The organism is Cellulomonas sp. NPDC055163 (assembly GCF_053607065.1).
The window spans coordinates 183,582-390,011 of record NZ_JBSGSU010000007.1; the positions used below are offsets into that span (position 1 = coordinate 183,582).

Genomic DNA, 206,430 nt, shown 5'->3' on the forward strand with positions numbered 1-206,430 from the left:
TGTGCTGTCGTAAACCTCCACCCCTCACTTCTGACCGGCATCCCGGCCATTAGCCACCGCCCGACTCCCCTCACGAACGCGCCTTCCACCGCGCCCTCTTGGGTCTCTGGGCCGCCGGGGACCCGGGTCAGGACGGCCACGGCGCGGGCGTGCTCCTCGCGGAACACGCGCGCGACGTCCGCAGGGCCGATCGTCGTCATGCGGAGCTCAGCGGCCCTGCGCGAACCGGAACGGGCGGACCTCCACGGGGAGCGTGGTCGCCTGCGCCATGCGGCGACCCCAGCCGAGCGCCGCGTCGAGGTCGGGGACGTCGATGACCGTGAGCCCGCCGAGGTGCTCCTTGCCCTCGAGGTACGGGCCGTCGGTCACGAGCACCTCGTCGTCCTTGGCGCGCAGGACCGTCGCGGTGCTCGCGTCGTGCAGGCCGCCCGTGAACAGCCAGACCCCGGCCGCCCGCAGCTCGGCGTCGAGCGCCCCGACCGCCGCCATGATCGGCGCGAGCACCTCGGGCTCGGGTGCCGGGCCGTCGGGCTGCATCACGCTGAGGAGGTACTGCGTCATAGGAACCCCTCCTTGGGGATCTCGGCCGCCCGCGTGCCGGCCTCTCACCTTCTACACGAACGGCCACCCTGCAGATCGACGTGCGGCGACCGATGAGTTCTCGCCCGCAAAGAGGTCGACCCGTGTCGGTGGGGGCGAGCACACTGGTCGCTCCCCCGCACGCGCCGCACCACCGGCGCGTGGCGCTGCGCGACGACGCGCGTCCCCGTTCCTCCCCAGCGACAGGTGTGACTTGTGACCGAGACCCGGACCGAACCGGTCCCGAACGCCCTACCGGGCGCCTCCGGACCCTCCGCCCCGTCCGCCCCCTCCCCCGACCGCATGACGGCCCGGGACCGCACGGCCGTCTCGCTGCTGCTCGTGTCCGCGTTCGTGGTCATCCTCAACGAGACCGTCATGGGCGTGGCCCTGCCGCGGCTCATGGACGACCTCGCCATCACCGCGAGCGCCGCACAGTGGGTCACGACCGCGTTCATGCTCACGATGGCCGTGGTCATCCCCGTCACCGGCTTCGTGCTGCAGCGCACCACGACGCGCGCGGCGTTCCTCGCGGCGATGGGCCTGTTCAGCGTCGGGACGCTCGTCTGTGCGCTCGCGCCCGGGTTCGAGGTGCTCCTGGTCGGCCGGGTCGTGCAGGCGGGCGGGACCGCGATCATGATGCCGCTGCTCATGACGACCGTCATGACGGTGACGCCGCCCGCGAGCCGCGGGCGCACGATGGGCAACATCTCCGTCGTCATCTCGGTCGCGCCGGCGCTCGGCCCGACGATCTCCGGCTTCGTCCTCAGCGTGCTCGACTGGCGGTGGCTGTTCGGCCTCGTGCTCCCGATCGCCGTGGGCGCGCTCGCGCTCGGGGCTGCCCGCCTGGTCAACCTGACGACGCCGCGCGAGGCCCGCATCGACGTCCTCTCGGTCGTCCTGTCGGCGTTCGCGTTCGGCGGCATCGTGTACGGCCTGAGCCGCGTCGGGGAGTCGGCCGTGGGCGGCGGTGCGAGCGCGGCGTGGGGCGCGCTGGGGGTCGGGCTCGTGACGCTCGGGCTGTTCGTCGCGCGCCAGCTCGTGCTCCAGCGGACCGACGCGGCGCTGCTCGACCTGCGCACGTTCCGCTCGCCCGTGTTCACCGTCGCGATCGTGCTCATGGCGATCAGCATGATGTCCCTGTTCGGGACGATCATCCTGCTGCCGCTCTACGCACAGCAGGTGCTCGGCCTCGAGGCGCTGCAGACCGGCCTCCTCATGCTGCCGGGCGGCCTGCTCATGGGCTTCCTGGCGCCGTCGGTGGGCCGCGCGTACGACCGGTTCGGTCCGCGCGTGCTGCTCGTGCCGGGCGCGACGACCGTCAGCGTCGCCGCGTGGCTGCTCACGACGCTCGGGGAGCAGAGCTCGCCGTGGCTGCTCCTCACGGGGCACGTGGTCCTCAGCGTCGGGCTCGCTCTCATGTTCACGCCGCTGTTCACCGCGTCGCTCGGCTCGCTGACGCCGAACCTGTACTCGCACGGCAGCGCGATGGTCGGGACCGTCCAGCAGGTCGCGGGCGCCGCGGGGACGGCGCTGTTCGTCACCGTGCTGACCGCCCGGGCGTCGGCGCTCACGGAGACCGGCGCGGGTCCGGTGACCGCGATGGCGGGCGGCGTGCACGCCGCGTTCCTCGTCGGTGCCGTGATCTCGGTCCTGGCGATCCCGGCGGCGTTCGCGGTGCGCGTGCCGAAGGCCGAGCGAGGAGCCGTGGACGTCGGTTCGGCGCCCGTCGGGGCGCACTGACCGGGACCAGGACGTAGCAGACGTAGCGGACTCCACCCGTGTGCGGTGCGTCACGGTGCCCGCCCGCGGGCCGTGACGCACTTGCTCCGGGTGGCGTCCGTCTGCCTACGGTGGGGTCACCGACGTGCCACCGACCGGGGGGAGCTGCGCCGTCGTGCGACGCCTCATCCCTGCGCTGGTCCTGGCGGCCGGCGCCCTCGTGCTCGTCCTGGTCCTGCTCGCGGGGCCGCTCTCGCCGAGCCCGGAGCCCGGGCCGACCGCCGCGGCGCCCACCACCTCGGCGCAGCCCCAGCGGGTCAGCACCGTCCTGTCGAGCGAGTTCGAGGACGGCACCGACGGCTGGGAGGGGCTCGGGACCGCGGAGGTCACGACGCGCGAGGGCGACGCCCGCAGCGGTGCGTCGAGCCTTCTCGTGAGCGGGCGTACCGAGGCGTGGAACGGTGCGCTGCGCGGCCTGGAGGGCGTCCTCACCGCCGGGACGGAGCACACGCTGTCCGTGTGGGTCCGCCTGGCGCCGGGGGCCGCGGGGTCGGAGCCGGCGGGGTCGGAGCCGGCGGACGACGCGGGCGACGGCGACGCGGGCGCCGGGGCCGCCGCGGAGGGCTCGGCCGACGAGCTCCAGCTCACGGTCCGGCGCGACGCCGACGGTGAGCGCGTCTACGACCACCTCGTGCACGCGCCCGTCGGCACCGGCGCCTGGGTCGAGCTGCGCACCGCGTACACGCTGCCCGAGGGCTCCGAGCACCCCGAGCTCTACGTCGAGTCGACCGGCACGCTCGCCGACCTGCTCGTCGACGACGTGACCGTGACGAAGGAGGCACCCCCGGTGCAGACCGACATCCCCGCGCTGCGCGACGCCCTCGCGGGCGACTTCCCCGTCGGGACGGCCGTCGGGCGCCAGGACCTCGACGGCGCGCCCGCGGAGCTCCTGACCCGGCACTTCTCGACGATCACGCCCGAGAACGCGCTCAAGCCCGCGAGCCTGCAGCCCCACGAGGGCGAGTTCACGTTCGAGCAGGCCGACCAGGTGCTCGACTTCGCCGTCGAGCACGGCCTGGACGTGCACGGCCACACCCTCGTGTGGCACCGCTCGACGCCGGACTGGTTCTTCCGGGCCGCCGACGGGCGGGAGCTCGGGCAGAGCCCCGAGGACCAGGCGCTGCTGCTCGCCCGGCTCGAGGCGCACGTGCGCGCGGTCGCGGACCACCTCGAGGAGCGCTACGGCGACGCGAACCCGGTCCGCGCGTGGGACGTCGTCAACGAGGCGATCGACCCCGAGGAGGACGACGGCCTGCGCCGCAACCCGTGGTACGCGGTGCTCGGCCCGGAGTACGTCGCGCACGCGTTCCGGATCGCCCGCGAGGTCTTCGGTCCCGACACGGTGCTGTACCTCAACGACTACGGCACCGAGGGTGCGGCGAAGCGCCGCGCCGCGGCGGACGTGGTGCGGCGGCTGCTCGACGAGGGCGTGCCGGTCGACGGGGTCGGCCACCAGATGCACGTCAACCTCGGTGTCCCGGTCTCGCGCATCGAGGACACGATCGCGACGTTCGAGGACCTCGGTGTCCGGCAGGCCGTGACCGAGCTCGACGTCGCGATCGCGGAGTCGCCGGACGAGGCGCTCGACCACACCCCCCGCGAGCGGCTCGACCGGCAGGGCCTGTACTACCAGGACCTGCTCGCCGCGTTCCGCCGCCATCCCGGCGCCGTCTCGTCGCTGAGTGTGTGGGGGCTCTACGACGCGCGGAGCTGGCTGCGGGCCTGGCCGACCGAGCGGCCCTACGAGGCACCGCTGCTGTTCGACGGGGACCTGCAGGCCAAGCCGGCGTACTGGGGGCTCGTCGACCCGGACCGGCTGGGCTGAGGCGCTGACCGTCCCAGGACGGGCCGGGCTCGCACCCGCGCACCGACGTCAGGCCGGCGTCCCGTCCCGTGCGAGCCCTGCGGCCTCGCGCGTGCGCCGGTTCGCGTGCGGCGACCAGCGCGGCACCGTCACCCCGAGCGCGACGGCCGCGAGCAGCGCCGCCCCGCCCGTCGCCGCCACGCCGAGCGCGAGGCTGCCGAGCGCCGCTCCCCCGGCGACGACGAGCGGACCCGCGGCGACGCCGGCGTCCTGCAGCAGCCGCCACGCCCCGAGGAACTGCGATCGGGCCGTCGGCGGCGCGACGTCCGCGCCGAGCGTCATCAGCAGCCCCGAGCCGATGCCGTTGCCGAGACCCAGCGCCATCGCGGCGACCGCGAGCGCCGGCAGCGTCCCTGCGAACGGCAGGAGCAGCAGGGCGACGCCCAGGACGAGCATCGACGGGATCGCGATCCAGAGCCGACCGCGCCGGTCCATGAGGTGGCCCGCGGGGTAGAAGAGCAGCATGTCGACCGCGCCGGAGAGCCCGAACACGAGGCTCGTCGTGGCCGGCGCGAGCCCGAGGTGCTCAGACCACAGCGGCAGCACGACCTGTCGGGCGCCCCGCACCGCGCCGACGAGCAGCACCGCGACTCCCAGGGACGTCAGGACGCCGCGGTGCTCGCGCAGCACCGCGCGCACCGGGACACGAACCGCGGTGCGCCGCCGCACCGTCTCGGCACCCGCGGCGTCCGGCACCGCGAGCACGACGGCACCCGCCAGCAGCGCGGTGGCCACTGCCAGGCCGAACGCGGCGGACGTCCCGCCGAGGTGCACCGCGAGCGCCCCCGCGAACGGCCCCAGGAACAACCCGATGCGGCTCACGCCGCCGAGGGTCGACAGCGCCCGGGCGCGGGTCTCGGCCGGGGTGATCTCGGTGAGGTACGACTGCCGCGCCAGCTGGTAGACCGATGCCGTCGCCCCGGTGCCGAGCACGGACACGGCGAGCACGAGCAGGTCCCGGGACAGCGCCGCTCCCGTGAGCGTGAGCGCCGCGACGCCCGAGGCGACGAGCATCGCCCGGCGGTCGCCGACGCGCGACGCGAGCCAGCCTGCCGGCACGTCGCCGAGGATCTGGCCGACGCCGACCATCGCGGCGAGCAGCCCGGCGAGCGCGAGCGACGCACCGCGCTGTGACGCGGTCACCGCGACCATCGGCACGGCCGCCCCGATGCCGACCTGGAACACGAGAGCGGGCAGGTACACCCCGGCGAGCGACCGGCGGTCGAGGAACGCCGGCGCGCGGCGGGCGGTGGTGCTCATCGCCGTCAGTCTCGCCCGGGGCCGCGCCCGTCGCAGCCCGGTCTCAGCGCGGCAGCCGCAGCACCGCGCGTGCGCCCCCGCGCGCCGCGTCGCCGAGCTCCACGTCGCCGCCGTTCTCCCGCGCGACCTCCCGCGCGATCGCGAGCCCGAGCCCGCTCCCACCGGCCTCGCGCTCGCGGGCGTCGTCGAGCCGCACGAAGCGCTCGAAGACGCGTTCGCGGTCCGCCGCGGGGATGCCGGCGCCGTCGTCGTCCACGGTGACCGCACCGTCCTCGACCGTGACGTCGACGTGCCCGGCCGCGTGGCGGACGGCGTTGTCGAGCAGGTTCCGCACCACCCGCAGCGCCGCCGCGGGGTCGGCGTGCGCGCGGCCCGCACCGGTGACGGTGAGGCGCACGTCGGTGCGCGCCGCGACCGCCCCGGACGACTCGGCGGCGCCCCGCACGACGTCGAGCAGGTCGAGCTCGACGGGGTCGGCGCGCGTCGAGCCCACGCGCGCGAGCAGCAGGAGGTCGTCGACGAGCGCCTGCATGCGCAGCACCTCGCCCTCGAGGTCCTCGGCGAGCTCCGCACCGCTGTACGCGTCGGGGTGCGCGCGGGCCACCTCGATCGACGTCCGCAGGGATGCGAGGGGCGAGCGCAGCTCGTGCGCGGCGTCGCCCACGAACGTGCGCTGCCGGGCGGCGGCGACCTCGAGCCGGTCGAGCATCTCGTTCAGCGTGCGGGTGAGCGCCCCGAGCTCGTCGTGCGCGCGCCGGACCGGCAGCGACCCCGGTCCCCCGGTGCGGGCGACCTGCGCGGCCGCCTGCCGGAGCTGCTCGACGGGGTGCAGCGCACGCCCGAGGACCGTCCAGATCACGACCGCGAGCAGCGCGGTGAGGACCGGCACGACGCCGACGAGCGCGAGCCGGAGGGCGTCCAGCAGCCCGCGCACCTCCGCGAGCGGCACGGTCGCGACGACCGTCACCGGGGCGTCCCGGTACGTCCCCGCGAGGACCGCGACGCGGGCGTCCCCGTCGTAGGCGCTCCGGTCGGTCCCGGTGACGAGGACGTCGCCGGTCGCGGCCGCCTCGGCGCGCAGCCCCCGTACCGCGTCCGGCGGCAGCACCGGGAGCGTGCGGCTGGCGTTCGGGGAGGACGCGACGACGGCGCCGTCGGCGTCGAGCAGCTGGACGAGCTCGCCCGGCTCGTCGACCGGGAGCGCGTCGGGGAGCCGGTCGTCGCCCACGAGTGCCGCGACCGTGAGCGCGCGGTGACGCGCGATGTCGTCGAGCGCGTCGACGCGGCTCACCGAGAGCACGTTCGTGAGGATGAGCGCGCCGGCGGCGAGGCCCGCGCACAGCACGCCCGCGGTCAGCAGGGTCAGCCGGAGGCGCAGCGACCAGTTCCCGGGGCCGCGGGCCGGCGCGGGCTCGGGTCCACCCGGCACGGTCATCCGGCCGCGCGGTACCCCGCACCGCGCACGGTCGCGACGACGTCCCGCCCGAGCTTGCGCCGCAGGTACCCGACGTACACCTCGACGACGTTGAGGTCCTCCCCCGACCCGTCCCACACGTGGTCGCGCAGCTCGACCTTGCCGACGACCCGGTCGGCGTGCCGCATGAGGTACTCGAGCAGCGCGGTCTCCCGGGTCGTGAGCGCGACGCCCTCGCCCCCGCGGGTCACGACGCGCGTCGCGGGGTCGAGCACCACGTCGCCGACCTGCAGGACGGCGGGCCGGGCATGCGCGGGCCGGCGCACGAGCGCCCGCAGCCGGGCCACGAGCACCACGAACGAGAAGGGCTTCGTCAGGTAGTCGTCGGCACCGACGTCGAGCCCGTCGGCGACGTCGTGCTCGCCGTCCTTCGCGCTCAGCAGCAGCACGGGCGTCCAGACGCCGAGCGCGCGCAGGTCCGTGACGACGTCGTAGCCGTTGCGGCGCGGCAGCATGATGTCGAGCACGATCGCGTCGTACTCGTTCTCGGTCGCGAGGTGCAGCCCGGTCGCGCCGTCGAACGCGACGTCGACCGCGAAGCCCTCCGCGGTGAGCCCCCGGTGCAGGGCGCGCACGAGCCCGCGTTCGTCGTCGACCACCAGGACCCGCACACGAGGAGCATCCCACCGCGCGCGCCGCGGACAGTGCCGGCGGACCGGACGACCTCTCAGCGCGCCCTCAGGCGCCGCGGCGCACAGTGGAGCCATGACCGAGACGACCGAGCCCTCGAGCACCCCACGCACACTGTCCCAGCGCGCCCGCTGGGCCGTCCCGGCGGTCGCCGCCGTGGCCGTCGCCGGCGCGTTCGTCGCACCCCCGCTGCTCGCCTCCGCCGGCGCCGAGGGCCTGCCCGACGTGACCCCGGCCGAGCTCATCAGCTCGGTCGCCGCCGCGCAGCCCGTCCCGATGAGCGGCACCCTCGTCTACACCGCGCGGCTCGGCCTCCCCGAGATCCCGTTCGGCGAGGTCGGCGGTGCCGACCCGATCGCGCTCCTCGGCGGCAGCTCGACGCTGCGTGTGTGGACCGACGGCACGGAGCGCTCGCGCGTCTCGCTGCTCGGGTCGGTCTCCGAGTACTCGGTCGTGCGTGACGGCGCGGAGGCGTGGACGTACTCGAGCTCCGACGAGGAGGTCGTGCACTACGCGCTCAGCGCCGAGGACCAGGCCCGCTACGACGCCCTCGCCGAGCAGGCGCGCGCCAGGACGCTCCCCGAGGTCGCCGGCGAGCTGCCGACACCCGACGAGGTCGCCGGCCAGGTCCTGGCGCAGGCCGAGCAGTTCTCGTCGGTCACGCTCGACTCCGAGCTGACGGTCGCCGGCCGGGACGCCTACCAGCTCGTCGTGACGCCGAAGGCCGGCGCCGAGACGCTCGTCGCCCGCACCGTCGTCGCGGTCGACGCCGAGACCTCGACGCCGCTGCGCGTGCAGGTGTGGAGCACGCAGGACGACGACGCCCCGGCGCTCGAGGTCGGGTTCACCGACGTGGCCTTCGAGGCACCCGACGACGCGGTGCTCGCGTTCTCCGCCCCGGCGGGCGCGAGCGTCAAGGACGTCGAGGTCCCGCTGCCGAGCGCCGCGGACCTCGCCCGGGTCCCGTCCGCCGAGGACGCGCAGGAGCTGCCCCCGGGCGTCACGGTGACCGGCACCGGCTGGGAGTCGGTCACCGAGATCACCGGTCTCGACGTCGCGAACCTCGTCGCGGGCGACCCCGCAGCGCTCACGAGCGTCCCGGGCGCCGGGCAGACGTTCGGCTCCGAGAGCGCGCAGGACCTGATCCAGGAGTTCGCCCCGACCGACGAGAACGGCCAGCACGGCGTCCCGGACCTCGACACGGGCGCGCTCTACGACCAGCTGACCACCGCGGTCCCCGAGGGCCGGCTGCTCAGCTCGTCGCTGCTCAGCGTCCTCGTCACGACCGACGGGCGCGTCCTGGCAGGGGCGGTCCCCGCGGAGACCCTGCGCGGGATGGCGTGACGGGGACGACCGTGGCGACCGACGTGACCGTGACGGCGGGCAGCGCACAGCTGCCCGCCGTCGGCGGCGCGCCCGTCGACCACGACCTCGCGGTCCGCACCGACGGCCTGACGAAGCGCTTCCGCTCGGGACAGGTCGCGGTCGACGGGATCGGTCTGCGCGTGCCGCGCGGCTCCGTGTACGGCTTCCTCGGCCCGAACGGCTCGGGCAAGACGACGACGATCCGCATGCTGCTCGGCCTCGTGCGCCCCACGAGCGGGCGGGCGTGGCTGCTCGACGGCGCGATGCCCGAGGCGGGCGCCACCGTGCTCCCCCGCGTCGGCGCGCTCGTCGAGGGCCCTGCGTTCCACCCCTACCTCACCGGACGGGCCAACCTCGCCCGCCTCGACGCGAGCGACGCGACGGCCGACCCGCGCACGTCGCGCCGGCGCAGCGAGGACGCGCTCGAGCGCGTCGGGCTCTCCGCGGCCGCCGCGAAGCCGTACCGGCAGTACTCGCTCGGCATGAAGCAGCGCCTCGGGCTCGCCGCCGCGCTGCTGCGCCCGCGCGAGCTCCTCGTGCTCGACGAGCCGACCAACGGGCTCGACCCGCAGGGCACGCGCGAGGTGCGTCACCTGGTGCGCGAGCTCGCCGACGCCGGCACGACCGTGCTGGTCTCCTCGCACCTGCTCGCGGAGATCGAGCAGGTGTGCACGCACATCGGGATCATGAGCCGGGGCCACCTGCTGCTGCAGGGCGAGCGCCGGGCGCTGACCGACCGCGGCACCGCGCACGTGGGCGTCACGACGTCGCTCGCGCACGTCGGCGCCGTGGCGGAGGTCCTGACGGGGCTCGGGCTCACCGAGGTCACGACCGACGGGCCGACGCTGCGCGCGCTGCTCGCGAGCACGCCGCCCGAGAAGATCTCGGCGGCGATCGTGCACGCCGGCCTCGACCTCGTGGGGCTCGACGTCACGCGCCCGAGCCTCGAGCAGGTCTTCGTGGAGCTGACCGGGGAGGGCTTCGATGTCGCGCGCTGAGACCGTCGACGTCGTCGACCCCACCGCCGCCGCACCGGCCGCGGCTGCCGTCTCCGTCGCGCACCGCCGGGGCGCGTGGGCGCGGCTGGTGCGCAGCGAGCTGCGGCTCGTCTTCGGCCGGCGCCGCAACCAGGTGCTGCTCGCCGGGCTCGCCGCCGTCCCGCTGCTGCTCGGCACCGTGCTGCTCGTGACGCAGGACTCGGCGCTCGGCGGGCAGGGGCCCGGCTTCGTCGGGCGGGTGACGGGCAACGGGCTGTTCCTCGTGGTCGCCGCGCTGTTCCTGTGCCTGCCCTTCCTGCTGCCGCTGACCATCGGCATCGCGTCAGGCGACGCCGTCGCGGGCGAGGCGTCCGCGGGGACCCTGCGCTACCTGCTGACCGTGCCCGTCTCGCGGACGCGGCTGCTCGGGGTCAAGGCGCTCGGCGCGCTCGCGTTCGCCGGTGCGGCGGTCCTCGCGATCGCGGTCGTCGCGTTCGGGACGGGCGCGGCGTACTTCGGGCTCGACGACATGGCGCTGCTCTCGGGGTCGACCATCCCGCTCGCCGACGGCATCGCGCGCATGGCCGGCGTCGTCGTGTACGTCGCCCTGTCGATGACCGGGCTCGTGGCCGTCGGGCTGTTCCTCTCGACGCTCACCGAGGTGCCGGTCGGCGCCATGGCGGCCACCGTCGTCGTCGCGATCGTCTCGGCGGTGCTCGACACGCTCCCGCAGCTGTCCGCGATCCACGGCGGGCTGCTCACCCACCACTGGCTCGACTTCGCGGAGTTCCTGCGCGTCGAGGTGGGTTGGGACGTGCTCGCGCAGGGGCTCGCGGTGCAGGGCGCGTGGGTCGTCGTGTTCGGCTCGCTCGCGTGGGCGCGCTTCACGACGGCCGACGTCTCGTCCTGAGGCCCGCCACGCGGTGCCGTTCGGGGTGCGCCGTGTCGGTGGGCGCCGGTAGACAGGGGCGGACGCGCGCGTCCTCGGGAGCCCGGTGACGCGCGCATGCACCCGACGACGAGGAGCACGCCCATGCCGGTCCGTTGGTATGCCCTGGTGGTCGACTGCGCCGACCTGCGGGCGCAGTCCGCGTGGTGGGCGCAGGCGCTCGGCTGGGTCGTCGGCTACGAGGACGACGAGGAGACGACGCTCGTCCCGCCGCACGCGCTCGACAGGTCGCGGGACGTCCCGGTCGAGGAGCGGGGTCCGGGCCTGTGCTTCGTGCAGGTCCCCGAGCGCAAGCAGGTGAAGAACCGCCTGCACCTCGACCTCGCGCCGCGCGCCGGCGAGGACCAGGCCGAGGCGGTCGAGCGGCTGCTCGCGCTCGGCGCGACGCGGGCCGACGTGGGTCAGGCCGACGACGTCTCGTGGGTCGTGCTCGCCGACCCCGAGGGCAACGAGTTCTGCGTGCTGAGCCCGCGCGACTGAGCCGTGTTCGAGGGCTTCTCGGAGGACCGGGTCCCCGCCGGTGACGTCGACCTCCTCGTGCGCCACGGCGGCAGCGGCCCGGCGGTGCTGCTGCTGCACGGGCACCCGCGCACGTCCGCCACGTGGCACCGCGTCGCGCCCTTGCTCGTCGGGCGCGGGTTCACGGTCGTGTGCCCGGACCTGCCGGGATACGGGCGCTCGGGCAAGCCGGTCCCCGCGCCCGGGCACGAGCCGCACGCCAAGCGCGCGGTCGCGGAGCGGCTGCTCGCGGTGATGCGGGCGCTCGGGCACGAGCGGTTCTGCGTCGCCGGGCACGACCGTGGCAGCTACTCGGCGCTGCGCCTCGCGCTGGACCACCCCGACGTCGTGGACCGCCTGGCGCTGCTCGACTGCCTGCCGATCAGCGAGCACCTCGCGCGCGCGGACGCCCGGTTCGCGACCGCCTGGTGGCACTGGTTCTTCTACGCCCAGCCCGAGGTCCCGGAGCGGGTCATCACCGCGGACCCGGACGCCTGGTACCGCGGCGACGCCGAGGTCATGGGGCGGGAGAACCACGCGGAGTGGCGGGCGGCGGTGCGGGACCCGGAGGTCGTGCGCGGCATGCTCGAGGACTACCGCGCGGGTCTCACGGTGGACCGCCGCGACGAGGAGGCCGACCGGGCTGCGGGGCGCCGGGTCGAGCCGCCGCTGCTCGTGCTGTGGTCGACGCGTGACGACCTCGAGCACCTCTACGGGGACCCGCTGCGGATCTGGGCCGACTGGGCGCGCGACGTGCGCGGTCACGGGATCGACTCGGGGCACCATGTCGCCGAGGAGGCACCGGGCCCGCTGGCCGAGGCGCTCGCGGAGTTCTTCGCAGCCCGCTGAGGGCAGCCGGCCCTTGACGTGCAGGCAATTGCCTGCCTAACGTGCGGAGTGGCCGACGACGTGGACGACGTGTTCAAGGCGCTCGCCGACCGCACCCGGCGCCGGCTGCTCGACCGGCTGCACGAGCGGAACGGGCAGACGCTCGGCGAGCTGGCGGACGGCACCGGGATGGCACGGCAGTCCGTGACGCAGCACCTCGACCTGCTCGAGGCCGCGAACCTCGTCAGCACCGTGCGGCAGGGCCGGACCCGCCTGCACTACCTCAACCCCGTCCCGCTCCACGAGATCCAGGAGCGGTGGATCGACAAGTTCGAGCGCCCGCGGCTGCGGGCTCTCAGCGACCTACGACGACGAGCGGAGGACGCCATGGCCGAGACGCCGGCGTTCGTGTACGTGACCTACATCGACGCGACCCCGGAGCGGGTGTGGGAGGCGCTCACCGACGCGGACCTGACCGCGCAGTACTGGGGCCACAGCAACGTGTCCGACTGGCAGGTCGGCTCCGGCTGGGAGCACCGGCGCACCGACGGGAGCGGGACCGCCGACGTCGTCGGCACCGTGCTCGAGAGCGACCCTCCGCACCGGCTCGTGTCCACCTGGGCGCTGCCCGGCGAGGACCCCGTCGAGGGCGCCTCGCGCGTCACGTTCGACGTCGCGCGCTACGGCACCATCACGCGGCTCACGGTCACGCACGTGGACCTGACCGAGGAGGACCGCCGGGAGGCGGCGTCCGGCTGGGCGGCGGTGCTGTCCAACCTCAAGACGTTCGTCGAGACCGGGCGGCCCCTGTCCGAGGTGCCGTGGGCCCGGGACCGCACGTGAGCCCCGGCGCGCCGGGCGGTGCGGCGCGCGGTGCGGCCGACCTCGCGGGCTACGTGCTCGAGTTCGAGGACACCTTCGACGGTCCGGACCTCGACCCCGCGCGGTGGATCCCGCACTACCTCCCCCAGTGGAGCTCGCGCGCGTCGTCCGCGGCCCGCTACGTGCTCGGTGACGGCACCTTGCGGCTGCGCGTCGAGGAGGACCAGCCGCCGTGGTGCCCCGACCTGGACGGCCAGCTGCGCGTCTCCTCGCTGCAGACCGGCGTGCTCTCCGGGCCGGTCGGCAGCCGCGTCGGCCAGCACCGGTTCCACCCCGACGCGGTCGTGCGCGAGGCGCAGGACGAGCAGCGGCTCTGGACCCCGCAGTACGGCTGGGTCGAGATGCGCGCCCGCGCGACCGACGACCCGGCGGCGATGGTCGCGCTGTGGATGATCGGCGTCGAGGACTCCCCCGAGCGCTCGGCCGAGATCTGCGTCGCCGAGATCTTCGGCCGGGACGTACGGCCCGATCGCGCGCTCGTCGGCATGGGCGTCCACCCGTTCGGCGACCCGGCGATCGTCGACGAGTTCGCCGCCCAGCCGGTCGCGATCGACGCACGCGAGGCGCACACGTACGCGGTCGACTGGACGCCCGAGCACGTCGACTTCCTCGTCGACGGCGTGCACGTCACGCGCGTCGCCCAGTCCCCCGCGTACCCGATGCAGCTCATGCTGAACGTGTACGCGTTCCCCGCGTCCGGCGGCGGTCCGCCGCCCGGGCCCTGGCCCAAGGAGCTCGTCGTCGAGCACGTGCGCGGCTACCGGCGCGCGGACGGGCCGAGCGGGCTGACCGTCGCGTGAGCGAGGGACCGGCCACCCGCCCCCGGTGCCTCCGGCCGGTCAGCCGCCCGACCGGCGAGCCGTGACGAGCAGGTACTCCCAGTCCATGACCGACGTCCCGTCGACCCGGCGCGCGTGGCCGGCGGCGAGGGCCGCGAGCGCCTCGTCGAGCTCAGCGGCCCGCTCGGCGTCGTCCCCGATCGCGCGGTACACGGCGATCGTCGGGCCGTAGCACGCCTTGAAGAAGTCCCGGAAGTCCTCGGGGGCCGCGAACCGGTCCACGGGAAGCGTGCGCCGCTCGACCTCGACGTCGTCCACCCGGTCGCCGAGCAGCGCGCGGACGTGCTCCTCGCGTCCCCACAGCGGAGGCGGCTGTGCGCCGGGCGGGGGCGGGGGCGCGTAGGGCTTCATCGCCGCGAACATCTGACCGATGAAGCCCTCGGGGGTCCAGCTGAGGACCCCGACGCGACCACCCGGACGGACGACGCGCACGAGCTCGTCGGCGGCCCGGGAGTGGTGCGGCGCGAACATGATCCCGATGCACGAGAGCGCGACGTCGAACTCTCCGTCCGTGAACGGCAGCGCCTCGGCGTCCGCCTCACGCCACTCGACGTCGAGCCCGCGACCGTCCGCCGCTCGCCGGCCGACCTCGAGCAGCGCCGGGGTCAGGTCCGACGCGACCACGCGTGCGCCCGCGAGCGCCGCGGGCAGCGACGCGTTCCCCGACCCGGCCGCGACGTCGAGCACGCGCTCCCCCGGCTCGACGCGCAGGGCGTCCACGAGCGCGGGACCGAGGCCGGCGACGACCTCGCTCGCGACCGCCGGGTAGTCACCGAGCGCCCACATCGCCCGGTGCCGTGCCTTCAGCGCGCGGTCCGCGTCCCTGGCGTCGACGGTCTCCGTCATGGTGGTCCTCCTCGTCGGTGCCCCGGCACACCGCGCGGGGGTCACCTGTGCGGAGCCCCGAGCGGCGCCGCAGATACTGAGAGTGGCGGTCTCGGACCCGCCGGCGGGCCCGTGCCGGGTGCACGCGCGGCCGCCGCGGAGCAGGCTGGGTGCCATGGACGAGCTGCTGAGCCTGCACCGGGTCAACGCCGAGCGCTTCTCCCGACTGGTCCACCGCGTGGGTCCGCCGGGCGACACCGCGTGGCAGCGGGCCACGCCGTGCAGCGAGTGGTCGGTGCGCGACCTCGTCGACCACCTGACGTCCGAGCAGCTGTGGGCGGTCGAGCTCCTCGCGGGCCGGACCGTCGCGGAGGTGGGCGACCGGTTCGACGGCGACGTCCTCGGCGCGGACCCGGTCGCCGCATGGGACGCCGCCGTCGCGGCTGCGCTCGCGGCGTTCGCGGAGCCGGGCGCGCTGGAGCGGACCGTCGACCTCAGCCGGGGCCCCACCGCGGCGCACGACTACCTCGACGAGATGCTCACCGACCTCGCGGTGCACGGCTGGGACCTCGCTCGCGGCCTCGGGGTCGAGGACGCCATGGACCCCGCGACGGTCGACCGGCTGCTCGTCGAGTGGTCCGGCCGCACGGACGAGCTCGGCCCCGGCCCCGTGTTCGCCGGGCCGCTCGACGTGGCGGAGGACGCGGACCAGCAGACGCGCCTGCTCGCCCTGTTCGGCCGCCGGGCCTGACCGGGCGGGCGTCCGCCCGGTTCGAGCGCGGGCGTCAGCCCTCGTCGAGCGCCGACGGCTTGTGCACGGCCTCCCGGCCCGTCTTGTCGCTGCGCACGAGGTACTGCGGGTCGTCCTTCGACGCGCGGACGGTGCGCCCGGCCGCTTCGGTGTCCTCGGTGATCTTCTTCTCGACCTTCCCCTCCACGGTCGAGCCGTGGCTGCGCCACGTCACCTCGTCGCCCTTGTGCAGGTCGTCGCCCATCGCGTGCTCCCCTCGTCGGCAGGCCCCCAGCCTCGACCGCGCCGCGGCTGGGCGCCACCGCGGAGCGCGGCACGGGCGAGGACCCCGCGCGCAGCAGACCGCGGCCGGTCGACGCCGGACCCTCGTCCCAGGGCGGCCGCGCAGGTGCGCCGCTAGTGTCGGGCCGACCGGGAAGACACGTGCGAGAGCAGCAGCGGGGGTCCCCATGGCGGGCATCTGGCGAGTGAAGACCGTGGAGCAGTCCATCGCCGAGACCGACGAGCCGGGCCACCGCCTCAAGCGCACCCTCCGGGCGTGGGACCTCGTGGTGTTCGGCGTCGGCGTCATCATCGGCACCGGCATCTTCGTGCTCACCGGCCAGCAGGCCGCGACCAACGCCGGTCCCGCCGTCGTCCTGTCGTTCCTCCTCGCCGGGGTCACGTGCGGCCTCGCGGCGCTCTGCTACGCCGAGCTGGCCTCGAGCGTCCCGGTCGCGGGCAGCGCGTACACGTTCTCCTACGCCACGCTCGGTGAGCTCGTGGCCTGGATCATCGGCTGGGACCTGCTGCTCGAGCTCATGCTCGGCGCGGCGGTCGTCGCGCGCGGGTGGTCGGCGTACCTCGCGTCGCTGTTCGACCTGCCGCCGTGGCTCGCGGGTGACACGGCGCGACCGGACTTCGCGGCGATCGCGATCGTCCTCGTGCTGGCGCTGCTGCTGATCCGGGGCTCGAAGACGTCGAGCCGGTTCACCGGCGTGCTCGTCGTCATCAAGGTCGCGGTCGTGCTGTTCGTGATCGGTCTCGGCGCGATGTACATCGACACCGCCAACTACTCGCCGTTCGTCCCGCCGGCGCAGGCGCCCGAGGGGGCGGCCGGCAGCGTGCTGCACCAGCCGATCGTCCAGGCGTTCCTCGGGCTCGAGCCGACGCACTTCGGCGCGTTCGGCGTCGTCGCCGCGGCCTCGGTGGTGTTCTTCGCCTACATCGGGTTCGACATCGTCGCGACGACCGCCGAGGAGACGCAGAACCCGCAGCGCGACATGCCGCGCGGCATCCTCGGCTCGCTCGCGATCTGCACGGTGCTCTACATGGCCGTGTCGTTCGTCCTCACCGGGATGGTGCCGTACGGCGACCTCAACACCGGCGCGCCGCTCGCCGAGGCGTTCGAGGCCGTCGGCATCACCTGGGCGGCGCGGCTCATCGCGCTCGGCGCCGTCGCGGGCATCACGAGCGTGATCCTCGTGCTGATGCTGGGCCAGACGCGCGTGCTCTTCGCGATGTCGCGCGATCACCTGCTGCCGCCGTCGCTCGCGCGTGTCCACCCGCGGTTCGGCACGCCGTGGCTCATCACCGTCGTGGTCGCGGGCGCGGTGGCGATCCTCGCGGGGTTCGTGCCGCTCTCGGCGCTGTCCGAGCTCGTGAGCATCGGCACGCTGTTCGCGTTCGTCGTCGTGTGCCTCGGCGTGCTCGTCCTGCGGCGCACCCGCCCCGACCTGCCGCGCGCGTTCCGGACCCCCGGCGCGCCCGTGGTGCCGATCCTCGGGGTCGTCGCGTGCGGCTGGCTCATGATCAACCTGCCGCTCGAGACCTGGCTGCGGTTCGTCGTGTGGATGATCGTCGGGCTCGTGATCTACGGGCTCTACGGTCGCCGGCACAGCCGGCTCGGGCGGAGCCTCGCGTCGCCGTCGGAGACGCGTGGTACCCCCGGGCCGGGCGGCGACGGTGCGGCGTCGGTCACGGGCGAGGGCGAGCGCCCGGCACGCTGACCGGGCGGCGAACCCCCGGCTCGCTGACCGCCGGGGGTGCACCCCGGCACACTGACCGGCGCTGACCGGCGCTGACCGGCACGGCCCGGACGCCGAGCTGCGACCCGGCGCGCTGACGCGGGCCGGTACGCGACACCGCCCGACCCCCGGCCCTGTCGGCGGCCCGGCGCACCTCGGGCGGCTCGACGCGCCGGCCCTGGGACGCCCCCTGGCCGCCGCGGCCGTTTACGCTGTATAGTCGCCAGTTTACAGCGTAAGGAGACATCGTGACGGCACCCCCGAGCGACGCCGCCCGTGCCATGCCGCTCCTGTGGCGCTCCTCCGCGTCGGGCGGTGACCCGCCGGCCGCAACCGCAGGCCGGCCGCCGGGCCGCACGTCCGCACCCGCCGCGCTCGGCGTCGACGCGGTCGTCGGCGCCGCGATCGCCCTCGCCGACGAGCGCGGCCTGCCCGGGGTGTCGATGCGCGCGGTGGGCGAGCGCCTCGGCTGCACGGCCATGGCGCTGTACACCCACGTGCCCACCAAGGCCGTGCTCGTCGACCTCATGCTCGACGCCGTCCACGCCGAGCTGCCGCTCAGCCACCCCGGCGCGACGTGGCGTGAGCGTGTCGAGGCCTGGGCGGACGCGACCTGGACGTTCTACCTGCGCCACCCGTGGGTGCTCCAGGTCTCCCCCGCGCGACCCGTGCTCGGGCCTCACCAGTACGCCCAGCTCGAGGGCCTGCTCGCCGCGGTCGAGGAGTCCGGGCTGCCCCCGCGCGACCTGCGCCGGCTCGCGAGCGCGCTGGCCCAGCTCGTCGGCGGCGTCGCGCAGACGGTCGCCGAGACCCGGCAGGCGGAGTCGCTGACCGGCGTCGCCGAGGACGCGTGGTGGTACGAGCGCTCGGCGCTCCTCGAGCAGGTCGCGACCGACTTCGGCACGCGGTTCCCGACGGTCACCCGCCTCGCCGACCAGGGCGCGTTCACCCTCGACGACGAGTCGGTGCCCTACCTCGAGCAGGAGGCGACCGAGACGTTCCGCACCGGCCTCGCGCTCCTGCTCGACGGGGTCGCGTCGCGCGTCGCGAGGGCGGCGTCATGAGCGCCGAGCGCACGAGCACGAGCGACGACGTCGTGGGGCCGGGCCCCGCCACCGCGACCGACGGCACCCTCTCCGCCACCGACGCCGCCGCCACCGCCGCCGACGCCGCCGAGAAGGTTCCGCTGCGCTGGGAGAACCTGCGCGTCCTGTGGGCCTTCGTCCGCCCGCACGCGCGCGTCGTCGCCGTCGGGATCGTGCTGGGCCTCGGCGCGACCGCCGCGACCCTCGCGATGCCGCTCGCCACGAAGTGGGTCCTCGACACCCTCGGCACGGGCGCCTCGCTCGCACGTCCGGTCGGCATCCTCGTCGGCCTCCTCCTCCTGGGCCTCGCGTGCGGGCTCGCCCAGTGGGTGCTGCTCGGGCGCCTCGCGGAGCAGGTCGTGCTCGAGGCCCGCACCTCGCTCGTCCACCGGTTCCTGCGCGGGCGGCTCGGGGACGTCACGGAGCGTCCGACCGGCGAGCTCGTCACGCGCATCACGTCCGACACGGTGCTGCTGCGCGAGGCGGCGTCGTCCAGCGCCGTGCAGCTCGTCAACGGTTCGGTCTCGCTGGTCGGGACGGTCGTTCTCATGGCGGTGCTCGACCTGCCGCTGCTGCTCAGCACCCTCGCGGCCATCGTGGTGGTCGCGGTGCTGCTCGGACTGCTCCTGCCGAGGATCGGGGTCGCGCAGCGCGCTGCCCAGGCCTCCGTGGGCGAGCTCGGCTCGGTCCTCGAGACGAGCCTGCGCGCGCTGCGGACCGTGAAGGCCAGCCGCGCCGAGGAGCGTCAGGTCGCGCGCATCGTGCACGAGGCCGAGGAGTCGGCGCGGCACAGCGTGCGTGCGGTCTGGATCACCGCGGTCGCGTGGTCGATCGCCGGCGGCGGCATCCAGCTCGCGGTCATCGCGATCCTCGCGATCGGCGCCTGGCGCGTCGACGCGGGCAACCTCACCGTGTCGACGCTCGTGGCGTTCCTGCTCTACGCCTTCAACATCGTCGACCCCATCACGACGCTGACCCAGACATTCACGCAGCTGCAGTCCGGCGTGGCGGCGGCCGCCCGGATCCGCGAGACGGACGGCATCGAGATCGAGGACGTGCACGCGGGCGGCACGCTGCCGGCGGCGCCCGCGTCGGTCGCCGTGCTCGAGCTCGACGGCGTGACGCTCACCTACCCGGGCGCGGACGCGCCTGCGCTGCACGAGCTGTCGCTCGCCGTGCCGACCCGCGGGCACACCGCGATCGTCGGGCCGTCCGGCGCCGGAAAGACGTCGACGTTCTCGCTGCTGCTGCGCTTCGTGGACCCGACCGCCGGGTCGCTGCGGCTCGACGGCGCGCCGTTCGCCGACCTGAGCATCGACGCCGTGCGCTCGCGCCTCGCGTACGTGGAGCAGGAGACACCGCTGCTGTCCGGGACCCTGCGCGAGAACGTCGTGATCCGCTACCCCGACGCGACCGACGACGAGGTGTGGCGCGCGCTCGACGCCGTCCGGCTCGGGGACCGCGTCCGGGCGCTCGCCGACGGCCTCGACACGGTCGTGTCCGCGACGAGCCTGTCCGGCGGCGAGCGCCAGCGGGTCGCCCTCGCCCGGGCGGTCGTCCGTGAGCCCGACGTGCTGCTGCTCGACGAGGCAACCGCGCAGCTCGACGGGCTCACGGAGGCGGCGATCCAGGACGTCATCGACCGCGTCGGCCGCGAGCACGCGGTGCTGACGATCGCGCACCGGCTGTCGACGGTGATCGACGCCCAGCAGATCGTCGTGCTCGAGGCGGGCCGTGTCCGGGCGACGGGTACGCACGCGGAGCTGCTGGCGACGGACGACCTCTACCGCGAGCTCGTCGCGGCGCTGCGGATCAGCACGGAGCCCGAACCGGTCTGAGCGCGCGCCGCCCCGGCGCCGCAGCGCCTCGGGCACCGGCGCCTCACGCCGCGTCCCGCGTCAGCGCCGCAGCGCCCGCACGACCGAGCGAGCCCCCGCGAGCGCCAGCGCGCCGCCGACCACCCACGGGACCGCGTTGAGCACGGGGTCGAGCGCCTGGTGGCCGAGGTCGGCGCGGCTGCCCTCGCGGCGCGAGGCGACCGGGTGGTGCGACACCTCGCTCAGCACCCCGGTCTCGGTGACCGGGTTGTCCGGGCGGAGCGTCACGAACGACGCGAGCGCGTTCTCCAGGGCGTCGACCCGGTCGGCGCCGAGCAGCAGCAGCCAGTGCGCGGCCCGCGCCTCGCTGTACCGGGCGTACGCGAACCGGCGGATCGCCCCCGACGTGCCGTGGAGCGGTGCGGCCGTGCCGAACACCGGCGTGAGGAACGCGTGCTCGATCGACCGCTCGCGCGGCGCGAGCTCCTCCTGGCGCTCGGGGAACTCCCAGCGTGCGCCGCTCGCGCCGGGGTCGAAGCGCTCGCGCGGCACGGCGGGCCGGTCGCGGGGGTCCCGGTCGACACCCCAGCCGGGGATGCGCGCGCGCAGCTCGTCGAACGTCTCCGGGAGCGGGGGCTTCTCGGGCGTGTAGGCCATGGGGAGGTCCTCTCTCAGCTCGCGCTCGGGACGATCAGAGGCTTGATGCAGCCGTCGAGCTTCGCGGAGAAGATGTGGTAGCCCTCCGCGATGTGCTCGAGCGGGATGCGGTGCGTCACGATGTCGTTCGGCTTGAGGTAGCCGTTGCGGATGTGCTCGAACAGCCGGGGCCACTGACGCTTCACCGGGCACTGGTTCATGCGCAGCGTCAGCCCCTTGTTCACGGCGTCGCCGAACTTGACCGCGCTGAACACCGGGCCGTACGCGCCCATCACCGAGATGGTCCCGCCCTTGCGCACCGAGTCGATGGCCCAGTTGAGCGCGATCGGCGACCCGCCCTGGAGCTTGAGCCGCGCACCCGTGAGGTGCTGGAAGAAGCTCCCGTCCGCCTCCGCGCCGACGCAGTCGATCACGACGTCCGCGCCAAGGTGGCCGGTGGTCCGCTTCATGTGCACGATCAGGTCGTCGTGCTCGGTGAAGTTGACCGTCTCGGCGTGGGCGAACGTGCGCGCCTTCTCGAGCCGGTAGTCGAGGTGGTCGACGACGATCACCCGCCCCGCGCCCATGAGCCACGCCGACTTCGCCGCGAACAGCCCGACGGGGCCGGCGCCGAGGACCATCACGACGTCGCCCTCGTCGATGTCGCCGAGCTGCGCGCCGAAGTAGCCCGTCGAGAGCGCGTCGGTCATGAGCAGCGCGTCCTCGTCGTCGATCCACTCGGGGATCTTCTGCGGGCCGACGTCGGCGAACGGCACCCGGACGTACTCGGCCTGACCGCCGTGGTACCCGCCGGTCGTGTGCGAGTAGCCGTAGATCCCGCCGACGGCCGTCGCGTTCGGGTTCACGTTGTGGCAGTTCGAGTACAGGCCGCGCGCGCAGAAGAAGCACGAGCCGCAGTAGACGTTGAACGGCACCATGACCCGGTCGCCGACCTGGAGGTTCTGCACCGAGGACCCGACCTGCTCGACGACCCCGATGAACTCGTGGCCGAACGTCGTGCCGACGCGGGTGTCCGGCATCATCCCGTGGTAGAGGTGCAGGTCGGAGCCGCAGATCGCCGACAGCGCGACCCGGACGATCGCGTCGTTCGGGTGCTCGATCGCCGGGATGTCACGCTCCTCGACACGGATCCGGTACGGACCCCGGTAGACCATCGCTCGCATCAGCACCGCCTCGTCGTCGGGTTCGGAGATCGCCGTTTCACCATCGCACGACGGTCCCCGGGACGCGCGTCCAGAACCCCCGGTGTGCGCCGGAGGCCCCCGGGCGGGGAGGATGCCGGGGTGACGACGACCACCGAGACCACCGAGAACGGCCGGCGCCTGCGGTGCGCGCTGTTCGTCGACTTCGACAACGTGTACATCGGGCTGCAGCGGCTCGACCCCGTGGCGGCCGAGGCCTTCGCCGCGCACCCCGGGGACTGGCTGCGCGCGCTCGAGCAGGGCAGCGACATCGACGGCGACTTCACGCGCCGGTTCCTCGTGCGGGCGTGCTACCTCAACCCGTCGGTGTTCTCGCAGTTCCGGCCCAACTTCACGCGTGCCGGCTTCAGCGTCGTCGACTGCCCGTCGCTGACCCAGCAGGGCAAGAGCAGCGCCGACATCAACCTCGTGCTCGACGCGGTCGACGCCCTGAGCGCGCAGACCCGGTACGACGAGTTCGTCATCCTGTCCGCCGACGCCGACTTCACGCCGCTCGCGCTGCGCTGCCGGGCCGCCGACCGGCGCGTCACGATCGTCACCGCCGGCCCCGCGGCGAGCGCCTACCGCGCGGTCGCGGACACCGTGGTGACGGCCGACGAGCTCGTCGAGCTCGTGACCCCGCCCGCCGTCGCCGAGCTCGTCGCGCCGGTAGCCACCGCCCCGGACGCACCCGCGCCGGCGGCGACCGTCGCCGGTACGGAGCCGCCGTCGCCCGCCGCGGGTCGGGGCGGCGGACGCGCACCGGCCAGCCCGGCCCGCAAGGCGGTCCTGCGCCTCGTGCGCGCGGCGGAGCGGCCCCTGCCCGGCGACGTCGTCGCGCAGGCGGCGTGGAAGGCGGACCCCGCGCTGCGCGGCTCCGGCTGGGACGGCACGGGTGACCTGTTCGCGTGGCTCGCGCGCACCGTCCCCGAGCTCGGGACCGCGCCGCAGCCCGCGCCAGGGTTCGTGTGGGACCCCAAGCGCTTCAGCGAGGCGGACCTGCAGCCCGTGGAGAGCGTCGACCTCCCGCCGCTGCAGCGCCAGGTCGTCGAGGTCACCGACATCCCCAACCTGCCCACCGAGCGCTACCGCGTGCTGCTCACGGCGCTCGCGGAGGACGTCCGCACGACCCCGTTCGTGCGGCCCGAGACCGCCCGGCGCGTGCGCGACGCGTGCCAGGCCGCGGGCGAGGCGATCGGCCGCGCGTCCGTCAACACCGTGATCTCGGGGGTGCTGTTCGCGGGGCTCGACCTCACCACGAGGCCGAGCGCCGTCGAGCTCGCGCAGACCTGGGCGGACAACGTCGTCGGGCTGTGCCGGGGTGCGCGCATGGAGCTCGGCCCGGCGGACGTCGCGGCGATCCGGGCGTGGGTCGGCGGTGGGCTCGTCCCGCGCTGAGCCTCGGCGGGGTCGTGCCCATCCCCTGGACTCCTCCGGCCGCGGTCCGCACCATGGGCGGGTGACGACGACGCCGCCCGAGGACACCGCAGGCCCGGAGCACGGGACGCCCGGCGTGCACGACGGCGCCGCACCACCCGCGGGCCCGGCGGTCGCCGAGGCCCTCGCCCCGGCCGAGGAGGAGCGGCCCGGCTGGCGGCGCGACGTGACCGTCTTCCTCACGGGCCAGACGGTGTCGCTGCTCGGCTCGATGCTCGTGCAGTACGCGGTCATGTGGCACCTGACCCTCACGACGCAGTCGGGCACCGTCCTGGCGGTGTCGTCGGTCGTCGGGTTCCTGCCGCAGGCCGTCGTGTCGGTGTTCGGGGGCGTGTGGGCCGACCGGCTCGACCGCCGGGCGCTCATCATCGGGGCCGACGCCACGATCGCGGTCACGACCCTCGCGCTCGCGCTGCTCATGATGGGCGGCGCCGACGACCTGTGGCTCATCTACGTCACGCTCGCGATCCGCTCGGCGGGCGCAGGCATCCAGACGCCCGCGGTCGGCGCCCTCCTGCCGCAGATCGTGCCCACCAGCAGGCTCATGCGGGTCAACGGGATCAACGGCACCATCCAGGCGGCGCTGATGCTGCTCGCCCCGGCCGCGGCGGCAGCCCTCTACGCGGGCTGGGACATCGTGGCGATCTTCTTCGTCGACGTCGTGACCGCGGTCGTCGGGATCGCGCTGCTGCTCACGATCCGGGTGCCGCGCCTCGTGCGGTCGGACGCCGACGCACCCGTCGGGTACGTCGACGACCTCGTCGCCGGCTTCCGGTACGTCGCGCACCACGCGTTCGTCCGCTGGGTGCTCGGGCTGTTCGCCGTCGTGTTCGTGCTCATCGTCGCGCCGTCGTACCTCACGCCGCTCATGGTCGTGCGGACGTTCGGCGACGAGGTCTGGAAGCTCACCGTCAACGAGGTCGCGTTCAGCGTCGGCATGATGCTCGGCGGCGGCGCGGTCGCCGCGTGGGCTGCGAACGCGAACCGGATGACGCTGCTGCTGCGCTCGACGCTCGTGTTCGGGGTGCTCTCGGTCGCGATGGGCCTGTCGACGAACATGTGGGTCTTCTTCAGCCTGATGTTCGCCCTCGGGTTCGCGGTGCCGTTCTTCTCGACGCCGTCGACGACCGTGCTCCAGGAGACGGTCGAGCCCGAGATGCAGGGCCGGGTGTTCGGGTTCGTCGGCATCGTCATGGCGCTCGCGATGCCGGTCGGGATGGCGGTGTTCGGGCCGCTCGCGGACCGCTTCCGCGTCGAGCAGCTGCTGGTCGCGGCCGGGGTCGCGCTGTTCGCGGTCGTCGGGCTCGCGATGGCGCTGCCGGGCGGCCGCCGGTCGATCGCCGCCGCGGGAGCGCGCTCGACGTCGGACGCCTGACGGCGTCGGGCGGAGACCGGGGCGCCGGAGGTCGGTCCGCGTTGTGCGGCGGAGCTCAGCGCACCGTCCCCCGCAGCACCCGGACGACCGCCGCACCTGTCCGCCGGCCGGAGACGAGCGCACCCTGGGACGACGCGGTGTCGCGGTGGTCCCCGCAGACGAACAGCGCGTCGCCGAGGTGCACGGGGCGACGGGTCGACAGCGGCGCGGGCTGCACGGGCAGCGCCGCGGGGATGTCGTGGCGCGCGACCTCGCGCCAGCCGGACGTGCCGACCCCGAACATCTCCCCCGCCTGGCGGCGCACGTCCGCCTCGTCGGGCGCCGTGCCCCGCAGCAGAGCCGTGACCTGGACGAGGGCCTCGCCCGGCGGCGCGTAGGACGGCGCGGCGGCGCTCATCACCGCCGCGTTGACCACCGGTCCGCGCCGGCGCCCGTCCACGACGACGACCGGCTCGGTGCCCGGCGGCTCGTCGGTCGCGTACCACCACGTGACGAGCCCCTTCATGGCGGGCACCGCGACGCCCGTGAGCGTCGCGGCCGAGGGCGCGTCGGTCGCGACCACGACCGCCCGCGCCGTGAGCGACCCGGCGGCGGCGCGGACCCGGTGCCCGCCGGGGACCGCGTCGACCCGCTCGACACCGTGCCCGAGCCGGACGTCGGGCAGGGCGCGCGCGAGCTGTGCCGGGAACGCGCCCATGCCGGCGGCCGGCACGCCCGGGGTCCCGAGCAGGAACATGCGCACGAGCAGCCGCACGAACCGGGTCGAGGACGACCCGTCGTCCTCCGCGAGCACGCCGGCCAGGAACGGCTCGAGGACCTCGCGCCGCACCCGCCCGTCGGCCTCGTGCGCGTCGAGCGAGCGCCCCCAGGCGTCGTCCGGAGCGCTCAGCAGCCGTCGCACCGGCCCGAGCGCGGGCGCCGCCCACCGCGCGAGCGCGACGAGCTCGCGCGGGCGCTCGTACCCGCTGCGCAAGGTCTCGCGCAGCAGGCGCGGCGCACGGCGCGGGTCGGCCAGCAGCGCGAGGCCGTCGTCGCGCCGCACCGCCACGCCGGGCAGCAGAGGACGCAGGTCGAGCGCGGCGACGTCGACGCGAGCCCGCACGGCCGGGTAGGCCGGGTTCAGCACCTGGAACCCGCGGTCGACCGTGAAGCCGTCGACGCGCTCCGACCGGATGCGCCCGCCGACCTCGCCCGCGGCCTCGAGCACCACGACCCGCAGCCCCCGCTCGTGCAGGGTCCGGGCGCACTCGAGACCCGCGATCCCCGCACCGACCACCACGACGTCGCAGTCCATCCGGGCAGCGTAGGTGGCGGGCGGCCCGGCGTCGCCACGACGCGTTCCGGCACCGCGGGGCCCGGGCGATCTGGTAGACCAGCACGGTGACACGCACGCACGAGTCGACGACCACCTGGCACGGCGAGCCGGCGGTGCAGGTGACCGGCGGCGGGGGGCTCGTCGCGGTGGTCGTCCCCGGCCGCGGCGCCAAGATCGCGTCGCTGCGCGACGCCTCGGGACGCGAGTGGCTGCTCGGGCCGGGAGCGGACGTGCCGCCGCCCGCGCGGGGCCCGGCGTCGTTCACCGACGCCGAGATGTGCGGGTGGGACGAGTGCGTCCCGAACGTCGACGCCGACGAGCTCGACGGCATCGCACTCCCCGACCACGGCGAGGCCTGGACGACGCCGTGGACCCGGCGGGACGACGGCTCGTGGGGGTTCGAGAGCCGGTCGCTGCCGTACCGGTTCACGCGTCGCACCGAGCCGACCGCGACCGGGATCGCGCTCGTCTACACCGCGGAGGCGCTCGGCACCGAGCCGGTGCCGTTCCAGTGGGCCGCACACCCCCAGTTCGCCCCCGGGCCGGGGGCACACATCGAGCTGCCCGCGGACGCGACGCACGTCGACGGCGTCTACGGGCTCGACGGGCGCGCGCCGTGGACCCCGGAGCTCGCCGACGCCGAGCACGTGCAGGCGGGCGAGGCGCTCAAGATCTGGGTCGCGCCGCAGACCCCGGCCTCGTGGGCGGGCGTTCGCGCGGCCGACGGGTCGGTGCTGCGGCTCTCCTGGGACGTCGCCGCGGTGCCCTACCTGGCGCTCTGGGTCGACGCGGGCATGTTCTCGCGCGAGCGCGTCGTGGCGCTCGAGCCCGCGACGGGCGCCCGGGAGGCCCTCAGCGCGTCACGGGACGACGGCCGCGCGCAGCTGCTCGAGCCGGGCGCGCCGGTGACCTGGACGGTGCACGTCGAGGTGCTCCCAGCCGACGCCCAGGAGACCGTGTGACCACCCCCGCCGGCCCCGCCGCCCCCGCCGGCCGGACCGTCGAGATCGGCACGTCCCCCGGTCAGACCGTGCGTCTCACGCTGCTCAGCGCGCTCATGACCGCCGCGTCGGCGGCGCTCGCGGTGCTCGGCGAGGGCGTCGTCGCGGTCGTCGTCGGGTGGGTCGGCGCGCTGTTCTTCGGCTTCTGCGGCCTCGTGTGGGTCCGGCGGGCGCTCGTGCAGCGCGGCCCGGTCGTAACGATCTCCCCCGAGGGCTTCCGTGACGTCCGCGTCGCGCGTGAGACCGTGCCGTGGGCCGACGTGCTCGAGATCTCGACATGGACGCACTCGGGTCAGCACGTCCTGGTCCTGCGGGTCGCCGACGACGTCTGGGACCGGCTCGCGCTGACGACGATCGCGCGGGCGTCCCGTCGCGCGAACCGCGCGCTCGGCGCGGACGGTCTCGCGGTGACCGCCCAAGGGCTGCGGACGTCCTACCCCGAGCTGTTCCGGCTGACGGTGGAGGCGGCCGCTGCGGCGTGGCAGGCGGACACGACCGGCGCGGCCGGGCACTGACCGCATCTCCGGAGCCGGTCCGCCGCGGGTTCACCCGTGCCGGGCGGGCGCACCGGGCCGGGCCTGCGTACCGTCCGAGCATGCCCGCCCCGCGACCCACCGACCGGCCGCCCGTCCCCCCGTGGGCGCTCGCGTCCGCGATCGCCGCCCCGGTCGCGATGATCGGCAGCTGGACCGTCGCCGCCGCCGTGCAGGGCGACTTCGACGCGGTGCGAGAGACGATCAGCGCGCTCGCCGCCTCGGACGTCACCGCGCCCTGGGTCATGACGGCCGGGCTCGCGCTGACCGGTGTCGCGCACGTCGTCACGGCCGCCGGTCTGCGGGCGCTCCCCCGGCTCGCCCGCACCGTGCACGCGGTCGGCGGGCTCGCGACGCTCGCGGTCGCGGCGCTCCCCGTCGACGCGTTCCCCCACCCGCACGGCGTCGCCGCGGGGATCGGGTTCGGTGCGCTCGCGCTGTGGCCCGCAGCCGCCTGGTCCCCGGGAGCGTCCGGGGTGCGACGGCGCGCGGTCGCGCTCGGGGCGGCCGGGGTGCTGACGGGCCTGCTCGTGCTGTTCGTCGCCGAGCTCCAGGGCGCCACACCGGACGGCGGCGCCGCCACCGGGCTCACCGAGCGGCTCGTCGCCGGCGCACAGGCGCTGTGGCCCCTCGTCGTCGTGGTTGCCCTGCGCCGCGAGGACGTGCGGGACGCGCGGGTCGCGCGGGAGGCGCCAGACGGGGCGGACGAGGAACGGCAGACAGCGGCGGACCGCGCCTGAACGCGCCGCGCTCAGGCGTCGAGGACCACGAGGCGCAGGCGCGCGGTCGCCCCGGCGCTGAGCCCTTCTGCGGTGCGCACCGCCTTCTTGACCGGCAGGACGTACGTCTTGCGACCCGAGTCCGGGAAGATCGACGTGCGCCACGTCGTCGCGCCGACCGTGACCTCGACGCGGAGCGACCCGAAGCCGCGCGCCCGCCCGCCGGCGACGTCGAGCACCTCGTCCGCGACGTCCGCCGGCAGGCTCACGAACGTCCAGCTGTCGCTGCGCGCCTGCCAGAGCCACAGCTCGGCGTCGAACTCGTAGGTCATGCCCTGGGTCGCCACCGGTGCAGTCCACCACGCACCGGCGACACGCGGTCGGCAGGCGGCGCGCTAGGCCGCCGCGGGGTCCCGGCCCCGCGCCTACCGGCGCTCGAGCAGCGTGACGACCTCGTAGTGCATCGTCTGCGGGAACATGTCGAGCACCCGGCCGCGTACGGGCACGAGGGACGGCATCTCGGCGAGGTCCCGCGCGAGCGACCCCGAGTGGCAGCTCGAGTACACGACGCTGCGCACCGTCGAGCGTTCGAGCCAACGCGCCAGCTGCGGCCCGACACCCCGCCGCGGCGGGTTGACGACCACCACGTCCGGGGTGCCCGGGCCGCCGTCGGTCGCGCCCGACCCCAGCGCGAACGCCGTCGCGTCGCCCGCGCGGAACAGCGTGCCGTCGAGGCCGGCCTCACGCGCGCTGACCTCGGCGCTCGCGACCGCCTCGACGCTGGTCTCGATCCCGGTCACGGTGCGGCCCGGCGCCGCGACGTGCAGCGCGAAGCCCCCGACCCCGCAGTAGAGGTCCCAGACCGTCGCAGGCGAGCGCTCGTCGACCCAGTCGCGCGCCTGCCGGTACAGCGCCGCGGCCACCTCGGTGTTCGTCTGGAAGAAGCTCTGCGGGCGCAGGTGCAGGTCGAGCCCGTTGACGCGCATGCGCAGCGTCTCCGCGCCCGTCAGGAGGATCTCCCGGTCGCCCTCGACGGTCGCCTTGTGCTCGGGGTGCAGGTTCACCGACACGACGACCGCGGCGGGAAGGGCGGCGAGCAGTGCCGGCAGGTGCTTGCGGATCCGGGCGACCGACTCCTGCGAGCGCAGCACGAACCGGATCATCAGCTCGTCGTCGGGCGACTGCGTCACGAGCACGTACTTGAGCTCGCCGGTCCGGCGTGCGACGTCGTACGGCGTGAGCCGGGCCGACGTCACGAAGTCCGCGAGCACGGGCAGGCTCGCGTGCAGCGCCGGCGGGTAGAGCGGGCAGTCACGCAGGTCGACGCCGGCGCCCGCGGGGTCGAGGATCCCGAGCGTCGGGGCGTCGACCGTGCCGCCCGCGACCATCTTGGCCTTGTTCCGGAACCCGGCCTCGACGCTCGCGACCGGCGGGAGCCAGACGAGCTCCGGGCGCGGCCCGAGCACGGCCTGCGCGTGCGCCTGCTTGGCTGCGAGCTGCTCCGGGTACGACTGGTCGAGGAGCGTGCACGACCGGCAACGCCCCGCCACGAAGTACGAGCAGTGCACGGCCCCGACTCTACGGCGCCCGGTCGCCGACGCCGCCCGGTCGCCGGGCAACGCCCAGTCGCCGGGCACCGCCCGGTCGGGACGCGCGCACCGTCACGTCCCCGCGTTGAGCGTGATCTCGTCGACCGCGCCGCCCTGGAGGTTCCACCGGGCCAGCACGTCCGCGTACTCGCCCGAGGTGAGCACCTCGCTCATGGCGTCCTGCAGGACGGGCGCCAGCCCGGCGTCGGTGCGCGAGACCGCGATGCCGAACGGCGCGGGCTCGTGCTGCTCGTCGCTCACGAGCTCGAAGGCGCTGCGGCTGCGCGGGTCGCTCGCGAGGTGCGCCGCCGGCGGGTAGTCGACGAGCGTCGCCTGCACCGTGCCCGCGCGCAGCTCGAGCATCGCGTCGGCCGCGGTGAGGGACTGCGTGACGGCGAGCGGCTCGTCGCCGCACGTCTCCTGGAGGCGGCCGGCGAGCAGCTCCTGCGTGGTCCCCGCGCCGACCGACACCGGCCGCCCGCACAGGTCGCCGAGCCCCGTGATGCCGTGCGCGTTGCCGTGCTGCACGAGGATGGCGGTCCCGGCGCGGAAGTAGTCGACGAAGTCCACCTTCGCCTGCCGCTCGACGGTGTCGGTGATCCCCGACATGCCGAGGTCGGCCTCACCCGCGGCGAGCCGGTCGAGGATCGTCGGGAACTCGGCCGGCTGGAACTCGACGTCCACGCCGAGCACACGCCCGAGCGCCGCCGCGAGGTCCGCCTCGGAACCCTCGAGCGTGCGGCCGTCGGCGGCGTAGAACATGACGGGCGCGTAGCCGGCCGACGTCAGGACGGTGAGGGTGCCGTCGTCCCGGACGTCGGCGGGCAGCCGGTCGTGGAGCTCCTGCGAGAACGCGGCCCGCCGCTCGTCGGGCTCCGGCTCGGTCTCGGGTGCGCACGCGGCGAGCGCGAGGGTCGCGAGGGCCACGAGGGCCGCGGTGGTCACGCCGGCGGTCCGGCGGAGGACGTGGGTGCTCATGGCGCTGCCACCTGGCTCTCGGTGCTGTCGGTGCTCTCGGTGCTCTGGGTGCTGTCGGTGTCGTGGGTGCTCGGCGTGCCGGCGACGCTCGGCGGCACCGGGGCGGTCCCGCCGGTGCCGGGGACGGCGTCGGTGGCGGCGCGCAGACCGAGCACGTCGCGCCACGGGCCGGGACGGGCGTAGTGGTACCCCTGCGCGACGTCGCAGCCCGCGGCACGGAGCCACGCGGCCGCGTCGGCGTCCTCGACCCCCTCGGCGACCACGACGCAGCCGAGCCCGTGCGCGAGCCCGACGACCGACGCGACGACCGCGCGGTCGGCGTCGGGGTCCGGTGACGCGACGCCCGCGACGAACGCCCGGTCGACCTTGACCTCGGCGAACGGCAGGCGGCGGAGCTGGCGCAGGCTCGTGTACCCGGTGCCGAAGTCGTCGAGCGAGACCCGCACGCCGAGGTCGACGAGCGCGTGCAGGACGGCGCCCGCCTGCTCGGTGTCGGTGCCGAGCGCGCTCTCCGTCACCTCGACCGTGAGCCGCTCCGCCGGGGTCCCGGTGCGCTCGAGCAGCTCGGCGACCGTCCCGACGAGCCCCGTCGTGGTCAGGTTGCGCGGCGAGACGTTGACCGCGACGGACAGGTCGCGGCCGAGCCCGGCCCACCGGGCACGGTCCGCGAGCGCACGCCGGAGGACCCACGCCGTGAACGGGTCGATGAGGTGGGACTGCTCGAGCGTGGGCAGGAACTCGGCCGGTGGGAGCAGCCCGCGCGTCGGGTGCTGCCAGCGCACGAGCGCCTCGAGGCCGACCGCCCGGCCGCTCACCAGGTCGACCTGCGGCTGGTAGTGCAGCACGAGCTCGTCACGGTCGAGCGCCGCCGCGAGCTCGCGCATCAGCAGCCCGTGACCCGTCGGCGCCTCGGCGGCCCCGGGCTCGTAGATCACGACGCTCGACGTCCCGCGCTTGCCCCGGTACATCGCGGCGTCGGCGTGCCGCAGCAGCTCGGCGAACGACGCACCGTGCTGCGGGCTGAGCGCCACGCCGATGCTCGCGTCGATGCGGATCGGGGTTCCGTCGAGGTCGACGTCGGCGCCCAGCTCCTCGACGACGCGCGCGAGCAGCGTGTGCGCCTCGTCGACGGTCGTCACTCCCGGCAGGACGAGCGCGAACTCGTCTCCGCCGATCCGCGCGACGGTGTCGGCCGGACGCAGGGCGCCCTGCAGCCGGCGGGCGACGACCTCGAGCAGCACGTCGCCCGCGTGGTGGCCGAGCGTGTCGTTGACGTCCTTGAACCGGTCGAGGTCGACGAGCGCGAACGCACCGTGCGGCTCGGCGCCGCGGTCCGTCATCCGGCGGACACGCTCGCGCAGCAGCGCGCGGTTGGGCAGCCCGGTGAGCTGGTCGTGCGTCGCCTCGTGCTCGCGCTCGGCGGCGTGCTGGCGCAGGCGCCGCGTCGTCGACCACGAGATGGAGGCCAGCACGACGTAGAGCACGAGGAGGCCACCGGCGAGGCGGCCGTAGGTGCTGCGCAGGCTCGCGTCGAGGCTGTGCTGGATCGGCTCGTACGGCAGCTCGACCTCGAGCACGCCGCTCGCGCGCCCTGCCGTGCTGACGATGATGGGCTGGGTCACGCGCACGACCGTCCCGTCGACCCCGTCCCCGACGAGGCTCGCGACGGGCGTGCCCGCGACGGCGGCCCGGAAGTCCCGCGAGTCCGCGGCCTGCGGGCTCCGGTGAGAGCCGTCGTCGGAGAACAGGACACGGCCCGACTCGTCGCGCACCCGCAGGTGCACGACCGAGGCGTTGAAGACGGCGAGCTGCGTCGACTCGCCGAGGCGCCGCACGGCGTCCTCCGTGAGGGCCTCGTCCTGGACGGTGCCGTCGAGGTGCGCGTCGCGCAGGGCCGGGCCGATGGCCATCTGCTGGATGACGGCCGCCTGCGCCTTCGCCTGGAGCAGCCCGTTGTTCAGCGCGTCGGACCGCGCACCGTTGATCAGCAGCGCGCTGATGCCGACGATCGGCACCAGGCTCGCGGCGGCGTACGTGGCGAACAGTCGGGAGCCGAGCGTCCGTCCCGTCGACCCAGGCCCGCTCATGGTGTGCGATTCGGCACGGCGGGCGCCGCGGTGAGCGACGGGGGCGGGTGCACCTGGACGCCGGACCAGAATCACCCGTCTGCCGGGGTGGCGCGCCGTCACCCGAAGGGGTCGCCGCCACGGGTGCGGCGCGCCTCCGGTTGCGCCCGCGTCCCGTTGGCGGTCGGGTGGCGAGGTCACCCGTTCGGACCTCAGGAGGAATCATGGACGGCCAGACCGTCGGGATCATCATCGGCGTCGTCGTGCTGGTGGTGGTCGTCGTGGTGCTGCTCGCGCTGTCGCGCAGGCGTGGCGAGCGAGCGGCCGAGGCACAGCGCGCCAAGGCGCGGGAGATCCGGGAGAAGGCCGAGACCGACCGCATCGAGGTCCAGCGTCGCGAGGCCCAGGCGGCCCGGGTCGACGCGGAGGCGCGGCTCGCGCAGGCCGAGGCCGACCAGCGGGCGGCGGACGCCGCTGAGCTCCAGGCCGAGGCCCGCCGGCGCGCGGAGCACGCCGAGGGCGCCCGGGCCAAGCTCGACGACCAGCTCGGGCGCGCCGACCGCATCGACCCGGACGTCCCCACCGACGTCCGCCGCTCGGACGCCGGCACGGGCACGGGCACGGGCACGGGAGCGCACCGCGCCGACCCGGACGTCGAGGTCGACGAGCACCGCACGGACACCCCGCGCTGAGCTCCGGTCCCGCGTGTGCCCGACGGTCCGCAGCGACGGACCGGGCCACCGTGCGGCGGGGCCGGTCGCCGACCGAGGATGTCCGTTTCGTCCGTTGACCCGGGTTTCGCCCACCCGTTCAATGGACGAGCGCGCGGTCAACGGCGACCGCGCCACCATCTCGGGGGGCACCGATGACGGTCCGCGCACACCTCGTCCCGGCGGCAGCGACCGCAGCCCTGCTCGCGGCGGTGCTCGTCCCGGCGCCCGCCACCGCGGTGCCGGCACCGCAGTCCGGACGCGGGGCCGCCTCCGTGGTCGGCGTCGACGTCGTCGCGGAGGTCGGACCGCTCGGCGCCGCCGTCACCGCCGTGGCCATCCAGCTCGACCGCACGGTCAGCGCCCCGTACACCGACCTGGACGAGGCGGCGTTCGCCGTGCAGGCGACGCTCGACGGTGTCACCGCCCCGCGCACCGTGACCGACGCGTACCTGAGCGACTCCGCCGAGCCCGGGGAACCACGCTCCCGGGGTCGCGTCGTCGTCGTCGAGCTGTCCGCGGACGACCCGAACGCCGGGGTGCTCTGGTACGACGGCACGCTCAACCACCGGTACGCGCTCGAGGGCGCCTACCTCGTCGAGGTGCTCGACGACGTCGTGGACCGCCGTGGCCGCGTGCTCGTGCGCGAGACGGGCGACGCGCTCGCGAACGACGACGTCGTGATCCCGGTGGTCGACGACTTTGTGCAGCGCGCCGCCACCGGGTCCTCGGGCGTGCTGCTGCGCTACGGCCTCTACTCCCCCGGACGCGACCGGGCGCCGGGCCCGCACCACGGCCGCCCGTCCGGCGGACGTCCCGGCGAGGGTCCGGACGCGACGCTGTACCCGCTCGTGGTCGCGCTGCACGGCTCGGGCGAGCGCGGGACCGACGGCACGACGCAGCTCCTGGCGAACGAGCTCGGGGTCGCGTTCGCGAAGCCGTCGCGGCAGGCGTCCGACCCGAGCTTCGTGCTCGTGCCGCAGGCGCCGCCGCCGTCCGTGCAGCCGGTCGAGCCGGGCCAGTCGGTGTGGGAGGTCCCGGGCGTGCAGTCGGCGCTGCTCGAGCTCGTGGACCGCGCGATCGCGACGTACCCCGTCGATCCCGACCGCGTGTACCTGACCGGCCTGTCCATGGGGTCGATGGGGACGTTCGACATCCTGCCGAAGCGCCCCGAGCTGTTCGCGGCGGCCCTGCCGGCCACGGGCTACGCGGACCTGGCGTCGGCGCCGGTCCTCAAGGACATCCCGATCTGGGCGACGCACTCGGTCGACGACACGACCGTGCTCTTCGACCGCCCCGACTCCGACTGGAACCTCATGGCCGCGATCGAGGCGACCGGGACGCCGGTGACGCGAGACGAGTGGGCCGCGAACCTGCCCGACGAGGAGAACGAGGCGAACGCCCGCGCGCAGTGGGAGCGCGCGGAGGCCGAGGGCAGCCACACGCTGTTCACGGCGTGGACCGCCGGGACCACGCCGGTCAACCCGCACTTCGCGTGGGTGCCGACGTACTCGAACGACGTCATGGTCGACTGGCTGTACAGCCACGTGCGCGGGGAGTGACGCCCCCGGGCGCCGCCTACCGCACCTGCGCGGTCGGCGCCGTGCCCGTGCCGAGCACGCCGAACCCGGACCAGATCCGGTACAGGTCGGCGATCTGCTCCGCGACACGGCTCCCCTCGTAGCGGGCGACCGCGGCCGCCGCCCGCGCCCCCGCGTGCGCGCGCAGCCCCGGGTCCGCGCGCAGGGCACGCAGGTGCGCGACGTACCCGGCGACGTCCGCCGCCTGCAGGTACGCGTCGGGCCGGTCACCGAAGACCTCGGCGAACACGGGCAGGTCGCTGAGCACGAGCGGCAGCCCCGCGAAGCCCGCCTCGACGGGCGCCATGCCGAACGTCTCGTGCCGCGAGGGGAACAGGAACACGTCGGCCGCGCGGCAGTACCGGGCGACCTCGGCGCGCGAGAGCTGGCCCGTGAACCGCAGGTTGGCGGGCGCGTCGGCGACGACACGGCTCATCTCCCCCCGACCGGCCGACGCGGCGCCGAACAGCGTCCCCCCGACCCAGGCGAACCGCGCGTCGGGCAGGGCGCGGGCGCAGTCGGCGAACTCCTGCACGCCCTTGCGCGGCTGCAGCTGACCGACGCCGAGAACCACGAACTCCTCCCCGTCGATCCCGAGCGCGGAGCGGGCGGCGGCGCGGTGCTCGGGCGAGCCCTGGAACGGCTCGGCGACGACCGCGTTGGGGACGACCTCGATCGCGGTGCGCACCCCGATCTCCTGGAGCTCGGCCGCGGCCGCCGCGCTCACCGCGAGGACGAGGTGCGCCTGGTTGTAGAACGTCCGCAGGTACGCCGTGAACGCCGGCCCGTACAACCGGACGCCGACGAGGCTGCCCTCGAGCGAGCCCGGGGTCACGTGCGCGGACACGACCCGCAGCCCGCGGTGGCGCCGGAGCCGGCGCAGGCTCGCCGGCCCGAGGGTGTGCACGTGCAGCACGCCGTCGCGCCGGTCCTCGTTGATGCCGACGTCGAAGCCGAGCGCCGCGTGTGCCGCCGCGAGGTCGCAGAACGCGGTGTGCACACCGTGGCCCTGCACGGTGGAGACGCTCTCGGACACGTGATTGATGCGCAGCAGCGCGGGTTCACCCAGGGTCACGCACGCACCCTAGGACCCGCACGCCGCGCCCCGGGGTCGTTCGCGTGCCGGTTTCGTGAACACCCGCCGCCCGCCGTGGCGGCCCCCGGCGCCGCGTGCCGGAGGATGAGGCCATGAGCCACGACGCGCCCGACCCGACCGTCCCGCAGCCCGCAGCGCCGCGCGGCGACGCCGCACCCGGCTGGTACCCCGACCGCGCGACGCCGGGGGTCGAGCGCTGGTGGGACGGGACGGCCTGGGACGCGCGGACCCGGCCGCTCGAGGGCCTCGCCCGCCCGCTGGCCCCGGTCGTCCTGAAGAACACCCGGGCGACCGCGGGGCTCGTCCTCGGGGTGCTGTCGCTCGTCGTCAACTCGTTCCTGGTCACCTCGATCGCGGCGATCGTGCTGTGCGGGCAGGGGCTCGTGCGGGCCGGTCAGCTCACGACCGCGGGGTACGCGCCGGTGGGCCGGACCGCCGCGATCGTCGGCCTGGTGCTCGCGCTCGCCGGGGCCGGTGGGACGGTGGTGCTCAAGGGTCTGCTGTTCTGACCCGGCCGCGCCTCACGGCCCGATGAGTTACGGCGCCGACCGGAGTCGGACCTGCCAGCGGGCGCGGAGCAGCGCCCCGACCTACCGACGACCGACAGGAGCACGGCGATGACCACGACGACCCTCGCGACCCACACCCTCGAGGTCCCGGGCGCGACGCTCACGTACGACGTGCGCGGGCCGCTCCCGACGGCCGGCGGCACCCCGCCGCTGCTGATGATCGGGCAGCCGATGGACGCGGCCGGCTTCGGCACGCTGGCCTCGTACTTCTCCGACCGCACGGTCGTCACGTACGACCCGCGCGGGCTCGGCCGCAGCGTGCGCCACGACGGCGGCACGGAGCACCGCCCGGAGCAGCAGGCCGAGGACCTGCACCTCCTCGTCGCCGCGCTCGGTGCCGGGCCGGTCGACCTGTTCGGCAGCAGCGGCGGCGCGATCACGGCGCTCGCGCTCCTCACCGCCCACCCGGGGGACGTGGTGCGGGTCGTCGCGCACGAGCCGCCGGCGATCACGGTGCTGCCCGACGCGGAGGAGGCCGCAGCCGTGTGGCGCCGCGTCCGGGGCACCTTCGACGCGAAGGGCTGGGGCTGGGGCATGGCCTCGTTCATCGCCATGACGTCCTGGGAGGGCGAGTTCACGCCCGACGTCCTGGCGGAGGCCCCGGACCCGGCGATGTTCGGCATGCCGGGCGAGGACGACGGCGCCCGCACCGACCCGCTGCTGTCCGGCGCGGCCGACCCGGTGGTCGCCTACCGCCCGGACGTCGAGGCGCTGCGCGCGGCCTCGGTCCCGCTCGTGCTCGCTGCCGGCATCGAGAGCAAGGACACGATGACGTGGCGCACGACGGAGGCGCTCGCCGGGGAGCTCGGTGAGGAGCTCGCGGTGTTCCCGAGCAACCACGGCGGGTTCCTGGGCGACGAGTACGGGATGCCGGGCCAGCCGGAGGCGTTCGCGGCGCGGCTGCGCGAGGTGCTCGCCGCGGGGTGACCGCAGGCGCCGGTGCGGGTCGACGCGGCACGGGATCTCGGCCGGTGCCGGGCGACAGGGCGCGTCGCCCCGACCGTCGCCCCGTCGCCCGACCCACCGCCAGCGAGGAGCCATGAGATGACCGCCGCGACCGGACCCGACCTGCGGCGCACGCACCCTGCCGTGTGGCGAGCACCGGACGACCCCGAGCTCGTCGTCGTCCCCCCGGTCCGGTACCTCATGGTCGACGGCGCGGGCGACCCGTCGACCGCGCCCGCCTACGTCGACGCGGTGCACACGCTCTACGCGGTGAGCTACGGCGTCCGGGCGCTGGTCAAGGCGTCGGGCGGTGCGCCGTGGACGGTGATGCCGCTCGAGGGCCTGTGGTGGGCCGACGACCTCACGACCTTCACGTCGGGCCGCCGCGACGGCTGGCTGTGGACGATGCTGATCGCCCAGCACGACGGGGTCACCGCGGAGCTCGTCGCCGAGGCGCTCGACGCCGCGACCCGCAAGGGGAAGGCCCCGGCGGCGGAGCGTCTCCGGCTCGAGGTGCTCGACGAGGGCGAGGTCGTCCAGGTCATGCACCACGGGCCGTACGCGACGGAGGGACCGACCATCGAGCGGCTGCACGCGTTCGCCGCGGACGCCGGGCGCGGGCTCCGCGGCCACCACCACGAGGTGTACCTCTCGGACCCGCGACGCGTCGCGCCGGAACGGATGCGCACGATCCTGCGGCAGCCCGTCGGGCCGTGAGCCGCACGACCGCCCAGCGACGGCCCCGCGCGCGGTCGGGAGCTGCGACGTAGTGTCCGGAAGGGTGACGGACGCCCGGACCCGCAGCGCGGCCCCACCCACCGACGAGCCGGACCCGAACCGCTGGAAGGCGCTCAGCGTCTGCCTCGCCGCCGGGTTCATGACGCTGCTCGACGTCAGCATCGTCAACGTCGCGCTCCCCTCGATCGCCCAGGACCTCGACGCGTCCCCGTCGGCGCTCCAGTGGGTGGTGTCCGGCTACGCGCTGACGTTCGGGCTCGTCCTCGTGAGCGCCGGCCGGCTCGGCGACGCCCGCGGTCGGCGGAGCCTGTTCATCGTCGGGGTCGTCGTCTTCACCCTCGCGTCGCTGGGCGCCGGTCTCGCGCCGACGGCGGAGTGGCTCGTCGCCGCGCGCCTCGTGCAGGGCGTCGGCGGCGGGATCATCAACCCGCAGGTCTCGGGGATCGTCCAGCAGCTCTTCCGTGGCGCCGAGCGCGGGCGGGCGTTCGGCCGGCTCGGCACGACGATCGGGGTCTCCACCGCGATCGGGCCGGTGCTCGGCGGCGTGATCCTTGCCGTCGTCGGGCCCGAGGACGGCTGGCGCTGGGTGTTCCTCGTGAACCTGCCGGTCGGCCTCGTCGCCGTCCTGCTGTCGCTGCGCTACCTCACGCCACGGCGCGACAAGGAGCCCGCACGCGACCTCGACCCCGTCGGGGCCCTGCTGCTCGGGGCCGGCGTCGTCGGTCTCCTGTGGCCGCTCGTGAGCGAGCAGCGGGAGACCGTCGACCTCGTGCTGGCCCTCGCCGGGCTCGTCCTGCTCGTCGCGTTCGGGCTGTGGGAGCGACGCGTCGCCGCACGCGGCGGCACCCCGATGGTGCGGCTGTCGCTGTTCCGCGTCCCCGGCTACGGCAGCAGCGCGCTGCTCGCGCTCGCGTACTTCTCGGGTTTCACGTCGATCTTCTTCGTCCTGACCCTCTACCTGCAGGACGAGCTCGCCTACTCGCCCCTGGCCGCGGGTCTCGCGATCACCCCGTTCGCGGTGGGCTCGGCGGTGACGTCCGCGGTCGGCGGGCGGGCGGTCAGCACGCGCGGACGGAGCGTCGTCGTCCTCGGCCTCGCGCTCGTCGTCGTCGGGGTCGTGGCGACCGACGTCCTCCTCGCGCTCGCGGCGGGCTCACCCGCGACCGGGTGGTGGATCGCCGCACCGCTGCTCGTCGCGGGGCTCGGCAGCGGACTCGTCATCTCCCCCAACCAGACGCTCGCGCTCGAGCACGTCCCCGTCGACCAGGCCGGCGCGGCGGGCGGCGTCCTGCAGACCGGGCAGCGGCTCGGCTCGGCCGTCGGGATCGCCGTCGCCGGGTCGCTCTACTTCGCCGGCTCCGGCAGCGGCGACACCGCGACCGGTGTCACGCACGGCCTGCGCGCGACCGTCGCACTCCTGACGGTCGCGCTCGTCATGGGCGTCGTCGACCTGCGCCGCCGGTCGCCGGACCGGGCCGGCTGAGGCGCGGTCGGTCCGCGATCAGCCCGTGATCAGCTCGCGGACGCGGGCCGCTCCGCTGCGGCGACCTCCAGGGTCATGACGCAGTTCCCCTTGCCCTTCGGTCGCTGGTACGTGAAGCCGAGCCCCTCGTACATCGTCCGCGTGGCGTTGTAGAGGAACGACGACGACGTCCTCTTGCCGGGCGGGAGGTCGTGCGGGTAGGCCTCGACGAGGCCGCCGCCCGCCTCGGCGATCAGCGCGAGCGCGCCGCGCACCGCGACGGCGGCGACCCCGCTGCGGCGGTGGTCACGGTCGACGAACAGGCACGTGATGCGGAAGTCGGGTGCCCGGACGAGGCCCTGCTCCCACTGCCTGCGGTGGTGGATGTTCGGGACCTCCGAGACCGGCCCGAACTGGGCCCACGCGATCGCCCGGTCGCCGTCCACGACCAGCGCCGCGTGGGTGCGACCACTCAGGACCAGCTCGTGCGTGAACTCGCGGTTGCCGAGCTGCCTGCGCTCCGGCGGGTCCGGGTAGCAGTGGAACCACGTGCACCAGCACCCGCCCCACACGCCGTTGTGCCGTTCCGCGAGCGCCGCGAACGCACCCCACGTGTCCGCGCTCAACGGCTCGATCCCGTAGCCGTCCACCGTGACCCCGACCTCGTCCACCCGACCGACGGTAGGCCGCCTCCCGGACGATCGGCGTCCGGAGCCGGCGCCCGATCAGGCGGAGCGGTCGCTCCGCAACGGTCATGACGAACGACCTTCCGCACCTCGGGCAGCCCTGGTCCTGCGTCGTCGACCGCCCGAGCGCCATCCCCCGTGCGAGCTACCCACGCTGCCCACCCCACGGTGACCCGCCCGCCCCCGCCGCCTCCCTACGGTCGAGGCACAGCCGCCGCACCCCGCCGCAGCACGTGGAGAGAGGCCGGTCATGCGCCTGCTGAAGCAGCTCGGAACGGTGTTCGTCGTCGCCCTCGTCGGTGGTCAGGCGGTCGCCGCGGTCGACGGGAGCTGGCTCGGGACGCTCCTGCTCGGCACCGCGACCGCGGTCCTGGCACTCGTCGCGTACCGGTGGGTGGTCCGGCGGACGGAGCACCGGGCGCCGGGCGAGCTCGCGCGGGACGGCGCCGGCTGCGCGACCGCCCGGGGGCTGCTGCTCGGGGTGCTCATGTTCGGCGCGGTGATCGCCTGCATCGCGCTCACCGGCGGCTACCGGGTCGACGGCTGGGGCTCGGCGACCGTCGCGGTCGGCCTGCTCGGGTTCACCGCGGCCGCAGCCGTCACGGAGGAGCTCCTGTTCCGCGGCGTGCTGTTCCGGGTCGTCGAGGAGCGCGCGGGCACGTGGGGTGCGCTGCTCCTGACCTCGGTGCTGTTCGGGGCCGTGCACCTGACGAACCCGCACGCGACGGTCTGGGGCGCGGTCGCGATCGCCGTCGAGGCCGGGGCGATGCTCGGCGCCGCGTACGTCGCCACCCGGACGCTCTGGCTGCCGATCGGGCTGCACTTCGGTTGGAACGCCGCCGCCGCCGGGATCTTCGGCACCGAGGTCTCCGGCAACGACACCCCGCAGGGCCTGCTCGAGGGCGTCACGTCGGGGCCGGTCCTGCTGTCCGGCGGGGCGTTCGGACCGGAGGGCAGCCTGTTCGCCGTGCTCGCGGGCGCGGTGCTCGCGGTCGGGTTCCTGCGCGTCGCTCACCTACGAGGGCGGATCGTGCCCGCTCGGCGGCGTGCGGACCGCACCCTCGCCACCGCTAGCGTGTGACGGTGATGGACCGGGAACGGGTGGCGGCGACGTGGCGCGAGCTCGACGTCACCGTCCGCGACCTCCCCCTCGCCCTGCTGGTCGGCGTCGCGCCGCTGGTCCCCGCACTGCAGCACCAGGGCACGCAGCTCGGCGACGTGCCGCACCGGCCGGCCGACGCGCTGACCGTCGTGGTCGTCGCCCTGCAGTCGGCGCCGCTCGTGGTCCGCCGGCGTCTGCCCGCCGCCTGCCTCGCGCTCGTGTCGCTGGGGTTCGCCGTCGACCAGCTCCGGGGCTACCACTCGGTGGCGGGGATCGCCCTGCCGATCGCGCTGGTCAGCACGGCCGCGCACCTCGACCGGTTCCGGCGCACGACCGCCGCCGTGGCCTCCGCCGCGTACGTCCCGCTGGCGGTCGCGCTCGACCGTGCGGGCTCGCGCGAGCAGGCGAGCGGGTACCTCACCTTCTCCCTGCTCCTGGCGGCGGCCTGGTGCGTCGGCGTCTGGCTGCGGCAGTCCCGGGCGGCCGAGGCGGAGCACCGCACCCACGCCGCCGAGAGCGCGCGCGTCGCCGAGCGCACCCGCATCGCGCGCGAGCTGCACGACGTCGTGACCCACCACGTGACCGCGATGGTGGTCCAGGCCGAGGCCGCGCGCTACCGGACGGCCGACCCGGACGCGCTCGACGAGACCCTCACGGCGGTCACCGACACCGGCCGCCGAGCGATCACCGACCTGCGCCACCTGCTCGGCGTGCTCGACCCCGGGCACGCCGCCGCGCCGATCCCCGACGCACGGACCCCGACGGTCGGCGACCTCGCCGAGCTCGTCGAGCAGACCCGCCGGGCCGGGCAGCCCGTGGAGTACGTGGCGGAGGGCGATCCCGGGCGGGGTGCGGGCAACGCCGAGGCCGCGGCGTACCGCGTCGTCCAGGAGTCGCTCACGAACGCTCTCAAGCACGCCCACGGCGCCCCCACGACCGTCCTCGTCCGCCGCGACGACGGCGCTGTCACCGTCGAGGTGCGCACCGGCGGCTCGGCGTCGCGACCCGGGTCGGCTGGAGGGGGCGGTCGCGGGCTCGTCGGTCTCCGCGAGCGCGTGGGCGTGCTCGGTGGCGAGCTGCGCGCGGGCCCGCAGCCCGGTGGCGGGTTCGTCGTGCACGCACGCATCCCCGCCGGGAGCCCGTCGTGACCGCTCCCGTCCGCGTCCTCGTGTGCGACGACCAGGCGCTGATCCGCACGGGCTTCGCGACGATCATCGGCGCGCAGCCCGACCTCGAGGTCGTCGGCGAGTGCGGCGACGGGCGCGCCGCGGTCGACCTGGCCGGGCGGCTGCAGCCCGACGTCGTGGTGATGGACGTGCGGATGCCCGTGCTCGACGGGATCGAGGCGACCCGGCTGCTCGCGGGTGCCGGCGTCGCGCGCCCGGTCAAGGTGCTCGTGGTGACGACGTTCAACCTCGACGAGTACGTGTACGAGGCGCTGCGCGCCGGGGCCAGCGGCTTCCTGCTCAAGGACGCCCCGCCCGCGCAGCTCCTGCACGGCATCCGGACCGTCGCCTCGGGTGCCGCGCTGCTCGCCCCTGAGGTGACGCGCCGGCTCGTGGGCCGGTACGCCGGTCGGATCCGGCCCCCGGAGACCCCGGCCGACAGCGCGCTCACCCCCCGGGAGCTCGAGGTGCTGCGTCTCCTGGCCGACGGCCTGTCCAACAGCGAGATCGCCGCGACGCTCGTGATCAGCCCCGAGACCGTCAAGACCTACGTCTCGCGCATCCTCACGAAGCTCGACCTGCGGGACCGGGTGCAGGCGGTCGTCTACGCGTACCGGAGGGGGCTCGCGGGCTGACGACGAGCCGGGTGCGGTGCGCACGGTGCTCGGCGTGCGACAGCGTCCACGGGGTCCACCGGCGGGTCGAGCCGGACCGTCAGAACAACGGCCACGGCACGGCCGGCATGGCGCCGCCGGGAGCGGGGAACCGGCCGGCCCGGACCAGGCGGTCGCACCGCTCGGCGAGGGCGGCGACCTCCTCCTCGCTCAGCAGCGTCGAGAGCCGCTCACCCAGGTCACCGGTCACCCTGGCCCGCACCCGCTCGACCCCGGCCCGCTCCTCCGCCGACAGCGGCTCCCCGAGCCACCCCCACAGCACGGTCCGCAGCTTGTGCTCCTCGTGGAACGTGACCCCGTGGTCCACCCCGTACCGGTGACCGCCCACCATCGGCAGGACGTGCCCGCCCTTGCGGTCCGCGTTGTTGACGAGGACGTCGAACACCGCCATGCGCCGCAGCGCCGCGGTGTCCTCGTGGATCACCGCGACGGTCCGGCCGTCCTCGTCACTTCCCTCGAGCACGGTGCGCCAGCCCTGCGCCGGCACCTGCGCGACCGGGACCACGTCGACGGGGTCCTGCGCGGCGTCGGGCTCCTGCCACAGCTGCACCATGCCCGGCCCGAGCGGCCCGTCGCGCAGCCACGTCCGCGGCACGACGTCCCACCCGGTCGCCTCCGAGACGAGGTACGCGGCGACCTCACGGTTCGCGAGCGTCCGGTCCGGGAAGTCCCACAGCGGGCGCTCGCCTGCCACGGGCTTGTAGACGACCGCGACCTCTGCGACCTTGCCGACGAACGTCGCGTTCGAGGCAGCGGTGATCCGGCCGACGAGCTCGAGCGCGCCGCCGTCGAGGTCGACGTCCGGAGCCGTCACACGCCCTCAGGGACCGGGCAGACGTGACCGTCGGGGTCGACCGGTCCGCCGCAGAGCGGGCAGGCGGGCCGGCCGGCGCGGACGACCTGGCGGGTGCGCTGCGCGAAGGCCCGGGCGGTGCCGACGGGGATGCGCACGAGCAGCATCTCGGCGGGCTCGTCGGCGTCCGGCTCGGGCTCGACCTCCGGGAGGTCGTCGTCCTCGTCGCCGGCCGCCTCGACCGGGTAGGCCTCGATGACGACCTGCGCGGTGCGCGGGTCCCAGCCGAGGCGCAGCGCACCGACGCGGAACTGCTCCTCGACGGGCTGGTCCAGCGGCTCGTTGTCGACGAGCTCGGCCGGGGTCTCGGTGGGGACGCTCACCGTGCTGCCGGCCTCGGCGACGAGCCGGTCGAGGAGCTCGTCGATGGTGTCGGCGAGCACCGCGGACTGCTCTTTCTCGAGCGCGACGCTCGTCGAGCGCGCACCCGCGCGGGCCTGCAGGTAGAACGTCCGTTCGCCGGGGCGACCGACCGTTCCGACGACGACGCGATCCGGCCAGTCGAACTCGTGGACGAGGGTCCGCATGCGCCGCAGTCTACGAGGCCGCACCGGGATCGCGCCGGGCGACGCCACTGGGCCCGGCCCCTCCCCCGACCGCCGCGTCCGCCACCGGGCCGCTCGACCGCAGCCACGCCAGGTCCCCGAAGTCGGTGTTGGTCGCGACCACGTCGGGTCGGGTCGTCCCGTACCGGACGATCGAGACCGACGCGGGGCCGACGTGGAGGCGCTGGAACAGGTCGAGGTGCATGCCGAGCGCGTCGGCGAGGACCGCCTTGATGACGTCGCCGTGGCTCACGGCCGCCCACACCGCACCGGGCCCGTGCTCGGCCTCGAACGCGGCGTCGTGCCCGCGGACCGCCGCGACGGCGCGCGCCTGCATCGCGGCGAGCGACTCGCCGCCCGGGAACGCCGCCGCCGACGGCTGCGTCTGCACGACCGACCAGAGCGGCTCCTGCGCGAGCTCGCCGAGCGACCGCCCCTGCCACTCGCCGTAGCCGCACTCGGTGAGCGACTCGTCGAGCCGCACCTCCAGGGCGCCTGCCTGCCGCTCGCGCAGCGCCCGGGCCGTGTCCTGGCAGCGCTCCAACGGGCTCGACACGAGCCCGGCGAGCGGGACGACCCCGAGCCGCTCCCCGGTGCGCGCGGCCTGCTCGCGCCCGACGTCGTCGAGCATGACCCCGGGCAACCGCCCCGCGAGGATGCCGTCGACGTTCGCCGTGGTGCGCCCGTGCCGGACGAGGATGACTGTGGCCATCCGCGCAGCCTAGGCACAGCCGGGGCGTGACCGCCGCCGGACCGCTCGACCGTCCGGCGGGCCGGGGGTCTGGTAGAACGAGACGGGCAGGGAGCGGAGGTGGCCGAGGTGGCCGAGGTGACGAGGAGCCGCGCGCGCCACACCGTGCTCGCCACGGCCGAGAGCGACGCCTTCACCTCGCTGCGTCGGCGGCCGACGTCGCGCCAGGAGCGGTTCGCCCTCGGCAAGAGCCTCCGCGAGCAGGTCCCCCGTCGGGCGCTCGCGCAGTGGAGCGCCCCGGCGGACCGCCCGGACCCCGTGGAGCTGATCCGCAGGTCGCACGAGGGACGCCTGGCGGAGCTCGTGCCGATCCGCGTCGCGCGCATGCTGGCGTCGCCGTACGGGTTCCTGCGCGGCACCGCGATCGTGATGGCGCACGACGTCGCGGGCCTGCCGGCGACGGGGATCACGCCGGTCGTCTGCGGCGACGCGCACCTCGGCAACTTCGGCTTCTACGCGTCGCCCGAGGGCGAGCTCGTCATCGACCTCAACGACTTCGACGAGGCGCACCCCGGCGCCTGGGAGTGGGACCTGCGTCGCCTCGTGGCGAGCATCTGGGTCGCCGGCCGGGAGAACGCGGCGAGCGAGGAGAAGTGTGCCGACGCCGTCGCGTCGTGCGTCTCCGCGTACCGGTCGGAGGTGCGCTTCCTCGCCGGGCAACCTCTGCTCCTGCGCTCGTACAACCGGCTCGACGTCGAGCGGATGCACGACTCAGCCAGCGACAAGACGCTGCGCGCGGAGATCGTCCGGGCCGCCCGGCGCGCCCGGAGTCGCACGAGCGACCGCGCCCTGCCGAGGTTCACGCGCGAGCACGAGGGCCGGCGGCAGATCGTGGACCAGCCGCCCCTGATCACCCGCGTGCCCGAACCGGACGCCGAGCACCTGGCGGCGGCGCTCGACGACTACCTCGACACCCTGGCACCGCACTGGCGACGCGTGCTCGGCGGCTACACGCTCGTCGACCTCGCCCACAAGGTCGTCGGCGTCGGGAGCGTCGGCCTGCGCGCGTACGTCGCGCTGCTCGAGGGCAGCGACCCCGACGACGTGCTGTTCCTCCAGCTCAAGCAGGCGCGCCGCTCGGTGCTCGCGCCGTTCGTGCACGGCGACTCCGCGTGGCACACGCACCAGGGCCAGCGCGTCGTGGAGTACCAGCAGGCCCTCCAGACGGTGAGCGACCCGCTGCTGGGGTGGACGACCGTCGGGGAGCGGCAGTACTACGTGCGGCAGTTCCGGAACATGAAGGGCACGGTCCCGCTCGACGCGATCGACGGGACGGCCCTGGCCGACTACGCGGGCATCGTCGGGCACCTGCTCGCCAAGGGGCACGCGCGCACGAGCGGCGCGTCGATGATCGCGGGGTACGCCGGCCGGTCGGACCGCCTCGACCGGGCGGTGGTCGCCTTCGCGCGGGCGTACGCCGACCAGACGGAGGCCGACCACGCGGCGCTCGTCCGCGCCGTCCGGCGCGGTGAGCTCCCGGCCACCGACGGCGCTGCCGACCAGGTCGGCAGCGCGTTCCGGCCGTGACCACGCGCGCCACGTCGCCCGGGGTGCACGACGGGCCACCACCCCGGCGAGAGGCCGACGGCCTTCGAGTGCCGGGGCAGCCCTCGCCACCGATCAGGAGGAGGAGCCTCGACGGCTCCGCCGGCGGGTGGTAGGACGGGACCTACCAGCCTCTCGCCCGAGGAGACCTGATGCGACCGTCCCGGCAGACCGGCTCGCGTGTGGCGCTCGTCGCCGCCGTCGTCCTCGCACTGGGGGTGGGCGTCGCGCCCGCCTCGGCGCACCCGCCGCACCCGGGTCCCGACGACAAGGTCCCGGTCGCGACCGGCTACGGCGGCGCGGTCACCACGGTCGACGCGGACGCGACCCGGGTGGGCCTCGACGTGCTGCGCCGGGGCGGCAACGCGGTGGACGCCGCCGTCGCGGCCGCGGCGACGCTCGGCGTGACCGAGCCGTTCTCGGCGGGCATCGGGGGCGGCGGCTTCTTCGTGTACTACGACGCGGCAACCGGTCAGGTCCACACCATCGACGGGCGTGAGACCGCGCCGACGGCGATGCAGAGCGACGCGTTCGTGGAGGACGGCGTGCCGATCCCGTTCGCGGACGCGGTGACGTCGGGCCTGTCCGTGGGAGTGCCCGGCACCCCGCGGACCTGGGCGACGGCTCTCGACCAGTGGGGTTCGCTGGACCTGCGGCAAGCCCTGAGGGGGGCGACCGAGGTGGCGCGCCGGGGATTCGTGGTGGACCAGACGTTCGCGGACCAGACCGCCGCGAACGTCGCCCGGTTCGCTGCCTTCCGGTCGTCGGCGGACCTCTTCCTGCGGCGCGGCGCACCCCCCGCGGTCGGCTCGGTCTTCCGCAACCGCGACCTCGCCGACACCTACGACACGCTCGCGTACCGCGGGGTCGACGCGTTCTACAGCGGCAGGATCGCCCGGGAGATCGTCCGCACGGTCCAGGAGCCGCCGGTCCGCCGGCACAGCCCGCTCGTCGTCCGCCCCGGGCTGCTCGAGCCGGGCGACCTCGCGTCCTACGAGGCCCCGCTGCGCGAACCCACGCTCGTGTCGTACCGCGGGCTCGACGTCTACGGCATGGCGCCACCGTCGTCCGGCGGCTCGACCGTCGGCGAGGCCCTGAACATCCTCGAGTCGCGTCCCGGCGGACCGTTCGACACGACCCAGACGCTGCACGGGTACCTCGAGGCGAGCGCGCTGGCGTTCGCCGACCGCAACCGGTACGTCGGCGACCCGGCGTTCGTCGACGTGCCCCTCGAGCAGCTCCTCTCGGACGGGTTCGCCGCCGAGCGCGCGTGCCTGATCGACCCGACCACCGCTCTCGTCAAGCCGGTCGCGCCCGGCGTGCCGGACGGCGACTACGCCGCCTGCGAGCCTGCGTCGCTCGGTACGAACGTGTCGGACGGCGAGTCCACGACGCACCTGACCACGGCGGACCGCTGGGGCAACGTCGTCGCGTGCACCCTGACCATCGAGTCGCTCGGCGGCAACGGGATCGTGGTGCCGGGCCGCGGGTTCCTGCTCAACAACGAGCTGACCGACTTCAACTTCACCGACACCCAGGGCGGCGCCGACCCGAACCTGCCCGGCCCCGGCAAGCGGCCGCGCAGCTCGATGGCGCCGACTATCATCCTGGCCGACGGCCGGCCGTTCCTGGCGCTCGGCTCCCCCGGCGGGTCGACGATCATCACGACGGTGCTGCAGGTCCTCGTGAACCGCCTGGAGCTCGGGATGGACCTGCCGGCCGCCGTCGCAGCGCCGCGCGCCACCCAGCGCAACACCGCTGCGGTCCAGGCCGAGCCCGGATTCGACCGGACGGCGCTGCAGGCCCTCGGCCATGTGTTCACCGACAACCCGGAGATCGGCGCGGCCACCGCGATCGAGTTCCTCCCGGGCGGGGCGCTGCTGGCGGTGGCCGAACCTGCCCGTCGCGGCGGGGGCAGCGCGGCGGTCGTGCACGGAGGGTGACCTGCCTGGGGCCTGGCGCTGCGCACGGCCCCGGGCACAGGAAGGGCCGCCACCCCCGGCGAGAGGGATGACGGCCTTCGAGTGCCGGGGCAGCCTTGCGGCGCTCGCAGCAGTGGAGGTGGCGGGAATCGAACCCGCGTCCGATGACGAAAAACCAGGACTTCTCCGGGCGCAGCTTGCTGCGCTTTTTCTCAGCCCTCGCGATCTAGCAAGCATGTCGCGAGCGGGCTCAGTCGTCTAAGAGTCCCCCCAGCACCGACGACGAATGCTGGGAGCAGTGGCTCTCTAGATGACGCCAGCTACCGAGTCGAGAGCACTCTCGGGCTGACGGACTTCGTAACTAGCTCAGGCGGCGAGTTCGAAGTCGGTGCGCGATGTATTGGCACCTATGGGTTTGCACGGATCGTTTACGAGATAACCGTGCGTCCTCGGCCCGCTTCTCCTGGCTCGACGATCACCGTCGAAACCGATCACCCCCGTGTTGAGTTGTCAACCGCGCACCGGCCCCCGGAAGGGCTGGCGTGCGTCGCTCATCTTACGTCACAACACCCGGCGGCGTCCCGTTCATTCCCGCTGACCTGCGCTGACGGCGGAGCCAGGGCCGCCACCCGGACACCTGCCCACGATGCGACCCGCGGGCGGCGTCCCACCGCGCGCCGCGGGCCCGCAGGCGGCACCATACGCACAGACATACCGGATACGACCCCGATGAGGTGGACATGGTGGCCCAGCACGAGCTCGAGCTGCACAACGACCGTCGCGAGACGCGCACCGAGCGCATGGACCGCAACTGGAACGAGCTGCTGCAGGAGCTGCGGGTCACGCAGACCGGCGTGCAGATCCTCACGGGGTTCCTGCTGACGGTGCCGTTCCAGCAGCGGTTCGACGACCTCGACGAGTTCCAGCGCGACGTCTACCTCGTGCTCGTCCTGCTCGCGCTCGTGACGACCGGGCTCATCACGGCCCCGGTCAGCCTGCACCGGATCCTGTTCCGCAAGGGGCTCAAGCCGGAGCTCGTCGAGTGGGGCGACCGGCTCGCGCGCGCCGGGCTCGCGTTCCTCGCGCTCGTGCTGAGCGGCGCGGCGCTCCTGCTGTTCGACTTCGTCGTGAACCGCACCGCCGGGTACCTCGCGGGCGGCGGGACGCTCGCGTTCCTGACCGTCTTGTGGCTCGTCGTCCCGCTCCTCGAGGCACGCAAGGCGCACGGGGCCGACGACGCCGTCGAGCGCGGCACGGGCATCGACGACTGACGCACCGCGACGACGACGGCGGCCGCGGCGACGGCGGCGGCCTCAGCTCCGCACGCGACGCGCGAGCTCCTCGACCAGCAGCGGCACGAGGTCGGGGTCGCTGAGCACCCGGAAGTGCCCGGGCGTCGCGAGCTGCACGTTGTGCGCGCCGACGAGCTCGCTGCCGCCGGGGATGTGCGGGTCGAACCGCGTGTAGACGCTCGTGATGAGGCTGTTCGGGACCTGGTGCGCCTGCAGCGCGGTCAGCACCTCGTCGGTCGGCACGAACGTCCGGACGCTGCGCAGCGGGATCCAGCCGGCGTAGGGCGAGCCGGCGAAGGGAGTGTTGATCGCGACCATCCCGGCGACCCGGTCGCCCACGTCGGGGCGGCCCATGACGGTCTTGCCGATGAGCCCGCCCTTGCTGTGCGCGACGATCACGACGTCCCGCAGGTCCTCGGCGAGGATCTGCTCCGCGACGAGGTCCGCCGCGGCCGGGATGGCGCCGGCGTTGAGCCCGAGCCGGTCGACGACGTGCACCGCGTGACCCCGGTCGTGGAGGGACTGCGCGAGCGGGTGCATGAACTTCCACGTCTCGTAGACGCCGGGGAGCAGGAGCACCGCGGGCTCGACGCGTGGGTCCGGGTGCAGCCAGTCGTCGGCGCCCGCCCGGCGCACGACGCCCGCGAGCTGCCACCAGGTGACGTACGCGTAGTCGGCGGCCCACCACGCGCCCTTGCGGAGCACGTCCGCGACGCGCGGCATCACGGCGCCTCCCCCACGCACAGCGCGGCGACCGCCTCCGGGTGCGTGTACATCGCGACGTGACCGGCCCCGGGGATCTCGGCGGTGCGGCCGCGTGGGGCGGCGGCCGCGAGCTCGGCCTGCCAGCGCCGCGTGCAGATCGGGTCCTTCTCGCCGCGCACGAACAGGATCTCGTCGGTCACCTCGGCGGCGGCCTCCTCGGTCGCGTAGCCGAGCATGGGCCGGAGCATCGCGGTGTACCAGCGCGGGCCGGCCCGCAGGTAGTCGGAGGTGATGATCGCGTTGGCGCGCACGGACTCGTGCAGGCCGTCGCGCGCGAGGCGCAGGGCCTGGCGGACGGCGTTGCGCGCCTGGCTGTCGGTGACGGTGCCGATGCAGACCCCGCGCCGGGCGGCGCCGGGCGCCTGGCGCATGACCTCGGTCACGACCTGCGCCCCCATCGAGTGGCCGACGAGCACCGGCCGGTCGAGGTCCGCCGCCCGCAGGTAGTCGCGCGCGGTCGCGGCCATGCTCTCGATCGTCGGGCGCTGCTCGAGCCGCGGGGAGCGGCCGAAGCCGGGCAGGTCGGGGACCAGCACGCGGTGGTCGCGTCCCAGGACGTCGGCGAGCGGGGCGAAGTACCGGCCCGAGACACCGATCCCGTGCACCAGCACGAGAGTCGGCCCAGGCGCGTCCAGGTCACCGATCTCGGTCGCGACGACCTCCGCGGCGGTGCCGAGCGTGACCGTCGTGCGCCGCGGCATCGTCGACACGCGCGGGGCGCCACGGCGCAGGGTCCGCTCGTCGTCCTCCGCGAGGAGAACGTTCGCGCGTACCGGGGGGCCGTCGCCCGGGTCGAGCGGCCCGGAGACGGCCGCGGTCACGTCCGTCATGCGGCTCCCGCCTCGGCGTCGGGCGACTCGGACGTCAGGTCCGCGGCCAGGCCACCCGCCGTCGAGCTGTTCGGCACGACCGAGAGGATCCCCGAGTCGAGCGCGATCGCGGTGTCGAGCGTGACGTACCCGCGCTCGTCGAACAGCACCGTCACGCGCTCCGCCTCGACGACGGACACGACCCCGCGGCCGAACTCGGTGTGCTCGACGTGCTCCCCGGTCCGCAGCCGCGACTCGTCGACGTCGAGCGACGTGCCCTGCTCGCAGTTGTCGCACCGACCGCACTGCCGGGGGTGCGCCTCGCCGAGCAGCTCGAGCAGCAGGCGGCGGCGGCAGTCGGTCGCGTCGGCGTAGGTGCGGACGAGCTCGACGCGCGTGGTGTCGATCTCCTGGAGCCGCTCACGCCGCTCGGTCACGGCCTTGAGGGCCCGGGCCGGCGTGAGCTCGCCCGCGTGCAGCAGGTCGCCCTCCTGACGGACGGCCTCGACGCCGAGCAGCGCCCCGAGCACGCGCGAGAGCGTGCGGGTGGTCAGCCCCGTGCGTTCGACGAGCTGGTCGCGCGTGGCCGGCTCCTGGGCGAGCTCGCGCAGGACCTTGCGCACCGTCTCCGGGCGAGGGCCGCCGCCCGAGCGCAGGTAGTGGTTGAGCCCGAAGTCGTCGGGCCGCGTGAACAGCACCGTGGTCGCGGGCTCCTCGTCGCGCCCGGCGCGCCCGACCTCCTGGTAGTACGCGTCGAGCGACGGCGACGGGCCGGCGTGCACCACGAAGCGCACGTCGAGCCGGTCGACGCCCATGCCGAACGCGCTGGTCGCGACCACGAGGTCGGCGTCCCCGCGCAGGAACGCGTCCTGCGCGGCTGCGCGGTCGGCCGCGCGGAGCCCTGCGTGGTAGACCAGCGCGGGCTTGCCGGCGTCGGCCAGCGCCGCTGCGAGCGACTCGACGTGGGTCCGGGTGCGCCCGTAGACGATCCCGGCCCCCTCCTGCTCGAGCACCCACGCGACGACGCGCTGGTCCCGCTCGGACTCGGTCGCGGCGTGGTGCGCGCCGAGCCAGATGTTGGGCCGGTCGGCGTCGTGCACGAGCACACGCGGCTCGTGCATCGCGAGGCGCTCGACGATCTCGTCGCGCACGTGCGGCGACGCGGTGGCCGTCATGGCGAGCACACGGGGACGGCCGAGCTGCTCGACGGCCGCGCCGATCTGCAGGTAGTCGGGCCGGAAGTCGTGGCCCCACTCGGCGACGCAGTGCGCCTCGTCGACGACGACGAGCCCGACGTCGGCGGTCACGAGCTCGTCGATCACGGCCGAGCGCACGAGCTGCTCGGGTGCGAGGAGCAGCACGTCGAGCTCCCCGGCGGCCGCGAGCTCGAGCGCCTGGCGCTGCTGGCGTGCCGTGCGTGCGGAGCTCACGGCCTCGGCGCGCAGCCCGGCCTCGCGCAGCGCGGTCACCTGGTCGCGCTGCAGCGCGAGGAGCGGGGAGACGACGACGCTGAGCCGCCCCGTCAGCAGCGTCGAGATCGCGTACACGGCGGTCTTGCCCGCGCCGGACCGCGCGACGAGCAGGGTGTCCCGGTCGCGCAGCCCGTCGAGCGCGTCGCGCTGCGACTCGCGCAGCCGGGCGCCCTCACCGAGCACCCGCTGCACCGCCGCGTCGAGATCGGCGGACGCGACAGGGAGCGGCGTGACCGCGGCGTACGTGTCGTCGGTCGCCGCGACGGCCGGGCGGGACCCTGCGGACGATCCGCCCGAGGCGGCGGCGTCGGCCGCACCCCGGCCGCTCACGCCACGACCACGGGCTCGAGCTGCACGGCCTCGAGCACGGTCATCGCCGCGAGCAGGTCGGCACGCTCGACCTCATGGTCCCCCGCACCCGTCACGAGGGCGCCGTCCACGTCGTGCGTCGCGAGGCGCGGGACCGGCGACCCGGCTGTGGTGGTCGTGGCCCCGGAGGGGCGTGCGGGCGAGGTCAGGGTCACGGGGGCTCCGATCGGGCTCGGGCGGGACGCGGCCGGCGCGTGTCCCGGCCGGTCCGTGCGGTGCTGCTCGCACGAGCGTCGCCGAGACCGCCCGGCTCCGCCACCGCTGGACGCATGACGAGGAACACGCCGCACGGGCGTGACGCGAGCACGCGTGACGCGAGCCGGCGCGATGCGGGCAGGCTCGATGCGCGCAGGCGCGAGCGCCGCCGCCGCGGGCGCTGAGGTGCTGCCGCCGTCGCCACGTGACCCCCACGGGCGCGGCCCTGGACCCACCGCCCGCCGGGCGTGCGGACCTCAGCGCGCCGCGAGCACGTCCGCGAGCGCGAACCGCACCGGCTCGTCGAGCTGCGCGTAGGTGCACGAGCCCGGGTCGCGGTCCGTGCGCCAGCGCCGGAACTGCGTGGTGTGCCGGAACCGGTCGCCCTCGAGGTGGTCGTACGCGACCTCGACGACGAGCTCGGGCCGCAGCGGGACGAAGGACAGGTCCTTGCCGCTGTTCCACCGGCTCGTCTCGCCCTTGCGCGGCGTGCGCCCGGTGGGCTCGCCGCCCCACGGGTGGGTCGCGAGGTCGGTGACGAGCGGAGCGAGCTCGGCCACGAGCTCCTTGCGGCGGGCCATCGTGAACGACGCCGCGACCCCGACCGAGGCGAGCACCCCGTCGGGCCGGTACAGCCCGAGCAGCAGCGAGCCGAGCGCGTCGCCGCCCGAGGTGTGCGGACGGTACCCGGCGACGACGCAGTCGGCGGTGCGCTCGTGCTTGATCTTCTGCATGACGCGCTTGCCCGGTTGGTAGGTGGTGTCCGGCCCCTTGGCGACGACGCCGTCGAGCCCGGCACCCTCGAACTGCCGGAACCAGTCCTGCGCGACGTCCGCGTCGTCGGTCGACGGCGTCACGTGCACCGGACCGCTCCCCCGCACGAGCCCTTCGAGGATGCGCCGGCGCTCGACGTACGGGCGACCGGTGAGGTCGTCGTCGCCGAGCGCGAGCACGTCGAAGAGCACGAGCAGCGCGGGCGTCTCCTTCGAGAGCAGCTGCACGCGGGACGCCGCGGGGTGCACCCGCTGCTGGAGTGCGTCCCAGTCGAGCCCGCCGGTCGTCGCGGACGGCACGACGATCTCGCCGTCGACCACGCACCGCTCCGGGAGGTGGTCGAGCGCGTGCTGCACGACCTCCGGGAAGTACCGCTGCATCGGCTTCGTGTTGCGGCTGCCGATCTCGACCTCGTCGCCGTCGCGGAACACGATCGCGCGGAAGCCGTCCCACTTGGGCTCGTACCACTGCCCTGCGGGGATCCTCGGCACGGACTTCGCGAGCATCGGGTCCACGGGCGGCATCACGGGCAGGCGCATGCCCGTCAGTCTGGCCCGCGGGCCGTCGGGCGGCCAGTGTCCGGGCCGCCCGCCGGGCCGCGTCACCCGGGTGCCCACCGCACGGGGGCCGGCGTCGTCGACCGGCCCCCGTGCGCGGTGCCGTCAGGCGGCGGCGGTGCGGACGGTCCGCGCACCCGTCGTCGAGCACGGGCCGAGGTCCCGCCACACGCCCCACTCGGTCGCGCGCGGCGCCTCGCCCTGCGTCCACCACTGGGCCTGCCAGGTGCGGCCGGCGTAGGAGACGCGTGCGCCGCCGAGGTAGACCGCTGCGGCGGACCACGGCGCCGCGGCGCACGCGCTCGGGCCGGTCGGGGTCGGGGTCGGGGTGGGCGTCGGGCTCGTCGGGGTGGGCGTCGGCGTGGGCGTCCCGCTCCCGACCTGCAGGTCGACGCAGCTGTAGAACGCCATCGCGGTGTTCGAGACGTTCCACCGCGCGAGCACGGTGTGCCGGCCGGCCGGCAGGTCCGTGAGCGTGTGGCTGATCGTCGCCGACGGCTGGGCGCCGCCCTGGTCGAACGTACGGTGCAGCACGCCGTCGACGAAGTACTCCCACGTGCTGGTGCTGTGCGCGGCGGTGAGCTTCCACTGGAACGTCACCGAGCGTCCGACGGAGGTCACGGGCCACGGCTTGCCGGCGTCGTCGAGGACGGCGAACTGGGCGTTGCCGCCGCTGCAGAGCATCGAGCCCTTGGGCGCCTCGACGCTCTGTGGCTCGTACTTCACCTGACCGCAGTCGAATCCGGCCGCGCCGGTCCTGCAGTGGTCCTGCCGGCTCGGGGGTGACGTGACCCAGCCGTGCGCGCCGGCGCTCGTGGCGAGGCCGACGGGGACGGCCATCGCTCCCACCAACCCGCCGATCAGGACAGCACGCACGCCACGTTCGCGGAACCACTTCATCGGGACTCTCGCTCTCTGCTCGGGGGCGACCCACGACGGGCTGGTCGGGCTGGTCGGGCCTATTTGTACATAGTGCTTACTAACCCGTCCCGTCCAGGCTTGCGCGCCCGGGCGCTCCCGCGCAACCCCCGGACGTTCGCCAGCCGTTCACGCGGGAGGGCTTGACGGATACCTTGTGCACGATAGAGTTGTGTTCGTTGTACCGGCCCGACCGGGCGCGCAGCGGACACCGATCACACGAGGAGACGCACCATGGGCTTCATCACCGTCGGCACCGAGAACTCCACGGACATCGAGCTGTACTACGAGGACCACGGCACCGGTCAGCCCGTCGTGCTCATCCACGGCTACCCGCTCGACGGGCACTCGTGGGAGAAGCAGACCGCGGCACTCCTCGACAACGGCTTCCGCGTCCTCACCTACGACCGCCGCGGCTTCGGGAGGTCGAGCAAGGTCACGACCGGGTACGACTACGACACGTTCGCCGCGGACCTCCACACGGTCCTCGAGACGCTCGACCTGAACGACGTCGTGCTCGTCGGCTTCTCGATGGGCACCGGCGAGGTCGGCCGCTACCTCGGCACCTACGGCTCGGGACGCGTCGCGAAGGCCGCCTTCCTCGCGTCGCTCGAGCCGTTCCTGCTGCACACGGACGACAACCCGACGGGCGTCCCGGGCTCGGTGTTCGACGGCATCCGCGAGGCCGCCACGAAGGACCGCCACGCGTGGTTCGACAACTTCTTCGCCGACTTCTACAACCTCGACGAGAACCTCGGCTCGCGCCTGAGCGAGGCCGCCGTGCGCGGCAGCTGGAACGTCGCCGCGTCGTCCGCCCCGATCGCCGCGTACGCCGTCGTCACGAGCTGGCTCACCGACTTCCGCGCCGACATCGAGAAGGTCGACGTGCCGTCGCTCGTCCTGCACGGCACCGCCGACCGGATCCTCCCCATCGACGCGACCGCGCGGGAGTTCCGCAAGCGCCTCCCCGAGGCCACCTACGTCGAGATCGAAGGCGCGCCGCACGGCCTGCTCGCGACGCACCCCGACGAGGTCAACGAGGCGCTCCTCGCCTTCCTCGCGAGCTGACGCACCGCGGTGGCGGTCCGGGTTGACTGGGCCGCCACCGCGCCGGCCACCTACGATGGAGCCGACATGACCACCACCCAGCCCTCCGGGGCGACCGCGCAGCGGCGTACCTGCCCGCGCGGCGTCCCGTCCGGCACGGAGGGGTCGTGAGCGCGACCACGGGGGGTGGGCGAGCGGTGAGCGACGACGCCACGGCGCACGGCACGCGCACGCGCCGGCCACGCTCCGACGCCGCGCGGGGACCGCACCCCGACGGCGCGGCCCCCGGGACCGACGGCGACGCGCCGGGCGCCCTCGAGGCGATGATCTGCTTCGACATCTACTCCGCGTCGCGCAACCTCACCTCGGTGTACCGGCCGCTGCTCGACGACCTCGGCCTGACCTACCCGCAGTACCTCGTGATGCGGGTGCTCTGGTACCAGGGCGAGCGCACGGTCCGCGAGCTGGTCGACGAGATCCAGCTCGACTACGGCACCCTGTCGCCGCTGCTCAAGCGGCTCGAGGCCGGCGGCCTGGTCGACCGCCGCCGCCGCACCGACGACGAGCGCTCGGTGCTCGTCTCCCTCACCGCCAAGGGCGCCGCGCTGCAGGAGCGCAGCACCCCGGTGCCCGACGCGATCGGCGCGGCCCTCGACCTCACCCCCGACGAGTCGGCAGACCTGCGCCGGCTGCTGCACAAGGTCAGCGCGAACACGCTGCGCGCGGCGCGCTGACCGGCCGGCGCGCCACGCGCCAGGTGCGGCACCAGCAGTACCGCGCACCTCGCGCGGCCTGACCACCCGTCGACGGAGGGCCCGGACATGACCGCACACCCCGCCCGCACGCACACCGGCCCGGTCACGCGCCGCGCGCCGTGGACCGCGCAGCCGGCCTCGACGCGCACGCGCCCGAGGACCGTGGGCCGTCTCGCGCTCGGGGTGTTCCTCGCGTTCGCCGGCGTCAGCCACCTGACCACGGCGCGTGCGGAGTTCCAGGCGCAGGTGCCGACGTGGGTGCCGTTCGACCCGGACACCGTCGTCGTCGCGTCGGGGGTCGTCGAGGTGGCCCTCGGTGCCGCGCTGGTCGCGGTCGGCGGCCGCCACCGAGCGCTGGTCGGGTGGGTCGTCGCCGCGTTCTTCGTCGCGGTCTTCCCCGGCAACATCTCCCAGCTCGTGACGCGCACCGACGCCTTCGGCCTCGACTCCGACGCGGCGCGGGCGGTGCGGCTGCTCTTCCAGCCGCTCCTCGTGGTGTGGGCGCTCTGGTCGACGGGCGCCTGGCGCGCGTGGCGTGAGCACCGGGCCGGGGGCGCTGCGACCCGCTGAGCCGCTCACCCGCTGGCCCGGCCAGCCCGGGGTGCCGCCCCTGCACGTCCGTCGCCCGCGTGCGACGGTGGGACCGACCGGCCAGCACGGCGGACAACGACCCGAAGGACCCCCGTGGCGAACCGACTCGCAGCGAGCACGAGCCCCTACCTCCAGCAGCACCGGGACAACCCTGTCGACTGGTACGAGTGGGGCGACGAGGCGTTCGCCGAGGCCCGTCGTCGCGACGTGCCCCTGCTGATCTCGGTCGGGTACGCCGCCTGCCACTGGTGCCACGTCATGGCGCACGAGTCGTTCGAGGACGAGGCGACGGCGCTGCTCATGAACCGCGGGTTCGTGTCCGTGAAGGTCGACCGCGAGGAACGCCCGGACGTCGACGCGGTCTACATGGCCGCGACGCAGGCGATGACCGGTCAGGGCGGCTGGCCCATGACCGTCTTCGCGACGCCCGACGGCGAGCCGTTCTTCTGCGGCACCTACTACCCGCCGCGCCCGGTCGGCGGGATGCCGTCGTTCCCGCAGGTGCTCCAGGCGATCGGGCAGGCGTGGGCCGAGCAGCGCCAGGACGTCGAGCACAACGCGACCGCGCTGCGGGAGGCGCTCGGGGCGGCCACCCCGGCGGGCACCGGGGCCCCCGCGCCGGTCGTGCACGAGGTGCTCGAGGCGCGCACCGCGGCGGCGCTCGACGCCCTCACGGCCCAGTTCGACGCACGCGCGGGCGGGTTCGGCGGCGCGCCCAAGTTCCCACCCTCCCTGGTGCTCGAGTGGCTGCTGCGACGGCACGCGCGGACCGGCGACGCGCGCGCCCTCGCGATGGCCGAGGGCACGCTCGAGGCGATGGCCCGTGGCGGCATGGCCGACCAGCTGGGCGGCGGCTTCGCGCGGTACTCCGTCGACGCGACCTGGACGGTGCCGCACTTCGAGAAGATGCTCGACGACAACGCCGAGCTGCTGCGCGTCTACGCGCACTGGTGGCGGGCGACCGGCTCGGAGCTGGCCCGCCGCGTCGTCGAGGGCAGCGCCGGGTGGCTGCTCCGGGAGATGCGCACCCCCGAGGGCGGGTTCGCCGCGTCGCTCGACGCGGACACGCAGGGCGTTGAGGGCCTGACGTACGTGTGGACGCCCCAGGACCTCGTCGCCGTCCTCGGGCCCGAGGACGGCGCGTGGGCGGCCGAGCTGTTCGGCGTCACGGCGGCCGGGACGTTCGAGCACGGCACGTCGGTGCTCGGGCTGCGGGCCGACCCGGGACCGGGCGAGCGCGCACGGTTCGACGACGTCTGCGCCCGCCTCCTCGCGGCGCGCGACCGGCGCCCGCAGCCGGGCCGGGACGACAAGGTCGTCGCCGCGTGGAACGGGCTCGCGATCGCCGGGCTCGCGGACGCCGGCGCGCTCCTCGACCGGCCCGACTGGGTCGACGCCGCGACACGCGCCGCCGAGCTGCTGTGGTCCCTGCACGTGCGCGAGGGCGAGACCGGCCCGCGCCTGACCCGCACGTCGCGCGACGGTGCCGTCGGCCGCTCCCCCGGCGTCCTCGCCGACTACGCCGACGTCGCCGAGGGCTACCTCGCGCTCTTCTCCGCGACGGGCGACCCCGTGTGGTTCACGCGCGCCGGCGCCCTGCTCGGGACGGTGCTCGCGCACTTCCGGGACGACGCCGGGAGCTTCTGGGACACCGCCGACGACGAGACCGACGCCGTGCTGGCGCGGCTGCAGCGCCCGCAGGAGATCGCCGACGGCCCGTCCCCGTCCGGGCCGTCCGCCGCCGCGGGCGCGCTGCTCACCTACGCGATGCTCAGCGGGTCGAGCGAGCACCGTGAGGCCGCCGAGCGTGCCCTGGACCGCCCGCTCGCCGTGTCGGGGCGGTTCCCCCGCGCGACGGGCTGGCCGCTCGCGCTCGCCGAGGCCGTGCTCGACGGACCGCGCGAGATCGCCGTGGTGGGCGCGCCGGACGACCCCGCGACGCGCGCGCTCGTGGGTGCCGCACGCGCGGGACTCGCGCCGGGCGCGGTCGTGGCCGTCGGCACCGGCACGGCGTCCGAGCAGCCGGTGCCGCTCCTGCAGGACCGTCCCCTGCGCGACGGCCGGCCCACCGCCTACGTGTGCCGCGGGTTCGTGTGCGACCTCCCGGTCACCGATCCCGACGCGCTGTGCCGCTCGCTCGGGGCGCGGACGGGCTGAGCCCCGGACAGCGCCGACGGCGCCGCGCGTGCACGGGCGACCCGTTAGCGGTCGCGCTTCTCGCGCACCGCGCGCTGCGCCTCGAGGTTGTCCTGCCGCTCGCGCAGCGCCTGGCGCTTGTCGTACTCCTTCTTGCCGCGTGCGAGCGCGATCTCGACCTTCGCACGGCCGTCGAGGAAGTACAGCGCGAGGGGGACGATCGTCTGGCCCTTCTCCCGCGTCCTCGACGAGAGCCGGTCGATCTCCGTCCGGTGCAGCAGGAGCTTGCGCTTGCGGCGCGGCGCGTGGTTGGTCCACGTGCCCTGCGAGTACTCCGGGATGTGGACGCCCTCGAGCCACGCCTCGCCGTCGGTGATCTCGCACCAGCCGTCGATCAGCGACGCGCGGCCGGCGCGCAGGGCCTTCACCTCGGTCCCGCTGAGCACGAGCCCCGCCTCGAAGACGTCCTCGATCATGTAGTCGTGGCGCGCCTTCTTGTTGGACGCGACGAGCTTGCGCCCCGTGTCCTTCGCCATGACGGCACCCTCTCGCTCACGCACGTTCGGCGGATCTGCCGGTCGTCGAGCCTACCCCGCACCCCAGGATCCGCCCGCAGGGATTGTCCGGACGGCCCGTTCCCGGCCAGCGGCTCCACGACAGCCCGCCCGAGCACGCCCGCCCCGGCGGCGGCGCGACACCCGGTGGCAGTGCCGGGTCACATCCCGAGCAGCGGCCGCGGGTTCGTGGTGTTCCCGTCGAGGTACACCTCGAAGTGCAGGTGGCAGGCGGCCGACGTACCGGTGTTGCCCGAGTAGCCGATGAGCTGGCCGGCGCTGACCTGCTCCCCACCGCCGACGACGAACCGCGTCATGTGGTTGTAGCTCGACATGAGCGAGTTCCCGTTGACGAGCCCGTGGTCGATCATCACCTGGTTGCCGAAGCCGAACCGGTACTGCGCCCACTGCACGGTCCCCGCGCGCCCCGCGTACAGCGGCGTGCCGCAGTAGGTCCGCAGGTCGATACCGGCGTGCAGGCGGACGTAGCCGAGCGTCGGGTGCAGGCGCATCCCGTACTCCGACGTGACGTACGCCGGGCTGATCGACGTCGGGTTCTGGAAGAGCCCCCGGCCGACAGGCCCGGGCGCGGCCGGTGCCGGTGCCGGTGCGGGCTTCCCTGCGGCGCGGGCGGCGGCAGCCGCGGCCGCAGCTGCGGCCTCGGCGGCGGCCTTCTGCTGCGCGGCGATGCTCGCGAGCTGCGCGGAGATCACGGCCGCCTCCGCGTCGATGCGCGCCTGCTCGGCCTGCGCCGCCGACTTCTGCGCCTCGATGGTCGCCTTCTTGGCGGCCTGCTCGACGATGAGCCGCTCGACCTCGGCCTTGCGCGCAGCAGCCTCGTCACGCGCGGCGTCGGCCTCGACGACCTTCTGGTCCGCCTCCGCCTTGAGCTCGGTGATGCGGGTGCGGACGGCTGTGAGGCGGGCCTGGCTGTTGCGGTTCTGCGCCTCGATGGCGCGCAGCTCGTCGAGCGCCTGCGTCTGGGTGCGCAGCGCCGTGGTCACGAGGCCGTACTGCGCGATGAAGTCCTCGGTGCTCTCGGCGTCCAGCACGATGTCCATGCTCGACGTGCCGCTGCCGCCCTTGTAAGCCTCACGGGCCATCTGGCCGATCGCGACACGGATCTTCTGCCCGCGCTCGGTGTCGGCGGCGATGGTCGCGCCGATCGTCGTCTCCTGCTCCTGGGCGTCGACCAGCCGGGCCGCGATCAGCTCGGCCTCCCGCTCGGTGCGCTGCAGCGTCTCCTCGGCGGTCGCGAGCTCGGCCTGCGCGACGGGTAGGCGCTGCTCGACGACCTGCAGGTCCAGGACGGCCTGCGCGAGATCGGCGTTGATGCCCTCGAGGGACGCCGCGACGCGCTCGCGGGCGGCCTTGTTCTCAGCGGCCTTCTGCTCGGCGGCGCGGCGCTGGTCCGAGAGCGGGTCGGCGAACGCGGACCCGTGCACGGCGGCGAGCACGCCGAGCAGCCCGGCGACGCCGGCGGCGACCGCCCGGGTCACGAGGCGGCGCCGGGGGCGGGTGTGCTGCGGGTCGGTCATGTCACACCCTCGTGTAGCGGCTGAGCGTCACGACGGACGAGATCGCGGCCAGGCCGATGGCGATCGCGACGAGGAACGGCGTCACGAACCAGACGTCCGACGTCGAGACGTACGGGATCCACTCGACCGACGCGCCGAGCCAGTCGGTCACCAGGTACTTCACGCCCACCCACAGCCCCGCGACCGCAAGGCCGGCGCCGATGGTCGCGGCGATCGCGCCCTCGAGCATGAACGGGAGCTGGATGAACAGGTTCGAGGCGCCGACGAGCCGCATGATCCCGGTCTCGCGGCGGCGGCTCATCGCCGAGAGGCGGATCGTCGTCGTGATGAGCAGCACGGCCGCGAGCAGCATGACCGCGGCGAGGCCGGCCGAGAGCAGCGTCGCCCGGTTCAGCACCAGGAACAGCTTGTCGAACAGCGCGCGCTGGTCCTGGACCTCCTCGACGCCCTGCCGCCCCGTCAGCACGTCCGCGACGACCTGGTACTTCTCGGGGTCCGCGAGCTTGATCCGGTAGGAGGTGTTCATGTCGTCGACGGTCGTCTCCGCCGCCCACCACTGGTCCGAGAACTGCTTCTCGAACGCCGCGAACGCCTCGTCCTTCGACTCGAAGTAGATCTTCTCGACGTACGGGTCGATGTCCGGGGAGTCGAGCGCCGCCTGGATCGCGGCCTTCTGCTCCTCGGTGACCTCACCGGCGGCGCACGTCGGCTCCGGCGAGTCGCGGGGGCACAGGAAGACCGAGACCTCGACCTTGTCGTACCAGTCGCCCTTCATCGCACCGATCTGCAGCTGCAGCAGCGCGGCGGCGCCGACGAACGTCAGCGACACGAAGGTCACGAGGATCACCGAGATGGACATCGACAGGTTCCGGCGCAGGCCGATGCCGATCTCGGAGAGGATGAACTGCAGTCTCACGGGGGTGCCCTCTCAGCGCGCCGAGCCGTACACACCGCGCGACTGGTCACGGACCAGCTCGCCGGAGGACAGCTCGATCACGCGCTTGCGCATCTGGTCGACGATCTCGTCGTCGTGCGTCGCCATGACCACCGTGGTGCCGGTCCGGTTGATCCGGTCGAGCAGCCGCATGATCCCGAGCGACGTGGTCGGGTCGAGGTTCCCCGTCGGCTCGTCGGCCAGCAGGATCGACGGGCGGTTGACGAACGCGCGGGCGATCGCGACGCGCTGCTGCTCGCCGCCCGAGAGCTCGTGCGGGCGGCGCTTCTCCTTGCCCGCGAGCCCGACCATCTCGAGCGTGTCGGGGACCGTCGTGAGGATGTGGTGGCGCGGCTTGCCGATCACCTGGAGCGCGAACGCGACGTTCTCGAAGACCGTCTTGTTGGGCAGCAGGCGGAAGTCCTGGAACACCGCGCCGATCTGGCGGCGCAGGTGCGGGACCTTCCACGACGAGAGCGTCGTGAGGTCCTTGCCGGCGACGAAGACCTTGCCGGCGGACGGGCGCTCCTCGCGCAGCACGAGCCGCAGGAAGGTCGACTTGCCCGACCCGGACGCCCCGACGAGGAAGACGAACTCCCCGCGCTCGACCTCGAGGTCGACCGCGTCGAGGGCAGGCCTCGCGCCGCGCGCGTAGACCTTGGTGACGTTCTCGAATCGGATCACGGCTCGGGGCCAGTCTCGGGGGCAGGGATGGGGCGCGTGCTCTGGCCTCGTCCACCGTAGGCAGGCCCGGCGGACGTTCGGCAGCAGACACGCCGCCGCCCCGGTGCCCCATCGAGCGCACCGCGGAACGTCACCCGGGGCGTGTGCCCGGTACGTCCCGGTACGTGCGGGTACGTCGCAGCGATGAGCCCATCCCCCTGTTCGTGCTCCCCTGCCCGGTCGAGGTCATTTCCCGCTGAAGACACTGTCGACCGGCGCACGCCCGTTCTGAGCGGTTCGCCCCTACGCGTCGGGCTGCTGCCCCCGCCGCCAGCGGATGCCGGCCTCGAGGAACCCGTCGATGTCGCCGTCGAACACCCCGGAGGTGTTGCCGACCTCGTACTCCGTGCGCAGGTCCTTGACCATCTGGTACGGGTGCAGCACGTAGGAGCGCATCTGGTCGCCCCAGCTCGCCTTGATGTCGCCGGCGAGGGCCTTCTTCGCGGCGTTCTCCTCGGCCTGGCGCACCAGGAGGAGGCGCGACTGCAGGACGCGCAGCGCGGCCGCCCGGTTCTGGATCTGCGACTTCTCGTTCTGCATCGACACGACGATCCCGGTGGGGATGTGCGTCATGCGGACCGCCGAGTCGGTCGTGTTGACGGACTGACCGCCCGGGCCCGACGAGCGGAACACGTCGACCTTGATCTCCGACTCGGGGATCTCGACGGAGTCGGTCTGCTCGATGAGCGGGATGACCTCGACGGCCGCGAAGGACGTCTGGCGGCGGCCCTGGTTGTCGAACGGCGAGATGCGCACGAGGCGGTGCGTGCCGGCCTCGACGGACAGGTGCCCGAACGCGTACGGCACCTTGACCTCGAACGTCGCGGACTTGAGGCCCGCCTCCTCGGCGTACGACGTGTCGAGCACGGACGTCGGGTAGTTGTGGCGCTCGGCCCAGCGCAGGTACATGCGCATGAGCATCTCGGCGAAGTCGGCGGCGTCGACGCCACCGGCCCCGGCGCGGATCGTGACGACGGCCTCGCGCTGGTCGTACTCCCCCGCGAGCAGCGTGCGGACCTCGAGCTCGCCGAGGTCCTTGCGGATCCCGAGCAGCTCCGACTCGGCCTCGGCGAGCGTGTCGGCGTCGCCGCCGTCCTCGGTCGCCATCTCGACGAGCGTCTCGAGGTCGTCGATGCGCCCGCGCAGCTTCTGCACCCGGTCGAGCTCGGCCTGCGCCGCCGACAGCGCCGACGTGACCTTCTGCGCGGCGTCCGGGTCGTCCCACAGGTCCGGGGCCGACGCCTTCTCGGACAGGTCGGCGATCTTGACCCTCAGCGCCGTCGGGTCGCTGACCGCCTGGATCGAGTCCAGGGTCGTGCGCAGGTCGCGGAGCTCAGCGGTGAAGTCGGTGGTGGCCACGGGTGTCGAGGTTACCCGCTCGGCCCGGACTCACCACGCGCGGGCCGTCGACTCGGCCTCGAGCACGATGCCGTCGGACCACGGGGCGGTGACCCAGCTGACCAGAGCCGGTCGGACCAGGGCGCGGAGCCGGACCTGCGCCGACCTGCCGTCGACCGCCGCTGCGTCGACGAGCTCGAGGCGCACGAACCGGTCGCTGATCTCGGGGTTCTCCCCGAGGTAGGCCCGCGCGGCGCCCTCGACCGCACGATCGGTCAGCAGGATCCGCCCGCCGGAGGTCGCCCCGCCCGCGGTCGACGGGTCGAAGTAGGAGCCCGTCGAGAGCGCGTCGGCCGCCTCGAGCGCCGTCGCGTCGGCAGTCGCGAGCAGCCGCTTGCGGTCGAGGTGCACCCCGGTCGCCGAGACCACGACCGTGACCAGCAGCAGCGCGACGACGACGAGGCCGAGCGTGAGGATCGTCGTCTGCCCGTCGTCCGCACCGGCGCGCCCGACCCGGGGACGGCGCCGCGCCCACGCCGTCACGACGACGCCCGGAACGTGTCGACCGCCGCGACGTGGTGCCCGACGACGGGGACCGACAGCGGGACCACCGACTGCACGACCGGCGGGACGAACGGCAGCAGCACGTCCACGGCGACCGACGTCGCGACGTCGCTGCCCGGCGCGAGGCACGGGCTGCTCGAGCAGGTCAGGGTCAGCGCACCGGCGGGGTCGACCTCGTCGAACCCCTGGTCCCGCAGCGCGAGGCCCACCGACGCCAGCGCCCGCTGCTGCCCGAGGGAGGCGTCGTCGGCCCGGACATAGCTGCGGGCCGCCTCCCGCGCCGCGCCCTCGGCGGCGAACGTCGCCGCCTGCACGCGCCCGAGCACGAGCACGAGGTAGAGCACCGGCAGCAGGAGCACGAGGGTCAGGGCGAGGAACTCCACGACGGCGCTGCCCTCGTCGGAGGCGCGCGACGGCTCGGTCGCCGTAGCGGCGGACGTCGCCGGGACGACCACGGCCACGGACGTCGCTGGGTCAGACACGTCGACGAGCGCCCCGGCGCCAGCCAGCACGGCGGCCCTCGCGGGGGAAACCACGGCCCGGGGCGTCGCGAGGGCGACCATCTCGGCCGGCGTCGCCGCACCGACGCCGGCGGACTCCGGCGCAGCGGCTCGCGGTGCCGCGGATCGGCGGTCCGCCGTCACGGTGCCGGGTCCTCGGCGAGCGCGTGCCCCCGGACGGTCAGCGCCCCGCCGGGACCCAGCAACCCCGCGACGGGTAGCGGGGCCGTCACCGTCACCTCGACGACGTCGAGCCCGTCGAGCCGGGTGCGGGCCGCTGAGACGTCCTGCGCGTACGCGTCCGACAGCGCACTCCCGATGAGCGCACGGGTGCGCGCGACCCCGTCCTCGGGCGCACGGTCCGCGAGCGCCGCGTACCGGGCGCCCTCGGCCGCGCAGTCGACGAGCGTGCTGCGTACGTGCTGCACGAGCGTGAGCTGGACGACGCCGGCGAAGAGCAGCGTGACGAGGCCGCCGACCAGCGCGAAGTCGACGACGGCAGACCCGCGCTCGCCGTCGTGCGACGCCACGCGCGCGCTGGCGCGCACCTCGCGCCAGGGCACCCCGCCCACGGACGTCGGCACCGCCTCAGCCACCCGGGCCCTGCACGCTCGACAGCGAGTCCTCGAACACCTGCGCGAGCCGTGGCCCGGCAACCGCCCACAACGTCACGACCAGACCAGCGGTCATCAGGGTCACGAGGACCCAGCCCGGCACGTCCCCCCGGTCCTCGCCACCGGTGACGAACCGCGCTCGCAGGCGACGCAGGACGCCGGTCCCCCGATGTGCCGCAGAGCCTGCGGCGAGCGCGGGCATCTCGGCGGCGCCGTCCGGTGCAGGCGGCGGAGCCGTGCGGTCGAGGCTGCGGGTCACTCTCATGGTTCTCCTCCAGGGTGCTGCGGTACGGGACCGCGGTGGCACGTGCACGTCGGCGCGGCTCATCGCCCGACGTTCAGGACGGTCATGCTCGGGAAGACCGCGAAGAGCACGGTCACGGGCAGGATGAGGAACACCACCGGGACCATCATCAGGACCTCCTTGCGGCCGCCGGACTCCATGAGGACGCGACGCCCGTGCTCACGGACGTCCTGCGCCTGCGCGCGGAGCACCTCCGCGAGGGGTGTGCCGCGCTCGACGGCGACCGCGACCCCGTCCGCGAACCGCGCGAGCGCAGGCAGCCCGGTGCGGTGCGCGAGACGTTCCAGCGCGACGGTCAAGGGAGTGCCGGAGCGGGCGTCGGCGAGGGTCCGCGCGAGCTCGCCCGAGAGCTCGCCGCGGGTGGTCCGCACCACGCGCTCGAGCGCCCCGACCGCCCCCTCGCCCGCGCTGACGGACAGCGCGAGCAGCTCGGCCACGGTCGGCAGCTCGGCGAGCAGCCTCGTCTCCCGCGCCGCGACCTGGCGGGAAAGCTGGTAGTCGCGCGCGAGTGCGCCCGTGGTCCCGGAGAGCACCACGAGGACGACGAGGGGCGCGAGCGGCGCGCCGCGGGTGGCGGCGAGCAGCAGCGCGACGAACAGCCCGCCGGCGAGCCCGAGCACGCCCCACACGACCTGGCCAGCACGGAACTCCTCGACCGACTCACGCCGACCGGCGCGTTCGAGGCGCCGCCGCACGTCGGCCGTCGGCGACCCGAACCGTGCGACCACGCGCACCCCGTCGGCCATCACGGGAGCGATGAGCCGCTCGAGCGTCGGGAACGGCGACCGGACGACCGGGGTGCGCAGGAGGGTGGAGGACGACCGCCGCGGGCGCAGGTACGGTGCGAGCCGGTCGTCGAGCCGGACCCGGCGGGCCGCGAGCCTCGACCACACGAGCGCTGCTCCCGCACCGCCGAGCAGGCCGATCCAGGCCCCGAGCAGCGCGCCGCTCACCGCAGCACCCGCGGGTCCTCGGGCAGCCGCCCGATGCGCACCATGACGGCGTACGCGACGACGGAGCAGGCGGCACCGACGAGCAGCACGATCCCCCCGCTCACCGAGTTGTACGCGTGCGCCGCCTCGGGCCGCGTCCCGAGCAGCGCCAGGATCAGCCAAGGCGCCGCCACGGCGAGCCGCGCGGCGTACACCGTCCAGCTCTGACGCGCCTCGAGCTCCCCGCGCGTGCGGGCGTCCTCGCGCAGGAACCCGGACAGCGTCCGCAGGAGCCGCCCGAGATCCGTCCCGCCGACGTCGCGCGTGAGGCGCAGCGCCTCGACGATCCGGTCGGCCACGGGGTCGGCCAGGCGCACCTTCAGCGCGTCGAGGCACTCCCCGAACCGGCCGGTCGCCCGGTAGTCCTCGGCGAACGCCGCGAACGGCTCGCGCAGCTCGACCGGCCCGCGGTCACCGAGCTGGCCGAGCGCCTCCGGGAGCGAGAGCCCCGCCCGGATGCCGGAGCCCAGGTGGTCGACGATCTCCGGCCACACGTCGCGCAGCTGGGTGCGCCGCCGCCGCGCGCGCCCGCGCACGAGGGCCGACGGCGCCGCGCACGCCATGACGGCGAAGCACGTCGCGATCGCAGGGGCCCGGGTCAACGCCGAGCCGAGGACCAGCACGACGACCCCGAGGGCCGCGCTCGTCGCCGCGAGCGCACCGGGGGTGACCTGGGCCGCCCCTGCCTGCACGAGCAGGTCCTGCGTCCGGGCGTGCCATCCGTCGCTGCGCCGCGTCCGGCGCACGGGCGCCGACCACAGCGACCACCACACGCAGCACAGCCCCGCGCCGAGCACGAGCCCCAGCACCACTCCCACGGCGCGCCTCAGCGCCCGGCGCGCAGCAGCGCAGGGAGGTCAATGCCGGCGCGCGCGAACCGCTCGACGTGCGGCGGGTACCCCTCGCCGCGCACGAGCGTCTCGCCCTGGCGGTGGAACAGGTCGGCGAGCTCGACCACCCCGTTCTCGACGCGGCCGGGCACGCCGACGACCTCGAGGACCCGGCGCCGTCCGCGGGCGTCCAGGCCGAGGTGGACGACGACGTCGATCGATCCCGCGACCGTCGGGACCACGAAGCGGTCCGACACGTTCTCGCCCGCGAGGAGCGGGAGCGTGCAGAGCTTCGTGATCGCCTCGCGCGCGGAGTTGGCGTGCAACGTACACATGCCTGGCACGCCGGCGTTCAGCGCGACGAGGAGGTCGAGCGCCTCCGCCTCGCGCACCTCGCCGACCATGATCCGGTCGGGGCGCATGCGCAGCGCCTCCTTGACGAGCCGGCGCAGCGGGATCTCGCCCGTGCCCTCGAGGCTGGGCTGGCGGCACTGCAGACCGACGACGTCGCGGTGCAGCAGGCGCAGCTCGAAGACCTCCTCGCACGTGACGATCCGCTCGCGCGCGGGGATCGAGCCGGCGAGCGCACCGAGCATCGTCGTCTTCCCCGCCTGGGTGGAACCGGCGACGAGCACGTTGAGCCCGACCCGCACCGCGGCGTCGAGGAAGCTCGCGGCCGCGGGCGTCAGCGAGCCCAGCGTCACCATGTCGTCGAGGTCCCGCGCGCGGGCGACGTACTTGCGGATGTTCACGGCCCAGTGCTTGCGCGTGACGTCCGGGATGACGACGTGCAGGCGCTCGCCACCCGGCAGGCTCGCGTCCACGAACGGGCTCGACAGGTCGAGGCGGCGCCCCGACGTCTTGAGCATCTGCTCGACGAGGTCGCGGACCTGCCCCTCGGTCAGGATCGTCGTGGTGAGCTCGGGTTCCCCGCGTCGGGCCACGAACACCTGCTCGGGGGAGTTGATCCAGATCTCCTCGACCTCAGGGTCGTCGAGGTAGCGCTGCAGCGGGCCGAGGCCGGCGACCGCGTCGAGCACCGCCTTGAGCGCCGCGGGCGGGTCCGGCAGCACCGGGACCGAGCCGAGGAGGCTGCGCTCGTCGTAGTCCGCGAGGACGTCGGCCACGAGCGCCTGGACACCGCGCCGGTCCCGCAGGGGGTCCAGCCCGCGACGGCGGATGAGCGCGCGCACCTCGGTCTCGAGGATCTCGACCCCGTCCACTTCGCCCCCTGCCGTCGCCGCACTGCGCCGCCCCGACAATAGGGAGGATCCGGACACGCCGTCGCCGGTTGTCCACACCCCGGATCTCGCAGGCCCGCGCACGAGCGGACGTCCGCGCCGGGAGACCCGCGCCCGCCCGGCCCGCTAGCGTGGTGACGTGAACATCCCAGCCCCGTCCGGACGCCAGTACCACCTCGCGCGCGGTGACCAGCACGCCACGATCGCGGAGGTGGGCGCCAGCATCCGCGAGTACTCGGTGGGTGGCCGCGACGTCGCGCTCCCGTTCGAGAAGGACCAGATCGCGCCCGCGTACTCGGGCGCCGTCCTCGCGCCCTGGCCCAACCGCCTGACCGACGGGCAGTACACGTTCGACGGCGTCGAGCACCAGGTCCCCGTCAACGAGCCGGGCCGGATGACGGCGCTGCACGGGCTCGTCTCGCACGCGCGGTTCACGCCGAGCAGCCCCGTCTCGGACACGTCGGTGACCTTGGAGCACGAGATCGTGCCGACGCTCGGCTACCCGTTCCCGGTGCGCGTGCGCGCGACGTACGCGCTGACCGACGAGGGTCTCGAGGTGCTGGTCACGGCGACGAACCTCGGGCAGCACGCCGCGCCGTACGGCGTCGGCTTCCACCCGTGGCTCTCCCCCGGCGACGCCTCGGTGGACGAGTGCACGATCCAGGTCGACGCCGCGACGCGCGTGCTCGTGGACGACCGGCTCCTGCCGACGGGCACCGCGCCGCTCGGGGCCGACGACGACATGCGCACGCCCCGCCCGCTCGCCGGCCTCGCGCTCGACGACGCGTTCGTCGACGTCGTGCGCGACGACGACGGCCTCGCGTGGATCACGCTCGCGTCGCCCGACGGCCGCGCGTCCGCGGTCTGGATGGACGACACGATGGACACCTGGCAGGTCTGCACGGGCGACGACATCCCCGGCATCATGCGCCGCGGCGTCGCGTGCGAGCCCATGAGCTGCATCGCCGACGCGTTCCGCACTGGCGAGCGCCTCGTACGCCTTGAGCCCGGTGCGAGCCACACCGTCCGCTGGGGCATGCGCCTGCTCTGAGCCGCTCGGCGAGGGATCTCCGACGGACCACGGGCCGGGCGACGACGCCCGGCCCGTGCTGCGTGATGTGCCCCCAGGACGCGCCGCCCGCCCCGCCGTCCCACCCCGACCCGACCCACAGGAGGACGTGCACGTGACCCGAGGTGCCCTCCACCACGTCGAGCTCTGGGTGACGGATCTCGCGGCCTCGGAGGCGACGCTCGGGAGCCTCCTCCTGCGCCTCGGGTACGCCGAGTCCCGTCGGTGGACGACCGGCGTGCGGTACGACCTGGGCGCGACCTACCTCGTCCTGGAGTCCGGCCCCGACGTCAGCGGCTCGCACGAGCGCACCCGCGCCGGCCTGAATCACCTCGCGTTCCACGCCGGGACGCCCGAGGAGCTCGAAGCGCTCACGCAGGCTGCCCTCGCGGACGGATGGACGCTCCTGTTCCCCGAACGCCACCCGTTCGCCGGCGGATCCGAGCACCATGCCGCGTACCTCGCGGACTGCTCGGGCTTCGAGGTCGAGCTCGTGGCGAGCGCGGAGTGGGAACCCGCGCCCGAGGTCCTCGCAGTCGACGACGCGGGTCGTCGCCCCTGAACCCGCCACACGGCGACGCCATGAGACACACGCGTTGAACCTCGCGAATCACTCAGCGGCTGAGACTCGGGACCGGGCCTCGCTCCCATAACGGCCGGCCCCGAGGCGCTGAACAGCACCGTTGCGACACGACTCCTGCGCCGGAGACCCTCACGACGCAGGTCGGGCGGGCTCGGCATCACGGGGTCGTCGACGGCCCACGCCCGCGAGACATTGGGTGGCGACGTCACGAGATGGTCGGGTTCACGCTGCCCTCCAGCGTGGCGGTCCCGCTCAGCACCACCGCCGCCCAGCGGCAGCTGCAGGGCGGCTCGATGAGCCACCCGGGTGCGCTCAGGGCGGGCGGGTCAAGGTGCCTCAGCCCGAGCGGTGCGACCGCGTCGACCCGTCCACGTGCGCGCAGGACGGGTGGGCGACGCGGTTCAGCGCGAGCGGCGCGACCGCGCCGGACGACGGCGGCGGTCAGCCGTAGAACTCGCCGTCCTCCTGGACGCCCTTCGTGTACTCCCAGTGCCAGCGCTCGTACGGGCCGCTGCCGCCCGGGCGGGCCCACGCGGGGTTGTCCCAGCCGAACGACGGGGCGTTCTCGTTGAGCCACGTCCACTTGGCGCCCGTGGTCTCCGAGGAGCACAGGTCGACGGCGAGGCCCCAGCCGTGGTTGCTCTTGCCGGGGGCAGCCGCGAGGCCGCCCTTCTGCGCCTTGACGGACCGCTGCTGCGCGAGCGTGCGGTAGCCGCTCGACAGGCACATGTCGACGCCGAAGCGGGCGATGAACGCCTGGTTGAGGACCGCGAGCGACACGGCGGCGTCCGCACGCAGCTGCGTCTTGCCCTCCCACAGCGTGCACAGGTCGTCGGTCGCGAGCAGGCCGTTGGCACCGGCGGCGCGGGTCGCACCGTCGCAGCCGGGGAGCGGCTCGCGCTCCTCGCTGCGGCTCGCGGCCAGGTCGGAGCGCATCGGGCTCGCGTCCGCGGAGACGAGGGATGCCGGCGGGAGGCCCGACGCGCTCGACGCGGTGAGGGCCTCGACGGTGTCGGGAAGCTCGGCCTCGACGACCGCAGGGTCACCGAAGTCCCCTCCACCGGGGAGCGCGTTCTCGACGACGGGGACGACGACCGTGACGCCGAGCAGGGCCACGACCACGCCCGTCCGTGCGGCCCAGGTGCCGCCGCGCGGCCCGTGCGCGATGCCCTTCGCCGGGGCGGTGCCAGCCGAGCGCGGGACACGCCGGGAGGCCGAGCCCGACGACGCGCGTGCGGCGCGGCGGGAGGCGACGGTGCCGGAGTCGACCGCGTGCCCGGCAGCCGCGTCGGCCGTGGCCGGGATCACGTGCGTCGTGTCGGCGTCGGGTGTCGCGGGGATCGTGCGCGTCGTGTCCGCGTCGGGTGTCGCGGGGATCAGGTGCGTCGTGTCGGCGTCCGGCGTCGCCGCCATGACGTGGGTCGTGTCCGCGTCCGGGGTGCGCGGCACGACGCGCGTCTCCTCGACCGCGGGGGTGCGCGCGACGGTGCGCGTCTCGTGCGGTGCACCGTCGTGCTGCGGCGCGACGGGGGCCGAGGGTGCGCTCCCACGGCGGACGACGCGAGTCTCCTCGAGGGCAACCTGGCGGGGGGCCTCGACAGCGCTGCGGTGGGTGACCTCGCCCGCGCTGGGGCGGCTGACGTCGGCAGCATCACGGCGGCTGACCTCGGCGGGCGCCTCGGGTACGGCTCGGCGGGCGGAGCGCGTCCCAGCGGCACCTGCGGACCACGGGGACGTGCGGGCCTCGTCGGCCGTCCCGGCACGTGACCCGACGCGGGTCTCCGCCGCAGCCCCGCCGGCGTGGGGTGCAGCCGGTGCGCCCTCGACGTTCGCCCAGCGCAGGGCCCTCGGCTCCGCCGCAGCGCCGTCCCGCGGGACCACGCGGGTCTCGTCGACCGCACCGGAGTCCCGGAGCCTCGCCCGCGTCGCCACCCGGGACGGGGCCGCCGGCGCCCTGCCAGCGGTTCCGGCCACGCCGCCGCGCACGTCGGGCGCCGGAGCACCGGGACCGCGGTGCAGCACGCGCGTCGTGTCCGGGGACGTCGAGCGCGACAGGACGCGCGTCTCGTCGGGGGCCGTGCCGCGCGGGACCGCGAGCGTCGCGACGGGGGCTGCCTGGACCCCGCCCTCGCGCGCACGTGCCGGGGGCTCGGCGCCGCGCGGGACCCGGGTGGGCTCGGGGGCGAACGACGGCACGGGCGCCGCTGCCGCCGCAGCGGCGAGAGCGGCCTGACGGGCCTTCTCGGCCTCGCGCAGCTGACGACGCGAGACGGGGGCTGCGGGAGCGGACTCGATCGGGTCGGACCCCACGGAACCTCCGCTCACGACTGGTCGGGACAGGACGCCACCCGCACTCTCGCACGTCCGGACACCGTCTCAGGCGCCCTTCTGCGGGGTGCGGTCACGAAACCATAACGGACGGTCGGGGGCGTTCCAACCCCGCTGAACACGCGTCCAGGACCGGATCCGCAGGTCCGGACCGGGTGAACAACTCGCGAACAACGCACGAACCACCCACGTCAGAGCTGCTGACGCTGCATCGCGTCGCGCACCTCGCCGACGAGCTCCTCGAGGATGTCCTCGAGGAAGACCACGCCCACGGCCCGGCCGTCGACGTCGACCCGCGCGAGGTGCGACCCCGAGCGCTGCATCGCGCCGAGCGCCGTCTCGACCTCGTCGTCCGGCCCGACGACCGCGAGCGCCCGCACCCGCCACGACGGGACCGCCATGGTGCGGTTCGTCGCGTCGGCGTACAGGACGTCCTTGAGGTGCAGGTAGCCGCTGATGACGCCGCTCTGGCTGCCGACGGGGAAGCGGCTGTACCCGGTGCGGGCCACGAGGCGCTCGATCTCGTCGGGCGTCGCGCCCTCGGGTGCCATGACGAGGTCGGCGACGGGGACCATGACCTCGGCGGCGGTCCTGTCGGAGAACTCGATCGCGCCGGACAGCAGACCCTGCGCGTCGTCGAGCAGCCCCTCAGCCTGCGAGCGCTCGACGATCGACTGCACCTCCTCGGCGGTGAACGCGGAGGCGACCTCGTCCTTGGGCTCGACGCCGAACGCACGGAGCACGTGGTTGGCGAGCCAGTTGAGCGCGTGGATGAGCGGGCGCACGACGCGCCCGAGCCACACGAGCGGCGGCCCGAACCACAGCACGGCCTTGTCGGGGCTCGACACGGCGAGGTTCTTGGGGACCATCTCGCCGAGGACGACGTGCAGGTACACGACGATCAGGAGCGCGACGACGAACGCGATCGGGTGCGCGAGGTCCGTGCTGACGCCGAGCGCGTGCAGCGGGTCCTCGATGAGGTGCGCGATCGCGGGCTCGGCGACGACGCCGAGGCTCGTCGAGCACACGGTCACGCCGAGCTGCGCGCACGCGAGCATGAGCGAGACGTGCTCCATCGCCCACAGGACGGTCCGGGCACGCCGGTCGCCGGCGGCCGCGAGCGGCTCGATGGCGCTGCGGCGCGCGGACAGGATGGCGAACTCAGCGCCGACGAAGAACGCGTTGCCGGCGAGCAGCAGCACGCCGAGGAGGAGGGCGACCTCGGAGCTCATGCGCGCTCACCCCCGCGTGCGGACGTGCGCGGCGCGGCGTCGGCCTCGCCGTCACCCTCGTCGGGCACGGCCTGCACGACGAGCCGCTCGACGCGCCGGCCCTGCATCTGCTCGACGCGCAGCCGGACGCCGTCGACGACGACCTCGTCACCGAGCTGCGGGACGCGGCCGAGCGCGGCCATCACGAGCCCGCCGAGCGTCTCGTAGGGTCCGTCGTCGGGCACGGTCAGACCCGTGACCTCGGTGAGCTCGTCCGGGCGCAGCAGGCCGGGCAGCGCCCACGAGCCGTCGATGCGCCGGGCGCTCGTCGCGCGCCGGCGGTCGTGCTCGTCGGCGACGTCCCCGACGAGCTCCTCGATGACGTCCTCGAGCGTCACGACGCCGGACGTGCCGCCGTACTCGTCGACGACGACGGCCATCTGCAGGCCGAGGTCGCGCAGCTCGACGAGCAGCGGGCCCAGCCGGACCGTCTCGGGGACGCGCGGTGTCTCGACCATGAGCGCGGCGACGGGAACCTCGGGGCGCTTCTCGAACGGCACCCCGATCGCGCGGCGCAGGTGCACGACCCCGACGATGTCGTCGCGGCTCTCCCCGATGACCGGGAACCGCGAGTGGCCGGTCTCCCGTGCGCGGGTCATGACGTCGGCGGCGGTGTGCTCGCGGCGGAGCACGACCATGCGCTGCCGGTCGGTCATGACGTCGACGGCGGTGAGCTCCTCGAAGTCGATCGAGTTGGTCAGCAGGGTCGCGGTCGACTCGTCGAGCGTCCCGACGGCGGCCGACCGGCGCACGAGCGAGGCCAGCTCCTGGGGCGAGCGCCCGCCGGAGAGCTCCTCGCGCGGCTCGACGCCGACCCGGCGCAGGAGCGCGTTGGCGCTGCCGTTGAAGAACGAGATGACGGGGCTGAGCGCGGTCGTGAACGCCCGTTGGAGGGGTGCGACGGCGCGCGCGGTGCCGAGCGGGTGGCTCAGCGCGAAGTTCTTGGGGACGAGCTCGCCGAACAGCATCGAGAAGCCGTTGACGAGGATGATCGCGAGGAGCACGGACACCGCGCCTCCGACGGCCGCGCCGAGGAACGAGTCCTCGAGGGCACCGCCGAACATCCGGGCGACCGCGGGCTGCGTCGTGTAGCCGAGCAGGATCGTCGTCACGGTGATCCCGACCTGCGCGCCCGAGAGCTCGGTGGAGAGCCGGCGCAGGGCCTTGACGACGGACTGGCCCCGCTTGTCGTCGGGGAGCGTGTCCTTCTCGACGAGGCCGGGGTCGAGGGTCACGAGCGCGAACTCGCTCGCGACGAACACGGCGGTGCCGGCGGTGAGGAGGACGCCGAGGCCGACGAGGAGCCACTCGGTCAGCACGCGGACCTCCCGGCGCCGGCGACGCCGCGGTCACCGGCGGCGCGGCGCACGACCGACGGACCGCACGGCACGCCGGCGGTCGTCAGGGCACGGGGGACGAGGGCAGTGGAGGGGCCGGCATGGTCGCTCCCGGGCTCGGAGGCCCGGGCAGCACGCCGGCAGCTACTTGAGCTGCTCATGGTCGGACCATCGTACGGAACGTCGGACGGCGCGGCATCCGGCACGCGAGGGTCCGTCGGCCGCCGGCGCGCCTGTGCCACCCTGGGCGCATGACGATGTCGAGCACCCCTGGCGCCGGCGGCCCGGCGCAGACGACCGGCGCCACCACGACCGTCCTCGTCGTCGAGGACGAGCCCGCGATCGCGCAGGCGATCAGCCAGCGCCTGTCCGCCGAGGGGTGGCGCGTCGAGACGGTCGGTGACGGCCACGCGGGCGTCGAGGCCGCGGCCCGGCTGCAGCCCGACGTCGTCGTGCTCGACGTCATGCTGCCCGGGATCGACGGGCTCGAGGTGTGCCGGCGCGTCCAGGCCGAGCGCCCCGTGCCCGTCCTCATGCTCACGGCGCGCGACGACGAGACCGACATGCTGATCGGCCTGGGCGTCGGCGCCGACGACTACATGACGAAGCCGTTCTCGATGCGCGAGCTCGTCGCCCGCACCAAGGCGCTGCTGCGCCGGACCGAGCGCGCCGCGCAGGCAGCCGCGCAGCAGGCGACCCAGCCCGACGCGACGCCGCCCCTGACCGTCGGGGACGTCGTCGTCGACCGCGCGCAGCGCCGCGTGCACCGCGCCGGCGAGGAGGTCCACCTCACGCCCACCGAGTTCGACCTGCTGCTGACCCTCGCGGCGACGCCCCGCACCGTCCTCACGCGCGAGCGCCTGCTCGCGGAGGTGTGGGACTGGGTCGACGCGAGCGGCACCCGGACCGTCGACTCCCACGTCAAGGCCCTGCGCCGCAAGCTCGGCGCGGACCTGATCCGCACGGTGCACGGCGTCGGTTACGCGTTCGAGCCGGCGACGGCGCCCTCGGGCTCGCCCGCCCCGTGAGCGCGGGGGTCCCCCGGCACTCGCGGGCCGACGGGCGCCGGCCGCTGCTGCCCGACGTGCGCCCGCTCGACAGCTTCCGCTCGATCAAGATCAAGCTCGGGATCCTCGTCGCGGCCACCGTGACCCTCGCGGCCTTCGTCACGTGGCTGGGCCTGCACAACTCGCTGGGTCCGAGCCGCACGCTGCCGCTCGCCGTCGCGTTCTCGCTCGTCGTCACGCAGGTCCTCGCGCGCGGCATGACCTCTCCCCTGCGTGAGATGACGGCGGCGGCCCGGGCCATGGCGGGCGGCGACTACTCCCAGCGGGTGCAGGCCACGAGCCACGACGAGGTCGGTCAGCTCGCGGCGGCGTTCAACACGATGGCCGAGGACCTCGAGTCGGCGGACACGCTGCGCCGGGAGCTCGTCGCGAACGTCTCGCACGAGCTGCGCACCCCGGTCACGGCGCTGCAGGCGCAGCTCGAGAACATCGTCGACGGGGTGAGCGAGGCCGACCCCGCGACGATGCGCGCCGCCCTCGCGCAGACCGAGCGGCTCGGACGGCTCGTCGCCTACCTGCTCGACCTCTCGCGCGTCGAGGCGGGCGCGGTCGGGCTGGACATCACCGACCTGCCGCTGCGCGAGTTCCTCCAGGAGGCGGCCGACCAGGCGGCGCTCGTCGGCGCCGAGCGGGGGCTGCGCTTCCCGGTCGTCGTCGAGCCGCCGGACCTCACCGTGCCCGCCGACCGCGAGCGCCTGCACCAGGTGGTGGCGAACCTCCTGCACAACGCGGTGCGGCACTCCCCGACCGGCGCGGAGGTACGGCTCGAGGCGCGCCGGGCCGGCGGGGACGTGCGCATCGACGTCGTGGACCAGGGGCCGGGCATCGCGCGCGACCAGCGCCAGCAGGTGTTCGAGCGGTTCGTGCGCGGCAACACCCCGGCGATCACGGGTCAGAGCTCGACGGGCGGGACGGGCCTGGGTCTCGCGATCGTGCGCTGGGCGGTCGACCTGCACGGGGGCTCGATCGTCGTCGCGGACACGGGCGCCGGCAGCGGCTGCACGATGCGCGTCACGCTCCCGGCGCGGCGCTGAGACGGGACGGGACGGGGGTCGTCGACCGGCGCGCCCCGGCCCGGGACACGCCGGGCCGCTCGTGACCTGCGCGTTCGCTCAGTAGGGTGCCGCCATGAGTCCGACCGCCGTCGAGGACGGCATCAGCGTCCGCAACCTGTCCAAGTCCTTCGGTGCCGTGCGCGCCGTCGACGACCTGTCCTTCGACGTCCGTCCGGGTCGTGTGACCGGCTTCCTGGGCCCGAACGGTGCAGGGAAGACGACGACGCTGCGCATGCTGCTCGGCCTCGTCGAGCCGACCTCCGGGACCGCGACGATCAGCGGCCGTCGGTACGCCGACATCGAGCGCCCGCAGCGCGTCGTCGGCGCCGCGCTCGAGGCCGCGAGCTTCCACCCGGGTCGCACCGCGCTCGACCACCTGCGCGTCTACGCACCCCAGGCCGGGGTGCCGGACGCGCGCGCCCGTGAGGTGCTCGACCTCGTCGGGCTCTCGGACGCGGCGCGCCGGCGCGTCGGCGGGTTCTCCCTCGGCATGCGCCAGCGGCTCGCGCTCGCCACGACTCTGCTCGCGGACCCGCGCGTGCTGCTGCTCGACGAGCCGGCGAACGGGCTCGACCCCGAGGGCATCCGGTGGCTGCGCGTGTTCCTGCGCGCGCTCGCCGCCGAGGGGCGCACCGTGCTGGTGTCGAGCCACGTTCTCTCCGAGGTCGAGCAGACCGTCGACGACGTCGTGATCATCGCCCGCGGCCGGCTCGTGCACGCCTCGACGCTCGCGGACCTCGAGCGCCTCGCGGCGCCCGGCGTCCGCGTCACGTCCCCGGACGTCGCCGGTCTGCACGCGCTCGTCGAGCGCGAGGGCTGGTCGCTCGCTCCCGTCGCCGCGACGCCGGGCGGCACTCCCGGCGCACGTCCCGCCGCGGGTGCGGCGAGCGACCCGGGTGCCACGACCGTGCCGGGTGCGACGACCGCCACGACCCTCGAGGTCCGGGACGTCGACGCCGCGACCGTGGGCGCCGCGGCGTACCGCGCCGGCCTCGAGCTGCACGGGCTCGCCCCGCGCGACACCGGGCTCGAGTCGATCTTCCTGGGCCTGACCGGCGGCGCCGCCGGTGAGGCCGCCGTGCCCGCAGCGCCCGCAGCACCCACGACCCCCACGACCCCGACCGGAGGTGCCCGATGAGGGCCGCGCTCGTCACCGAGTACCGCAAGATCGTCACGACGCGGCTCTGGTGGGTCCTGCTGCTCGTCATGGTCGGCTACATGATGTTCATCGCCGGGTTCATGGCGTGGGCGTTCACGCAGGGCGGCGGCATGGGTGGCAGCCCGGCGGGTGGCGGGGGCGAGGCGCCCGAGCTGACACCGGAGGCGGTCGTCCGCACGGTGTACACGATCGCGGTGACGTTCGGGTACGTGTTCCCTGTCATCGTGGGCGCACTGTCCGTCACCACCGAGTTCCGGCACCAGACGATCACCCCGACGCTGCTCGCCGAGCCCCGCCGGAACGTCGTCCTCGTGGCGAAGCTCGTCGCCGGCCTCGTGATCGGCCTCGTCTTCGGGGTCGTCGCGACGCTCGTGACGGCGGGCACCGGTGCCGGCGTGCTCGCGGCCCTCGGGGAGCCGACGTTCCTGGGCGAGGTCGAGACGTGGCGCACGCTCGCGCTCTCGGCGCTCGCCCTCGCCCTGTGGTCGGTCGTGGGCGTGGCGCTCGGGACGGTGCTGACGAACCAGGTCGCGGCGATCGTCGTGCTCATCGCGTTCACCCAGTTCGTCGAGCCCGTGCTGCGCGTCGTCCTGGGGCTCACGTCGTGGGGCAAGGACGTGGCGTCGTTCCTGCCGGGGGCGGCGGGCGAGGCCGTCTCGGGCGGGTCGTTCTACGCCGAGGCCGGCATGGGCGCCCTGCTCGACTGGTGGCAGGGGATGCTCGTGCTCATGGCGTACGCGCTCGTGCTCGCGCTCGTCGGGCGCGCGACGACGTTCCGCCGCGACATCACATGACCTTGCCGACCCGGCCCGCACCGGGTCTTGGGGCCCGGGAGACAGCCCCGTGACCCCAGGTTGACCGCGCCCGGCGGACTTCGCCGAACTCCCGTGGAAAGCGCTCTCTCAGCGCGTGCGGAGTGCTCGTCCGGGACCGTGCTGACGTAGGGTTGTGGTCAAACAGATCCGGCGATGACGCGGCGCGGCCGCGGCGGAAGTGGGCGATCCTCGCGTGTCCCAGAAGGCAGAGCCAGTCTCGAGCAAGGCCGATTTCGGCGCCAACGAGTGGCTCGTCGACGAGCTGTACGAGCAGTACCTCAAGGACAAGAACGCGGTCGACCCCGCGTGGTGGGAGTTCTTCGAGGGCTACAAGCCGGGCGAGGGCGGCGACGGCGCCGGTGCACCCGACGCCGCAGCGGCGCCGGCCACCGCGCCCGCCCCGACCAGCGCCGCCAACGGGCAGCCGCCGGCCCCGGCTCGGCCGGCACCCGCCGCACCGGCACCGACCGCCTCCCCCACGGCTCCCGCGAGCGCCGACGACACGGTGATCCCCGAGCCCGCCGAGCCCGTGGCCACGATCCCGCCGGTGGCGACCGCGCAGCCCGCGACCGCGCCCTACGCGGAGGTCGCCACGGCGAGCCGCACCTCGCCCGCCGACGCCGCCGAGCCGACCGACGAGGTCCAGAAGCTCCGCGGCCCCGCCGCGCGCGTCGTGACCAACATGGAGGCGAGCCTCGAGGTCCCGACCGCGACGTCGGTGCGTGCCGTGCCGGCCAAGCTCATGGTCGACAACCGCATCGTCATCAACAACCACCTCGCGCGCGGCCGCGGCGGCAAGATCTCGTTCACGCACATCATCGGGTTCGCGCTCGTCGAGGCGCTCAAGGACATGCCGGCCATGAACGCCGGCTACAGCCTGCTCGACGGCAAGCCCGCGGTCACCACCCCCGCGCACGTCAACCTCGGCCTCGCGATCGACCTCGCCAAGCCCGACGGCACGCGCCAGCTGCTCGTCCCCAGCATCAAGAAGGCCGAGACGCTCGACTTCGCGCAGTTCTGGAGCGCGTACGAGGACGTCGTGCGGCGCGCACGCGGCAACAAGCTCACGGTCGACGACTTCGCGGGGACCACGATCTCGCTGACCAACCCGGGCACGATCGGCACCGTGCACTCCGTGCCGCGCCTCATGGCCGGCCAGGGCACGATCGTCGGCGTCGGCGCGATGGACTTCCCCGCCGAGTTCGCCGGGACCTCCGAGGACCAGCTGAACCGCTTGGGCATCTCCAAGGTGCTCACGCTCACGTCGACGTACGACCACCGCATCATCCAGGGCGCGCAGTCGGGCGACTTCCTGCGCATCCTCGCGAACAAGCTGCTCGGCCAGGACGACTTCTACGACCGCATCTTCCGGTCGCTGCGCGTGCCGTACGAGCCCGTCCGCTGGGTCCGCGACTCGCCGTCGGACCCCGACACCGAGGCCACCAAGCCGGCGCGCATCGCGGAGCTGATCCACTCCTACCGCTCGCGCGGCCACCTCATGGCGGACACCGACCCGCTCGCGTACCGCCAGCGCAAGCACCCCGACCTGGACATCCAGAACCACGGGCTCACGCTCTGGGACCTCGACCGGGTCTTCCCGACCGCCGGGTTCACGGGCAAGCCCCGGGCCAGGCTCCGCGACATCCTCGGGCTCCTGCGCGACTCGTACTGCCGCTCGATCGGCATCGAGTACATGCACCTGCAGGACCCGCGCCAGCGCCGCTGGCTCCAGGAGCGGCTCGAGTCCGGGTACGCCCGCACGCCGCGCGAGGACCAGCTGCGCATCCTGCGCCGCCTCAACGCCGCCGAGGCGTTCGAGACGTTCCTGCAGACGAAGTTCGTCGGCCAGAAGCGCTTCTCGCTCGAGGGCGGCGAGGCCGTCATCCCGCTGCTCGACGCGATCCTGTCGAAGGCCGCGGACAACGGGCTCGACGAGGTCGGCATCGGCATGGCCCACCGCGGTCGCCTCAACGTCCTCGCGAACATCGCCGGCAAGTCCTACGGGCAGATCTTCAGCGAGTTCGAGGGCAACCAGGACCCCAAGTCCGTCCAGGGCTCGGGCGACGTGAAGTACCACCTCGGCACCGAGGGCACCTTCACCGCCGAGTCCGGCGCGACGACCCAGGTCTACCTCGCGGCGAACCCCTCGCACCTCGAGGCCGTCGACCCGGTGCTCGAGGGCATCGTGCGCGCCAAGCAGGACCGCATCGACCTCGGCGGCGACGGGTTCTCCGTGCTGCCGATCCTCATCCACGGCGACGCGGCGTTCGCGGGCCAGGGCGTGGTCTGGGAGACGCTGAACCTCGCGCAGCTGCGCGGCTACCGCACCGGCGGGACGGTGCACGTCATCATCAACAACCAGGTCGGGTTCACGACCGGGCCGTCGTCCTCGCGCTCGTCGCAGTACGCCACGGACATCGCCAAGGGCCTGCAGGTCCCGATCCTGCACGTCAACGGCGACGACCCCGAGGCGTGCGTGCGCGTCGCCGAGCTCGCGTTCGAGTACCGCGAGCAGTTCGACCGCGACGTCATCATCGACATGGTCTGCTACCGCCGCCGCGGCCACAACGAGGGTGACGACCCCTCGATGACGCAGCCGCTCATGTACAACCTCATCGAGGCGAAGCGCTCGGTCCGCAAGCTCTACACCGAGACGCTCGTCGCACGCGGCGACATCACGCTCGAGGAGGCCGAGCACGTCCTGAAGGACTACCAGGCCCAGCTCGAGCGCGTGTTCACCGAGACGCGCGAGGGCGGCTACACCCCGCCCCCGTCGAGCGAGCCGGTCGCGGGCCTCGAGCGGCCCGAGTCGCAGCTCGAGGACGCCGGGATGATGGTCGGCTGGAAGACCGCGGTCGCCCCTGCGGTGCTCGAGCGCATCGGCCGTGCGCACGTCCGACCGCCCGAGGGCTTCACCGTCCACCCGAAGCTCGCGCAGCTGCTGACCAAGCGCGAGCAGATGTCGCGCGACGGCAACGTCGACTGGGGCTACGGCGAGCTGCTCGCGTTCGGGTCGCTGCTCATCGAGGGCACCCCGGTGCGCCTCGCGGGGCAGGACTCGCGCCGCGGCACGTTCGTCCAGCGCCACGCCGTCATGCACGACCGCGAGACCGGTGCCGAGTGGACCCCGCTGCTGTACCTCTCGGCGGACCAGGCGAAGTTCTGGTGCTACGACTCCTCGCTCAGCGAGTACGCAGCGCTCGGCTTCGAGTACGGCTACTCGGTCGAGCGCCCCGACGCGCTCGTGCTGTGGGAGGCGCAGTTCGGCGACTTCGTCAACGGCGCCCAGACCGTGATCGACGAGTTCATCACCTCGGCCGAGCAGAAGTGGGGCCAGCGCTCGTCGGTCGTGCTGCTGCTCCCCCACGGCTACGAGGGCCAGGGTCCGGACCACTCGTCGGGCCGCATCGAGCGGTTCCTGCAGATGTGCGCCGAGGAGAACATCACGGTCGCGCAGCCGTCGACGCCCGCGTCGCACTTCCACCTGCTGCGCCGCCAGGCGTACTCGCGGCCGCGCCGCCCGCTCGTGGTCTTCACGCCCAAGTCGATGCTGCGCCTCAAGGCGGCGTCGTCGTCCGTCGAGGACTTCACGACCGGCACGTTCCGCCCGGTCATCGGCGACGACCTCGCCGCGGCCAAGGCGAACCAGGTCGACCGCGTCCTGCTCTGCTCGGGCAAGGTCTACTGGGACCTGCTCGCGCACCGCGTGTCGTCGGGCGACGAGCGCACGGCGATCGTGCGGCTCGAGCAGCTGTACCCGCTCGAGGGTGACGCGCTGCGCGAGGCGCTCGCCCCGTTCGGCGACGCGGAGCTGGTGTGGGTGCAGGACGAGCCCGAGAACCAGGGCCCGTGGTCGCACGTGTCGATGCACGCGCCCCAGCTGCTGGGCCGCACGCTCCGGGTCGCCTCGCGCGCTGCCTCGGCGTCGCCCGCGGCCGGCTCCGCGAAGAAGCACCAGGCCGAGCAGGCGCGGCTCGTCGAGACGGCGTTCGCCCGCTGAGCGTCGGCGCGCGCCCTGCACGTACGACGACCGACGCCGCGCTCCCGCCCGGGGAGCGCGGCGTCGGTCGTCAGTGGGTCGCTCGCCGGAGAGACGCGCCGGTGAACCAGTCGCAGGCAGGGTCGCCGTCGACCGTTCGCGCGTGAGGGGCTCCCGCGTCTCGGCACCCCGCACGGCGCGGCGACGTCAGACGGTGACAGCCTCGGTGGCGGCAGCCTCCATGGTTCCGTCGACCTCGGCGGGGCACGCGAACGTGCGCCGGTACGCCTGCGGGCTCGTGTCGAGTGCCCGCGCGAAGTGGTGCCGGAGCACCGAGGCGCTGCCGAACCCGCACCGGCGGGCGATCTCCTCGACGCTCGCGTCGGTCCGCTCGAGCATCTCCTGCGCACGGGAGAGCCGCTGCCGCGTGACCCACGCGGCGGGCGTCGTCCCCGTCTCGGCGCGGAACCGTCGTGCGAACGTGCGCTCGGACATCAGGGCACGCGCCGCGAGCTCGGGGACCGCGAGCTCCCCGTCGAGGTGCTCGACCATCCACGCGAGGAGCGGCGCGAGCGTGTCCGCGTCGCACGGGAGCGGGGTGTCGACGTACTGGGCCTGCCCGCCGTCGCGGTGCGGCGGGACGACCATGCGGCGGGCGATCGCTGCGGCGGGGGCGGTGCCGAGCTCGCGCCGCACGAGGTGCAGGCACGCGTCGATTCCGGCCGCAGTGCCGGCGCTCGTGATGATCCCGTCGTCCTCGACGTAGAGGACCGCCGGGTCGACCTGCGCGAGGGGGTACTCGCGCGCGAGCTGGTCGGTGTACATCCAGTGGGTCGTGCAGCGGCGGCCGTCGAGCAGCCCCGCCTCGGCGAGCCCGAACGCGCCGCTGCAGACGCTGAGCACCCAGGCTCCGCGCGCGTGGGCGGCGCGCAGCGCGACCGCGACACTCTCGGGGAGCTGCGTGGGCGCCCCGTAGGCGGGCAGGACCACGAGGTCGACGCCCTCGGTCGCGTCGAGCCCGCGCTCGACCATGATGCCGAGGCCGAGCTTCGTCGGCACCAGGCCGGGCTCGACGGTGCAGATCGTGAAGTCGAACGACGGGCCCCCGGTGTCGCGGCGGTCGATGCCGAAGACCTCGCACACGACGCCGAGCTCGAACGGGGCGACCCCCGGCAGGACGATCGCGGTGACGGAGCGGAGCATGCGCTCAGTATGGGCACGCGCTTGGCAGAAGATCAACGAGCATCGTCAGATCTGCCACTGTCGGCAGGAATCGTGCCGTCGCAGACTTTCTGCCATGAGCCTCTTCCTGATCGTCCTCGCCGCCGTCCTCCTCCTCTGGTGGGTCGCCCGCCTCGTCGCCACGCTCCGGGGCGACGGGTACGGGCTGCGCCCGCCGCCGCGCTCGCACGAGCACGACCGTCCGCTGCGCGCCTGAGCACACCCCGACGCGGCGCACCTGCGCACCTCGACGCCGCGGCACCTCCACCCGCACGGGTGATCCGGCGCGCCTGCGGATGACCGCTCGCACACGCGTACGGCCTGAGACACTGTGGGCCGGACTGTGCCGGGGAACGGGGGGACCACTCCCGAGCCCACGGACGCGCGAGACGGGTGGGAGTGATGACTGTGGGCGAGCTGCCGGTGCGCCTGGCGGTGATCGGCGACGAGCTCGCCGCGGGCGTCGGCGACCCCAAGGGCCTCGGCTGGGTCGGTCGCGTCGCCGGGCGCACGCGCACCACCGCACCGCTCGGCGTCTTCACGCTCGCGGTGCCGGGCGAGACCACCACGGCGCTCGGCGCCCGGTGGGAGGAGGAGGTCGCCCGCCGGTTCAGCCCCGACGCCGACAACCGCCTCGTGATCGCGCTCGGCCGGGCGGACGCCGGCGCCGGGCTCTCGCTGGCGCGCAGCCGGCTCAACCTCGCGAACATCCTCGACGTCGCGGAGCAGCGCCGCGTCCCCGCGTTCGTGGTCGGCCCGCCGCCCGGGCGAGCCGTCGACGGCGACGCGCTGGCGGACCTGTCCGCGGCGTACGGCGACGTTGCGATGCGCCGGCGCGTGCCGTACGTCGACACGTACGAGCCGCTCGCGGCACACGAGCAGTGGCTCGGGGACCTCGCGGCCGGTGACGGTCTGCTGCCCGGGCAGGCCGGCTACGGGCTCATGGCGTGGCTCGTGCTGCACACCGGCTGGCACACCTGGCTGGGCCTCCCGGACGACCCCGCCTGACCCGCGTCAGCCGGGCCGAGCCGCCGCGACGCGACGGCAGACCCGCGGCCGGGGCACCGACCTGCCGTCCGCGGGCCCCGAGCCGCGCCCGCTCATCCGTGACCGCGGAGGCGGACGCGGACCGCGGACGCGGACGCGGACCGCGGACGCGGACGCGGACCGCGGACGCGGACCTCCGACCGCTAGGAGACCAGGCCCGCCGCGCGCAGCTCGACCGTGAGGTCCTGCGGGTTCGACGCGACCGAGCACGCCTCCTCGTAGGTCACGACGTCGTCGCGGATGAGCTCGAACAGGTGCTGGTCGAACGTCTGCATCTTGTAGTACTCGCCCTCGCGGATGAGGTCGAGCAGCGGCGGCGCGTTCTGCGGGTCGACGATCGCGTCGGCGGTCCGGCCCGTGTTCACCATGACCTCGATCGCGGCGCACCGTCCCGTGCCGTTGGCGCGGCGGACGAGCCGCTGCGAGACGATCCCGCGCAGCGCCTGCGCGAGCGCGACGCGCACCTGCTTCTGCTCGTGCGGCGGGAAGAAGTCGACGATGCGGTTGATCGTCTCCCCCGCGTCGATCGTGTGCAGCGTCGAGAGGACGAGGTGCCCGGTCTCCGCGGCCGACAGCGCGGCGCGCACCGTCTCGACGTCGCGCATCTCGCCCACGAGGATCACGTCGGGGTCCTGACGCATCGCGGCCCGCAGCGCCGCGGTGAAGTCCGCGGTGTCCTGGCCGACCTCGCGCTGGGAGATGATCGCCTTCTTGTCCTGGTGCAGGATCTCGATCGGGTCCTCGATCGTCACGATGTTGACCTCGCGGTACACGTTGATGAGGTCGACCATCGACGCGAGCGTCGTCGTCTTGCCGGAGCCCGTCGGACCCGTCACGAGCACGAGCCCGCGCGGCTCGAGCGCGAGCTCGCCCACGACCTCCGGGAGCCCGAGCTCGCCGAGCGACTGCGCACCGACGGCGACCCGGCGGAAGACCATGCCGAAGGTGCCGCGCGCCTGGTACGCGTTGACGCGGAACCGCCCGACACCCGGCACGGAGTACGCGAAGTCCGCCTCGTGGGTGTGACGGAACGACTCCACGAGCTCCTCGGGGACGACCTCCGCGACCATGTGCTCGGTGTCGCGCGGCTTCAGGTCCGGGACCTGCAGCTTGCGCAGGCGCCCGTCGACCCGGACGCGCGGTGCGGACCCGACCTTGACGTGCAGGTCGGACCCTCCGGTGCTCGCGAGGGCGTGCAGGAACGGGATGATGGAGAGGGGCTCGCTCACCTCCGTCCTATCGGGACCGCGGGGCGCGCACTTGAACGATCCGGCGGGCGGTTTCCCGGCACGGACGCGGGGACGCGGGGTGCGTCGCCGCAGGTCGCGTGGACGGCGCACCGGGGGACCCGTCCGTTGTGGGACCATGGACGCGAATCCGGCGCACAGCACGCGCGCCAGAACCCGAGGAGACACCGATGAGCAAGCGCGGACGCAAGCGCCGTGCCCGCAAGGGCAGCGCAGCGAACCACGGCAACCGTCCCAACGCCTGAGGCGTGGGCGCACTGCCGCTGACATGACGAGGGCCCGGTGCGGATGCACCGGGCCCTTCGTCATGTCCTGTCGTCGTGCCCTGCGTGGCGTGCCGCCGACGAGCCGGACACCCGCCCTCGAGAGGACGGCGCCGCCCCGCAGGTCCGGCGAGCGCTGCCTCAGCTCTCGGCCGGCTCGACCCGCACGCCCGTCAGCCGCTCATGGATGCGCAGGCGCAGGTCCGCCGGCGCCTCCTCCTGGCAGCAGCGCTTCACGAGCTTCTTGACCACGGCCTCGACGTCGTACTCGCCGAGGCACGGCTCGCACTCCTCGAGGTGCGCCCGCACGCGCTCGGCGTCCGGCGCGTCCAGCTCCGAGTCGAGGTACTCGAACAGCCGCCCGAGGGCCTCGTCGCAGTCCGTGCCGCACGCGCTCACCGCGGGTGCGCCGTGACCGGGCTCCTGCGCGCTCATCGTGTCCCCTCCGGCGTCGTCGTCCCGACCAGCCCACGCTCGCGCGCGTAGTCCTGCAGCATCTCGCGCAGCTGCGCCCGGCCGCGGTGCAGCCGCGACATCACCGTCCCGATCGGCGTGCCCATGATCTCGGCGATCTCCTTGTAGGCGAAGCCCTCGACGTCCGCGAGGTACACCGCGATGCGGAAGTCCTCGGGGATGCGCGCGAGGGCGTCCTTCACGTCGGAGTCGGGCAGGTGGTCGAGCGCCTCGGCCTCGGCGGAGCGCAGCCCGCTCGAGGTGTGCGACTCGGCGCGCGCGATCTGCCAGTCCTCGATCTCCTCGGCCGCGGACTGCTGCGGCTCGCGCTGCTTCTTGCGATAGGTGTTGATGAAGGTGTTCGTGAGGATCCGGTACAGCCAGGCCTTGAGGTTCGTGCCCGGGCGGTACTGGTGGAACGCCGCGAACGCCTTCGCGAAGGTCTCCTGCACCAGGTCCTCGGCGTCGGCGGGGTTGCGCGTCATGCGCAGCGCAGCACCGTAGAGCTGGTCGAGGTACACGAGAGCCTCCGCCTCGAACCTCTCGGTGCGGGCGGTGTCGTCCTCGGCCTCAGGGGCGCGGTTCGTGTCCTCGGTCATCGACGCCGAGCCTAGTGCCGCCGGGACGGGCAGACCCGCCAGGGGGGCCGCAGCGTCCAGCGCGACCCGCACGGTGCGGGCGGTGCGGGTGCGCGGCGCCTCCCCCGTGGGGCTGCCGACGACGCCGGCCGGCTGTGGGCTCGTGTCGAGCACGACGCTCGGGCTCTCGGTGGCGCAGCTCATGACTGTCGTCAACGCGAGCAGGGGCGGGTCGATTCCCGGGCGCGGACCCGCAGGTCGAGGACTAGCGTGGCGGCATGACGGACTCCAGGTTCCTCCAGCTGCTCCGCGCACAGATCGGCCACGAGTTCGACGCGCACCAGCAGTACGTCGCCATCGCCGTGTGGTTCGACGGGCAGGACCTGCCTCAGCTCGCGCGGCACTACTACCGCCAGGCGGTCGAGGAGCGGAACCACGCGCTCATGATCGTGCAGTACCTGCTCGACCGGGACCTCGACGTCGCGATCCCGGCGGGCAGCCCCGTGCGCAACGACTTCACGACGGTCATCGACCCGATCGCCCTCGCGCTCGCGCAGGAGACGCAGGTGACCGAGCAGATCGAGGCCATCTTCCGGGCGGCCCGCGAGGAGGGCGACGCGCTCGGCGAGCAGTTCCTCCTGTGGTTCCTCAAGGAGCAGGTCGAGGAGGTCGCCTCCGCGCGCACCCTCCTCACCGTCGCCACCCGCGCGCGGGACAACCTCTTCGACCTCGAGAACTACGTGGCCCGCGAGCAGATCGGGGACGGCGGCGAGTCGTCGGACGCCCCCGCAGCTGCGGGCGGTGCGCTGTGACCCGCCCGCCCCAGGCCCACGCCGCCTGACCGCCCGACCCCGTCCCGACCCGAGTCCGCCGACCCAGGAGGTCCCTGATGCTGCTCCGCCGGTTCGCCCGCCCGCTCTTCGCGTCGTCGTTCGTCCAGCAGGGGGTCGACGCGGTGCGCCACCCGGCCGCGCACGTCGAGATCGCGCGGGAGGCGCTCGCGCGCGTGACCGCGACCGTCCCCCGCGGCAAGGTCGCCGCGCTGGACCGGTACCGCGAGCCGACCCCGGGACAGCTCACGACGCTCGTGCGCGTGCACGGTGCCGCGACGGCGGTCGCGGGTCTCACGTTCGCGCTCGGCCGCGCACCCCGCACGTCGGCGCTCCTGCTCGCAGCCCTGACCGCTCCCCTCGCCGTGGCCGACCTGCCCGCGAAGAAGGGCACCGGCGCCGGTGGCCCCGACGCCGGCCGCGAGCGCCGCGCGCACCTCCTGCGCACGCTGTCCGCGACCGGCGGCGCGCTCCTCGCCGCGGCGGACTACGCCGGGCGCCCCGGCGTGACGTGGCGCCTCGCCCGGTTCCGCGACGACCACGCCCACGTGCCCGCGACGATCGCGTCGAAGGTTCCCGGGCGGGACTGAGCCGGCCGCGGCTGCAGCTCGGGCCGCTCGCGCGGGCGGGCACCCGGATACCCTGACCTGCGGGTCGAGCAGCGGCGGCGACCCGGCGGCTCGCGGAGCGCCCGCGCCGTGAGCGGGCGAGACCCCGCCGCGGGCCTGCCGATAGCCTGGCGACATGACGACCGACGCGCTGACCGACCGGCCCGCCGAGCACGACGCCGACCTGTGGTCCGCGCCGCAGGCACCCGGGCCGCTCGACGCGACCGTCGAGGTGCCCGGGTCGAAGTCGCTGATGAACCGCTACCTCGTGCTCGCAGCCCTCGCCGACTCCCCGAGCCGGCTGCGTGGCGCACTGCGCTCGCGCGACACGCTCTTGATGGCTGCGGCGCTGCGCTCGCTGGGTGTGGGCGTCGAGGACGCGCCAGGGGCGCCGTCGGACTGGGTCGTGACCCCGGGTGCCCTGCGGGGCGGCACCGACGTCGACTGCGGCCTCGCGGGCACGGTCATGCGCTTCCTGCCCGCGGTCGCGGCGCTCGCCGACGGCCCGGTGCGCTTCGACGGCGACCCGCACGCGCGCGTCCGTCCCATGGGTCCCGTGCTCCGGGCGCTGCGCGCGCTCGAGGTCCCCGTCGACGAGCACGGCGAGCCGGGCCACCTGCCGTTCACGGTAACGGGCCGCGGACGTGTGCGCGGCGGGCACGTCGACGTCGACGCCTCCGGGTCGAGCCAGTTCGTGTCCGGGCTGCTGCTCGCCGCCGCGCGGTTCGAGCAGGGCCTGACGCTGCGGCACACCGGCCCGACGCTGCCGAGCCTGCCCCACATCGAGATGACCGTCGACGTGCTGCGGGCGGCCGGGGTCACGATCGACGACTCGCGCCCGACCATCTGGCGCGTCGAGCCCGGCACGATCGCGGGCCGTGACGTCCGCGTCGAGCCGGACCTGTCGAACGCCGCGCCGTTCCTGTGCGCCGCGATGATCGCCGGCGGGACGGTGCGCGTGCCCGGCTGGCCGGCGCAGACCACGCAGCCGGGTGGGCTGCTGCCCGGGATCCTCGAGCGCATGGGCGCCACGACGCAGCTCGACGGTGACGTGCTCGCGGTCACCGGGACGGGCCGGATCCACGGGCTCGACCTCGACCTGCACGCTGCCGGCGAGCTCACACCGACCATCGCCGCGCTCGCTGCCCTGGCCGACTCCCCGACGCGCATCCGCGGCGTCGCGCACCTGCGCGGCCACGAGACGGACCGGCTCGCGGCCCTCTCGACCGAGATCACGCGCCTCGGCGGGCAGGCCGAGCAGACGTCCGACGGGCTCGTCATCACACCCCGCCCGCTCACGGGCGGGACGGTGCGCACGTACGCCGACCACCGCATGGCCACCGCGGGCGCGCTGCTCGGGCTCGCTGTTCCGGGCGTGCGGGTCGAGGACGTCGCGACGACCGCGAAGACCATCCCCGACTTCGTCGGCCTGTGGTCGGGCATGCTCGGATGAGCACCGCCGCACGAGTCCACGGACGAGGCGACTGACCGTGCCGCGTCGCCCGCTCGACGAGTCCGACGTCCGCATCCGCCCGGGACGCCGCGGCTCGCGCCCCCGCACCAAGACGCGCCCGGAGCACGCCGACTCCGAGGTCGCGCTCGTCACGGGCGTCGACCGCGGCCGGTACACCGTGCTCGCCGACGCGGGCGGACCGGACGAGCGGCCCGTGACCGCGATGAAGGCGCGCGAGCTCGGACGCGAGCGCGTGGTGCCCGGGGACCGCGTCGACCTCGTGGGCGACACGTCGGGCGCCGAGGGGACGCTCGCGCGCATCGTCCGGATCGTCGAGCGCACGACCGTCCTCCGCCGGACTGCCGACGACTCCGACCCCGTCGAGCGCGTGATCGTCGCGAACGCCGACCAGCTCGTCATCGTCACCGCCCTCGCCGACCCCGAGCCACGCACGCGCATGATCGACCGCTGCGTCGTCGCGGCGTACGACGCCGGCATGGACGCGCTCCTCGCCCTCACCAAGGCCGACCTCGCGGACCCCGCTCCCCTCGTCGCCCTGTACGAGCCGATCGGGGTGCGCGTCGTCGTCACGAGCCGCGGCCCGGACGGCATCGTCGGGCTCGAGCAGGTACACAGCGCGCTCGCGGGTCGCACGTCCGTGCTCGTCGGGCACTCCGGGGTCGGGAAGTCGACACTCGTGAACGCGCTCGTGCCGGGCGCCTACCGCGCGACGGGCGTGGTCAACGACGTCACGGGCCGCGGCCGGCACACGTCGTCGTCGGCGATCGCCCTGCGCGTCCGGGTCCCGGAGCTCGAGGGCGACGCACCGACGTGGGTCATCGACACGCCCGGGGTCCGGTCCTTCGGCCTCGCGCACGTCGACCCGTCGCGCCTGCTCACCGCGTTCGCCGACCTCGCGGCCGTCGGCGAGGAGTGCCCGCGGGGGTGCACGCACACCGCGGACGCCCCCGACTGCGCGCTCGACGAGTGGGTCGCCGACGCCCCCGACGCCGAGGTCCGCGCCGCACGCGCCGCCCGGGTCGAGTCGTTCCGCCGGCTGCTCGCGAGCCGCACCGGCGCGGCCGATCCCGAGGCTCCCCCGGTGTCCGCAGCCCCCGACACGCCCACCACGCCGGACGCCTGACCGGGCGCTCCCCCCGGTGCGGGGCAGGCGCCGCTAGGTTGTCCGGCATGAGCCTGCGCCCCGGGTACGCCGACGACCTGCGCCTCGCCCACGTGATCGCCGACCAGGTCGACTCCGTGACGATGGCGCGCTACAAGGCGCAGGACCTGCACGTGGAGACCAAGCCCGACCTGACCCCGGTCACCGATGCCGACCGCACCGCCGAGGAGATCGTCCGCGGCCAGCTCAGCCGTGCCCGCTCGCGTGACGCCGTGCACGGCGAGGAGATGGGCGACACGGGCCACGGCCCGCGCCGCTGGGTCATCGACCCGATCGACGGCACCAAGAACTTCGTCCGCGGCGTCCCCGTGTGGGCCACGCTCATCGCGCTCATCGACGGCGACGAGGTCGTCCTCGGGGTCGTCAGCGCCCCCGCGCTCGGCAAGCGCTGGTGGGCCGCGCAGGGCTCGGGTGCGTGGACCGGCAAGTCGCTGGCCGCCGCGACGCGGTTGCAGGTCTCCCAGGTCGGCCGGCTCCAGGACGCCTCGTTCTCCTACTCGAGCCTGTCCGGGTGGGAGGAGCGCGGCCGCCTCGAGCACTTCCTCACGCTGACCCGCCGGGTGTGGCGCACGCGCGCGTACGGCGACTTCTGGTCGCACGTGCTCGTCGCCGAGGGTGCCGTCGACCTGTCCGCCGAGCCCGAGCTCGCCCTGCACGACATGGCCGCGCTCGTGCCGATCGTCACCGAGGCCGGCGGGCGGTTCACGTCCGTGACCGGCGTGCCCGGGCCGTTCGGCGGGTCGGCGCTCGTGTCGAACGGGAAGCTGCACGACGCGGCGCTGCAGATCCTCGACCCGATCGACGGCTGAGGGCCGACCGGGCACCTCCGCCTCACGGACGTGGCAGGCGGGCCGGTACGCCGCACCCGACGGCGTGCGGCTCGCGGCCCACGTGGTCAGGGGGGCGTGCAGCGGGCGACTCGCCTTCGGGCGCGCGGACTCGTCCGCACCTGCTCAGCGCGGGATCGCGCCGAGCTCGCTCGCGTCGTACCAGAGCAGGTCGCGCTCCGAGAGCCGCTCGACGGCGGACTCGTCCCCGGTGAGGGCCGCACGCACGTCCGCCGCGGCCTCGGGCTCGTCCACGTGCCCGCACGCCACGTCGCGCAGCAGGACGTCGACCGTGACGTCGACGGCGCTCGGGGCGTCGTCCTCGCCGGTCGCGAGCACCACCGCGTCGTCGGGCACGTCGGCCGAGAGCACGAGCCGCAGCTCGGGGACGCCCGGGTGCGCGGCGACCCGCAGCAGGGCGTCGTCGGCCGCCGCGAGCTGGGCGGCGTACTCGAGCCCCTCGTCGTCCTCGTCCGGGAGCGCCGCGCGCAGCGCGTCCGTCACCGCGTGCGCGCGCCGGGCGCCGAACGTCGTGCCGCCCGCGGGGTCCGGGGAGGTGCCGAGCTCGTCGAGGGTCGCGGGGAGGTAGATGCGCACGGGACCAGTGTGCCGGGTCAGGGGCCGTCCGCCCGCGACGCGCGCGCACCGGCGGGGACGAGGGCGGCGGCGCGCTCCCGCTCCGCCGGTCCGTCGGCAGGCGACCCGCCCTCGACGAGCTGCGCGGCGAGCGCAGCGATCGCCCGCCGTGCCGGTGAACCGGGCACGAGCTCGTGCAGCAGCCGCGCCTCGAGCAGCGCGGCGTCGGTGCCCTGGCGGTCGTCCGCGACGAGCACGGCGCCCTGGACGCCGGCGTACCGCTCAAGCGCCGACGCGATCGCCTCCTCGGGCCGCGGCCCCGCGACCGACGCGCGCACCTTGTTCACCACGACCGTCCGCCGGCCGGTGAGGCCGAGCTCCGCGAGCTCGCCGAGCGACCGCACGAGCCGCTGCACGCCGATCGGGTCCCCCGCCCCCACCACGACCACCTCGTCGGCCTCCTGGAGCGCCGAGAGCGTCGCGGCGTTGCGGTGCGGCGCGTGGGTGTCGTAGCTGAGGACCTCGTCCTGCTCGATGCTGAAGCCGCAGTCCACCACCGTCCATGCCGACAGCGCCCGGGCGACGGTCCACACCACCTCGAGCGACGCCGTGGGCAGCTCGGGCCACCGGTCGGCGCGCGAGACGCCCGACAGGACGCGCAGCCCGGGGGCGAGCAGCGGCGTCAGCCGGGCGAGGTGCTCGACGTCGAGCGCGCCCTGGCCGGCGGCGCGCGCCGCGGCGGCGATGCCCGGGGCCTCGTCGAGCAGGCCGACCGCCTGCGCGACGGTCCCGCCGTACGTGTCGGCGTCGACGAGCAGTGCGGCGCGACCGAGCAGCGCGATCTCGGCCGCGAGGTTGATCGCGAGGGTCGTGCGCCCGGGCGCACCGGTCGGGCCCCAGACGGCGACGAGCCGGCTCGGCTCGGGCCGCGTGACGTCGCCGCCCGGCAGGACGTACTCCGGCCCCGGCGTCGGCGGCGCCGCCGGCGTGTGCTCGAAGGCGTCGGGACCTCCGGACGGCCCGCGCTCGAGCAGCGCGACGACGCTGCGGACGAACGCCGTCGCGTCCGTGCCCTCCTCCGGTGCGTCGACCACGAGGTCGACGCCGAGCGCGATCGCGCGCTCCCCCTGCCACGGCAGCGCCGGGTCGCCGAGCCCGACGACCCGGACGCCGCAGCGGTGCAGCGCCGCCACGGCCTCCCGGTCGAGCATCGGCAGGTCGGTCGAGACGAGCGCGACCCGACCCAGCCCCGCCTCGGCTGCGGCGAGCAGCTCCGTGAGGTCGGCGCACCGACGCGTCACGCTGAGCCGCCCGGCCGTGCCGTCGACCGCCTGCACGATGCCCGCCTCGGACGCACCGCGGATGGCGCACAGCACCCCGACCGCCACGCTCAGCCTCCCGTCCCGGGCACGTGGACGACGTGCACCGAGCCCTCGCCGCCCACGGCCGCGAGCACCTCGGGCAGCAGGTCGCCGGGGACGAGCACGTGCACCACGGTCGTCCCGCCGGTGACGAACGCGCCCTCCGGCCGGCTGACCTGCGCGACCGTCAGCGCGCTCGCGAGCTCGCGAGGCTCGGCGACCCCAGCGCCGGCCTCGGGGCCGCGGGCGGGCACCTCCCACAGGTCCACCTGGGCCCCGGCGACCACGTCCTCGGACGGCGCCTCGTCGACCGTGACGGGGACGGGCCGGACGTCGAGCGCGGCCGCGTCCCCGAGCGCCCCGCGTGGCACGAGCTCGCCCGGTGCGACGACCCGGAGCGCCACGCTGCCCTCCGGGACGCCGTCCGCGACGGTGACGTAGCGCTCGAGCTCACCGGCGGGGAGGCGGACCTGCGCGACGGCGAGCTCGCCGGCGCCGACGCCCGAACCAGGGGTGAGCGCGTCGCGCGCGACGTAGACACCGGTCGTACGCTGCGCCTCCTGCACGACCCACGAGCCCAGCGCGACCGAGCCGGCGATCATCGCCAGACCGACCAGGAGGCGCGGGTCGCGCCAGCCGGGTCGACGCAGCCGCGTCGCGAGAGGTGCTGGCAGGTCAAGCACGGACGTGCTCATTCGACTCCCTGATGCTGCGCCGGACCGGGTGGAGGTGCCCATCATGCCGACGTTCCGGACATCTCGTGCACACCCTTGTGGACGACGCGGGGGCCGTGCGACGGCGTGCCACACTGCGGTCATGGCTCCCAGGTTCCTCACGCTGGCCGACGTGACCGAGGTGCTCAACATCTCGGCGGCGCAGGCCTACGCGCTGGTGCGCTCGGGCGAGCTGCCGGCGATCCAGATCGGCGGCCGGCTCCAGTGGCGCGTCGAGGCGAGCGAGCTCGAGCGGTACATCGAGCGGATGTACGCCCAGACGCGTGCGCGCATCGAGACGGAGCACGACATCGACGAGGGCGCCCAGCGCTGACCCCGCCGGAAGGCGTCAGCCCGTCCGCACCGCGCGCACGGCCCGGAACGGCACGGCCCAGACCGCGCCCGGGTGCGGGCTGGGCACAGTCAGGTCCAGGTGGTCCGCGCCGACCCGGTCGACCCGGCCGGTGAGCTCCTCGTCGTCGAGCACGACGCGCACCGTGGCGCGGTCCCGGGCGATCGCCCGGAGGGCGTGACCGAGCGAGAGCCGGCGCTCGACCGCTCCCGGCGCGGGCGCTGCGTGGACCGGGAGGCCGTGGACCGCGGTGACACCAGCGACGGGGACGAGCCAGCGGGCGGGGCCGTCGCCCAGCAGGACCCACTGCTCGGCCACGTCGAGCACCGTGCCCGCGACGCGAGCACCCCCGGACCGGACGGTCAGCGCGTGACCGTGGGCGGCCCTGAGCCGCGAGGCGAGCTCGACCGTGGCCCGCTCGGCGCGCGTGAGCTCGGCGACGTCGGCTGCCGCATCGGACGCTCGTGCCGCCTCGAGCTGCGCCTCCAGGTCCGCGAACAGGGCCTCCCAACGCATCCGCCCACGCTAGGCCACCCCGGCGCCGAGCGGCCGGGAACAGCCTCGCCAGACGTTCCGGGTGTGCCCGGTTGTGGACAGGCGATGGACCCGCGGCACCAGATGCAGTACACCTAACGCATCAAGCAACACCAAACTGCATCAAACAAGCACATCGCGTGCGGAGCACGGCTCCCCGCGACCACGAGCTCGGGGGCACGCATGCGCGGACACGGAACGACCACCCGGCGGGCCGGTGTGCGCCTGCTCGCCACCGCCGCGCTCCCCCTCGGGCTGGCGGCGTCGGCCTGCCTCGGGCTGGCTCTCGCCGTGCGGATGCGCGCGCTGCTCCCGGTCGACTCCTCCACCGCGACCGTCGACCGGGTCGTCGAGATCGGGGTCGTCAGCCTCGGGCTCGCCCTGCTGACCTGGCTGGTGTGGGGTCTCGCGGTCGCGACGCTGTGCGCTGCGGCACGCACGGTGGGCCTCACGTGGCGCGCCGGGGAGCGCGCGGTCGCCCGCCACGCTCCCGGCGTCGTGCGACGCGTGCTCGTCGTGGCCCTCGGTGCCGGACTCGGGATCTCGGGCGCCGTCACGGCCCACGCGACCGCGCCCGTCGACGGGCTCGACGTCGGGTGGAGCGCGACGACGAGCTCGGCACCGGTCCCCGGGCCGAGCACCGCTCCCCCGCCCGCGGTCGCCGCGCCACCCGACGCGACGCGAGCCGCCGGCGAGGACCGCGGCGCGGACGCACCGAGCACGGCCGGGACCTCGGGCGCGGCAGCGACGGCGCCCAGCACGTCGACCCCTGCCGCCGCGGACGACCCGCAGGGCGCTGAGGCCCCGCGGGCGACGGGCGGCGCCGGGGAGCGCTCCGCGGCGCCACCCGTCACGCCCCCGGCTCCCACGGCAACCACATCCGCCGGCGCCGGCACGGACCCGGGTGCCGACACCGCTCGCGCAGGAACGGGCTCCCGCGCGGAGGCCGCCGCGCGCACGGCGGGCGTCCGGACGACGCCGGCACGGGCGAGCGACACCCCTGCCCCGTCGTCCGAGACGCCGCCCACCGCCGACCCCGGCTCGAGCGGCGCCGCTGCGCCCGGGTCCGGACGCACCGTCGTGGTCGTCACCGGCGACAGCCTCTGGCGGATCGCGCAGCGCGCCCTCGGGCAGGACGCCACCGACCAGGAGGTCGCCGCGGAGTGGCCCCGCTGGTACGCCGCCAACGCGGACGTCATCGGTGCCGACCCCGATCACGTCGTGCCCGGTCAGGTGCTCCGGGTGCCGGACGCGGCTCCGACGCCGGGCGCCCGGTGAGCACCGCCCTCGCCCGGCCGGTGACCCACGACGTGCACCCCGACCACCCCGGTGCACCGGCCTCCCGGCGCACCGTGCGTCCCGAGCCGGCTCCTCGCCACGAGCAGCGGCTCGCCTTGCCCACCCGCACCGCCCAGCCGAAGGAGTCGCACATGACGACGCTCGAGCTCGACCGAGCCGGCGGACCCGTCCCGTGCGGCACCGCCGCGCCCCACACCACCGCGCCCCGCACCGCCGAGCCCCGCACCGCCGAGCCCCGCACCGCGGACGCCACCCGCGCACGGTCGGCACGACCCGCGGGTGCCCCGAACCCGAGCCACGCCGCCGACCTGCGCACGGCCCGCACCGGCCGTGCAGCGTCACCCGAGCCCGCCGGCGGAGCAGGTCCCCGCCGTCTCGGGGAGTCGTGCACGGCACAGCCCGCACCGCCCGACGGTCTCGCCCCTGCCTCCGTCGCGCCCGGGGTCCGGCTCGTCCCCACGCTCCCGCCTGCGCCGCGCCCCGCGCCGTCCACCGGCCCCGGGCACACGCGCCCGCCGACGCTCGAGCAGCGGCTCCTCGCCCGGCGCCGGGCCACCCTCGCGGCCGAGCGTGCCGCGCGCACCCCCGGGCCGCCGCGCGAGACACCGGCGATGTCCGACCCGACACCGGTTTGCTGCGCCCTCGCGCTCGCGGCGACGGAGGCGATGCGCGGGACCCGGTCGGTCGCGCAGCTCGCCCGCTGGGTCAGCCCGCAGGTGTTCGAGCAGCTCGCCGCGCGCGCCGCGCTCACCGTGCGGGTGCTCGGCCGGACCGCGGCGACCCGCCGGCCGGAGATCCTCCGCGTGCGCGTGTGCCGCCTCGGCGAGCACGTCGCGGAGGCGGCGGTCGTGGTCGACGACGGCACGCGGGTGCGGGCCGTGGCGCTGCGGCTCGAGATGTGGCGCGGTGCCTGGCGGGCCGTCGCGTTCGAGCTCGGCTGACCGGACCGTCGTCGCGGTGGCGTCACGGGCGCGTCACCCGGACACACGACGACGGGGACCGCCGGGCACTGTGCCCGGGGGTCCCCGTCGTCGTGCGCGAGCCGAGGCCGCGCGGAGGATCAGCCCTGCTTGCGCTTCGCGGCCTTGCGGCGCTCCTCGCGGTTCGTCGGGGTCGCGGCGGCACCGCCCGCCCCTTCACCCTCGCTCGCCCCGCCTGCGGCACCGGCGTCACCGTCGATCGACGGCGCCGAGTACTGCAGCGGCGCACGGCGCTCGGGCCCGTCGATGCCCTTGGCGACGAGCTTCGGGGCGGCGGGCGTCGCGCCGGGGAGCGTGCCGCCGGCGGCCGCAGCGGCCTGGGCCGCGGACTGCGCGCTGACGACCGGGGCGCCCGGTGCACCCGGTCCGGCCTCGCCGTCGGCGACCTTGACCTCGAGGTTGAAGAGGTAGCCGACGGACTCCTCCTTGATCGCGTCCGTCATCGCGTTGAAGAGCTGGAAGCCCTCACGCTGGTACTCGACGAGCGGGTCGCGCTGGGCCATCGCCCGCAGGCCGATGCCCTCCTTGAGGTAGTCCATCTCGTAGAGGTGCTCGCGCCACTTGCGGTCGAGGACCGAGAGGATCACGCGGCGCTCGAGCTGACGCACGTTGTCCGCGCCCAGCTCGGCCTCACGCTCGGCGTAGGCGTGCTCCGCGTCGGAGAGGACCTCCGCCTCGATGAGCTCGGCGCTCAGGCGCGTCGCCCCACCGGCCTGGTCGACGACCTCCTCGGACGTGATCGACACCGGGTAGACGGCCTTGAGCGCCGTCCACAGGGCGTCGAGGTCCCACTCCTCCGGGCGGCCCTCGGCGGTCGCCGCCGCGACGTACGCGCTGAGCACGTCCTTCGTGAAGTGCTGGATCTGCTCCTGGAGGTCCTCGCCCTCGAGGACGCGGCGGCGCTCGTCGTAGATCACGGTGCGCTGGCGCGAGAGGACGTCGTCGTACTTCAGGACGTTCTTGCGGATCTCGAAGTTGCGCGCCTCGACCTGCGACTGCGCGCTCTGGATGCCGCGCGTCACGATCTTCGACTCGAGCGGCAGGTCGTCGGGGAAGCCCGCGCGCGTCATCAGGGACTCGGCGAGACCCGAGTTGAACAGGCGCATGAGGTCGTCCTGGAGCGACAGGTAGAACCGGGACTCGCCCGGGTCGCCCTGACGGCCCGAGCGGCCGCGCAGCTGGTTGTCGATGCGGCGGGACTCGTGCCGCTCCGTGCCGAGCACGTACAGCCCGCCGAGCTCGACGACCTCGTCGTGCTCCGCGGCGACCGCCTCGGTCGCCTTCGAGAGCGCGCCGGGCCAGGCGGCCTCGTACTCCTCCGCGTTCTCGGCGGGGTCCAGGCCCCGGTCGGCGAGCTCCGCGACCGCCATGAACTCGGCGTTGCCGCCGAGCATGATGTCGGTGCCTCGGCCGGCCATGTTCGTCGCGACCGTCACGGCGCCCTTGCGGCCGGCCTGCGCGACGATCGACGCCTCGCGCGCGTGCTGCTTGGCGTTGAGGACCTCGTGCGGGACGCCCTGCTTCTTGAGCTTCGCGGAGAGCAGCTCGCTCTTCTCGACGCTCACCGTGCCGACGAGGACGGGCTGGCCCTTCGCGTGCCGCTCGACGATGTCGGCGACGACCGCGTCGTACTTGCCGTCCTCGTTCTTGTAGACGAGGTCGCCCTGGTCGATGCGCTGCATCGGACGGTTCGTCGGGATCGGCACGACGCCGAGCTTGTAGGTGCCGAGGAACTCGGCGGCCTCGGTCTCGGCGGTACCGGTCATGCCCGCGAGCTTGGAGTACAGGCGGAAGTAGTTCTGCAGCGTGATCGTGGCGAGCGTCTGGTTCTCCGCCTTGATGTTCACGCCCTCCTTGGCCTCGATGGCCTGGTGCATGCCCTCGTTGTAGCGGCGGCCCGGGAGGATGCGGCCCGTGTGCTCGTCGACGATCAGGACCTCGCCGTTGATGACGACGTAGTCCTTGTCGCGCTTGAAGAGCTCCTTGGCCTTGATCGCGTTGTTCAGGAACCCGATGAGCGGCGTGTTCAGCGACTCGTACAGGTTGTCGATGCCGAGGTAGTCCTCGACGCGCGCGATGCCGGGCTCGAGGACGCCGACCGTGCGCTTCTTCTCGTCGACCTCGTAGTCGCGCTCGGCCTGCAGGCGGCGGACGACCTTGGCGAACTCGGCGTACCAGCGGTTCGTGTCGCCCGACGCGGGGCCCGAGATGATGAGCGGCGTGCGCGCCTCGTCGATGAGGATCGAGTCGACCTCGTCGACGATCGCGAAGTTGTGGCCGCGCTGCACGAGCTCGTCGGAGCTCCACGCCATGTTGTCGCGCAGGTAGTCGAAGCCGAACTCGTTGTTGGTGCCGTACGTGATGTCCGCCGCGTACTGCTCGCGGCGCTGCGCGGGGGTCTGGTTCGACAGGATGACGCCGCTGGTCAGGCCCAGGAACCGGTAGACGCGGCCCATGAGCTCGGCCTGGTAGCTCGCCAGGTAGTCGTTGACCGTGACGACGTGGACGCCCTTGCCCGTCAGCGCGTTGAGGTACGCGGGGGCCGTCGCGACGAGCGTCTTGCCCTCACCGGTCTTCATCTCCGCGATGTTGCCGAGGTGCAGCGCCGCGCCGCCCATGAGCTGCACGTCGAAGTGCCGCTGCCCGAGGGTGCGCCGGGACGCCTCGCGGACGGCCGCGAAGGCCTCGGGGAGGATGTCGTCGAGCGTCTCCCCGTCGGCGAGGCGGGCCTTGAAGCGGTCCGTCTCCTCGCGCAGCTCGGCGTCCGACAGGCTCTCGAAGCTCGACTCGAGCGCGTTGACCTGCTGGGCGAGACCGGACAGCTTCTTGACGATCCGGCCTTCGCCGAAGCGCAGGACCTTCTCGAGGATCGCAGGCACGCGTGACTCCCGACGTTGACTGGCCCCGCACGCCGGCGGCATCGGGGCGAGCTCGGTCCGACCGCGCGGCCGGGCCCCGACCATCGTAGGCGAGGTCAGGGTCTCGGTCGAAGAGCCACCACGGCGGCCCCGAGCAGGGCCCCGCCGACGAGCCCCGGCCAGCCGAGCCGGTCGCCCAGGAGCAGCGCCGCGAGGACCGCGCCGGTGAGCGGCTCGAGGAGCGCGACGACCGACGCGGTGGTCGGCGGGACGGTGCGCAACCCGGTGAAGTACGCGCCGTACGCGAGTGCCGTGGGCACGAGCCCGAGGAACGCCAGGAGCAGCCACCCGGCCGGCCCCGAGCCCGCGGGCGGAACCGCGAGCCCGCCGCCGAGCGTCGCCGCGACCGGGAGCAGCAGCACGCCGCCCAGCGTGAACGACAGCGCGGTGAGCGGCAGAGGCGCGAGGCCCGGGACCGGGCGGCTGTTGAGCACGGTCATCGTCGCGAACGCCCCCGCCGAGACCAGCGCGAGGAGCGCGCCCGTGGTCGCGCCCGGCCCGGTCGGCACGCCCACGAGCAGCACGAGCCCCACGAGCGCCAGACCGAGGGCGACGAGCACGCGTGCCGCAGGGCGTCGCCGGCTCAGGGCGACGGTCGCAGCCGCGACGAGCACGGGCGACGCGCCGAGGGCCACGAGGGTCGGGACCGACACGGACGCGATGCCCACGGCGACGAAGTAGAACGCCTGGTAGACGGCCGCGAGCGTCGCCGTCACCGCGACGCGGGCCACGACGGCGCGCGAGCGACCGACGCCCGCGAGCCGGCCCGTGAGCACGAGCACGACGACGAGCGCGCCGCCCCCGACGAGCAGGCGGTACGACGCCACGGCGAGCATCGGCAGGTCCGTCTCGCGTGCGAGCACCGTCCCCGCGACGCCGCCGGTGCCCCACAGCAGGGCGCCGAGCACCACCAGCGAGAACCCGTCGAGCACCCGGCGCCGGCCGCCGGTCGTGGCGCCCTCCGCTGCCCGGACGCCGGGCGGCACGGCCGGCCGCGGCACGTCGCGGGGAGCCCCGGCCGCGCGACCCCCCGGCGTCGACCCGTCGGGCGCCCTCACCGGGCGAGCGCCGCGGCGAGCGGCAGCGCGAGGTCCCCGCGCACCTCCCGGCCCTCTCCGGCGGTGCCCGGAGCGCCGACCTCGATCCCGTCGAGCCCGAGCCACCGTGCGAGGACCCCGAGCTCGGCGGCGAGCTCGCCCGGGACATCGCCCACCCGCTCGGCACGGGTCCGCCGCTCGGCCGCCGCGGCCGGCGCCGGCGGTGCGGTGTGCGCCGCGTGCACGCGCAGCACCCCGGCGCGGCGGTCCGCCTTGAGGTCGACGAGTGCGGCGAGCCGCTCGCCGAGCAGGAAGGGCAGCACGTAGTAGCCGTGCACGCGCTTGGGCGCCGGCACGTAGATCTCGATCCGGTACCGCAGCCCGAAGAGCTCCTCGAGCCGGCGGCGCTCGAAGACGAGCGGGTCGAACGGGCTGAGCAGCGCGCGGCCCTCCGCGCGGCGCGGGAGCGACGCGTCGCGGTGCAGGTACACGGGCCGGTCCCACCCCTGCACGGCGACGGGGCGGAGCACCCCGGCGTCGACGAGCTCGGAGACGGCGCGCGCCACCCGGGGGCCCTTGATCCGGAAGTAGTCCGCGAAGCAGCGCGCCGTCCCGATCCCGTGCGCGCGTGCCCCGATCTCGACGAGCGCGCGGACCGCGTCCTCGTCCGGCGGCTCGGGCTGCGCCGCGACGTCGGGCGGGAGCACGCGCTCCGTGAGGTCGTAGCACCGCTCGAACTGGGCGTTCCGCCGCGCAGCCGTGACCTCGCCGGTGAAGAAGAGGAACTCGAGCGCGCGCTTGGCGACCGTCCAGTTCCACCCCCACTCCGAGCGGTCGGCCGGGTGCTCGTGCTCGTAGAGCGCGTGCACCTGGCTCGCGGTCATCGGGCCCGAGTCGGCGATCAGGTCGCGGATCTCCTGGACCACGCCCGCGTGCCGGAGCGGGACGTCGCGGATCGTGCCCCACGCGTAGGTCAGGTAGCCCCGACGCCGCCACCCGAGCAGCCGGTACGTCTCGGGCGGCACGAACGACGCCTCGTGCGCCCACGCCTCGACGAGGCGGCGCGGTGCATGGCCCGCCGCCCGGTCGAGCAGCTCCGGGTCGTACGGGCCGACGCGTGAGTACGTCGGCATGAGGTGCGCGCGCGCCAGCACGTTGACCGAGTCGATCTGGAGGAGGCCGAGCCGGTCGACGACGCCCTGCAGGTGACGCATCGTGACCGCGCCCGTGCGGTCGGCGCGCGCCCGGTCGAGTCCCTGGGCGCGCAGGGCGACGCGCCGGGCCTGCGACAGCGAGAGGACCTCCGGCGCAGGCCCCGGCGTCGGGAGGCCGGGCTCGGGGTCCGGACGCGGAGCGGGGCGGGAGGTGGGCACCGGCCCATCCTGCCGCCCCGCTCCGACACTCACGGCGCGCTCCCCCGGCGCGCCGGCGCCGCCCGGCTCAGCCGACGGCGGCCGTCGCCTCGACGGGCTTCGGGCTCAGCGTCGCCACGGGGGTGTCGAGCTTGATCACGCCGTAGCTCCAGCCACGCCGCCGATAGGCGACCGAGGGCTGCGCCGTCTCGACGTCGATGAACAGGAAGAAGTCGTGACCGACGAGCTCCATCTCGTAGAGGGCGTCGTCGATCGTCATGGGCTGTGCGGTGTGCACCTTCTCGCGGATGACGACGGGCGAGTCGCCGAGGGTCGTCTCGACCACCTCGCCGGGTGCGGGGGCTGCCGCGGGGGGCTCGTCGGACACCACGGGCGGGCGTACGTCGACGGGCGTGAGGGGGGTGTGGTTGCGGTGGTCCTTGCGCCGGTCGCGCGAGCGGCGCAGGCGCTCCTGGAGCTTGGCGATCGCGAGGTCCAGCGCGGCGTACCGGTCGTCGGCGCACGCCTCGGCGCGGATCACGGGTCCCTTGTCGACGACCGTGAGCTCGACGCGCTCGGCGACTCCCGCCTGGCGGGGGTTGCGCTCGTGCGAGACCTCCACGTCGATGCGCTGGGCCTGGGGCGCGAGCTGCGCGAGCTTCGTCAGCTTCTCCTCGGCGTGCCGGCGGAACTTCTCCGGAACCTCGGTGTGACGACCTGCGACCACGATGTCCATGTGATCCTCCTGGAGGACGAGGGGGGCGGCTGACCGCCCGGTGACGTGCACATGTGCCCTTGAGGGCCGGACGACGGGCACCACCTCCTCCTGCATCCGGCGGGTGCGTGCGGACAGGTCTCGTCCGCCGGTCGCGCCGCTCCGGGTGCTGTCGGTTCGTTCCCTCACGCTAGCCCCGCGGCGTCCGGACGACCAATCGCCGCACTGCTCCGTCCGGGTGGTGGTGTCGCCGCGAGCGCCCAGCCGCCGAGCACCGCCGCGCCCGCCCCGACGAGCGCGTCCTCGCACGCCGCGAGCGTCGCCCCGGTGGTCAGGACGTCGTCGACGAGCAGCGCGGGGACGCCTGCAAGACCGCCCGGGCCCCCGCGTGCGGTGACCTGGCCGGCGAGGTTGCGGCCACGGGCCCGACCCGACAGCCCCACCTGGTCACGGCCGTGCCCGCGTCGCCCGAGGCACGCCCGCGCGCGGGCCGGGACACCGGCGGTCGTCAGCCCGGACGCGACGGCGAGCGCGAGGCGCCCGACCAGGTCCTCGCCCCGGCGCCGCCGGGCGGCCCGGGTCGAGGGGGCGGGCACGACGAGCAGCGTGGGGCGGCCCCGGCCCGCGGGGGCGTGCGCCAGGACGTCGAGCGCGGACCCCAGGGGCGGGCCCAGCGCGCGCCCGGCCCGCCCCGCGGCCGCCGTCAGCACCGGGGTGAGGTCGGCCCGGCCCCGGTCCTTCCACGCGACGACGAGCTCGCGCACGGGGCCGGTGTAGGGCGTGGTGGCCCAGACCGGCAGCGGGCCGCGTCCGTCGAGCCGGTCGAGCCGCCCGGCACCGTCCTCGCAGCGTTCCGGCCGGCCGAGCAGCCGGGACGCGCAGGCCGCGCAGAGCGCGACGTCGAGGGCCTCGCAGCCCGCGCAGGCGACGGGGAGCACGAGCCCGACGAGGTCGGCCCAGCACCGCCGCAGGCTCGACCTGCCCTCGTCCTCTCGCATCCGGCGACCGTGCCACCCGTCACCGGCGGGCGACGGGCGCGGCGCCCGCCGCCGCACGGGGCAGCAGACCTGGGCGGCCTGGGGGTGCGTCGCCGGGGTCAGCCGGGGAAGTACGGGTCCCGCACGCCGGTGGTCACCTCGGTCCAGCTCGCGTTCACGCCCGGGAGCCAGAACAGCCGGGCGTCGGACGTCGCGACGTAGAGCGAGCGCTGCCCTTTCCCGCCCGCGATCGCGACCGCGTCCTCGAGCGCCGGGAGCGTGCGCGTCTGGCCGGACAGCGGCACGAGGTGGTACGCCGCGCTCGTCGCGACCCCCGAGCGTCCGAGCACGCCGAGCGTCGTGTCGTCGACCCAGACGAGCTCGGACGCGTCGACGAGCGTCGCACCCGTGCCGAGCGGCTCGCCGAGCTGCAGCGGGCTGCCCGAGGCGTCCCGCACGACGCCCGCCACGTCGAGCGCCAGCCCGTCCGTGCCGGTCGAGAGCACCGCGACGCGGGCACCGTCGCGCGCGACGCGGACCGCCGTGACGCTGCGACCCGCGAGCCACGGCACGCTGACGTCGGCGCGCTGGCCGTCCGCGCGGACCGCGGTCAGCAGCCCCGCCGGACCGGGACGACCCGTCCACGTCCACCCGAGGCCGTCGACCGACGGCGCGAGCAGGCCCGGACCGCTCAGCATCGTCGTCGCGGGCTCGCCGCCGACCCCGAGGCGCACGAGGTCGCCCGCGTCGGACAGCGCCACGTGCACGTTGCCGCGCTCGTTGCGCGCCAGGTCGTGCACGCCGCGGCCCGAGAGCTCGGGCGCCGCGGGCAGCGGGACGAGCTCGCCGTTCTCGAGCTGCACGACGGCGTCCCCCGCGACCACCTCGAGCAGCGCGTCGGTGTCGACGCCCCGGCCCAGCTCGGCGGCCGACGCCGTGAGCGGGACCCCGCCCGCGGTGACCTCGACCGCGCGCACCCCGGGGATCGCGAGCGACGCCTCGATCTGGGCGAGCATCCGGGCGCGCTCCGCGGAGTCCGTGAGCGCCGCGGCCTCGGTGAGCCCGACGGACGCGGTGCTGTCGGTCTCGTCGACGGGGACGGTCTCCGGCGTGAGCTCGACGCCCTCCGGGATCGCCGAGCGGACCGCGTCGCGCAGCCACGGGGAGGGGCCCTTCAGCAGCTCGCGGACGATCGACGTCGCGATGTTCCGCACGGGGAACCACCGCGTCTCGGGCACGAGGGAGGTGTCGTCGGGCGTGAGGAAGTAGAGGTTCGCCGAGCTGAACAGGTTCTCGAAGTTCGACTCGTCGAGCACGACCCCGTCCTCGAGGCCCGCGATGCGCCACTGGTCCGAGCTGTCCTGCACCAGGTCGAACGCGAGCGACTCCTCCGCGTCGGGCGCCGCCTCGGCGTACCGGCCGTCGGCGTCGATGCGCGCCGCGACCCGCAGGGTCACCTGGACCTGGGTCTCGTCGACGACGGTGAAGGTCGGGCTGCTCGACGTCGGGTACACCACGACGCTCTCGCGCGGGCGCCAGGACGCTCGTGCGTCCCCGGCGAGGTACTCCCGGGCGGCCCGGAAGTCGCCGCCGCGGCGCGGGTCGCGGCTGAACCCGGCCTGGCTCGCCTTGAGGAAGCCCACGACGATCGCCTCGGGCTCGGCGTCGGTCGCGGGACGGTCCGCGAGCGGCATCACGGCCGGACCGGCGTCGCTCACCTCGACGTCACCGACCTCGACCGCGCCGGACGTCGGCATCGCGACGCAGGCGGAGAGCACCCACAGGAGCGGCAGGACGAGCACGAGCGCGGACGCGACGGTCCGGCGACGCGGCGTCCGGCCCGCGGCACCGGCCACCGCGCGGGCCGCCGTGCGGTGCGTGGAGCGGTGCGTCGGGCGGAGCGTCGTGCTCATCGCGTCTCCAGACGGTCGGTCTCGTGCTCGTGCTCGTGCTCGTGCTCGGCGTCGTGGTGCAGGTCGGTGAGCTCGGGCAGGGCCGCCGGGTCCACGCCGTGCCGGTGCTCACGCGGCACGGCCTCCGGCGCGTCCTCGGGCTCGAGCGGCAGCGGCGACGCGACGAGCCGGATCCCCGCGCGCCGGGGCAGCGTGAGCCGGAACACCGCACCCCCGCCGGGACGCCCCCAGGCCTCGAGCCAGCCGCCGTGCAGGTGGGCGTCCTCGAGCGAGATCGCCAGCCCGAGCCCGCTGCCGCCGATGGTGCGTGCCCGCGCCGGGTCCGCCCGCCAGAACCGGTCGAAGACGTGCTCCGCGACCTCGCGCGTCATCCCGACGCCGTGGTCGCGCACCGTGACCGCGACCGCCTCGGCGTCGCCGGCGAGCGTGACCTCGACGGGCGAGCCGTCGGCGTGCTCGATCGCGTTCACGAGCAGGTTGCGCAGGATCCGCTCGACGCGGCGCGGGTCGACGTCCGCGACGGCCGGGTCGGCAGGCAGGTGGACGCTCAGCCACGTCGCGCGGACCTCGGCGAGCTGCACGGCCTGGTCGACGACGGCGTTGACCGCGTCGCGCACGTCACGCCGCTCGGCGTCCAGCACCGCCGCGCCCGCGTCGAAGCGGCTGATCTCGAGCAGGTCGACGAGCAGGTCCTCGAAGCGGTCGAGCTGCGTCTGCAGCAGCTCGGCGGAGCGCTTGGCCGAGGGCTCGAAGTCGTGCCGGGCGCCGTGCAGCACCTCGCCGGCCATCCGGATCGTCGTCAGCGGCGTGCGCAGCTCGTGCGAGACGTCGGAGACGAAGCGGCGCTGCAGCGCCCCGAGCGCCTCGAGCTGGTTGATCTGGTCCTGCAGGCTCACGGCCATCTCGTTGAACGAGCGCCCGAGCGAGGCGATCTCGTCCTCCCCGCGCACCGGCATGCGCTCGTCCAGGTGCCCGTCGGCGAGCCGCTCGGCGACCTGCGCGGCGATCCGCACCGGCCGCACGACCTGCCGCGTCACGACCCACGTCATGGTGCCCAGCAGCACCGTGAGCGCGAGCGCCCCGATCCCGAGCACGCGCTGGAGGAACTCGAGCTGCTCCTGCTCGGCCTCGAGGCTGTACAGGAAGTACAGCTCGTGGGTCCCCACGACGGGCAGCGTGACCGTCTCGCCGACGACGACCGCGGGCACCTCGCGCGCCGGGCTGCCGTCGGCCCCGGCCGTCCCGCGCGGCCACGCGACCGACTGCCAGCGCTGCCCCTCGCCGCTCGCCGTCGCCGCGCGCAGCTCGGGCGAGATGAGGTCGACCAGCTCCTCGTCCGTCGCGCCCGCGGTCACGATCTGCGACGCGGTCGCCTGTCCCGGCGCGCGCAGCAGGAACACCTCGCGCTGCTCCGAACCGCCCGAGCCCAGCACCTTGACGACGTCGTTGAGCAGCTGCTGCACCTCGGAGCCGGTCGAGGCGGTCGACGCGGTGAACGAGCTCTGCGCCTGCCGCGTCGCCCGTGCGCTCTCGCGCAGCACCTGCTCCATGCGCTGCGAGAACAGCCCGGCCTGGATGCGGTCGGAGAGGTAGGCGCCGAGGCCGGCGAGCGCGACCAGGCCGACGGCGAGCGTCGTGGCGACGACCCGGACCTGGAGCGACTCGCGCCACGCGCCCGCCAGCGCGCGCTCGCGCCGGGTCAGCCGCAGCCGCGCGAGCCGCAGCGCCCGGCGGGCCCGGAACGCGTTCACTGCGGGGTCGTGCCCGCCTTGTAGCCGACGCCGCGCACGGTCACGACGATCTCCGGGCGCTCCGGGTCCGCCTCGATCTTCGAGCGCAGCCGCTGCACGTGGACGTTGACCAGCCGGGTGTCCGCGGCGTGCCGGTAGCCCCACACGCGCTCGAGCAGCACCTCGCGCGTGAACACCTGCCACGGCTTGCGGGCGAGCGCGACCAGCAGGTCGAACTCGAGCGGCGTGAGCGAGATCTGCTCGCCGTCGCGTGTCACGCGGTGACCGGTGACGTCGATCGTCAGGTCCCCGATCGCGAGGTGCTCGGGTGCGGGCTCGTCGCTGCGGCGCAGCCGTGCCCGGACCCGGGCGATGAGCTCCTTGGGCTTGAACGGCTTCGAGATGTAGTCGTCGGCACCCGACTCGAGGCCGAGCACCACGTCGACGGTGTCGGCCTTCGCGGTCAGCATGACGATCGGCACGCCCGACTCGGACCGGATGAGCCGGCACACCTCGGTGCCGTCCTTGCCGGGCAGCATGAGGTCGAGCAGCACGAGGTCGGGCTGGGACGCGCGGAACACCGCGAGCGCGTCGTCCCCGTCCGCGCAGAACACCGGCTCGAGCCCCTCGGAGCGGAGCACGATGCCGATCATCTCTGCGAGAGCGGTGTCGTCGTCGACCACCAGCACACGACCCTTCATGCGCACATGATCGCACCGCGCACCGCGCGTGCGGACCATGTCCGGTGCGGGGTCACCCGTGCGCGCCGACCCGGGGGGTGCTGCGCCACGCGCGCGCGCTGCCGTGGCACGATGAGCCGGCACGGCGCGGCACGAGCGCCGCACCCGTGCCTGCGCAGAACAGGGAGCGAGACGCGATGACGACCCCGCACGAGGACGCACCGGGACAGCCCGCACCAGGCGCTCCCGTGCCGCCTCCCCCCGCGCCGCCGGGCAGCCCCGCTCCCGGGGTGTCCGGGTGGGGCCCCGTGCCGGGGGACGTGCAGCCGGTGCCGCCGGCGCCCGTGCCGCCGGGGCCTGTGCCGCCCGGCGGGGCCGGCGGGTACGGCCAGCCGGGGACGTACGGGCAGCCGGGCGGGTCCGGCCAGCCCGGCGGGTACGGCCAGCCGGGCGGGTACGGCCAGCCCGGCGGGTACGGCCAGCCGGGCGGGTACGGGACCCCCGGCTACGGCGCACCGCCGCTGCCGCCGGCCGCGCTCCAGCCCGGGATCGTGCCCCTGCGGCCCCTGGGTCTCGGGGAGGTGCTCGACGGCGCGTTCCGCGCGGTCCGCGCCAACCCGCGCGTCATGTTCGGCCTCACGGTCGTCGTCGTGACCGTCGTCGTCGCCGTCATGTCCGCGGTCACCTGGTACCTCACGGGCATCCTCGCGGGCGCGCTCGGCGACGTGACCAGCGCGATCGACCCCGACGGGATGCTGGGCCTGCGCGACCAGATGGGGTCGCTGCTCGCGACCCTCCTCACCACGCCGTTCCTCGCGCTCGCCACGACGATCCTCACGGGCCTGCTCATCGTCTCGGTGAGCCGCTCGGTGATCGGGCAGACCGTGAGCATGGGCGAGGTCGTGCGTCTGGCACGCGGCCGGATCTGGTCGGTGGTCGGTTTCAGCCTGCTCGTGGGCGCCGTCTGGGTGGTCGCCGTCGCCGCGTACGCGGGCGGCGTCGCCGCGCTCGCTGCGAACGAGGTGTGGTGGGCCGTCGCCGTCGTCGCACTGGTCGGCGGGCTCGTCCTCGTCCTCGCCGGGTTCTGGCTCACGGTCCGGACGCTGCTCGTGCCGCCCGCGCTCATGCTCGAGGGCGGGCGGTTCGGGCCCACCGTCGCGCGCGCGTGGCGGCTCACGCGCGGCAGCTTCTGGCGCCTGCTCGGGATCTACGTGCTGGTCAACATCATCGTGCAGATCATCAGCCAGACCATCGCGATCCCCGCGATCACCGCGGCGATGATCCTGTTCGACGACCCGATGCTGACGTCGTTCGCGTCGGTCGCGGTCAGCTCGGTCGCGCAGGTCGTCGCGCTCACGCTCACCACGGTGTTCTCGGCGGCCGTCGTCGCGCTGCTGTACATCGACGTGCGGATGCGCCGCGAGGGGCTCGACGTGGAGCTCGCCCGTGCGGCCGACGAGCGGGTCGCGTGACGCTGCTCGCCCTCGTGCCCGCGCACGCCGGCGCCCTCGTCGCGGGCCGTGCCGGTGACGTCCCCGTCGAGCCCGGCGCGGACGAGGCACGCCGGTGGCTCGAGCGCGAGCTGCTCGAGCCCGTGTACGACGACAGCCCGAGCCTCCTCGAGCGGATCCTCGACTGGGTCGGCAGCCTGTTCGACGGCGTGCCGGCGCTCGGCCTGGACGGCCGGACCGCCGCGGTCGTCGTCGTGGTGCTGCTCGCGCTCGTCGCCGGCATCGCGCTGTGGGTCGCCGGACCCGTGCGCCGCACGCGCCGGCGGGGTGGCGGCGGGGTCGTGCTGGGCGGCGACGACACGCGCACGGCCGCCCAGCTGCGCGCCGCCGCCGACGCCGCCGCGGCCCGCGAGGACTGGCACGCCGCCGTCGCCGAGCGGTTCCGGGCCGTCGTGCGCTCGCTCGAGGAGCGCACGGTGCTCGACGAGCGGCCGGGCCGCACCGCGCACGAGGCCGTCGAGGCGGCGGCGTACCGGCTGCCGTCGTCCGCCACCGCGCTGCGCGACGCCGGGCGGCTGTTCGACGACGTCGTCTACGGCGACCAGCCCGCGGGACCCGCCGACGACGCCCGGCTGCGGGAGGTCGACGCCGCTGTCGCCGCCGAGCGGGCGCTCGGGACGCCGGCCGGCAGCGCCGGCGCGGACCGCACCCCGGCGCTCGCACCTGCGGGCGCCACCCGGGCCGCCGGCGGGCGCGACGACGACGCACCCGGTGGAGGGGACCGATGAGCGCCGAGGCGCCCGCGACCGCACCGGGCGGAGCACCCGGCCACGTCGTCTCCCCCGCTCCGGCCGGCACGTCGGCGGCGCCCCCGCTCGGCTCCGGCCCGGTGACGGTCACCGGCGACGGGTCGACCGCGCGGTCGCGCGCGGGCTCGCGGTGGCGGCGCTGGCGCTTTCCGCTCGCCGTGCTCGCGCTGCTCCTGCTCGTGGGGCTGCTCGCCGCGCTGCCCGAGCCCCGCACCTCGACCGTCCCGCTCGCGCCGGACAACGCCGAGCCCGACGGCGCCCGGGCGGTCGCGCAGGTGCTCGGGGAGCAGGGCGTCGAGGTCACCTACGTCCGCAGGACGTCCGAGGCGGTCGCCGCGGCCGACGCGGGCACGACGCTCCTCGTGACCGGCGACGCGCTGCTCGGGCCGTCGCAGCTCGAGGACCTCGCCGGGACCGGTGCCGACCTCGTCCTGCTCGACCCGACGGGGCTGCTCGACGAGGTCACGACCGCCGCGACGCGCAGCTGGTCGGGTGCGGACGACGGCGCGCCGACCACCCGGCTCGCCCGGTGCGAGGACCCGACGGCGGTGGCGGCGGAGGCGTACCGGTCCGGCGGGCCCGGCTTCACCGCGCTCGCACCCGAGGCCGTGACGTGCTTCCCGGCGACGCCCGACGAGGTGGACTCGGGCGCGTACGTCGTGGTCGAGGGCGAGCGGCGCGTCACCGCGTTCGCCGACGGCGGCTTCCTGCGCAACGACGAGGTCGCGGACGAGGGCCACGCGGCGCTCGCCCTGCGTGCGCTGGGCCGTCACGAGCAGCTCGTCTGGTACGTGCCGTCGATCGACGACTTCGGCGACGACGCCGCACCCGCCGGCCCCGGGGTCGGCGACCTGCTGCCTCCCGTCGCCCGGCTGCTCGCGCTGCAGCTCCTGGTCGTGGCCGCCGTGACCGCGCTGTGGCGCGGGCGACGGCTCGGCCGGGTCGTGACCGAGCCGCTCCCCGTGACGGTGCGCGCGGCGGAGACCACGCGCGGGCGCGCGCGCCTGTACCGTCGGGCACGCTCGTACGGGCACGCCGCAGCCGCGCTGCGGGCCGGGTCGGCCGCACGCTGCGCGCACCGGCTGGGCCTGCCCCGGTCGGCCGGCGCGCACGCCGTGATCGACGCGCTCGCCCAGGCCACCGGCCGGGCGGCCGACGAGGTCGCGGGTCTGCTGTACGGACCACCCCCGAAGGACGACGCCGGGCTGACGCAGCTGGCGCGGAGGCTCGACGAGCTGGAGAGCGAGGTTCACCGATCGTGACCGAGGCACACCCCACCGACCCGTGGCAGGCCACGGACGGTCCGCACGGCGCGCCGCCGCAGGCACCGCTCGACCGGCCGGCGGACGCGGCACCCCAGCCGTCCGCCGCCGAGCACGCTCCCGCGCCGCAGCACGCGCCCGCCGCACCGGCCCAGCACGCGCCGCAGCCGCAGCCGCAGCACGGTGCCTGGCCGGACGGCGGGCCGCAGCACGCCGCGGGGCCCGACCTGCAGAAGCAGCATGCGCCCGCGGCGCAGCCGCAGCACGCCGCCGCGCCCACCACGCCCACCACGCCCGCCACACCGTCCCAGCACGCGCCCGGCGCTCCGCCCCCGCCCGCCCCGCAGCCGCAGCACGCCGTCGAGCCCGCCCCGCAGCCGCAGCACGCCGCGCCGCCCGTCCCGCAGCACGCCCCGCCCGTGCAGGCCGCCCCTGCGGGCCCGTCCCCCGAGCTGCGCTCGGCCCTCGCGGCCGTCCGCACCGAGGTCGCGAAGGCCGTCGTCGGGCAGGACGCCGCCGTGACGGGCCTGCTCATCGCGCTGCTCTGCCGCGGCCACGTGCTGCTCGAGGGGGTTCCGGGCGTCGCGAAGACGCTGCTCGTCCGCACGCTGTCGGCGGCGCTCGACCTCGACACCAAGCGCGTGCAGTTCACGCCCGACCTCATGCCCGGCGACGTGACGGGCTCGCTCGTGTACGACGCGCGCACCGCGGAGTTCTCGTTCCGGCAGGGCCCGGTCTTCACCAACCTGCTGCTCGCGGACGAGATCAACCGCACGCCGCCGAAGACCCAGGCGTCGCTGCTCGAGGCCATGGAGGAGCGCCAGGTGTCGGTCGACGGCACCCCGCGCCGCCTCCCCGACCCGTTCCTGGTCATCGCGACCCAGAACCCCGTCGAGTACGAGGGCACCTACCAGCTGCCCGAGGCCCAGCTCGACCGGTTCCTGCTCAAGCTCACGCTCCCCCTGCCGGAGCGCGACCAGGAGATCGAGGTCCTCCAGCGGCACGCCGCAGGCTTCGACCCGCGCGACCTGGCCGGTGCGGGCGTCCGGCCCGTCGCCGGGGTCGCGGTGCTCGGCCGGGCGCGCGACGAGGTCGCGCGCGTGCAGGTCTCGCGCGAGGTGCTCGGGTACGCGGTCGACGTGTGCCGGGCGACGCGGCAGTCGCCGTCCCTGGCGCTCGGGGTCTCGCCCCGCGGTGCGACGGCCCTGCTGGCGACGTCGCGGGCCTGGGCGTGGCTGTCGGGGCGCGGGTACGTCACGCCGGACGACGTGAAGGCGCTCGCGCACCCGACGCTGCGGCACCGCGTGCAGCTGCGCGCCGAGGCCGAGCTCGAGGGCGTCACGACGGAGAGCGTGCTCGACACCGTGCTGGCCGCCGTCCCCGTCCCCCGCTGAGCCGGCCGCGTGGCGATCACCTGGCGGGCCGTCGCGCTCACGGCGCTCGGCGTCGTGGCGGTCCTCGTCGTGCCCGTCGCCGGGACGGTGCTGCTGTGGACGCTCGTGGTCGTGCTCGCGTGCGTCCTCGACGCCGCCCTGGCCGCGTCGCCGAGGCTCCTCGCGGTGCAGCGCAGCGTGCCCACCTCGGTGCGGCTCACGGAGCAGGTCCGTTCGGTGCTCACCGTCCGCAACGTCGGGACGCGGCGGCTGCGGGCCACGGTCCGTGACGCGTGGCAGCCGTCGGCGGGTGCACAGGGCAACCGGCACACCGTCGACGTGCCGCCCGGCGACGGCCGGCGCCTGACCACGACCCTCGTGCCGACCCGGCGCGGGGACCGCCACGCCGACCGCGTGACGATCCGGACCGTGGGGCCGCTGGGGCTCGCGGGCCGCCAGGCGTCGCTCGACGTCCCGGGCGTGCTGCGGGTGCTCCCGGAGTTCGCCTCGCGCCGGCACCTCCCGAGCCGCCTGGCGCGCCTGCGCGAGCTCGACGGCCGTGCGGCCGTCCAGGTGCGCGGCCAGGGCACCGAGTTCGACTCGCTGCGCGAGTACGTGATCGGCGACGACGTCCGGTCCATCGACTGGCGCGCGACCGCCCGGCGCGCCGACGTCGTGGTCCGGACGTGGCGCCCCGAGCGGGACCGGCGCGTCCTGATCGTGCTCGACACGTCCCGGACCTCGGCCGCACGCACCCTCGACGCCCCGCGCCTCGACGCGTCGATCGAGGCGGCGCTGCTGCTCGCCGCGCTCGCGTCCAAGGCCGGCGACCACGTCGAGCTCCTCGCGTACGACCGCAAGGTCCGCGCGCGCGTCGTCGGCGCGAGCGGCGCCCGGCTCATGCCCGCGATCGCCGACGCGCTGGCCCGTGTGGAACCCACCCTCGTCGAGACCGACTGGCCGGGTGTGGTGGGCCAGGTGCGCGAGCGCCTGACCCAGCGCTCGCTGCTCGTGCTGCTCTCGGCCCTCGAGCCGGCCGCGGTCGAGCAGGGGCTGCTCGGGGTCGTGGGGAACCTCGCGGAGCGCCACCAGGTCGTGCTCGCGTCGGTGCGGGACCCCGAGGTCGAGGAGCTGCGGACGGGCCGCTCGGACGTCGCCGCGGTGTTCGACGCGGCCGCCGCCGAGCGCGTCGAGCTCGAGCGCGCCGCGGTGGCGGCCCGGCTGCGCCGGCGCGGGGTCGAGGTCGTCGACGCGCTGCCCGACGACCTCGCACCGCGGCTCGCGGACACGTACATCGCGCTGAAGGCGGCCGGTCGGCTCTGATCGCGACGGCGGCGCGTCACGGCCCTGCACGCACCCGTCGCCCCCGCGTCCCTGCACGCGTCGGCACCGCGACGACCCCGCGCGCCTCCGGCTCCCGACGCCCACCGGCAGCCGACACCCCGGCACCCCGTCGTGCCGGGGGCAGGACGGCGGCCGTCAGCGCCCCTCGGGCGTGGGCGGGCCGGTAGCGTCGCGGCGTGGCCACCCGACGCACGCCCGGCGCCGCTCCGGGCCCGAGCGCTCCCCTGCTCGACCGCGCGGCCCTCAACCGCGCGCTGCTCGCCCGCCAGCACCTGCTGACGCGGGCCGAGATGCCGGCGGTCGCGCTCGTCGACCACCTCGTGGGGCTCCAGGCGCAGCTGCCGCGCTCGCCGTACACCACGCTGTGGTCACGCCTCGCGGGCTTCCGCCACGCGGAGCTGTCGCAGGCGCTGCTCGACCGACGGGTCGCCCGCATCGCGGTCATGCGCGGGACCATCCACCTCGTGACCGCGGAGGACGCGCTGGTCCTGCCCGGGCTCATCGCGCCGCTGTACGAGCGCGACCTGCGCCAGAACGTCCAGCACGGCGCCGCGCTGCGGATCCTCGACCTCGCGGAGCTCACCGCGGCTGCCCGGGCACTCGTCGAGGCGGAGCCGCGCCCGACGACCGAGCTCGGTCGCCTGCTCGCGGAGCGCTGGCCGGACGTCGCACCCGGGAGCCTGGCCTACGGTGCACGCGGCACGCTCCCGCTCGTCCAGGTCCCGCCGCGCGGGGTGTGGGGCCGGTCCGGTGCGACGACGTGGACGACGACGCGGGCCTGGTTCGGCGACGACCGCGCGGTGGGCGCCCCCGACCTCAGCGACCCGGACGTGCGCTCGGCCGAGCTCGAGCGGCTCGTGCTGCGCTACCTCGCGGCGTTCGGCCCGGCGAGCGTCGCGGACGTGCAGACCTGGTCGGGACTCGGCGGCCTCGCGAGGGTCGTCGACCGCCTGCGCCCCGGGCTCGTGACGTTCCGCGCCGAGCCGGGGCCGGGGTCGGCATCGGGCCGGGAGCTCGTCGACCTGCCCGACGCGCCGCGTCCGGCCCCGGAGACGCCGGCTCCGGTCCGGTTCCTCGCGGACTTCGACAACCTCACGCTCTCGCACGCCGACCGGACGCGGGTCGTCTCGGAGGAGCACCGGCGGGCGCTCGTGACGAAGAACGGGATGGCGCCGGGCACGGTGCTCGTGGACGGGCGGGTGGCCGGCACCTGGGCCGTCACGCGCGAGCGGCTCGACCCGGGCGGCGTGCGCGCGCGGCGCGAGCTCGCGACCCTCACCGTGCGCCCGCTCGTGCCCGTGGACGCCGCGACCCGCACCGCGCTGGTCACCGAGGCGGAGGCGCTCGTCCGCTTCGTCGCGGACGACGCCGCGGAGCACCGGGTCGCGCTCGCCTGACGGACGGCGCCGTGGTCACGCCGCGACGGCGACCGCGTACCCTGCCTCGTCGGCGGTCAGGTCGCCGGTCTCGTGGTCCGCGACCGCGCGTCGCCCGAGCACGTAGACGTAGACCCAGAACGCCGTGAGCACCACGGCCCCGATCACGATCTTGAGCCACCACGGGAGCCCCGAGCCGGTCACGAAGCCCTCGACGAGGCCCGAGACCGCAAGAACGCCCACGAGCCCGAGCGCGACGGTGAACAGCGCGCGCCCCTCCTCCGCGAGCGCGCGGGTGCGGGTGCGCGGGCCCGGCTCGACCCATGTCCAGAACAGCCGCAGCCCGGCCGCCCCGGCGACGAAGATCGCCGTCAGCTCCATGAGACCGTGCGGGGCGATGAGCTGGAGGAACACGTCGAGGCTGCCGTGCTCGGCCATCATGCCGCCGGTCGCCCCGACGCTGACGGCGTTCTGCAGGAGCATCCACACGGGCCAGATGCCGCTGATCCCGAGCGCGACGGACTGCGCCGCGATCCACGCGTTGTTGGTCCACACCATCGCGGCGAACCCCGCGCCCGGGTCGTAGTAGGACGCGAAGGCGTTCTCCACGTACTCCGTGCGCTCGCTGGGCGTGCCCATCGCCGCGAGCGCGTCGGGCTGCGTCGCGACCCACACGCCCGCCACCACGGCGAGCGCCACGCAGGCGAACGTCACGGCGTGCGTCCACCAGCGGATCCGGTAGAGCGCGGCAGGCAGCGACACGACGAGGAACCGGGCCGCGTCGCGCCACGCGGGCTCGTGCGCCCCCGCGATCAGCGAGCGGGCCCGGGCGAGGAGCTGCGAGAGCCGGGTGACGACCTCGGGGTCCGGCGCGCTCGACCGGACGGTCGACAGGTCGGTCGCCACCGCCTGGTAGAGGCGGACGATCTCGTCGGCCTCCGCGCCCGTGAGGCGACGGCGGCGCGTGAGCTCGTCGAGGCGCGCCCAGGAGGGGCTGCGCACCGCGGTGAAGGCGTCGAGGTCCACGCCCGTTACCCTGCCACAGGACGGGCACGGGACGACGAGGGGACGCGGGATGAGCGACGGGATCGTCACGGGCGAGGGCGTGCTGCTCGACGCGCGCCCCACGTCGTTCGCGTCGCGGGTCCTGGCGTCGATCGTCGACCTCGCCGCGCTCGGCGTCGCCGCGTTCCTCGTGCTGGTCATCGTCGGCCAGACGTCCTTCACGCCGAGCGAGGCGTTCCTGCGCATCGCCCTCGTGGCGACGCTCGCGACCGTCATGGTCATCGTCCCGACCACGGTCGAGACGCTGACCCGGGGCCGGTCGCTCGGCAAGCTCGTCGCCGGCATCCGCATCGTGCGGGACGACGGCGGGCCGGTGCGGTTCCGTCAGTCGCTGATCCGGGCCCTCGTCGGCATCGGCGAGCTCTGGCTCACGGTCGGCTCGGTCGCGCTGATCTGCTCGATCGCCCACCCGCAGGGCAAGCGCGTCGGGGACGTGCTCGCGGGGACGTACGCGGTGCGGGTGCGCGGCAAGGCTCCCGCGCGCACCGCCGTCGCGATGCCGCCCCACCTCGCCGCGTGGGCGCACTCCGCGGACGTGCGACGCCTGCCCGACGGGCTCGCTCTCTCGGTCCGCCAGTTCCTCGCGCGCACCGGGACGCTGCACCCCGCGTCGCGCGTGCAGCTCGGGACGCAGCTCGCGGCCGAGGTCGGCCGGTACGTCGCGCCGCTGCCACCCGTGGGCACGCACCCCGAGTACTTCCTCGCCGCGGTGCTCGCCGAGCGGCGTGAGCGCGAGCACGCCGCCGGGTGGCGCGCGGCGCAGCGGGCGGCCCAGGAGAGCGCGCTGCTGGCACGCCTCCCCCACGGCGTGCCGGACCCGGTGGACTGAGCGCCCCTCAGCGCCCGGTCACCGAGAAGTGCTGGTAGTCGACCGGTGACGTCCAGTCCCCGCCCCACCGCCACCCCGCAGCGGCGAACGCGGTGACGACCACGTCGCCCGCGTGCACGACGCCGGGCAGGTCGGGGCGGTCCGCGTACGGCTCGCCCTCGGGCGGCAGCACGAGCGTGCCGCGGACGTAGGGGTTCTCGCGGGGGTTGAGGTCGAGCGCGCGCCCGTAGGCGTGCTCGGACCAGCCGGTGCCCCGCGTGATCGCCCGGCAGTTGAACGCCGACGTGTTGTCCGCGGCCATCGACGCGTCGTCGCTGCCCCCGAAGTCGTCGACGAGGCGCATCGACCGGGTCGGGTACCCGGCGTCGAACAAGGTCCGGAAGATCCCGACGACGCCCTCGGCGACGTCCGCGTGCACCACGAGCTCGCCGGTGACGACGCTTCCCTCGAAATCGTGGTGCGTGAGCGTGAGGTGGCGCAGGTCCTCGAGCGGCACGGGGCAGCCCGGACGCCACGACGGGGCCATGCGCGCCGCGAGGTCGGGTCCGATCTCGCTCACCGTCGCGACGAACTGCGGCGCGGGCGGCTCCGGCGGGACCGTCGGCGGCGGCTCGGCGGGCGGTTCCGGGGCCGCCGCGCCCGGGGTCGTGGTGGCCGGCGTGGTGCTCGGGACGGGACTGCCGGTGGCGGGAGCGCTCGTGGCGGGGGTGCTCGTGACCGTCGCGCTCGCTCCGCCGGGGGCACCGCCGGTGCACCCGCCGAGCGCGAGCGTGAGCAGCAGGACCGCGGGGAGCATGCCGCCGGAGGCCGGGGAGGGACGGCGCGGTTCCCCGGCCGGACGCACGCGCCGCGGTCCCCCGTCCGGACGCCCGCGGCGGGGTCTCGCGGACGGACGCGGGCGGCGCGGTCCCGCGGACGCACGCATCCGGCGCGGTCCGGCGTCCGGCCGTCCGTCGTCCCTCCCCGGCACCGCTCCCCCGTCCGCCATGCACCGATCGTGCCGGACGGCGCTCGCGCTGCACAGGCCGCGGCAGCCGCCGTCGCCCCGAGGACCGGTACGCGCCCCCGGCAGGGGACAATCTCGGGGTGACCGCCACCCTCGTCGCCCGCGGCCTCGCCGCCGCGCACGCCGACCGCACCCTGTTCTCCGGTCTCGACCTCGTCGTCTCCCCGGGCGACGTGCTCGGGCTCGTCGGCGCGAACGGCGCCGGGAAGTCCACGCTCCTGCGGCTGCTCGCGGGCGTCGCGACCCCGGAGGCCGGGTCGGTGACGCTGTCCCCCGCGCACGCGCTCGTCGGCTGGCTCCCGCAGGAGCCCGAGCGGCGTGCCGACGAGTCGGTCGCCGCGCACCTCGCCCGCCGCACCGGGGTCACCGCCGCGCAGGACGCGCTCGACGCGGGGGCGCAGGCGCTCGCCGACGGCGTGCCGGGCGCCGACGACGCGTACGCGCTCGCGTTCGACCGCTGGATGGCCGTCGGGGCCGCCGACCTCGACGAGCGCACCGGGCAGGTGCTCGCCGACCTCGGTCTCACCGTGGACCCCGACCACCCGATGACGGGTCTCTCGGGCGGGCAGGCCGCACGCGTCGGCCTCGCCGCGCTCCTGCTCTCGCGGTTCGACGTGCTGCTGCTCGACGAGCCGACGAACGACCTCGACCTCGACGGGCTCACGCGGCTCGAGACCTTCGTCCGCTCGCAGCGCGCGGGAGTCGTCGTCGTGAGCCACGACCGCGAGTTCCTCGCCCGGTGCGTCACGGGCGTCGTCGAGCTCGACCTCGCGCAGCAGCAGGTCGCGGTGTACGGCGGTGGCTACGACGCCTACCTCGAGGAGCGGGCCACGGCCCGGCGGCACGCGCGCGAGGCGTACGAGCAGTACGCGGACCGGCGCTCGTCGCTCGAGGAGCGCGGGCGCACGCAGCGCGGGTGGATGGAGAAGGGCGTGCGCAACGCGATCCGGAAGTCCAGCGACCCCGACAAGCACATCAAGCACCACCACCGTGAGGGCTCGGAGAAGCAGGCCGCCAAGGCGCGCCAGACCGACCGCATGATCGAGCGCCTCGAGGAGGTCGCCGAGCCGCGCAAGGAGTGGGAGCTGCGCTACGAGATCGCGGCCGCCCCGCGCGGGTCGAGCGTCGCCGCCGTGCTGCGGGGTGCGGTCGTCGAGCTCGGAGCGTCCGAGCGCGGGCCCGGCTTCGTGCTCGGGCCGCTCGACGTGCAGGTCGACGCGGGCGACCGCATCGCGGTGACCGGGACGAACGGCGCCGGCAAGACGACGCTCCTGCGCGCCCTGCTCGGCCGCGCCCCGCTCACCGCCGGCTCGTCGTCGCTCGGCTCGAGCGTCGCCGTCGGCGAGGTCGACCAGGCGCGCGCCGCCCTCGGCGCCGACAGGGCCGGCGCGGAGCCGGTCCCCCTCGTCGAGGCGTTCGCCCGCGAGGTCCCCGACTGGCCGGACGCCGACGTCCGCACCCTGCTCGCGAAGTTCGGGCTCCGCGCCGCGCACGTGACCCGACCCGTCGGGAGCCTGTCCCCCGGCGAGCGCACGCGGGCCGCCCTCGCGCTGCTGCAGGCGCGCGGGGTCAACCTGCTCGTGCTCGACGAGCCGACCAACCACCTCGACCTGCCCGCGATCGAGCAGCTCGAGGAGGCCCTCGAGTCGTACACGGGCACGCTGCTGCTCGTGACCCACGACCGCCGGATGCTGGACGCCGTGCGGGTGACCCGCCGCTGGTCCGTCGCGGACGGTCGGCTCACGGAGTCCTGACCCGCGCGGCGCTCCCCCGTGGGGCGCTCCCCCGCAGGGCGCTCGCCCGCGGGGCGCTCACCCACCCGCTCACCACGCCGGCGTGGCGTGATGGCCGGTGCGGTCGTGCTCAGGCGCCGCGCAGCGAACGGGCGTCGTCCGCGAGCAGGACCGGGATGCCGTCCCGCACCGGGTACGCCAGCGGGTTCTCCGGGTCGGTCGAGTGCAGCTCCGGGGCGCCGTCCGGTCCCACGCCGTCGACGAGCGGCGCATGCGTGACCGGGCAGCGCAGGATCTCGCGGATCCAGGGCTCGAGCGTCCGGGTCGCGGGCGCGGTGTTCTCCGTCATGTGAGCGGTCCCTCTCGTAGCAGTGCGAGCACGTCGTCCCGCACCTTGTCCCTGATGTCCTCGTCGGCGGCCTCGACGAGCAGCTGCACCTCGCGCGGCGCGCCGGACGCCCGCACGGCGAACCACCACTGCGGCGTGGCTCCCCAGTGCGACACCGCGAGGCCGTCGAGCTCGTCGGCGGTCACGGGCCCCGCCCCGCCCAGCGTGACGTAGGCGTGGCGCACGCGCTCGACCGCGGCGGCCACGTCGTCGACCCCGACGAGCAGCAGCCCGGTCGACGCGTACGGCTGGTAGAGCTCGGCGAGCAACGACGCCGGGTGCCGCTGCTCGCCGAGCGCGACGAGCACGTGCAGACCGGCGAGCAGCGCGGGCTCGTCGCCGACGGGGGCCCGGAACGCGAAGCACCCGCCGCGCCCGACGCCGAGCGTCGCACCGCTCTCCGCGAGGCCGTCCGCGTGCGCCGCCCGGCCCACCGGGACGCGCACGAGCTCGGCACCCGCGCCGCCCCCGAGGTCGAGCAGCACCCGCGACGCCAGCACGTCGTGCAGCACGGTCGGGGTGCGGCCCGCGGCCAGCTCCTGGGCGACGACCTGCAGCGCGACGAGCGCCGCGACGACGCCCTCGTCGACGGGCTCACCGTTCTCGTCGACCACCGTGAGGACCGAGCCGTCGGGATCGAGGACGAGGCCCAGGTCGGCCGCGTGCTCGAGCACAGCCGACCGCACGACCCGGAGCGGGGGGACGGCGCCGGTCCCCTGGACGGGCTCCGCGAGCGCCGCACCGTCGTCGGCTCCCCCCGCCTGCCCACGGACGACGCGCACCCCGGTCGCGGCCACGGCCCCCAGGAGCGCGTCGCGGGACGCGTGCGCGCCCGCCTCGCCCGAGGCCTGGACGACCACCGTCAGAGGGCGTCGCCCGGCGACGTCCGCGAGCCGCACCAGCACGGCGTCGCGCGCCTCAGGACGGTCGTCGGCGGAGCTGCCCGGGCTGCTCACGGCAGCTCCCGCGGGTGTCCGACGGTCGACTGCACGGGGCTGGGCACACACCGGAGTCTACCGACCGGCGCCTCCCGGTCCGCCCGCAGCGGGCAGCCGAGCAGCGGCCGGCTCAGGCCTTCTTGCCGCTCCGCGCGAGCACGTCGTCGCGGGTCAGCGGCGTCCCGTCGCCGTCGGTCGGGTACCACCCCTTGTGCTCGCAGCGGTGGCACGAGACGAAGACAACCGCCGTCCCGTCGCCCAGCACCATGCTCAGCCGGGTCAGCGAGTCCGACCCGCACGATGCGCACGTCTCGGTCCCGCGCGGCACCGCCGGCTCGCCGCGGCTGAGCGACCCGAGCGGCGCCGGCTCCTCGCCGGCACGTCCGCGCCCGCGCCTGGGCGTGTCTCCCTGTCCCATGGTGTCTCCCCCCGGAGCCCGTCAGCCCTCGTCGCGCAGGATACGCAGGTGGCCTCGCCGCGGCGCGGTGGACTCCGCCGCCGGGGGCGGGGCCAGGCGTGACGCCGGCTCGGTCACCACCGGCAGCGCTCCCGTGCGCGGCCTGCCCGCCTCGCGCACCGCGTCGGCGAGCGCGAGCAGGTCGTCCTGGCTCGGGCCGGTCTCGACGAACTCGGGCGTGAGCCGTACGACCTCCCACCCGCGCGGTGCGGTCAGCCGCCCCGCGTGCTCGACGCACAGGTCGTACGAGTGCGGCTCGGCGTAGCCCGCCAGGGGCCCGAGCACCGCGGTCGAGTCCGCGTACACGTAGGTCAGGGTGGCGACGGCAGCACGGCCGCACGCCGTGCGCGAACACTGCCGGACGGATCTCACAGGGCAGACCGTACCGCCGCGCGGCCCGCGTCCGGCACTCCCACGCCGCTACAGTGCGACCGTGAGCTCCCTCGCCCGTGGCCGGGTCCCCGAGCCGGCCCCCGTCCGGCGCCGTGACCGCCGTGGACGCGGGCTGCGCGGGCTCCTGCTGCCGACCGACGTGCCCGGCTACCGCACCCGCGCGCAGCGCTTCGACGAGCTCGTGCTCGACTCGGTCGAGCGGCTCGAGAAGCGGTGGGCCCGTCAGCTCGACGGCACCGAGTTCGCGGTCGAGGACGTGCCGCCGTCGAACCCGGCCCCCTGGGAGCGCGGCGGCGTCCCGCTCGGCCGGTACTTCCCCGCGGACGCCGGGCTCCCGGCCCGCATCGTGGTGTACCGCCGGCCCGTCGAGTCGCGTGCGATCGACGTCGCGGACCTCGGGGAGCTCGTCCGTGACGTCGTCGTCGAGCAGGTCGCGCACCTGCTCGGGAAGGCACCGGAGGACGTCGATCCGGAGTACGGCGACGGGCACTAGCCTGTGTCGTCGATGAGCGCCGACGACCCCACCGCCCCCCGTCCTGCCCCCGGACCCGACGCGCGTGCCGACGCCGCCGGAGCGACCGGAGCGGCCACCACCGGCTTCCGCGTCGTCTGCGTCGTCTACCACCCCGGCGACGAGCTCGAGGACTTCGCAGCGTCGCTGGCCCGCGCGACGGCGGCGCCCGTCGAGCTCGTCCTCGTCGACAACGGCACCGACCACACCGTCGCGCGGGACGTCGCCGAGCGGCACGCCGCGCGTGTCGTCGTCCCGGGGTCCAACCTCGGCTACGGCGGCGGCGCGAACGCCGGGGCGTCGGGTGCGACGCAGCCCTGGCTGGTCGTGGCGAACTCCGACCTCGTCTGGGAGCCGGGCTCGCTCGACTCGCTGGCCGCTGCGGCCGAGCGCCACGAGGGCGCCGGCGCGTTCGGCCCGGCGCTGCTCAACCTGGACGGGAGCGTCTACCCCTCGGCGCGCGAGCTGCCGTCGCTGACCCAGGGCGCCGGGCACGCGCTGTTCGCGCGCGTGTGGCCGTCGAACCCGTGGACCCGGGCGTACCAGCGCCGCCAGGAGGTCGTGGGCGACGAGCGTGTGGCGGGGTGGCTCTCGGGCGCGTGCCTGCTGCTGCGGCGCGAGGCGTTCGAGGCCGTCGGTGGCTTCGACACGTCCTACTTCATGTTCTTCGAGGACCTCGACCTCGGCGAGCGGCTCGGGCACGCCGGGTGGCACAACGTGTACGTGCCCGGCGCGCGCGTGACGCACGTCGGGGGGACGTCCTGGCGTGCGCGGCCCGCGAAGATGATCTCGGCGCACCACCGCAGCGCCGCGCGTTACCTCACCCGCCGCTACCACCGCTGGTACCAGCTGCCGGTGCGCGTCGCGATCCGGGTCGGGCTCAAGGCCCGCGAGCTCCTCGAGCTGCGCGCCGCACGCTGACGCGGCTCAGTCGAGCCCGAGCCGCGTCGCCGCCCGGACGCTGACCTGCGAGCCCGTCGGGGCGTCGGCCGCGGGAAGCAGGACCGACAGCAGTGTGCCGTCGGGCCTCCCGACCTCGAGCACCACACCCCACGCGACCTTGACGGCCGGGTCCTCGCCGGCCTCGACGACGAGCTCGATCCCCGTGGTCCCGGCCGCAGCGGGCGCGGCGACGCTCCGCCCGGGCTCGAGCGTGACCGCCTGCTCGCCGAGGACACCGCCCTCGGCGTCGAAGCTGCGGAGCACGGCCTCGACCGGGCGACCGTCGGCCGGGTCGTCGCCGTCGGCGAGCGCCGTGACCACGGTCGTCGCCGCGACGCCCTCGGGCAGCGCGACGAGCCCTCCGCCCCCGGGCGCCGACGACGCGGACCACGCGCGCTCGAGCACCGGGGTGTCGTCGAGCTCGCCGGGCAGGCCCGGACGCGTGGTGGCGGCGGCGGCCACGACGGGCACGTCGGCGTCGACGACGGCCGTGTAGGCGCCCGCCGGCAGCCCGCCGAGGGGCACGTCGGTGACCTCACCCGCTGCGAGCTCGAGCGCGTCGGTCCCGGGCAGCGGCGCGACGCCGTCCGGGCCGAGCATCGTCAGGCGCACGGACCCCGGCTCGGTCGGCGCGAGCACGCGCAGCACGGCCTGGCTCTCCTCGCCGACCGCGGAGGCGAGCACCGAGACGCCGGTGACGACCTGCCGCGTCGAGGGCACATGCCCCGGGACCACGAGATCCGTCCCGGCCGGCGTGAACCCGGTGAGCCGCGACTCCTGGAGGTGCGCGGTGACCGAGCCGCCCGACGCGACGACGTGCACGACGACGCGGCGCTGCTCGGCGGCGACGGCCGGGAGCACGAGCACGCGCTCGGAGCCCGGCGCGACGACCTGCCTCGCTCCGCCGGCGAGCTCGACCGGGCCGGCCGGCCCCCACAGCTCGACGTCGACGTCGCTCGGGGTCGTGCCCGGGTTGGTCAGGACGAGCGACGCCGAGCTCTCGAGCGCGGTGCTGCCGCCGACGAGCCACAGGTCCACGCCGGGCCGCTGGCACGTCGCGGCAGACAGCCCGCGGAGGTCCCCCTCCGTCACGACGCTCGACGTGACGGCGGCGACGCGGGCGGACCGGCCGTCGACCGGGTCGGCGCGCACGACGAGCGGGGCCCGCGGGTCGGGCACGCCCGCGACCGACGCCGGGCCGCCGGCGGTCAGCTCACCGGCGACGTCCCCCGTCCCGAGATCGGTGAGCGAACCCGCCGCCGCGCCACCGTCCGCAGCGGCAGCGGTCAGGGCGTCGACGCGCGCGACGGGGTCGACGGGGGTCGGGTCGAACTCCGAGTCCCCGGCGCCGGTGTCGTCGGGCAGGATCAGCGGCCCGGCGCACACGAGCGTGCTGCGCGGGGGTGGGACCTCGATGACCGCGGGGGCGTCGTCGACGAGCGCCGCCGTGGGGAGCCGGTCGGCGCCGAGGACGACACCGGCGGTGAGCAGCAGGACCGCAGCGCCGGTCACGACGCGCACCACCCGCCCGGGCCACGTGCGCGCGCTCATCGCCGGCCCGCCTTCCGTCGTCGCAGGGGGAGCGCGAACAGCACCGTGAGCAGCAGCACGACGCCCTGCGCGGCCAGCCACGGGGTGCGCTCGGGATCACGGTGCGCCACGACGAGTCGGCCACCGTCGTCACCGAGCTCGAAGGTCTGCCGCCAGCCGTCGGTCACCGCGCGCAGCGGGCGACCGTCGAGCGTCGCGCGCCAGCCCGGGTCCGCGCGCTCGGCGAGCACGAGCAGCCGGTCGCCCGTCCCGGCCTCCACGCGGGTGTCGACCGCGTTGCCGTTCGACGCGACCGCGACACCCGCCGCGGGGTCGTCGCCGGGGGCCACGACGCGCGCCCACGACTGCACGACCTCGACCGGGGTGGCGCCGCGGGTGGCGGCGGACGGCTGCACGCGCCAGATGGCCCCGGAGGGGTTCTCCGTGATGCGCTCGAGCCCCGCCGTCGCGTCGAGGCGTGCCACGAGCTCGGCGCGGCCACGCTCGAGCGCGGCCCGGTCGTCCTCCGCGTCGACCGCGCCGCCGGCGGGCACGGCGGGCACGGCGGGCACGAGCACGTCGGCCACGGCGAGCGCGGCCAGGTCGCCGGACACGTCCCCGCTCGTCGCGCCGGCGAGGCGGGCGACGACGTCCTGGACCTCGTCGGTCGCGTCGTCGGGCTCGGCGAGCGCGGGGGCGTCGACCGGTCCGGTCAGGGTGCGCGTCGTCACGCTCGCGCCGACCTCGACGAGCTGGGCGCCGTCGCCGCGCAGCAGCTGCCATGTCAGGACGCCGTCGACGTCGCCGGTCAGCGCGAGCACGCGCGAGGACGCGGGCTCGGCCTGCGACTGCTGACCGACGGCCGGCACGACGGGCCGGTCGAGCGCGGTGAGCCGCACGGCGTCGCCGTCGCGCGCCTGCCACGCCCACGAGGCGAGGCACAGCACCGGGACCGCGCCGAGGAGCGCCACGAGCACCGCGACGGCGGGCTGGCGCCAGCCGAACGTCGAGCGGGCCAGGCGCGCCGAGATGCCGTCCGCACCCAGTACGCCCGCGGCCAGCAGCCCGGCCCACGCGAAGGAGACAGCCGCCCCGGCCCACGGCAGCACGGAGTCGCCGTCGGCGGCCGCGACCTGGACGACGCCACCCGCAGCGGCCGTCGCGAGCCCGGCGGCAGCCGCGAACCACGCGACCCGCACCGCGCGCGCGGCGGGTGCCCCCCGCAGCAGCGCGAGCAGTGCCGTGAGCAGCACCGCTCCCCCGAGCACGTACGGCCACGGTCCCCGCACGGCGTCGGGGAGCAGCGCGGGCACGAGGGCCGTCGCGGTCGCGGGGACGCCCAGCAGCTGCTCCCACGGCGCGGAGCGCTCGGCCGCGAGTGCGGGCCCCGGGTCGGCGAGCAGGAGCCGCCACCCGGCCGCACCGCGCTCGGACGCCTCGACGAGCAGGGGGCCGAGCACGACGAGCGCCGGGACCAGCACGAGCACGACCCGGCCGCGCGCCCGCGGTGCGGACACCGCGACCACGAGCAGCACGAGCGCCGAGGGGACGAGCAGAACCGGTGCGCCCGCGACGACGACGAGGAGTGCGAGCGCGGCTCCCGCCGCGGCGGCGAACGACCCGCTGGACGGCGGGGGACCGACGCTCACCCCGGGAACGTGCGGGGGCGCCGGCGCGCCGCCCGGGACGGGAGCCGACGCACGCGTGCTGTCGGGGCCGGCCGCAGGCGCCGTCCGGCGTGGTCGGGTGGTCTCGACGTCCTCGTCGAGCGGTTCGAGACCACGGGGTCCGCCCGACGGGTCGGCGGGCTCGGCCCGGGGGGCGCGCGGCGGCAGCGCGCCGCGGGGCCGGGTCGTCTCGACGTCCTCCTCGTCGGCGGCCTGGGCGTGCGGGCCGTCCTCCGGCACCTCGGGGTCGCCCACGGGGAGCGGGCCGGCGGCGAGCCGCACCTCGGACGCGTCCTCCGAGACCGCCTCGTCGGGCTCGCGCTGGGCCGTCGCGAGGCCGGACAGCACCGAGTCGCGGCGCTGCACCCCGATCGCGCGCGCGACGCCCAGCGCGACCCACGGGAGCATCGCGTGCGCGAGCACCGCACCGAGCCGACCGTCACCGACCGCGAGGAGCAGCGCGGGTGCGCCCGCCCAGACGGCGGCGGCCCAGAGGCGGGTCCCCACGGAGCGCGTCGCCGCACCGGCCGCGAACCACGCCCCGACCCCCGCGAGCACGAGCGCGCCCAGCAGCACGACCGCGACCGCGCGCACGAGCTCACCACCGAGCAGCGCCGTGAGCGGCACGAGGACGACGAGCAGCGGGTCGGCCGGCCCGGCGTCGCCCAGTCCTCCCGTGACCCAGCGCGCGAGCGCGGCGTGCGTGAGCTCGCCGAGGTCCGAGGAGGCCTGGACGAGGGCGGGGCCGACGAGCGACGAGCCGCTCGCCACGCGGCCGACGAGCGAGCCGAGCCCGAGCGCCGTCGCGCCCGCGAGCAGCACGACGAGGGCGCCCAGCCCGACGCGGCGGCGGGTCGCGAGCGCGGCGAGCTCACGCAGCTCGAGCTCGCTCGGCGCGCGCCACGTGCGCCGGACCTCGGCACCCGCGAGGCGACGGTCGCGCCACTCGTCCCACACGTCGCGCCACGTCGCCTGCAGAGGGCGCAGCGCGCGCCGGGGCAGCTGACGGGTCGTGCGCCCGCGCCGGCGGGCCCGCACGACCGCCGCGGGGTGCAGCAGCGCGCCCACGGGTGCGGTGAGCTCGGTCCCCGCGAGCAGGGGCTCCTTGGTCGCGACCCGCACGAGCGCACGCACCACCCCCGCGACGAGCGCGAGGAGCGCCACGACAGGCACGAGCGGCAGCGGCGCGGTCACGAGCCGCTGGTGCAGCAGCGCACGGCGCCGGGCGGCGAACGACCGGCGCGGGTCGGCGTCGTCCGCGAGGCCGTCGCCGTCCGCGTCGACGTCCACGTCGGCCCCGGGTCGCTCGACCCCGCGCAGCCCCGCGTACGTCGCCTGGGCGTGCCGCACGACCGCGGCGGGCACGACGACGACGCGGTGACCGGCGAGCCGGGCGCGCCGGGACAGGTCGAGGCCGTCGCCGAACGGACCGAGCGCGGGGTCGGGACCGTCGAGCTCGTCCCACACGTCGCGCCGCACGAGCGCGCCCGCGATGCCGACGCCCAGGACGTCCTCCCGGCCGTCGTGCTGCCCCTGGTCGACCTCGGAGTCCTCGATGCCGGTCATCCGGCGACCCGACCGCGACGTGCGGACCCCGACCTCGAGGAGACGTGTGGGCTCGGTCCAGGTGCGCTGCTTGACCCCCGCGACCGCGACCGAGGGCGCGTGCTCGACGGCGCGGAGCAGCTCGGAGAGCGCGGCCGGCTCGGGGGCGCTGTCGTCGTGCAGCAGCCAGAGCCAGGTGCGGTCGGGCTCCCGCTCGGGCCGCGCGACGAGGCTCGGCGGGGCGACGTCCACGAGCGCGCGCCGGACGGCCTCGCCAAAGGTGCGAGCCCCCGGGACGTGCAGCTCGACGATCTCGGGGGCGCCCGTCCCGAGGGCCGCGAACGCGCCGCGGGCGAGGCGCGGGACGTCCTCGTCCGCGTGCGGGCCGGCGTCGACGACGAGCACGCGCGCGGGCACGACGTCCTGGGCACCCACGGCGCGCAGCGTCGCCGGCAGGTAGCGGGTGGAGCCGAGGGTCACCACGACGGCGGTCACCGCCGAGGCCAGGCGCGTGGCACCGAGCAGGGGCTCCGAGGGGGCGCGCAGGGGCAGGGGGAAGTCAGTCATCCTGCCGACATCATGCCCTGCGGCGGCTCGGGTCAGACGACCCGGCGCTTGAGCTTGCGCCGCTCCCGCTCCGAGAGACCGCCCCAGATGCCGAACCGCTCGTCGTTGGCGAGCGCGTACTCGAGGCACTCGGCGCGCACGTCGCAGCCGGTGCAGACCTTCTTGGCCTCACGGGTCGACCCGCCCTTCTCGGGGAAGAAGGCCTCGGGGTCGGTCTGCGCGCACAGGGCACGCTCCTGCCAGCCCATGAGCCCGTCGTCCTCGGGCGTGCCGAACAGGGGAAGGACGTTCGAAGGCAGCTCGGCGACCTGCGTCGTGCCGAGTGCGTCGGAGGGGAAGGATCCGTCACCGTCGAGCAGATTCCACATCATTCCTCCGTGCTCGATCGTGCTGGCCATCACGTGTGCGCGCCGCCCCCGTGGGTCGGAGCGCGATTCGCTCCAGGTGAAACTGTTCTCAGAATTACACGCGTGTCGTTTCCGTACGTCAAGCGGGGGTGTGCTAGTTGGGGTGGTTTGTCGGGTGAATTGTGCACGACACGGCACGACACGCCGCGTCCTACGCTGACCGCATGCATCCCTCGACCGTCGCCGACCTCCTGCGTGCGCTCCAGCCCGAGCCGGGCCGTCCGCGCCTGACCTGGTACGGGTCCGGCGGCGAGCGCGTCGAGCTCTCCGGGGCCGTGCTCGAGAACTGGGTCGCGAAGACCGCGAACCTCCTCGTCGAGGAGCTCGACGCCGCGCCCGGCGCCCGCGTCGTGCTCGACCTGCCGCCGCACTGGCGCACCGTCCTCTGGGCGCTCGCCACGTGGCGGACGGGAGCGTGCGTCGTCGCCGCGGAGCCGGGCGGTGCCGCGGCGGACGGTGCCGACGCCGTGGTGACCGACCGTCCCGGACCGTGGGGCACGGCCGTCCCCGTCGTCGCGGTCACCCTGCCGGCGCTCGCCCGCCGGTACGACGGCGAGCTGCCGCCGCGTGCGATCGACGCCGCCGCCGCGGTCATGACCTACGGGGACGTCCTGGGCTGGGTCCCGGACCTCGACCCGACGGCGGACGCGCTCGTGGCGGACGGCCTCCGCGTCGCGCACCGGGACCTGCTGACGTGGGCGGGAGCGCCCGGGGCCCCCGGCGCACGGACCCTCGTCACCGCGCCGGACGGCCCGGGACGCGCGGCGGCGACCGTCACGTTCGCCCGCTCGACGCTCGCGGTCCTCGGCGGGGCCGGCTCGGTCGTCGCGCTGTCAGCCGAGGTCGCGCGGGAGCTCGCGGCCGACCCCGCCCGCCGGACCCGGGTCCTGTCCTCGGAGCGCGTCGAGGTCGAGGCCCCTCTCGGCTGACCCGCCGGCGGCACCCGCAGCACCGGTCGCACGAGCAGCCGCAGCGAGGCCGTCGGGACCGTCGGCACCGTCGGGCGACCCGAAGCGGGCGACCGCGACCGCGCCGGCCAGCACGAGCAGGAACCCGACGAGCGTGCTGAGCCCGGCCCCCGTCGCCGGGCGGTCCCCCGCGAGCACCATCCCGAGCCCCGCGCCGGCCACGGTCTCGACACCGACCATGACCGCGGTCGCGGCGACGACGGGGGCGCGCTGCAGCGCGAGCGCGGTGAACAGCAGACCCAGCGCACCGGCGACCGCCATCGCCCACGAGACCGGGTCGCCCAGCAGCACCGCCGGGGACAGCCCGCGCAGGGTCCGGGCACCGACGGCGAGCATCGCGTACTGCCCGCCCGCGGCGACCGCCAGCACGAGCCCCGCGCGGGCCGACGGCGCCGAGCGTGCGGCTGCGCCCCCGAGCAGCGCGAGCGCGACGACGAGCGCCGCGACGACGACCCGGGTGCCCGTGCCGCCCGTCTGCGCGGGCGCGGGCGCGACCGTCAGCGCGAGGAGCACGAGGCCGGCGCCGGTCCCCAGGAGCGCGAGCACCTCGGGCCACCGCAGACGCGCGCCGAGCACGAGGGTCGCCAGCACGGCGGCCACCGCGAGGCTCGACGCCCGGCCGGCCTGCACCACGAACAGCGGCAGCGTGCGCAGCGCACCGAACGACAGCGCGAACCCGGCCGCGACCAGGACCAGCGCCGCGACGTACACGGGGCTGCGCGCGAGCCGTGCGACGAACGAGAGGTCGACCCCGGAGCCGACCGGTGCCCGCCGCGCAGCGAGCGCCTGCAGCACCGTCGCCGTTCCTGAGCAGACCGCCGCGAGGGCGACGCTCACGAGTGCAAAGATCACACGAACCTCCTCACAAGACACACACAAGTCCTCGGTGAGGGGCCTGGGGGCGGCCCTATGCTCGGCCCCGGTGCCGTGCCGGGCGTCACCGTACAGGGGAGCGCGATGCACACGAAGACGGCGGTCACACCGACGCCGAGCAGCAGCCCGACCGCAGCCGGACGGTACCCGTGGGCCGCCGTCCTGGGCGTGTACGCGCTCGTGGCGACGACCCTCACGGCGGTCGCCGCATGGACGTGGAGCACCGTCCCGGCGGTCCACCACGCCCCCGTGCAGCAGGGTCCCGGCTGGCTCGACGCCTGGTACCAGTACGACGCCGGCTGGTACTACGAGATCGCGACGACCGGCTACCGGTACACCCCGGGCCAGCAGTCCTCGATCGCGTTCTTCCCGGTGTACCCCCTGTCCGTCCGCGGTCTCGGGAACCTCGTGGGCGACCACCAGGTGGCCGCGTGGGTCGTCGCGGTGCTCGCGGGCGCCGCGTCCGTGCTGCTCTTCGGCCGCTGGGCGTGGGCACGGCTCAGCCGGCCGGCGGCACTGACCGCGCTCGCGGTCCTCATGCTCTACCCCTACGCGTTCTACCTCGACGGCGCGATGTACGCCGACTCGACGTTCCTGCTCTCCGCGATCGGCGCCTTCGTGCTCCTGGAGGGCCGCCGCTACTGGCTCGCGGGTCTCGTCGGTGCGCTCGCGACCGCGGGCCGACCGGTCGGCGTCGCGGTCGCGATCGGCCTCGTCGTCCGCACGCTCGAGCTCCTCGCGCAGGACCGGGCCCGCGCGGCCGACCCGGACGCCCCGGCGGTGCGCCCGTCGTGGCGCGAGCTCGTCGGCGCCGTCCGCGACGTCCGGCTGCGCCAGGCGGGGGTCCTCGCGTCCGTGCTCGGCCTCGTCGCGTGGTGCACGTTCCTGTGGCTCGAGTTCGGCAACCCGGTCGCCTTCGTCGAGGTCGAGTCCGCGCCGGGCTGGGACCAGGGCGTCGGGCCGCGGACGTGGTTCAAGGTCGTCTACCTGGGCACGCTCGTGAACGGGCCGCTCAAGATGACGGGCCTGCTGACCGCGCAGGCCCTCGCGTGCCTGTGCGCGGTGCTCCTGCTGCCGCGCGTCTGGCGCCGCCTCGGCTGGGGCTACCTCGCGTACGCCGCGGTCGTCCTCGCCATCCCCATCATCGGCACGAAGGACTTCATGGGAACCGGACGGTACGTGCTCGTGGCCTTCCCCGTCATGGCGGTCGCGGGCGAGCTGCTCGCCGAGGAGCGCCTGCGCCGGGTGCGGCCCGTCGTCCTCGTGCTCATGGGGGCGCTGCTCGTGACCATGACCGCGCTGTTCGGCCGAGGGGTGGGTGTCGCGTGAGCACCGAGCAGCCGGTGGTGGAGCGCTTCGGCACGCTGTCGATCTTCTTCCCGATGTGGAACGAGGAGCAGTACGTGCGCCGCGCGGTCCAGGCCGCCTCGGAGGTGTGCGCCCTGCTCGTCGAGTCCGGCGACATCCAGGACTACGAGCTCGTGATCGTGGACGACGCCTCGACCGACGCGACCCCGCAGATCGCCGACGAGCTCGCGGCCACCGACCGGCACGTGCGCGTCGTGCACCATCCCGAGAACCGCAAGCTCGGCGGCTCGATCAAGAGCGGCCTGGCCGCGGCGACCGGCGACCTCGTGCTCTACACCGACGCGGACCTGCCGTTCGAGATGATCGAGCTCGTCCGCGCGATCCGCGTGCTGCGCACCTACGAGGCCGACGTCGTCAGCGCGTACCGCCTCGACCGCACGGGCGAGGGCCCGCGTCGTGCCGTGTACTCGTTCCTCTACAACGGCCTCGTGCAGCTCATGTTCGGGACGCGCGTGCGCGACATCAACTTCGCGTTCAAGCTCATCCGGCGCCGTGTGCTCGAGGACATGACCCTCGTCAGCGAGGGCTCGTTCATCGACGCCGAGCTCGTCGTGCGTGCGCAGCGCTCGGGCTTCCAGGTGCTGCAGATCGGTGTCGACTACTTCCCGCGCACGCGCGGTGTCTCGACGCTGTCGTCCTTCGGCGTGATCCGCACGATGCTCGGCGAGATGTTCCGCCTGCGCTCCGAGCTCAAGGCGGTCACCCCGGTCACGCGGACGCCCGCCGCGTGACGCGGCTGCTCGTCGTCACGGCGGACGACCTGGGCCTGACCCCCGGCGTGAACCGCGCGGTCCGCAGGGCGCACCTCGACGGCATCGTGACGTCGACGTCGCTGCTCGCCGTAGGCCGGGCGTTCGACGACGCCGTCGCGATGCTGCGCAGCACGCCGACGCTCGAGGTCGGGGCGCACCTCGCGCTCGTCGGTGAGGACGCCCCGCTGCTGACCGCACGCGAGGTGCCGACCCTCGTGGACCGCCGCGGTGCCTTCCCGCTGTCCTACCGGACGCTCGTCGCGCGGGCGGCCGCCGGCCGGGTCGACGTCGACGACGTCCGGCGCGAGCTCGGCGCGCAGCTCGAGCGGATCCGGGGCACGGGGTTGCCGCTGACCCACGTCGACACGCACCAGCACACCCACCTGTGGCCGGCCGTCGGGCGGGTGGTCGTCGAGCTCGCGACCGCGCACGGGGTGGCCGCGGTCCGCACCCCGCGCAGCCGCTCGCGCGGACCCGTCGGCCTCGGCGTGTCCGTCCTCGCGCGCGCCGCCGCACGCCGGGCCACCCGCGCCGGGCTGGTCACGACCGCGGACTACGCGGGCCTCGACGAGGCCGGTGCACTCGACCAGGACCGCCTCGCCCGTACGGTGCGCGCCGCCGCCGCGCACGGTGGCGCGACGCTCGAGATCAACACGCACCCGGGTGTCGAGCCCGACCCGGACCTGGCCCGCTTCGCGTGGGGGTACCGCTGGTCCGACGAGCTCGCGATGCTCCTCGACAGCGGTACCCGCGGGCTCCTGGCCGACTCCGGGTACCGCCTCGGCGGCTTCGACGACCTGCCCCGACCGACCCGTGGAGGAACCGACGATGAGCGTGCGTGAGCGCCGACCCGACGTGGCCGGGCGCGCCGCGCTCGAGCTGTACCGAGCGGCGCCCGCGGGCGTGCGTGCGCACGTCGCGATCCGCTGGTGGACGGCGCCGTTCCCCGCGGTCGCCGCCGCGCTGCCCACGAGCGGGCGCATCGTCGAGATCGGCTGCGGGCACGGCCTGTTCAGCGCGTACGCCGCGCTGGCCGAACCGGGCCGCGAGGTCCTCGGGACGGACATCGACGCGGAGAAGATCGGGCACGCGCGCGCGGCCGCGACCTCGACGCCGCGCCTGGAGTTCGCGGAGGGGGTCTCGGGCACGGTGCCGCCCGGCCCGTGGGACGCCGCGGTGTTCGTCGACGTCCTCTACCTGCTGCCCGCGGCGGAGCAGCGCCGCCTGCTCGCGGAGGCGGTCGCGGCGCTCGCCCCCGGCGGCCGCGTCGTGATCAAGGAGATGGGCTCGGAGCCGGCGTGGAAGGTCCGCTGGAACACGGTCCAGGAGACCCTCTCCGTCAAGGTCCTGCGGATCACCGAGGGCTCCTCGTTCGACTTCGTGCCGCCCGCGACGACCGCCGGCTGGCTCACCGACCTCGGGCTCACCGTGGAGGCACGCCGGCTCGACCGCGGCCGGGCGCACCCGCACCACCTGCTCGTCGGCCACCGCGCCTGAGCGCACCCGAGGCCCGGTGAGCCGCCCACCGCCGGCGAAACGGCGCAGCCGAGCGTGCGGGGCCGAGCGTGCCGGGCCGAGCGTGCGGGGCCGAGCGTGCGAGGGCCGTGCGCGAGGGTGGGCACGCGCACGCTCGGCCCCGTCCGCGAGGGGACGGCGACGCGGGGTCCCTCCGCGGTCCTGCACCACCGGCGAGGCCGCACCCGGACCGGGCGCGGGCCGTGCCGCCGCACCGGTCAGGGCACGTCGGCCTGGACGAGCCTCCCGACGCCCCGCACGCTCAGCGGGCCGTCCGACGCGGGCGCGAAGGCCGTCTGCCCGCGCGTGAGGGTGAGCTCGCCGTCGTCGCGCGAGGACACCGTGACCTCGCCCTCGAGGCACAGCAGGATCCGCGGTCCGCGGCCCGGGAGCGGGTGGGTGCTCTCGTCGTCGACCGTCGTGACCGACAGCTCGAAGTCGTCGACCGGCGCGTAGTACACCTTCGTCGCGCCGTGGAACGTCTCGGGCGCGATACGGATCGGCGGCGCCGCGACGTAGTCGACGTTGCGCAGCAGCTCGTCGACGTCGACGTGCTTGGGGGTGAGGCCCGCGCGCAGCACGTTGTCGGAGCTCGCCATGACCTCGACCGCGAGCCCGCTCAGGTACGCGTGCACCCCGCCCGCGGGGACGAACATCGCGTCGCCGGGCTGCAGCGTGACCGGGTTGAGCAGGAGCGACGTGACGATGCCCGGGTCGCCGGGGTACTCGCGCGCGAGCACGGCGACCGTGCGGTCGGCGCGCGGCGACGGCGAGCCGGCCGCGAGGCGCTCCGCGCACGCGTCGACGAGCTGCTGGACCTCCTCGACCGACGGCCGGGTCGCGGGCTCGAGCAGCTGCGTGAACGCGGCCCGGATGCCGTCCGCGGACGGCTGCGCGGCGAGCACCCCGTGCAGCTCCTTGGCGAGCGGAGCGTCGAGACCCGCGAAGAGCTCGGCGGCACGGCGCGGCGCCCGGAACCCGCACAGCGCCTGGAACGGCGTCAGCGCGTAGACGAGCTCCGGCTTGTGGTTCGCGTCGCGGTAGCTGCGGTGCGGCGCGTCGATCGGCACGCCCGCCGCCTCCTCCTCCGCGAACCCCTCCACCGCGCGCGTCACGTGCGGGTGGACCTGCAACGACAGGGGGTGCTCGGCGGCGATGATCTTCAGCAGGTAGGGCAGGGCAGAGCCGAAGCGCGCCTCGACGTCCCGGCCGAGCGTGCGCGCGGAGTCCGCGGCGATGACCTCGGTCAGCGGGACGCGCGCGCCGTCGTCCTCGACCCACGACGGCGAGCTCGGGTGCGCCCCCATCCAGACCTCCGCGACCGGCGTCGACCCGGCCTCGGTCCCCATCAGGTCCGGGATCGCCGTGGTCGACCCCCAGGCGTAGCTCTGGGTCGGGTTGCTGATGCGGTGCACGGCGAGGTCCTCGACTGGTCGAACGGTCACGGGCGCTCGATGGTATCGGTCCGGCGTCCGGAGACCCGAGTCGACCGGGACACCTGCACCCGACCTGCACACGAACGCGCACGAACACCTCGGGAGTGCGCCACACTAGGGCACCATGCGCGGGATAATCCTTGCCGGCGGTTCCGGCACCAGGCTGCACCCCATCACCCTGGGTGTCAGCAAGCAGCTCGTTCCGGTCTACGACAAGCCGATGATCTACTACCCCCTGTCGACCCTGATCGCGGCCGGCATCCGCGACGTGCTGGTGATCACGACGCCGCACGACGCGGAGCAGTTCCGGCGGCTCCTCGGTGACGGCTCGCAGTTCGGCATCGCGATCAGCTACACGGTCCAGCAGGAGCCCAACGGGCTCGCGCAGGCGTTCGTGCTCGGCGCCGACTTCGTCGGGCAGGACACCGTGGCGCTCGTGCTGGGCGACAACATCTTCTACGGCGCGGGCCTCGGCACGCGCCTGCAGCGGTTCTCCGACATCGAGGGCGGGGCGGTGTTCGCGTACCGGGTCGCCGACCCGACGGCGTACGGCGTCGTGGAGTTCGACGACGCCGGCCGTGCGCTCTCCCTCGAGGAGAAGCCCGCGAACCCGCGGTCCAGCTACGCCGTGCCGGGTCTGTACTTCTACGACAACGACGTCCTGGCGATCGCCCGCGACCTCGAGCCCTCGCCCCGCGGCGAGTACGAGATCACCGACGTCAACCGGGCCTACCTCGAGCGGGGCCGGCTCCAGGTCGAGGTGCTCCCGCGCGGGACGGCGTGGCTCGACACCGGCACGTTCGACTCGCTCCTCGAGGCCTCCGACTACGTGCGCACGATCGAGCACCGGCAGGGGCTGAAGATCGGGGCGCCCGAGGAGATCGCGTGGCGTCGGGGCTTCCTCGGCGACGACGAGCTGCGAGCGCGCGCCGAGGGGCTCGTGAAGTCCGGCTACGGCACGTACCTGCTGGGTCTGCTCGACGAAGGGCGCTGAGCCGGTCGCGGCGGCGCGCCGGCCGCGCAGCGGGGGGCGGCGCACACGCTCGACCGCGCTCGGCGCGCGGAACGTCGACCGGGTGACGCGGTCGGGCCGGTGCGCGGCGGAGCACCGGCCCGGGTCGCGGCGCGCCGCCCCGCGGGCGACCCTGCGGCGGGGTCAGCGGCCGCGTCGGCGACGCACGGCGGCCTCGAACGCCTTGATGTGCGCTGCCGCCGCGGCGTCCCACGTGAACAGCGCCGCCCGCTCGACCGCCCGGCTCGCGAGGTCGGCGCGGCGAGCGGGGTCGGCGAGCAGCGAGCGCAGCGCCGCCCGGAGGCTCGCCTCGTCGGTCCCGGCGTACTCGACCGCGTCGCCGCCGACCTCGGGGAGCGAGAGCTCGCGGCTCGTCAGCACGGCCGCACCGCACGCCATCGCCTCGAGCACCGGGAGCCCGAATCCCTCGCCGAGGCTCGGGTAGGCCACGAGCGCCGCTCCTGCGAGGTAGCCGGCGAGGTCCTCGTACGGCAGGTAGCCCGGGCGGACGAGCTGCAGCCCCACCGGGACGGCCGCGACCGCGGGGTCGACCTCGCGGTCCCAGCCCCGCCCGCCGGCGAGCACCAGGGCCGGCGCCGGCTCCGTGCCCTCGACCGCGCCGGCCCACGCGCGGACCAGCGCGGGCACGTTCTTGCGCGGCTCGAGCGTCCCGAGGAACGCGACGTACGGACGGCCCTCGAGCCCGAGCGACCGGGCGACCCGTGCGCGCTCGGCCTCCGGCACCGGGTGGAAGCGTGCGGTGTCGACGCCGTGGTGCGCGACGACGAACCTGCCGGCGTCCCCGCGCACGTGCGCGAGCACCTGCTCCTGCGTCGCGTGCGAGGGGACGACGAGCGCGTCGGCGCGGGCCACGGCGAGCCGCGTCGCGGTCGTGAAGAACGCCCGCTTGACGCGTGAGTGCACCTCGGGCGCGCTGAAGAACGTCGCGTCGTGGAGCGTCACGACGCGCGCCGCGTCGACGCGCGCAGGCATCGTGTAGTGCGGGCTGTGCAGCACGTCGGCCCCGACGGAGCGCACGACCCCGGGGAGGCCGACCTGCTCCCACGCGAGCCGCGCGGCGCGCGAGGCGATCCGGCCGGGTGCGGCGAGCACGTCGACGCCGGCGGCACCACCGAGCGCCGCGACGTCGCGCTCCTGCGCCGCGACGACGACGTCGACGCCCGCACGGGCCAGCGCGGGGCACAGCTCGGCGACGTAGCGACCGACGCCGCCCAGGTCAGGGGGGATCGCCGTGGCGTCGACCAGGACGCGCATCCGCTCGCGGCGCGGCGCGGCGGTCATGCCGGGCCTGCTGACCGCGTGCTGCTCGCGACGCGGGAGCGCGGGACGGCCCGGGCCGTGCTGTGGTGCACGTCGCGAGCGCCGGGACGTGCGGGCGCCCCGTCCCGTGGGGGTGCCGCGGCGTCCCGTGCACGGCTCGGGCCCGGCAGGGGGTGAGGTGTCATGTCGCTTCCGGTGTGCGGGTAGGGACGCGGGCCGCCGGCGTCCGTCAGGCCAGCACCGTCGCGGCGGCCAGGTCCCAGCGCGCGCGCCACTCGCCAATGGGCTCGACCCCGGCACGCTCGAGCGCGCCGTGCCCGAGGGCGGAGTACGCGGGACGGGGTGCGGGGCGCACGTACGCGGCCCCGGACGTCGGCCGCACGATCTCCGGGTCGAGTCCCGCAGCACCGACGGCCGCGGCCGCGAACTCGAACCAGCTCGCCTCGCCGGTCGCGGTGCCGTGGTACGTCCCGCTCGGCGCGCCGGCGTGGACGAGGCGCACGACGAGCGCGGCGAGGTCCGCCGACCACGTCGGCTGCCCGACCTGGTCCGAGACCACGTCGAGCCCGCCCCGCTCGCGCGCGACGCGCACGATGGTCTTGGGGAAGCACGGTCCGCCCGCGCCGTAGAGCCACGCGGTCCGCACGATCAGGTGGTCGGGCGCCTCGGCGGCGACGGCCCACTCCCCCGCGGCCTTGGTCCGGCCGTAGGCCGAGCGCGGGGCGATCGGTGCTTCCTCGGCGTACGGGGTCGTCGCGTCGCCCGCGAAGACGTAGTCGGTCGAGACGTGCACGAGGCGCGCGCCGGAGAGCCGGGCGGCGCGGGCGAGCCGCGCGGGCCCGACGGCGTTGACCGCGAACGCGTCCGCCTCCCGGGACTCGGCGTCGTCGACGGCGGTCCACGCCGCGCAGTTCACGACGACCTCCTGGCCGGCGACTGCGCGCTCGACCTGCGCCGCGTCCGTGACGTCGAGCTGGTCGCGGCCGAGTGCGACGACGTCCTCGCCGGCCGACCGCAGGGCGGCCACCACGTCCTGGCCGAGCATCCCGCCCGCTCCCGTCACCAACCAGCGCACTGCGTCTCCCTGTCCTCGACCTCCGACGGGAGGAGCCTACTGGGGCACTAGGCTGACCTGGTCGTCGCCTCGTCGAAGGAGTGTCTGTGGAGTACCGCGAGCTCGCCGTGCCCGGTGCGTGGGAGTTCACTCCGCGCCTCCTCGGAGACCCCCGGGGGCTGTTCCTCGAGCTGTTCAAGGTGGGCCCGCTGATCGACGCGGTCGGCCACCCGCTCGACCTGCAGCAGGCGAACTGCTCGGTGTCCGCCGCGGGCGTCGTGCGCGGGGTGCACTTCGCCGACGTGCCCCCGGGTCAGGCGAAGTACGTCACGTGCGTCGCGGGTGCGGTGCTGGACTTCGTCGTGGACGTCCGCGTGGGCTCCCCGACGTTCGGGACGTGGGACGCGGTCCTCCTCGACGACGTGGACCGCCGCGCGGTCTACCTCTCCGAGGGCCTCGGCCACGCGTTCGTCTCGCTCGAGGACGGCTCGACCGTCGTCTACCTGTGCTCGTCGGGCTACTCCCCCGGGCGTGAGCACGGCGTCCACCCGATGGACCCGCAGCTCGCGCTGGCGTGGCCCGAGACGGGGCGCGACGGCCGGCCGCTCACCCTGCAGCTGTCCGAGAAGGACGAGGCGGCGCCGACGCTCGCGGAGGCCGTCGAGCAGGGCCTCCTGCCCGACCACGAGACCGTGCGCGCGTACGTCGAGGGGCTCCGCGCACGTTGAGCCACCCGGACCGCCTGTCCGTCACGCTCACCGTCGAGCAGCTCTGGCAGCCCGTCCCCGGCGGCTCGGGGACGTACGTCCGCGAGCTGGCCGCGGCGCTCGGCGCCCGCGCGGACGTCGACGTGCGCGGGCTCAGCGCGCGGCACGGCGCACCACCGGACCCCAGCTGGTCGCTGCCGCCGGGCCTCGACGTCGTGGCGGCACCGCTGCCGAGGACTGCGCTCTACGAGGCGTGGAACCGTGCCCGCCTGCCCCGTGCCGGCCGTGGCGCCGACGTGGTCCACGCGACCACGTGGGCGGTCCCGGGCACGCGCGTCCCGCTGGTCGTGACGGTGCACGACCTCGCGTTCCTGCGCAGCCCCGAGCACTTCACGTCGCGTGGCAACGCGTTCTTCCGGCGCGCCCTCGACGTCGTGCGGCGGGAGGCGGCGGTCGTGGTCACGGTCTCCGACGCGACGCGGGAGGACTGCGAGCGTGCCGGGATCGCGCCCGAGCGGGTCCGGGTCGTCCCGCACGGCGTGCGCGTCCCCGCAGTGGGCCCGGACGAGGTCGACCGGCTCCGGCGCCGGCACGGGCTCGACCGGCCCTACGTGCTCTGGTGCGGGACGGTCGAGCCGCGCAAGAACCTGCGCACGCTGCTCGAGGCGTTCCGGCACGTGCTCGACGACGACCCGGGCGTCGACCTCGTGCTCGTGGGGCCGAGCGGGTGGGGCGACGCGTCGGCCGAGACCGCCCGGGCGGCGCTCGCGCTGCCGGAGGGGCGCGTGCACCGCCTCGGGAGCCTGAGCACCGCTGATCTGCACGCGGCGTACGCCGGCGCCCGCGCGTTCTGCTTCCCGTCGCTGTGGGAGGGCTTCGGCCTGCCGGTGCTCGAGGCCATGGCGCACGGGCTGCCGGTCGTCACGTCGGCCGGCACCGCGACGGCCGAGGTCGCGGGCGACGCCGGGATCCTGGTCGACCCGCTCGACGCGCGCGCGCTCGCCGAGGCGATCCGCACGGCGACCGCCGACCGGCACGGCGAGCTCGCGGCGCGCTCGCGCACGCGGGCCGGCGCCTTCACGTGGGAGGCGTGCGCCGCTGGGACGGTCGACGCCTACCGCGCGGCCCTGCGCTCCCCGACCCGGTGACGCGCGGCGATCCTGACCCGGTGACGCGCCGCGATCCTGACCCCGGTGCCGCGCCGGGCTCACGGACACGGACGGTCAGGGCACGAGCTCAGGTACCCCGACCTCCTCGACGACGAGGCCGCCGAGCGTGACGGTGTTCGGCGAGTCGACCGTGATCACGGTGCGTCCCGGCGGCACGTCGACGCGCTCGTCCAGCACACCGACCCCTGCGGTGAGCGGGACCGTGACCTCCGCGTCCCCGATCCGGAGCACGATGCTCTCGTCCGTCCCGGGCTGCGACGTGACCGACGCCTGGACCCGGAGCGGGACGCTGTCGTCGCGGCCGTTGTCGAGGACGATCCCCTCGCTCCCGGGGGGGAGCACCCAGTCGGACCGACCCGTCGGGCCGGGCATCGTGCCCACTGCCTTCCCCGCGTACGGCAGGACCGGGGCCACGACGGCCTCGGCGACCTCGCGGACCGCCTCCGGCGGGTTGTTCCCGTCGAGCGACTCCGCCTCGTCGAGCAGGGAGTACAGGGCGAAGCGTCCGTCCCGGCTCTCGGCGACGGGGGCACCGGCGGCCTCCGCGAGCTCCCGCTCGATCGGCCCGGCCGCCTCGCCGTACGCCGTGCGGTCGACCACGACGGCAGCGAAGCCGGCGGCTGTCAGGTTCGTGACCATCCTCGGCGGCGACTGCTGCGCGACGACCGCGCCCCAGTCCGTGGTCGACCGGCCCTTGATCCCACCGCCGGACCAGCGCAGGTCGTCGGAGTGCAGGTACGGGCGCAGCTGGTCGGTGTCGAACACCCCGTTGACGGACGGGGTCTCCGGGAACCCCGCGTAGGGCAGCTGGAAGACCATCGCGCCCTCGGGCAGCGCATCCTCGACGGTCGTGACCCACTCCTCGTCGGCCGCGTACGCCACCGCCGACGCCTCGTAGGCCGGCACGTAGGCGCGCGGGACCTGGTCGATCGACCCGACGACGACCAAGCCGCCCGCGACCACCACCGCGGCGCCGCGCCGGACGCCGGTGCTCCACCCCTGCCGGCGGGCGAGGTACGCGAGGAAGGCGTCGATCACGAGGCCCACGACGGCGAGGCTCAGGACGGCGATGACGATCGACATGCGGTTCCAGCCGCGCAGGCTGGACGTGAGGAACGAGAGGAACGTCGCGAGCCCACCGACGGTCGAGCACAGGAACGCGACGACGACGAGCAGCGAGAGCAGCTCGATCGTGCCCGTCCGGCTGCGGTGCGTGGGGTCGGCGGCGTCGCGCTCGGGCGAGCGCCGCACGAGCCGCAGCAGGGGCACGGCGAGCGCGCACACGAGGCCCAGCGCGGCGACGATGCCGAGCGACGGGTTCTCGGACAGCAGCGGGTACGTCGAGTCGTAGCGTCCCCGGATGCGCTCGAACAGGTCGAACCGGTGCCCGGGGACGGGGAGCAGGAGCTGGGCGAGCTTGAGCGCGTAGATCTCGACCTCGGCGGCGTTGCGCACGAGGCCCGCGGCGCTCGTACCGTTCCGGTGCGCGTAGACCAGGTCGGGCGCCATGTTCGCGAGCACCACGGCGACCAGGACGAGGCCGGCGCCGGCCGCGCCGGCGAACCGTCGCCAGTCGTGGTCGCGCAGGAACGCCGCGCCGCCCGCGACCGCGAGCAGGATGACGACGAAGACCGCGTAGTACGACGACGCCGTCGCGAGGAGCGCGAGGACGACGACCGTCGTCGCCCCCCGGCCCGTGAGCAGCCCGAGGACCCCGCCGCGACGGCCGCGGCCCCACACGTGCTCGCCTCGGAGCACACGCAGGACGATGACGAGCGCGAGCGGCAGCGGGTAGTACGACGCGAGCCACAGGTGCCCCTCGCCGCGCAGGAAGTGGTACGGCGCGACGGCCAGCAGGACCGCGAGCGCGACGGAGAGGGGCCGCGACACCCCGCACTCGCGCAGGAACCAGACGGCGGCGAGCGCCGTGAGCACGAACCCGAGCAGGTAGTACAGGTTCATCGCGACCGCGACGTCCGAGGTGAACCAGCCGAGGACGTGCGCGACGACGAGGTGCAGGTTGTCCGCCGTCGGGAAGTCGTGGTACGTCTGCCCGGCCGGCGCACCGAGCAGCGGCTGGTACTCGTACCACCCGGTCTCCAGGACCGTCTTGAAGTGCGCGGCCACGGCGATCGCATCGCCCCAGTACGTGAACGGCACGTCGAGCCGCGCGCGCCACAGCTGGAGCGACACGAACGTCACGAGCGTGCTGAGCAGCGCCGCCGCGACGTAGGTGAGCAGCTCGGCGGGCAGCCGGCGGGCGGGCGCGGTGTCCGGGGCCGGCACGTCGGCCGACTGCTCCGCCGGCTCCCGGGTCACGGTGCTCACGCCGGGCTCGGGTCGGACCCGTCGGCGAGCAGGGCGACGTCGTGATCGACCATCGCCGCGACGAGCTGCTCGAACGTCGTCGTCGGCGTCCAGCCGAGCTCGCGGCGCGCCTTGCCGGCGTCACCGAGCTGGACGCTCGCGTCGGCGGGCCGCACGAACGCGGGGTCGGTCCGGACGCGCGCCTGCCAGTCGTCGATCCCGACGCGCGAGAACGCGAGACGGACGAAGTCCTCGACGGTGTGCGGCACGCCGGTCGCGATCACGAAGTCGCCGGGGGCGTCGTGCCGCGCGGCCGAGACCATCGCGTCGACGTAGTCGGGCGCCCAGCCCCAGTCCCGCGTCACGTCGAGCGACCCCAGGGTGAGGACGTCGTCGAGGCCCGCGGCGATGCGTGCGGCGCCTTGCGTGATCTTGCGCGTGACGAACGTGGGCGGACGCCGGGGCGACTCGTGGTTGTAGAGGATCGCGCTGGCCGCGTGCAGCCCGCGCGCCCGGTAGATGCCCACCATGTGGTGCGCGTAGGCCTTCGCTGCGCCGTACGGCGAGGTCGGCCGGACCGGGGTCGACTCGTCCTGCGGGGCGTGCTCGGCGTCGCCGAAGATCTCAGCGCTCGCCGCCTGCACGACCCGGACGGCCCGACCGGTGCGCTCCTGCAGCGCCCACGCGGCGTCGAGGACGGCGGCGACCGCGACGCCCGAGAGCAGACCGGTCGCCGCGGGCTCGCGCCACGAGTACGCGACGGACGAGATCCCGGCGAGGTTATAGACCTCGTCGGGCTCCACCTCGTCGACGAGCGCCGCCAGGCCGGCGGTGTCGGCGAGGTCGCCGTGGTGCACGACCACGCCCGGTACCCGCTCGAGCAGGTCCACGAGCCCGGCGTCGGGCTCGTGCTGCGCGCCGCCGCGCACGAGGGCGTGGACCTCGTGGCCCTCGCGCGCGAGCAGCTCGCAGAGATACGACCCGTCCTGACCGGTCGCCCCGGTCACGAAGGAGGAAGGCACGGGTTCCTACAGACCCGTCGTGGCCTGCTGCTCGGCGAGGTCGTGGTCGACCATCATCGTCACGAGCTGCTCGAAGCCGACCTTGGGCTCCCAGCCGAGCTTGTCCGCCGCCTTCGACGGGTCGCCGATGAGCAGGTCGACCTCGGCCGGGCGCATGAACCGGGGGTCCTGCTTGACGAGCGGCTCCCAGTCGTCGATGCCGACGTGACGGAACGCCACGTCGAGCAGCTCGCGGATCGAGTGCGTCTCGCCGGTCGCCACGACGTAGTCGTCGGCCTCGTCCTGCTGCAGCATGCGCCACATGGCGTCGACGTAGTCGCCCGCGAAGCCCCAGTCACGCTTGGCGTCGAGGTTGCCGAGCGTGATGTCGTCCTGCAGCCCGAGCTTGATCCGCGCGACCGCCTGCGACACCTTGCGGGTCACGAACTCGGGGCCACGGCGGGGCGACTCGTGGTTGAACAGGATGCCCGACGACGCGTGCATGCCGTAGGACTCGCGGTAGTTGATCGTCATGTAGTGCCCGAAGACCTTCGCGACGCCGTACGGCGAGCGCGGCCACAGCAGCGTGCTCTCGCGCTGCGGGACGTCCTGGACCTTGCCGAACATCTCCGAGCTCGACGCCTGGTAGAAGCGGACCTTGTCCGCGTCCTCGCCCGCGTAGAGGCGGATCGCCTCGAGGATGTTCAGCACGCCCTTGCCGGTGACGTCCGCCGTGAGGTGCGCGTTCTCCCACGAGTACGCCACGAAGGAGATGGCACCCAGGTTGTACACCTCGTCGGGCCGCGCGACGTTGAGCGCGCGCAGGAGGCTCGAGAGGTCCGTGAGGTCGCCGGTGACGAGCTTGACGCCCGGGACGATCCGCTGCACGAGGTCGATCTTCGGGTTGTTCTGCCCACGGATGAGGCCGTAGACCTCGTACCCCTTCGACAGGAGCAGCTCGGAGAGGTACAGACCGTCCTGGCCGGTCACGCCGGTGATCAGTGCGCGCTTCATCAGACCCTTACTCGTTCGTCAATGTCGTCGGCTGGCGCGACGACTGTACCGGGTGAGGCGTGACCGCCGGAGCACGCGGGCACGGCGGTCCGGGCGGGACACCTACACTTGCGGCCGTGCCGCCCACACCGTTCGTCTCCCGCTCGCCGCACGCGGAGGACCTCATCCTCGCCTACGCGCTGGGCCTCGTGCCACGGCCACGCTTCGTCGAGGTGCCGGCCACGGCGCAGTCGCCGACCCGCTGCGCCGCGCTGCTCGACCTCGGGTGGAGCGGCAGCTCGCTCCCCGCGGACGAGCTCGCCGGACCCGCCGCGACGAGCGCGTGGCCGGGGGACGGCGACGTGCACGCGCTCCTCGTGGACGCCGGTGCCGTCGAGGCGGACGCGCTGACCGTGCTCGACGTCGCGGCCCACCGGCCGTGGGTCGTCGTCGCCGCGTCCGAGGTCCCGGGGGCGGGCCCGGCGGTCGAGGCGCTGACGGCCGCCGGGTACGAGGTGGTGCTGCACGACGGCGCCTCGACCTACCTCGTGGACCCCGCGCGCGCCGCCCGGGTCCGGCTGCCGATCGCCACCGAGCCCGGCGCGACGCCGGACGCCGCACCGGCGGAGGTCGTCACGACGGACGTGGTCGCCACTCCCGTCACCGGCGCGGGCCGGGACGCCGCCGCACCCGACGCCCCGCCGGCCGAGGGGCAGGACGCCCTCGCCGCCCGGCTCGCCGCGCTCGAGGCCCAGCACGACGAGGCGCTCCGCCAGCTCGTCCGGTGGCGGGCGCGCGCGCTCGACTCGTGGTCGACCGCCGCGAGCGAGCACGGCGGCCCCGACCAGGACTCGCTCCGCCGCGAGCTCGAGGCCCTGCGCAGCACGCTGTCGTGGCGCGTGACGCGCCCCCTGCGTGCCGCCCGGACCGTCGCCGCGCGGCTGCGAGGCCGCGCATGAAGCACGAGCTCGCGGACCCGACGCTCGTGCGCGCGGCCCTCGCCCAGCGGCTGCGCGCCGCCGCCGAGGTGCTCCTGCCCGAGCAGCCCGAGCGCGAGGACGACGCCGCGGCCGACGCCGCTGTGGTGCTGGAACGCCTCGTCGAGCACGCCCGCGCGAGCGACGGCTCGTCCGCGTTGTGGCTGGTCCTCGTGGCGCTCTCCGCGACGTACCCGACCGACGACGCGGTGCGCGCGAGCCGCCGCAGCATCGAGCTCGCGTCCACGTCCGACGCGATGCTCTGGCTGCTCGAGACGAGCCTCGGGCGGCTCGGCGCGTCCGGGGACCCCATCGCGCAGCTCGAGGTCGTCGACGGCGGCGTCGTGGTCGACGTCGACTTCAGCGCCCGGCACGACCTCAACACCGGCATCCAGCGGGTCGTCCGCTCGACCATGCCGACGTGGGACGCCGAGCACGACGTCGTCCTCGTCGCCCGCACCGGCTCCGGCACGATGCGTCGCCTGGACGAGGTCGAGCGCGAGCGCGTGCTGCGCTGGTCGGGCCCGCTGGGCGAGGCGGCCTCGACCCTCACCGGCGCACGCGTCGTCGTCCCGTGGCGGAGCGTCGTGGTGCTGCCGGAGGTGCCCGCACCGCACCTGTGCGCGTCGACGGCCGCGCTCGCCGAGCACTCGGGGAACGCCGTGTCGATCGTCGGCTACGACTGCATCCCGGTCGTGAGCGCCGACCTCATGCCACCCGTCGAGCCGAACCGGTTCGTGCGGTACCTGACCATCGTCAAGCACGCGACCCGGGTCAGCGGGATCAGCGTCTCGGCCGCCGCCGAGTTCCGCGGGTTCGCGCACATGCTCCCCGCGCAGGGCCTCGAGGGACCCGACGTCACCGAGTGCATGCTCCCCGTCGAGGTCCCCGCAGCGGCGTTCGACCAGCCGGTCGTGCCGGGCGACCTCCCGCTCGTCGTGTGCGTCGGGAGCCACGAGCCGCGCAAGAACCACCTCGCCGTGCTGCACGCGGCCGAGCGGCTGTGGCGCGAGGGCCTCGGGTTCCGGCTCCGCCTCATCGGCGGCTCGAGCTGGGCGTCCGACGAGTTCGACGCCGTGGTCGCGCGGCTCCGCCGGCGGGGGCGCGCGGTCGAGGTCGGTCGCGCGATCGGCGACGCCGAGCTGTGGGCTGCCTACCGGGAGGCGCGGTTCACCGTCTTCCCGTCGCTGCACGAGGGCTTCGGCCTGCCGGTCGCCGAGTCCCTCGCCGTGGGCACGCCGGCGGTCACGAGCAGCTACGGCAGCACCGAGGAGATCGCAGCCGACGGCGGCACCCTCCTGGTGGACCCGCGCGACGACGACGACCTGCTGCGGGCCATGCGCTCGCTGCTCGTCGACGACGCACTGCGCGCACGACTGTCGGCCGAGGCCACGCAGCGCCGCCCGCGCACGTGGGAGGACTACGCCCGCGAGCTGTGGACCCAGCTCGTCGACGACGTGGAGGTCGCCCGGTGAGCACCGTGTCCAGCCCGCTCGGGACGCGCCTCGTCGCGTCCGTCAACCTGGCCCGCGGCGGCCAGCGCCGTGCGCTGCGCACGCGGCTCGACACCCTCGTGGCGACGCTGTCCGGCGAGCCGGCACCGGAGGACGCCCGCGCGCTCCTCCGGCTCCTCGAGGACCTGCTCGCGGACGCCGACCGCTCGTCGGTCTGGCTCGCGCTCGCGGTCCTGCGCGCCGAGCTGCCGCTCGCGGCGGACGTCGTCCGCGTGGCGCGGGACATCACGCTCGACGGCCCGCTGCACGCCCTGGCGCCGTACCTCACGCCGTCGCGCAACCCGCTGCACCGCGGGCGCGGGCTGCGCGAGGTCGAGGTCGTCACCGGAGAGGTCCTCGTCGACCTCGAGCACACCTCGCACACCGCGCTCGCGACCGGCATCCAGCGCGTCGCCCGGCAGGCCGCGGTGCGGTGGGACCGGGACCACGAGATCGCTCTCGTCGGCTGGACGTGGGACGACCGCTCGCTGCGCCGCCTCGACGCCGACGAGCGTCGCACGGGCCTGCACGGCGCGAGCCACGTCGAGCTCCGGCCGGGCGGCGACAGCCGCGTGCTCGTCCCCTGGCGCTGCACGTACCTGCTCCCCGAGCTCGCGACCGAGGCCCCGCGCACCCAGCGCCTGCTCGCGCTCGCCGAGTTCTCGGGCTCGCGCACCGGCGTGATCGGGTTCGACTGCGTCCCGCTCAGCAGCGGCGAGACGGTGGGCGAGGGCATGGGCAGCGCGTTCGCCGGGATCATGGCGGCCGTCCGGCACATGGACCGCGTCGCGACGATCTCGCACGCGGCCGCCCGGGAGTACGAGGGCTGGCGCATGATGCTCGCCGGGGTCGGGCTGCCCGGACCGCAGATCGCCCCCGTGGTGCTCCCCGTCGAGGCGCAGCGCCCGTCGGAGGCCGCTCTGGACAGCGCCCGCACCCGGTTCCTCGCGGACGCGCTGCCGCTCGTGCTGTGCGTCGGCAGCCACGAGCCGCGCAAGAACCACCTCGCGGTGCTGCACGCCGCGGAGCTCGCGTGGCGGTCCGGGGCCCAGTTCAACCTCGTCTTCGTCGGCGGCAACTCCTGGAACAGCGACGCCTTCACGCGACGGCTGCGCGAGCTCCAGGACGCGGGCCGGACCGTGGAGTCCGTCTCCGCGCTCTCCGACGACCTGCTCTGGGCGGGCTACGCGCTCGCGCGCTGCGTGCTGTTCCCGTCGCTCAACGAGGGGTTCGGGCTCCCGGTCGCCGAGGCGATCGCGACCGGCACCCCCGTCGTCACGTCGCGGTTCGGCAGCATGCAGGAGATCGCGCAGCACGGCGGCGCGCTCCTGGTCGACCCGCGCGACGAGCACGAGCTCGCGGAGGCCCTGGTCTCGCTCGTGACGGACGACGCCGTGCACGCCGCGGTCGCTCGCGCGGGCGCGTCGGCCCCCACGCGGACGTGGGACGAGTACGCCGCGGACCTGTGGGCGTACCTCGTCGAGCACCGCGACCCCGCCTGACCCCGGCCGACCCCGCCCGGCTGCGCACGGGGTGCGCTCGGCGCCGCCCGCGGGCGCGGTCCGGTCAGTCGCGGCGGCTCAGGGCCGAGAGCTCGCCCGCCCCGATCCGCATCCGGATGTCCGTGACCGTGGCGAGGATCCCCGCGGGAAGCGGGACCAGCGCCCGCTCGTCGAGGTCGGGCCAGACGACCGACCGGAACCGGAGGTCGCGCGCCTGCTGGCTGGCCTGCGGCGAGGCCGCGAGCCGGACGAGCTGACGGCGCTTGGCCACACGCCGGAACTCCCCGAGCACCGCCGCGATCGACGCCGAGCGCTGCGACGCGAGGATCTTCGTCACGACGTCCCCGGTCGCGGTGCGCTCGCGGAGCGCGACCAGCCCGTCGCACACCATCGCCGCGGCGTCGTCGACGTACAAATAGTCCCGCACGGTGTCGAGCGAGACGTACACACCGATGGGCTGGACGAGGAGCTGGGCGCGGCTGATCTGGGAGATGAGGCCCTGAGCCTTGTCGAGGTCCTGCCCCGGGCCGTAGAGGTTCGAGATCCGCCCGACGAGCACGCGTGCGCCGCCGGACGAGGCGAGGCGGGCCAGCTCGGCCTCGGCCCGGAGCTTGGCCGCACCGTACGGCGCGAGCGGCCGGGCCACGGTCGTCTCGTCGAACGGCGGGTGCGCCGCCCCGGCGTACACGCCGCCCGCGGACGACGCCAGGAACACCGCGCCCTGCGCGAGCTCGTCGGGGGTGCGCGCGAGCGCCCGGTCCACGAACGCGCCGATCGTCGCCACCTCGCGGTCGAGCGCGTCGCCCGAGGTCGAGGTGACGCCCGAGCCCGCGCACCACGCGAGGTTCCACGGGCCCGCGCCCGCGGTGTCGAGCACGGACGCGAGGCCGTCGTCGAGCGCGGTCACCGCCGCCTCGGGATCGGACCACGGGACGCGCGTCGTCAGCACGTGCGCACCGCGGTCCTGCAGGGCACGCGTCACCGCTCCCCCGAGCAGCCCTCGCGAACCGACGACCCAGGTGGGTCCCGGTGGCGTCGTCACCGCGGGCGGCGGCGGCCCAGCGGGCCCGAGGCGGGGTCGCTCACGATGAGGTAGAGCGGCTTGCCCATCGCCATGTTGACGGCGACGCCCACGTACTCCGCGACGACCCCGAGCGAGAACAGCACCGCACCCGTGCTCACGAGCACGATGATCACGGTCGACGTCCAGCCCTCCGGCACCGGGTCGCCGGCGATCCGGCCGACGAGGATGACGACCGCGAGCACGAGCCCGACGACCGCGAACGCGACGCCCAGCACGCTGACGAGACGCAGCCCGCGCGTGCCGCTCGACAGGACCATCCGCCAGAAGTGCGAGAGCAGCTTGCGCAGCGAGTAGCCCGAGCGGCGCCCACCCTCCTCGCGCAGGTGCACGGGCGTCGTCGCGACGTCGCCCGCCACCCAGCTCAGTGCGACGTCGAGGTAGACGCCCGAGCCGGCGTACGCGGCGACGCTGCGGCCGACCTCGCCGAGGATCAGCCGGTAGCTCTGGAACGACGTCGTGTCCGTGCCGCCGACGAGCCGGTCGATCAGGCGCTTCGACCCGCGCGAGGCGGCGTTGCGCAGCGGGCCGTGCGGCGCCGGGTTCAGCGGCCTGGCGTAGACCACGGTCGCGCGCTCGCGCAGCGCGGTGTCGAGCATGTCCGGGATGGCGGCCGGGTCGTGCTGGCCGTCCTCGTCGAGCGTGACGATCCAGTCGCCGCCCGAGGAGGCCATCCCGGCGAGGGTCGCGGGGTGCTGGCCGAAGTTGCGGCTCAGCCACACCGAGCGCACGAACGCGTGCTCCCGCTCGAGCGTCCGGATCGCCTCGGCCGACCCGTCCGGCCCGTGGTCGAACACGAGCAGCACCTCGGCGACGACGACGCGGTTCCCGTCCGGGGTCACCGACTCGGTCGTGAGCGCCGCGATCTCGGTCAGCAGCGCGGGGAGGGTGCGCTCCCCCTGGTAGACGGGGATGACGACCGAGACGCGGTGCAGGTCGTGGGGCAGGGATTCGGGCGTCGGCACGGGAGCGACTATAGTCGCGGAGGCATCAGGCGCGGCCCCGCTCGCGGGCCCCCGAGGTGCCGGCCCGACCACCGGCCCGCGAACGAGGGACCCCCCTGTGACTGCTCCCTCCGACGGAGGCGCCGAGCACCGGCCGCCCGCCGGGATGGTCGGCAGCCTGGGTCCCCTGTTCCGGCTCGTCAAGGACCAGCGGATCGCCTTCCTCATCGTCGGTGCGATCAACACGGTCGTCGGAACGGGGTGGTTCGTCCTGTTCGAGCTGGTCGTCGGCCCGACCTTCGGCTACATGGTCAGCCTGCTGTGCGCGCACGTCGCCGCGGTCCTGTGCGCGTTCGTGCTGTACCGGCGTTTCGTCTTCCGGGTCACGGGCCACGTGTGGCTCGACCTCGCCCGGTTCGAGCTCGTCAACCTCACCTCGCTCGGCATCAACGCGGTGTGCCTCCCGCTCCTCGTCGAGGTGGGGCACCTGGCGCCGATCCCCGCGCAGCTGCTCATCACCCTCGTCACGATGCTCGTCAGCTTCTTCGGCCACCGCGGGTTCTCGTTCCGCCGCAGCCCCGCGCGCGGCGACGCGCCGGCCGTCCCGTCCGACCCAGGAGCCACCCGGTGACCCCACGCGTGTCCGTCGTCGTCCCCGCGTACAACAACGCGGAGTACATCGAGGCGACGCTCGAGTCCGTGCTCGCCCAGACGTACACCGACTTCGAGCTCGTCGTCTCCGACCACGCGTCGACCGACGACACGTGGGAGCGCCTGCAGCGGTTCGCTGCGGACCCCCGGGTGCGGCTCCTGCGGACCCCGGCCGGCGGCGGCGCGCGCGCCAACTGGGACCGCGTGAGCAAGGAGGCGACGGGCGAGCTGCTCAAGCTCGTCTGCGGTGACGACCTCCTCTACCCGACGATGCTCGAGCGCCAGGTCGAGGCGCTCGACGCCGCGGGCGAGGGCACCTTCGTCGTGACCTCGTCGCGCGACCTCGTCGACGGCCGGGGCAAGGTCTTCCTGCGCGCCCGCGGGCTCCAGGGCCTGTCCGGGCGGATGAGCGGGCGCGACGCGCTGCGTGCGGTGGTCCGCAGCGGCAGCAACCCGCTCGGCGAGCCCGCGTGCGTGATGTTCCGCCGCGCCGCGCTCGAGGCCGTCGGCTGGTGGGACGACACCTACCCGTACTACATCGACGCCGGTACGTACGCCCAGGTGCTGCTCCGCGGCGACCTCACGGTGGTCGACGAGCCGCTCGCGGCCTTCCGGGTCAGCGCGAGCCAGTGGAGCGTGCGGCTCATGCGTCAGCAGCTCGAGCAGGCCGAGGGGTTCCACCGTCGCGTGCACACCCTGGCGCCCGGGTCCGTGACCCTCGCGGACGTGCGCCGCGGCAACGTCCTCGCGCGCGTCGCCGCAGCTCAGCGCCGCCTGGCCTACGCCTGGCTGGGGTCGCGGATGCACCCCGAGAAGGCGTCCGCGCCGGCGTCCTGACGTCCGGGCACGCCGTGCGCGGTGCCCTATGATCTCCGGGTGCCAGATCAGACATTTGTCTCCCACGCGCAGAACGGCGAGGACGTCGTCCTGCGACGCGCACTCAGCGACGTCACTGTCGGGCGTTACATCGACGTGGGCGCGAACCACCCCGCGGACGACTCCGTGTCCCGCAGCTTCTACGACCGGGGGTGGCGCGGGCTCACCGTCGAGCCGCTGGCCCACCTGGCCGACCTGCACCGCGAGCAGCGCCCCGACGACGAGGTGTTCCAGGGTGTGATCTCGTCCTCGCCGGACGACCACGTCGTGCTGCACACGTACGACGACACCGGGCTGTCCACCACGGTCGACGAGGTGCGTGACGCGCACGGCGCCACGGGCCGCACCGCGACCGACGTCCGGGTCCCGAGCGCCCGCCTCGACGACCTGCTCGAGCGCCTCGGCTGGGCCGACGAGCCGATCCACTTCATGAGCGTCGACACCGAGGGCGCCGAGGCCGACGTCCTCAGCACGATCGACCTCGCGCGCTGGCGCCCCTGGGTGCTCGTCGTCGAGGCGACGCGCCCGAACAGCACGGTGCGCTCGCACGAGGCCTGGGAGCCGGGCGTCCTCGCGAGCGGCTACCAGTTCTGCCTCTTCGACGGGCTCTCGCGCTTCTACGTGGCGGACGAGCACGCCGACCGCCTCCGCGAGCTCCTCGACCACGGGGCGTGCGTGCTCGACGGCTACGTGACCTGGCACACCGTCGCCGCCCAGGAGCGCATCGCCGAGCTCGGCGTGGCGCGTGCGCGCGGCGTCGAGGACGCGCTGCGCTGGCGCACGGCCGCCCTGACACGCTGGGCCGAGAGCCTCGTCGCGGCCCCCGGCGACGACCCCGAGGAGCTGCGGCGCGCGTTCGCCGAGGAGCGCGCGGGGATGCACGCCGAGCTCGCGCTGCGCCGGCAGGAGATCGCCGAGCTCCGCCGCACGGTCTCCTGGCGCGTCACCGCACCGCTGCGGGCCGTCCGACGGGTCCGGAGCGACCGGTGACGCTCGTGGCGTCGCCCGACGTGCTCGTCGCGCTCGACCAGCGGCTCCGCGCCGTCGCGCCCCACCTCCTCGAGGAGGTGCCCGCGCCGCTCGCGGACGCTCCCGCGGACGCGGCCGTGCTGCTCGACCTCCTCGTGTCCGCCGTCCGTGGGCCCGGGGCACCGGCGGCCACCCGGTGGCTGCTGCTCGTCGCGCTCACCGCGCGGTTCCCCGAGCCCGAGGACATGGAGCGCGCCCAGCGCGTCCTCGACGGAGAGGACACCACGACGGCGTCCCTCTGGTTGCTCGAGACCGCCTGGACCGTCGCGCGGACCCACCCCGGCCTGCCCGTCGAGATCGAGGTCGTCACGGACGCGGTCGTCGTCGACGTCAACCACACCGCCCACAGCGACCGGCACACCGGCATCCAGCGCGTCGTGCGCCAGACCGTCCCGCACTGGGTCGCGCAGCACGACGTCGTCCTCGCCGCCTGGACGGACGGGGCAGCCGGGACGCGGCGCCTCAGCGAGCGCGAGCGGCAGTCGGTGCTCGCCTGGGACGACACGGCGCCCGCGCAGGACGCCGCAGACGAGGACGTCCCGCGCAGCCTGCTCGTGCCCTGGCGGTGCACGCTCGTGCTCCCCGAGGTCCCCGCGGTCGAGACCTGCCCGAAGCTCGCCGCCGTCGCGCGGTTCTCGGGCACGAACCTCGTCGCGATCGGCTACGACGCCATCCCCGTGGTGAGCGCCGACCTGCGCCCCTGGAACGAGCCGAACCTCTTCGTGAGCTACCTCGCGGCGATCAAGTACGCGACGCGCGTCGCGGGCATCAGCGTGACGGCCGCCGACGAGTTCCGCGGCTTCTCCGAGAGCCTGCGCAGCCAGGGCCTGTCCGGGCCCGTGGTGAGCGAGGTCCAGCTCGGGCACGAGGTGGTCGGCACCGGCGGCGGCGTGCCGGGCGCCCGCCCCACCACGCCGCACTCCGTGCTGTGCGTCGGCAGCCAGGAGGTGCACAAGAACCACCTGGCGGTGATGTTCGCGGCCGAGCGGCTCTGGCGCGAGGGCCTCGACTTCTCAGTGACGTTCGTCGGTCGGCACGGCTGGGACATGACCGAGTTCGACGACGCCGTCGCCGAGCTGCGCGGCGCCGGACGGCCGGTGCGCGTCGTGCGCGGGATGGGCGACACCGAGCTCGCGCACGCGTACGCGACGGCACGCTTCTCGATCTTCCCGTCGCTGCACGAGGGCTACGGCCTCCCCGTCGCGGAGGCGCTCGCGTCGGGAACGCCCGTCGTCACGAGCAACTACGGGAGCATGCGAGAGATCGCCGAGGAGGGCGGGTGCCTGCTCGTCGACCCGCGCGACGACGAGCAGATCGTCGACGCGATGCGCACGCTCCTCGTGGACGACGCGACGGTCGAGCGGCTGCGCGCCGAGGCTGCGGCCCGGGCGCCGCGACCGTGGGAGACGTATGCATCCGAGCTGTGGGACGTGCTGATCGAGGGGGCTGCTGCACGATGAGGACGTTCGACCTGACGGGAGACGGACCGACCGGTGTGACGCGGAGGGTCGACGCGGCCGTCCGTGCGTTGCCCGACCAGCACCCGTACGCGCTCGTCGAGCGCATGGGAGCGCTTGCGGACGCGCTCGGCGGGCCCGCGGCCGGCGCACCCGACGAGCTCGAGACCGGCGCGCCCGGGACGCCCGGGACGCCCGGGACGCCCGAGCGGACCGTCGACGGGACGGCGACGGCGCTCGAGCGCCTGCGCGACGTCCTCGACCCGCGCGACCGCTCCGCGGTGTGGCTCACGCTCGCGGTGCTCGGCACGCGGCTCCCGACCGACCGCGAGGTGCTCGCCGCCTCGCGGCGCGGCACCCTCGACGGTCCGCTCGGCACGGTGCACGCGGCGCTCGAGCTCATCGACACCGCGCGCGCGCCCGAGCCCGTGCGCATCGCGACCGGCGAGGTCGTCGTCGACGTGCACAACACCGCCCGCACGACGTTCTTCACCGGCATCCAGCGGGTCGCCCGCGAGTGCGCGCGCCGCTGGGCACGGGACCACCCCGTCACGCTGATCGGCTGGACGGACGAGCTCACGTGCCCCGTGGAGCTGCAGGGCCCCGGGCTCGGCCGCCTCGTGGACGGTGCGGCCGAGGTGCCCACCGCGCCGCGCTCGCGCGTCGTGCCGTGGCGCTCGGAGTACCTCATCCCCGAGCTCGCCGCCGAGCGCCCCCGCACCGAGCGGCTGCACGCCATGGCGGCGTACACGACGACCTCGGTGGGTGCGATCGGATTCGACCTCGTCCCCCTCACGTCGAGCGAGACCGCGATCGCCGGCCTTCCCGCCGAGTTCGCCGGTCACCTCGCCGCTGCCGGGCGGTTCAGCCGCATCGGCACCATCTCCGAGGCGGCCGCCCAGGAGTACCGCGGCTGGCGCACGATGCTCGGCGGTGCGGGCCTCCCGGGCCCCGACATCCGCTCGGTGTTCCTCGCGGCCGAGGTCGTCGAGCCCACCGCGGAGGAGCTCGCCGCCTCGCGCGACCGGCTCCTGATCGCCGACCTCCCGATGGTGCTGTGCGTCGGCTCGCACGAGCCCCGCAAGAACCACATGGCGGTGCTCCAGGCCGCGGAGGACCTGTGGCGCAAGGGCCACGAGTTCAGCCTGACCTTCATCGGCGGCAACTCGTGGAACAGCGACCGCTTCCACCACCGCGTCACCGAGCTGCAGAACCGCAACCGCCCGGTCGAGACGATCTCGGGCGCCGACGACTCGCTGCTGTTCTCGGCGTACCGGCTCGCGCGGTTCACGGTGTTCCCCTCGCTCAACGAGGGCTTCGGGCTGCCCGTCGCCGAGTCGCTCGCGTCAGGGACGCCGGTGATCACGTCGGACTTCGGCAGCATGCTGGAGATCGCGGCGGACGGCGGCGCGCTCCTGGTCGACCCGCGCGACGACCAGTCGATCGCCCGGGGCATGGAGACGCTGCTCCAGGACGACGCGTCGTACGCGCGCCTGCGTGACGAGGCCGCCCGGCGTGACGTCCGGGCGTGGGACGCGTACGCCGCCGAGCTGTGGGACTACTTCCTCGACGACGCGGTCACCCGCGCCTGACCCCGCCCGGCCACCGCCCGGCGCGCGAGCGCCCGGCAGGCGGACGTGCGCCGGGCGGGCGGCTCAGCGCGTCTGCGCCCGTGCCCAGTACTCGCCGCTCGAGCCCAGGTGGACGGGCAGGACGATGTCGCCGTTCCCGGACATGAGCGGCAGGAACGTGCCGATGCCCGACGGGTCCGGCCCGCGCCCGAGCATCTGCCGGTAGTAGCGGTCGAGACGCCGCAGCCCGGCCTCGTCCGACATCGCGATCGCGCGGACGACCTCCGCGCGGCCGCGCGCCTGCGCCTGCGAGGCCCAGAACGCGCGCTCCGAGGGTCCCGCCTCGCGGCCGAGCACGCCGGCGTACACCGCACCGGCCCACGTCTCGAGGTCCCGTCCCTGGCGGGCGAAGCCCTCCTCCGAGCTGTAGATGAACGCCTGGAGCTCGGGGACGGTCGTCCCGCGCTGGAGGTACTCCGTCCAGAACTGCAGGCCGCCCGGCTCCGGCTCACGGCCCAGCGCGGCGCGGTACTCCGCGGCGACGAACGTGTGCAGCCGCTCGGTCGACATCACGATCCCGCGCGCGACCTGGCCCGCGTCGCCGTCACGCAGGACGATGGCGGTCCACGTCGCGAGCCCCTCGGGGTCGGGCCCGCGCCCGAGGATGTCGACGTACAGCGCGGTCACGACCTTCTGGACCTCGGCGGTCGACAGCGTCGAGACGGAGAACCAGTCGCTCTTGAGGCCGAGCGCCGAGCGGACCGCGTTCGCGGTGAACGTGCGCGTGGTGCCGTCGGTCTGCGTGACCTGGACGGACGTGGCGCGTCCGCCGTCGGGTCCGAGCCCGGTGCGCGCCGAGACCCGCACGGACGCGATCGCCCCGGTGCCGAGCGCGGACGCGACCTCGGCGAGGCCGAGCTGCACGGTCCAGGAGCGGTTGGGGTTGAGCGCCGTCGCGTCGCCCGCGTCCTCGACCGCCGGGAAGGTGCCGCCTGCCGTCCACCCGCCCGTCGACGAGCTGAACTCGGTGCGGGCGATCGCCCCGGCCGGCGTCCGCATGACCCGCCCGGCCGTCTGGCTCACGGCGGCGTCCGTCAGCGGGTGCTCGAGCGACTTCACCGTGGCGCTGCCGTTGGCCTGCTCGGTCGCCCCCAGGTACACCTGGCACGTCGTGGTGTCGCACGTCGTCGCGCCCGACGGCCGCCTCGACGAGAGCGCGTAGCTGCGCGCGGCGACCGCCTGCGCCTTGAGCGCCTCGAGCCCGCGGCCACCGCCGAGCGACCCCCACGACGCGGGCGACTCGCGCGGCACGACGCCGCGCAGGTAGTCCTCCACCGCGAGGCGGTTGAACGTGTACGTGGTTCCCGAGACCCACGAGACGACGACGCTCCCCCGGTACCCGCGCGCGTACGCCGACTCGCACACCGTGACCTGGTTAGCGGTCGACGTCACCGTGAGCCCGGAACCCACGGGCCCGCCCCACGGGGTCCACGTGCGGGCCGGGCCGCCGCCGCAGTCGGGGGCGACGTAGAGCTGGTAGCGCCCGTCGCCGAGGAAGCGCACGCTCAGCGCCCCCGACCCGACGGGCTGGCCGTTGACCGCGAGGCCGGCACCCGAGAGGTACGTGTGCGCACCCGTGAGCCGGGTCAGCTCGACGTCGATCCCGGGGTTGCCCGCGTCGGCCCGCAGCGCCGTCCCGCCGTAGTAGTGCGCGAGGATCCGGTCGTGGGACCAGCCCGCGTCGACGGCGTACCCGAGCGCGCCGTACTGCCCCATCCCTCGCCCGTGGCCGTAGCCGCGGCCGGTGAACGTGGCCTGCTCGGCGCCGGCGGCCTGCGCCGGCACCGCGGCGGCGCCGAGCCCCAGGAGGCCGAGCACGGCGGTGAGGGTGACGGACAGCGCCCGCCGGACGTTCGGCGCAGCACGGTGGAGCACGGTGGTCCCTCTCGAGCGGTCAGCGGAGCGCTGACCATTGCAGCATGCACCCACCGGGCCGCCCGGCACCACACGCCGACGGCGTCGAGGCCCTCCCGCACTCGGTACTGTGGGCACTCGTGTCGCGGCGCTCCGCGTCCGCCCGAGCACGTGAACGGAGATCTCCATGAGCACCCCGGCTGACAGCCGCGCCGCTGCGCTCGCCCGGGAGCCGATGCGGTCCGCCGGACCGGTCCGCGGCTTCGCGGCCGGCACCTGGACGTCGGTCCGCGACATCTGGGCCCACCGCGAGCTGCTCGACCTGCTCGTGCGCCGCGAGGTCAAGGCCCGGTACAAGGACAGCGTGCTGGGCTTCTTCTGGAGCCTCATGCGCCCGCTCACGATGCTCGTCATCTACTACGTGGCGATCGGCAAGTTCCTCGAAGCGGAGCGCTCGATCCCGCAGTTCGCGATCTACATCTTCACCGGGCTGACCGCGTGGCAGCTGTTCAGCGAGGTGGTGCTGTCCGGCACCTCCTCGATCGTGGTCAACGGCGGGCTGATCAAGAAGGTCTACGTGCCGCGGGACATCTTCCCGCTGAGCACGACCGGCTCCGCGCTGTTCAACTTCGGCATCCAGCTCGGGATCCTCGTCGTCGCGGCCGTGCTGACCGGCAGCCTGCGACTCGACTCCCGGCTGCTGTACCTGCCCGTGTCGTTCGCGCTGCTGCTCGCGCTGGGCCTGGCGCTCGCGCTCGTGCTCTCGGCGGTCAACGTCTACCTGCGCGACGTGCAGTACCTCGTCGAGATCACGACCATGGTGCTCTTCTGGGCCTCGCCCATCGTCTACTCGTGGAAGCAGGTCGAGGGCGCGATCGGCGGGACCGCGCTCGAGGAGGTCTACCTCGCCAACCCGGTGACGCTCGCGGTCCTCGGCTTCCAGCGCGCGTTCTGGAGCGCCGGGGAGAACGAGCCCATGCCGGACCACCTGATGCTGCGCCTCGGCGTGGCCCTCGCCGTCAGCATCGTCCTGCTCTGGCTGTCGCAGCGGATCTTCACGCGGCTCCAGGGCAACTTCGCCCAGGAGCTGTGAGCCGCGTGTCGACCAATGTGATCTCCGTCCGGGACGTCTCCAAGCGGTTCGTGATCCGCAAGGAGAAGTCGCTCAAGGAGCGGCTCGTGAACTTCGGCCGATCCAACCTCCACAAGGAGGACTTCTGGGCCTTGCGCCACGTCGACCTCGAGATCGAGTCGGGCAGCTCCGTCGGCCTCGTCGGGCCCAACGGCTCGGGCAAGAGCACGCTGCTCAAGACGATCGGCGGCATCGTGCAGCCGACGTCCGGCAGCGTGCACCTGCGCGGGCGCCTGGCCGCGCTGCTCGAGCTCGGCGCGGGCTTCCACCCCGACCTCACGGGCCGGGAGAACGTCTACCTCAACGCCTCGATCCTCGGCCTGTCGCGCAACCAGACGGACCGGTACTTCGACGAGATCGTCGACTTCTCCGGCATCGAGCGCTTCATCGACACGCAGGTCAAGTTCTACTCGTCGGGCATGTACGTGCGGCTCGCGTTCGCCGTCGCGGTGCACGTGGACCCCGACGTCCTGCTGATCGACGAGGTCCTCGCCGTCGGCGACGAGCCGTTCCAGCGCAAGTGCATGGAGAAGATCCGCGGGTTCCAGCACGACGGGCGCACGATCGTGCTGGTCTCGCACTCGCTCGACCAGGTCGCCGACCTGTGCGACCGCGCCGTCGTGCTCGAGCACGGGCACGTGCGCGCCGACGGTGAGCCGCGCGAGGCGCTGCGTGCGCTGCGCGACGACTTCGAGGCGACCCGCCAGGAGGAGATCGAGCGCGCGCAGGCGCGCGCCGAGGCCGCCCCGGTCGACGAGGAGCCGCGCGTCCGCCCGCCGCGCGCCAAGATCACCGGGGTCACGGTGCTCGACCCCGCCGGCTCGACGGTCGACACGATCCGCCCCGGTGCGGACGTGACGGTGCGCGTCCACCTCGAGGCGACGGAGCGGCTCGACGACTGGGTGCTCGGCTTCGGGATCGACAACCCGCTCGGCCAGAGCGTGTTCGGCACCAACACCCGCCTGCTCGAGATCGACATGCCGCCCGTCGACGGCGCGGCCGTCTTCGAGTTCACGCTTCCGGCGCTCGAGCTGGGCGAGGGCAGCTACTTCCTGCACGGTGCGATCGCGGGCACGAACGGCCTCGAGATCCACCGCCTGTCCGAGGCAGCGCGCCTCGTCGTCGTCGCGGACGGTCGCACCGTCGGGTTCGTCAACGTCGACCTCAAGTTCGCCGGCCAGGTCGGCTGACCGCACGCGCTCCGCACGCCCGTACGACGACGGCGCCGGCCCTCTCTCCTGAGGGGGCCGGCGCCGTCGTCGTGCGGCTCGGTCGGGACTGCTCAGAAGCGCGAGCGCGCCCGGTCGAGGTACTCCTGGCTGCCGGCGATGCCGGTACGGACCGCGCTCTCGCCCTGACCCATGAGGATCATCGTCCAGGTCTCGAGCCCCGACGGGTCGGGCTCGCGCCCGAGGAACGTCCGGTAGTAGACCGCGGCACGGCGCCGAGCCGACTCGTAGGACACCCAGATCCCCGTGAGGACGACCTCGCGGCCCGCGCGCGGGATCTGGTCGGCCCAGTACGCCTGCTCCGGGGCGCCCGCGGGACGCCCGAGGACCTGCTCGTACATGACGTTGACGAACCCGCGGTCCGTCCCGCCGCCCTTGGCGTACATCTCGGGGCTCGCCATGAGGTAGCGCGGCACGTCGTCGAGCGGGACGACCCCGGCCCGCACGACCCGGCGCCAGTGGTCCGCGCCACCCGGCTCCGGGGCACGGCCGAGCACGGTCTGGTACGCCTGCACGACGCGGCGGTCGATGTACTCGTCGCTCCACGTGAGCGTCGCGACGAGCTGCGCCTGGCTCACGCCGCGCGCGAGCTGGTCGCCCCACGTCTGCAGGCCCGACGGGTCGGCGCCGCGCCCGAGGAGGTCGATGTACAGCGCCTGGATGAGAGCGGTGTACGAGGTGAGCGACTGCGCCCGTGCGCGGATGCCGTCGAGCGCCGCGTACCCCATGTTGCCGGGGCAGGCGGTGTAGGCGGTGTCCCGGTGGCCGAACACGACCGGCAGGTCGACGGTCGTCCCCGCCGGGAAGCGCGAGTTCTCCCCACCCAGGGTGTGGTACTGCATCCGGCCCTGCGGGGCCTTCCCGTAGGCACCGAGGCGCCACGCGATGATCCGGGCGACGGCGTCGCGCTGCTCGTTCGAGGGACCGACCGAGGTGAACTCGCCGAGCATCGACACCCCGACGGTCCCGGTGTTGAAGCCGCCGGCGTGCACGCCCTTGACGGGCCGGTCGATGCCACCCGCGCGCCCCTCGTAGATGTAGCCCCACCGGTCGACGACGAAGTTGTAGCCGATGTCGCACCAGCCGCGGCTGCGCACGTGGTACGCGTAGATGCTGCGCAGGAGCGCCCGCGCCTGCTCGGGCGTCCCGTACGAGCCGTTGTCGTTCGCGGTGTGGTGGACGACGGCGCCCACGAGGCCCGACGAGTACTCGGGCGTCCCGCAGCCGGCGTTGTACGTGCGCAGGCTCTCGTCGGCACCCCACCCGGCGCGGCTCACGATCGAGGGCTGCGGTGCGCTCGAGGACGCCGCGAGGAGCGCCCCGGAGGTCGCCGCCGTGGTCGCCGCGGCGGTGCGGTACCCGGCGGTCGTGACGACGGCGTCGCCGGCGCCGCTCGACGTCGTGACCGACGCACCGCTCGTCCCCTCGCCGGGCTGCACGAGCTCGACGCGCAGGTCCTCGGGCCCGCCGGTCTCCGTCGCGGCGAACCGCGCCTGGACGGCGTCCGCACCGGGGACCCAGAGCGGCTCGCTGCCGCCCCGGACCGAGGACGCGGCGTCGGCGGTCCCGGCGTCCGGCCCGTCGTCCGCGGGCTCGACGGCGATCCACTCGGACCAGTCCCCGTCGGTGCGGACCCGGACCTCGGGCGCCAGTCCCGTGACGTCGCCGCCGTCGGGCCACGTGACGCCCAGCAGGGCGAACTCGTCGGTCTCGACGACCGGGGTCTCGAGGAGCCCGTCCGCGGTGGCCTCGTCCGCGACGACCTCCGCGGCGACGTCGCCGCCGGTCGTGGGCGACGGCTCCGGAGCCGTCCCGTCGGTGCTGAGGTCCCCCGACGCCTCGACGGCCGGCACGTCGACGACGATCTGGTCGACGGCGCTCTCGATGGGCGCGGTCTCGGCCTCGGGCTGGACGACCGTCGCCGGCTCCGCCGCGGAGGCGCTCTGCACCGGGACGAGGAACGTCGCGACGAGCGGCACGAGCAGCGCTCCCCGCAGTGCACGTGCTGCCGGGCCGTGGGCCCGCGTGGCGCTGTGGTGGGCGCCTGTCATGGTTGTCACTCACCGAGTGTTCGGGACGTCACACGCGCGTGGCAAGCGTTTCGGCGCGTGTTGCGCCGAGCCGTCCGACGGATGCTCGTGCAGGTCGGGGCACATGACACTATTCGGGCGTGAGGACAGTTCTCGACGCGACGCCGCTGCTCGGACCCCGTACCGGCGTCGGTCGCTACGTGCACGAGCTCGTGCAGCACCTGCCCGCCGCCGCCGCCCGGCTGGGCCTCGACTGCGAGGTCCGGGTGACCACCTGGACGGCGCGCGGAGGCCGTGTCCCGGGGCTCCCGGCCGGGGTCGAGCAGGTCGGCCCACGCGTCCCCGCCCGCCTCGTGCGATCGGCGTGGCTGCGGGGCGACCGGCCCCGCATCGAGTCGCTCGTCGGGCGGTGCGACGTGTTCCACGGCACCAACTTCGTGTCGCCGCCGACCCGCGGGGCGCGGGAGGTCGTCATGGTGCACGACCTCACCTACGCGCTGCTCCAGGACACGGTCTCGGCCGCGAGCCTCGCCTACCGCGAGCTCGTGCCGCGAGCGCTGGCCCGCGGCGCGACCGTCGTGACGCCGAGCGAGACGGTCGCCGAGCAGGTCCGCGAGCACTACGGGCTCGCCCCCGAGCGTGTCGTGGCCACCCGGCTCGGGGTCGGCGATGCCTGGTTCACCGCCGAGCCCGCGGACGCCGCGTGGCTGCGGGCCCGCAACTTGCCGACCGACTACCTCGTCTTCGTCGGTTCCCTGGACCCGCGCAAGAACCTCCCCCGGCTGCTCGAGGCCTACCGCCGCCTGCGCGCCGAGGTGCCCGGCTGCCCCGCGCTCGTGCTCGCCGGGCCCGCGGGTCGCGAGCAGGCGCTGCTCGGCGCTGAGGGCGTGAGCCTCACCGGCTGGCTCGAGGAGGCCGAGCTCCGCGCCGTCGTCGCCGCGAGCCGCGCGCTCGTCCTGCCCTCGATCGACGAGGGCTTCGGCCTGCCCGTGCTCGAGGCCCTCGCCGCGGGCCGCCCGGTCGTGCGCTCGACGATCCCTGCGCTGGAGGAGGTCTCCGGCGGTCTCGCCGTCGCCGCGGCCCCGGACGATGCCGACGCGCTCGCGGCGGCACTCCTCGAGGTCCTGCAGGCCCCGGCCGACGCCGACGCGGTCGCGCGACGGCAGGCGTGGGCCCGGCGGTGGACCTGGGACCGGTGCGCCGAGGCGACGCTCGGGGTCTACACGCGCGGCTGAGCACCCGGCAGACCGCTCACCGCGGGCACGGCCGTCGGCTGGGCCGACGTGCCCGTCGACGCAGCCGGCCCCGCGCGGCACCGGCGGGGTCAGCCGGTGACCTCCCACAGCTCGACGGTCCCGACCGTGCCGGCGGCGTCGGTGAACTCCTGCGTCGCGACGAGCTGCGCGTTGCCGTCGTCGGCGATCTCGAGCGCGCACGACGCGTCGGCGATCAGCCAGCGGACCCCCGCGCTCTCCGCCCGGGCCGGGTCCACCGCGCCGGCGCCGCGCTGCGCGAGCAGCTCCGCGATGTCCTCGACCTGGTCGGGCCACGCGAGCCCCAGGTTGAAGAACGCGACCGGGCCGCCCCACGCGAGCTTCACGAGGATCGGGTCGAGGCAGCTGTCGGGCAGCACGAGCGCGCCGTCGGTCCGCTCGGCGAGGGCCGTGACCGCCTCGTAGCGCGGCGTGACCAGCGGGATGTAGCCGAGTGCGGTCACGTCGCGACGGAAGAGCACGAAGTCGCGCACCGAGATCCCGGCGACCACGACGGCGAGCACGAGCGCGACGGCGACGAGCACCCGGTTCGGCCCTGCGCCGACCGGCTCCTCGTCGCGGACGCCCGCGCGGCGGTCGGCACCGTCCGCCGGATCGGCGCCGACCTCCAGGTCACCTTCGGGGCGGCCGTCGTCGTGCGGTGCGTCGCCGTCCTGCTCGTCCGGGGCCGCGCCCGGCGCCGCCTGCTCGACGGCGGGGACCCGGCGGCTCAGCGCGGCGGACGTCGCCCAGGCCAGCAGCGGCACGGTCAGCGCCGTCACGACGAGGTAGGTGTCGAGCCAGAAGCGGTAGGGCTCCTGGTTGGCGCCCCAGCGGTCGTTGACCGACAGCCACGCCCAGACGGTCACGAGCCCGAGCGGGAGCGCGGACCAGAGCAGGTGGCGGCGGCGGAAGCCGATCCAGGCGACGAGCAGCAGCGCGGGCACGATCCACACCCCGCTCGACAGGCCCGACTCGACGGGGACGCCGAGGTTCTTCGTCGAGGCCTCCCGGTACACCAGGAAGTCGTCCTTCCGCAGGAGCCCGCCGACGGTCGCGAGGACCTGCGGCGCCGCACCCACCGCGACCGCGACGGCGCACCACCACAGGCGTGCACCGGTCGCGCGCAGGAGGAGCACCAGGCCGGGCAGCGCCGGCGCGAGGCCGAGGACGAGGACCGCCAGCGGGCTCGCGTCCTCCGCGACGACCGGACCGGCGAACGCGACGACGGCGAACAACGCGACGGTGATCCCGGCGGCGACCCAGGACCGCGCGCGGACGAGGCCCACGACCGCGGCGCACGCCACCACGACGTACGCGGAGACGAGGAAGGAGTACGTCTGGATGTTGGCGAGCGAACCCACGAGGAGGCAGGCGGCGATCGCGACGGGCCACTCGAGGCGCTGCGGCAGCCGACGGGCGCCGACCAGCAGGAGGGCGAGCATCGCGACCCCGCCGAGCGCGAGCGCGACCGACTCGCCGTTGAGCGTGTAGAGCACGGCGAACGGGCCCCACAGCACCGCGTGCGAGTCGAGCTGGCGCATCCACGTCGGCTGGTCGAGCAGCCAGCCGCCCGTCCCGATCAGGAAGGGCAGGAAGCCCAGCACACCCGTCCACCACCGCCGGGTGAGCAGGACGCACGTGACGCCGATCGCGACGACGAGCAGGACCTGCGCTGCGAGGCCGCACAGCGTCCACATGGTCGCCGGGTGGGTCGAGGTCAGCCGGGCGAGCGTGCCGATCACGACGTAGTAGCCGCGCGGGTAGTAGATCGAGCCGGTCAGCGTGAAGGGCTCGACGAACGCCGACTCACCCTCGGCGACGCTCCGCACGATCGACAGGTACGCCATCTGGTCGGAGGCGAAGTAGTTGCGGAAGGCCGACAGGTTCCAGCCGGGCCAGCTGCGCATCATCCCCGCCTGCAGCAGCACGTGGGCCACGGCACCGACCGAGACGGCGAGGCCGGCGAGAACCGCTCCCCGTAGACGAGTGGTCGTGTCGTTGCGCATGCAGCGGCCCTGTCTGTGACGAGCGGGAGGGGGTCGAGGGGGCGTCGTGCCCGCGCACCGCGAGGCCAGGCGCCACCGTCGCGTCACCCTACACGCGCGCACCCGCCCGGCGGCGCGGCCCTCCTCCCGTCCCCGCTAGGCTCGACCCCGCCCAGCCGCGTCCCAGGAGGTCCTCTCGTGCGTCTGCTCGTCACCGGCGGAGCCGGCTTCATCGGCTCCAACTTCGTCCACCAGACCGTCCGCGAGCGCCCGGACGTCCAGGTGACGGTGCTCGACGCGCTCACCTACGCCGGCGACGAGGCGAGCCTGTCCCCCGTCGCCGACGCCGTCACGTTCGTGCGGGGCGACATCGCCGACGCCGAGCTCGTCGACTCCCTGGTCCGCGACGCCGACGTCGTCGTGCACTTCGCCGCCGAGTCGCACAACGACAACTCGCTGCACGACCCGTGGCCGTTCGTGCAGACGAACGTCATCGGGACGTACACGCTGCTCGAGGCGGTCCGCCGGCACGGCACGCGGTTCCACCACATCTCGACCGACGAGGTGTACGGCGATCTCGAGCTGGACGACCCGGCGAAGTTCACGCCGGAGACGCCGTACAACCCGTCGAGCCCGTACTCCTCCACCAAGGCGGCGAGCGACCTGCTCGTGCGTGCGTGGGCCCGCTCGTTCGGCGTCGAGGCGACGCTGTCGAACTGCTCGAACAACTACGGTCCGTACCAGCACGTCGAGAAGTTCATCCCGCGCCAGGTCACGAACGTCATCGACGGCATCCGCCCGAAGCTCTACGGCACGGGCGAGAACGTGCGCGACTGGATCCACGTCGAGGACCACAACTCGGCGGTCTGGGCGATCATCGAGCGCGGCCGCATCGGCGAGACGTACCTCATCGGCGCGGACGGCGAGGAGAACAACAAGGCTGTCGTCGAGCTGATCCTCGAGCTCACGGGCCAGGCGCGCGACGCGTACGACCTGGTGAGCGACCGCCCCGGCCACGACCTGCGGTACGCGATCGACTCGACGAAGCTGCGCGACGAGCTCGGCTGGACGCCGCGGTACGAGAACTTCCGCGCGGGGCTCGAGGCGACGATCGCCTGGTACCGCGAGAACGAGGCGTGGTGGCGGCCGCAGAAGGACGCCACCGAGGCCAAGTACGCCCAGCTGGGTCGCTGACCTCCCGGAGGTGGCTCCTCGCCCGGCGGCGGAGCCACCTCGTGCGGCGGAGCCACCTCTCCCGGCGGGGCCATCCCGCCCGGCGGGGCCACCCCGTCCCGCGTCCCGCTCGCGGGCGGTTCGCCGGGATCGGTCGGGTTCGTGCCGGAGCGCCGTGGGCCGGCACCGCGCGCGTCCCGTCATCTGCACAGATCCTCCACCGCGCCCGACACGCTGCTCCCCGCTCCCCGCGCGCCGCGCTCCTATCCTTCTGGGGTGACCATCCGCCACGCAGCCTCGTCGCGCCCCCGCGCTGTCCGGCACGCCCGCCGGCACGGCGGCCACGGCGTCCTGCGCGGGATCGCCCTCACGACGACGGCCCTGCTCGCGTTCGCCGGCTCGGGCATGGCTGCGGCCTACTCCCAGCTGCAGAGCAACATCCAGGCCGAGGACGTCACCGAGCTGCTCGGTGACCGTCCCACCCCGACGCCGGACCCGGACGACCCGAACGCCGGCCAGGCGGTGAACATCCTGCTCATGGGCTCCGACGTGCGTGACGGCGCGAACGGCGAGATCGGCGGCGAGGTCGCCGGCATGCGCTCGGACACGACGATCGTGCTGCACATCTCGGCCGACCGGTCCCGCGTCGAGCTCGTCTCGATCCCCCGTGACTCGCTCGTCGACATCCCGGCGTGCGCACGCTCGGACGGCTCGTCCTCGCGCGCCCAGTTCGGCCAGTTCAACGCGGCGTTCTCGATCGGCTCGGAGCAGACCGGGCTCGCCTCCGACGCGGCCGCCTGCACCATCCAGACCGTCGAGTCGACGACCGGGGTGTTCATCCACCACTACGTCGTGATCGACTTCGCCGGCTTCATCGGGATGGTCGACGCGCTCGGCGGCATCCCCATGTGCATCCCGAACGACATGAGCTCCGACAAGGCCGGGCTCGAGCTCGCCGCGGGCGAGCAGGTGCTGAACGGGTCGACGGCGCTTGCCTACGCGCGGGCCCGGACCGGTCAGGGCCTGGGCAACGGCTCCGACACCGACCGCCTCGTGCGTCAGCAGAAGCTCCTCGGGGCGACGGTGCGGACCGTCCTCTCGAAGAGCCTGCTCACCGACGTGCCGCAGCTCGTGCAGTTCCTCAACGCCGCCACGAGCTCGGTCACGGCGAACCCGGAGCTCGCGTCGATCCCCGCGATGACCGGGCTCGCGTTCAGCCTCCAGAACGTCTCGACGAACAACATCACCTTCATGACCATCCCGTTCGCGGCAGCCAAGAGCGACCCGAACCGCGTCGAGTGGACGTCGGAGGCCGACCAGATCTGGGCCAACATGGCAGCCGACCTCCCGCTCGTCCCCGCCCCGGCGGCACCGGCCGACCCGGGCGCGACGGCCGCTCCGGCGGACCCCGGCACCGCTGCGCCGGAGGTCGCCCCGACCACACCGTCGACGCCGCCCGAGGACGCCCCCCTCACCGCCGCGGTCAGCGACGTGTGCGGTCCGGCGTGAGCGGGTGCCATGACGCCCGATGAGCAGCCGACGAGCCGCGGCTCGCGCGCGCGCAGCGGCGGCTCCGCCCGACCGCTGACCCCGGGGACGCCCGGCCGTGCCCCCCGCCGTGACGGGGCGGCTCCCGCGACGCCGCCGAGCTTCGCTCCCGGGGCGGGTTCCGGCCGGCCACCGAGCTCCTCGGACGCGGTGTCCGTCGGCGGCGGGACGCGCACCCCCGGGAGACCGACCCGTCCGGCGACGCCGCGGACCTCGCGGCCGGCGACGCCGACGCCGACGCCGAGCGAGGGGACGCGGCAGGCGCGATCTCGGCCCGGCGACGACGCACCCCCGGCACCGGTGCGCACTCCAGCCCCGCGCACCGACCGGCCCTCGACACCCGGCCGCCCGCCCGCGGTCCGGCCCGCGACGCCCGCCACGGGCCGCCGCCCCGCCGCTGACGAGCCCGTGGTCGTCGCCGGGCGCCCGACGCCCGCCGCCCCCGGGCCCGCCCGTGCGGCGAGCACCTCCGGCGCCCGGCCGCCCGCCGGTCGGCCGCCGGCGGCGCCGCCCTCCTCCGGCGCGCGTCCCGGGGTGTCCCGATCGGTGCGTCCCGGGGTCGATGCCCCCGGCGGCCTCCCCCGCGTCTCACGGCGCCGGCTGGTCGTGGCCGGTGTCGCGGTGGTGCTTGTCCTCGCGCTCGCCTGGCCGATCGGGCTGATCATCTGGGCGGACGGGAAGCTCGCGCACGTCACGGCGCTCTCGGGAGCAGCCGGGACGGACGGCACGACGTACCTGCTCACCGGGTCGGACTCCCGCGCCGACGGGACGATCGAGGACCCCGAGACGACCGGCCAGCGGTCCGACACCATGATGCTGCTGCACCAGCCCGCCTCAGGTCCGGCGGCGCTCCTGAGCCTGCCGCGCGACACCTACGTCGAGATCCCCGGGCAAGGGCCCGGCAAGCTCAACGCGGCGTACTCGGCGGGCGGCGCACCGCTCCTCGTGCAGACCGTCGAGGGCCTCACGGGCATGACCGTGGACCACTACGTCGAGGTCGGCTTCGGCGGGTTCGAGCAGATCGTCGACGCCGTCGGGGGCGTGAACCTGTGCTCCGACCTGACGGTCGACGACAAGGACAGCGGGATGGTCTGGACGCCCGGCTGCCGCGACGTGACCGGGCCGGAGGCGCTCGCGTTCGCCCGCATGCGCAAGTCGGACCCCGACGGGGACATCGGGCGGGCCGAACGCCAGCAGCAGCTCATCGGGTCGATCTCGAGCCGCGTGCAGGACCCGGGCCTGCTCCTGCAGCCCGGCAAGCAGGTCGCCCTCCTCCGGTCGGGGACCGGGGCGCTCACGGTGAGCGACGAGACCGGCATGCTCGACCTGGGCCGCATGGCGCTGACGTTCCGCTCCGCGAACGGGCCCGACGGCATCACCGGGACACCGCCGATCTCCGACGTCGACTACCGGCCCGGGGGCGTGGGGTCGTCGGTGCTGCTCGACCCCGAGCGCGCACCGGGCTTCTTCGCGGCGATCCGCGACGGCTCGCAGCCGCCCGGCCCCGTCGGCGGGATGCCGACCCCCTGAGCGGCGAGCCCGCCTGGTCGGCCCGCGCTGGGGTTCGCGCCGGGGACGGGGTCGAGGTCAGGTCGGAGGGCGCGACATCGGCATCCGACGGGAGTCACGCGCCGGTCGCCGGTCGGAGGCGCGCGCCGGTCGGCGTGGATCGGCGGCACGCGCGCCGTCGGAGGTCAGGCCGTGAACCCCGTGCCGGCACGCGCGCCGACGGAGGTCAGGCCGTGGACCCCGGGCGGGGACGCGTGCCGACGGCCGTCAGGCCGTGGACCCCGGCGCGGACGCGTGCCGACGGAGGTCAGGCCGTGAACCCCGTACGGGGACGGCCGCCGTCGGCGTAGGAGCCGCGGAGCCGCTCCCCCTTGGCGTCAGCCTGCGCGCGCAGCCCGACCTGGAAGTCGGCCATGGCCGCGGCGAGCCGCCGCGCGTCGTCGTCGACCCCCGACGCGAGGATGCGCACCGCGAGCAGGCCCGCGTTCCGCGCGCCCCCGACGGACACGGTCGCGACCGGGACGCCCGCGGGCATCTGCACGATCGAGAGCAGCGAGTCGAGCCCGTCGAGGTGCGCGAGGGGCACGGGCACACCGATGACGGGCAGGGTCGTCACCGCCGCGAGCATGCCGGGAAGGTGCGCGGCGCCGCCGGCACCGGCGACGACCACCCGCAGCCCGCGACCGGCCGCCGAGCGCCCGTACTCGACCATCTTCTCGGGCTGGCGGTGCGCCGAGACGACGTCGACCTCGACGGGGACGCCGAACTCGCCCAGGGCCTCGGCCGCGGCCTGCATCACGGGCCAGTCCGAGTCCGATCCCATCACGATGCCGACCAGGGGCTGTGCTGCCATGTCCGTCTCCCGTTCGCGAGGTGGTGCCAGGTGCGCGGCCGAGGCCCGCACCGGTGTGGTGCCGGGCCGGCGCCGCCCGTCAGACGGGGTCCTCGCCGCGCAGCAGGGCCGCCGCCGCCCGGGCCCGCCGGCGGACGTCGTCGAGGTCGTCGCCCGAGACGTTGACGTGGCCGAGCTTGCGCCCGGGGCGCACGCCCTTGCCGTAGAGGTGCACCTTCGCGTGCGCGTCGGCCCGTGCGACCACGTCGAGGCCGTCGGTCAGCTCGGCGCGCGCGCTGCCGAGCACGTTGACCATGACCGTCCACGGCGCCCGCGGCACCGTGTCGCCGAGGGGCAGGTCGAGCACCGCGCGCAGGTGCTGCTCGAACTGGCTCGTGACGGAGCCGTCGATCGTCCAGTGCCCCGAGTTGTGCGGTCGCATCGCGAGCTCGTTGACGAGCACGCGCGGCGCGGCGCCGGGCGCCTCCCCCGGGACCTCGAACAGCTCGACCGCGAGGACGCCCGTGACGGCGAGCCCCTCGGCGACGGCCACCGCGGTGCGCCGCGCCTCCTCGCCGGTGCGGGGGTCGAGGTCCGGCGCGGGTGCGACGACCTCGGAGCACACGCCGTCGACCTGCACGGACTCCACGACGGGCCACGTCCGGACCTCGCCCGACGGCGTGCGGGCCACGAGCACCGCGAGCTCGCGGGTGAACGGCACCTTCTCCTCCGCGAGGAGCTCGGCGCCCTCGCCGCGTGCGGCGGCGTCGAACCAGTCGTCGACCTCGTGCGCGGACCGGACGACGCGCACGCCCTTGCCGTCGTAGCCTCCGCGCACCGTCTTGACGACCGCCTCGCCGCCCGTCGAACCGAGGAACGCCTCGAGCTCCGCGGCGTCGGCCACCGCCGCCCAGCGCGGGCACGGCACGCCGAGCTCGGTCAGGCGCCGGCGCATCACGTGCTTGTCCTGCGCGTGCACGAGCGCACCCGGCGCCGGGTGCACGGGCAGGCCACCCGCCACGAGCCGCTCGAGGAGCGCCGAGGGGACGTGCTCGTGCTCGAAGGTGAGGACGTCGGCGGGGGCGGCGTGCGCGGGCACGACGGTGCCCGGCCGGCCCGCGACGAGCCCCTCGACGGCACGCTCGTCGCGTGCGGCACCGACGGGTGCGTCGACCACGACCTGCGCGGCCGACGACGCCGGCTCCTCGACGAGCACCCGCAGGTGTACCCCGAGCGCTGTCGCGGCGGGTGTCATCATGCGGGCGAGCTGGCCTCCACCGACCACGGCCACGACGGGTGCTGTCACGGGCGACGAGAGTAGTCGAGCCCCGCGGCGTGGGCGCGCACCGTCCGGGACGGCGGCTCCCTCGCGCCGACCGCACGTCCGTTTTCACCCGATCTCGCCCTCGCCGCCGCCCGGAGGCCCAGGGGTACGATCCACCGGTGACGTCTACGCCAGGAGCAGGACCGGAGCGGCTGCTCGCGCTGCGGGTCCGCGTGCTCGAGCTCGCACGCTTCCTGTCGGTCGGCGGGGTGGCGTTCGTCGTCGACCTCGGCCTGTTCAACCTGCTGCGGTTCGGGCCGGGCGAGCTGCTGATCGACAAGCCCATCACCGCGCGCGTGCTGTCCATCGCCGCCGCGACGGTCGTCTCCTGGCTCGGCAACCGGCACTGGACGTTCGCCGAGCACCGCACCGCCCGGCGCGGGCGCGAGTTCGTGGCCTACGCGGTGGTCAACGCGATCGGCGTCGTGCTCGGCATCGGGACCCTCGCGCTCTCGCACTACGTGCTGGGCTTCACGACCCCGCTCGCGGACAACGTCGCGAACATCATCGGCATCGGCCTGGGCACGATCGTGCGGTACGTCGGGTACAAGACGCTCGTCTTCACGTCCGCCTCGGGCGACGTGGTGCCGACCGTCGCCCCGCCCGTCGTCCTGGAGGACGTCACGGTGACCGGCGAGCCCGTGCTCGACGGGAACCGGACGGTCGCGGACACCGCGTCGCTCGACGCGGCTGCGTCGGTCCCCTCGCTCGACCGGGCCTGAACTCCGCAGCCACGCACGCACCGCCGGCTGCGGCCGGTTCGACGCTGCCACCGGCGGTGACTGGTCCGCCCTACCGCCCGCGGCGACGGGTCCGCGTCCGCGTCCGCGCTACCGCCGGCGGCGAGCGGTCCGGAGCGCCCTACCGCCAGCGGCGGTCGGTCCGCGGCGAGATGACCGAGCCACGCGGCATGACCACGTCCGGCGCGAGCTGGGCGGGCACCCCGGAGAGGAACAGCGCGAACACCGCGGGCCGGCGCTGCGCGAGCTCGAGGCGTCCCCCGTCGGCCGAGGCGAGGTCCCGCGCGAGGGCGAGCCCGAGACCCGTTCCCTTGCCCGAGGTCACCTCACGCTCGAAGATCCGCGGCGCGAGCTCGTCGGGCACGCCGTCCCCCTCGTCCGCGACCTCGACGACGACCGCACCGGACGGCCCGCCGCTGCGCGAGCGCACCGTCGTCGTCCCGTCCCCGTGCTTGAGGGAGTTCTCGATCAGCGTCGCCACGACCTGTGCGAGCGCCCCGGGGGTCGCGAGGACCTGGACGCCGGCCCCGACCTCGACGGCGAGCCGGCGCTTCGCCGCGGCGAACGCGGGCGCCCACTCCTCCTCCTGCTGGTGCACGACGTCGAGCAGCCGCACGGCCTCGGTCGTGCCCCCCTGCGCCCGCCGCGACCGCGTGAGCAGGTCGTCGACCACGGTCACGAGCCGCTCGACCTGCTCCAGGGAGATGCGGGCCTCCTCGCGGACGGCCTCCTCCTCGGTGGCGAGCGTGATCTCCTCGAGGCGCATCGACAGCGCGGTCAGCGGCGTGCGCAGCTGGTGCGAGGCGTCGGAGGCGAACTGACGCTCGGCGGCGAGCCGGCCGGCCATGCGGTCGGCGCTGCGCGCGAGCTCGGCGGCGACGAGGTCGATCTCCTCGACGCCCGAGGGCTCGAGCTCGGGGCGCACCTGACCGGAGCCGAGCTGCTCCGCGGACGCGGCGAGGTAGACGAGCGGCGCGGCGAGCCGGTTCGCCTGCCAGATGGCCATCGCGATGCCCGCGGCGAACGCCACCACGGCGGCTGCGACGACGAGCCCGATGACGCGCATCGTCTGCCAGAACACGTCCCACCACGAGACGTAGATCGAGACCTGCACCCCGGTGTCGCTCAGGACGTGCTTGGACAGCGTGCGTCCCTCGATGAACTCCCCGGCCTGGTAGCGGGTCCCGTCGGGCGCGGTGACCAGCACGAACGCGGGAAGCTCGCCGTCGCCCCCGACGTGACGCTCGAGCATGCGCTCGCTGAACGGGATGCCCTCGTCGATGCGGAAGTCGACCTTGTCCGCGAGCTCGTCGGCGCGCTTCTGGATGGCCTGGAGCTGGGTCTCGCCGACGAGCTGAGCCCCGAGGAACGCGAGGGGGAAGCCGAGCAGGACGACCGCGACCGTGACCGCGGCGATGGTCGCCTGGAGGACGCGACGGCGCACGCCTAGCCCCGATCTGCCTCGCCGGTCTCGAACCGGAAGCCCATGCCGCGCACGGTCGTGATGTAGCGCGGCGAGTTGGCGTCGTCACCGAGCTTGCGGCGCAGCCACGACACGTGCATGTCGAGGGTCTTCGTCGAGCCCGACGGGTCCGAGCCCCAGACCTCGCGCATGAGCGTCTCGCGCGCGACGACGGTGCCCGAGGCGGCGACGAGCACCCGGAGGAGGTCGAACTCCTTCGCGGTCAGGTGCAGCTCGCGCTCACCCTGGAAGGCGCGGTGCGCGGCGACGTCGACGCGCACGTTCTGCGCGTGCAGCTCGTCCTCGTCCGCCGGGTCGCCCACGGTGCGCCGCAGGAGCGCCCGGACGCGTGCGAGGAGCTCGGCGAGACGGAACGGCTTCGTCACGTAGTCGTCGGCGCCCGCGTCGAGCCCGACGACGAGGTCGACCTCGTCGGCGCGCGCCGTCAGGACGAGGACCGGGGTCGTGAGCCCGAGGTTGCGGATCGCGCGCGCGACGTCGAGACCGTCCATGTCGGGCAGCCCGAGGTCGAGCACGACGAGGTCGGCCGCTGCCGCGCCGTCGATGGCTCCTTGACCCGTGCCTTGCACGTGGACGTCATAACCCTCACGCCCGAGCGCGCGAGCCAAAGGCTCGGCAATCGCAGGGTCGTCCTCCGCCAGCAGCACGTGAGTCATTGGCCCATGCTAGGTCACGACCGCGCGATGTCCGGAGGACTTCCGCGGACGACGTGCTCCGCGGGCGACGTGACGTCCTGACCTGCGGCCCCGGCCGTCGCACGCGCCCCGGCCGGCTTCCCCCCAGTCCCGGCAGGCGGTCCGGTCCCCCCGCGGGCGGACGGCACGGCGACGGCCCGTCCACCCCCGGGTGCACGACGACGCGGTGCTCGGTGCCTACGCTCGTCCGGTGGGCTGGTGGGAGCGAGCGATCCGGTGGGAGGACACCCATCGGCTCGCCGTCGACGCCGCAGGCACCGGGCTCCTCGCGCTCGTCGCCGTCCCGGTCACCGCCGTCGTGGGCACCGTGTACGAGTCCGGCTACCAGAGCGCCGGGGTCCCGCTCATCGCGCTGGCGCTGATCGCACCGCTCGCGTGGCGCCGCGCCCAGCCCGTCGCCTCGGTCGCGACCGTCTACACGATCGCACTCATCCACCTCACCGGCGGCTACGGCCCGCTGCTGCCGGCCGACGTCGCGGTGCTGCTCGCGCTGTACTCCGTCACGGTGCACGGGCCCCGCTGGGCCCACCGCGTCGCGGTCGCCGGCGCGATCGTCGGGTCGCTCGTGCTGGGCCTCACGCTCGCCTGGGCGAACGACCCGTTCGCGGGCGTGTTCGCGTGGATGTTCGGCTCCGCGATCTCGCTCGCAGTCTGGGCGTTCGGCCTCGTGCGCCGGTCGCGCCGCGAGGCGATGGACGCGCTCGTCGACCGTGCGCGCCGGCTCGAGATCGAGCGCGACCAGCAGCACCAGATCGCGACGGCGGCGGAGCGGTCCCGCATCGCGCGCGAGATGCACGACATCGTCGCCCACTCCCTCAGCGTGATCATCGCCCAGGCCGACGGGGGCCGGTACGCCGCCGGGGCCGATCCCGCCGCGGCGGCACGCTCGCTCGGCACGATCGCCGAGACCGGGCGCGCCGCGCTCGGCGACATGCGGCGGCTGCTCGGCGTGCTGCGCACCGACGAGCCCGCCCAGCCCGGCGGCGCCGCGCCCGCGGTGAGCGGCATCTCGACCGGACCGGGCGGCGCGGGAGGCGGTGCCGCCTACTCCCCGCAGCCCGCCGAGCAGGACCTCGAGGCCCTCGTCGAGCAGGTGCGCGCGAGCGGGCTGCGCGTCTCGCTCGTGCGCATGGGCACGGCCCGCCGCCTGCCGCCCGGCGCCGGACTCACGGCCTACCGGATCTGCCAGGAGGCGCTCACCAACATCCTCAAGCACGCCGGGCCCGACCCGACCGTGACGGTCGTCGTGCAGTGGCTCGACGCGTCGCTCGTGCTCGAGGTGGGCGACGACGGGCGCGGCGCCGCCGCCGAGTCCGACGGGCTCGGCCAGGGCCTGCTCGGGATGCGGGAGCGTGCGGCGATGTTCGGCGGCTCGGTCACGGCCGGTCCGCGGCCCGGCGGCGGGTTCCGCGTGCGGGCGCAGATCCCGCTGCCGCCCGTCGGCGGCGACCGCGCCCCCGCACCCGGCGCCCTCGCCGTACCCGGCGGCCGCCCCACGCCCGGCGTCCTCGCCGCACCCACGACGGGTGCGGGGTCGACGGCCTCGCCCGCACCTGTGCTCGCGCCCGCGCCCCCACGTCCGCCCGTAGCAGGACCGCCACCGACCGCACCTCAGGGAGCCCCCGACATGACCACCCCGAAGCCGCTGTGAGCGGCACCGTCCGCGTCGCGCTCGTCGACGACCAGCAGCTCGTGCGGGCCGGGTTCCGCATGGTGATCGACTCCCAGCCCGACCTCGAGGTCGTCCTCGAGGCCGGCGACGGCGCGCAGATCGTCCGGGCGCTCGCCCCCGACGCGGCGTCCCGGAGCGTCGTCGGGCAGGTCGACGTCGTGCTCATGGACGTGCGCATGCCCACGATGGACGGCCTCGCGGCCACCGCGGCGATCACCGCTGCCGCGACCCCCGGCGAGCCCGCCCCGCGCATCATCGTGCTCACGACGTTCGACCTCGACGAGTACGTGCTCGCCGCGATCCGCGCCGGCGCGAGCGGCTTCCTGCTCAAGGACGCGCCGCCCGAGGAGATGCTCGACGCGATCCGCACGGTGCACGCCGGTGACGCGGTCATCGCGCCGTCGAGCACCCGCCGGCTCATCGAGCACCTCGTCACCGTGCTCCCCGCGGAGCAGCACGCCGGTGAGTCCGGGCCGGCGCACGCGGCCGTCGCCGACCTCACGGAGCGCGAGCGCGAGGTTCTCGTGCACATGGCCCGGGGACGGTCCAACACCGAGATCGGCCAGGACCTGTTCGTCGCGGAGGCCACCGTCAAGACGCACGTCGGGCGCATCCTCGCCAAGCTCGGCGCGCGCGACCGCGTCCAGGCCGTCGTCGTCGCCTACGAGACGGGCCTCGTGCGACCCGGCGCGTGAGCCGTCCCCCCACGGGATGACCGCCGGACCAGCCCACGGCCCGACGCGCACCGCGCGCCGCGCTCCGTAGCGTCGGGACCACCACCCCGATCACCCCTGGAGCATCCGTGGACACGACCGTCTACCGCCCTGCCGGCCCCGAGCCGCACGTCGCCTCCCGCGCGCGCGGCCTCACCAAGGTGTACGGCAGCGGGGCCTCCGCGGTGCACGCGCTCGCCGGTGTCGACGTAGACTTCGCGGCCGGGGAGTTCACCGCGATCATGGGCCCCTCGGGCTCGGGCAAGTCGACGCTCATGCACCTCCTCGCGGGTCTCGACTCGGCGACCTCGGGCACGGTGCACCTCGGTGACACCGACGTCACGACGCTCGACGACGACGCCCTCACGCGGCTGCGTCGCGACCGCGTCGGGTTCGTCTTCCAGTCGTTCAACCTGCTGCCGATGTTCACCGCGGCGCAGAACATCACGCTGCCGCTCGACCTCGCGGGAGCAGCGGTCGACCCGGCGTGGCTCGACACCCTCGTCGGGACGCTCGGCCTGCGCGACCGCCTCGCGCACCGCCCCGCCGAGCTGTCCGGCGGTCAGCAGCAGCGTGTCGCGATCGCCCGCGCGCTCGTCGCCCGGCCCGAGGTCGTGTTCGCCGACGAGCCCACCGGGAACCTCGACTCGCGCTCCGGCGCCGAGGTGCTCAGCTTCCTGCGGCGCTCGGTGCGCGAGCTGGGCCGCACGGTCATCATGGTCACGCACGACCCGACCGCCGCGGCCTACGCCGACCGCGTCGTGCTCCTCGCCGACGGGCGGATCGCCGGCGACATCGTCGAACCGACGCCCGACGCGGTGCTCGCGGGCCTCGACGCGCTGCGCCGGCTCGAGGTCCCCGCGGGCGAGCCCCTCACGGCGACCGGCAGCATCCCGGCGGTGCGCGCCTGATGCTGCGTCTCACCCTGGCCCAGATGCGGCGCAGCCTCGGGCGCCTCGCGTCCGGCGGCATCGCGATCGCCATCGGGACCGCGTTCGTCGCCGCGACGCTCCTCGCGGGCGGCGTCATGACCCGCACGAGCTACGACTCCGTCGCCGCCGCGCTCGCGGACGCCGACCTCACGGTCGACGGCATGGTGACGGCCGGGGACCTCGCCGCGTTGCGCGCGCTGCCGGGCGTGGACGCCGTCCAGCCCGACGTGCGGGGCTGGCTGGAGGTCCGGGCGGGCGGCGGCAAGCGGGCCTCGCTCCTGGCGCTGCCCCGCGCGTCGGACCCGCGCCTCGACCCGCTCGAGCTGGTCGACGGCCGGCTCCCGGACGAGCCGGGCGAGATCGCGCTGCCCTCCGCGACCGCCGAGCGGATCGGTGTGCGACCCGGCGACGACGTCGTGACGAGCCGGGTGCGCTGGGTCCCCGCGGGCCCCGCGGGCCCCGCGGACCCGGCGGCCTCACCCGGGCCGACCGCGGGGCCGTCACCGGCCTCGAAGCGGGACCCGGACCCGGGCGAGACCGCCGCCGACGGCTCCTACGAGTCGGAGGACTACACGCTCGAGGTCACCGGGCTCGTCGACGACCCGCGCGGCGCGTACCTCGCGATGGGCGGCGCGGCGGTGCTGCCCCTCGACGACGTCCTGGCCGTCGCGGGCGCCGCGTCGCTCGACGACCTCGCTCCGTCCGGTGCGCTGCTCGCCCTGGCCCCCGGCACGAGCACCGCCCGCACCACGACGCTGATCGGCGAGGCCGTCGACGACGTCACGGTCCTCACGCCCGACGAGGCCGCGGTCCGGGCGCTCGGGCGCGTCACGCAGGGCACGGACGTCTTCACCGGTCTCGTGCTGGGATTCGCGTCGATCGCGCTCGTCGTCGCCGCCCTCGTCATCGCGAACACCTTCCAGGTGCTCGTCGCCCAGCGGACCCGCACGCTCGCGCTCCTGCGGTGCGTCGGGGCGGTGCGCGGCCAGGTGCGCCGCTCGGTGCTCACCGAGGCGGCGATCCTGGGCAGCATGGCGTCGTTCGCGGGGCTCGTGACGGGCACCGTGCTCGCGCAGGTCGCGCTGCTCGTGCTGCAGCGCGTCGACCTCGACGTGCCGCTGCCGGGGACCGTGACGATCACGCCGTGGGTCGTTCTCGTGCCGCTCGCCGTCGGGACGACGGTCACCGTGCTCGCCGCGCTGCTCCCCGCGCGGGCCGCGACCCGCGTCGCCCCCGTCGCGGCCCTGCGGCCCGCCGAGCTCACCGAGGTCGGCGGGCGCGGGGGCCGGGCCCGGCTCGCGATCAGCCTGCTGCTCACGGCCGGCGGCTTCGTCGCCCTCGCCGGGGGCGTGACACTCGGCATCGTCGCGAGTCCCATGGTCGGTCTCGCGCTCGGTGTCCTCGGGGGCGCCGCGTCGTTCGTGGGAATCCTGCTGGGCGCCGTGTACTGGGTGCCCGGCGTCGTCGGTCTCGTCGGGCGCACGTTCGCGGGCAACGGCCCGACCGCGCGCCTCGCGACCGCCAACACGCTGCGCAACCCCCGCCGCACGGCGGCGACCAGCACCGCGCTGCTCATCGGCGTGACGCTCGTCGCGCTCATGAGCACCGGGGCCGCGAGCGCCCGCGTCACGCTCGACCGGGAGCTCGACGAACGGTTCCCGGTCGACGTGCAGGTCACCGCGTTCGACGACGGCACGGGCGAGCGGCCGGCGATCGCGCCCGCCGCGGTCTCGACCCTCGCGGACGCCGACGGGGTCGCCGGCACCGCGACGCTCGCGTCGACGCTCGGCACGATCGAGCCGGCGGGGAGCACCGAGGAGACACCCACGGACGTCTACGCCGTGACCCCGGCCGTCGCCCGGTCGCTGATGCGCGGCGGGGAGGTGCTCGCGAGCCGGCTGGAGCCCGGGACCGTCGTCCTGGGCACGGACTTCGCCGAGACGCTCGGCGTCGTCGAGGGCGACGTCGTCGACGTCGTGGCGCGCACGTCCTGGGAGGACGGGACACCGCCGACCGGCGGCCGGGAGCTGGGTCTGCGCGTCGCGGTCGTCGACCTGGGGGGCGAGACCTCCTACGTGACGCCGGAGGTGCTCGACGGGCTGTCCCCCGACGCCGCCGTGACACGGGTGTGGGTCCGCCTCGACGACGTCAAGGACGCCGGGGACGTGGTGCCGGCGCTGTCCGACGCGCTCGCCGACGAGTCCGTCGAGGTCAACGGCTCGGCCCTCGAGCGGGCGGGCAACCAGCGGCTCATCGACACGCTCCTCGCGATCGTGGTCGGGCTGCTGGGCGTCGCGGTGCTCATCGCGCTCGTCGGGGTCGCGAACACGCTGTCGCTGTCGGTGCTCGAGCGGCGCCGTGAGTCGGCGACGCTGCGCGCGATCGGGCTGTCGCGGCGACGGCTGCGGTGGATGCTCGCGATCGAGGGTGCGCTCATCGCGGGCGTGGGTGCCCTCCTGGGCGTCGTCCTGGGCGTGCTGTACGGCTGGGCAGGCTCGGCGACGCTCCTCGGGGCGATGGGGGACGTCGTGCTGGCGGTCACGTGGTGGCACCTCGTGCTGGTCCTCGTGGTCGCGCTCGCCGCGGGCATGCTCGCGTCGGTCCTGCCCGGGCGGGCAGCCGCCCGCACGTCCCCCGTCGCGGCGCTCGGCGTGGACTGAGCGCTCGCCCGACCGGTGGGCCTGTGGACGCCGGGGTCCTCCCCCGATGTCCACGGGCCTGCCGTCACGCCGGACGGGATGCACGACCGTGGTCGCCGTGCGACTCCTCCTGCAGCCCACCGGCTCCGCGCCGGCCACCGAGGTCGACGTCCCGCCCGGGACCCGCGCGGAGGACGTCCGCACCGCTCTCGGCCGCCTCACGGGCGACCCCCGGTGGTCGGCGCCCGGGGCGCGCCTCGCGGCGGGCGCGGTCGCGGTCGACGACGCGCACCCGTGCGGGCGGTACCCGCTCCTGGCGGGCGCCGAGCTCCGGCTCAGCCGCGGGCCCACCCCGCCGGAGGAGGCCGCGCTGCACGCCCGCTTCCACGTCGCCGTGGTCGCGGGACCGGACTGCGGCGCCCTCGCCCGGGTCGCACCCGTGCTGGTCGTCGGGCGCGGTGCGGGCCCGGCGGGCAGCGCGCACCTGCGCGTCGAGGACCCGACGGTCTCGCGCGAGCACCTCCGGCTGACGGCACGACGTCGGCACGTCCTCGTCCGCGACCTGCGGACGAGCAACGGGACCCTCGTGGCACGCGCGGACCGCCGTGGTGTGCCGCGGGAACCGGCGGGCGGCGGCCCGGGGCCTCGGCGGACGCGGGCACGTCGGCTGCGCGGGGGCACGGCACGGCTGCGGACGGGCGACCGGCTGCACGTGGGGTCGACCGTCCTCGAGGTTCGCGGACCGCGCCGTCGCCGGGACCGGGCGGTCGCTCCCGGTGACGCGACCGGCACGGGCCCGAGCGCGTGGCTCTGGCTCGGGCCCGCCGTCGGCTCCGCCGCGCTCGCCGTGAGCACCGGGAACCCGGTCCTGCTCGTCGGTGCGCTGCTCGGGCCCGTCATGATGCTCGCGCACGCCGGCCGGGCGCGGGCGAGCCGGCGCCGCGCGCGGCAGCTGGGCCAGGCGCGAGGGCTCCCCGGTCGCGGGACGGGCTCGGGACGACCGACCGGTGGAGCGCGGCCCGGGGACGCGGACGACGCCCCGCTCGCACCCGCCGACCTGGCCGCGGCCACGGTGCTCGCCACGGTCCCCGGAGCTCCCCCGACCACCACCCCCGCCGCGGACGGGCCTCTGCGCCGGCTCGGGTACGCCGCCGTGGGCGCGCAGGGCCTCACGCTCGCCGTGACCGGTCGGCGGCACCTCGCACTGGGCGCCGCACGCGCGCTCGCCCTGGGCCTCGTGGGACCCGCCGGCGGCGGCGCGCTCGTGCTCCGGTGCGACGACGACCGCCGCGCGGACTGGCGCTGGGCGCGGTGGCTCGCCGAGTCGCCGACGCCGTCGCACGGGCACGGGCACGGGCACGGGCACGGGCACGGGCACGGGCACGGGCACGGGCACGGGCACGGGCACGGGCACGGGCCGATGCTCCCCGGTGCCGCCGCGCCGGTACACCGCGTCGCCCGGGTCGTCGTGGTCGACGGGCCTGCCGCCCTCGCGCGGACCCGTGCGGACCACGGCGGCCCCGGGACCTCGCTGGTCCTCGTGGCCGACGGCCCCGGGTCGGTGCCGGCGTGGTGCCCGTCGGTGCTCGAGGTCGCGGCCGACGGGTCGACCGTGCGGGTCGGTGGGAGCCGTCGCCCGCTCCCCCTGCACGCCGTCACCGCGGCCTGGGCCGAGGCGCTCGCCCGCAGGGTCGCCGGCGCACGTGCGGGTGGCCCGCTCGCCGGTGTCTCCTCCACCGGTGTCCCGGCCGCCGGAGAACTAGTCCCGGTCACCCCGCAGGTCGCCGCGCCCGACGAGGCCGGGCGCACCGGGCGCACCGGGCGCACCGGGCGCACCGGGCGCACCGGGCGCGCCGGGCGCACCGACGATCCCCTGCCTCCGACGGTCGCGCTCGGCGAGCTCGACGGTGTCCCACCGCCCGACGCCGCGGCCGTCGCGGCGCGCTGGGCCGAGGCCCCCGCGCCCGGGCTGCGCGCCGCGCTGGGGGCGGACCACGCCGGCGCCGTGCACGTCGACCTCGTCGCCGACGGGCCGCACGCCCTCGTCGCCGGCACGACCGGCGCGGGCAAGTCCGGCTTGCTCCGCACCCTCGTCCTCGCCCTGGCACTGGCCCACCCCCCGGAGCGGCTCGCCGTCGCCCTCGTCGACTACAAGGGCGGCGCGAGCTTCGGCCCGGTCGCGCGGCTCCCCCACGTGGTGGGCCAGGTGACCGACCTCGACGGCGCCCTCGCCGAGCGGGCCCTCGCGGGGCTGCGCGCCGAGCTGCACCGACGCGAGCGGCTGCTCGCGGAGGCGGGGGTCACGGACGTCGACGAGCTCGCGGCGGAGCACCAGGCCGGACGGACGCCCGTCCGGCCACTGCCGCGCCTGCTCGTCGTGGTCGACGAGTTCCGGGCGCTCGCCGACGAGGTACCGACCTTCGTGCCGGGGCTGCTGCGGGTCGCCGCCCAGGGGCGCGCGCTCGGCATGCACCTCGTCCTGGCGACGCAGCGGCCCGCCGGCGCGATCGGCCCGGACCTCCGCGCAAACATCGCGCTCCGGATCGCCCTGCGCGTCGCCGACGGCGCCGAGTCCACGGACGTCCTCGGCGTGGCCGACGCCGCGGGGCTCCCCGTCGACCGGCCGGGGCGGGCCGTGCTGCGCCGCGGCAACCGCGCGCCCGAGCAGCTCCAGGTCGCCCTGCCGCACGGCCGCCGGCGGCGGGACGGCGTCCGGCTCGCCGCGCCCTGGCTGACCGCCTCGTCGGCGTGGGTGCCCGCGGGTCCCGACGTCGCGCGCGACGACGAGGGCCTCGACCGGTACGTCGAGACGATCCGGGCCGCGGCAGAGGGCCGGCCGGCCCCCGTCTCCCCGTGGCTTTCCGCGCTGCCCGAGCACGTCACCCGCGGCGGGGTCCACGCGCACCTCGTCGGTGCCGGGAACCTTCCCGCGGGCGGCGACGTGGTGCTCGGGCTCGGCGACGTCCCCGCGGAGCAACGACGCTCGCTCGTCACCTGGCGCCCGGCCGACGGTCACCTGCTCGTCCGCGGCGGGCCCGGCTCCGGCCGGACGACCGCGTTGCGCACGGCCGTCCACGGAGCGCTCGAGCTGGGCTGGGACGTGCACGCGGTCGGCTTCCCGCCCGACGCGCCGCCTGCGCCCGCCGCGCTGCTGGGCACGGTGGTCGGAACCGACGACCCGCGCCGGCTGGCCCGGCTCGTGCGGCTGCTCGCCGGGCGCCGGGCGGGCCCCGGCACCGTCGACCCGGGGTCCGGATCTCACCGCCGGCCGCAGCTCCTGGTGGTCGACGCCCTCGAGCCGGCCGTCGCGGCGCTCGAGCGCGTCGCCCGGGGCGCAGCGGGCGAGCTGTTCGTGGATCTCCTGCGCGACGGCCGCGCACGAGGCGTCGCCGTCGCCGCGGGCTGCGGCTCGGGGAGCGGTCTTGCCCCGCTCGTGGGTCACTTCGGCAGCAGGCTCGTCCTCGGGCCGGCGGACCCGGTGACGGACGTGCTGGCCGGGGTCCCGACCGGGCTCGCCGGTGGGCGGCGCCCGCCGGGCCGCGCGGTCCACGTCGACGGCGGGGGCGCGGTGCTGTGCCAGGTCGCCGTCGCGGAGGGCATGCCGGACGCGTCCGCCGGTGCCGCGCCGCCCGACGTGCTGCGGCTGGCCCCGGTGCCGACGCACGTCACGCTCCCTCCACCGGTGCACCCAGGTCCGCCTGGACGGCCCGACCCGCTCGTGCCGCCCGTCCCCTCGACGCCACTGGACCGGCCGGTGTCGCCGGGCCAGCAGTCGCTCGTCGACCCCACGGTGCCGCCGACGCCGATCCAGCCCCCGGCACCGCTCGACCCCCCGACGCCCGCCGACCCCGCGGCGCCGCTGACGCCCCTCCACCCCCCGGCACCGATCGACCCGCCGACGCCCGTCCGCCCCGCGGTGCCGATCGACCCGCCGGCGCCCCCCGGCCCGCGGGCACGCCCCAGCACGTCGGCCGCCCCTGGCCGGCCCCCGGCCCGAGCGGTGCCCGTGGGCCGCGGCGGCGACGCGGCCGAGGTCCTCGCGCTCGACCTGCGCCGGGGCGCGCTCGTCGTGGGACCGCCCGGCTCCGGGCGCACGACCGCGCTGTCCGTCGTGGCGGCGGCCCTGGTCCGCGCAGGACGCGACGTCGCGGTTCTCGCCGACGACGCCCCCCTCGCCGAGCTGCCGGGTGCGCGCTGGTCGGCGGGGAGCCGCGAGCTCAGCGACCTCCTCGGGCACCTCGAGGGTGCGACAGGCCCGGTCGACGTCGTGGTCGACGACCTCGACGCGCTCGAGCAGTCGGTGCCGCACCTCGTCGAGCGCCTCGCCGCCTGGCTCGAACGCGCAGGCGACGGCCGCCGCGCTCCAGGCACGGGCACGTCGGGCACGGGCACGTCGAGGACGGGCACGTCGGGCACCGGCTCGCCGGGTTCGCGGCTCGTCGCGTCGAGCTCGACCGCCCGCGCGGCGACCGCGTACCGTCCGCCGCTCGCCGCGCTCCGCCACGGCCGCTCGGGCATCGTGCTGCAGCCGCACGAGCCCGGGTCCGGCGACGCGCTCGGGACGGCGGTCGAGTGGGCGCTCGACCCGGCGCACCCGCACCTGCCCGGCCGCGGCGTGCTGGTCACCGGTCGCGACGCCGTGCCGCTCCAGGTCGCGCTGCCTCCGCCGGTCGGCCGCGGGTGAGCCCCGCACGATCCGTCCCGACGCCCCGGCCGTGCACCGGACCCGCCGCTCGGGAGCCCGGGCTCAGGTCGCGGGCGGCGGTGTGCGCGGCGTGGTCGTCGCCGCGACGACCGCGGGCAGCAGGAGACCGACGCCGACGACGAGCGCCACGAGCACCACCCCGGCGGCCCACGGGCTCGGCTCCGCGGAGAACCAGCCGACCGCCATGACGAGCAGCAGCAGCTGCCAGGTCAGCACGGGCGAGCGTGCCCAGCGCCGGCCGCCCGCGAGGGCCCGGGCGGCGAGCACCAGCACGCCGGCGACCGCCAGCAGGAAGACGGCGAGGAACGCGGTCGGGCCGGGGAGCTCCGCGCCACGCACCAGGTCGACCACGAACGCTGCCGCGAGCCCGGCGAGCGCCGCGGCCTCGACGAGGACCAGGAGGCAGACGACGACGAGGGCGCGGGGGCGGCGGGCGTGCATGTCCCGACCCTAGGCGAGCACGTCGACGGCACCGCTCCCCCGTCGGCTCCGCGACCGGTCGGGAACGGGCCCTCGAGCACCTCGGCGCCGGACGTCGAGGTGCCGCGCGTCTTGCGGCTCGAGGCGGTTAGCGCGCAGACGGCGGAACAGGGTACGGTGACGATCCTCGGCACAGGGCTCACACAGGTGTGATGAAGACCTCAGCGTTCACGCGGAGGAAACCGCCGCGTAACTCTTGTGCGCGCTCAGCGCAGGTGTGAGGCTGGTCAACAGCAGTTCACACCCCCATCCGAAGTGCAGGGCCCAGTTCGCCGCATCCTCCAGCGGCCTGGTCGCGCCCTGCCTGCTGAGCCCGCTTCCCTCGCACGGGAACGGGCTTGCCCTCTGCCGAGGAGATGTCATGGATTGGCGCCACCGCGCAGCGTGCCTGGACGAGGACCCGGAGCTCTTCTTCCCCATCGGGAACACCGGGCCTGCGCTGCTGCAGATCGACGAGGCGAAGGCCGTGTGCCGCCGCTGCGACGTCGTGGACACGTGCCTGAAGTGGGCGCTCGAGTCCGGTCAGGACGCGGGCGTCTGGGGCGGGCTCTCGGAGGACGAGCGCCGCGCCCTCAAGCGCCGCACCGCGCGCCAGCGTCGCGCCAGCTGACGCACCCCACCGCACGCACTCAGCCGTCGGAGCCCTCGGGCGCCGGCGGCTGAGTCGCGCCCGGGGTGCCGTCACGGGCCTCCGTCGGCGCCTGAGTCGCGTCCGGACGAGCGCGCGCCGGACCGGCACGGCCGCGGTCGCAGCCGTCGCAGGCGCTCGCGGTCAGTGCCGGATCGACCCGGTCTCGCGGTTGGGCGTCCGCAGCACGACGGCGAGCACGACCTCGGTGCCGCCGCCCTCGCGCGCGCCCCACGTGATCGATCCGCGCAGCTCGTTGGTCACGAGCGTCGAGACGATCTGCGTCCCGAGCCCCGTCCCGGCGCCGGCCTTCTCGGGGAGCCCGACACCGTCGTCGGCGACCGTGATCCCGAGCGCGTCGCCCTCCCGGACGGCGGTGATCTCGACGGTGCCGCCCACTCCGCCGGCGAGCCCGTGCTCGACCGCGTTCGTCACGAGCTCGGTCAACACGAGCGCGAGCGCGGTGGCGTCCTCGGCGGGCACGAGCCCGAACACGCCCTGCACCACGGTCCGCACGTGGCCGCCGGCCGACGCCACGTCCGCCGCGAGGCGCAGGCTCCGCCCGACGAGGTCGTCGAACGGCACCGCCTCGTCGAGCGTCTGCGACAGGGTCTCGTGGACGAGCGCGATCGTCGCGACGCGCCGCATCGCCTCGTCGAGCGCGTCCTTCGCCTCGGGGTTGCTCATCCGGCGGGACTGCAGCCGGAGCAGGGCCGCGACGGTCTGCAGGTTGTTCTTGACCCGGTGGTGGATCTCCCGGATGGTCGCGTCCTTGGTGATGAGCTCGCGCTCGCGGCGGCGCAGCTCCGAGACGTCGCGGCACAGCAGCACCGCGCCGAGCCGCTGGCCGTGCTCGGTGAGCGGGACGGCGCGCAGCGAGAGCGCCACGCCGCGCGCCTCGATGTCGGTGCGCCAGGGCGCGCGCCCCATCACGACGAGCGGCATGGACTCGTCGACGGTCGCCTTCTGCTCGATCAGGTCGGTCGTGACCTCCACGAGCGAGCGGCCGACGAGGTCGCCGAGCGCACCGAGGCGGTGGAAGCAGCTGAGCGCGTTGGGGCTCGCGTACAGCACCTCGCCCTCCGAGTTCAGCCGGATCAGCCCGTCGCCCACGCGGGGTGCCCCCCGGCGCGGACCGGTGGGGGCGTTCGCCGCGGGGAACTCCCCGCGCGAGATCATGCCCATGAGGTCGTCGGCGGCCTCGACGTAGTTGAGCTCGAGCCGGCTCGGCGTGCGCGCACCGCCGAGGTTCGTCTGCCGGGCGACGACGGCGATCGCGCGACCCTGGCGCACGACGGGCACCGCCTCCTCGCGCACCGCGTACGAGCCGAACCAGCGCGGCTCGCGCGAGCGCTGGGCCCGGACCTCCGTGAGCGACTTCTGCAGCTGCGGCCGCTGCCCCTCGGGCGGGCGCGACCCGACGACGTCGTCGTAGTGCACGGTCGCGCCGGTGCTCGGGCGGCACTGGGCGATGGCGACGAAGTCCCCGTCGTCGGCGGGGAGCCAGAGCACGAGGTCGGCGAACGCGAGGTCGGAGATCACCTGCCAGTCGCCGACGAGCAGGTGGAGCCACTCGAGGTCGGCGGCGTCGAGGGAGGACGCGTGGCGCGTGGCGAGCTCGCTCAGGGTGGACACCGGACCAGCGTAGGCGCGCGTCCGGGCAGCGCGGCTCGCGCACGGCGCCGTGCCCGGCGGATAAACTCGCGGCACCAGCCCTGCAGGGAAGGACCCAGCGCCGTGCACCTCCATGTCCCGCTCGACCTCGCCGGCACGCCCGAGGCGGTCGCCGCGATGCTCGCCGACCCGGCGTACGTGCACGCGAAGGTGCGGGCCTCCGGGGCGCTGGACCAGCAGGTCGACGTCGTCGCCGGCGAGGGCGGTGCGTTCACGGTGACGACGCGCCGCTCGCTGCCGACCGACCAGATCCCGGCGAACGTGCGCGGCTTCGTCGGCTCGCGGCTCGACGTGCGTCAGGTCGAGGCGTGGGAGGGACCGGCTCCCGACGGGTCGCGCCGCGGGACCGTGGTCGTCGAGATCACGGGTGCTCCGGTCCGGCTCACGGGCACGTCGTCGCTGACGCCGTCGGGCGACCGGACGACCCTCACCTACGAGGGCGAGGTCAAGGCCGCGATCCCCCTGTTCGCCGCCGCGGTCGAGCAGGCCGCCGGTGGCGCGATCCGGAGCGCGCTGGGCGCGGAGTCGGCCGTCGCGGGCCGCTGGCTCGAAGATCACGGATCGGGTGTCCAGCCGTAACAATTCGGTAACACCTAACGTGTCCACAACGCTGTGACCTGCACGAACACAGGTGTGGGATCGCTACCACGGAGATGTCCAGGCTCTCATCCTTGACACCCGACCAGGCTGAGGACAGAGTTCACCGCAGCGCGTGGGAACGCTCCCGCAAGTTCCACGGGAATGTCCCCACGTGAGGGTCCACACGGCCCACGTGACCGGTCGTCCGCGCGCCCCCTGCGGCGGTGCGTCCGTCGCGTCCACGGGTACGGCGAGGACGCCGTCCGACTGACAAGGGAGTCACAGTGCGCAAGACCACACGCAAGATGTGGGCCGTCGCGGCCGGGGTGACGGGCGTTGCCCTCCTCGCCACCGCGTGCGGCTCGGCCGACTCGGGGTCGACCGACGACGCCAGCGGTGACGAGAAGATCACGCTGACGGTCGCCACGTTCAACGAGTTCGGCTACGACGACCTGTTCGCCGAGTACGAGGCCGCGAACCCGAACGTCACCGTCGAGCACAAGAAGGCCGCCACCTCGAACGAGGCGCGCGACAACCTCAACACGCGTCTCGCCGCGGGCTCCGGCCTGTCGGACATCGAGGCCATCGAGGTCGACTGGCTCCCCGAGCTCCTCCAGTACTCCGACAAGTTCGTCGACCTCACGTCGGACGACGTCGAGGGCCGCTGGCTCGACTTCAAGGTCGCCCAGGCCACGGCCGAGGACGGCCGCCTCATCGGCTACGGCACCGACATCGGCCCCGAGGTCATCGCGTACCGCAGCGACCTCTTCGCCGCGGCGGGCCTGCCCACCGAGCGCGAGGCCGTCGCCGAGCTCTTCGGTGGCGACAGCGCCACGTGGGACAAGTACTTCGAGGTCGGCAAGCAGTTCACCGCTGCCGGCACGGGCGTGCCCTTCTTCGACACGAGCCAGGCCATCTACCAGGGCATGGTCAACCAGATGGAGGCCGCGTACGAGGACCCCGAGAGCGGCGAGATCGTCGCGCTCGAGAACCCCGACGTGAAGGACGCCTACGACGCGGTCGTCCAGGCCAGCGCCGACGGCCTCTCGGCCGGCAAGTCGCAGTGGAGCGAGGACTGGACCGCGTCGTTCCAGAACAACGGCTTCGCGACGATGCTGGCGCCGGGCTGGATGCTCGGTGTCATCGAGGGCAACGCCGACGGCGTCACCGGCTGGGACATCGCTCCCGTCTTCCCCGGCGGCGGCGGCAACTGGGGTGGCTCGTTCCTCACGGTCCCCGCGCAGGGTGCGCACCCGGAGGAGGCCAAGGCGCTCGCCGCCTGGCTGACGGCCCCCGAGCAGCAGATCAAGGCGTTCAAGGCGAAGGGCACGTTCCCGAGCCAGGTCGAGGCCCTCGAGAGCCAGGACCTGCTGACGGTCACGAACCCGTTCTTCAACGAGGCGCCGACCGGCCAGATCCTGGCTGACGCCGCGAAGGCCATCAACCCGGTCCCGCCGTTCAAGGGCCCGCAGTACTTCGCGATCAACGACGCCATGTCGCAGGCCATCGGCCGCGTCGACGTCGACAAGACGGACGACCCCGCCTCGTCGTGGGCGAAGTTCGAAGAGGCCGTCTCGGCTCTCGGCTGAGTCAACCGGGGCCGGGTCGACGGACACCACCGTCGACCCGGCCCCGTCCCACGCTCGCTGACCGCACCCGCCCCGAAGGACACCGATGGCCACCACCACCACGCCGACGCCGGCCCGCCGCACGAGCCGCGGACCTGAGCGCGCCCCCCAGCGCGTCGGCTTCAGTCAGCAGCTCGGGCGCTGGGACGTGAAGTTCTCGCCCTACCTCTACATCTCGCCGTTCTTCATCCTGTTCGCGCTCGTCGGGCTCTTCCCCCTGGCGTACACCGCGTTCGTCTCGGTCCACGACTGGCACCTCATCGGTGGCCAGGGCGACTTCGTCGGCCTGAAGAACTACCAGGACGTCCTCGCGCAGCCGAACTTCTGGCGCAGCCTGCGCAACACGTTCAGCATCTTCCTGCTGTCGTCGGTGCCCCAGGTCTTCATCGCGATCGTCCTGGCCGCGTTCCTCGACGCGAACCTGCGCGCGCGCACGTTCTGGCGCATGGGCGTGCTGCTCCCGTACGTCGTCGCCCCCGTCGCCGTCTCCCTCATCTTCAGCAAGCTCTTCGCCGACCAGTCCGGGATCGTGAACACGTTCCTCGGCGTCCTGGGCATCGACCCGGTCAAGTGGCACGGCGCGGTCCTCCCCAGCCACTTCGCGATCGCGACGATGGTCAACTTCCGCTGGACCGGCTACAACACGCTGATCTTCCTCGCGGCGATGCAGGCCGTCCCGCGCGACATCTACGAGGCCGCGATCCTCGACGGTGCGGGCCGCCTGCGGCAGTTCTTCTCCGTCACGGTGCCCATGCTGCGCCCGACGATCATCTTCGTCGTCCTGACGTCGACCATCGGTGGCCTGCAGATCTTCGATGAGCCGCGCCTGTACGACCAGATCGGCCAGGGCGGCAACGACCGCCAGTGGATGACCGCGACGATGTACCTCTACGAGCTGGGCTGGGGTGCGCAGAAGAGCTTCGGCCGTGCCGCCTCCGTCGCCTGGCTCCTGTTCCTGATCATCATCGTGGTCGGGCTCATCAACTTCATGATCACCCGCCGGATCTCCTCGGAGTCCGCCCCGAAGAGCGGAAGGAAGAAGCGATGAGCGCTCCTTCGATCCCCGTCATCCGACAGACGGCCGGAGCCGGCGCCGCACGGTCCGCGTCCCGCCGCCGGCGCGCCCAGGGCGCAGGCTCCGACCGGCGCCCGGGCTGGCTGACGTACACGGTCCTCGGGATCGTCCTCCTGGCCTCGGTCGCTCCGCTGTACTACATGTTCCTGCTCGCGAGCTCGAACTCGGCGGCGATCGCGCAGACGCCGATCCCCTCGCTCATCCCGCAGGGCGAGTTCTTCGACAACGTGAACCGCGTCCTGAACGCCGACATCAAGTTCTGGAAGGCGGTCACGAACAGCGTCATCGTCTCGACGGTCACCGCGCTGTCCGTCGTCGTCTTCTCGACGCTCGCGGGCTTCTCGTTCTCGAAGCTCCGCTTCCGTGGCCGCGGACCGCTGCTCGTCTTCGTCATTGCGACGATGGCGGTCCCGACGCAGCTCGGCATCGTCCCGCTGTTCATCGTCATGGCGGAGCTCAACTGGACGGGCAAGCTCGTCGCCGTCATCGTGCCCGGCATGGTCACGGCGTTCGGGGTGTTCTGGATGACCCAGTACCTCGAGAGCGCGCTCCCCTACGAGCTGATCGAGGCGGCACGCGTCGACGGCGCGTCGATGATCCGGACGTTCTGGCACGTCGCCATGCCGGCGGCGCGTCCCGCAGCGGCGATGCTCGCGCTGTTCACCTTCGTGGGCTCGTGGACGAACTTCTTCTGGCCGTTCATCGTGCTCGGCTCGACGAACCCGACCCTGCCGGTCGCCGTCCAGCTGCTGCAGTCCACGTACTTCAAGGACATGGCGCTGATCATGGCGGGCGTCACGCTCTCGGTGATCCCGCTGATCATCGTCTTCGTGTTCGCCGGCCGCCAGCTCGTCGCTGGCATCATGGCGGGTGCTGTCAAGGGTTGATCCCGCGCCGCGCGGGGGCGACACCATCGCCCCCGCGCGGCTGACCGCACGCCGCGCAGCACGCTGCTACCGCAGCCTCACGAGGGGACGACGACCAATGGTGGTCGACAACACCACGTTCCGGGACGACGTCGGGCGCCCTCCTGCACCCACTCTCGAGCAGGTCGCCGAGAGGGCCGGGGTCTCCCGTTCCACCGCCTCGCGCGCCATCAACGGCGGGCTCCGCGTCTCCCCCGAGGCGCAGGCGTCGGTCGAGGCCGCCGTCGCGGACCTCGGCTACACCCCGAACCGGGCCGCCCGCTCGCTCGTCACCAAGCGCACCGACTCGATCGCGCTCGTGGTCCCGGAGCCGGACGAGCGCATCCTCTCGGACCCGTTCTTCGCGGGGACCCTGAACGGCCTGAGCACCGCGCTCGCCGACTCGGAGCTCCAGCTCGTCCTGGTCATCGCGCGCCCGGGCGACAGCGCCCGCACCATCCGCTACCTGCGCAACGGCCACGTCGACGGCGCGATCGTCGTCTCCCACCACCGGGACGACGAGCTCGACCGGGCCCTGCAGCAGTCGCGACTGCCGAATGTCTTCGTCGGCCGCCCGCTCTCCGACGAGGGAGACACGCAGTACGTCGACACCGACAACGTCGCCGGTGGCAGGATCGCGACGCAGCACCTCATCGACCTGGGACGGCGCCGCATCGGCACCATCGCCGGTCCTCTCGACATGTCCGCGGGCATCGACCGCCTCGCCGGCTGGCGCGAGGCCGTGCGCGCCGCGGGGCTCCCCGAGAACGCCGTCGTGCACGGCGACTTCACGATCGCGTCGGGGGCGGCGAGCGCCCGGCGGCTGCTCGAGGCCCACCCCGACCTGGACGCGCTGTTCGTGGCGTCGGACCTGATGGCGGCGGGTGCCCTCGGCGTGCTCGCCGAGCTGGGACGCGACGTGCCCGGTGACATCGCGGTCGTCGGCTACGACAACCTCGGCGTCTCGATGTCGACGAACCCGCCGCTCACCACCGTGATCCAGCCGGTCGTCGCGATGGCACGGGCCGCCGGCGTGCGGCTCCTCGACCAGCTCCAGGGCTCCGTCATCGGCGGCGAGCCGCTGATCTTCGCTCCGGAGCTCGTGATCCGCGCCTCCGCGTGAGCCTGCGCCTGTCCTTCACGCTCGTCGGGATCGGGGGCGCGGCCGGTGGGCTCGCACGCTACGGGCTGACCACCGTCCTCCCGGAGCCCCCGGGCGCCCTGCCGTGGACCACGTGGACGATCAACGTGTCCGGCTCGTTCCTGCTCGGGCTGCTCGTCGCGGGTGTCGTGGGACGTCGCGGGGCGCCGGCGTGGGTACGCCCGGCGTTCGGCACCGGTGTGCTCGGCGGCTACACGACGTTCTCCGCGTACGCCCACGCCCTCGACGTCCTGGCGGCGGACGGGCACGCGGGGACGGCGGCGGGGTACCTCGTCGTGTCGCTCGCCGGCGGGGTCGTGGCGGCGGCGGCCGGGGTGGCGCTGGGCGCGCGGCTGCCCGCCCGCACGGTGCCGGGACCCGGCGGTGGCGGTGGCGGCGGAGGTGCACCGTGAGCCTCTGGGTCGCGGTCGGTGTCGGCGTCGGCGCGGGCGTCGGCGCACAGCTGCGGTACGCCGCCGAGGTCCTCCACGCGCGGGACCGGCGACGCCGCGGGCTCGGGCGCGCGACCTTCCCCTGGGCGACGCTCACGGTCAACGTGGTGGGGTCCGCCGTGCTCGGGGTCGTCGCGGCACTCGTGCTGCGCGGCACGCTCGACGCGGGCTGGGGCACCGTGCTCGGCGCCGGTCTCGCCGGGGGGCTGACGACGTTCTCGACGTTCTCCCTCGACGTCGTCGAGCTGTGGCGGCAGCACCGGACACTGCGTGCCGTGCTCGACGTCGCCGCGCACCTGGTCCTCGGGGTCGGGGCGGCGGCCGTGGGGTTCCACGTCGCGGCATGACGCCGTGGACGGGTGCCGTCGGACCGGACGCACGCCGTCCGGCGCGCACGCCGTCCTGGCACGCCGCACGGCCACCCCCCCCCCGGCCACGCCGCCCGGCCACGCCGTCCGGTCGCGCCGTCCGGCCACGCCCGGGCGCCCCGCCCGGCCACGCCGTCCGGTCAGCCCGCCGCGCCCTCGTCGCTCCCCGGGACCGAGCCCGGCAGGTGGCCGAACCGGTGCAGCGTGCGGCTCACCGCCTGCTCGCGGACGACCGTGAGCAGCTCGCGGCGCGCGCTCGCGAGCACCGGGTGGTCGAGCACGGTGACGGTGCCGAGCCGCGTGCGTGCTGCCTCGCGCAGCCCGGGGGCGGCCCCGACGACGCGGACGCGCCCGGTCACGCGGCCGTCCCGCACGCGTGCGGCGAACGACCCGTCGGGCTCCCCCGCGACGCGGCTCACCGTGACCCGGACCCCGGCACGACGGGCTGCCGCGAGCACGCGCGCGACCTCACGGTCCGGTGCGCCCGCGCCGACGCGCACCGTGAGGTGCTCGACGGGCCGGTAGCGCAGCAGGTTCGCCTCGACGCTCAGGTTGCTCGGGTCGTGCTCGACCGACAGCTCGTCGGCCCACCACCGGGCGTCGTCCTCCTCGGCCCACGCGAGCCACCCCGCGTCGTCCGACGGCACGTCCGCCGCGTCCGCCCAGTCGCCGAGCTGCGCGACGTAGTGCGGCCCGCCGGCCTTCGCACCCGGTCCGACGACGGAGGCCTTCCAGCCGCCGAAGGGCTGACGCTGCACGATCGCCCCGGTGATGTGCCGGTTCACGTACGCGTTGCCGACCTCGACCCGGTCGAGCCACGTGGCGATCTCGTCCTCGTCGAGCGAGTGCAGCCCGCCGGTGAGCCCGAACGCGACGGCGTTCTGCACGGCGATCGCCTCGTCGAGCGTCGCGACCCGCAGCACCCCGAGCACGGGACCGAAGACCTCGGTCGTGTGGAACGCGGAGCCGGGCACGACGCCGTGCTTGACGCCGGGCGTCCACAGCCGGCCCTCGTCGTCGAGCCGGCGCGGCTGCACGAGCCACCGCTCCCCCGGGTCGAGCGTCGTGAGCGCGTGCAGGAGCTTGCCCGACGCCGGCTCGGTGAGCGGTCCCACGGTCGTCGCGAGGTCGGTCGCGGGTCCCACGCGCAGCGACGTGACGGCGTCCGCGAGCTGGCGCCGCAGGCGGTCCGACGTCCCGGCGGACCCGACGAGGATCAGCAGCGACGCCGCGGAGCACTTCTGCCCCGCGTGCCCGAACGCGGAGCGCACGACGTCGGCGACCGCGAGGTCCACGTCGGCCGACGGAGTGACGACGATCGCGTTCTTGCCGGAGGTCTCCGCGAGCACCTCGAGGTCGGGGCGCCACGACGCGAACAGCTCGGCGGTCTCGATCGACCCCGTGAGCAGGACGCGCGCGACCGACGGGTGCGTCACGAGGTGCCGGCCGACCTCGCCCTCGGGCGAGAGGACGACCTGGAGCACGTCACGGGGGACGTCGAGCACGTCCATCGCCCGGTGCACCGCAGCCATCGCGACCTGCACGCAGCGTGGGGTCGGCGGCGCGGGCTTGACGAGCACGGGCGACCCGGCGGCGAGCGCCGCGAGCACGGAGCCGACGGGGATCGCTACCGGGAAGTTCCACGGCGGGGTCACGACCGTCACACCGCGCGGGCGGAACACCGCACCCGGGACGGCGCCGTCCGCGAGCTCCTCGGCGCGGTCCGCGTAGTAGCGCGCGAAGTCGACGGCCTCGCTGACCTCCGGGTCGGCCTCGGCGACCGTCTTGCCGGCCTCCTGGACCATGGTCGCGACGATGTCACCGCGGTCGCTCTCGAGGTGCAGCGCGGCGCGCCGCAGCACCCGGGCGCGCTCCGCGGGAGCGGTCGTGGCCCAGCGCTCCCGGACGGCCTCGGCGCGCGCGACGGCGTCGTCGACGTCCTGCACGGTCGTGACGCGCACGGCGTCGGGCGCCGGGACGTCCCGGACCAGCAGCTCGGCGGCCCAGGCGCGCGCCTCGGCGACCGCGGGGTCGGTGTCGGGCGCGTTCTCGAACGGCTCACCCGCTGCGGGCTCGACGGGTCCGGGGCGCGGGCGGCGCTGCGGCGGGGTCGTCGGCTCCTGCGACGCGAGCACCGAGTCGCGGAACGCGTGGCGCTGGGCGTCGAGCGGGTCGGCGGCCGGCCCGCCGGGGGCGAACATGGCGTGCAGGAAGTTCTGCGGTGCGGCGTTCTCCTCGAGCCGGCGCACGAGGTAGGAGATGGCGACGTCGAAGTCCTCGCGGGCGACGACCGGGGTGTAGAGCAGCACGTCCCCCACCTCGTCGCGCACCGCGCGTGCCTGGGCCGGCGCCATGCCCTGCAGCATCTCGACGTCGAGCGCCTCGGTGACGCCGCGCTCCTGCGCGAGACGGTGCCCGAGCGCGACGTCGAACAGGTTGTGGCTCGCGAGCCCGATCCGCACGTGCTGCGTGCGCTCGTCGTGCAGCGCGCGGTCGAGCAGGCGGACGTAGTTCGCGTCGACCTCCGGCTTGCTGCGGTACGGCGCCTGCGGCCAGCCGTGCAGCTCGGCCTCGACCTTCTCCATCGCGAGGTTCGCACCCTTGACGAGGCGCACCTTGATCCGGGCACCGCCCGCGAGCGCGCGGCGCCGGGCGATCTCGGTGAGCTCGTCGAGCGCGGCCACCGCGTCGGGCAGGTACGCCTGGAGGACGATGCCCCACTCGGCGTCGAGCAGCTCGGGCTCCATGACGAGCTGCTCGAAGACCTGCACGGTGAGCGCGAGGTCGCGGTACTCCTCCATGTCGAGGTTGAGGAAGGTGCCGTGCGCGGCAGCGGCGCGGTACAGCGGGCGCAGACGGTCCACGACACGGTCGCGGCTGCCCGCGGTGTCCCAGGTGGAGAGCTGGCTCGCGACGGCGGACACCTTGACCGACACGTAGTCGACGTCCGGCCGCTCGACGAGCGCACGGACGCGCGTCAGGCGGCTCGCGGCCTCCTGCTCGCCGAGCACGGCCTCGCCGAGCAGGTTGAGGTTGAGCCGGAACCCGTCGGCGCGCGCCCGGGCGACGTGAGCGCCGAGCCCCGGCCCGGCGTCCGCCACGAGGTGCCCGACGAGCTGGCGCAGCCGGTAGCGCGCGGCCGGGACCACGACCGACGGCAGCACCGGCGCGACCCGGGCACCGACCGCGAGCATCGCGCGGTCGACCGGTCCGAGGAACCCGCCCGCCGCGGAGGTGTACCGCGTGAGGCCCGCGAGCTCGCGCGCCGCGACGTGCACGTCGTCGGGCCGCGCGACCCGGTCCACGAACCGCACCGCGAGCTCGAGGCCTGCGGGGTCGGAGACGAGCGCCGCGAGCCGGCCGCTCGTGCGGCGCTCCTGCTCGGTCTCGCCCTGCGAGCCCGCGAGCGCCCAGCGGTCCGCGAGCTCGAGCGCGTCGTCGACGAGGTCCTGCGGCGTGGCGTCCATCCCCTCATCGTGCGGCTGGGGGTGGTGCGGCGTCTTGTCGTGATCCGGCACGACGTCTGACGCGCCGTGCGGTTCGGGGCCGCACGTGCCGTGACCTGCGGCTCCGTCCTGCCCGGACAGCGCGGCCACCGCGACGTCGTGCCCCTGCGCGACGGGCGGTCGCCGCGCTTGTAGCCTCCGGAGAGCCATGACCGACGCACCGGACCGCCCTCGACCGACCGCCGCCGTGCCGGGACCCACGCCGCAGAGCCGTCGCCTGCTCGACGCGCTGAGCCCCGCGATGCTCGCACTCATGGACGAGCTGTCCGGGACGATGTTCTGCGCCAAGGACACCGACGGCCGCTACGCCGCGGTCAACCCGGTGTTCGTGGCCCGCACGAGCGAGCGCTCGCGCCGCGCGGTGCTGGGCCGGCGCGCCGAGGACCTGTTCATCCCCGAGCTCGCGCAGCACTACACGGCGCAGGACGAGCACGTGCTCGGCACCGGCCGGGCCCTGCGCCACCTGCTCGAGCTCGTGCGGCGACCGGGCGGCGAGCCCGGCTGGTACGTCACGTCGAAGCTGCCGGTGCGCGACGGCGGCGAGGTCGTCGGGCTCGTGAGCATCTCGCAGGACCTGCGCACGGCCGACACCGGCGACGTCGCGGTCCGGTCCCTGTCGCGCGTCGTCGCGCTCGTCGAGGAGCGCCTGACCGAGCCGGTCGCCGTCGCGGACCTCGCCCGAGCGGCCGGCTGCTCGCCGTCGACCCTCGAGCGCCGCATGCGCCGGGTGTTCGGGCTCTCGCCGCAGCAGTTCGTGCTGCGGGCGCGGATCGACCACGCCGCGGGCCTGCTGACCACGACGGACGTCCCGCTGGCCGACGTCGCCGCACGCGCGGGGTTCTACGACCAGGCGGCATTCACCCGGACGTTCGGCCGCCTCACCGGGGAGACACCCGCCCAGTTCCGCCGCCGCTCGCCGTCGGTACCTCCGGGCGTGTGACCGCTCCCCGTCGAGCAGCGACCGCCGCCCGCCCGGCGCAGCGGTCGACCCGCCGCGCACCCTGGCCCATCATGGACCGATGACCACGGCACAGATGCCCACACTCGCCCTGAAGGGCGCCGACATCCCGCTCCTCGGCCTCGGGACCTGGCAGTCCGAAGGCTCCGAGGCCGAGCTCGCCGTCGTCGCGGCGCTCGAGCTCGGCTACCGGCACGTCGACACCGCGACTGGCTACGGCAACCAGGCGCAGGTCGGCCGGGCGCTCGCGACCCGCGGCAACGACCGTGACGACGTCTTCGTGACGACCAAGCTCCCGCCCGACCACGCGGGCCGCGAGCGCCACACGCTCATGGAGTCGCTCGCCGAGCTCGGGACGGACCACCTCGACCTGTGGCTCGTGCACTGGCCTCCGAACGGCGAGGCGACCCCGTCGACGTGGGAGGCGTTCATCGCCGCCCGCGACGAGGGCCTGACCCGTGCGATCGGGGTCTCCAACTACTCGATCGCGCAGATCGACGAGCTGATCGCCGCGACGGGCGAGGCCCCGGCGATCAACCAGATCCCGTGGAGCCCGTCGGACTTCGACGCGGACCTGCTTGCGGCGCACGCCGCGCGCGGGGTGCGCGTCGAGGGCTACAGCCCGTTCAAGCGCACGAGCCTCGAGGACCCGACGCTCGTCGCGATCGCCGAGGCGCACGGCGTCACCCCCGCCCAGGTGGTGCTGCGCTGGCACCTCGAGCACGAGGTCGTGGTGATCCCGAAGTCGACGAACCGGCAGCGGCTCGCGACGAACCTCGACGTGCTGGGCTTCAGCCTGACGCCGGACGAGGTCGCGCGCATCGACGGGCTCGGGGCGACCGCCGACCGATGATCCCGGTGCTGGGCGGACGACGTCCGCTCGTGGTCGCGCTCGGCGTGCTCGTCGTCGCGCTCCTCGTCGCGCTCGGCGTGACGCAGGTCCGTGCCGACCGCGCGGCGGCGGCGCGTGCCGACGAGGTGCGCGCC

183 protein-coding genes, 1 other RNA gene and 1 pseudogene are annotated in these 206,430 nt (G+C 75.1%); 100 read left to right on the forward strand and 85 right to left on the reverse strand.

The genetic code is table 11. The features are described 5' to 3' along the window. Together ACWFNE_RS15315 and ACWFNE_RS15320 are read right to left on the reverse strand one after the other, a co-directional pair. A pseudogene (locus ACWFNE_RS15315) lies at positions 1-200 on the reverse strand (RNA polymerase sigma factor); the annotation flags it as partial. Between the two features lie 7 nt (positions 201-207). Then, positions 208-561 carry a YciI family protein gene (locus tag ACWFNE_RS15320; RefSeq protein WP_452123281.1) on the reverse strand — a complete coding sequence of 118 codons (354 nt, stop codon included), beginning with the start codon at positions 559-561 and terminating at the stop codon, positions 208-210. Between the two features lie 321 nt (positions 562-882). Here ACWFNE_RS15320 and ACWFNE_RS15325 point away from each other — a divergent pair, with 321 nt between their 5' ends. Next, positions 883-2,322, forward strand: a complete 1,440-nt coding sequence (locus ACWFNE_RS15325; protein WP_452123282.1) for an MDR family MFS transporter — start codon at positions 883-885, stop codon at positions 2,320-2,322. A 154-nt stretch (positions 2,323-2,476) separates the two neighbouring features. Then, complete coding sequence (locus tag ACWFNE_RS15330; protein WP_452123283.1) at positions 2,477-4,186, forward strand: endo-1,4-beta-xylanase; 1,710 nt, start codon at positions 2,477-2,479, stop codon at positions 4,184-4,186. Positions 4,187-4,234: 48 nt separating this feature from the next. Here ACWFNE_RS15330 and ACWFNE_RS15335 read toward each other — a convergent pair whose 3' ends face one another. From ACWFNE_RS15335 to ACWFNE_RS15345, 3 genes are read right to left on the reverse strand one after another with little or no spacing between them, the layout of a single operon-like run. Further along, on the reverse strand, positions 4,235-5,485 hold the full coding sequence (locus tag ACWFNE_RS15335; protein ID WP_452123284.1) for an MFS transporter: 1,251 nt from the start codon (positions 5,483-5,485) through the stop codon (positions 4,235-4,237). Between the two features lie 43 nt (positions 5,486-5,528). Further along, entirely contained in the window at positions 5,529-6,920 is a 1,392-nt protein-coding gene (locus ACWFNE_RS15340; protein ID WP_452123285.1) for an ATP-binding protein, read from the reverse strand. Then, positions 6,917-7,570, reverse strand: a complete 654-nt coding sequence (locus ACWFNE_RS15345; protein WP_452123286.1) for a response regulator transcription factor — start codon at positions 7,568-7,570, stop codon at positions 6,917-6,919. The genes ACWFNE_RS15340 and ACWFNE_RS15345 overlap by 4 nt, the downstream gene beginning before the upstream one ends. 94 nt (positions 7,571-7,664) lie before the next feature. Between ACWFNE_RS15345 and ACWFNE_RS15350 the strand changes: the two genes are divergently transcribed. The 7 genes from ACWFNE_RS15350 (at position 7,665) to ACWFNE_RS15380 (ending at position 13,888) form a co-directional block, all read left to right on the forward strand. After that, positions 7,665-8,933 (forward strand): LolA family protein, encoded by a 1,269-nt coding sequence (locus ACWFNE_RS15350; RefSeq protein WP_452123287.1) that lies wholly within the window; start codon positions 7,665-7,667, stop codon positions 8,931-8,933. 29 nt (positions 8,934-8,962) lie between these two features. Beyond that, entirely contained in the window at positions 8,963-9,952 is a 990-nt protein-coding gene (locus tag ACWFNE_RS15355; protein ID WP_452123450.1) for an ABC transporter ATP-binding protein, read from the forward strand. Then, positions 9,939-10,841 (forward strand): ABC transporter permease, encoded by a 903-nt coding sequence (locus ACWFNE_RS15360; protein ID WP_452123288.1) that lies wholly within the window; start codon positions 9,939-9,941, stop codon positions 10,839-10,841. The genes ACWFNE_RS15355 and ACWFNE_RS15360 overlap by 14 nt, the downstream gene beginning before the upstream one ends. A gap of 123 nt (positions 10,842-10,964) precedes the next feature. Beyond that, complete coding sequence (locus ACWFNE_RS15365) at positions 10,965-11,360, forward strand: VOC family protein (protein ID WP_452123289.1); 396 nt, start codon at positions 10,965-10,967, stop codon at positions 11,358-11,360. A 3-nt stretch (positions 11,361-11,363) separates the two neighbouring features. Continuing rightward, complete coding sequence (locus tag ACWFNE_RS15370) at positions 11,364-12,227, forward strand: alpha/beta fold hydrolase (protein WP_452123290.1); 864 nt, start codon at positions 11,364-11,366, stop codon at positions 12,225-12,227. Positions 12,228-12,275: 48 nt separating this feature from the next. Next, positions 12,276-13,049 carry an ArsR/SmtB family transcription factor gene (locus tag ACWFNE_RS15375; RefSeq protein WP_452123291.1) on the forward strand — a complete coding sequence of 258 codons (774 nt, stop codon included), beginning with the start codon at positions 12,276-12,278 and terminating at the stop codon, positions 13,047-13,049. Next, complete coding sequence (locus ACWFNE_RS15380; protein WP_452123292.1) at positions 13,046-13,888, forward strand: glycoside hydrolase family 16 protein; 843 nt, start codon at positions 13,046-13,048, stop codon at positions 13,886-13,888. The genes ACWFNE_RS15375 and ACWFNE_RS15380 overlap by 4 nt, the downstream gene beginning before the upstream one ends. A 39-nt stretch (positions 13,889-13,927) precedes the next feature. Here ACWFNE_RS15380 and ACWFNE_RS15385 read toward each other — a convergent pair whose 3' ends face one another. Continuing rightward, positions 13,928-14,773: a class I SAM-dependent methyltransferase gene (locus ACWFNE_RS15385; protein WP_452123293.1), complete on the reverse strand. Its 846-nt coding sequence runs from the start codon at positions 14,771-14,773 to the stop codon at positions 13,928-13,930. A gap of 154 nt (positions 14,774-14,927) precedes the next feature. On the opposite strand from ACWFNE_RS15385, the gene ACWFNE_RS15390 reads away from it, so the two are divergent. Beyond that, positions 14,928-15,503 carry a TIGR03086 family metal-binding protein gene (locus ACWFNE_RS15390; RefSeq protein ID WP_452123294.1) on the forward strand — a complete coding sequence of 192 codons (576 nt, stop codon included), beginning with the start codon at positions 14,928-14,930 and terminating at the stop codon, positions 15,501-15,503. Positions 15,504-15,537: 34 nt separating this feature from the next. Here the strand turns inward: ACWFNE_RS15390 and ACWFNE_RS15395 are convergent, their stop codons facing one another. Continuing rightward, the gene (locus ACWFNE_RS15395) at positions 15,538-15,747 is read right to left on the reverse strand and encodes a DUF2945 domain-containing protein (RefSeq protein WP_452123295.1); all 210 of its coding nucleotides are present in this window, start codon (positions 15,745-15,747) and stop codon (positions 15,538-15,540) included. A 205-nt stretch (positions 15,748-15,952) separates the two neighbouring features. Between ACWFNE_RS15395 and ACWFNE_RS15400 the strand changes: the two genes are divergently transcribed. The 3 genes from ACWFNE_RS15400 (at position 15,953) to ACWFNE_RS15410 (ending at position 20,432) form a co-directional block, all read left to right on the forward strand. Further along, positions 15,953-17,491, forward strand: a complete 1,539-nt coding sequence (locus ACWFNE_RS15400; protein WP_452123296.1) for an amino acid permease — start codon at positions 15,953-15,955, stop codon at positions 17,489-17,491. A gap of 266 nt (positions 17,492-17,757) precedes the next feature. Continuing rightward, on the forward strand, positions 17,758-18,573 hold the full coding sequence (locus tag ACWFNE_RS15405; protein WP_452123297.1) for a TetR/AcrR family transcriptional regulator: 816 nt from the start codon (positions 17,758-17,760) through the stop codon (positions 18,571-18,573). Next, positions 18,570-20,432, forward strand: coding sequence for an ABC transporter ATP-binding protein (locus ACWFNE_RS15410; RefSeq protein WP_452123298.1), 1,863 nt, complete (start codon positions 18,570-18,572; stop codon positions 20,430-20,432). The genes ACWFNE_RS15405 and ACWFNE_RS15410 overlap by 4 nt, the downstream gene beginning before the upstream one ends. 60 nt (positions 20,433-20,492) lie before the next feature. Here ACWFNE_RS15410 and ACWFNE_RS15415 read toward each other — a convergent pair whose 3' ends face one another. Both ACWFNE_RS15415 and ACWFNE_RS15420 read right to left on the reverse strand, forming a co-directional pair. Then, positions 20,493-21,068, reverse strand: coding sequence for a hypothetical protein (locus ACWFNE_RS15415; RefSeq protein WP_452123299.1), 576 nt, complete (start codon positions 21,066-21,068; stop codon positions 20,493-20,495). Between the two features lie 14 nt (positions 21,069-21,082). After that, positions 21,083-22,231, reverse strand: a complete 1,149-nt coding sequence (locus tag ACWFNE_RS15420; protein ID WP_452123451.1) for a zinc-dependent alcohol dehydrogenase — start codon at positions 22,229-22,231, stop codon at positions 21,083-21,085. A 120-nt stretch (positions 22,232-22,351) separates the two neighbouring features. Between ACWFNE_RS15420 and ACWFNE_RS15425 the strand changes: the two genes are divergently transcribed. Together ACWFNE_RS15425 and ACWFNE_RS15430 are read left to right on the forward strand one after the other, a co-directional pair. Beyond that, positions 22,352-23,647 carry an NYN domain-containing protein gene (locus tag ACWFNE_RS15425; protein WP_452123300.1) on the forward strand — a complete coding sequence of 432 codons (1,296 nt, stop codon included), beginning with the start codon at positions 22,352-22,354 and terminating at the stop codon, positions 23,645-23,647. Positions 23,648-23,708: 61 nt separating this feature from the next. Beyond that, a complete protein-coding gene (locus ACWFNE_RS15430) occupies positions 23,709-25,061 on the forward strand; it encodes an MFS transporter (RefSeq protein ID WP_452123301.1) in 1,353 nt (450 codons plus the stop codon). Positions 25,062-25,116: 55 nt separating this feature from the next. Here ACWFNE_RS15430 and ACWFNE_RS15435 read toward each other — a convergent pair whose 3' ends face one another. Then, complete coding sequence (locus ACWFNE_RS15435; RefSeq protein ID WP_452123302.1) at positions 25,117-26,355, reverse strand: NAD(P)/FAD-dependent oxidoreductase; 1,239 nt, start codon at positions 26,353-26,355, stop codon at positions 25,117-25,119. A gap of 86 nt (positions 26,356-26,441) precedes the next feature. Between ACWFNE_RS15435 and ACWFNE_RS15440 the strand changes: the two genes are divergently transcribed. The 3 genes from ACWFNE_RS15440 (at position 26,442) to ACWFNE_RS15450 (ending at position 28,650) form a co-directional block, all read left to right on the forward strand. Next, the gene (locus ACWFNE_RS15440) at positions 26,442-27,338 is read left to right on the forward strand and encodes a hypothetical protein (RefSeq protein ID WP_452123303.1); all 897 of its coding nucleotides are present in this window, start codon (positions 26,442-26,444) and stop codon (positions 27,336-27,338) included. Beyond that, on the forward strand, positions 27,335-27,892 hold the full coding sequence (locus ACWFNE_RS15445) for an STM3941 family protein (RefSeq protein WP_452123304.1): 558 nt from the start codon (positions 27,335-27,337) through the stop codon (positions 27,890-27,892). The genes ACWFNE_RS15440 and ACWFNE_RS15445 overlap by 4 nt, the downstream gene beginning before the upstream one ends. Positions 27,893-27,972: 80 nt before the next feature. Further along, a complete protein-coding gene (locus tag ACWFNE_RS15450; RefSeq protein WP_452123305.1) occupies positions 27,973-28,650 on the forward strand; it encodes a DUF998 domain-containing protein in 678 nt (225 codons plus the stop codon). A gap of 11 nt (positions 28,651-28,661) precedes the next feature. On the opposite strand, the gene ACWFNE_RS15455 is transcribed toward ACWFNE_RS15450, so the two are convergent. The 4 genes from ACWFNE_RS15455 to ACWFNE_RS15470 all read right to left on the reverse strand — a co-directional run bounded on the left by ACWFNE_RS15455 (position 28,662) and on the right by ACWFNE_RS15470 (position 33,283). After that, positions 28,662-28,976 carry a DUF1905 domain-containing protein gene (locus ACWFNE_RS15455; protein ID WP_452123306.1) on the reverse strand — a complete coding sequence of 105 codons (315 nt, stop codon included), beginning with the start codon at positions 28,974-28,976 and terminating at the stop codon, positions 28,662-28,664. 78 nt (positions 28,977-29,054) lie between these two features. Continuing rightward, the gene (rlmC, locus tag ACWFNE_RS15460) at positions 29,055-30,197 is read right to left on the reverse strand and encodes a 23S rRNA (uracil(747)-C(5))-methyltransferase RlmC (protein WP_452123307.1); all 1,143 of its coding nucleotides are present in this window, start codon (positions 30,195-30,197) and stop codon (positions 29,055-29,057) included. A 93-nt stretch (positions 30,198-30,290) separates the two neighbouring features. Then, positions 30,291-31,196, reverse strand: a complete 906-nt coding sequence (locus ACWFNE_RS15465; RefSeq protein ID WP_452123308.1) for an ABC transporter substrate-binding protein — start codon at positions 31,194-31,196, stop codon at positions 30,291-30,293. Then, positions 31,193-33,283, reverse strand: a complete 2,091-nt coding sequence (locus tag ACWFNE_RS15470; protein ID WP_452123309.1) for a putative bifunctional diguanylate cyclase/phosphodiesterase — start codon at positions 33,281-33,283, stop codon at positions 31,193-31,195. The genes ACWFNE_RS15465 and ACWFNE_RS15470 overlap by 4 nt, the downstream gene beginning before the upstream one ends. Positions 33,284-33,486: 203 nt before the next feature. Here ACWFNE_RS15470 and ACWFNE_RS15475 point away from each other — a divergent pair, with 203 nt between their 5' ends. Next, the gene (locus tag ACWFNE_RS15475; RefSeq protein WP_452123310.1) at positions 33,487-33,954 is read left to right on the forward strand and encodes a hypothetical protein; all 468 of its coding nucleotides are present in this window, start codon (positions 33,487-33,489) and stop codon (positions 33,952-33,954) included. 173 nt (positions 33,955-34,127) lie between these two features. Next, positions 34,128-35,534, forward strand: a complete 1,407-nt coding sequence (locus tag ACWFNE_RS15480; protein WP_452123311.1) for a prolyl oligopeptidase family serine peptidase — start codon at positions 34,128-34,130, stop codon at positions 35,532-35,534. A gap of 16 nt (positions 35,535-35,550) precedes the next feature. On the opposite strand, the gene ACWFNE_RS15485 is transcribed toward ACWFNE_RS15480, so the two are convergent. Continuing rightward, positions 35,551-36,627, reverse strand: a complete 1,077-nt coding sequence (locus tag ACWFNE_RS15485; protein WP_452123312.1) for a glycosyltransferase family 4 protein — start codon at positions 36,625-36,627, stop codon at positions 35,551-35,553. 113 nt (positions 36,628-36,740) lie between these two features. Here ACWFNE_RS15485 and ACWFNE_RS15490 point away from each other — a divergent pair, with 113 nt between their 5' ends. From ACWFNE_RS15490 to ACWFNE_RS15505, 4 genes are all read left to right on the forward strand, one after another. Further along, on the forward strand, positions 36,741-37,157 hold the full coding sequence (locus tag ACWFNE_RS15490) for a DUF2510 domain-containing protein (RefSeq protein ID WP_452123313.1): 417 nt from the start codon (positions 36,741-36,743) through the stop codon (positions 37,155-37,157). 108 nt (positions 37,158-37,265) lie between these two features. Beyond that, complete coding sequence (locus ACWFNE_RS15495) at positions 37,266-38,144, forward strand: alpha/beta fold hydrolase (RefSeq protein WP_452123314.1); 879 nt, start codon at positions 37,266-37,268, stop codon at positions 38,142-38,144. A gap of 117 nt (positions 38,145-38,261) precedes the next feature. After that, complete coding sequence (locus ACWFNE_RS15500; protein ID WP_452123315.1) at positions 38,262-38,879, forward strand: GyrI-like domain-containing protein; 618 nt, start codon at positions 38,262-38,264, stop codon at positions 38,877-38,879. 64 nt (positions 38,880-38,943) lie between these two features. Then, positions 38,944-40,383: an MFS transporter gene (locus ACWFNE_RS15505; protein ID WP_452123316.1), complete on the forward strand. Its 1,440-nt coding sequence runs from the start codon at positions 38,944-38,946 to the stop codon at positions 40,381-40,383. A gap of 29 nt (positions 40,384-40,412) precedes the next feature. Here the strand turns inward: ACWFNE_RS15505 and ACWFNE_RS15510 are convergent, their stop codons facing one another. After that, positions 40,413-41,033: a GNAT family N-acetyltransferase gene (locus ACWFNE_RS15510; RefSeq protein ID WP_452123317.1), complete on the reverse strand. Its 621-nt coding sequence runs from the start codon at positions 41,031-41,033 to the stop codon at positions 40,413-40,415. A 265-nt stretch (positions 41,034-41,298) separates the two neighbouring features. Here ACWFNE_RS15510 and ACWFNE_RS15515 point away from each other — a divergent pair, with 265 nt between their 5' ends. The 3 genes from ACWFNE_RS15515 to ACWFNE_RS15525 are packed head-to-tail and all read left to right on the forward strand — an operon-like array spanning position 41,299 to position 43,951. Then, positions 41,299-42,129: a CPBP family intramembrane glutamic endopeptidase gene (locus ACWFNE_RS15515; RefSeq protein ID WP_452123318.1), complete on the forward strand. Its 831-nt coding sequence runs from the start codon at positions 41,299-41,301 to the stop codon at positions 42,127-42,129. Between the two features lie 5 nt (positions 42,130-42,134). After that, positions 42,135-43,298 carry a sensor histidine kinase gene (locus ACWFNE_RS15520; protein WP_452123452.1) on the forward strand — a complete coding sequence of 388 codons (1,164 nt, stop codon included), beginning with the start codon at positions 42,135-42,137 and terminating at the stop codon, positions 43,296-43,298. Further along, entirely contained in the window at positions 43,295-43,951 is a 657-nt protein-coding gene (locus ACWFNE_RS15525; protein WP_452123319.1) for a response regulator, read from the forward strand. The genes ACWFNE_RS15520 and ACWFNE_RS15525 overlap by 4 nt, the downstream gene beginning before the upstream one ends. Positions 43,952-44,030: 79 nt before the next feature. Here ACWFNE_RS15525 and ACWFNE_RS15530 read toward each other — a convergent pair whose 3' ends face one another. Genes ACWFNE_RS15530 through ACWFNE_RS15540 form a run of 3 tightly spaced genes read right to left on the reverse strand, consistent with a single transcriptional unit; the run spans position 44,031 to position 46,100 of the window. Next, positions 44,031-44,804: an SCO1664 family protein gene (locus tag ACWFNE_RS15530; RefSeq protein ID WP_452123320.1), complete on the reverse strand. Its 774-nt coding sequence runs from the start codon at positions 44,802-44,804 to the stop codon at positions 44,031-44,033. Continuing rightward, positions 44,801-45,370 (reverse strand): DUF3090 domain-containing protein, encoded by a 570-nt coding sequence (locus ACWFNE_RS15535; RefSeq protein WP_452123321.1) that lies wholly within the window; start codon positions 45,368-45,370, stop codon positions 44,801-44,803. Before ACWFNE_RS15535 ends, ACWFNE_RS15530 begins: the two co-directional genes overlap by 4 nt. Positions 45,371-45,380: 10 nt before the next feature. Beyond that, positions 45,381-46,100 carry an MSMEG_4193 family putative phosphomutase gene (locus ACWFNE_RS15540; RefSeq protein WP_452123322.1) on the reverse strand — a complete coding sequence of 240 codons (720 nt, stop codon included), beginning with the start codon at positions 46,098-46,100 and terminating at the stop codon, positions 45,381-45,383. Between the two features lie 117 nt (positions 46,101-46,217). On the opposite strand from ACWFNE_RS15540, the gene ACWFNE_RS15545 reads away from it, so the two are divergent. Then, entirely contained in the window at positions 46,218-47,666 is a 1,449-nt protein-coding gene (locus ACWFNE_RS15545; protein WP_452123323.1) for a DUF2252 domain-containing protein, read from the forward strand. A gap of 170 nt (positions 47,667-47,836) precedes the next feature. Next, entirely contained in the window at positions 47,837-49,627 is a 1,791-nt protein-coding gene (gene ggt / locus ACWFNE_RS15550) for a gamma-glutamyltransferase (RefSeq protein WP_452123324.1), read from the forward strand. Positions 49,628-49,737: 110 nt separating this feature from the next. On the opposite strand, the gene ssrA is transcribed toward ggt, so the two are convergent. Then, positions 49,738-50,105, reverse strand: a transfer-messenger RNA (tmRNA) gene (gene ssrA, locus ACWFNE_RS15555). Positions 50,106-50,349: 244 nt separating this feature from the next. Here ssrA and ACWFNE_RS15560 point away from each other — a divergent pair. Then, a complete protein-coding gene (locus tag ACWFNE_RS15560; protein WP_452123325.1) occupies positions 50,350-50,877 on the forward strand; it encodes a DUF6328 family protein in 528 nt (175 codons plus the stop codon). A 42-nt stretch (positions 50,878-50,919) separates the two neighbouring features. Here ACWFNE_RS15560 and ACWFNE_RS15565 read toward each other — a convergent pair whose 3' ends face one another. From ACWFNE_RS15565 to ACWFNE_RS15590, 6 genes are all read right to left on the reverse strand, one after another. Further along, positions 50,920-51,621, reverse strand: coding sequence for an esterase/lipase family protein (locus ACWFNE_RS15565; protein WP_452123453.1), 702 nt, complete (start codon positions 51,619-51,621; stop codon positions 50,920-50,922). Next, positions 51,621-52,493, reverse strand: a complete 873-nt coding sequence (locus ACWFNE_RS15570) for an alpha/beta fold hydrolase (RefSeq protein WP_452123326.1) — start codon at positions 52,491-52,493, stop codon at positions 51,621-51,623. Before ACWFNE_RS15570 ends, ACWFNE_RS15565 begins: the two co-directional genes overlap by 1 nt. Then, positions 52,490-54,274, reverse strand: coding sequence for a RecQ family ATP-dependent DNA helicase (locus ACWFNE_RS15575; protein ID WP_452123327.1), 1,785 nt, complete (start codon positions 54,272-54,274; stop codon positions 52,490-52,492). The genes ACWFNE_RS15570 and ACWFNE_RS15575 overlap by 4 nt, the downstream gene beginning before the upstream one ends. Then, positions 54,271-54,468 carry a hypothetical protein gene (locus ACWFNE_RS15580; protein ID WP_452123328.1) on the reverse strand — a complete coding sequence of 66 codons (198 nt, stop codon included), beginning with the start codon at positions 54,466-54,468 and terminating at the stop codon, positions 54,271-54,273. Before ACWFNE_RS15580 ends, ACWFNE_RS15575 begins: the two co-directional genes overlap by 4 nt. Positions 54,469-54,765: 297 nt before the next feature. Further along, the gene (locus tag ACWFNE_RS15585; RefSeq protein ID WP_452123329.1) at positions 54,766-55,821 is read right to left on the reverse strand and encodes an ATP-dependent DNA ligase; all 1,056 of its coding nucleotides are present in this window, start codon (positions 55,819-55,821) and stop codon (positions 54,766-54,768) included. A gap of 123 nt (positions 55,822-55,944) precedes the next feature. Next, the gene (locus tag ACWFNE_RS15590; RefSeq protein ID WP_452123330.1) at positions 55,945-56,679 is read right to left on the reverse strand and encodes a lytic polysaccharide monooxygenase; all 735 of its coding nucleotides are present in this window, start codon (positions 56,677-56,679) and stop codon (positions 55,945-55,947) included. A gap of 312 nt (positions 56,680-56,991) precedes the next feature. Here ACWFNE_RS15590 and ACWFNE_RS15595 point away from each other — a divergent pair, with 312 nt between their 5' ends. From ACWFNE_RS15595 to ACWFNE_RS15610, 4 genes are all read left to right on the forward strand, one after another. Continuing rightward, the gene (locus tag ACWFNE_RS15595; RefSeq protein ID WP_452123331.1) at positions 56,992-57,825 is read left to right on the forward strand and encodes an alpha/beta fold hydrolase; all 834 of its coding nucleotides are present in this window, start codon (positions 56,992-56,994) and stop codon (positions 57,823-57,825) included. Between the two features lie 146 nt (positions 57,826-57,971). Then, positions 57,972-58,538 (forward strand): MarR family winged helix-turn-helix transcriptional regulator, encoded by a 567-nt coding sequence (locus tag ACWFNE_RS15600; RefSeq protein WP_452123332.1) that lies wholly within the window; start codon positions 57,972-57,974, stop codon positions 58,536-58,538. An 87-nt stretch (positions 58,539-58,625) separates the two neighbouring features. Beyond that, positions 58,626-59,129, forward strand: a complete 504-nt coding sequence (locus ACWFNE_RS15605; protein WP_452123333.1) for a DoxX family protein — start codon at positions 58,626-58,628, stop codon at positions 59,127-59,129. A gap of 114 nt (positions 59,130-59,243) precedes the next feature. Next, positions 59,244-61,307 carry a thioredoxin domain-containing protein gene (locus ACWFNE_RS15610; RefSeq protein ID WP_452123334.1) on the forward strand — a complete coding sequence of 688 codons (2,064 nt, stop codon included), beginning with the start codon at positions 59,244-59,246 and terminating at the stop codon, positions 61,305-61,307. A gap of 44 nt (positions 61,308-61,351) precedes the next feature. Here ACWFNE_RS15610 and smpB read toward each other — a convergent pair whose 3' ends face one another. The 12 genes from smpB to ACWFNE_RS15670 all read right to left on the reverse strand — a co-directional run bounded on the left by smpB (position 61,352) and on the right by ACWFNE_RS15670 (position 71,400). After that, positions 61,352-61,822: an SsrA-binding protein SmpB gene (gene smpB, locus ACWFNE_RS15615; protein ID WP_452123335.1), complete on the reverse strand. Its 471-nt coding sequence runs from the start codon at positions 61,820-61,822 to the stop codon at positions 61,352-61,354. A gap of 179 nt (positions 61,823-62,001) precedes the next feature. Beyond that, positions 62,002-63,378, reverse strand: coding sequence for a peptidoglycan DD-metalloendopeptidase family protein (locus tag ACWFNE_RS15620; protein ID WP_452123336.1), 1,377 nt, complete (start codon positions 63,376-63,378; stop codon positions 62,002-62,004). Between the two features lies 1 nt (position 63,379). After that, entirely contained in the window at positions 63,380-64,294 is a 915-nt protein-coding gene (gene ftsX / locus ACWFNE_RS15625) for a permease-like cell division protein FtsX (protein ID WP_452123337.1), read from the reverse strand. 12 nt (positions 64,295-64,306) lie between these two features. Then, positions 64,307-64,996: a cell division ATP-binding protein FtsE gene (gene ftsE, locus ACWFNE_RS15630; protein WP_034624646.1), complete on the reverse strand. Its 690-nt coding sequence runs from the start codon at positions 64,994-64,996 to the stop codon at positions 64,307-64,309. A 282-nt stretch (positions 64,997-65,278) separates the two neighbouring features. Then, a complete protein-coding gene (prfB, locus tag ACWFNE_RS15635; protein ID WP_452123338.1) occupies positions 65,279-66,394 on the reverse strand; it encodes a peptide chain release factor 2 in 1,116 nt (371 codons plus the stop codon). Positions 66,395-66,424: 30 nt separating this feature from the next. After that, a complete protein-coding gene (locus ACWFNE_RS15640; protein ID WP_452123339.1) occupies positions 66,425-66,916 on the reverse strand; it encodes a pilus assembly protein TadG-related protein in 492 nt (163 codons plus the stop codon). Next, on the reverse strand, positions 66,913-67,419 hold the full coding sequence (locus ACWFNE_RS15645; RefSeq protein WP_452123340.1) for a pilus assembly protein: 507 nt from the start codon (positions 67,417-67,419) through the stop codon (positions 66,913-66,915). The genes ACWFNE_RS15640 and ACWFNE_RS15645 overlap by 4 nt, the downstream gene beginning before the upstream one ends. Positions 67,420-67,577: 158 nt before the next feature. Next, the gene (locus tag ACWFNE_RS15650) at positions 67,578-67,985 is read right to left on the reverse strand and encodes a TadE family protein (RefSeq protein WP_452123454.1); all 408 of its coding nucleotides are present in this window, start codon (positions 67,983-67,985) and stop codon (positions 67,578-67,580) included. 40 nt (positions 67,986-68,025) lie between these two features. Then, the gene (locus tag ACWFNE_RS15655; protein WP_452123455.1) at positions 68,026-68,253 is read right to left on the reverse strand and encodes a hypothetical protein; all 228 of its coding nucleotides are present in this window, start codon (positions 68,251-68,253) and stop codon (positions 68,026-68,028) included. Positions 68,254-68,375: 122 nt separating this feature from the next. After that, a complete protein-coding gene (locus ACWFNE_RS15660; protein ID WP_452123341.1) occupies positions 68,376-69,308 on the reverse strand; it encodes a type II secretion system F family protein in 933 nt (310 codons plus the stop codon). Further along, positions 69,305-70,165 (reverse strand): type II secretion system F family protein, encoded by an 861-nt coding sequence (locus ACWFNE_RS15665; RefSeq protein ID WP_452123342.1) that lies wholly within the window; start codon positions 70,163-70,165, stop codon positions 69,305-69,307. Before ACWFNE_RS15665 ends, ACWFNE_RS15660 begins: the two co-directional genes overlap by 4 nt. 8 nt (positions 70,166-70,173) lie before the next feature. After that, the gene (locus tag ACWFNE_RS15670; RefSeq protein WP_452123343.1) at positions 70,174-71,400 is read right to left on the reverse strand and encodes a CpaF family protein; all 1,227 of its coding nucleotides are present in this window, start codon (positions 71,398-71,400) and stop codon (positions 70,174-70,176) included. A 157-nt stretch (positions 71,401-71,557) separates the two neighbouring features. Here ACWFNE_RS15670 and ACWFNE_RS15675 point away from each other — a divergent pair, with 157 nt between their 5' ends. Both ACWFNE_RS15675 and ACWFNE_RS15680 read left to right on the forward strand, forming a co-directional pair. Then, positions 71,558-72,469 carry an aldose 1-epimerase family protein gene (locus ACWFNE_RS15675; protein ID WP_452123344.1) on the forward strand — a complete coding sequence of 304 codons (912 nt, stop codon included), beginning with the start codon at positions 71,558-71,560 and terminating at the stop codon, positions 72,467-72,469. A gap of 133 nt (positions 72,470-72,602) precedes the next feature. After that, entirely contained in the window at positions 72,603-73,049 is a 447-nt protein-coding gene (locus ACWFNE_RS15680) for a VOC family protein (RefSeq protein WP_452123345.1), read from the forward strand. Positions 73,050-73,511: 462 nt separating this feature from the next. Here ACWFNE_RS15680 and ACWFNE_RS15685 read toward each other — a convergent pair whose 3' ends face one another. From ACWFNE_RS15685 to ACWFNE_RS15695, 3 genes are all read right to left on the reverse strand, one after another. Then, positions 73,512-75,380: a D-alanyl-D-alanine carboxypeptidase family protein gene (locus tag ACWFNE_RS15685; RefSeq protein WP_452123346.1), complete on the reverse strand. Its 1,869-nt coding sequence runs from the start codon at positions 75,378-75,380 to the stop codon at positions 73,512-73,514. 209 nt (positions 75,381-75,589) lie between these two features. Next, on the reverse strand, positions 75,590-76,630 hold the full coding sequence (locus ACWFNE_RS15690; RefSeq protein WP_452123347.1) for a hemolysin family protein: 1,041 nt from the start codon (positions 76,628-76,630) through the stop codon (positions 75,590-75,592). After that, the gene (locus tag ACWFNE_RS15695) at positions 76,627-77,988 is read right to left on the reverse strand and encodes a hemolysin family protein (protein WP_452123348.1); all 1,362 of its coding nucleotides are present in this window, start codon (positions 77,986-77,988) and stop codon (positions 76,627-76,629) included. The genes ACWFNE_RS15690 and ACWFNE_RS15695 overlap by 4 nt, the downstream gene beginning before the upstream one ends. A 275-nt stretch (positions 77,989-78,263) precedes the next feature. On the opposite strand from ACWFNE_RS15695, the gene ACWFNE_RS15700 reads away from it, so the two are divergent. From ACWFNE_RS15700 to ACWFNE_RS15720, 5 genes are all read left to right on the forward strand, one after another. Beyond that, complete coding sequence (locus ACWFNE_RS15700; RefSeq protein WP_452123456.1) at positions 78,264-79,034, forward strand: response regulator transcription factor; 771 nt, start codon at positions 78,264-78,266, stop codon at positions 79,032-79,034. Then, entirely contained in the window at positions 79,031-80,107 is a 1,077-nt protein-coding gene (locus ACWFNE_RS15705; RefSeq protein ID WP_452123349.1) for a HAMP domain-containing sensor histidine kinase, read from the forward strand. The genes ACWFNE_RS15700 and ACWFNE_RS15705 overlap by 4 nt, the downstream gene beginning before the upstream one ends. Positions 80,108-80,201: 94 nt before the next feature. Further along, positions 80,202-81,266, forward strand: a complete 1,065-nt coding sequence (locus ACWFNE_RS15710) for an ABC transporter ATP-binding protein (protein ID WP_452123350.1) — start codon at positions 80,202-80,204, stop codon at positions 81,264-81,266. Next, a complete protein-coding gene (locus ACWFNE_RS15715) occupies positions 81,263-82,081 on the forward strand; it encodes an ABC transporter permease (RefSeq protein ID WP_452123351.1) in 819 nt (272 codons plus the stop codon). The genes ACWFNE_RS15710 and ACWFNE_RS15715 overlap by 4 nt, the downstream gene beginning before the upstream one ends. A 214-nt stretch (positions 82,082-82,295) precedes the next feature. After that, entirely contained in the window at positions 82,296-86,102 is a 3,807-nt protein-coding gene (locus tag ACWFNE_RS15720) for a multifunctional oxoglutarate decarboxylase/oxoglutarate dehydrogenase thiamine pyrophosphate-binding subunit/dihydrolipoyllysine-residue succinyltransferase subunit (RefSeq protein WP_452123352.1), read from the forward strand. A 186-nt stretch (positions 86,103-86,288) separates the two neighbouring features. Here the strand turns inward: ACWFNE_RS15720 and ACWFNE_RS15725 are convergent, their stop codons facing one another. Next, positions 86,289-87,284 (reverse strand): GlxA family transcriptional regulator, encoded by a 996-nt coding sequence (locus ACWFNE_RS15725; protein WP_452123353.1) that lies wholly within the window; start codon positions 87,282-87,284, stop codon positions 86,289-86,291. A gap of 94 nt (positions 87,285-87,378) precedes the next feature. Between ACWFNE_RS15725 and ACWFNE_RS15730 the strand changes: the two genes are divergently transcribed. Both ACWFNE_RS15730 and ACWFNE_RS15735 read left to right on the forward strand, forming a co-directional pair. Further along, positions 87,379-87,519 carry a hypothetical protein gene (locus tag ACWFNE_RS15730; RefSeq protein WP_452123354.1) on the forward strand — a complete coding sequence of 47 codons (141 nt, stop codon included), beginning with the start codon at positions 87,379-87,381 and terminating at the stop codon, positions 87,517-87,519. A gap of 185 nt (positions 87,520-87,704) precedes the next feature. Continuing rightward, positions 87,705-88,310, forward strand: a complete 606-nt coding sequence (locus ACWFNE_RS15735; protein ID WP_452123355.1) for a GDSL-type esterase/lipase family protein — start codon at positions 87,705-87,707, stop codon at positions 88,308-88,310. Between the two features lie 182 nt (positions 88,311-88,492). Here the strand turns inward: ACWFNE_RS15735 and ACWFNE_RS15740 are convergent, their stop codons facing one another. Continuing rightward, positions 88,493-89,578 carry a type IV pilus twitching motility protein PilT gene (locus ACWFNE_RS15740; RefSeq protein ID WP_452123356.1) on the reverse strand — a complete coding sequence of 362 codons (1,086 nt, stop codon included), beginning with the start codon at positions 89,576-89,578 and terminating at the stop codon, positions 88,493-88,495. A gap of 188 nt (positions 89,579-89,766) precedes the next feature. Here ACWFNE_RS15740 and ACWFNE_RS15745 point away from each other — a divergent pair, with 188 nt between their 5' ends. Next, the gene (locus ACWFNE_RS15745) at positions 89,767-89,841 is read left to right on the forward strand and encodes a 50S ribosomal protein bL37 (protein ID WP_371861044.1); all 75 of its coding nucleotides are present in this window, start codon (positions 89,767-89,769) and stop codon (positions 89,839-89,841) included. 159 nt (positions 89,842-90,000) lie between these two features. On the opposite strand, the gene rsrA is transcribed toward ACWFNE_RS15745, so the two are convergent. Together rsrA and ACWFNE_RS15755 are read right to left on the reverse strand one after the other, a co-directional pair. Continuing rightward, entirely contained in the window at positions 90,001-90,294 is a 294-nt protein-coding gene (gene rsrA, locus ACWFNE_RS15750) for a mycothiol system anti-sigma-R factor (protein WP_452123357.1), read from the reverse strand. Beyond that, positions 90,291-91,094, reverse strand: a complete 804-nt coding sequence (locus tag ACWFNE_RS15755; RefSeq protein WP_452123358.1) for a sigma-70 family RNA polymerase sigma factor — start codon at positions 91,092-91,094, stop codon at positions 90,291-90,293. Before ACWFNE_RS15755 ends, rsrA begins: the two co-directional genes overlap by 4 nt. A gap of 74 nt (positions 91,095-91,168) precedes the next feature. Here ACWFNE_RS15755 and ACWFNE_RS15760 point away from each other — a divergent pair, with 74 nt between their 5' ends. The 5 genes from ACWFNE_RS15760 (at position 91,169) to hisN (ending at position 95,773) form a co-directional block, all read left to right on the forward strand. Beyond that, on the forward strand, positions 91,169-91,702 hold the full coding sequence (locus tag ACWFNE_RS15760) for a ferritin (RefSeq protein ID WP_034635088.1): 534 nt from the start codon (positions 91,169-91,171) through the stop codon (positions 91,700-91,702). Positions 91,703-91,779: 77 nt separating this feature from the next. Continuing rightward, positions 91,780-92,310, forward strand: a complete 531-nt coding sequence (locus tag ACWFNE_RS15765; RefSeq protein ID WP_452123359.1) for a DoxX family protein — start codon at positions 91,780-91,782, stop codon at positions 92,308-92,310. Between the two features lie 154 nt (positions 92,311-92,464). Continuing rightward, the gene (gene aroA, locus ACWFNE_RS15770) at positions 92,465-93,781 is read left to right on the forward strand and encodes a 3-phosphoshikimate 1-carboxyvinyltransferase (protein WP_452123360.1); all 1,317 of its coding nucleotides are present in this window, start codon (positions 92,465-92,467) and stop codon (positions 93,779-93,781) included. 37 nt (positions 93,782-93,818) lie between these two features. Then, the gene (gene rsgA / locus ACWFNE_RS15775; RefSeq protein WP_452123361.1) at positions 93,819-94,925 is read left to right on the forward strand and encodes a ribosome small subunit-dependent GTPase A; all 1,107 of its coding nucleotides are present in this window, start codon (positions 93,819-93,821) and stop codon (positions 94,923-94,925) included. A gap of 47 nt (positions 94,926-94,972) precedes the next feature. Further along, positions 94,973-95,773 carry a histidinol-phosphatase gene (hisN, locus tag ACWFNE_RS15780; RefSeq protein WP_412869809.1) on the forward strand — a complete coding sequence of 267 codons (801 nt, stop codon included), beginning with the start codon at positions 94,973-94,975 and terminating at the stop codon, positions 95,771-95,773. Positions 95,774-95,917: 144 nt separating this feature from the next. Here hisN and ACWFNE_RS15785 read toward each other — a convergent pair whose 3' ends face one another. Genes ACWFNE_RS15785 through ACWFNE_RS15795 form a run of 3 tightly spaced genes read right to left on the reverse strand, consistent with a single transcriptional unit; the run spans position 95,918 to position 98,423 of the window. After that, positions 95,918-96,388, reverse strand: coding sequence for a DUF6912 family protein (locus ACWFNE_RS15785; RefSeq protein WP_452123362.1), 471 nt, complete (start codon positions 96,386-96,388; stop codon positions 95,918-95,920). A gap of 17 nt (positions 96,389-96,405) precedes the next feature. Further along, a complete protein-coding gene (locus ACWFNE_RS15790; protein ID WP_452123363.1) occupies positions 96,406-97,755 on the reverse strand; it encodes an AAA family ATPase in 1,350 nt (449 codons plus the stop codon). Positions 97,756-97,757: 2 nt separating this feature from the next. Then, a complete protein-coding gene (locus ACWFNE_RS15795; RefSeq protein WP_452123364.1) occupies positions 97,758-98,423 on the reverse strand; it encodes a hypothetical protein in 666 nt (221 codons plus the stop codon). 121 nt (positions 98,424-98,544) lie between these two features. Here ACWFNE_RS15795 and ACWFNE_RS15800 point away from each other — a divergent pair, with 121 nt between their 5' ends. Continuing rightward, positions 98,545-98,775 carry a helix-turn-helix domain-containing protein gene (locus ACWFNE_RS15800; RefSeq protein ID WP_452123365.1) on the forward strand — a complete coding sequence of 77 codons (231 nt, stop codon included), beginning with the start codon at positions 98,545-98,547 and terminating at the stop codon, positions 98,773-98,775. A gap of 15 nt (positions 98,776-98,790) precedes the next feature. Here the strand turns inward: ACWFNE_RS15800 and ACWFNE_RS15805 are convergent, their stop codons facing one another. Then, entirely contained in the window at positions 98,791-99,309 is a 519-nt protein-coding gene (locus ACWFNE_RS15805) for a hypothetical protein (protein ID WP_452123366.1), read from the reverse strand. A gap of 201 nt (positions 99,310-99,510) precedes the next feature. Here ACWFNE_RS15805 and ACWFNE_RS15810 point away from each other — a divergent pair, with 201 nt between their 5' ends. Together ACWFNE_RS15810 and ACWFNE_RS15815 are read left to right on the forward strand one after the other, a co-directional pair. After that, positions 99,511-100,605, forward strand: a complete 1,095-nt coding sequence (locus ACWFNE_RS15810; RefSeq protein ID WP_452123367.1) for a LysM peptidoglycan-binding domain-containing protein — start codon at positions 99,511-99,513, stop codon at positions 100,603-100,605. A gap of 152 nt (positions 100,606-100,757) precedes the next feature. Beyond that, positions 100,758-101,567, forward strand: coding sequence for an Rv3235 family protein (locus ACWFNE_RS15815; protein WP_452123368.1), 810 nt, complete (start codon positions 100,758-100,760; stop codon positions 101,565-101,567). A gap of 119 nt (positions 101,568-101,686) precedes the next feature. Here the strand turns inward: ACWFNE_RS15815 and secA are convergent, their stop codons facing one another. From secA to mtrA, 8 genes are all read right to left on the reverse strand, one after another. Continuing rightward, positions 101,687-104,485, reverse strand: coding sequence for a preprotein translocase subunit SecA (secA, locus tag ACWFNE_RS15820; protein ID WP_452123369.1), 2,799 nt, complete (start codon positions 104,483-104,485; stop codon positions 101,687-101,689). A 95-nt stretch (positions 104,486-104,580) separates the two neighbouring features. Continuing rightward, a complete protein-coding gene (locus tag ACWFNE_RS15825) occupies positions 104,581-105,525 on the reverse strand; it encodes a DMT family transporter (protein ID WP_452123370.1) in 945 nt (314 codons plus the stop codon). 53 nt (positions 105,526-105,578) lie between these two features. After that, the gene (locus tag ACWFNE_RS15830; protein WP_452123457.1) at positions 105,579-106,853 is read right to left on the reverse strand and encodes a winged helix-turn-helix domain-containing protein; all 1,275 of its coding nucleotides are present in this window, start codon (positions 106,851-106,853) and stop codon (positions 105,579-105,581) included. 148 nt (positions 106,854-107,001) lie between these two features. Continuing rightward, positions 107,002-107,649 (reverse strand): ribosome hibernation-promoting factor, HPF/YfiA family, encoded by a 648-nt coding sequence (hpf, locus tag ACWFNE_RS15835; RefSeq protein WP_452123371.1) that lies wholly within the window; start codon positions 107,647-107,649, stop codon positions 107,002-107,004. Between the two features lie 164 nt (positions 107,650-107,813). After that, the gene (locus ACWFNE_RS15840) at positions 107,814-108,626 is read right to left on the reverse strand and encodes a ComF family protein (protein ID WP_452123372.1); all 813 of its coding nucleotides are present in this window, start codon (positions 108,624-108,626) and stop codon (positions 107,814-107,816) included. A 98-nt stretch (positions 108,627-108,724) separates the two neighbouring features. Further along, complete coding sequence (locus ACWFNE_RS15845; RefSeq protein WP_452123373.1) at positions 108,725-110,518, reverse strand: LpqB family beta-propeller domain-containing protein; 1,794 nt, start codon at positions 110,516-110,518, stop codon at positions 108,725-108,727. Further along, entirely contained in the window at positions 110,515-112,269 is a 1,755-nt protein-coding gene (mtrB, locus tag ACWFNE_RS15850) for an MtrAB system histidine kinase MtrB (protein ID WP_452123374.1), read from the reverse strand. The genes ACWFNE_RS15845 and mtrB overlap by 4 nt, the downstream gene beginning before the upstream one ends. Beyond that, entirely contained in the window at positions 112,266-112,949 is a 684-nt protein-coding gene (mtrA, locus tag ACWFNE_RS15855; RefSeq protein ID WP_183295763.1) for an MtrAB system response regulator MtrA, read from the reverse strand. Before mtrA ends, mtrB begins: the two co-directional genes overlap by 4 nt. A gap of 287 nt (positions 112,950-113,236) precedes the next feature. Here mtrA and ACWFNE_RS15860 point away from each other — a divergent pair, with 287 nt between their 5' ends. From ACWFNE_RS15860 to ACWFNE_RS15885, 6 genes are all read left to right on the forward strand, one after another. After that, positions 113,237-114,400, forward strand: coding sequence for a glycerophosphoryl diester phosphodiesterase membrane domain-containing protein (locus tag ACWFNE_RS15860; protein WP_452123375.1), 1,164 nt, complete (start codon positions 113,237-113,239; stop codon positions 114,398-114,400). After that, complete coding sequence (locus ACWFNE_RS15865; protein WP_452123376.1) at positions 114,397-115,167, forward strand: DUF4129 domain-containing protein; 771 nt, start codon at positions 114,397-114,399, stop codon at positions 115,165-115,167. Before ACWFNE_RS15860 ends, ACWFNE_RS15865 begins: the two co-directional genes overlap by 4 nt. Then, positions 115,164-116,450 (forward strand): DUF4350 domain-containing protein, encoded by a 1,287-nt coding sequence (locus ACWFNE_RS15870; RefSeq protein WP_452123377.1) that lies wholly within the window; start codon positions 115,164-115,166, stop codon positions 116,448-116,450. The genes ACWFNE_RS15865 and ACWFNE_RS15870 overlap by 4 nt, the downstream gene beginning before the upstream one ends. A gap of 419 nt (positions 116,451-116,869) precedes the next feature. Then, positions 116,870-117,844 carry an AAA family ATPase gene (locus tag ACWFNE_RS15875; protein WP_452123458.1) on the forward strand — a complete coding sequence of 325 codons (975 nt, stop codon included), beginning with the start codon at positions 116,870-116,872 and terminating at the stop codon, positions 117,842-117,844. A gap of 9 nt (positions 117,845-117,853) precedes the next feature. After that, positions 117,854-119,146, forward strand: coding sequence for a DUF58 domain-containing protein (locus ACWFNE_RS15880; RefSeq protein WP_452123378.1), 1,293 nt, complete (start codon positions 117,854-117,856; stop codon positions 119,144-119,146). A 197-nt stretch (positions 119,147-119,343) separates the two neighbouring features. Beyond that, complete coding sequence (locus tag ACWFNE_RS15885) at positions 119,344-120,564, forward strand: winged helix DNA-binding domain-containing protein (RefSeq protein ID WP_452123379.1); 1,221 nt, start codon at positions 119,344-119,346, stop codon at positions 120,562-120,564. Positions 120,565-120,579: 15 nt separating this feature from the next. Here ACWFNE_RS15885 and ACWFNE_RS15890 read toward each other — a convergent pair whose 3' ends face one another. Then, entirely contained in the window at positions 120,580-121,569 is a 990-nt protein-coding gene (locus tag ACWFNE_RS15890) for a stage II sporulation protein M (RefSeq protein WP_452123380.1), read from the reverse strand. Positions 121,570-121,618: 49 nt separating this feature from the next. On the opposite strand from ACWFNE_RS15890, the gene ACWFNE_RS15895 reads away from it, so the two are divergent. Further along, on the forward strand, positions 121,619-122,437 hold the full coding sequence (locus ACWFNE_RS15895) for an RDD family protein (RefSeq protein ID WP_452123381.1): 819 nt from the start codon (positions 121,619-121,621) through the stop codon (positions 122,435-122,437). Between the two features lie 7 nt (positions 122,438-122,444). Here ACWFNE_RS15895 and ACWFNE_RS15900 read toward each other — a convergent pair whose 3' ends face one another. Then, on the reverse strand, positions 122,445-123,233 hold the full coding sequence (locus ACWFNE_RS15900; protein ID WP_452123382.1) for a M15 family metallopeptidase: 789 nt from the start codon (positions 123,231-123,233) through the stop codon (positions 122,445-122,447). 290 nt (positions 123,234-123,523) lie between these two features. On the opposite strand from ACWFNE_RS15900, the gene ACWFNE_RS15905 reads away from it, so the two are divergent. Then, the gene (locus tag ACWFNE_RS15905; RefSeq protein ID WP_452123383.1) at positions 123,524-125,197 is read left to right on the forward strand and encodes an ABC-F family ATP-binding cassette domain-containing protein; all 1,674 of its coding nucleotides are present in this window, start codon (positions 123,524-123,526) and stop codon (positions 125,195-125,197) included. 109 nt (positions 125,198-125,306) lie between these two features. Here the strand turns inward: ACWFNE_RS15905 and ACWFNE_RS15910 are convergent, their stop codons facing one another. The 4 genes from ACWFNE_RS15910 to ACWFNE_RS15925 all read right to left on the reverse strand — a co-directional run bounded on the left by ACWFNE_RS15910 (position 125,307) and on the right by ACWFNE_RS15925 (position 127,331). Continuing rightward, positions 125,307-125,525 (reverse strand): Trm112 family protein, encoded by a 219-nt coding sequence (locus ACWFNE_RS15910; RefSeq protein ID WP_452123384.1) that lies wholly within the window; start codon positions 125,523-125,525, stop codon positions 125,307-125,309. Further along, complete coding sequence (locus ACWFNE_RS15915) at positions 125,522-126,520, reverse strand: hypothetical protein (RefSeq protein WP_452123385.1); 999 nt, start codon at positions 126,518-126,520, stop codon at positions 125,522-125,524. The genes ACWFNE_RS15910 and ACWFNE_RS15915 overlap by 4 nt, the downstream gene beginning before the upstream one ends. A gap of 112 nt (positions 126,521-126,632) precedes the next feature. Then, positions 126,633-126,920 (reverse strand): hypothetical protein, encoded by a 288-nt coding sequence (locus ACWFNE_RS15920; protein WP_452123386.1) that lies wholly within the window; start codon positions 126,918-126,920, stop codon positions 126,633-126,635. A 21-nt stretch (positions 126,921-126,941) separates the two neighbouring features. Beyond that, entirely contained in the window at positions 126,942-127,331 is a 390-nt protein-coding gene (locus ACWFNE_RS15925) for a DUF3499 domain-containing protein (protein ID WP_258726423.1), read from the reverse strand. Between the two features lie 61 nt (positions 127,332-127,392). Here ACWFNE_RS15925 and ACWFNE_RS15930 point away from each other — a divergent pair, with 61 nt between their 5' ends. Both ACWFNE_RS15930 and ACWFNE_RS15935 read left to right on the forward strand, forming a co-directional pair. Beyond that, positions 127,393-127,845 (forward strand): metallopeptidase family protein, encoded by a 453-nt coding sequence (locus ACWFNE_RS15930; RefSeq protein ID WP_452123387.1) that lies wholly within the window; start codon positions 127,393-127,395, stop codon positions 127,843-127,845. A gap of 12 nt (positions 127,846-127,857) precedes the next feature. Next, a complete protein-coding gene (locus ACWFNE_RS15935; RefSeq protein ID WP_452123388.1) occupies positions 127,858-128,784 on the forward strand; it encodes a glycosyltransferase in 927 nt (308 codons plus the stop codon). A gap of 6 nt (positions 128,785-128,790) precedes the next feature. Here the strand turns inward: ACWFNE_RS15935 and ACWFNE_RS15940 are convergent, their stop codons facing one another. From ACWFNE_RS15940 to ACWFNE_RS15950, 3 genes are read right to left on the reverse strand one after another with little or no spacing between them, the layout of a single operon-like run. Continuing rightward, positions 128,791-130,356, reverse strand: a complete 1,566-nt coding sequence (locus tag ACWFNE_RS15940) for a DUF5719 family protein (RefSeq protein ID WP_452123389.1) — start codon at positions 130,354-130,356, stop codon at positions 128,791-128,793. Further along, on the reverse strand, positions 130,353-134,114 hold the full coding sequence (locus ACWFNE_RS15945) for a glycosyltransferase (protein ID WP_452123390.1): 3,762 nt from the start codon (positions 134,112-134,114) through the stop codon (positions 130,353-130,355). The genes ACWFNE_RS15940 and ACWFNE_RS15945 overlap by 4 nt, the downstream gene beginning before the upstream one ends. Positions 134,115-134,146: 32 nt before the next feature. Beyond that, complete coding sequence (locus ACWFNE_RS15950) at positions 134,147-134,482, reverse strand: WhiB family transcriptional regulator (protein ID WP_034634424.1); 336 nt, start codon at positions 134,480-134,482, stop codon at positions 134,147-134,149. A 203-nt stretch (positions 134,483-134,685) separates the two neighbouring features. Here ACWFNE_RS15950 and ACWFNE_RS15955 point away from each other — a divergent pair, with 203 nt between their 5' ends. Next, the gene (locus tag ACWFNE_RS15955; protein WP_452123391.1) at positions 134,686-135,450 is read left to right on the forward strand and encodes a TIGR03089 family protein; all 765 of its coding nucleotides are present in this window, start codon (positions 134,686-134,688) and stop codon (positions 135,448-135,450) included. Here ACWFNE_RS15955 and ACWFNE_RS15960 read toward each other — a convergent pair. After that, entirely contained in the window at positions 135,355-136,341 is a 987-nt protein-coding gene (locus tag ACWFNE_RS15960; protein WP_452123392.1) for a hypothetical protein, read from the reverse strand. The genes ACWFNE_RS15955 and ACWFNE_RS15960 overlap by 96 nt on opposite strands. A gap of 105 nt (positions 136,342-136,446) precedes the next feature. Here ACWFNE_RS15960 and ACWFNE_RS15965 point away from each other — a divergent pair, with 105 nt between their 5' ends. From ACWFNE_RS15965 to ACWFNE_RS15980, 4 genes are read left to right on the forward strand one after another with little or no spacing between them, the layout of a single operon-like run. Then, entirely contained in the window at positions 136,447-137,691 is a 1,245-nt protein-coding gene (locus ACWFNE_RS15965) for a hypothetical protein (protein ID WP_452123393.1), read from the forward strand. Then, positions 137,688-138,461 carry a glycosyltransferase family 2 protein gene (locus tag ACWFNE_RS15970; protein ID WP_452123394.1) on the forward strand — a complete coding sequence of 258 codons (774 nt, stop codon included), beginning with the start codon at positions 137,688-137,690 and terminating at the stop codon, positions 138,459-138,461. The genes ACWFNE_RS15965 and ACWFNE_RS15970 overlap by 4 nt, the downstream gene beginning before the upstream one ends. Beyond that, positions 138,458-139,324: a ChbG/HpnK family deacetylase gene (locus tag ACWFNE_RS15975; protein WP_452123395.1), complete on the forward strand. Its 867-nt coding sequence runs from the start codon at positions 138,458-138,460 to the stop codon at positions 139,322-139,324. Before ACWFNE_RS15970 ends, ACWFNE_RS15975 begins: the two co-directional genes overlap by 4 nt. Beyond that, on the forward strand, positions 139,311-139,979 hold the full coding sequence (locus tag ACWFNE_RS15980; protein ID WP_452123396.1) for a class I SAM-dependent methyltransferase: 669 nt from the start codon (positions 139,311-139,313) through the stop codon (positions 139,977-139,979). The genes ACWFNE_RS15975 and ACWFNE_RS15980 overlap by 14 nt, the downstream gene beginning before the upstream one ends. Positions 139,980-140,215: 236 nt before the next feature. On the opposite strand, the gene manA is transcribed toward ACWFNE_RS15980, so the two are convergent. After that, positions 140,216-141,412: a mannose-6-phosphate isomerase, class I gene (manA, locus tag ACWFNE_RS15985; RefSeq protein WP_452123459.1), complete on the reverse strand. Its 1,197-nt coding sequence runs from the start codon at positions 141,410-141,412 to the stop codon at positions 140,216-140,218. Between the two features lie 145 nt (positions 141,413-141,557). Between manA and rfbA the strand changes: the two genes are divergently transcribed. Next, complete coding sequence (gene rfbA, locus ACWFNE_RS15990) at positions 141,558-142,427, forward strand: glucose-1-phosphate thymidylyltransferase RfbA (protein ID WP_452123397.1); 870 nt, start codon at positions 141,558-141,560, stop codon at positions 142,425-142,427. A 162-nt stretch (positions 142,428-142,589) separates the two neighbouring features. Here rfbA and ACWFNE_RS15995 read toward each other — a convergent pair whose 3' ends face one another. Further along, on the reverse strand, positions 142,590-143,747 hold the full coding sequence (locus ACWFNE_RS15995) for a glycosyltransferase family 4 protein (RefSeq protein WP_452123398.1): 1,158 nt from the start codon (positions 143,745-143,747) through the stop codon (positions 142,590-142,592). A 208-nt stretch (positions 143,748-143,955) separates the two neighbouring features. Then, positions 143,956-144,801 (reverse strand): dTDP-4-dehydrorhamnose reductase, encoded by an 846-nt coding sequence (gene rfbD, locus ACWFNE_RS16000; protein ID WP_452123399.1) that lies wholly within the window; start codon positions 144,799-144,801, stop codon positions 143,956-143,958. Positions 144,802-144,887: 86 nt separating this feature from the next. Between rfbD and ACWFNE_RS16005 the strand changes: the two genes are divergently transcribed. Then, positions 144,888-145,508: a dTDP-4-dehydrorhamnose 3,5-epimerase family protein gene (locus ACWFNE_RS16005; protein WP_452123400.1), complete on the forward strand. Its 621-nt coding sequence runs from the start codon at positions 144,888-144,890 to the stop codon at positions 145,506-145,508. Next, the gene (locus ACWFNE_RS16010) at positions 145,505-146,635 is read left to right on the forward strand and encodes a glycosyltransferase family 4 protein (protein WP_452123401.1); all 1,131 of its coding nucleotides are present in this window, start codon (positions 145,505-145,507) and stop codon (positions 146,633-146,635) included. Before ACWFNE_RS16005 ends, ACWFNE_RS16010 begins: the two co-directional genes overlap by 4 nt. A 75-nt stretch (positions 146,636-146,710) precedes the next feature. Here the strand turns inward: ACWFNE_RS16010 and ACWFNE_RS16015 are convergent, their stop codons facing one another. Genes ACWFNE_RS16015 through gmd form a run of 3 tightly spaced genes read right to left on the reverse strand, consistent with a single transcriptional unit; the run spans position 146,711 to position 150,978 of the window. After that, on the reverse strand, positions 146,711-148,984 hold the full coding sequence (locus ACWFNE_RS16015) for a hypothetical protein (RefSeq protein WP_452123402.1): 2,274 nt from the start codon (positions 148,982-148,984) through the stop codon (positions 146,711-146,713). Beyond that, positions 148,981-149,985: a GDP-mannose 4,6-dehydratase gene (locus tag ACWFNE_RS16020; protein ID WP_452123403.1), complete on the reverse strand. Its 1,005-nt coding sequence runs from the start codon at positions 149,983-149,985 to the stop codon at positions 148,981-148,983. Before ACWFNE_RS16020 ends, ACWFNE_RS16015 begins: the two co-directional genes overlap by 4 nt. Positions 149,986-149,991: 6 nt before the next feature. Further along, the gene (gene gmd / locus ACWFNE_RS16025) at positions 149,992-150,978 is read right to left on the reverse strand and encodes a GDP-mannose 4,6-dehydratase (protein WP_452123404.1); all 987 of its coding nucleotides are present in this window, start codon (positions 150,976-150,978) and stop codon (positions 149,992-149,994) included. A gap of 116 nt (positions 150,979-151,094) precedes the next feature. On the opposite strand from gmd, the gene ACWFNE_RS16030 reads away from it, so the two are divergent. From ACWFNE_RS16030 to ACWFNE_RS16040, 3 genes are read left to right on the forward strand one after another with little or no spacing between them, the layout of a single operon-like run. Further along, positions 151,095-151,916, forward strand: a complete 822-nt coding sequence (locus ACWFNE_RS16030; protein WP_452123405.1) for a hypothetical protein — start codon at positions 151,095-151,097, stop codon at positions 151,914-151,916. Further along, positions 151,913-153,409 (forward strand): glycosyltransferase, encoded by a 1,497-nt coding sequence (locus ACWFNE_RS16035; protein WP_452123406.1) that lies wholly within the window; start codon positions 151,913-151,915, stop codon positions 153,407-153,409. The genes ACWFNE_RS16030 and ACWFNE_RS16035 overlap by 4 nt, the downstream gene beginning before the upstream one ends. Next, entirely contained in the window at positions 153,406-154,929 is a 1,524-nt protein-coding gene (locus ACWFNE_RS16040) for a glycosyltransferase family 4 protein (protein ID WP_452123407.1), read from the forward strand. The genes ACWFNE_RS16035 and ACWFNE_RS16040 overlap by 4 nt, the downstream gene beginning before the upstream one ends. A gap of 64 nt (positions 154,930-154,993) precedes the next feature. Here the strand turns inward: ACWFNE_RS16040 and ACWFNE_RS16045 are convergent, their stop codons facing one another. Beyond that, positions 154,994-155,971 (reverse strand): NAD-dependent epimerase/dehydratase family protein, encoded by a 978-nt coding sequence (locus ACWFNE_RS16045; RefSeq protein ID WP_452123408.1) that lies wholly within the window; start codon positions 155,969-155,971, stop codon positions 154,994-154,996. Further along, entirely contained in the window at positions 155,968-156,975 is a 1,008-nt protein-coding gene (locus ACWFNE_RS16050) for a glycosyltransferase (protein ID WP_452123409.1), read from the reverse strand. The genes ACWFNE_RS16045 and ACWFNE_RS16050 overlap by 4 nt, the downstream gene beginning before the upstream one ends. A gap of 97 nt (positions 156,976-157,072) precedes the next feature. Between ACWFNE_RS16050 and ACWFNE_RS16055 the strand changes: the two genes are divergently transcribed. Genes ACWFNE_RS16055 through ACWFNE_RS16075 form a run of 5 tightly spaced genes read left to right on the forward strand, consistent with a single transcriptional unit; the run spans position 157,073 to position 162,559 of the window. Next, positions 157,073-157,585: a GtrA family protein gene (locus ACWFNE_RS16055; protein ID WP_452123410.1), complete on the forward strand. Its 513-nt coding sequence runs from the start codon at positions 157,073-157,075 to the stop codon at positions 157,583-157,585. Continuing rightward, positions 157,582-158,442, forward strand: a complete 861-nt coding sequence (locus ACWFNE_RS16060) for a glycosyltransferase family 2 protein (RefSeq protein WP_452123411.1) — start codon at positions 157,582-157,584, stop codon at positions 158,440-158,442. The genes ACWFNE_RS16055 and ACWFNE_RS16060 overlap by 4 nt, the downstream gene beginning before the upstream one ends. Positions 158,443-158,481: 39 nt before the next feature. Then, on the forward strand, positions 158,482-159,471 hold the full coding sequence (locus ACWFNE_RS16065) for an FkbM family methyltransferase (RefSeq protein ID WP_452123412.1): 990 nt from the start codon (positions 158,482-158,484) through the stop codon (positions 159,469-159,471). Beyond that, entirely contained in the window at positions 159,468-160,970 is a 1,503-nt protein-coding gene (locus tag ACWFNE_RS16070) for a glycosyltransferase (protein ID WP_452123413.1), read from the forward strand. The genes ACWFNE_RS16065 and ACWFNE_RS16070 overlap by 4 nt, the downstream gene beginning before the upstream one ends. Then, the gene (locus ACWFNE_RS16075) at positions 160,967-162,559 is read left to right on the forward strand and encodes a glycosyltransferase family 4 protein (protein ID WP_452123414.1); all 1,593 of its coding nucleotides are present in this window, start codon (positions 160,967-160,969) and stop codon (positions 162,557-162,559) included. Before ACWFNE_RS16070 ends, ACWFNE_RS16075 begins: the two co-directional genes overlap by 4 nt. A 63-nt stretch (positions 162,560-162,622) precedes the next feature. Here ACWFNE_RS16075 and ACWFNE_RS16080 read toward each other — a convergent pair whose 3' ends face one another. Continuing rightward, a complete protein-coding gene (locus ACWFNE_RS16080) occupies positions 162,623-164,473 on the reverse strand; it encodes a SpoIID/LytB domain-containing protein (protein WP_452123415.1) in 1,851 nt (616 codons plus the stop codon). Between the two features lie 166 nt (positions 164,474-164,639). Here ACWFNE_RS16080 and ACWFNE_RS16085 point away from each other — a divergent pair, with 166 nt between their 5' ends. Together ACWFNE_RS16085 and ACWFNE_RS16090 are read left to right on the forward strand one after the other, a co-directional pair. Beyond that, entirely contained in the window at positions 164,640-165,545 is a 906-nt protein-coding gene (locus ACWFNE_RS16085) for an ABC transporter permease (protein WP_452123416.1), read from the forward strand. 5 nt (positions 165,546-165,550) lie between these two features. After that, positions 165,551-166,774, forward strand: a complete 1,224-nt coding sequence (locus ACWFNE_RS16090; protein ID WP_452123417.1) for an ABC transporter ATP-binding protein — start codon at positions 165,551-165,553, stop codon at positions 166,772-166,774. A 92-nt stretch (positions 166,775-166,866) separates the two neighbouring features. Here the strand turns inward: ACWFNE_RS16090 and ACWFNE_RS16095 are convergent, their stop codons facing one another. Further along, a complete protein-coding gene (locus ACWFNE_RS16095) occupies positions 166,867-168,864 on the reverse strand; it encodes a DUF4214 domain-containing protein (RefSeq protein WP_452123460.1) in 1,998 nt (665 codons plus the stop codon). 119 nt (positions 168,865-168,983) lie between these two features. On the opposite strand from ACWFNE_RS16095, the gene ACWFNE_RS16100 reads away from it, so the two are divergent. Next, a complete protein-coding gene (locus ACWFNE_RS16100; protein ID WP_452123418.1) occupies positions 168,984-170,078 on the forward strand; it encodes a glycosyltransferase family 4 protein in 1,095 nt (364 codons plus the stop codon). Positions 170,079-170,167: 89 nt separating this feature from the next. Here the strand turns inward: ACWFNE_RS16100 and ACWFNE_RS16105 are convergent, their stop codons facing one another. After that, positions 170,168-172,105, reverse strand: a complete 1,938-nt coding sequence (locus ACWFNE_RS16105) for a hypothetical protein (protein ID WP_452123419.1) — start codon at positions 172,103-172,105, stop codon at positions 170,168-170,170. Between the two features lie 177 nt (positions 172,106-172,282). On the opposite strand from ACWFNE_RS16105, the gene rfbB reads away from it, so the two are divergent. The 3 genes from rfbB to ACWFNE_RS16120 all read left to right on the forward strand — a co-directional run bounded on the left by rfbB (position 172,283) and on the right by ACWFNE_RS16120 (position 176,335). Further along, positions 172,283-173,278, forward strand: coding sequence for a dTDP-glucose 4,6-dehydratase (gene rfbB / locus ACWFNE_RS16110; protein ID WP_452123420.1), 996 nt, complete (start codon positions 172,283-172,285; stop codon positions 173,276-173,278). 255 nt (positions 173,279-173,533) lie between these two features. Beyond that, entirely contained in the window at positions 173,534-174,766 is a 1,233-nt protein-coding gene (locus ACWFNE_RS16115) for an LCP family protein (RefSeq protein ID WP_452123421.1), read from the forward strand. A 660-nt stretch (positions 174,767-175,426) separates the two neighbouring features. Then, positions 175,427-176,335, forward strand: a complete 909-nt coding sequence (locus ACWFNE_RS16120) for an LCP family protein (protein WP_452123422.1) — start codon at positions 175,427-175,429, stop codon at positions 176,333-176,335. Between the two features lie 286 nt (positions 176,336-176,621). Here ACWFNE_RS16120 and purE read toward each other — a convergent pair whose 3' ends face one another. Then, a complete protein-coding gene (gene purE, locus ACWFNE_RS16125) occupies positions 176,622-177,167 on the reverse strand; it encodes a 5-(carboxyamino)imidazole ribonucleotide mutase (protein WP_452123423.1) in 546 nt (181 codons plus the stop codon). A gap of 79 nt (positions 177,168-177,246) precedes the next feature. Then, positions 177,247-178,452 (reverse strand): 5-(carboxyamino)imidazole ribonucleotide synthase, encoded by a 1,206-nt coding sequence (locus tag ACWFNE_RS16130; RefSeq protein WP_452123424.1) that lies wholly within the window; start codon positions 178,450-178,452, stop codon positions 177,247-177,249. A gap of 137 nt (positions 178,453-178,589) precedes the next feature. Here ACWFNE_RS16130 and ACWFNE_RS16135 point away from each other — a divergent pair, with 137 nt between their 5' ends. Then, on the forward strand, positions 178,590-179,192 hold the full coding sequence (locus tag ACWFNE_RS16135; protein WP_452123425.1) for a GtrA family protein: 603 nt from the start codon (positions 178,590-178,592) through the stop codon (positions 179,190-179,192). 139 nt (positions 179,193-179,331) lie between these two features. Here the strand turns inward: ACWFNE_RS16135 and ACWFNE_RS16140 are convergent, their stop codons facing one another. Both ACWFNE_RS16140 and ACWFNE_RS16145 read right to left on the reverse strand, forming a co-directional pair. Next, complete coding sequence (locus tag ACWFNE_RS16140; protein WP_452123426.1) at positions 179,332-180,654, reverse strand: ATP-binding protein; 1,323 nt, start codon at positions 180,652-180,654, stop codon at positions 179,332-179,334. 2 nt (positions 180,655-180,656) lie between these two features. Further along, positions 180,657-181,349, reverse strand: a complete 693-nt coding sequence (locus ACWFNE_RS16145) for a response regulator transcription factor (protein WP_258726381.1) — start codon at positions 181,347-181,349, stop codon at positions 180,657-180,659. Between the two features lie 229 nt (positions 181,350-181,578). On the opposite strand from ACWFNE_RS16145, the gene ACWFNE_RS16150 reads away from it, so the two are divergent. The 5 genes from ACWFNE_RS16150 (at position 181,579) to ACWFNE_RS16170 (ending at position 192,028) form a co-directional block, all read left to right on the forward strand. Further along, complete coding sequence (locus tag ACWFNE_RS16150; RefSeq protein ID WP_452123427.1) at positions 181,579-183,039, forward strand: sensor histidine kinase; 1,461 nt, start codon at positions 181,579-181,581, stop codon at positions 183,037-183,039. Beyond that, positions 183,036-183,755 carry a response regulator gene (locus tag ACWFNE_RS16155; protein WP_452123428.1) on the forward strand — a complete coding sequence of 240 codons (720 nt, stop codon included), beginning with the start codon at positions 183,036-183,038 and terminating at the stop codon, positions 183,753-183,755. Before ACWFNE_RS16150 ends, ACWFNE_RS16155 begins: the two co-directional genes overlap by 4 nt. Positions 183,756-183,862: 107 nt before the next feature. After that, complete coding sequence (locus tag ACWFNE_RS16160; protein WP_452123429.1) at positions 183,863-184,684, forward strand: ABC transporter ATP-binding protein; 822 nt, start codon at positions 183,863-183,865, stop codon at positions 184,682-184,684. Next, the gene (locus ACWFNE_RS16165; RefSeq protein ID WP_452123430.1) at positions 184,684-187,365 is read left to right on the forward strand and encodes an ABC transporter permease; all 2,682 of its coding nucleotides are present in this window, start codon (positions 184,684-184,686) and stop codon (positions 187,363-187,365) included. The genes ACWFNE_RS16160 and ACWFNE_RS16165 overlap by 1 nt, the downstream gene beginning before the upstream one ends. A 97-nt stretch (positions 187,366-187,462) precedes the next feature. Continuing rightward, positions 187,463-192,028: an FtsK/SpoIIIE domain-containing protein gene (locus tag ACWFNE_RS16170; RefSeq protein WP_452123431.1), complete on the forward strand. Its 4,566-nt coding sequence runs from the start codon at positions 187,463-187,465 to the stop codon at positions 192,026-192,028. A gap of 63 nt (positions 192,029-192,091) precedes the next feature. Here ACWFNE_RS16170 and ACWFNE_RS16175 read toward each other — a convergent pair whose 3' ends face one another. Then, complete coding sequence (locus ACWFNE_RS16175) at positions 192,092-192,490, reverse strand: hypothetical protein (protein WP_452123432.1); 399 nt, start codon at positions 192,488-192,490, stop codon at positions 192,092-192,094. Between the two features lie 400 nt (positions 192,491-192,890). On the opposite strand from ACWFNE_RS16175, the gene ACWFNE_RS16180 reads away from it, so the two are divergent. Further along, complete coding sequence (locus ACWFNE_RS16180) at positions 192,891-193,139, forward strand: WhiB family transcriptional regulator (RefSeq protein WP_034632667.1); 249 nt, start codon at positions 192,891-192,893, stop codon at positions 193,137-193,139. A gap of 162 nt (positions 193,140-193,301) precedes the next feature. Here the strand turns inward: ACWFNE_RS16180 and ACWFNE_RS16185 are convergent, their stop codons facing one another. Then, positions 193,302-194,792 carry a sensor histidine kinase gene (locus ACWFNE_RS16185; protein ID WP_452123433.1) on the reverse strand — a complete coding sequence of 497 codons (1,491 nt, stop codon included), beginning with the start codon at positions 194,790-194,792 and terminating at the stop codon, positions 193,302-193,304. A gap of 102 nt (positions 194,793-194,894) precedes the next feature. Between ACWFNE_RS16185 and ACWFNE_RS16190 the strand changes: the two genes are divergently transcribed. From ACWFNE_RS16190 to crcB, 7 genes are all read left to right on the forward strand, one after another. Next, positions 194,895-195,410 carry a DUF2505 domain-containing protein gene (locus tag ACWFNE_RS16190; RefSeq protein ID WP_452123434.1) on the forward strand — a complete coding sequence of 172 codons (516 nt, stop codon included), beginning with the start codon at positions 194,895-194,897 and terminating at the stop codon, positions 195,408-195,410. A gap of 305 nt (positions 195,411-195,715) precedes the next feature. Beyond that, positions 195,716-196,999 carry an ABC transporter substrate-binding protein gene (locus ACWFNE_RS16195; RefSeq protein WP_452123461.1) on the forward strand — a complete coding sequence of 428 codons (1,284 nt, stop codon included), beginning with the start codon at positions 195,716-195,718 and terminating at the stop codon, positions 196,997-196,999. A gap of 85 nt (positions 197,000-197,084) precedes the next feature. Further along, positions 197,085-198,086, forward strand: a complete 1,002-nt coding sequence (locus ACWFNE_RS16200) for a carbohydrate ABC transporter permease (RefSeq protein WP_452123435.1) — start codon at positions 197,085-197,087, stop codon at positions 198,084-198,086. Continuing rightward, entirely contained in the window at positions 198,083-199,000 is a 918-nt protein-coding gene (locus tag ACWFNE_RS16205; RefSeq protein ID WP_452123436.1) for a carbohydrate ABC transporter permease, read from the forward strand. The genes ACWFNE_RS16200 and ACWFNE_RS16205 overlap by 4 nt, the downstream gene beginning before the upstream one ends. 97 nt (positions 199,001-199,097) lie before the next feature. Further along, positions 199,098-200,141, forward strand: coding sequence for a LacI family DNA-binding transcriptional regulator (locus tag ACWFNE_RS16210; RefSeq protein WP_452123437.1), 1,044 nt, complete (start codon positions 199,098-199,100; stop codon positions 200,139-200,141). After that, positions 200,138-200,572 (forward strand): fluoride efflux transporter FluC, encoded by a 435-nt coding sequence (locus ACWFNE_RS16215; protein ID WP_452123438.1) that lies wholly within the window; start codon positions 200,138-200,140, stop codon positions 200,570-200,572. The genes ACWFNE_RS16210 and ACWFNE_RS16215 overlap by 4 nt, the downstream gene beginning before the upstream one ends. Continuing rightward, a complete protein-coding gene (gene crcB / locus ACWFNE_RS16220) occupies positions 200,569-200,958 on the forward strand; it encodes a fluoride efflux transporter CrcB (protein ID WP_452123439.1) in 390 nt (129 codons plus the stop codon). Before ACWFNE_RS16215 ends, crcB begins: the two co-directional genes overlap by 4 nt. 161 nt (positions 200,959-201,119) lie before the next feature. On the opposite strand, the gene ACWFNE_RS16225 is transcribed toward crcB, so the two are convergent. Continuing rightward, complete coding sequence (locus ACWFNE_RS16225) at positions 201,120-204,446, reverse strand: proline dehydrogenase family protein (protein ID WP_452123440.1); 3,327 nt, start codon at positions 204,444-204,446, stop codon at positions 201,120-201,122. A gap of 187 nt (positions 204,447-204,633) precedes the next feature. Between ACWFNE_RS16225 and ACWFNE_RS16230 the strand changes: the two genes are divergently transcribed. Then, entirely contained in the window at positions 204,634-205,425 is a 792-nt protein-coding gene (locus tag ACWFNE_RS16230) for a helix-turn-helix domain-containing protein (protein ID WP_452123441.1), read from the forward strand. A gap of 79 nt (positions 205,426-205,504) precedes the next feature. Then, complete coding sequence (locus ACWFNE_RS16235; RefSeq protein WP_452123442.1) at positions 205,505-206,296, forward strand: aldo/keto reductase; 792 nt, start codon at positions 205,505-205,507, stop codon at positions 206,294-206,296. Positions 206,297-206,430: the final 134 nt, after the last annotated feature.

Coding starts and splice junctions, on each gene's coding strand:
- ACWFNE_RS15320 (WP_452123281.1), bottom strand. CDS start 561: ATGACGCAGTACCTCCTCAGCGTGATGCAGCCCGACGGCCCGGCACCC.
- ACWFNE_RS15325 (WP_452123282.1), top strand. CDS start 883: ATGACGGCCCGGGACCGCACGGCCGTCTCGCTGCTGCTCGTGTCCGCG.
- ACWFNE_RS15335 (WP_452123284.1), bottom strand. CDS start 5,485: ATGAGCACCACCGCCCGCCGCGCGCCGGCGTTCCTCGACCGCCGGTCG.
- ACWFNE_RS15340 (WP_452123285.1), bottom strand. CDS start 6,920: ATGACCGTGCCGGGTGGACCCGAGCCCGCGCCGGCCCGCGGCCCCGGG.
- ACWFNE_RS15350 (WP_452123287.1), top strand. CDS start 7,665: ATGACCGAGACGACCGAGCCCTCGAGCACCCCACGCACACTGTCCCAG.
- ACWFNE_RS15360 (WP_452123288.1), top strand. CDS start 9,939: ATGTCGCGCGCTGAGACCGTCGACGTCGTCGACCCCACCGCCGCCGCA.
- ACWFNE_RS15365 (WP_452123289.1), top strand. CDS start 10,965: ATGCCGGTCCGTTGGTATGCCCTGGTGGTCGACTGCGCCGACCTGCGG.
- ACWFNE_RS15385 (WP_452123293.1), bottom strand. CDS start 14,773: ATGACGGAGACCGTCGACGCCAGGGACGCGGACCGCGCGCTGAAGGCA.
- ACWFNE_RS15390 (WP_452123294.1), top strand. CDS start 14,928: ATGGACGAGCTGCTGAGCCTGCACCGGGTCAACGCCGAGCGCTTCTCC.
- ACWFNE_RS15395 (WP_452123295.1), bottom strand. CDS start 15,747: ATGGGCGACGACCTGCACAAGGGCGACGAGGTGACGTGGCGCAGCCAC.
- ACWFNE_RS15400 (WP_452123296.1), top strand. CDS start 15,953: ATGGCGGGCATCTGGCGAGTGAAGACCGTGGAGCAGTCCATCGCCGAG.
- ACWFNE_RS15410 (WP_452123298.1), top strand. CDS start 18,570: ATGAGCGCCGAGCGCACGAGCACGAGCGACGACGTCGTGGGGCCGGGC.
- ACWFNE_RS15415 (WP_452123299.1), bottom strand. CDS start 21,068: ATGGCCTACACGCCCGAGAAGCCCCCGCTCCCGGAGACGTTCGACGAG.
- ACWFNE_RS15420 (WP_452123451.1), bottom strand. CDS start 22,231: ATGCGAGCGATGGTCTACCGGGGTCCGTACCGGATCCGTGTCGAGGAG.
- ACWFNE_RS15435 (WP_452123302.1), bottom strand. CDS start 26,355: ATGGACTGCGACGTCGTGGTGGTCGGTGCGGGGATCGCGGGTCTCGAG.
- ACWFNE_RS15450 (WP_452123305.1), top strand. CDS start 27,973: ATGCCCGCCCCGCGACCCACCGACCGGCCGCCCGTCCCCCCGTGGGCG.
- ACWFNE_RS15465 (WP_452123308.1), bottom strand. CDS start 31,196: ATGAGCACCCACGTCCTCCGCCGGACCGCCGGCGTGACCACCGCGGCC.
- ACWFNE_RS15470 (WP_452123309.1), bottom strand. CDS start 33,283: ATGAGCGGGCCTGGGTCGACGGGACGGACGCTCGGCTCCCGACTGTTC.
- ACWFNE_RS15475 (WP_452123310.1), top strand. CDS start 33,487: ATGGACGGCCAGACCGTCGGGATCATCATCGGCGTCGTCGTGCTGGTG.
- ACWFNE_RS15480 (WP_452123311.1), top strand. CDS start 34,128: ATGACGGTCCGCGCACACCTCGTCCCGGCGGCAGCGACCGCAGCCCTG.
- ACWFNE_RS15490 (WP_452123313.1), top strand. CDS start 36,741: ATGAGCCACGACGCGCCCGACCCGACCGTCCCGCAGCCCGCAGCGCCG.
- ACWFNE_RS15495 (WP_452123314.1), top strand. CDS start 37,266: ATGACCACGACGACCCTCGCGACCCACACCCTCGAGGTCCCGGGCGCG.
- ACWFNE_RS15500 (WP_452123315.1), top strand. CDS start 38,262: ATGACCGCCGCGACCGGACCCGACCTGCGGCGCACGCACCCTGCCGTG.
- ACWFNE_RS15515 (WP_452123318.1), top strand. CDS start 41,299: ATGCGCCTGCTGAAGCAGCTCGGAACGGTGTTCGTCGTCGCCCTCGTC.
- ACWFNE_RS15520 (WP_452123452.1), top strand. CDS start 42,135: ATGGACCGGGAACGGGTGGCGGCGACGTGGCGCGAGCTCGACGTCACC.
- ACWFNE_RS15535 (WP_452123321.1), bottom strand. CDS start 45,370: ATGCGGACCCTCGTCCACGAGTTCGACTGGCCGGATCGCGTCGTCGTC.
- ACWFNE_RS15540 (WP_452123322.1), bottom strand. CDS start 46,100: ATGGCCACAGTCATCCTCGTCCGGCACGGGCGCACCACGGCGAACGTC.
- ggt (WP_452123324.1), top strand. CDS start 47,837: ATGCGACCGTCCCGGCAGACCGGCTCGCGTGTGGCGCTCGTCGCCGCC.
- ACWFNE_RS15565 (WP_452123453.1), bottom strand. CDS start 51,621: ATGCCGCGCGTCGCGGACGTGCTCCGCAAGGGCGCGTGGTGGGCCGCC.
- ACWFNE_RS15570 (WP_452123326.1), bottom strand. CDS start 52,493: ATGACGGACGTGACCGCGGCCGTCTCCGGGCCGCTCGACCCGGGCGAC.
- ACWFNE_RS15585 (WP_452123329.1), bottom strand. CDS start 55,821: ATGCGCCTGCCCGTGATGCCGCCCGTGGACCCGATGCTCGCGAAGTCC.
- ACWFNE_RS15590 (WP_452123330.1), bottom strand. CDS start 56,679: ATGGCCGTCCCCGTCGGCCTCGCCACGAGCGCCGGCGCGCACGGCTGG.
- ACWFNE_RS15595 (WP_452123331.1), top strand. CDS start 56,992: ATGGGCTTCATCACCGTCGGCACCGAGAACTCCACGGACATCGAGCTG.
- ACWFNE_RS15605 (WP_452123333.1), top strand. CDS start 58,626: ATGACCGCACACCCCGCCCGCACGCACACCGGCCCGGTCACGCGCCGC.
- smpB (WP_452123335.1), bottom strand. CDS start 61,822: ATGGCGAAGGACACGGGGCGCAAGCTCGTCGCGTCCAACAAGAAGGCG.
- ACWFNE_RS15620 (WP_452123336.1), bottom strand. CDS start 63,378: ATGACCGACCCGCAGCACACCCGCCCCCGGCGCCGCCTCGTGACCCGG.
- ACWFNE_RS15655 (WP_452123455.1), bottom strand. CDS start 68,253: ATGCCCGCGCTCGCCGCAGGCTCTGCGGCACATCGGGGGACCGGCGTC.
- ACWFNE_RS15690 (WP_452123347.1), bottom strand. CDS start 76,630: ATGAGCTCCGAGGTCGCCCTCCTCCTCGGCGTGCTGCTGCTCGCCGGC.
- ACWFNE_RS15700 (WP_452123456.1), top strand. CDS start 78,264: ATGTCGAGCACCCCTGGCGCCGGCGGCCCGGCGCAGACGACCGGCGCC.
- ACWFNE_RS15710 (WP_452123350.1), top strand. CDS start 80,202: ATGAGTCCGACCGCCGTCGAGGACGGCATCAGCGTCCGCAACCTGTCC.
- ACWFNE_RS15715 (WP_452123351.1), top strand. CDS start 81,263: ATGAGGGCCGCGCTCGTCACCGAGTACCGCAAGATCGTCACGACGCGG.
- ACWFNE_RS15725 (WP_452123353.1), bottom strand. CDS start 87,284: ATGCTCCGCTCCGTCACCGCGATCGTCCTGCCGGGGGTCGCCCCGTTC.
- ACWFNE_RS15730 (WP_452123354.1), top strand. CDS start 87,379: ATGAGCCTCTTCCTGATCGTCCTCGCCGCCGTCCTCCTCCTCTGGTGG.
- ACWFNE_RS15735 (WP_452123355.1), top strand. CDS start 87,705: ATGACTGTGGGCGAGCTGCCGGTGCGCCTGGCGGTGATCGGCGACGAG.
- rsrA (WP_452123357.1), bottom strand. CDS start 90,294: ATGAGCGCGCAGGAGCCCGGTCACGGCGCACCCGCGGTGAGCGCGTGC.
- ACWFNE_RS15755 (WP_452123358.1), bottom strand. CDS start 91,094: ATGAGCTGCGCCACCGAGAGCCCGAGCGTCGTGCTCGACACGAGCCCA.
- ACWFNE_RS15760 (WP_034635088.1), top strand. CDS start 91,169: ATGACGGACTCCAGGTTCCTCCAGCTGCTCCGCGCACAGATCGGCCAC.
- ACWFNE_RS15765 (WP_452123359.1), top strand. CDS start 91,780: ATGCTGCTCCGCCGGTTCGCCCGCCCGCTCTTCGCGTCGTCGTTCGTC.
- aroA (WP_452123360.1), top strand. CDS start 92,465: ATGACGACCGACGCGCTGACCGACCGGCCCGCCGAGCACGACGCCGAC.
- hisN (WP_412869809.1), top strand. CDS start 94,973: ATGAGCCTGCGCCCCGGGTACGCCGACGACCTGCGCCTCGCCCACGTG.
- ACWFNE_RS15795 (WP_452123364.1), bottom strand. CDS start 98,423: ATGAGCACGTCCGTGCTTGACCTGCCAGCACCTCTCGCGACGCGGCTG.
- ACWFNE_RS15800 (WP_452123365.1), top strand. CDS start 98,545: ATGGCTCCCAGGTTCCTCACGCTGGCCGACGTGACCGAGGTGCTCAAC.
- ACWFNE_RS15805 (WP_452123366.1), bottom strand. CDS start 99,309: ATGCGTTGGGAGGCCCTGTTCGCGGACCTGGAGGCGCAGCTCGAGGCG.
- ACWFNE_RS15810 (WP_452123367.1), top strand. CDS start 99,511: ATGCGCGGACACGGAACGACCACCCGGCGGGCCGGTGTGCGCCTGCTC.
- ACWFNE_RS15815 (WP_452123368.1), top strand. CDS start 100,758: ATGACGACGCTCGAGCTCGACCGAGCCGGCGGACCCGTCCCGTGCGGC.
- hpf (WP_452123371.1), bottom strand. CDS start 107,649: ATGGACATCGTGGTCGCAGGTCGTCACACCGAGGTTCCGGAGAAGTTC.
- ACWFNE_RS15840 (WP_452123372.1), bottom strand. CDS start 108,626: ATGCGAGAGGACGAGGGCAGGTCGAGCCTGCGGCGGTGCTGGGCCGAC.
- ACWFNE_RS15845 (WP_452123373.1), bottom strand. CDS start 110,518: ATGAGCACGACGCTCCGCCCGACGCACCGCTCCACGCACCGCACGGCG.
- mtrA (WP_183295763.1), bottom strand. CDS start 112,949: ATGAAGGGTCGTGTGCTGGTGGTCGACGACGACACCGCTCTCGCAGAG.
- ACWFNE_RS15870 (WP_452123377.1), top strand. CDS start 115,164: ATGAGCGCCGAGGCGCCCGCGACCGCACCGGGCGGAGCACCCGGCCAC.
- ACWFNE_RS15895 (WP_452123381.1), top strand. CDS start 121,619: ATGAGCGACGGGATCGTCACGGGCGAGGGCGTGCTGCTCGACGCGCGC.
- ACWFNE_RS15900 (WP_452123382.1), bottom strand. CDS start 123,233: ATGCTCCCCGCGGTCCTGCTGCTCACGCTCGCGCTCGGCGGGTGCACC.
- ACWFNE_RS15910 (WP_452123384.1), bottom strand. CDS start 125,525: ATGACGGAGAACACCGCGCCCGCGACCCGGACGCTCGAGCCCTGGATC.
- ACWFNE_RS15920 (WP_452123386.1), bottom strand. CDS start 126,920: ATGGGACAGGGAGACACGCCCAGGCGCGGGCGCGGACGTGCCGGCGAG.
- ACWFNE_RS15935 (WP_452123388.1), top strand. CDS start 127,858: ATGAGCGCCGACGACCCCACCGCCCCCCGTCCTGCCCCCGGACCCGAC.
- ACWFNE_RS15940 (WP_452123389.1), bottom strand. CDS start 130,356: ATGAGCGCGCGCACGTGGCCCGGGCGGGTGGTGCGCGTCGTGACCGGC.
- ACWFNE_RS15945 (WP_452123390.1), bottom strand. CDS start 134,114: ATGACTGACTTCCCCCTGCCCCTGCGCGCCCCCTCGGAGCCCCTGCTC.
- ACWFNE_RS15950 (WP_034634424.1), bottom strand. CDS start 134,482: ATGTGGAATCTGCTCGACGGTGACGGATCCTTCCCCTCCGACGCACTC.
- ACWFNE_RS15955 (WP_452123391.1), top strand. CDS start 134,686: ATGCATCCCTCGACCGTCGCCGACCTCCTGCGTGCGCTCCAGCCCGAG.
- ACWFNE_RS15965 (WP_452123393.1), top strand. CDS start 136,447: ATGCACACGAAGACGGCGGTCACACCGACGCCGAGCAGCAGCCCGACC.
- ACWFNE_RS15980 (WP_452123396.1), top strand. CDS start 139,311: ATGAGCGTGCGTGAGCGCCGACCCGACGTGGCCGGGCGCGCCGCGCTC.
- rfbA (WP_452123397.1), top strand. CDS start 141,558: ATGCGCGGGATAATCCTTGCCGGCGGTTCCGGCACCAGGCTGCACCCC.
- ACWFNE_RS15995 (WP_452123398.1), bottom strand. CDS start 143,747: ATGACCGCCGCGCCGCGCCGCGAGCGGATGCGCGTCCTGGTCGACGCC.
- gmd (WP_452123404.1), bottom strand. CDS start 150,978: ATGAAGCGCGCACTGATCACCGGCGTGACCGGCCAGGACGGTCTGTAC.
- ACWFNE_RS16035 (WP_452123406.1), top strand. CDS start 151,913: ATGAAGCACGAGCTCGCGGACCCGACGCTCGTGCGCGCGGCCCTCGCC.
- ACWFNE_RS16075 (WP_452123414.1), top strand. CDS start 160,967: ATGAGGACGTTCGACCTGACGGGAGACGGACCGACCGGTGTGACGCGG.
- ACWFNE_RS16085 (WP_452123416.1), top strand. CDS start 164,640: ATGAGCACCCCGGCTGACAGCCGCGCCGCTGCGCTCGCCCGGGAGCCG.
- ACWFNE_RS16095 (WP_452123460.1), bottom strand. CDS start 168,864: ATGACAGGCGCCCACCACAGCGCCACGCGGGCCCACGGCCCGGCAGCA.
- ACWFNE_RS16105 (WP_452123419.1), bottom strand. CDS start 172,105: ATGCGCAACGACACGACCACTCGTCTACGGGGAGCGGTTCTCGCCGGC.
- purE (WP_452123423.1), bottom strand. CDS start 177,167: ATGGCAGCACAGCCCCTGGTCGGCATCGTGATGGGATCGGACTCGGAC.
- ACWFNE_RS16145 (WP_258726381.1), bottom strand. CDS start 181,349: ATGACTCACGTGCTGCTGGCGGAGGACGACCCTGCGATTGCCGAGCCT.
- ACWFNE_RS16165 (WP_452123430.1), top strand. CDS start 184,684: ATGCTGCGTCTCACCCTGGCCCAGATGCGGCGCAGCCTCGGGCGCCTC.
- ACWFNE_RS16175 (WP_452123432.1), bottom strand. CDS start 192,490: ATGCACGCCCGCCGCCCCCGCGCCCTCGTCGTCGTCTGCCTCCTGGTC.
- ACWFNE_RS16180 (WP_034632667.1), top strand. CDS start 192,891: ATGGATTGGCGCCACCGCGCAGCGTGCCTGGACGAGGACCCGGAGCTC.
- ACWFNE_RS16195 (WP_452123461.1), top strand. CDS start 195,716: ATGTGGGCCGTCGCGGCCGGGGTGACGGGCGTTGCCCTCCTCGCCACC.
- ACWFNE_RS16200 (WP_452123435.1), top strand. CDS start 197,085: ATGGCCACCACCACCACGCCGACGCCGGCCCGCCGCACGAGCCGCGGA.
- ACWFNE_RS16205 (WP_452123436.1), top strand. CDS start 198,083: ATGAGCGCTCCTTCGATCCCCGTCATCCGACAGACGGCCGGAGCCGGC.
- ACWFNE_RS16210 (WP_452123437.1), top strand. CDS start 199,098: ATGGTGGTCGACAACACCACGTTCCGGGACGACGTCGGGCGCCCTCCT.
- ACWFNE_RS16225 (WP_452123440.1), bottom strand. CDS start 204,446: ATGGACGCCACGCCGCAGGACCTCGTCGACGACGCGCTCGAGCTCGCG.
- ACWFNE_RS16230 (WP_452123441.1), top strand. CDS start 204,634: ATGACCGACGCACCGGACCGCCCTCGACCGACCGCCGCCGTGCCGGGA.
- ACWFNE_RS16235 (WP_452123442.1), top strand. CDS start 205,505: ATGACCACGGCACAGATGCCCACACTCGCCCTGAAGGGCGCCGACATC.